The 230,686-nt window shown below is 37.4% G+C and carries 194 protein-coding genes, 3 tRNA genes and 1 pseudogene (2 of these 198 cut by a window edge); 128 read left to right on the top strand and 70 right to left on the bottom strand.

Features of this window, described 5'->3' with window-relative positions:
• From HT99x_RS11400 to HT99x_RS11385, 4 genes are all read left to right on the top strand, one after another.
• A protein-coding gene (locus tag HT99x_RS11400; protein WP_075064796.1) for a segregation and condensation protein A crosses the window boundary here: on the top strand, window positions 1-812 show its 3' portion. It extends 67 nt beyond the left edge of the window; only the last 812 of its 879 coding nucleotides appear in the window; the start codon falls outside the window, past its left edge; its stop codon occupies window positions 810-812.
• Window positions 769-1,827: an SMC-Scp complex subunit ScpB gene (gene scpB, locus HT99x_RS11395; RefSeq protein WP_075064797.1), complete on the top strand. Its 1,059-nt coding sequence runs from the start codon at window positions 769-771 to the stop codon at window positions 1,825-1,827. The genes HT99x_RS11400 and scpB overlap by 44 nt, the downstream gene beginning before the upstream one ends.
• On the top strand, window positions 1,814-2,812 hold the full coding sequence (rluB, locus tag HT99x_RS11390) for a 23S rRNA pseudouridine(2605) synthase RluB (protein ID WP_075064798.1): 999 nt from the start codon (window positions 1,814-1,816) through the stop codon (window positions 2,810-2,812). Before scpB ends, rluB begins: the two co-directional genes overlap by 14 nt.
• A gap of 139 nt (window positions 2,813-2,951) precedes the next feature.
• Complete coding sequence (locus HT99x_RS11385) at window positions 2,952-4,916, top strand: protein kinase domain-containing protein (RefSeq protein ID WP_075064799.1); 1,965 nt, start codon at window positions 2,952-2,954, stop codon at window positions 4,914-4,916.
• Window positions 4,917-5,000: 84 nt separating this feature from the next.
• On the opposite strand, the gene HT99x_RS11380 is transcribed toward HT99x_RS11385, so the two are convergent.
• From HT99x_RS11380 to ubiG, 6 genes are all read right to left on the bottom strand, one after another.
• Entirely contained in the window at window positions 5,001-5,849 is an 849-nt protein-coding gene (locus tag HT99x_RS11380; protein ID WP_075064800.1) for a diguanylate cyclase, read from the bottom strand.
• Between the two features lie 39 nt (window positions 5,850-5,888).
• Window positions 5,889-6,674, bottom strand: a complete 786-nt coding sequence (locus HT99x_RS11375; protein WP_158003334.1) for an SDR family NAD(P)-dependent oxidoreductase — start codon at window positions 6,672-6,674, stop codon at window positions 5,889-5,891.
• Window positions 6,667-7,551 (bottom strand): squalene/phytoene synthase family protein, encoded by an 885-nt coding sequence (locus tag HT99x_RS11370; protein ID WP_075064801.1) that lies wholly within the window; start codon window positions 7,549-7,551, stop codon window positions 6,667-6,669. Before HT99x_RS11370 ends, HT99x_RS11375 begins: the two co-directional genes overlap by 8 nt.
• 93 nt (window positions 7,552-7,644) lie before the next feature.
• Window positions 7,645-7,827 (bottom strand): hypothetical protein, encoded by a 183-nt coding sequence (locus HT99x_RS11365; RefSeq protein WP_075064802.1) that lies wholly within the window; start codon window positions 7,825-7,827, stop codon window positions 7,645-7,647.
• A 395-nt stretch (window positions 7,828-8,222) separates the two neighbouring features.
• The gene (locus HT99x_RS11360; RefSeq protein ID WP_075064803.1) at window positions 8,223-8,891 is read right to left on the bottom strand and encodes an HAD-IA family hydrolase; all 669 of its coding nucleotides are present in this window, start codon (window positions 8,889-8,891) and stop codon (window positions 8,223-8,225) included.
• 1 nt (window position 8,892) lies between these two features.
• Complete coding sequence (gene ubiG, locus HT99x_RS11355) at window positions 8,893-9,588, bottom strand: bifunctional 2-polyprenyl-6-hydroxyphenol methylase/3-demethylubiquinol 3-O-methyltransferase UbiG (RefSeq protein ID WP_075064804.1); 696 nt, start codon at window positions 9,586-9,588, stop codon at window positions 8,893-8,895.
• 143 nt (window positions 9,589-9,731) lie between these two features.
• On the opposite strand from ubiG, the gene gyrA reads away from it, so the two are divergent.
• The 23 genes from gyrA (at window position 9,732) to HT99x_RS11240 (ending at window position 35,925) form a co-directional block, all read left to right on the top strand.
• Window positions 9,732-12,359 (top strand): DNA gyrase subunit A, encoded by a 2,628-nt coding sequence (gyrA, locus tag HT99x_RS11350; RefSeq protein WP_075064805.1) that lies wholly within the window; start codon window positions 9,732-9,734, stop codon window positions 12,357-12,359.
• Window positions 12,343-13,431: a 3-phosphoserine/phosphohydroxythreonine transaminase gene (gene serC / locus HT99x_RS11345; protein ID WP_075064806.1), complete on the top strand. Its 1,089-nt coding sequence runs from the start codon at window positions 12,343-12,345 to the stop codon at window positions 13,429-13,431. The genes gyrA and serC overlap by 17 nt, the downstream gene beginning before the upstream one ends.
• Before the next feature lie 132 nt (window positions 13,432-13,563).
• Window positions 13,564-14,865 (top strand): 3-phosphoshikimate 1-carboxyvinyltransferase, encoded by a 1,302-nt coding sequence (aroA, locus tag HT99x_RS11340; RefSeq protein WP_445971447.1) that lies wholly within the window; start codon window positions 13,564-13,566, stop codon window positions 14,863-14,865.
• A complete protein-coding gene (gene cmk / locus HT99x_RS11335; protein WP_075064808.1) occupies window positions 14,858-15,538 on the top strand; it encodes a (d)CMP kinase in 681 nt (226 codons plus the stop codon). The genes aroA and cmk overlap by 8 nt, the downstream gene beginning before the upstream one ends.
• A gap of 127 nt (window positions 15,539-15,665) precedes the next feature.
• A complete protein-coding gene (gene rpsA, locus HT99x_RS11330; RefSeq protein WP_075064809.1) occupies window positions 15,666-17,372 on the top strand; it encodes a 30S ribosomal protein S1 in 1,707 nt (568 codons plus the stop codon).
• 107 nt (window positions 17,373-17,479) lie between these two features.
• Window positions 17,480-17,731 (top strand): lipopolysaccharide assembly protein LapA domain-containing protein, encoded by a 252-nt coding sequence (locus HT99x_RS11325; protein WP_075064810.1) that lies wholly within the window; start codon window positions 17,480-17,482, stop codon window positions 17,729-17,731.
• Window positions 17,732-17,756: 25 nt separating this feature from the next.
• On the top strand, window positions 17,757-18,923 hold the full coding sequence (gene lapB, locus HT99x_RS11320; protein ID WP_075064811.1) for a lipopolysaccharide assembly protein LapB: 1,167 nt from the start codon (window positions 17,757-17,759) through the stop codon (window positions 18,921-18,923).
• Window positions 18,924-19,307: 384 nt separating this feature from the next.
• On the top strand, window positions 19,308-20,024 hold the full coding sequence (pyrF, locus tag HT99x_RS11315) for an orotidine-5'-phosphate decarboxylase (RefSeq protein WP_075064812.1): 717 nt from the start codon (window positions 19,308-19,310) through the stop codon (window positions 20,022-20,024).
• Window positions 20,021-21,049 carry an MraY family glycosyltransferase gene (locus HT99x_RS11310; RefSeq protein ID WP_075064813.1) on the top strand — a complete coding sequence of 343 codons (1,029 nt, stop codon included), beginning with the start codon at window positions 20,021-20,023 and terminating at the stop codon, window positions 21,047-21,049. The genes pyrF and HT99x_RS11310 overlap by 4 nt, the downstream gene beginning before the upstream one ends.
• A 326-nt stretch (window positions 21,050-21,375) precedes the next feature.
• Window positions 21,376-23,271 carry a polysaccharide biosynthesis protein gene (locus tag HT99x_RS11305; RefSeq protein ID WP_075064814.1) on the top strand — a complete coding sequence of 632 codons (1,896 nt, stop codon included), beginning with the start codon at window positions 21,376-21,378 and terminating at the stop codon, window positions 23,269-23,271.
• An 11-nt stretch (window positions 23,272-23,282) separates the two neighbouring features.
• Window positions 23,283-24,158: a UTP--glucose-1-phosphate uridylyltransferase GalU gene (gene galU, locus HT99x_RS11300; protein WP_075064815.1), complete on the top strand. Its 876-nt coding sequence runs from the start codon at window positions 23,283-23,285 to the stop codon at window positions 24,156-24,158.
• 111 nt (window positions 24,159-24,269) lie between these two features.
• Window positions 24,270-24,704, top strand: a complete 435-nt coding sequence (locus HT99x_RS11295) for a hypothetical protein (RefSeq protein WP_075064816.1) — start codon at window positions 24,270-24,272, stop codon at window positions 24,702-24,704.
• Between the two features lie 96 nt (window positions 24,705-24,800).
• Window positions 24,801-26,096, top strand: a complete 1,296-nt coding sequence (locus HT99x_RS11290; protein ID WP_075064817.1) for a RhoGAP domain-containing protein — start codon at window positions 24,801-24,803, stop codon at window positions 26,094-26,096.
• 233 nt (window positions 26,097-26,329) lie between these two features.
• The gene (locus HT99x_RS11285) at window positions 26,330-26,641 is read left to right on the top strand and encodes an STAS domain-containing protein (protein ID WP_083482742.1); all 312 of its coding nucleotides are present in this window, start codon (window positions 26,330-26,332) and stop codon (window positions 26,639-26,641) included.
• A complete protein-coding gene (locus tag HT99x_RS11280) occupies window positions 26,638-27,018 on the top strand; it encodes a response regulator (protein WP_075064819.1) in 381 nt (126 codons plus the stop codon). Before HT99x_RS11285 ends, HT99x_RS11280 begins: the two co-directional genes overlap by 4 nt.
• A gap of 2 nt (window positions 27,019-27,020) precedes the next feature.
• Complete coding sequence (locus HT99x_RS11275) at window positions 27,021-28,988, top strand: chemotaxis protein CheW (RefSeq protein WP_075064820.1); 1,968 nt, start codon at window positions 27,021-27,023, stop codon at window positions 28,986-28,988.
• A gap of 8 nt (window positions 28,989-28,996) precedes the next feature.
• Window positions 28,997-29,536, top strand: a complete 540-nt coding sequence (locus tag HT99x_RS11270) for a chemotaxis protein CheW (protein ID WP_075064821.1) — start codon at window positions 28,997-28,999, stop codon at window positions 29,534-29,536.
• Window positions 29,533-30,564 (top strand): chemotaxis-specific protein-glutamate methyltransferase CheB, encoded by a 1,032-nt coding sequence (locus tag HT99x_RS11265; protein WP_075064822.1) that lies wholly within the window; start codon window positions 29,533-29,535, stop codon window positions 30,562-30,564. Before HT99x_RS11270 ends, HT99x_RS11265 begins: the two co-directional genes overlap by 4 nt.
• A gap of 9 nt (window positions 30,565-30,573) precedes the next feature.
• Window positions 30,574-32,673, top strand: coding sequence for a methyl-accepting chemotaxis protein (locus HT99x_RS11260; RefSeq protein WP_075064823.1), 2,100 nt, complete (start codon window positions 30,574-30,576; stop codon window positions 32,671-32,673).
• Between the two features lie 15 nt (window positions 32,674-32,688).
• On the top strand, window positions 32,689-33,543 hold the full coding sequence (locus HT99x_RS11255) for a CheR family methyltransferase (RefSeq protein ID WP_075065070.1): 855 nt from the start codon (window positions 32,689-32,691) through the stop codon (window positions 33,541-33,543).
• Window positions 33,540-34,178 (top strand): hypothetical protein, encoded by a 639-nt coding sequence (locus tag HT99x_RS11250; protein ID WP_075064824.1) that lies wholly within the window; start codon window positions 33,540-33,542, stop codon window positions 34,176-34,178. The genes HT99x_RS11255 and HT99x_RS11250 overlap by 4 nt, the downstream gene beginning before the upstream one ends.
• A gap of 11 nt (window positions 34,179-34,189) precedes the next feature.
• Entirely contained in the window at window positions 34,190-34,699 is a 510-nt protein-coding gene (locus HT99x_RS11245; RefSeq protein ID WP_075064825.1) for a hypothetical protein, read from the top strand.
• Window positions 34,700-34,716: 17 nt separating this feature from the next.
• The gene (locus HT99x_RS11240; protein WP_083482744.1) at window positions 34,717-35,925 is read left to right on the top strand and encodes a response regulator; all 1,209 of its coding nucleotides are present in this window, start codon (window positions 34,717-34,719) and stop codon (window positions 35,923-35,925) included.
• A gap of 86 nt (window positions 35,926-36,011) precedes the next feature.
• Here HT99x_RS11240 and HT99x_RS11235 read toward each other — a convergent pair whose 3' ends face one another.
• The 5 genes from HT99x_RS11235 to HT99x_RS11215 all read right to left on the bottom strand — a co-directional run bounded on the left by HT99x_RS11235 (window position 36,012) and on the right by HT99x_RS11215 (window position 39,368).
• Window positions 36,012-36,356, bottom strand: coding sequence for an anti-sigma factor antagonist (locus tag HT99x_RS11235; protein WP_075064826.1), 345 nt, complete (start codon window positions 36,354-36,356; stop codon window positions 36,012-36,014).
• A 3-nt stretch (window positions 36,357-36,359) separates the two neighbouring features.
• Window positions 36,360-36,791 (bottom strand): ATP-binding protein, encoded by a 432-nt coding sequence (locus HT99x_RS11230; protein WP_075064827.1) that lies wholly within the window; start codon window positions 36,789-36,791, stop codon window positions 36,360-36,362.
• Window positions 36,792-36,807: 16 nt separating this feature from the next.
• On the bottom strand, window positions 36,808-37,998 hold the full coding sequence (locus tag HT99x_RS11225) for a SpoIIE family protein phosphatase (protein WP_075065072.1): 1,191 nt from the start codon (window positions 37,996-37,998) through the stop codon (window positions 36,808-36,810).
• 15 nt (window positions 37,999-38,013) lie between these two features.
• A complete protein-coding gene (locus HT99x_RS11220) occupies window positions 38,014-39,075 on the bottom strand; it encodes an ATP-binding protein (protein ID WP_075064828.1) in 1,062 nt (353 codons plus the stop codon).
• A 155-nt stretch (window positions 39,076-39,230) separates the two neighbouring features.
• Window positions 39,231-39,368 carry a VOC family protein gene (locus tag HT99x_RS11215; protein ID WP_259566437.1) on the bottom strand — a complete coding sequence of 46 codons (138 nt, stop codon included), beginning with the start codon at window positions 39,366-39,368 and terminating at the stop codon, window positions 39,231-39,233.
• A gap of 127 nt (window positions 39,369-39,495) precedes the next feature.
• On the opposite strand from HT99x_RS11215, the gene HT99x_RS11210 reads away from it, so the two are divergent.
• Both HT99x_RS11210 and HT99x_RS11205 read left to right on the top strand, forming a co-directional pair.
• Entirely contained in the window at window positions 39,496-40,236 is a 741-nt protein-coding gene (locus HT99x_RS11210; protein WP_075064829.1) for an SDR family oxidoreductase, read from the top strand.
• A 182-nt stretch (window positions 40,237-40,418) separates the two neighbouring features.
• Entirely contained in the window at window positions 40,419-41,156 is a 738-nt protein-coding gene (locus HT99x_RS11205; RefSeq protein WP_075064830.1) for a hypothetical protein, read from the top strand.
• Between the two features lie 150 nt (window positions 41,157-41,306).
• Here HT99x_RS11205 and HT99x_RS11200 read toward each other — a convergent pair whose 3' ends face one another.
• Window positions 41,307-44,939, bottom strand: a complete 3,633-nt coding sequence (locus HT99x_RS11200) for a RasGEF domain-containing protein (protein ID WP_075064831.1) — start codon at window positions 44,937-44,939, stop codon at window positions 41,307-41,309.
• A 170-nt stretch (window positions 44,940-45,109) separates the two neighbouring features.
• The gene (locus HT99x_RS11195) at window positions 45,110-45,889 is read right to left on the bottom strand and encodes a DUF4564 domain-containing protein (RefSeq protein WP_075064832.1); all 780 of its coding nucleotides are present in this window, start codon (window positions 45,887-45,889) and stop codon (window positions 45,110-45,112) included.
• 273 nt (window positions 45,890-46,162) lie between these two features.
• On the opposite strand from HT99x_RS11195, the gene HT99x_RS11190 reads away from it, so the two are divergent.
• The gene (locus HT99x_RS11190) at window positions 46,163-46,903 is read left to right on the top strand and encodes an outer membrane protein (protein WP_075064833.1); all 741 of its coding nucleotides are present in this window, start codon (window positions 46,163-46,165) and stop codon (window positions 46,901-46,903) included.
• 92 nt (window positions 46,904-46,995) lie between these two features.
• Here HT99x_RS11190 and HT99x_RS11185 read toward each other — a convergent pair whose 3' ends face one another.
• Window positions 46,996-48,033 carry a RhoGEF domain-containing protein gene (locus HT99x_RS11185; protein ID WP_075064834.1) on the bottom strand — a complete coding sequence of 346 codons (1,038 nt, stop codon included), beginning with the start codon at window positions 48,031-48,033 and terminating at the stop codon, window positions 46,996-46,998.
• Window positions 48,034-48,153: 120 nt separating this feature from the next.
• Window positions 48,154-51,798: a prolyl oligopeptidase family serine peptidase gene (locus HT99x_RS11180; RefSeq protein WP_075064835.1), complete on the bottom strand. Its 3,645-nt coding sequence runs from the start codon at window positions 51,796-51,798 to the stop codon at window positions 48,154-48,156.
• 200 nt (window positions 51,799-51,998) lie between these two features.
• On the opposite strand from HT99x_RS11180, the gene HT99x_RS11175 reads away from it, so the two are divergent.
• Complete coding sequence (locus HT99x_RS11175) at window positions 51,999-53,549, top strand: SAM-dependent methyltransferase (protein WP_075064836.1); 1,551 nt, start codon at window positions 51,999-52,001, stop codon at window positions 53,547-53,549.
• A gap of 60 nt (window positions 53,550-53,609) precedes the next feature.
• On the opposite strand, the gene HT99x_RS11170 is transcribed toward HT99x_RS11175, so the two are convergent.
• Genes HT99x_RS11170 through HT99x_RS11160 form a run of 3 tightly spaced genes read right to left on the bottom strand, consistent with a single transcriptional unit; the run spans window position 53,610 to window position 56,189 of the window.
• Complete coding sequence (locus HT99x_RS11170; protein WP_075064837.1) at window positions 53,610-54,506, bottom strand: Rossmann-fold NAD(P)-binding domain-containing protein; 897 nt, start codon at window positions 54,504-54,506, stop codon at window positions 53,610-53,612.
• On the bottom strand, window positions 54,493-55,620 hold the full coding sequence (locus tag HT99x_RS11165; RefSeq protein WP_075064838.1) for an aminotransferase class I/II-fold pyridoxal phosphate-dependent enzyme: 1,128 nt from the start codon (window positions 55,618-55,620) through the stop codon (window positions 54,493-54,495). Before HT99x_RS11165 ends, HT99x_RS11170 begins: the two co-directional genes overlap by 14 nt.
• A gap of 2 nt (window positions 55,621-55,622) precedes the next feature.
• Window positions 55,623-56,189: a helix-turn-helix transcriptional regulator gene (locus tag HT99x_RS11160; protein ID WP_083482748.1), complete on the bottom strand. Its 567-nt coding sequence runs from the start codon at window positions 56,187-56,189 to the stop codon at window positions 55,623-55,625.
• A gap of 347 nt (window positions 56,190-56,536) precedes the next feature.
• On the opposite strand from HT99x_RS11160, the gene HT99x_RS11155 reads away from it, so the two are divergent.
• The 4 genes from HT99x_RS11155 (at window position 56,537) to HT99x_RS11140 (ending at window position 61,266) form a co-directional block, all read left to right on the top strand.
• Complete coding sequence (locus HT99x_RS11155) at window positions 56,537-58,150, top strand: DUF3300 domain-containing protein (protein ID WP_075064839.1); 1,614 nt, start codon at window positions 56,537-56,539, stop codon at window positions 58,148-58,150.
• A gap of 20 nt (window positions 58,151-58,170) precedes the next feature.
• Window positions 58,171-59,076 (top strand): DUF2950 family protein, encoded by a 906-nt coding sequence (locus HT99x_RS11150; RefSeq protein ID WP_075064840.1) that lies wholly within the window; start codon window positions 58,171-58,173, stop codon window positions 59,074-59,076.
• 42 nt (window positions 59,077-59,118) lie between these two features.
• Window positions 59,119-60,072 carry an aminoglycoside phosphotransferase family protein gene (locus HT99x_RS11145; RefSeq protein ID WP_075064841.1) on the top strand — a complete coding sequence of 318 codons (954 nt, stop codon included), beginning with the start codon at window positions 59,119-59,121 and terminating at the stop codon, window positions 60,070-60,072.
• Window positions 60,073-60,216: 144 nt separating this feature from the next.
• Window positions 60,217-61,266: an alpha/beta hydrolase fold domain-containing protein gene (locus HT99x_RS11140; RefSeq protein WP_075064842.1), complete on the top strand. Its 1,050-nt coding sequence runs from the start codon at window positions 60,217-60,219 to the stop codon at window positions 61,264-61,266.
• Window positions 61,267-61,319: 53 nt separating this feature from the next.
• Here the strand turns inward: HT99x_RS11140 and HT99x_RS11135 are convergent, their stop codons facing one another.
• The 4 genes from HT99x_RS11135 to HT99x_RS11120 all read right to left on the bottom strand — a co-directional run bounded on the left by HT99x_RS11135 (window position 61,320) and on the right by HT99x_RS11120 (window position 65,834).
• Window positions 61,320-63,632, bottom strand: coding sequence for a hypothetical protein (locus HT99x_RS11135; protein WP_075064843.1), 2,313 nt, complete (start codon window positions 63,630-63,632; stop codon window positions 61,320-61,322).
• 175 nt (window positions 63,633-63,807) lie between these two features.
• Window positions 63,808-64,833, bottom strand: coding sequence for a phosphotransferase (locus HT99x_RS11130; RefSeq protein ID WP_075064844.1), 1,026 nt, complete (start codon window positions 64,831-64,833; stop codon window positions 63,808-63,810).
• Window positions 64,834-64,986: 153 nt separating this feature from the next.
• On the bottom strand, window positions 64,987-65,538 hold the full coding sequence (locus tag HT99x_RS11125) for a hypothetical protein (RefSeq protein WP_075064845.1): 552 nt from the start codon (window positions 65,536-65,538) through the stop codon (window positions 64,987-64,989).
• Window positions 65,505-65,834 carry a hypothetical protein gene (locus tag HT99x_RS11120; RefSeq protein ID WP_139016536.1) on the bottom strand — a complete coding sequence of 110 codons (330 nt, stop codon included), beginning with the start codon at window positions 65,832-65,834 and terminating at the stop codon, window positions 65,505-65,507. Before HT99x_RS11120 ends, HT99x_RS11125 begins: the two co-directional genes overlap by 34 nt.
• 250 nt (window positions 65,835-66,084) lie before the next feature.
• Here HT99x_RS11120 and HT99x_RS11115 point away from each other — a divergent pair, with 250 nt between their 5' ends.
• Window positions 66,085-66,969: a phosphotransferase gene (locus HT99x_RS11115; protein WP_075064846.1), complete on the top strand. Its 885-nt coding sequence runs from the start codon at window positions 66,085-66,087 to the stop codon at window positions 66,967-66,969.
• On the opposite strand, the gene HT99x_RS11110 is transcribed toward HT99x_RS11115, so the two are convergent.
• Window positions 66,966-67,709, bottom strand: a complete 744-nt coding sequence (locus HT99x_RS11110; protein ID WP_075064847.1) for a helix-turn-helix domain-containing protein — start codon at window positions 67,707-67,709, stop codon at window positions 66,966-66,968. The two genes, HT99x_RS11115 and HT99x_RS11110, sit on opposite strands and share 4 nt — an antisense overlap.
• A 92-nt stretch (window positions 67,710-67,801) precedes the next feature.
• Between HT99x_RS11110 and HT99x_RS11105 the strand changes: the two genes are divergently transcribed.
• Entirely contained in the window at window positions 67,802-68,260 is a 459-nt protein-coding gene (locus tag HT99x_RS11105; RefSeq protein ID WP_075064848.1) for a hypothetical protein, read from the top strand.
• 46 nt (window positions 68,261-68,306) lie between these two features.
• Here HT99x_RS11105 and HT99x_RS11100 read toward each other — a convergent pair whose 3' ends face one another.
• Window positions 68,307-69,173: a GAF domain-containing protein gene (locus HT99x_RS11100; RefSeq protein WP_075064849.1), complete on the bottom strand. Its 867-nt coding sequence runs from the start codon at window positions 69,171-69,173 to the stop codon at window positions 68,307-68,309.
• 504 nt (window positions 69,174-69,677) lie between these two features.
• Between HT99x_RS11100 and HT99x_RS11095 the strand changes: the two genes are divergently transcribed.
• The 4 genes from HT99x_RS11095 to HT99x_RS11080 all read left to right on the top strand — a co-directional run bounded on the left by HT99x_RS11095 (window position 69,678) and on the right by HT99x_RS11080 (window position 73,180).
• A complete protein-coding gene (locus tag HT99x_RS11095) occupies window positions 69,678-69,914 on the top strand; it encodes a hypothetical protein (RefSeq protein WP_075064850.1) in 237 nt (78 codons plus the stop codon).
• Between the two features lie 80 nt (window positions 69,915-69,994).
• Window positions 69,995-70,924, top strand: a complete 930-nt coding sequence (locus tag HT99x_RS11090) for a dimethylarginine dimethylaminohydrolase family protein (protein WP_200957077.1) — start codon at window positions 69,995-69,997, stop codon at window positions 70,922-70,924.
• Window positions 70,925-71,388: 464 nt separating this feature from the next.
• A complete protein-coding gene (locus tag HT99x_RS11085) occupies window positions 71,389-72,618 on the top strand; it encodes a DEAD/DEAH box helicase (protein WP_075064851.1) in 1,230 nt (409 codons plus the stop codon).
• A 325-nt stretch (window positions 72,619-72,943) separates the two neighbouring features.
• Window positions 72,944-73,180 carry a hypothetical protein gene (locus HT99x_RS11080; protein ID WP_075064852.1) on the top strand — a complete coding sequence of 79 codons (237 nt, stop codon included), beginning with the start codon at window positions 72,944-72,946 and terminating at the stop codon, window positions 73,178-73,180.
• Between the two features lie 310 nt (window positions 73,181-73,490).
• Here HT99x_RS11080 and HT99x_RS11075 read toward each other — a convergent pair whose 3' ends face one another.
• On the bottom strand, window positions 73,491-74,141 hold the full coding sequence (locus HT99x_RS11075) for a hemerythrin domain-containing protein (RefSeq protein WP_075064853.1): 651 nt from the start codon (window positions 74,139-74,141) through the stop codon (window positions 73,491-73,493).
• Between the two features lie 323 nt (window positions 74,142-74,464).
• On the opposite strand from HT99x_RS11075, the gene HT99x_RS11070 reads away from it, so the two are divergent.
• Both HT99x_RS11070 and HT99x_RS11065 read left to right on the top strand, forming a co-directional pair.
• Complete coding sequence (locus tag HT99x_RS11070; protein WP_158003335.1) at window positions 74,465-74,632, top strand: putative quinol monooxygenase; 168 nt, start codon at window positions 74,465-74,467, stop codon at window positions 74,630-74,632.
• Window positions 74,633-74,848: 216 nt separating this feature from the next.
• Window positions 74,849-75,586: a TylF/MycF/NovP-related O-methyltransferase gene (locus HT99x_RS11065; protein ID WP_075064855.1), complete on the top strand. Its 738-nt coding sequence runs from the start codon at window positions 74,849-74,851 to the stop codon at window positions 75,584-75,586.
• A 63-nt stretch (window positions 75,587-75,649) separates the two neighbouring features.
• On the opposite strand, the gene HT99x_RS11060 is transcribed toward HT99x_RS11065, so the two are convergent.
• Window positions 75,650-82,384 (bottom strand): MoxR family ATPase, encoded by a 6,735-nt coding sequence (locus tag HT99x_RS11060; protein WP_075064856.1) that lies wholly within the window; start codon window positions 82,382-82,384, stop codon window positions 75,650-75,652.
• 352 nt (window positions 82,385-82,736) lie between these two features.
• On the opposite strand from HT99x_RS11060, the gene HT99x_RS11055 reads away from it, so the two are divergent.
• The 4 genes from HT99x_RS11055 (at window position 82,737) to HT99x_RS11040 (ending at window position 87,579) form a co-directional block, all read left to right on the top strand.
• Entirely contained in the window at window positions 82,737-83,030 is a 294-nt protein-coding gene (locus HT99x_RS11055; RefSeq protein ID WP_075064857.1) for a hypothetical protein, read from the top strand.
• Window positions 83,031-83,566: 536 nt separating this feature from the next.
• Window positions 83,567-83,749 carry a hypothetical protein gene (locus tag HT99x_RS11050; protein WP_075064858.1) on the top strand — a complete coding sequence of 61 codons (183 nt, stop codon included), beginning with the start codon at window positions 83,567-83,569 and terminating at the stop codon, window positions 83,747-83,749.
• Window positions 83,750-85,145: 1,396 nt separating this feature from the next.
• On the top strand, window positions 85,146-86,303 hold the full coding sequence (locus HT99x_RS11045) for an ankyrin repeat domain-containing protein (RefSeq protein ID WP_075064860.1): 1,158 nt from the start codon (window positions 85,146-85,148) through the stop codon (window positions 86,301-86,303).
• A gap of 673 nt (window positions 86,304-86,976) precedes the next feature.
• Entirely contained in the window at window positions 86,977-87,579 is a 603-nt protein-coding gene (locus HT99x_RS11040) for a DUF2971 domain-containing protein (protein ID WP_075064862.1), read from the top strand.
• A 396-nt stretch (window positions 87,580-87,975) separates the two neighbouring features.
• Here the strand turns inward: HT99x_RS11040 and HT99x_RS11035 are convergent, their stop codons facing one another.
• A complete protein-coding gene (locus HT99x_RS11035; protein WP_075064864.1) occupies window positions 87,976-88,938 on the bottom strand; it encodes a DUF2971 domain-containing protein in 963 nt (320 codons plus the stop codon).
• A 332-nt stretch (window positions 88,939-89,270) separates the two neighbouring features.
• On the opposite strand from HT99x_RS11035, the gene HT99x_RS11030 reads away from it, so the two are divergent.
• The 4 genes from HT99x_RS11030 (at window position 89,271) to HT99x_RS11015 (ending at window position 93,566) form a co-directional block, all read left to right on the top strand.
• Window positions 89,271-90,764: a hypothetical protein gene (locus HT99x_RS11030; RefSeq protein ID WP_075064865.1), complete on the top strand. Its 1,494-nt coding sequence runs from the start codon at window positions 89,271-89,273 to the stop codon at window positions 90,762-90,764.
• 47 nt (window positions 90,765-90,811) lie between these two features.
• Window positions 90,812-91,456 (top strand): OmpA family protein, encoded by a 645-nt coding sequence (locus HT99x_RS11025; RefSeq protein WP_235528397.1) that lies wholly within the window; start codon window positions 90,812-90,814, stop codon window positions 91,454-91,456.
• On the top strand, window positions 91,449-92,315 hold the full coding sequence (locus tag HT99x_RS11020; protein WP_075064867.1) for an HNH endonuclease: 867 nt from the start codon (window positions 91,449-91,451) through the stop codon (window positions 92,313-92,315). The genes HT99x_RS11025 and HT99x_RS11020 overlap by 8 nt, the downstream gene beginning before the upstream one ends.
• 216 nt (window positions 92,316-92,531) lie before the next feature.
• Window positions 92,532-93,566 carry an FRG domain-containing protein gene (locus HT99x_RS11015; RefSeq protein WP_075064868.1) on the top strand — a complete coding sequence of 345 codons (1,035 nt, stop codon included), beginning with the start codon at window positions 92,532-92,534 and terminating at the stop codon, window positions 93,564-93,566.
• A gap of 213 nt (window positions 93,567-93,779) precedes the next feature.
• Here the strand turns inward: HT99x_RS11015 and HT99x_RS11010 are convergent, their stop codons facing one another.
• Window positions 93,780-94,046: a hypothetical protein gene (locus HT99x_RS11010; RefSeq protein WP_075064869.1), complete on the bottom strand. Its 267-nt coding sequence runs from the start codon at window positions 94,044-94,046 to the stop codon at window positions 93,780-93,782.
• Between the two features lie 484 nt (window positions 94,047-94,530).
• Here HT99x_RS11010 and HT99x_RS11005 point away from each other — a divergent pair, with 484 nt between their 5' ends.
• Window positions 94,531-95,640, top strand: coding sequence for a DUF4172 domain-containing protein (locus HT99x_RS11005; RefSeq protein ID WP_075064870.1), 1,110 nt, complete (start codon window positions 94,531-94,533; stop codon window positions 95,638-95,640).
• Between the two features lie 334 nt (window positions 95,641-95,974).
• On the opposite strand, the gene HT99x_RS15975 is transcribed toward HT99x_RS11005, so the two are convergent.
• The 7 genes from HT99x_RS15975 to HT99x_RS10975 all read right to left on the bottom strand — a co-directional run bounded on the left by HT99x_RS15975 (window position 95,975) and on the right by HT99x_RS10975 (window position 101,799).
• Window positions 95,975-96,100, bottom strand: a complete 126-nt coding sequence (locus HT99x_RS15975; protein WP_375338927.1) for a transposase — start codon at window positions 96,098-96,100, stop codon at window positions 95,975-95,977.
• A gap of 240 nt (window positions 96,101-96,340) precedes the next feature.
• Window positions 96,341-96,625, bottom strand: a complete 285-nt coding sequence (locus HT99x_RS11000) for a hypothetical protein (RefSeq protein WP_075064871.1) — start codon at window positions 96,623-96,625, stop codon at window positions 96,341-96,343.
• A gap of 740 nt (window positions 96,626-97,365) precedes the next feature.
• Entirely contained in the window at window positions 97,366-99,195 is a 1,830-nt protein-coding gene (locus HT99x_RS10995) for a zeta toxin family protein (RefSeq protein WP_075064872.1), read from the bottom strand.
• A 138-nt stretch (window positions 99,196-99,333) separates the two neighbouring features.
• The gene (locus HT99x_RS10990) at window positions 99,334-99,660 is read right to left on the bottom strand and encodes a UvrD-helicase domain-containing protein (protein WP_075064873.1); all 327 of its coding nucleotides are present in this window, start codon (window positions 99,658-99,660) and stop codon (window positions 99,334-99,336) included.
• Between the two features lie 260 nt (window positions 99,661-99,920).
• A complete protein-coding gene (locus tag HT99x_RS10985) occupies window positions 99,921-100,166 on the bottom strand; it encodes a hypothetical protein (RefSeq protein WP_139016538.1) in 246 nt (81 codons plus the stop codon).
• A 259-nt stretch (window positions 100,167-100,425) separates the two neighbouring features.
• Window positions 100,426-100,501 (bottom strand) — tRNA-Asn (locus tag HT99x_RS10980).
• 104 nt (window positions 100,502-100,605) lie between these two features.
• Window positions 100,606-101,799: an aminotransferase class I/II-fold pyridoxal phosphate-dependent enzyme gene (locus tag HT99x_RS10975; protein WP_075064875.1), complete on the bottom strand. Its 1,194-nt coding sequence runs from the start codon at window positions 101,797-101,799 to the stop codon at window positions 100,606-100,608.
• Between the two features lie 79 nt (window positions 101,800-101,878).
• Here HT99x_RS10975 and uvrB point away from each other — a divergent pair, with 79 nt between their 5' ends.
• Window positions 101,879-103,921 (top strand): excinuclease ABC subunit UvrB, encoded by a 2,043-nt coding sequence (gene uvrB / locus HT99x_RS10970; protein ID WP_075064876.1) that lies wholly within the window; start codon window positions 101,879-101,881, stop codon window positions 103,919-103,921.
• 2 nt (window positions 103,922-103,923) lie between these two features.
• Here uvrB and HT99x_RS10965 read toward each other — a convergent pair whose 3' ends face one another.
• Window positions 103,924-105,024 (bottom strand): hypothetical protein, encoded by a 1,101-nt coding sequence (locus HT99x_RS10965; protein ID WP_075064877.1) that lies wholly within the window; start codon window positions 105,022-105,024, stop codon window positions 103,924-103,926.
• A 200-nt stretch (window positions 105,025-105,224) separates the two neighbouring features.
• Here HT99x_RS10965 and HT99x_RS10960 point away from each other — a divergent pair, with 200 nt between their 5' ends.
• From HT99x_RS10960 to HT99x_RS10940, 5 genes are all read left to right on the top strand, one after another.
• Window positions 105,225-106,079 (top strand): ankyrin repeat domain-containing protein, encoded by an 855-nt coding sequence (locus tag HT99x_RS10960; RefSeq protein WP_075064878.1) that lies wholly within the window; start codon window positions 105,225-105,227, stop codon window positions 106,077-106,079.
• A gap of 124 nt (window positions 106,080-106,203) precedes the next feature.
• Window positions 106,204-107,364, top strand: a complete 1,161-nt coding sequence (locus HT99x_RS10955) for an ankyrin repeat domain-containing protein (RefSeq protein ID WP_075064879.1) — start codon at window positions 106,204-106,206, stop codon at window positions 107,362-107,364.
• Window positions 107,365-107,430: 66 nt separating this feature from the next.
• Window positions 107,431-108,858 (top strand): ankyrin repeat domain-containing protein, encoded by a 1,428-nt coding sequence (locus HT99x_RS10950; RefSeq protein ID WP_075064880.1) that lies wholly within the window; start codon window positions 107,431-107,433, stop codon window positions 108,856-108,858.
• Between the two features lie 195 nt (window positions 108,859-109,053).
• Window positions 109,054-110,490, top strand: coding sequence for an ankyrin repeat domain-containing protein (locus HT99x_RS10945; RefSeq protein ID WP_075064881.1), 1,437 nt, complete (start codon window positions 109,054-109,056; stop codon window positions 110,488-110,490).
• 74 nt (window positions 110,491-110,564) lie between these two features.
• A complete protein-coding gene (locus HT99x_RS10940) occupies window positions 110,565-110,708 on the top strand; it encodes a hypothetical protein (RefSeq protein WP_158003337.1) in 144 nt (47 codons plus the stop codon).
• A 32-nt stretch (window positions 110,709-110,740) separates the two neighbouring features.
• On the opposite strand, the gene aspS is transcribed toward HT99x_RS10940, so the two are convergent.
• Window positions 110,741-112,540 carry an aspartate--tRNA ligase gene (gene aspS, locus HT99x_RS10935; protein ID WP_075064882.1) on the bottom strand — a complete coding sequence of 600 codons (1,800 nt, stop codon included), beginning with the start codon at window positions 112,538-112,540 and terminating at the stop codon, window positions 110,741-110,743.
• A gap of 96 nt (window positions 112,541-112,636) precedes the next feature.
• Between aspS and HT99x_RS10930 the strand changes: the two genes are divergently transcribed.
• From HT99x_RS10930 to HT99x_RS10920, 3 genes are all read left to right on the top strand, one after another.
• A tRNA-Val gene (locus HT99x_RS10930) sits at window positions 112,637-112,711 on the top strand.
• Between the two features lie 537 nt (window positions 112,712-113,248).
• Complete coding sequence (locus tag HT99x_RS10925; RefSeq protein ID WP_158003338.1) at window positions 113,249-113,422, top strand: hypothetical protein; 174 nt, start codon at window positions 113,249-113,251, stop codon at window positions 113,420-113,422.
• Complete coding sequence (locus HT99x_RS10920; protein WP_075064883.1) at window positions 113,422-113,688, top strand: hypothetical protein; 267 nt, start codon at window positions 113,422-113,424, stop codon at window positions 113,686-113,688. Before HT99x_RS10925 ends, HT99x_RS10920 begins: the two co-directional genes overlap by 1 nt.
• 120 nt (window positions 113,689-113,808) lie before the next feature.
• Here HT99x_RS10920 and HT99x_RS10915 read toward each other — a convergent pair whose 3' ends face one another.
• Window positions 113,809-114,390, bottom strand: coding sequence for a hypothetical protein (locus HT99x_RS10915; protein WP_075064884.1), 582 nt, complete (start codon window positions 114,388-114,390; stop codon window positions 113,809-113,811).
• A gap of 466 nt (window positions 114,391-114,856) precedes the next feature.
• On the opposite strand from HT99x_RS10915, the gene HT99x_RS10910 reads away from it, so the two are divergent.
• The 5 genes from HT99x_RS10910 to HT99x_RS10890 all read left to right on the top strand — a co-directional run bounded on the left by HT99x_RS10910 (window position 114,857) and on the right by HT99x_RS10890 (window position 119,366).
• Entirely contained in the window at window positions 114,857-115,855 is a 999-nt protein-coding gene (locus tag HT99x_RS10910; RefSeq protein ID WP_075064885.1) for a phosphotransferase, read from the top strand.
• Between the two features lie 509 nt (window positions 115,856-116,364).
• Window positions 116,365-118,176, top strand: a complete 1,812-nt coding sequence (locus HT99x_RS10905) for a hypothetical protein (RefSeq protein WP_075064886.1) — start codon at window positions 116,365-116,367, stop codon at window positions 118,174-118,176.
• Between the two features lie 104 nt (window positions 118,177-118,280).
• Window positions 118,281-118,658, top strand: a complete 378-nt coding sequence (gene crcB, locus HT99x_RS10900; RefSeq protein WP_075064887.1) for a fluoride efflux transporter CrcB — start codon at window positions 118,281-118,283, stop codon at window positions 118,656-118,658.
• Window positions 118,655-118,957, top strand: coding sequence for a DUF190 domain-containing protein (locus HT99x_RS10895; protein ID WP_075064888.1), 303 nt, complete (start codon window positions 118,655-118,657; stop codon window positions 118,955-118,957). Before crcB ends, HT99x_RS10895 begins: the two co-directional genes overlap by 4 nt.
• Before the next feature lie 181 nt (window positions 118,958-119,138).
• Window positions 119,139-119,366: a hypothetical protein gene (locus tag HT99x_RS10890; protein WP_075064889.1), complete on the top strand. Its 228-nt coding sequence runs from the start codon at window positions 119,139-119,141 to the stop codon at window positions 119,364-119,366.
• Window positions 119,367-119,422: 56 nt separating this feature from the next.
• Here the strand turns inward: HT99x_RS10890 and HT99x_RS10885 are convergent, their stop codons facing one another.
• Window positions 119,423-120,625 (bottom strand): MFS transporter, encoded by a 1,203-nt coding sequence (locus HT99x_RS10885; RefSeq protein ID WP_075064890.1) that lies wholly within the window; start codon window positions 120,623-120,625, stop codon window positions 119,423-119,425.
• A 258-nt stretch (window positions 120,626-120,883) separates the two neighbouring features.
• On the opposite strand from HT99x_RS10885, the gene HT99x_RS10880 reads away from it, so the two are divergent.
• From HT99x_RS10880 to HT99x_RS10870, 3 genes are all read left to right on the top strand, one after another.
• Window positions 120,884-123,007 (top strand): ankyrin repeat domain-containing protein, encoded by a 2,124-nt coding sequence (locus HT99x_RS10880; RefSeq protein ID WP_075064891.1) that lies wholly within the window; start codon window positions 120,884-120,886, stop codon window positions 123,005-123,007.
• Window positions 123,008-123,131: 124 nt separating this feature from the next.
• Window positions 123,132-123,512: a hypothetical protein gene (locus tag HT99x_RS10875; RefSeq protein WP_139016540.1), complete on the top strand. Its 381-nt coding sequence runs from the start codon at window positions 123,132-123,134 to the stop codon at window positions 123,510-123,512.
• Between the two features lie 174 nt (window positions 123,513-123,686).
• Window positions 123,687-125,072 carry a protein kinase domain-containing protein gene (locus HT99x_RS10870; protein WP_075064893.1) on the top strand — a complete coding sequence of 462 codons (1,386 nt, stop codon included), beginning with the start codon at window positions 123,687-123,689 and terminating at the stop codon, window positions 125,070-125,072.
• An 80-nt stretch (window positions 125,073-125,152) separates the two neighbouring features.
• On the opposite strand, the gene HT99x_RS10865 is transcribed toward HT99x_RS10870, so the two are convergent.
• The 6 genes from HT99x_RS10865 to HT99x_RS10840 form a co-directional block, all read right to left on the bottom strand.
• Window positions 125,153-125,749: a hypothetical protein gene (locus HT99x_RS10865; RefSeq protein WP_075064894.1), complete on the bottom strand. Its 597-nt coding sequence runs from the start codon at window positions 125,747-125,749 to the stop codon at window positions 125,153-125,155.
• Between the two features lie 203 nt (window positions 125,750-125,952).
• The gene (locus HT99x_RS10860) at window positions 125,953-126,489 is read right to left on the bottom strand and encodes a hypothetical protein (protein WP_075064895.1); all 537 of its coding nucleotides are present in this window, start codon (window positions 126,487-126,489) and stop codon (window positions 125,953-125,955) included.
• 20 nt (window positions 126,490-126,509) lie between these two features.
• A complete protein-coding gene (locus tag HT99x_RS10855) occupies window positions 126,510-127,538 on the bottom strand; it encodes a leucine-rich repeat domain-containing protein (protein ID WP_075064896.1) in 1,029 nt (342 codons plus the stop codon).
• A gap of 117 nt (window positions 127,539-127,655) precedes the next feature.
• A complete protein-coding gene (locus HT99x_RS10850) occupies window positions 127,656-128,075 on the bottom strand; it encodes a GNAT family N-acetyltransferase (protein WP_075064897.1) in 420 nt (139 codons plus the stop codon).
• A gap of 10 nt (window positions 128,076-128,085) precedes the next feature.
• Complete coding sequence (locus HT99x_RS10845; RefSeq protein WP_075065075.1) at window positions 128,086-128,601, bottom strand: MepB family protein; 516 nt, start codon at window positions 128,599-128,601, stop codon at window positions 128,086-128,088.
• 51 nt (window positions 128,602-128,652) lie between these two features.
• Window positions 128,653-129,120 (bottom strand): arginine repressor, encoded by a 468-nt coding sequence (locus HT99x_RS10840; RefSeq protein WP_075064898.1) that lies wholly within the window; start codon window positions 129,118-129,120, stop codon window positions 128,653-128,655.
• A 116-nt stretch (window positions 129,121-129,236) separates the two neighbouring features.
• Here HT99x_RS10840 and HT99x_RS10835 point away from each other — a divergent pair, with 116 nt between their 5' ends.
• Genes HT99x_RS10835 through argH form a run of 5 tightly spaced genes read left to right on the top strand, consistent with a single transcriptional unit; the run spans window position 129,237 to window position 133,786 of the window.
• Window positions 129,237-129,989, top strand: a complete 753-nt coding sequence (locus tag HT99x_RS10835; protein WP_075064899.1) for a transporter substrate-binding domain-containing protein — start codon at window positions 129,237-129,239, stop codon at window positions 129,987-129,989.
• A complete protein-coding gene (locus tag HT99x_RS10830; protein WP_075064900.1) occupies window positions 129,986-130,630 on the top strand; it encodes an ABC transporter permease subunit in 645 nt (214 codons plus the stop codon). The genes HT99x_RS10835 and HT99x_RS10830 overlap by 4 nt, the downstream gene beginning before the upstream one ends.
• Entirely contained in the window at window positions 130,614-131,267 is a 654-nt protein-coding gene (locus HT99x_RS10825) for an ATP-binding cassette domain-containing protein (protein ID WP_075064901.1), read from the top strand. The genes HT99x_RS10830 and HT99x_RS10825 overlap by 17 nt, the downstream gene beginning before the upstream one ends.
• Window positions 131,268-131,270: 3 nt before the next feature.
• The gene (locus HT99x_RS10820) at window positions 131,271-132,485 is read left to right on the top strand and encodes an argininosuccinate synthase (protein WP_102134613.1); all 1,215 of its coding nucleotides are present in this window, start codon (window positions 131,271-131,273) and stop codon (window positions 132,483-132,485) included.
• Window positions 132,482-133,786: an argininosuccinate lyase gene (gene argH, locus HT99x_RS10815; protein ID WP_075064903.1), complete on the top strand. Its 1,305-nt coding sequence runs from the start codon at window positions 132,482-132,484 to the stop codon at window positions 133,784-133,786. The genes HT99x_RS10820 and argH overlap by 4 nt, the downstream gene beginning before the upstream one ends.
• A 19-nt stretch (window positions 133,787-133,805) precedes the next feature.
• Here argH and HT99x_RS10810 read toward each other — a convergent pair whose 3' ends face one another.
• Window positions 133,806-136,586 carry a RasGEF domain-containing protein gene (locus HT99x_RS10810; protein WP_075064904.1) on the bottom strand — a complete coding sequence of 927 codons (2,781 nt, stop codon included), beginning with the start codon at window positions 136,584-136,586 and terminating at the stop codon, window positions 133,806-133,808.
• A 181-nt stretch (window positions 136,587-136,767) separates the two neighbouring features.
• Between HT99x_RS10810 and HT99x_RS10805 the strand changes: the two genes are divergently transcribed.
• Together HT99x_RS10805 and HT99x_RS10800 are read left to right on the top strand one after the other, a co-directional pair.
• Complete coding sequence (locus HT99x_RS10805) at window positions 136,768-137,850, top strand: linear amide C-N hydrolase (protein ID WP_158003339.1); 1,083 nt, start codon at window positions 136,768-136,770, stop codon at window positions 137,848-137,850.
• Between the two features lie 345 nt (window positions 137,851-138,195).
• Complete coding sequence (locus HT99x_RS10800) at window positions 138,196-139,089, top strand: hypothetical protein (RefSeq protein WP_075064906.1); 894 nt, start codon at window positions 138,196-138,198, stop codon at window positions 139,087-139,089.
• A 7-nt stretch (window positions 139,090-139,096) separates the two neighbouring features.
• On the opposite strand, the gene HT99x_RS10795 is transcribed toward HT99x_RS10800, so the two are convergent.
• Window positions 139,097-139,429 (bottom strand): hypothetical protein, encoded by a 333-nt coding sequence (locus HT99x_RS10795; protein WP_075064907.1) that lies wholly within the window; start codon window positions 139,427-139,429, stop codon window positions 139,097-139,099.
• A 169-nt stretch (window positions 139,430-139,598) separates the two neighbouring features.
• Between HT99x_RS10795 and HT99x_RS10790 the strand changes: the two genes are divergently transcribed.
• Window positions 139,599-139,787, top strand: coding sequence for a hypothetical protein (locus HT99x_RS10790; protein ID WP_075064908.1), 189 nt, complete (start codon window positions 139,599-139,601; stop codon window positions 139,785-139,787).
• A 260-nt stretch (window positions 139,788-140,047) separates the two neighbouring features.
• On the top strand, window positions 140,048-140,917 hold the full coding sequence (locus HT99x_RS10785) for an SDR family oxidoreductase (RefSeq protein ID WP_075064909.1): 870 nt from the start codon (window positions 140,048-140,050) through the stop codon (window positions 140,915-140,917).
• Here HT99x_RS10785 and HT99x_RS10780 read toward each other — a convergent pair.
• The gene (locus tag HT99x_RS10780) at window positions 140,914-141,834 is read right to left on the bottom strand and encodes a LysR substrate-binding domain-containing protein (protein ID WP_075064910.1); all 921 of its coding nucleotides are present in this window, start codon (window positions 141,832-141,834) and stop codon (window positions 140,914-140,916) included. The two genes, HT99x_RS10785 and HT99x_RS10780, sit on opposite strands and share 4 nt — an antisense overlap.
• A gap of 128 nt (window positions 141,835-141,962) precedes the next feature.
• Here HT99x_RS10780 and HT99x_RS10775 point away from each other — a divergent pair, with 128 nt between their 5' ends.
• The 13 genes from HT99x_RS10775 to HT99x_RS10715 all read left to right on the top strand — a co-directional run bounded on the left by HT99x_RS10775 (window position 141,963) and on the right by HT99x_RS10715 (window position 152,612).
• A complete protein-coding gene (locus HT99x_RS10775) occupies window positions 141,963-142,934 on the top strand; it encodes an arylamine N-acetyltransferase (protein ID WP_075064911.1) in 972 nt (323 codons plus the stop codon).
• A 79-nt stretch (window positions 142,935-143,013) separates the two neighbouring features.
• Window positions 143,014-144,273, top strand: coding sequence for a protein kinase domain-containing protein (locus HT99x_RS10770; protein ID WP_075064912.1), 1,260 nt, complete (start codon window positions 143,014-143,016; stop codon window positions 144,271-144,273).
• 82 nt (window positions 144,274-144,355) lie between these two features.
• The gene (gene thrS / locus HT99x_RS10765) at window positions 144,356-146,263 is read left to right on the top strand and encodes a threonine--tRNA ligase (protein ID WP_075064913.1); all 1,908 of its coding nucleotides are present in this window, start codon (window positions 144,356-144,358) and stop codon (window positions 146,261-146,263) included.
• Window positions 146,264-146,269: 6 nt separating this feature from the next.
• Window positions 146,270-146,812 carry a translation initiation factor IF-3 gene (gene infC, locus HT99x_RS10760; RefSeq protein ID WP_075064914.1) on the top strand — a complete coding sequence of 181 codons (543 nt, stop codon included), beginning with the start codon at window positions 146,270-146,272 and terminating at the stop codon, window positions 146,810-146,812.
• 31 nt (window positions 146,813-146,843) lie between these two features.
• On the top strand, window positions 146,844-147,068 hold the full coding sequence (rpmI, locus tag HT99x_RS10755) for a 50S ribosomal protein L35 (RefSeq protein ID WP_075064915.1): 225 nt from the start codon (window positions 146,844-146,846) through the stop codon (window positions 147,066-147,068).
• A 13-nt stretch (window positions 147,069-147,081) separates the two neighbouring features.
• Window positions 147,082-147,441 carry a 50S ribosomal protein L20 gene (gene rplT / locus HT99x_RS10750; protein ID WP_075064916.1) on the top strand — a complete coding sequence of 120 codons (360 nt, stop codon included), beginning with the start codon at window positions 147,082-147,084 and terminating at the stop codon, window positions 147,439-147,441.
• Between the two features lie 114 nt (window positions 147,442-147,555).
• Entirely contained in the window at window positions 147,556-148,578 is a 1,023-nt protein-coding gene (pheS, locus tag HT99x_RS10745; protein WP_075064917.1) for a phenylalanine--tRNA ligase subunit alpha, read from the top strand.
• A gap of 2 nt (window positions 148,579-148,580) precedes the next feature.
• The gene (pheT, locus tag HT99x_RS10740; RefSeq protein ID WP_075064918.1) at window positions 148,581-150,632 is read left to right on the top strand and encodes a phenylalanine--tRNA ligase subunit beta; all 2,052 of its coding nucleotides are present in this window, start codon (window positions 148,581-148,583) and stop codon (window positions 150,630-150,632) included.
• A 4-nt stretch (window positions 150,633-150,636) separates the two neighbouring features.
• Window positions 150,637-150,960, top strand: a complete 324-nt coding sequence (locus tag HT99x_RS10735) for an integration host factor subunit alpha (RefSeq protein WP_075064919.1) — start codon at window positions 150,637-150,639, stop codon at window positions 150,958-150,960.
• Between the two features lie 71 nt (window positions 150,961-151,031).
• Window positions 151,032-151,108: transfer RNA gene (locus tag HT99x_RS10730), tRNA-Pro, on the top strand.
• 239 nt (window positions 151,109-151,347) lie between these two features.
• Window positions 151,348-151,512, top strand: a complete 165-nt coding sequence (locus HT99x_RS10725; protein ID WP_158003340.1) for a hypothetical protein — start codon at window positions 151,348-151,350, stop codon at window positions 151,510-151,512.
• A 30-nt stretch (window positions 151,513-151,542) separates the two neighbouring features.
• A complete protein-coding gene (locus HT99x_RS10720; RefSeq protein WP_139016545.1) occupies window positions 151,543-151,842 on the top strand; it encodes a PAS domain-containing protein in 300 nt (99 codons plus the stop codon).
• Window positions 151,806-152,612 (top strand): HD domain-containing phosphohydrolase, encoded by an 807-nt coding sequence (locus HT99x_RS10715; protein WP_075064920.1) that lies wholly within the window; start codon window positions 151,806-151,808, stop codon window positions 152,610-152,612. The genes HT99x_RS10720 and HT99x_RS10715 overlap by 37 nt, the downstream gene beginning before the upstream one ends.
• Window positions 152,613-152,621: 9 nt before the next feature.
• Here the strand turns inward: HT99x_RS10715 and HT99x_RS10710 are convergent, their stop codons facing one another.
• Both HT99x_RS10710 and HT99x_RS10705 read right to left on the bottom strand, forming a co-directional pair.
• On the bottom strand, window positions 152,622-152,903 hold the full coding sequence (locus HT99x_RS10710; protein ID WP_139016546.1) for a hypothetical protein: 282 nt from the start codon (window positions 152,901-152,903) through the stop codon (window positions 152,622-152,624).
• A 59-nt stretch (window positions 152,904-152,962) separates the two neighbouring features.
• On the bottom strand, window positions 152,963-153,325 hold the full coding sequence (locus HT99x_RS10705; RefSeq protein ID WP_075064921.1) for a DUF1622 domain-containing protein: 363 nt from the start codon (window positions 153,323-153,325) through the stop codon (window positions 152,963-152,965).
• 421 nt (window positions 153,326-153,746) lie between these two features.
• On the opposite strand from HT99x_RS10705, the gene HT99x_RS10700 reads away from it, so the two are divergent.
• From HT99x_RS10700 to HT99x_RS10675, 6 genes are all read left to right on the top strand, one after another.
• Window positions 153,747-154,826, top strand: coding sequence for a PDDEXK nuclease domain-containing protein (locus HT99x_RS10700; protein WP_083482751.1), 1,080 nt, complete (start codon window positions 153,747-153,749; stop codon window positions 154,824-154,826).
• A 109-nt stretch (window positions 154,827-154,935) separates the two neighbouring features.
• Window positions 154,936-155,364: a VOC family protein gene (locus HT99x_RS10695; protein ID WP_075064922.1), complete on the top strand. Its 429-nt coding sequence runs from the start codon at window positions 154,936-154,938 to the stop codon at window positions 155,362-155,364.
• A 255-nt stretch (window positions 155,365-155,619) separates the two neighbouring features.
• Window positions 155,620-156,171 (top strand): GNAT family N-acetyltransferase, encoded by a 552-nt coding sequence (locus HT99x_RS10690; protein ID WP_075064923.1) that lies wholly within the window; start codon window positions 155,620-155,622, stop codon window positions 156,169-156,171.
• Between the two features lie 277 nt (window positions 156,172-156,448).
• Complete coding sequence (locus tag HT99x_RS10685) at window positions 156,449-157,696, top strand: hypothetical protein (RefSeq protein WP_075064924.1); 1,248 nt, start codon at window positions 156,449-156,451, stop codon at window positions 157,694-157,696.
• Between the two features lie 106 nt (window positions 157,697-157,802).
• Window positions 157,803-158,777, top strand: coding sequence for a cell envelope integrity protein TolA (locus tag HT99x_RS10680; RefSeq protein ID WP_075064925.1), 975 nt, complete (start codon window positions 157,803-157,805; stop codon window positions 158,775-158,777).
• Between the two features lie 318 nt (window positions 158,778-159,095).
• Window positions 159,096-159,380: a hypothetical protein gene (locus tag HT99x_RS10675; protein ID WP_139016547.1), complete on the top strand. Its 285-nt coding sequence runs from the start codon at window positions 159,096-159,098 to the stop codon at window positions 159,378-159,380.
• 4 nt (window positions 159,381-159,384) lie between these two features.
• On the opposite strand, the gene HT99x_RS10670 is transcribed toward HT99x_RS10675, so the two are convergent.
• Both HT99x_RS10670 and HT99x_RS10665 read right to left on the bottom strand, forming a co-directional pair.
• Window positions 159,385-160,152, bottom strand: a complete 768-nt coding sequence (locus HT99x_RS10670; RefSeq protein ID WP_075064927.1) for an SDR family oxidoreductase — start codon at window positions 160,150-160,152, stop codon at window positions 159,385-159,387.
• The gene (locus tag HT99x_RS10665; protein ID WP_075064928.1) at window positions 160,127-160,720 is read right to left on the bottom strand and encodes a DJ-1/PfpI/YhbO family deglycase/protease; all 594 of its coding nucleotides are present in this window, start codon (window positions 160,718-160,720) and stop codon (window positions 160,127-160,129) included. The genes HT99x_RS10670 and HT99x_RS10665 overlap by 26 nt, the downstream gene beginning before the upstream one ends.
• Before the next feature lie 583 nt (window positions 160,721-161,303).
• On the opposite strand from HT99x_RS10665, the gene HT99x_RS10660 reads away from it, so the two are divergent.
• From HT99x_RS10660 to HT99x_RS10645, 4 genes are all read left to right on the top strand, one after another.
• Window positions 161,304-163,451 (top strand): ankyrin repeat domain-containing protein, encoded by a 2,148-nt coding sequence (locus HT99x_RS10660; RefSeq protein ID WP_075064929.1) that lies wholly within the window; start codon window positions 161,304-161,306, stop codon window positions 163,449-163,451.
• A 119-nt stretch (window positions 163,452-163,570) separates the two neighbouring features.
• Window positions 163,571-164,593, top strand: coding sequence for a hypothetical protein (locus HT99x_RS10655; RefSeq protein WP_075064930.1), 1,023 nt, complete (start codon window positions 163,571-163,573; stop codon window positions 164,591-164,593).
• 17 nt (window positions 164,594-164,610) lie between these two features.
• A complete protein-coding gene (locus HT99x_RS10650) occupies window positions 164,611-167,328 on the top strand; it encodes an FAD-binding protein (protein ID WP_075064931.1) in 2,718 nt (905 codons plus the stop codon).
• 126 nt (window positions 167,329-167,454) lie between these two features.
• The gene (locus tag HT99x_RS10645; protein ID WP_075064932.1) at window positions 167,455-169,689 is read left to right on the top strand and encodes an ankyrin repeat domain-containing protein; all 2,235 of its coding nucleotides are present in this window, start codon (window positions 167,455-167,457) and stop codon (window positions 169,687-169,689) included.
• A gap of 66 nt (window positions 169,690-169,755) precedes the next feature.
• Here HT99x_RS10645 and HT99x_RS10640 read toward each other — a convergent pair whose 3' ends face one another.
• Entirely contained in the window at window positions 169,756-170,904 is a 1,149-nt protein-coding gene (locus HT99x_RS10640; protein WP_075064933.1) for a branched-chain amino acid transport system II carrier protein, read from the bottom strand.
• Window positions 170,905-171,426: 522 nt separating this feature from the next.
• Here HT99x_RS10640 and HT99x_RS10635 point away from each other — a divergent pair.
• Window positions 171,427-172,125, top strand: a complete 699-nt coding sequence (locus HT99x_RS10635; RefSeq protein WP_075064934.1) for an outer membrane protein — start codon at window positions 171,427-171,429, stop codon at window positions 172,123-172,125.
• Window positions 172,126-172,207: 82 nt separating this feature from the next.
• Window positions 172,208-173,323, top strand: coding sequence for a GNAT family N-acetyltransferase (locus HT99x_RS10630; RefSeq protein ID WP_075064935.1), 1,116 nt, complete (start codon window positions 172,208-172,210; stop codon window positions 173,321-173,323).
• 8 nt (window positions 173,324-173,331) lie between these two features.
• Here HT99x_RS10630 and HT99x_RS10625 read toward each other — a convergent pair whose 3' ends face one another.
• The 3 genes from HT99x_RS10625 to HT99x_RS10615 all read right to left on the bottom strand — a co-directional run bounded on the left by HT99x_RS10625 (window position 173,332) and on the right by HT99x_RS10615 (window position 177,699).
• Window positions 173,332-175,254 (bottom strand): hypothetical protein, encoded by a 1,923-nt coding sequence (locus HT99x_RS10625; protein WP_075064936.1) that lies wholly within the window; start codon window positions 175,252-175,254, stop codon window positions 173,332-173,334.
• 417 nt (window positions 175,255-175,671) lie between these two features.
• On the bottom strand, window positions 175,672-176,676 hold the full coding sequence (locus HT99x_RS10620; RefSeq protein WP_075064937.1) for an ankyrin repeat domain-containing protein: 1,005 nt from the start codon (window positions 176,674-176,676) through the stop codon (window positions 175,672-175,674).
• A 177-nt stretch (window positions 176,677-176,853) separates the two neighbouring features.
• On the bottom strand, window positions 176,854-177,699 hold the full coding sequence (locus HT99x_RS10615) for a penicillin-binding transpeptidase domain-containing protein (RefSeq protein ID WP_075064938.1): 846 nt from the start codon (window positions 177,697-177,699) through the stop codon (window positions 176,854-176,856).
• 150 nt (window positions 177,700-177,849) lie between these two features.
• On the opposite strand from HT99x_RS10615, the gene ltaE reads away from it, so the two are divergent.
• From ltaE to HT99x_RS10600, 3 genes are all read left to right on the top strand, one after another.
• Window positions 177,850-178,887: a low-specificity L-threonine aldolase gene (gene ltaE, locus HT99x_RS10610; RefSeq protein WP_075064939.1), complete on the top strand. Its 1,038-nt coding sequence runs from the start codon at window positions 177,850-177,852 to the stop codon at window positions 178,885-178,887.
• 150 nt (window positions 178,888-179,037) lie between these two features.
• A complete protein-coding gene (locus HT99x_RS10605) occupies window positions 179,038-180,930 on the top strand; it encodes a hypothetical protein (RefSeq protein WP_075064940.1) in 1,893 nt (630 codons plus the stop codon).
• A gap of 168 nt (window positions 180,931-181,098) precedes the next feature.
• Window positions 181,099-181,527 carry a hypothetical protein gene (locus HT99x_RS10600; protein ID WP_075064941.1) on the top strand — a complete coding sequence of 143 codons (429 nt, stop codon included), beginning with the start codon at window positions 181,099-181,101 and terminating at the stop codon, window positions 181,525-181,527.
• Window positions 181,528-181,632: 105 nt separating this feature from the next.
• Here HT99x_RS10600 and HT99x_RS10595 read toward each other — a convergent pair whose 3' ends face one another.
• A complete protein-coding gene (locus tag HT99x_RS10595; RefSeq protein WP_075064942.1) occupies window positions 181,633-182,682 on the bottom strand; it encodes a methylated-DNA--[protein]-cysteine S-methyltransferase in 1,050 nt (349 codons plus the stop codon).
• Between the two features lie 138 nt (window positions 182,683-182,820).
• Here HT99x_RS10595 and HT99x_RS10590 point away from each other — a divergent pair.
• The 4 genes and pseudogenes from HT99x_RS10590 to HT99x_RS10575 all read left to right on the top strand — a co-directional run.
• Window positions 182,821-183,267, top strand: a pseudogene (locus tag HT99x_RS10590) (GNAT family N-acetyltransferase); the annotation flags it as partial.
• 102 nt (window positions 183,268-183,369) lie between these two features.
• A complete protein-coding gene (locus HT99x_RS10585; protein WP_075064944.1) occupies window positions 183,370-184,638 on the top strand; it encodes a Fic family protein in 1,269 nt (422 codons plus the stop codon).
• Between the two features lie 49 nt (window positions 184,639-184,687).
• A complete protein-coding gene (locus HT99x_RS10580; RefSeq protein WP_075064945.1) occupies window positions 184,688-185,164 on the top strand; it encodes a GNAT family N-acetyltransferase in 477 nt (158 codons plus the stop codon).
• 101 nt (window positions 185,165-185,265) lie between these two features.
• Entirely contained in the window at window positions 185,266-185,907 is a 642-nt protein-coding gene (locus tag HT99x_RS10575; RefSeq protein WP_075064946.1) for a hypothetical protein, read from the top strand.
• A 42-nt stretch (window positions 185,908-185,949) separates the two neighbouring features.
• Here the strand turns inward: HT99x_RS10575 and HT99x_RS10570 are convergent, their stop codons facing one another.
• From HT99x_RS10570 to HT99x_RS10555, 4 genes are all read right to left on the bottom strand, one after another.
• Window positions 185,950-188,295 carry a RasGEF domain-containing protein gene (locus HT99x_RS10570; protein WP_075064947.1) on the bottom strand — a complete coding sequence of 782 codons (2,346 nt, stop codon included), beginning with the start codon at window positions 188,293-188,295 and terminating at the stop codon, window positions 185,950-185,952.
• Between the two features lie 155 nt (window positions 188,296-188,450).
• Window positions 188,451-188,912, bottom strand: coding sequence for a MarR family winged helix-turn-helix transcriptional regulator (locus HT99x_RS10565; RefSeq protein WP_083482752.1), 462 nt, complete (start codon window positions 188,910-188,912; stop codon window positions 188,451-188,453).
• A 173-nt stretch (window positions 188,913-189,085) separates the two neighbouring features.
• A complete protein-coding gene (locus HT99x_RS10560; RefSeq protein WP_075064948.1) occupies window positions 189,086-189,511 on the bottom strand; it encodes an SRPBCC family protein in 426 nt (141 codons plus the stop codon).
• Window positions 189,512-189,626: 115 nt separating this feature from the next.
• The gene (locus HT99x_RS10555) at window positions 189,627-190,016 is read right to left on the bottom strand and encodes a hypothetical protein (RefSeq protein WP_075064949.1); all 390 of its coding nucleotides are present in this window, start codon (window positions 190,014-190,016) and stop codon (window positions 189,627-189,629) included.
• A gap of 265 nt (window positions 190,017-190,281) precedes the next feature.
• Between HT99x_RS10555 and HT99x_RS10550 the strand changes: the two genes are divergently transcribed.
• Together HT99x_RS10550 and HT99x_RS10545 are read left to right on the top strand one after the other, a co-directional pair.
• On the top strand, window positions 190,282-191,226 hold the full coding sequence (locus tag HT99x_RS10550; protein WP_075064950.1) for an EamA family transporter: 945 nt from the start codon (window positions 190,282-190,284) through the stop codon (window positions 191,224-191,226).
• Between the two features lie 34 nt (window positions 191,227-191,260).
• Window positions 191,261-192,343 (top strand): oxidoreductase, encoded by a 1,083-nt coding sequence (locus HT99x_RS10545; protein WP_075064951.1) that lies wholly within the window; start codon window positions 191,261-191,263, stop codon window positions 192,341-192,343.
• 5 nt (window positions 192,344-192,348) lie between these two features.
• On the opposite strand, the gene HT99x_RS10540 is transcribed toward HT99x_RS10545, so the two are convergent.
• Window positions 192,349-195,072: an ankyrin repeat domain-containing protein gene (locus tag HT99x_RS10540; protein ID WP_075064952.1), complete on the bottom strand. Its 2,724-nt coding sequence runs from the start codon at window positions 195,070-195,072 to the stop codon at window positions 192,349-192,351.
• Window positions 195,073-195,171: 99 nt separating this feature from the next.
• Complete coding sequence (locus HT99x_RS10535; RefSeq protein WP_075064953.1) at window positions 195,172-196,062, bottom strand: hypothetical protein; 891 nt, start codon at window positions 196,060-196,062, stop codon at window positions 195,172-195,174.
• Between the two features lie 57 nt (window positions 196,063-196,119).
• On the opposite strand from HT99x_RS10535, the gene HT99x_RS10530 reads away from it, so the two are divergent.
• The 4 genes from HT99x_RS10530 to HT99x_RS10515 all read left to right on the top strand — a co-directional run bounded on the left by HT99x_RS10530 (window position 196,120) and on the right by HT99x_RS10515 (window position 200,553).
• Window positions 196,120-197,859: a class I poly(R)-hydroxyalkanoic acid synthase gene (locus HT99x_RS10530; RefSeq protein WP_075064954.1), complete on the top strand. Its 1,740-nt coding sequence runs from the start codon at window positions 196,120-196,122 to the stop codon at window positions 197,857-197,859.
• Between the two features lie 79 nt (window positions 197,860-197,938).
• Complete coding sequence (locus HT99x_RS10525; RefSeq protein WP_075064955.1) at window positions 197,939-198,991, top strand: diguanylate cyclase; 1,053 nt, start codon at window positions 197,939-197,941, stop codon at window positions 198,989-198,991.
• Between the two features lie 70 nt (window positions 198,992-199,061).
• Window positions 199,062-199,892: a DUF2797 domain-containing protein gene (locus HT99x_RS10520; protein WP_075064956.1), complete on the top strand. Its 831-nt coding sequence runs from the start codon at window positions 199,062-199,064 to the stop codon at window positions 199,890-199,892.
• 127 nt (window positions 199,893-200,019) lie between these two features.
• Window positions 200,020-200,553 carry a hypothetical protein gene (locus tag HT99x_RS10515; protein ID WP_075064957.1) on the top strand — a complete coding sequence of 178 codons (534 nt, stop codon included), beginning with the start codon at window positions 200,020-200,022 and terminating at the stop codon, window positions 200,551-200,553.
• Window positions 200,554-200,613: 60 nt separating this feature from the next.
• On the opposite strand, the gene HT99x_RS10510 is transcribed toward HT99x_RS10515, so the two are convergent.
• Window positions 200,614-201,957: an amino acid carrier protein gene (locus HT99x_RS10510; RefSeq protein WP_075064958.1), complete on the bottom strand. Its 1,344-nt coding sequence runs from the start codon at window positions 201,955-201,957 to the stop codon at window positions 200,614-200,616.
• A 213-nt stretch (window positions 201,958-202,170) separates the two neighbouring features.
• On the opposite strand from HT99x_RS10510, the gene HT99x_RS10505 reads away from it, so the two are divergent.
• Window positions 202,171-203,289, top strand: coding sequence for an ankyrin repeat domain-containing protein (locus HT99x_RS10505; RefSeq protein WP_075064959.1), 1,119 nt, complete (start codon window positions 202,171-202,173; stop codon window positions 203,287-203,289).
• Here HT99x_RS10505 and HT99x_RS10500 read toward each other — a convergent pair.
• Genes HT99x_RS10500 through HT99x_RS10490 form a run of 3 tightly spaced genes read right to left on the bottom strand, consistent with a single transcriptional unit; the run spans window position 203,286 to window position 208,011 of the window.
• Complete coding sequence (locus HT99x_RS10500) at window positions 203,286-204,803, bottom strand: SpoVR family protein (protein WP_075064960.1); 1,518 nt, start codon at window positions 204,801-204,803, stop codon at window positions 203,286-203,288. The two genes, HT99x_RS10505 and HT99x_RS10500, sit on opposite strands and share 4 nt — an antisense overlap.
• Complete coding sequence (locus HT99x_RS10495) at window positions 204,796-206,076, bottom strand: DUF444 family protein (RefSeq protein WP_075064961.1); 1,281 nt, start codon at window positions 206,074-206,076, stop codon at window positions 204,796-204,798. Before HT99x_RS10495 ends, HT99x_RS10500 begins: the two co-directional genes overlap by 8 nt.
• Window positions 206,077-206,085: 9 nt before the next feature.
• Window positions 206,086-208,011 (bottom strand): PrkA family serine protein kinase, encoded by a 1,926-nt coding sequence (locus HT99x_RS10490; RefSeq protein WP_075064962.1) that lies wholly within the window; start codon window positions 208,009-208,011, stop codon window positions 206,086-206,088.
• A gap of 149 nt (window positions 208,012-208,160) precedes the next feature.
• Here HT99x_RS10490 and pepN point away from each other — a divergent pair, with 149 nt between their 5' ends.
• Complete coding sequence (gene pepN / locus HT99x_RS10485) at window positions 208,161-210,812, top strand: aminopeptidase N (protein ID WP_075064963.1); 2,652 nt, start codon at window positions 208,161-208,163, stop codon at window positions 210,810-210,812.
• Between the two features lie 193 nt (window positions 210,813-211,005).
• Window positions 211,006-213,036, top strand: a complete 2,031-nt coding sequence (locus HT99x_RS10480; protein ID WP_075064964.1) for a hypothetical protein — start codon at window positions 211,006-211,008, stop codon at window positions 213,034-213,036.
• 13 nt (window positions 213,037-213,049) lie between these two features.
• On the opposite strand, the gene HT99x_RS10475 is transcribed toward HT99x_RS10480, so the two are convergent.
• Entirely contained in the window at window positions 213,050-214,258 is a 1,209-nt protein-coding gene (locus HT99x_RS10475; protein WP_075064965.1) for a Bcr/CflA family efflux MFS transporter, read from the bottom strand.
• A gap of 121 nt (window positions 214,259-214,379) precedes the next feature.
• Between HT99x_RS10475 and hemH the strand changes: the two genes are divergently transcribed.
• On the top strand, window positions 214,380-215,438 hold the full coding sequence (gene hemH / locus HT99x_RS10470; RefSeq protein ID WP_075064966.1) for a ferrochelatase: 1,059 nt from the start codon (window positions 214,380-214,382) through the stop codon (window positions 215,436-215,438).
• Window positions 215,439-215,635: 197 nt separating this feature from the next.
• On the opposite strand, the gene HT99x_RS10465 is transcribed toward hemH, so the two are convergent.
• Window positions 215,636-216,817, bottom strand: coding sequence for a M48 family metalloprotease (locus HT99x_RS10465; RefSeq protein ID WP_075064967.1), 1,182 nt, complete (start codon window positions 216,815-216,817; stop codon window positions 215,636-215,638).
• A 285-nt stretch (window positions 216,818-217,102) separates the two neighbouring features.
• Between HT99x_RS10465 and HT99x_RS10460 the strand changes: the two genes are divergently transcribed.
• From HT99x_RS10460 to HT99x_RS10435, 6 genes are all read left to right on the top strand, one after another.
• Window positions 217,103-221,974: an NAD-glutamate dehydrogenase domain-containing protein gene (locus HT99x_RS10460; RefSeq protein WP_075064968.1), complete on the top strand. Its 4,872-nt coding sequence runs from the start codon at window positions 217,103-217,105 to the stop codon at window positions 221,972-221,974.
• Between the two features lie 111 nt (window positions 221,975-222,085).
• Window positions 222,086-223,102, top strand: coding sequence for a quinone-dependent dihydroorotate dehydrogenase (locus tag HT99x_RS10455; protein WP_075064969.1), 1,017 nt, complete (start codon window positions 222,086-222,088; stop codon window positions 223,100-223,102).
• A 269-nt stretch (window positions 223,103-223,371) separates the two neighbouring features.
• Window positions 223,372-224,091 (top strand): hypothetical protein, encoded by a 720-nt coding sequence (locus HT99x_RS10450; protein ID WP_075064970.1) that lies wholly within the window; start codon window positions 223,372-223,374, stop codon window positions 224,089-224,091.
• 171 nt (window positions 224,092-224,262) lie between these two features.
• The gene (locus tag HT99x_RS10445; protein ID WP_075064971.1) at window positions 224,263-224,676 is read left to right on the top strand and encodes a hypothetical protein; all 414 of its coding nucleotides are present in this window, start codon (window positions 224,263-224,265) and stop codon (window positions 224,674-224,676) included.
• Between the two features lie 58 nt (window positions 224,677-224,734).
• Window positions 224,735-225,457: a PilW family protein gene (locus HT99x_RS10440; RefSeq protein WP_235528399.1), complete on the top strand. Its 723-nt coding sequence runs from the start codon at window positions 224,735-224,737 to the stop codon at window positions 225,455-225,457.
• Window positions 225,433-226,377, top strand: coding sequence for a hypothetical protein (locus tag HT99x_RS10435; protein WP_075064973.1), 945 nt, complete (start codon window positions 225,433-225,435; stop codon window positions 226,375-226,377). The genes HT99x_RS10440 and HT99x_RS10435 overlap by 25 nt, the downstream gene beginning before the upstream one ends.
• On the opposite strand, the gene HT99x_RS10430 is transcribed toward HT99x_RS10435, so the two are convergent.
• Window positions 226,374-227,222 carry a hypothetical protein gene (locus tag HT99x_RS10430; protein ID WP_075064974.1) on the bottom strand — a complete coding sequence of 283 codons (849 nt, stop codon included), beginning with the start codon at window positions 227,220-227,222 and terminating at the stop codon, window positions 226,374-226,376. The two genes, HT99x_RS10435 and HT99x_RS10430, sit on opposite strands and share 4 nt — an antisense overlap.
• A 445-nt stretch (window positions 227,223-227,667) precedes the next feature.
• Between HT99x_RS10430 and HT99x_RS10425 the strand changes: the two genes are divergently transcribed.
• Both HT99x_RS10425 and HT99x_RS10420 read left to right on the top strand, forming a co-directional pair.
• On the top strand, window positions 227,668-229,158 hold the full coding sequence (locus HT99x_RS10425) for a hypothetical protein (RefSeq protein WP_075064975.1): 1,491 nt from the start codon (window positions 227,668-227,670) through the stop codon (window positions 229,156-229,158).
• Between the two features lie 287 nt (window positions 229,159-229,445).
• Window positions 229,446-230,686: the 5' portion of a hypothetical protein gene (locus tag HT99x_RS10420; protein WP_075064976.1), read on the top strand. It continues 157 nt past the right edge of the window; 1,241 of the gene's 1,398 nt are visible here — the first part of the coding sequence; the start codon lies at window positions 229,446-229,448; its stop codon lies off the right edge, out of view.

Genomic DNA, 230,686 nt, shown 5'->3' with positions numbered 1-230,686 from the left:
CAACGCCTTATGTGGCGCTGGTTAATGGGATTGCTTTAACAAAACTACCGGAAGATCTTTATATACCGCCTGATGCATTAGAGGTTTTTCTCGATGCTTTCGCAGGTCCCCTTGATCTATTGCTTTATCTTATTCGAAAACAAAATTTCGATATTTTAAATATTCCGATTGCTGCAGTCACACATCAGTACATTGAATATGTTGAATTGATGAAAGATTTGAAATTAGAGCTTGCTGCTGAATATTTAGTGATGGCAGCAATGTTAGCTGAAATTAAATCGAGAATGCTCTTGCCACGTTCGGAAGAAGCGCCTGAAGAAGAAGATCCTCGCGCAGAATTAGTGCGTCGTTTACAAGAATATGAACGATTCAAAATAGCGGCAGAAAATCTGGAAATATTACCTCGATTAGGTCGAGATGTTTTCAATGGCAGCGCTGATGTACCGAAAGTTGTGTTTGAAGCACCTAAACCCGATATCCAATTACCCGATTTACTGAGTGCATTTTTAGATATTTTAAAACGTTCAGAATTGTTAGCAACGCATACCGTAGAACGTGAAGCATTATCCATTCGTGAACGAATGAGTGCTGTTTTAGAATTGGTTAACTCTCGACGTTTCGTCTCTTTCTATGAATGCTTCACCTTAGAAGAAGGAAGGCTCGGTATTGTTGTCAGTTTTATAGCGATGTTGGAGCTATTACGTTTAGGTTTAATTGATATTGTGCAATCAGAGCCTTTTGGCCCCATACATATAAAGGTTGTTGAACATGAACATGCCCTCGAACAAACCCTTGATCAAACCTATGAATGAGTTGATTCGTATTGTTGAAGGAACGATATTTGCTTCAAAAGTGCCAGTATCGCCTCAAGATATTGCTAAATTATTTGAAGAAGATGAAAAGCCGGCGTTAGCGGATATTCGCAAAGCCATTGAACTATTACAAAAAGGCTACGAAAAAAGAGGGATCCGTTTAGTAGAGGTTGCTTCGGGGTTTCGGTTCCAAGTCGCTGAAAATGTTGCGCCTTATATTTGTAAATCGATAGAAGATAAACCCGCGCGTTATTCTCGCGCTTTATTAGAGACTTTAGCGCTTATCGCTTATCGCCAACCGATTACGCGTGGTGAAATTGAAGATATCCGTGGTGTTGTGGTCAGTACCAACATTATTAAAACCCTAGACGAGCAAGAGTGGATCCGCGTTGTTGGCTATAAAGATGTACCTGGTAAACCCGCATTATATGCAACCACGAAAGTATTTTTAGATCATTTTGGTTTAAAAAACTTAGAAGAGTTACCTCCCTTAGCTGAATTGCGCGCTATTGAAACTGTTGATTTGGCGGATGAAGCATCTCAAGATCTTCCCATAGAAGAAAATGCTTTAGCAGCATCAGCTGATGAGAACGCTCTTGAAACTACCCAAGAAGAAAGTTTGCCGGCAAGTGCAGAAGAAATTGCAAATGCGGCCATTGCTGCCGCAATGCAAGCCGTGAAAGCAGATGAAAATCCGGAAGAAGATTTAGAAATTGATGATGAGCTGGAAGAAGAACCTGACAGTGAATTAGATATCATTAATGCGGCACTGGCTGATCTGCAATTATCGGAAGATGATATCAAGGCGCACGACCAAGTTACGCTTGAAGATGAAGAAGTGCTTGATGAGCAAGCAATGCTTGATGAGGGAACCAAAGAAAGCAACGTTAATGATATGGATGATGATATCGATGATGATGAAATTGGGGCGCAAACAATGTCATCCATTTTAGATGAAATTGATAATGCCCGTGATGATGAAGAAGAAGATATTTTAAGTTATGAGCAGTCGTAAAAAAGATTCAAGTCAAACGAAAGCAAAACAATCCGTTCGCTCTTCAAAGAAGCGCCATGAGCGGATGCATGATGATGCATGGGCAAGTGAAGAAGCTCGGCCGAAAAAGCAACGCGCTAAAGTGACTGCTAAGCCTAAGCTTATTAAGAGCTTGACAGCAAGTAATGCACGTACAAGAAGTGGCATTCCGACTAAGCGAAAAATCGCTATTGTCAACAAGCAAGCAAGCGCCGTTGGTAGCGATGAGCCGATGCGGATTCAAAAGTTTTTAGCGAATGCAGGCATTGCTTCTCGTCGCACGATTGAAGAGTGGATCAAAGCAGGAAAAATTCACATTAATGGTAATGTGGCAACGTTAGGACAAAGCGTTACGAGTCAAGATACCATTAAAGTAGATGGTAAAACTTTTCATTTGAAATCTTTTGATATTCAAGAGACGCGAGTATTACTTTATCATAAGCCGGAAGGCGAATTATGTGCCGCGCGCTCAGAACACGGTAAACCAACCGTATTTCAACACCTTCCCAAACTCAAAGGCAGTAAATGGGTAATGGTGGGACGATTAGACATTAACACCAGTGGTTTATTGCTATTTACCAATAATGGCAATCTTGCCCATCATTTAATGCATCCTCGTTTTGCGCATGAACGTCAATATGCCGTGAGAGTGCTCGGTAAAGTCACAGATGAAATGCTTGAAAACTTAACCACGGGCGTTCGATTGGAAGATGGTCTTTTCAGCTTCAAATCTATTCAATTTGCGGGTGGTACGGGTGCAAATCAGTGGTATAACGTGACCTTGCAAGAAGGTAAATATCGCGAAGTGCGCCGTTTATGGGAATCCCAAGGTTGTAAAGTGAGTCGTTTGATCCGTACTCAATATGGTCCCTTCGTTTTACCCAGTGGTCTGCGCAAAGGTAAATATTTTGAGTTACCTGAAAATGAAGTCACTGAATTGTTAGCTGCTGCAGATAATCACAATTAAGCGCTAGCTGGTTTACCCCGGGATTAATTTAATCCTGGGGTTTTACTGACTTTCTTAGGTAAATACACCTATATAATTTTAGAACTTATTTCCATAACATAGACTCTTATAAGAAATATCCTTATTTTAGAGTGATGATATGAAAACCTTTCAACGAATTCATCCCAAATTGATAGATGATGAGACCCAAAGAAAAGGTTATCTTCTTAGCCAGAAAGCACATAACTATGTTCGCCAATTACAACTGCAACATGCATTTTCGCAAATTCAAAAAGGGGAGCCGGTAGTTCCCTTAACTGGGCAATTACTTATTCCTGGGGCTAAACATCCTAATCTGACATGGCCGGTTTATATTGGTGAAAAAGGCGAAACGATTGCAATTTATACCGAGGGTAAATTAGGTCAAGGCGCATTTGGCGGGGTCTATGTAGGCGTTAATCTCGATACCGGTGAAGCGCGAGCGATTAAGATTCAATACCCTGCGTCTGAAAAAGCGGTAGTTGATATTAAAGAAGAAGAATCGGTATTAGAACAACTAGGGCGATTTGACGATCGTCTCGTCATTCAAGATTTGCCCCTTGCCGTTGACTTTGTTCGAACAGAACATTTTAAAAAATTAAATGGCCTCACTGCCACGTTGCAAAAATTAAATATGATGCAAAGTGAGGATGTCGAAAAACTGGTTAGAGCAGAGGATTCAGCCGAGCTGATTAAAACACTGCTAGCAAAAATTAATGAAAAATATAGTAATAATTTTCAACAATTCAAAATCGATTTTTTAAAAAATGGTGCATCAGATTTTTTAGAAAACTCGATAGGAATTGATTTGGAACATTTTGAAAAAAACATTACACCAGAACTCTTTGAAGAAATCTTAAAGGAATATTTTTCAGACTATTTTGAAAACGTTACAGATGAAATTGATGGAGTGAAACAATTTATTGCGTTTAGTGCCCAGAGCATGGCTTGGGGGGTCAATTTGTTGGATTATAGTGAGCAATCACATTCTGAACTTGATAACCTTGATGTGGCTATTCAAATGCTAGAAAAAATTCACGAATTGCATGAATTTCACAGTGAGCAAGTGCCTCATGGTTATGTGCATCGTGACATTAAAGCAGCGAATGTCATGTGGGACGAGAAAACAAAAAGCCTCATCGTTGTTGATATGGGATTTACCCGCGCATTAGGAAGTGATCATACCTTTGCCGATGGAAAGCTCGCAGGAACCCCATGTGCGATTGCACCTGAATTGATTATTGAACTTTCGAATGACGAAAAACCTCGTTTTAGTACAAAAACAGATATGTATGCCGCAGGGGTTGTATTATTAGAATTGTATTCAAAATTACAAGTTGAAATTCCTTTTACACAACAAGAAGGTTATGAAAAGGGTGCTTACGAGCAGGCTCAAGAAGTTCATAGCAGTTTAAGTAGTAATCCTGATTATTCAGGATTACCTCCTGTACTGGTTGAGTCAGTTTCTGATGTGTTGAAAGATGAAGTGACCGAACCTCGAAAATCAATTTATGATACGATTAAAAAAATGTTGGATGTGAATCCTAATCATCGTATAAGTTTCCCTGATGCCATCGAATCGCTTAAGCAAATTAGAGCGCGTATGGAGCTAGAGAATCCTACGCCAGTATCAAAGATTGTCGCACCAAGATCTCAACCACTGCCACAACAAGCAGCAAAGGTCGGTGAGCAGCTCTATAGTGGGGAACAAAATGAAATTAAAACCCTACTTGAGCAAAGCATTGGAAAAATAACAACGTTATTGGCAGACAATAGTAACAAACCTGACGCCCCTAAAATAAAGTCTGGCCAAGCTTTCCTCAGACAATTACCCTCGCTGAAACAAAAAATGGCATCAGAGCTTGCCTATTGGATACGCCAGCTAAAAGCCTTGCGCGTGCAAGATACAATTAAACCAGCTGAAATCCAATTTTTAATCAAGAGCATTGACAAAGAGTTGCAAGATACAGAAAAAGCAATGACTCACATGGTTGAACTCAAACAAGAATTACAAAATATTAAAGCTAACTTGGAAGATAAATTACTCAATAAAAGTGAAATAGGATTTAAGAAAAGGCTTAAATAATACCAGTCAGGCAAGTGTATTTTCACTGTTAATTATAAACCCTCAACGCGTCTTAAATGAATTTCAAGTTTAGGTTCAAACAGCCTAATCGGTGACAATCCGATTTTTCCCTTCTTCTTTCGCTTGATAAAGTGCTTTATCAACCCGTTGGAAGAGAGATTTAAAATTATCTTCTGGATGAAAGTGAGATAAGCCCATGCTAGCGGTGATAGCGATTGTCTTTCCTTCAAACACAAATTCCTGATGTGCGATTTGTTGGCGAATACGTTCGGCAACCAGGATTGCGCCATCGGTATTGCTTTGGCTTAAAATCAGAATAAATTCTTCGCCACCATAACGAAACACATAGTCTGATTGTCTTTTCAGATTTTGCAATATTTTACCGACTTGTTGCAAAACGGTATCACCCGCAAGATGACCATGAATGTCATTAATCTGTTTAAAGTCGTCAATATCCAGCAGGAGTAAAGCGAAGGTGCTTTTATGGCGTATCGCTAAATCTATTTCACGTTGAATGGTTTGATCAAAGAGCGAACGATTCCCTAACTGGGTAAGTGAGCAGGTAACAGAGTGGATCACCACTGTATGATATAAAATGGCATTGCGAAGAGGATAGACTAATTGAGTAAGGGCATTTTCAATGATTTTGTGTTCTTCTTCGGTGAAGGTACTGGGTTTGGTTAAACGCAGATGCCCAAGACACTCATCTTGCAAGGTTAATTCAAAACAAGCTTCAAATGCTTGAACCGCTCCCATACTTAAACCATGCCCGGTTTGGTCATTGTTAAACTGAAAACTATGGTAAGGAATGTGTTGCTGCAAAACACGGTGAAAATGTTTTAACAGATCATAAACATCTAATGTGGTTTGTAAAATCTTACTTAGCTCACTACCCTCGTTTTGAGGGTAGGATTTAACCCATCCTTGGCTCATTGTCTTTCACTAAAACTGAAAAAGTGTTACCTCTTTCAATTATAGTAGCAGGGCGGTTTCTTGTTCTTTACAGACAGGAGAGATTTCTTTACCGCGGATGCCCTTAGCTTCTGAACTTAAAAGATGAAGGTAATAAGGCATTAATGCCTCAGGGGCGGTAAAGTTTTCAGGATCAATCGCAGGATAAGCATTGAGTCTTAATGCGGTACGGACTTTTCCTGGGTTGATACAATTAACTCTTATGGCTGTGTTATTTTCCAGCTCTTCATGTAGTGCTTTTGCCAAGGCAACTACGCCATGCTTGCTGGCACTGTAAGCTCCCCAATAAGCCTTTGCCAGATGCGCTTCATCAGCGGTTGTAAATAAGATGCTGCCATAAGGTCCTTTGCGAAGCAGTGGCAGCAATGCTTGTGTTAATAAAAAGGGAACGTTCAAATTAAGATGAATCACTTCTTGCCATTTTTGAGGAGGCATCAGCTCCAGTGGGGTAACAAGTCCACTGATCCCAGCATTGTGCACAATCGCATCTAAACGGCCAAACATTTGTTCGATATTTTGCAAAAGTTCATGGGCACTTTTGGGTTCAAGTTGCAGTAAATTCAGAGGATGCAAAGCAGGCTCTGGATAACCATTACTGGTAATTTCGTCATAAATACTCTCAAGATTTTTGAGCGATTTTCCCAGCAAGATAGTGGTGGCGCCATGTTTTGCTGCGGCCAAGGCTAAAGCGCGCCCAATGCCTTTGCCTGCGCCTGTAATTAAAATGACCTGATTTGCCAAACAATGTGCAGGCATTGAAGGTAAGGTAAGATTCAACTTATCCATGAACGGTAACCTTTTGATTAATGAGTTTTTGTAAGGCTCGATATCGTTGTTTTTCTTGTAAATCATGACGCCATGCTAACCACCATTTACGCAGTGGGGTTAAGCTGATGCGTTGATTGAGGACGTCGAAATTCGCTTGTTCTATCTCATCAAGGAGCACAAAGTAGATTTTGGCCAAGCCAAGAAGACTTGCCACTTTGAAGCGATCCTGTTCGGGTAATATTTCTAATGCTTTTTGATAAAGTATTCTAGCGCGATGTGCTTGACGGTAAAGCAAGGAAGCAATCAGATCGTGCGGGGTATAATGCGTCATTAAAGATTCTTCATCGATATTGAAAAAGGCTAAATCTTCTTTGGCAAAGAGGATTTTGCCTTGTGCCAAATCTTTCCCGAAATAACGAATTCTGTCTATTAACTCTAAAGCGGCTCCCAGCATGACGGCAAACGTGTCGGTATCAGGATGGCTGATTTTCATGGTATGCGCCATGAGCAACATTTTTTGCCCACCCATTTGGTAACAATGTGCTTGTATATCCTCCCATGTTTCCCAATAGGGGTGGGACAATCTGGCCGATGCTGCGGTCAAAAATTGTTCAAAATGCGCTTCATTCAGATCGTAATGATTAATAATACAGAGCAATTGCTTTGATGTGGGATGCTGACAGAGTCCTTGGAATGTACGGGCTATTTCTTCACGCCACCAGCTTAATTTGACTTGGGCAATGTTGGTTTCTAAGGTCCCAAGGGCCGTGATTTCTTGAAAAAAAGCATTGAGTCCAAAGCAAGCCTCTTGAAGAGAGGCTGGTGCAAAAAGCAAAGCATAATAAAGGCTTTGACCGCGCGAAAAAGCATGGCTTGTTATGGGTTCTGAATTCATGGGTGGGAGTATAAATCGAAGTGGCTTGAGTAGGAACCTTTAGAGGAAACATTTGTTAGTTACTCAAATATTTCCTCGTGAAGGTTGATATCGTTAGACTACAGTAGAAGATTCTAAACTAACGGGTTGTGATAAGGGTACTTCTGTATGACTTGCTTGGTTATACTGCTCCAACTCTAGACGTAGCTCTTGTCGGATCTGTTGCCAGCGCAAATGTAACAAGGCCATTTGTAGAGATAGACCTTGCTCGCCTTTTTTTATTATGAGCTTAGACATTTAAACCTCTCTGCTTCCTTGCGAAAAACCACTTCCTAAAACTGCCGTTTGTTTGAACCTTATATTCTTCCCACTTTGAATTAATGCTGTGTTGCCGGCTCTCACTCACCTCAGCCATATACTAAGTGTACATTCCTGAGAATTCATTCGTTTGGCGCCTTGCCTAAATTCAAACTGGTTTGAATATAGTGTTAGTCTTACTATCCAACACATTCAAGCTCAACTGTGTGTATTCTGAGACATGAATGCATGATCGGTAGAGAGAAAAACACTGAAAGGTTTGTGCGAGATTTCTCTATGCTTGAGTAAGCAAATTTAAAATCAACATGAAGCAGTATAGTAGAGGTCTTTAGAAGTGCAAGAAATCAGAGTCATTTCTTTAACGCGGTCTTCGACTATAGCACGGGCCCTAGCAACATTTCAATCTCGCTGGCATGGGCTAGATAATGATCGGCATGCCAATTGAGTGCATTCTCAGAGGGTGGGATATAGCCGTAATTGGCAATCGCACAACGCATTCCCGCGCTGTGACTTGCTTCTTGATCGGTTTTGGCATCGCCAATGTACCAACAGTTTTTGGGAGAGACAGCCAATTGTTGGCAGGCTAATAGCAATGGCGCAGGATCGGGTTTTTGCGTGCTGAGGGTATCGCCTGCAATCACACAGCCCGCTTTGGCCAGCGGAGAAAATTTTTCTAACAGTGCAAATGTGAAGCAAGCTGGCTTGTTGGTGACAATGCCCCAGGGTAAGCAAAGGGTTTGCAAACGCGCTAACAATTTGACAATCCCAGGAAAAAAGTGTGTTTGAAATCCAATCTCTTTAGCGTAAAGCGCCAGAAAACGATTCTTTAAGTCAGTAAAGCGAGGATCGTGTTCTGTAATGTTAAATCCAAACTCAATCATGCCTTTGGCACCGTAAGACACGGTGCTACGAACGTGTGATTCAATAACACTTGGCAGGCCTTCTTGTGCTAAGAGCACATTAAGGCAATGGGTAAATTCAGGCGCCGTATCCAATAACGTTCCATCGAGATCAAATAAGATGGCTTCGATAGGTGCGCCCATTTTAGTTATCCTTTTGCAAATGCATTAAATAATTGACGGAAACATCGCTTGATAAGCGGAAAGTTCGAGTCAGTAGTTGATATTCGATCCCTTTCATTGATTTTAGGCGAAAGCCTTTACTTTGCGCCCAGTTGCTAAGCTCACTGGGACGGATAAAGTGCTTGTAATCATGCGTCCCTTTGGGAAGCATCTTTAAGAGATATTCTGCGCCAACAATGGCAAATAAAAAGGATTTTGGTGTGCGATTAAGGGTAGACAAAAATAAGTCGCCACCGGGTTTTAATAAGGTATGGCATGCTTCCAAGATAGAAAGGGGAGAAGGAACATGCTCAAGCATCTCCATACAAGTAATTACATCAAATGTACTGGGGTGCTCTTGGGCAAAATCTTCTGCCGTTCGTTCAACATAAGTCGGTGGCTGAGGTAAATGGACAGCATGTGCTTTTGCGGCAGCTAATACTTGCGCGGATTGATCAAGACCTGTGACCTTACCACTAAAAGTACTTAGAGATTCAGTTAGAATACCACCACCGCACCCGAGATCGAGTACATTTTTCTGATGGAGGTGGGTATGGGTCTGAATAAACTGCAAACGCAAAGGGTTGATATCATGCAATGGTTTACAGGGGCCTTCTGGGTCCCACCAATAGCTTGCCATATCGTCAAATTTTAGAATTTCTTGTGGATCGACGTTCATAGGTTCACTTTCATAATCTTGGCCGTTTTGTTGGTCGGTGAATCGGTGAGTTTAAAGCTAGTGTATGGTACACTTATCCTCCGAATTGATATATAAACTTCGTATTTTTAGATAACAGTTTATTAGCTAACAAAGGAGCCTCCGTGACAGAGCTCGCAAAAGAAGTTCATCCAGTCAATATCGAAGATGAACTCAAGCAATCGTATCTTGATTATGCCATGAGCGTTATTGTCGGGCGAGCGTTGCCTGACGTGCGAGATGGTTTGAAACCCGTGCATCGCCGAGTCCTCTTTGCCATGTCAGAGCTTGGCAATGAATGGAATAAACCCTATAAAAAATCGGCTCGTGTGGTCGGTGACGTTATCGGTAAATACCATCCCCATGGCGACACGGCAGTCTATGACACCATCGTTCGTATGGCGCAGCCCTTCTCAATGCGCTATTTGCTAGTAGACGGTCAGGGTAACTTCGGTTCGGTTGACGGCGATTCAGCCGCAGCGATGCGATACACCGAAGTGCGTATGTCACGTTTTGCGCATGAATTGCTGAAAGATCTTGATAAAGAAACGGTTGATTTTGTCCCGAACTATGACGAGACCGAATTTGCTCCTTCGGTATTGCCGACTCGGGTCCCTAACTTGCTGGTTAACGGGGCCTCAGGGATTGCGGTGGGGATGGCAACGAATATCCCACCTCATAACTTAAAAGAAGTGATTTCAGGGTGCTTAGCTTTAATTGATAATCCCGATATCACGATTGATGAATTGCTTCATCATATTCCGGGCCCTGATTTCCCAACACGCGCCATGATTAATGGACGTTCAGGCATTATTGATGCTTATCGAACTGGGCGTGGTCGAATTTATGTGCGTGCACGAACTGAAATTGAAGATAATGACGGTCGTCAATCTATCATCATTACTGAATTACCTTATCAAGTTAACAAGGCTAAGCTCGTTGAAAAAATTGCGGAATTAGTCAAAGACAAAAAAATTGAAGGTATTTCAAATTTACGAGATGAATCCGATAAAGACGGTATGCGCGTTGTTATTGAATTAAAACGTAATGAAGTGGCAGAAGTCATTCTTAATAATCTTTATGCCCAAACGCCAATGCAAAGTGTCTTTGGCATCAATATGGTGGCATTAGTTGACAACCAACCTCGCACCTTGAACCTAAAACAAATTATCGAATGCTTTATTCGTCACCGTCGCGTGGTGGTTAATCGTCGTACCACCTATGAATTACGCAAAGCAAGGGAAAGAGCCCATATTTTAGAGGGTTGGAGTGTTGCGCTTGCTAACGTTGATGAAATTATTCAATTGATTAAAGCGTCTAAAACGCCGCATGAAGCAAAAGATCAATTAATTGCCAAAGCATGGCCACCCGGCACGGTAAGTGCGATGTTAGCGCAAGCAGGGGCAGATGCTTCTAAACCCGAAGAGCTATCCATAGAATTAGGATTAAGCGCGCAAGGTTATCGACTCTCTGAAGTGCAAGCACAAGCTATTTTAGATTTAAAACTGCAACGCTTAACGGGGCTTGAACAAGATAAAATTTTTAAAGAATATGAAGATATTTTAAAAGATATTGCTGGTTTAATTGAGATTTTAGTGAATCCAAACCGTCTGATGGAAGTCATCCGTCAAGAACTGACAGAATCACGCGATCAATTTGGTGATGAGCGTCGTACAGAAATTATTGCGACAATGCAAGATTTATCCAATGAAGATCTTATTTCAGAAGAAATGCGAGTTGTGACAATATCGCATCAAGGGTATGTGAAAACCCAACCGCTAGATGCTTATGCTGCCCAGCATCGGGGTGGTCGAGGAAAAGCGGCAACCAGCGTTAAAGATGAAGATTACGTTGACCAGTTGTTAGTAGCGAATACACATGACACGATTCTTTGCTTCTCCAGTAAAGGTAAAGTGTATTGGTTGAAGGTCTATCAATTACCTTTAGGATCGCGAAATTCTCTGGGTAAACCGATTATCAACTTAATTCCTTCATTAGAATCTAACGAAAGAATTAGTGCTATTTTACCATTGCGTGAATTTACCGATTCAGATACCCATTGTGTGGTGATGGCAACAGCGCAAGGCGTTATTAAAAAGGTTAATATTTCAGAATTTTCTCGTCCAAGAAGTTCAGGCATTATTGCCGTTGATTTAGACGAAAATGATGAATTAGTCGGTGCTGAAACAACCGATGGCGATCGCGATATCATGTTATTTACCAACTCAGGAAAAGCCGTACGTTTCCATGAAAACACCGTAAGATGCATGGGACGAATTGCAAGAGGGGTTCGCGGGGTCAAATTACAAGAAGGTCAACGTGTTATTTCGTTAATTGTGGTTAAAAGCGATTGCACCATTTTAATTGCGACAGAAAATGGTTATGGCAAACGTACACCCGTTAGCGATTTCCCTGTGAAGGGTCGCGGTGGTCAAGGCGTTATCGCGATTCAGACAACAGAACGTAATGGTAATGTGATTGGTGCGGTACAAGTCGAAAATAATGACGAAATCATGCTCATTACTGATGGCGGCACGCTGGTGCGTACGCGGGTTGATGAGATTTCGGTTGTCGGACGCAACACCCAAGGCGTGACATTAATTCAATTAAGCAATGAAGAAAAATTAGTTGGATTACAGCGTATCCTTGAAGTGGAAGCGAAAAAAGGATCCGATGAACAGAATGAAGAGGTAGAAGGTACCGATACCGCTTTGCCAGATACGGAAGTTGAAGAAAGTGACGACAACGAATAACTCAGCACCATTGTATAATTTCGGTGCAGGCCCTGCTTGCTTACCGCAAGCAGTTTTAGCACAAATTCGTGAAGACATACCCAATTGGTACGAGGGTATGTCTATCATGGAAATCAGCCATCGTTTGCCGGTGGTGATGAAATTAACTGAGAAAATTGAAGCCAATTTGCGTACGTTGTTAGCCATTCCTGAAGAATTTGCGGTTTTATTCATGCATGGGGGCGCAAGAACCCAATTTTCAGCAGTGCCGCTGAATTTGTTGAATGGTGCAGCTGAGGCTGATTACATTGTCACCGGGCACTGGTCCAATCTCGCTTTAAAGGACGCATCTGCTTACTGTAAAGCAGAATGTGTTGCGAGCACTAGCGAAGGACAGTTTACCTCTTTGCCATCGCATTATCGCTTCACGGAAGCTTCGCCTTATATTCACTACACCGATAATGAAACGATTCATGGGGTTGAGTTTGCAACGCCGCCTGAAGCGGATAAATGGCTTGTGAGTGATATGACCTCTAATATTCTCACTAAATCTCTCGATTTTTCTCGTTATGGCCTGATTTATGCCAGTGCACAAAAGAATTTAGGGATTGCAGGTATTACTGTTGTGATTGTACGCAAGTCACTCTTAGGTAAGGCGCATCCCTTTACTCCACCAACGTTAAATTATGAGCTGTGCTTCCAGAATCATTCGATGATCAATACCCCACCGGTATTTTCTTGGTATGTGTTGGGATTAGTCGTGGACTGGGCTTTGCAAATGGGAGGCTTAACAGCCATTACCAAACAAGTTGCGGAGAAAGCCAAGCTTCTTTATGAGTTAATTGATGCCAGCGATTTTTACCACAATCCGGTTGCTATTGAGGCACGCTCACGAATCAATATTCCTTTTCGTCTTCCTTCAGAAATGCAAGAAAGCTTATTTTTAGCGGAAGCTGAGAAAAACGGTTTAAAACAGCTCAAAGGCCATAAAGTGGTTGGCGGATGCCGAGCTAGCTTTTATAATGCGATGCCTATTGAAGGGGTAAAAGCCTTGGTCGATTTTATGCGTTATTTTGAAAAAGCACATGGTTAAGAGAGTACATACTCGAACCCATTTGAATTTAGGCAAGGCGGCAAATGAGTGAAGCCAGGAGTGCACATGATGTAGTGCATGACTGGGTGAACGAAAGCAGCCAACACAGAATAAATTCAAAGGGGGAAGAGTATAATGTATTTGGTTGTAAGCCCTGGTGGCACCCTACGTGGTGAAACCACCATTCCAGGTGATAAATCGATTTCTCATCGCGCCCTGATTCTAGGGGCTTTAGCACAAGGTCCCACCATCATTGAAGGCTTTTTAGCCAGCGAAGATTGTTTAGCAACTTTAAATATATTGCAGTTACTGGGCGTTAATATCACATGGCAAAACACTCAATTAATTGTCAATGGGCAGGGGCTTGACGCTTTGCGTGAACCCCTTGATGTACTGGATTGCGGTAATTCTGGAACCAGTATGCGTCTGCTGGCAGGGCTTTTAAGTGCGCAACCTTTTGCAAGCACCCTCGTAGGTGATCAATCCCTTTCAAAACGACCCATGGCAAGAGTGGTATCGCCCCTCTCGCAAATGGGCGCAAAGATAGTGGGCCATGTTGCGCCATTAATCATCAAACCTTGTGATGGTTTACAAGCCATTCGTTATGAAATGCCTGTTGCCAGTGCACAAGTAAAATCTTGTTTATTATTGGCAGGACTTTATGCAAATGGGGAAACGATTATCACTGAAAAAGTGGCTAGTCGGGATCACACTGAGCGCTTATTACGCTATTTAGGCGCCGATATTACCACACAAAAAAATCAAATTAGATTAAATCCGCAAGCTATCTTAAATGGTAAAGCACTTTCCATTCCTGCAGATATTTCTTCGGCTGCATTTTTTATTGCGGGTGCAAGCGCAACCCCTGGTGCACATATTCTTTTAAAAGGAATTGGGATCAATCCAACCAGAATGGGGTTGATTCATATTTTGCAAGCCATGGGCGCAGAGATTACCTTGCATGAAAAGCGTTATGCAGGCTTTGAACCGATTGCGGATATTGAAGTAAAAGGGATCACATTGCAGGGAATAGAGGTTCCTGAAAAGTGGGTTGTGAGTGCAATTGATGAGTTTCCTGTCTTGTTTATCGCGGCGGCATTTGCGCAAGGAGAAACCCGTTTTTCAGGTTTGGCGGAATTACGTCATAAAGAGACGGACAGAATCGCGATGATGGCAGCGGGAATGGAAAAATTGGGGGTAACACTTGCCATCTTGCCGGATGGGATTATTATACGAGGCAGTAAAATAACCGGTGGCATTGTCGACAGTGGAGGTGATCATCGTATTGCGATGGCCTTTGCGATTGCAGCATTACAAGCAAGTGAACCCATCACTGTCCAACATGCGCAGCACATTGCAACCTCCTTTCCATCATTTTGCGACATTGCCAACCTTTTAGGGTTAAGCATGATACAAGAGGATAACCATGAGTAGTAAAGTACCTGTTATTACCGTCGATGGCCCAAGTGGTGGCGGCAAAGGGACATTAAGTCTGATGCTAGCAAAGAAGCTAGGTTGGCACTTCTTAGACAGTGGAGCGCTATATCGCGTATTAGCACTGGCAGCCATTCGCCATAGTGTCGCGCTTGATAATCATGAAGCTTTAGCCGTATTAGCCGCGCATTTAGATGTCATATTTAAACATGATCCCCAAGAAATTTTATTAGAAGGTCAAATTGTGACGATGGCGATTCGTACCGAAGAGTGTGGTGGAGCCGCTTCTCAAGTGGCTGCTATTCCTGCTGTTCGTACTGCTTTATTAGAAAGGCAACGGGCTTTTTTGGAAGCTCCGGGATTAGTCGCAGATGGTCGTGATATGGGGACGGTTATCTTTCCTGCAGCTGATTTGAAAATCTTTTTAGAAGCGACGGCTTTAGAAAGAGCCAAACGGCGCCAGTTACAGTTGAAACAGCAGGGTATAGATGTTAGCCTTGATGGTCTTTTTGTCGAGATAGAAAAGCGTGATGAGCGAGATAAGCAACGAAGCGTTTCGCCGCTTGTTCCAGCCCATGATGCCATTGTTATTGATACCACGCAAATGCCGATAGAAAAGGTATTTGAGACGGTCATGGCTCATGTGAATGAAAGAATCTCAATAAAAACATAATCCTCCCAATGCATTGAGAGGATTTAGGCGCGAAAATATCCCGTAGTATTTTCGTTTTTATTAACCTTTAGACAACTAGATACTTAGCTTTGTAACTTATATTGCTGGGTGTCTTAGGACTGAATGTATGAATGCAACTGCCCACACTGAAAGTTTTGCCCAACTCCTAGAAGAAAATTTATCCAAAATGGCGATGGAGCCTGGTTCCATTTTTGATGGATTGGTTTTAAACATCAATCATGAAAAAGGCCTTGTAACTATCGATACCCCATTCAAATCTGAAGGGTATATCCGATTAGAAGAATTCTTAGATAAAGACGGTCAATTAGAAATTGCCGTTGGCGATACCGTACCTGTTGCTTTAGAAGCAATTGAAGATGGTTACGGTGAAACACGTCTTTCCAGACAAAAAGCAAAACGCCAAGAAGCTTGGAAAGTATTAGATAAAGCTTACCAAGAAGGTAAAGTGGTCAAGGGTATTATCTACGGTAAAGTCAAAGGTGGTTTCACGGTTGATATCAATTCTATTCGTGCATTCTTACCCGGTTCACTCGTTGACGTACGTCCTGTCAGAGATATGAGCCAATTGGAAGGTAAAGAGCTTGAATTTAAAGTAATCAAGTTAGATCAAAAGAGAAACAACGTTGTCGTTTCCAGACGTTCTGTTGTTGAATCAGAAAATACACAAGAAAGAGATGCATTATTAGATGGCTTGCAAGAAGGTCAAGTGATCACCGGTGTGGTTAAAAACCTCACTGATTATGGTGCATTCGTTGATTTGGGTGGTGTTGATGGTTTATTACATATCACCGATATCGCGTGGAAACGTGTTAAGCACCCAAGTGAAGTATTAACCGTTGGTCAAGAAATGCAAGTAAAAGTATTACGTTTTGATCGTGAACGTATGCGCGTTTCACTTGGCTTGAAACAGTTAGGCGAAGATCCATGGGTAGGTGTTGCACGTCGTTACCCAGAAGGAACTCGTGTTAGCGGTCGTATCACCAACATTGCAGATTATGGTTGCTTTGTTGAATTAGAAGCAGGTATTGAAGGTTTAGTACACGTTTCTGAAATGGATTGGACCAATCGCAACATTCATCCTTCTAAGATTGTTTCACCTGGTGAAGAAGTCGAAGTGATGGTATTGGATATCGACGAAGAACGTCGTCGAATTTCCTTAGGCCTTAAGCAGTGCAAAGCATCACCTTGGGACGCTTTTGCTGCAACCCACAATAAAGGCGACAAAATTGTTGGTAAAATTAAATCTATCACCGATTTTGGTATCTTCATTGGCTTAGACGGCGGCATTGATGGCTTAGTACACTTATCCGATATTTCTTGGAACACACCTGGCGAAGAAGCGGTTCAAAGCTACAAAAAGGGTGATGAAGTTGAAGCGATTGTACTGTCTGTTGATCCTGAACGTGAGCGTATTTCACTCGGTATCAAGCAATTACTCGCTGATCCTTACTCCAACTACTTAGCAGAACATGCTAAAGGGACTGTGCTCACCGGTAAAGTAACGGAAGTTGATGCTAAAGGGGCGAAAATCCTGTTAGCAGATGGCGTAGAAGGTTATTTACGTTCTTCAGAACTGGCTCGTGATCGTGTAGAAGATGCGCGTTCTGTGCTGACCGTTGGCGAAGAAGTAGAAGCTAAATTTGTTGGTGTTGATCGTAAAAATCGCACAATCTTGTTATCCGTTAAAGCGAAAGAGTCACAAGAAGAAGCAGATGCTTTACGTGACTATTCCAAAGGCGGCGATCAAGGTGGCAACGCAACTACTTTGGGTGACTTGCTCAAAGAACATATGCGTGATAAAGACGACGAATAATCAGAAGTTAGAGAACTTCTTATTAAAAAACGGCGTGGATGATGTTCACGCCGTTTTTTTTTGTTTAGAATTCATAGGATATTTCACAAAAGGAATTTGGATGAAAGATGCGAATCATTAGCTTATTGTTAACCCTCCTACTTATTATCGTAGGGATCGCTTTTGCAGCATTGAATGCGAAAGCCGTTGAAATCAATTATCTAATCGGACAAACGGAGCTCCCTTTAGCTGCTCTGCTATTGATTTCTTTGATAGTTGGGATTTTGATAAGTGTTCTCTTGCTAGGAAGCAGTATGATTAAGTTAAAGACCAAAAATAAGTGGCTAGAGAGTAAAGTAAAACGCATTCAAGATTCATGAGGTTTTAAGGACATTCGCGTTCGATATGTTGGAACTTATTTGTTTATTACTACCTATCGCAGCAGTATCGGGATGGTACATCGGCCGACGTTCTGACAGTGATCCTGAATCACTCAAAGGTAAACTGAGTGCTGATTATTACGCTGGGCTTAATTTCTTATTAAATGAACAAACTGATAAAGCGGTTGATGCATTCATTCGAATGTTAGATGAATCACCCGATACAGTTGAAACCACCATTGCTCTGGGCAATTTTTTTCGTCGACGCGGTGAAGTGGATAGAGCTATCAGAATACACCAAAACTTATTAAGTAAATCCCAATTAACCTCCAAACAACGTTCCCATATCCTATTTGAATTAGCACAAGATTATCTGCGAGCTGGGGTATTAGACCGAGCTGAATCCCTTTTATTGGAGTTAACCAATTCTTTTACTGAAGATCTAGAAAATAGTTTGCGTCATTTGATGGATATTTATGAAAGAGAAAAAGAATGGGAAAAGGCCATTGAAGTTGCCAAACGTTTAGAGGCATCAAGCGGACAAGGTTGTGCCAGAGAAATAGCGCATTACTATTGTGAATTGGCAGAAGCTAGCTGGTCTAAAGGAAAAATCCGCATTGCATTTGCCCATTTAAAACAAGCTTTAAGTTCTGATAAACATTGCGCAAGAGCAAGCTTAATCGAAGGTAATTTCTATAAGAAACTTGATAAATATAAACAAGCCTTACGTGCCTATCAGCGTATAGAATATCAAGATATTGCTTTTTTACCTGAAGCATTATTAATGATTACGGAATGTTATGAACGCTTAGAAGATAAAGAAGCTTTAGGAGAATATTTGCATTACCTGATGCAAAATGGTCCCAGTATTTCTATTGTTCTGGCGAATGCACAGCAAGTAAAAGAAAAGCAAGGTAAAGAGCATGCCGCTGCATTTTTGACTCGTCATATGCATCAATACCCATCTATGCGAGGGCTTAAGCATTTAATTGAATTCCATTTAGGGCGGGTGATGGGTGAAGTCCGTAATGAATTACTCATGTTAAAATCGTTGGTTGAACAATTAATAGAAAAAAAGCCAGTCTATCGTTGTAGTAGCTGTGGTTTTTCGAGTCGATCGCTACATTGGCAGTGTCCAAGTTGTCGAGAGTGGGCGGGAGTAAAACCCATTCAAGGTATTGAGGGAGAATGATCGTCATTTGTTAATTGAAATCCTTATTTAAGATGAAAATCCCCCGCTCGCTTCCTGCTTCGCTGCCCCCTTTTAATCAAAGGGGGCGAACGTAGGATATAAATCTGGCGGATAAAATAGGAATTAAGAAGTGAGTAGAGTAAAAACTAAACGCATAAGTAAACTAAGAAGGGATAGCCCCCTTTGATTAAAAGGGGGCGGCTCGCGGAATGCGTAGCAGACTGCGAGCGGGGGATTTTTATCTTTATTTGTCGTAAAGAAATAAATTAGAAATCTCCCATAATACTTCAAAATAAATCAGCTAACAAACTTAATGCGAATCGTATTATTGAATAGCCAACTAAATTAAATTATAATTGCCCAGCCTTAAGAGTGGAGTGTCACATGTCAGCTGTATCCAACAAAATTATCGTTGCCCTCGATTTTGAAAATGAAGCGCCACTAAATGATTTGGTCGCGAAGCTCGATCCGACTCAATGCCGGTTAAAGATCGGTAAAACCTTGTTTACCCAATACGGTCCACAATGGGTTGCTAAATTACAAGCGCAGGGATTTGATATTTTCTTAGATTTAAAATTTCATGATATTCCCCAGCAAGTATCTGGTGCTTGTTATGCGGCAGCGAAACTTGGGGTATGGATGACCAATGTGCATGCCTCAGGTGGTATTGCGATGCTCAAAGCCGCAAAAGCGGGAATTGATAGAGCAGAGCAAGAAACTGGCAAACGAACGCTGTTAATTGGTGTGACATTATTAACGAGTTTAACAGAACAAGATGCGAAGCAAATTGGTTATCAGGGCAGTATGCAAGAGAATGTGATGCGTTTAGCAACACTGTGCCATGAAGCGGGTTTAGATGGGGTTGTGTGTTCTGCTGAAGAAGCTTCCATGTTGAAAAAAGCATTTGGTCCTCAATTTCTTTGTGTCACCCCAGGGATCCGCTTACCTGAAGATAGTAAACAAGATCAACAACGGGTGATGACGCCGGAAAATGCAATAAAAGCAGGAAGTGATTATCTAGTGATTGGTCGTTCAATTACCCATGCCAAAACCCCAACACAAGTATTACATCAAATTCATGAGAGTATTGTCGCGATATGACTTGGCTTGCTTATTTAATATTATTATTCGGGCTCAGTTGTATTGGCGTGGGCATCTTTCGGGCATATGCCATTGATAAAGGCATGCTTGATCAGCCTGGTCCTCGTTCATCTCATATTGCCCCAACCCCAAGGGGTGGTGGCGTCATCTTTTTCTTTGGTTGGCTCTTATTGATTGCGGTTCTTTTTCATTATCGAGTCATTGGCGAGGATTGCTTATGGTTATTTTCGCCTGCTGCTGTCGTGGGGTTAATGGGATTTTGGGAAGATCATAAAGGATTGTCTGTTGCCACTCGATTTTTTATTCAATGTCTTTGTGCGATTGGCACGTTATTCTTCCTGCAAGAAGGAGGATATTTGCTGCAAGACTATTTGCCATTTGCAATCCCTTTACCTATCGCCTTTTTTGGCATCGTCTTTCTGATGGTATGGATGGTTAATCTTTATAATTTCATGGATGGCTCCGATGGAATGGCTGCCATGCAAGGTATTTTTATCTTTTCGATGGGCGGATTCTTCCTGTTTCAGGCACAAGGCTTTGAATTAGCGATCCTTGCTTGGGGATTGGTTGCATTATTAATGGGCTTCTTAGTGTGGAATTGGCCAGTGGCCCAAGTATTTATGGGAGATTGCGGAAGCTACTTCTTGGGCTTTTTAGTCTCTGTTTATGCTTTGGTCAGTAATCAATACTATCAAATCCCATTAGCCGCCTGGGGTATTTTGACGAGCCTTTTCTGGTTTGATGCCACCATTACGCTTGTGCGTCGTATGCTTGCCGGACAAAAATGGTATGAGCCTCATCGCAGTCATGCCTATCAACGCATGATTCAACATGGGTGGGGGCATCGAAAAGTGCTCATCGCCTCAATGTTTGTCAACGCTGTCTTAAGCGTTTTAGCATGGATTTGTGTTTACGAGCCTCGCTTGCAAGTGTTTGCTTTTGCAGGGGCTGTGATTTTCCTTCTATGTCTTTACTTGATGGTTGAAGCGGCCAAGCCTATGTTTGTACCCTTCTACAAAAATTAATACTCTTTCCATTTTGCTCTAAGGCGTTGTTGCTATCGCCCATCTCATAAAAGTCGTGTATTACGTATACACTCCTTTTCTTCGAGAGCTCGGCGCCTAGCCTAAGAGCAAACTGGTTCGAGTATTACTCATACACTTCGATAAGCGTAGCGAATCATTTGCCCACTTTGTAAAAGGGGGCGAAAGCGAAGCTTCGGGGGGATTTTAGCACTTCAATGCCGCCTTTATAACTCACTTCACGTGTATTAGATTCAATACAGCAAACTCGGTATAATTTATCTCATTATTACTGGCCGCCATCTTGCTCAAAACGAGGTTATAAAAAAATGAAAGCAGTATGGTTGCAATGGCGTAGTCGTTGGGCTGCGTTTGTGCATGATTTTCTGAGCATTCCGGTTGCTTGGTTTGGTGCATATTGGTTGCGCTTTAATCTAGATCAAATCCCACAAGAAATTTTGACGCAAGCATTATACATGCTGCCATGGGTGATTGTTTTCCAGGCTATTGGCTTTTGGGTTTTTGGACTCTATCGGGGAGTATGGCGATTTGCTTCTATCCCTGATCTAACCCGTATTGTTAAAGCTATTATCATGGGTAGCTTAATAACTTTGCTTGCGATATTTTTATCCACTCGTTTGCAAAACATTCCTCGCTCAGTTATCCCACTTTATAGCATGTTATTGTTGCTTATCTTAGGTGGTTCGCGCTTTGTGTATCGTTGGTCAAAAGATAAGCGTTACCTGACAGGTCGTGGACAACGAGTGCTGATAGTCGGTGCGGGTGTTGCAGGTGAAAGTTTAGTACGCGATTTACTACGAGATGAGAGTAGCAGTTATTTACCGATTGCTTTTGTCGATGATCGTGAACAAAAACTAGGACGTGAACTTCATGGTATTCGTGTTGTGGGTACTTGTGATGATATTCCTGAAGTGGTTAAACGTTTCACGGTTGATATGATTTTAATCGCGCTACCTTCAGCGAATGCCTCTGAAATGCGTCGAATTGTTGCCATCTGTGAATCAACACACAAACCTGCGAGAACGTTGCCAGGCATGAATGATTTAGTCTCTGGCTTAGTGTCCGTGAAAAATTTAAGAGAAATTTCATTAGAAGATTTATTAGGTAGAGATCCGGTGACCTTAGATTGGCAAGCTATCAGTAATAGCCTTGCGGGTAAGGTCGTTTTAGTCAGCGGTGGTGGTGGCTCCATTGGTTCTGAGCTTTGTCGGCAAGTGATGAAACTCGAACCGAGTCATCTCATCATTGTGGATAATAGTGAGTACAACCTATTTTGTGTGCAACAAGAATTGCTCAGCAAATTATCTCACGATAAAACGCAAGTTCACTTTCAGTTAATTGATGTTTGCGACATGTTTGCTATTTCAAGATTACTGACCCAATTTAAAGTACAAGTTATATTTCATGCCGCAGCTTATAAGCACGTACCTTTGCTTGAACCGCAGATACGTGCGGCAGTAAAGAACAATATTTTAGGTACCTATAATTTGGCTCAAGCCGCTGCTTTAGAGCAGATTGAAAAATTTGTACTCGTTTCAACTGACAAAGCCGTCAATCCTACTAACGTGATGGGGGCGACCAAGCGGATTGCTGAATTAGTCTGTCAGTATTTTAATGAACGGTTTTCCACCGCATTCATCACGGTGCGTTTTGGTAATGTCTTGGGATCGAGGGGCTCAGTTGTTGAGACTTTTCAACAACAATTAGAAAAAGGTGGTCCATTGACGGTAACTCATCCTGAAGTGATGCGTTACTTCATGACAGTCCAAGAAGCAAGCCAATTAATATTGCAAGCGCTTACGATAGGTGCAGGTGGTGAATTATTTGTGTTGGATATGGGTGAGCCAATCAAAATTCGTTACATGGCAGAGCAAATGATTAGGCTAGCGGGCAAACGAAAAGACGAAGATATTCGAATCGAGTATGTCGGCTTAAGGCCTGGTGAAAAATTATTTGAAGAGCTATTCCATAAGCGAGAACAACTTGCTTCAACTTCTCATAATAAGATTTTGAAGGCACATCCGCGTGTTTTAGAGAAGAAGTTTGAAAAAAGTTTACTGGCATTACAAGTTGCGGTGAATGAATGTCAAGAACAGGAAATATTCCGCATTATTAAAGAGCTTGTGCCGGAATTACGCCATGCACGCCAAGTGAAAAATACACTCACTCAAGCGACATCAGAGCAAACTGAAACAATGGTTTAAAAGGAAGTAACATGCAAGAAAAACAAGTTACAAAGGCTATTTTCCCTGTTGCAGGATTAGGCACGCGCTTTTTACCTGCAACTAAAGCAAGTCCTAAGGAAATGTTGCCGATTGTTGATAAACCATTGATTCAATATGTTGTTGAAGAAGCAGTGAAAGCCGGTATTACTGAATTAGTGTTTGTGACAAGTAGTTCTAAAAGAGCAATTGAAGATCATTTCGATACCAATTATGAACTTGAACAACGTTTGCAACAACAAGGTAAAACAGAACTCCTTGAAATGGTGCAAAACATTGTCCCTAAAGGCGTAGATTGTATTTATGTCCGGCAGCCTCAAGCATTAGGGCTAGGACATGCCGTACTTTGTGCAAGGCAGGTAATTGGTGAGCATCCTTTTGCCGTTTTATTAGCAGATGATCTTATTGATGCCTCCGTCTCTTGTCTTGAACAAATGATGACTTGTTATCATGAAACCCATGCGAGCGTCATTGCTGTTCAAGAAATTGCCAAAGCAGATTCAGAGAAATATGGCGTGATTGATGTTGCAAAAAATTGGTCAGGTCAAGGTCCGATTAATGCGATTGTCGAGAAACCAAAACCAACGGAGGCACCTTCACAATATGGTGTTGTTGGACGTTATTTACTCACGCCCGAAATATTCCATCATCTAGCCAAACTGCCACCAGGACGTGGGGGTGAAATTCAATTAACCGATGCGATTGCACGATTATTAAACGAACAAAAAGTAATGGCTTTAGCATTTGATGGTACTCGCTATGACTGCGGCAGCAAGCTTGGATATATGCAAGCGATGATCACATTAGGTTTAAAACATCCAGAACTTGGGGCAGATTTTAAACATTACCTGCAAAACTTGATCTTCTAAATATCTCGGTATCAGGTATATTCAATTGTATAGTGCAGTACACCCTGTTATGATTAGTTTGTTAGCTTGATTTTTTTTCAAGAGCGTGCAAACTCACGGGGGGATATTGAAATGGCCTTTTTGATGAATATCCGCGAATTTTTTCAAAGACTCTTCAAAAGTAAAAGTACTCCAGTAGAACAGCATTTAGAAACAGGGAAGCTCGAACCCAAATATTGGCAAGAGGTGATTGATTTTAGAGAACGGCTAGAAAAGGTTATCAAAGAAAATACCATTGATGCTGATAATATAAGCAGCGTTAACCAGCGCGTTCTCGATTTCTTAATTGAACAAATTAATACCAAAGGTTCTATACCTACCGTTCCAGAACGTTATAACGCACTGAATATCTTAGTAGATCGAATGCTAATTAGTTACCAAAGTAAAATTGTGGGTTTAAAAAAGGGCGTCACTACCCATACAGATTTTACCGATGCGGTGAATGCTTTTAAGCTTCGACTGAAAGAACGTGAACAAAAAGAATTGACAGAAAATAAACCTCGCTAATATAAATTCGTGTAAGTCTACGCTTCTTGGGAACTTTTAGCGAAAAAATATATCTATTTATTATCTGTACCGTAATAATAATCATCAGAGGGTACCATGGTAGATGATATCTCATTGGCAAAAGCGACTGCGTTAGAAAAAGCAAATTATGTTCTTGAACAGGTAATAGAGTATGCCGAAGGAAATGACAACTTTGTCATGGAAGAAGGCATATTCAGGTTATCAGGTGAGGTTCCTCAAATCGATGAGCTTTATCAACGAATGAAAGCGGATCCCACCGTTGTTAATTTTCAAGATGAAGAAAAGTTTATACAGCAGCATCATAATGTGACAGGATTATTGAAACGTTTTGTGCGGGACGATAATATGCAATGGTCAGATGAAGCAGCTCAAATATTGAAAGAAGAATTGACTAGTCAACAATTTGATTTTGAAAAAGCCATTAAACAACTCCTTGAAAATAATCATCTTGAAGAAGCAAAAATGCTTCACAATGTACTTTATATTGGCCGACTTATTTCCTTACAATCTGATCACAATAAAATGTCTCCTCACAATATGTTTCTCATTTTTAATCCGTTGCTTATTAAAATGGCAAAGATTGATGTAGCATTAGAAATGGAGTTAAGTAAAGCGGCTAGTGTTTCGACTAAAACAGATTCAATGGGCTTTCATAAGCAAAATGCAGAGGGTAAATCTATCTATGGTAAAACTTTTGATGAAACCCATCCGGATGCAGCAGCAAAAATATCACAGCAGCATAAAGAAATACCCAATAGACAAGTAACTCCAACCACAAAACCAAAAGCATCATCAGGCTTTAATCTGGGTTCTTTGCTAAAATCTGCTGGGAACTGGCTTACTAAAATCGCACTTCCTGCAGTAAAAAATTTCTTTACCAAGTCAATTCCGAGCTTTTTTAAGAGAATGACAAACAGAAAAGGCAATGAATCAACGACTAATCAATCACAGCCACAAGTAGTTGAAATAGAAGTGAAGCAGCCTGAAGTTAAGACACAAACAGAAGTAAAAACACCAGAAACAACACCATGGCAAGCGGTAAAACAGCGACAAGATACCGAAGTTAAAATTGAAATAAAACAAGACTCACCCTTGACTCCTGCAATACAATCGCAAACTCGCCCCGAGCCTATCGTACCGCAACTTGATAAAGAAGAGCAATCGCCAAAGAAGAAAGCGCTAGCATTTTTTAAGCAACGTGAAAAATTAGGCAACACTGATCCGGTTCCTAAAACTTCCAGCATTGAACCAGAAGAAGCAAAACATGCGGGATTAGCAAAACAAAGAGGCTTAGACCATTTTAAAGGATTGTTAGAGAAGACATTAAGTCAAGATGCAACCCGCCCCAAAAAACCAGGTGGAAAAATGTAAACACCTAAAACATGGATGTTTTTCCAATCATGTTTTTAACAGATGAAATAATCTTCAACTGCAGTTAATGCAAACTAAACCAACACCGATAAAAAATAAGCGATAGAGCCTCTTATTCATTATAGCGCTATCGTTGTGCCCATCGGTTGCAGTCTATGTTATAAGCAAGCAAGCCCGATGTTTTGGCATTGTTATGTTGAATACTGTAATTCTTTATAAGAATGTTGGATTAAATGATGGAAACCATTGATAGTCAGGGTAATGAAACAATGCCTGTTATTAAAATGGGTAAGCGTTTAACTATTCATCACGTGGCATCCCGCCATCAAGAATGGACAGCACAATATCATGCAAAGCAACTCACTATCGATGCAAGTGAATTAACAGAGATTGACAGCTCTGGATTGCAATTACTTTGTTATGCGGTGAATTGCGTGCAATCAAATAATGGAATAATACAATGGCAACCAAGTCCATCGGAATTTTTACTTCAACAAATTGAATTATCAGGAATGAAAAAAATATTGTTAGGAGAATCGAAATGATTCGAATTCTTACGGTAGATGATTCTAAATCAATGCGACAAATGATTGCGTTTACTTTAGAGAGCGCTGGCATTGAAGTTATTGAGAAATCTGATGGATTAGAAGCATACGAATGGGCAAAGCAAAATGCGGCTCCTGATTTAATACTCGCAGATATCAATATGCCTAATATGGATGGCATAACATTAATAAAAAAATTGAGAGAAATGCAAGAATATAAATATATTCCCATATTGGTTTTAACAACCGAGTCATCAAAAGAGAAAAAAATTCAAGGTAAAGAAACAGGTGCGACGGGTTGGATTGTTAAGCCTTTCGATCCAGAGCAATTAATAAATACTATCAATAAAGTTGTTGGTCTCAAAAAACAAGGTTAACGATGAGTATAGATATTTCTAAATTTCATCATGTTTTCTTCGAAGATAGTTTGGAGAATATAGATACTGCAGAGCAAGCACTTTTAAATGCTGATCTGCAACATGTTGATATTGAAACCATTAATACCATATTTCGTTGTGCTCATTCTATTAAAGGTAGTAGTGGTATGTTTGGTTTCACCAACATAACACAATTTACCCATGTGATGGAAAGTTACTTAGAAATTGTCAGAAATAAGGAAATACTTCTTAATCAAAAAAGTATCGATTTACTATTAAAAAGCCTTGATTGCTTGCGAAATATGTTAACTGACAAGAAAAATAATAAAGAAAACAAAGACAGTAAACATAAAGAAATCGAAGATGAAATTAATTTATTAATTAAGGCGGCTGAGAATTCAGAACTAAGCGATGCGGAGCCTACCTTTCAACAAAAAAAAATGGATCAGATATGGAAAATCTATTTCAAGCCACATTTAAAAATATTTCAAAATGGTGATGATCCATTAAGAATTATTAGATTGTTGGCAGAGTTAGGGGAAGTACAATCAGAAGTTGACATTAGCGGATTGCAAGAATTAGACAAATTCTATCCAGATGAATGCTATTTGGCATGGAACATTTTGCTTGATACCAATAAGAATGAAGAAGAAATCAGACAATATGCATTTGAGTGGGTAGAAGATCAGAGTACCATTCATTTTCAGGCTATTGACGACAAAGCTACTTCCAAATCAAATAATGAAAAAAATCAGAACATATTAAATATCAACAAGAATAGCGATATGCAATCTGTAAGAGTCAATCTAGAAAAGATTGATGAACTTGTTAATATTGTTGGTGAATTAGTGATTACCCAATTGATGTTGGCTGAAACGTTCAGAAATTTTGACATCACGAAACTGGAAAATTTTAAACGGGGATTTTCTCAGTTAGAGCAAAATTGTAGAGAACTCCAAGAGAAAGTAATGAGCATTAGAATGATTCCAATAGGGAATGTATTTAATCGCTTTAATCGCATGGTAAGGGATTTAAGTCAAGAATATGGTAAATCAATAGAATTGAAAACTTCAGGTGAAACAACAGAGCTTGACAAAACATTATTAGAAAAAATAGTTGACCCTCTTATTCATCTTGTTCGCAATGCAATTGATCATGGAATTGAAGTGCCGCAAGAAAGAAAACGTTGCAATAAACCTGAAACGGCAACACTGCAGCTGGAAGCCTTTCATCAGGGTGGGAATGTTATTATCAGAATAAGCGATGATGGAAAAGGACTTAATCAAGAGAAAATCATTAGTAAAGCGAAAGAAAAAGGGCTTATTGAAGAAAATGAGAATTTAACCAATGATGAAATCAATGCATTGATATTTTACCCTGGAATCTCTACTGCAGATAAAATAACTGATATTTCAGGTAGAGGGATGGGGATGGATATCGTACGCAAAAACATAGAATCATTAAATGGTAAGATAACGGTATCTTCGATTTCTGGAAAAGGAACTATATTTACGATTCGCTTGCCTTTAACGCTTGCGATTGTTGATGGGCAATTAGTGAAGATTGGTGATTCGATTTATATTATACCGCTTATCAGCATGATAGAAACAATAAAAATAAAAAAACAATCCATCAATAGAATAAGCAATAATATAGAAGTTTATAATTTAAGAGGAAATTTTATTCCTATTATTCGTTTATATGAATTGTTTAATCTTGCTCATGATTTTCAAGATTTAGAAAACCACTTTTTGGTGATTGTTGAATTAAACCAACAATATTATGGCATTGTTGTTGATGAATTGCTGCAGTTACATCAAGTGGTAATAAAAAATATTGAAAATAATTATGGTCAAATCAATGGTATATCTGGTGCTACGGTATTAGGAGACGGTACAGTTGCACTTATATTAGATGTAGAAGGAATTATTCAAAGTCTAGAGCAAACTCGGTCTAAAACGGTTGCTTAGGAGTATATATGACATTACAACAAGACTTTGATAAACAGACTGAAACAAATAATAGTTTTCAGCAAAATAATCAGTATTTCACCTTTATTCTTGATAATGAAGAATATGGTGTCAATATTCTTCATGTTTTAGAAATTCGAGGTTTTGAAAAAGTTACTGCTATTCCCTCTGCACCAGAATACATTAAAGGCGTCATTAATTTGCGAGGCAATATTATCCCGGTTATGGATTTGCGCGAGCGATTTAAGATAGAACCCATTCCTTATAATCGGTCGACAGTATTGATTGTGATACAAGTGGGAGAAGATAAATTAAAAAAGAGAATGGGTGTTATCGTGGATGCAGTATCGGATGTTTATAGTATTGATCCTAGCCAGATTCAACCGCGCCCAGAAGCTTGTAATACATCAGGACAAGAATACATTTCAGGATTGGTGCCAATTAAACAAAAAAATACAGAAGATAAATTAGTGATCTTATTAGATGTCAGTAAGTTGTTAAATTTAAATATGTTGCCTGGAACAATAAATGAAACGAGTGACACATGAAAAAAATTAAAGTTGTCATTGTTGATGATTCCATTGTTATTCAAACGGTGCTATCCGCTATTCTAAATAGTGATCCTGAAATCATTGTAGTTGGGCTAGCCGATAATCCCATTGTTGCCAGAAGCATTATAAAAACACTAAAACCCGATGTGTTGATATTAGATGTTGAAATGCCTGAGATGGATGGTTTAACTTTTTTAGAAAAATTAATGAGACTACATCCTCTTCCGGTCGTGATGTGTTCTGTATTTACGCCACATTGTCGTGAAGTCACCATAGAAGCATTTAGATTAGGCGCGACCGATGTTATTAGTAAGCCTATTCTTGAAAGTGACCATCAAGATATCATTGCTAAAATAAAAAACGCAGCGAATACGAAGATAAATACGTCATGTCTGCATCAAGAAAATAAATTAAAACCATTACAGAGCACGCCAAGTGTTGATGCGATAAATAACTATGTATTTGCTATAGGTGCATCGACTGGTGGTATCGAAGCGTTAAAGCTAATTTTCGATTCTCTACCTAAGAGTATGCCCCCCATCATTGTTATTCAACATTTACCTAATGGTTTTGTTGACTTGTTTGCGCAACAAATTAATAAAACATCAAAGCTAATTGCCAGTGAAGCACAAGAGGGTGAAAAATTAAAGCCAGGTCATATTTACCTTGCTAAAACCGGTTTGCATCTTGAAATTGAACAAAAAGATAACGAAAAATTTATACGATATCGAGAGTTTTCTAGCATTAATGGCCACAAACCTTCTATTGATGTCATGATGAAAAGTGTTGCAGAAACGGCAGGCAATAATTCAGTGGGAATCATATTATCAGGAATGGGTTCTGATGGCGCAAATGGTATGTTAGCACTTAAAAATGCTGGTGCTATGACCATTGCACAAGATGAAGAGTCTTCTGTTGTATGGGGCATGCCCAAAGTGGCTATTGACTTGAATGCGATAAAGTATGTGTTACCTTTGCATAAAATCCCACAGAAAATGTTGGAATGCATAGGGGCTGTTAGTTAAGGATATATTATGAACATGATTATAAATTCAATCGTACACATGATGGAAAAAATAAATTTTGCTAAACGATTTGTTTTTTTATGTTTTGTGATATTTATACCTTTATTTACACTATCAGCTATATACATAAGCAATAAAATCTCAGATCGTCAATTTTTGATGGATGAGATAACACAAGCTAAGTATTATGAAGCTGTGTCTGATCTATTGAAAAAACTAGATGAGTCGAGAAAATTCCATTTTAATGTATCCAATAATATTGCAAGTGACAATGCCAAAGGTGATACGGATAGTGCAGTTGATGCTGCATTAAAGAATTTAAAAGATTTAAATCATCGTAGCTGGTCAACAGAAAAAATAAATCAAAATATCCAATTAATTGATACCAATTGGTCTAAATTAAAAGCTTCTTTAAATCAAGATGATGTTAGTGTCTACACGCGTAACCATGAAATTTCACAACTAGCTTCTAATTTATTATTAACTATTGTTGAAGAGTCAAATCTAGATCTTGACGTTGATCCGATTACTGCAAATTTAATTGATATTTTTATGAAATATGGTCCTCAGCTTGCAGATAGAACTTTCTATCTAAGAGACATTGGAGTACGAGCAATTTTACATAAACAACTCGATTCTAACACGAGAGAGTTGCTCCAAAGTCTGATTGCAATGCAAGATTATGAAAATGCTAGACTAGCATCAAGTGCAAATCTTATTATTTCGGTTGATAATAATTTTTCTAAGATATTTGGCACGCAGATGAATTTAGTTAATGATAACGAAGTAAACAATACCATTAACCAAGATCTATTAAAATCTACTGCACTGGATGGGAATTATCTAAATTTTAGCAATAAAATGTTGCATTATGCAGAGAATTATTTTGTCCTATGTGATTTGTCGTATAAATATTTTATTGAAAAGCAGCAAAGTAAATTACAAAGCATCGATCGGAATATTACGCAAACAGGTATTTCGCTTGCCGCAGTGTTTTTAATTATTTGCTTATTATTTGTAGCATTTTATCGTTCAACTGATCAAGCAGTACAAAGACTCATTAACAACACAGAACTCATGGCTAATGGTGATTTATCACAGAATTTTGCCACCGATAGAGAAGATGAGTTTGGACTGTTAATGCATGCAATTAATAAAATGCAAACACAAATCCGTAAAATAATTGGTCAAATTGAAAAAACATCAAATACCGTAGGCAAAGGCGTTGAAGAAATTTCGCAAGGTAACTTAGATTTAAGTAAACGAACAGAAGCTCAAGCTTCTTCTTTAGCCTCAACCGCTGCTAGCATGCAGGAATTATCGATTACGGTAAAAGAAAATGCCGAACAATCAAAAAGGGCAGCTGAGTTGGCTGAAAATGCCCGTAAACAAGCTAATGCCAGCGGTAGCGTAGTTAATGATGCTGTAACAGCAATGGATCAAATTAATGCGAGCAGTAAGAAGATCGCAGAGATAAGTGGTGTCATTGATGATATTGCATTTCAAACTAACTTACTTGCGTTAAATGCAGCCATTGAAGCCGCTCGAGCTGGTGAGCAAGGTAGAGGCTTCGCTGTTGTGGCTCAAGAGGTTCGTAATCTTGCTCAAAGAAGTTCGACTGCAGCCAAAGAAATTAATTCATTAATAACCGAAAGTGTTGAAAAAATTAATACCGGTACACAATTGGTTAACAAGTCAGGTGATGCGCTTCAAGAGATTGTTAAATCTTCAATCACAGTAAGTGAATTAGTTTCTTCCATAGCAAGTGCAACAACGCAACAATCAATCGGTTTAGAAGAAATAAATAAAGCAATTACGCAAATGGACGGTATTACTCAACAAAATAGCGCTTTAGTAGAAGAAACTGCAGCAACTAGTGAAAATGTCAATGATCGCGTTCAAGAGCTTATAAAGCAAATTGAATTTTTTAGAAGTATTAAATCTCATGAAGAACAGACAGCTGTTGCTCAAGAAGTAACAGCTAATTTTACGGCGTCGCCTAAAATTAAAAAGAATATTGAAAGTAAAATGAATGTAAATATTGAACCAGAAACTTATATGTCTCCACCCGAACGTAAAGGAGTCGATCAGGATTGGAAAGAATTCTGATTGTTTGATAGAAAGATGAATCTTAATGAAAATGAATTTCAGTTTAGTGACAAAAACTTTCAGTATTTAAAACAGAAAGTTTTCCAATTGACTGGGATCAATTTGTCTGATTCTAAGACCGCGTTGGTGTACAGTCGAATTTCTCGACTATTGCGCCAAAATCATTTTAATGATTTCGATGAATATTGTAATTATTTGGAGCAGCATGAACCAAAAGCCGAGCGAGAATTTATTAATGCAATAACGACTAATTTCACTTCATTTATGCGTGAAGAACATCATTTTGAATATTTGCAAGAAGTATTATTGCCAGAAATTATTGAGAGAAATCGGTTAAAAAAGAGAATTCGGATTTGGTCAGCAGGTTGCTCAACAGGTGAAGAACCATATTCTATTAGTTTTGTTGTGAATGATGTCTTAAAAGATATTCAAGATTGGGATGTTAAAATTTTAGCTACTGATATCGATTCTGATGCATTATTAACGGCTGAGAATGGCTTATACAAAGATAAAGACGTTGAACAGATTTCTGCGAGTTATTTAAAGAGAAAAGCAAGATATTTTGACTTGTATGATTCGCAAACGAAAACATATTCTATCAATAACCAGTTTAGAAAAATTATATATTTTAAATATTTTAATTTAATGTGCAAGGAAGGCTGGCCAATGCAAGGACCATTCGACATTATTTTTTGTCGCAATGTGATGATTTATTTTGATAGATTTTCACAGAATCAGATTATTAATACATTTTGCAACTTGCTTGCAGTGAAGGGTTACTTAATTTTAGGCCATTCTGAATCTGTTCCCAGCTCAATTCAGAATAAACTAAAATATGTTGATAGAACGATATATCAGAGGGTGCAATGAAGGCGAATGACGAAACCGTATTGCCGCAGGCATTGCCTGGCTTTGAAAAAATCCAGCGGTATATGGATTTTAAACGTAATATCTCTATGGCAAAAGTGCAACCAGGAGAATTTTATGCAACGACCAATCAAGAAGCTATTATAACTGTTTTAGGTTCTTGTGTCTCAGTTTGTGTGCGAGATATTCATTTAGGAATAGGAGGCATGAATCATTTTATGCTGCCTCTAAAAGGTTCCATTTACGATAAAGAATCCATTGTTAGTGATGCTACGCGATACGGTAATTGGGCAATGGAATATCTAATTAACCAGATTTTAAAAGCGGGTGGACGTAGACGAATGTTAGAAGCAAAAGTATTTGGTGGCGGAAATGTCTTCCCTAATTTATCTCCTGAGGTTAGTGAACAGAATATCAAATTTGTTTTAGAATATTTATATAATGAAAATATTTCAGTCAAAGCAAAGGATGTCGGTGGGAATGTTGGAAGAATTGTTGTGTATTATCCTAAAACGGGATTAGCCCAGGTTAAATATTTAGAAGACATAAGAAAATCCGAAGTTTCAGAGATAGAAACTCAATATTTTCGCTCTATTGATACAAGAGTTTCTAAGTCGGGTGGTATTGAATTATTCTAGGAGAGATTATTATGCAGTCAGATTCAGTTGCGCAAATGCAGACGCTTTGCAAAGCATATTCTGAATTGCTGATCATGGAAAATATTTCCACAAGAGACTCAATGCAGCAAATAAATTCATTATTGACCCATGCTGTGGAATTGTTAAGTGAAACAATAGAAGTTAATTCTCAAAAACGGCAAATGATCACGCAAGATGCAAAATTAAGTGCAAATGTAATAAATTCAATTGATGGTGCGAATGAAACCTTAACGCAATTAATTAATGTGCTTAATAATACGACGCGATTGGTGCAAGTAGAAGATCTGGTTTCGCAAATAACCAATGGCGTAATCAATAGAACATTTAAAGTCGATGAAGCTATCGCCATGGTTTCAAATGTGGATTTATCAAATGAAGCCATAAATAATCAAGAGTTTTTTAATAAAGCATTGAGCCAAATTCAATTGTTAAAATCAAGAGCAATGCATCAGCCTATCAAGCAACACACGCTTGATGTTGGTGAGATTGATCTATTTTAGTGAGCCAGGTGGTTGATATGAAGAATATGATCCAAAAAGAATGCATTCTGACTGTAGATGATGATCCAACCTTTCTTGAGATTATTTCTTTTTACTTGAAGCACAGTGGTTATACTGTTTTTAAAGCAAAAAATGGTAAAGAAGCATTAGAACTATTTGAACAAAAACTACCTGATTTGATTTTATGTGATTTGTATATGCCAGGGATGTCTGGCTTAGAATTAATTGGAATATTAAAAGAGAAATCTCCTGAAACCCCTGTCATTGTTATTTCAGGTGAAGGAAAAATGGAAGATGCGATTTCTGCATTACGTTTGGGAGCTTGGGATTACATTGTGAAACCATTTGAGCATTTTGCTTTGGAACAAACGGTTAGTCGAGTTATTGAAAAAAATAAATTGATTAAAGAAAATGAAAAAATGAAACGTAAATTAGAAGAAAAGAATTTTTTGTTGACGCAAGGGCTTGAACAACTTCAAGCTGATCAAAAAGCGGCAGAAGCTGTGCAAAGTAAACTATTACCTACAGGTAATAAAAATTTTGATGGTTATGAAATTTCATATAAAGTGATGCCATCCTTATTTCTCAGTGGAGATTTTGTAGATTATTTTAAGATTACTGAAGATAAAATGGGATTTTACATTGCGGATGTTTCTGGGCATGGTGCTTCTTCTGCATTTGTTACCGTGTTATTAAAAGGGATGATTACTCAATTATTATCAAATTATCAAAGTCGTCTAGATGATACGATTTTGAAACCGGAACAAGTACTTAAATATATAAATAATGAAATTTTGACAGCAAAACTAGGCAAGTATCTTACCATGGTTTATTGCGTCCTTGATTTAAGAGAAAATTTGCTATTTTATAGTATTGGTGGACATTACCCTAGCCCAATCGTCTGGGACGGACAATCTGCTTATTTTCTGCAAGGCGAGGGATATGCAGTAGGTGTGACTGCAAAAGCGGAATTTGAACAATATAGCATTCATTTGCCGACAGAGTTTTCCTTATTGATGCCTTCAGATGGTATTTTTGAAATAATGCATGGAAAGAATCTTAAAGAAAATGAAAATAAACTACTCGAAATGATTAAACAATCTGAAATGTCGATTGATAAAATTTTGTCGCATTTAAATATTCGCACAGATAGGGGATTTCCTGACGATGTCACTTTATTATTAATGAATAAGAAAAGTGCACCATCTATTGAGAAGAATCATTAAATACTTATCTATATGTACAATTAGCGTCTTATTTGCCAGCCATAAAAAAAGCGCATTTCTGCGCTTCTTTGAATAAATGCTTGATACTAATTTGCTTTTTTAATTGCAGCAACCGCTGCTGTGACATTGTCTTGAATATCAAAAATAGAAGAGAAGCCACTGATATCAAAAACTTCTCTAACATCTTTTGACATGTCACATAAAACGATTTTACCACCATAAGGTTTTACTTTTTTGGCTGCTAGCAGTAATACTCGAAGACCGGCACTGCTAATAAACTGGATGCGAAGAAAATCAATGATCATCGTATTGTTACCCTTGTCGATGATCTCAATTAACTTTTCTTCGAACTCCACTGCAGCAGTACTGTCAATTCTGCCACTTAAGGAGATCACTACCTGGCCATCAATTTTATCTTCGGTGATTTCCATAAGTTATCCTCGACTATTTGTTGAAATACGTGCTTTTAAAACATTAAAGTCGCCTTCGCGTTGGTATTCGACTTTATCCATCAAAGTCATGACTAAATGTATCCCCAGTCCACCAATATCGCGGTTTTCTAATGATAATTTTACGTCGGGTCTTGTTTGGGTTGTGGGGTCAAATGGTACGCCATCATCTCGTAATTCTAGTTCAATGACATTATCAACCACTTTGCAATCTAGCAACACGGCGTGTTCTTGTTTGTCCGTATAGGCATGTGCAATGATATTGGTGATTAATTCATCAACGCATAGCAAGATCTTATTGATGATTGAATCACTGATTTTTTTATCATGTAAATAATATTCAATCCGCCTGGCGATCCGCGGAGCTTCTTCTGCACTATTCGCAAAGTGCAAGGTTAGGTGTTGAGAGCTCGTCATATGCGTTGTATTCCATTCACTGAGTTTGTTTGCCAGCCAAGTACCGTATCGCAAGCATTGTGATATCATCGCTTTGCGGCCAACCATTCGCATAAGTAATAATATCTGATCTAATTGTATTGATTAATTCGCTAGGTGCCAAATTTCGATACTGATCAAGACTTGCAATTAACTTCTCGTCTCCCAATAGTGCACCTGACGGATTCTCTGCTTCTGTGACACCATCTGTATATAAAAAGAGGGTATCGCCAATATTGAGAGTTATTTGATCTTCTTTATAAACCAAATCTTCAATGACAGCCAATGCCATACCATGAATATTTTTCATTGTTTCGACTTGACCGCCTTTACGAATGATATGTGATGGGTTATGACCCGCATTGGTATAAGTTAACACGCCTGTGTTTACATCTAGTATCCCATAAAAGGTAGTAACAAACATGACATTGGTATTATCTTTTTGTAGGGCAGAATTGACCTTGGTTAAACACCCTCCAGGGGAGCCAAGGTGATTATATGCGTGGGCACGTATCAAAGTACGGGATACCGTCATAAATAAGGCTGCTGGAACCCCTTTGCCTGAAACATCCGCAATGACGATAGCAAGTTTACTTTTTGCATCATCTAACCAAAAGAAATCATAAAAGTCTCCACCAATTTCCTTGGCAGCAGCCATTTTGGCAAACATTTCAATGTTAGTGTCACTGATAAAATTGCGAGGTAAAATAGATTGCTGGATTTCACTGGCAACATTCAATTCGTGTAAAATCCCATCTAATCGAGAACGAGTTTTTTGTGCATCTAATAGATTTTGAATATGGGTGAGTGTTTTATCGATGGTGACATTTAAATCATCGAAATTAATCGGTTTTGTAACAAAATCAAATGCTCCCAAATTCATCGCTGCACGAATATTATTCATATCACCGTAAGCAGAAACAATAATAGGGATAACGGCAGGAAACTTTTCATTAATATTTCGTAATAGGGTCAAACCATCCATTTCTGGCATATTAATATCAGAAATGACTAGTCTAATTTCTAAGTCTTTACTTAATTGATCTAATGCTTCAAGACCATTGTGCGCAAAAAACAATTCAAATTTGCTTTCACGGATCTGACGACGGAATCGCTGCTTCATCAGAACCTCAACATCTGGTTCGTCATCAACAATTAAGATTTTGGTACTCTTCTCGTTATTTTCCATAGCAGGACCCATTAATTAAGCCTTATCTTTTGGTAACGTAATAATAAACTCTGTAAATTCACCCACATTGGATACGACATCTAATTTCCCACCATGCTCTTTGGTGACAATATCGTAACAAATCGGTAAACCTAAACCCGTTCCTTCACCTGCAGGCTTTGTGGTAAAGAAGGGTTCAAATATTTTAGTAATGACATCCTCTTTTATACCATTACCATTATCTTTTATTTTAATAATAATATTATCGTTATCTTGAGAACTACTGATCGAAATGGTAGGCATAAATATGGTATTCAGTAATTCAGCGGAAAATTGCTCGGATTTTTTATTCGCTGCATAAAGACCATTATTAATAATATTGAGGAATACTCGTCCAATGCTTTGCGGAGATGCCGTTATTTTAGGCAAGGTGGCATCTAACTGCTTTTCCATTTTGGCATTGAATTTGTTATTTTGCGCTCTCAAGCCATGATAAGCCAAATTTAGATACTCTTCGAGCAATTGATTCATATCAACAGGTATTTTATCAACATTAGATGCACGAGTTTGTATTAACATGTTTTTGATAATAGATTCAGCACGTTTTCCGTGTTCATTTATTTTTTTACAGTTAGTCCCGATATCTTCGACAATGCCATCAATCGATTCTTTTTGGGCATCTGTTATATTTTCTGACTTTGCAATTTCTTCTTTTAATTCTTCGACGAGTTCAACTGTCATATCAGAGAAGTTATTAACAAAATTCAGTGGATTTTTAATCTCGTGTGCTATACCTGCTGTTAACATGCCGATAGAGGCCATTTTTTCTTGAGTTATTAATTGTTGCTGGGCTGCTTTAAGTTGTTCTTCAAGGTTATTTACAGTAGGTTCAGCGATTGGTTGTATAGGATTGGCTTGAGTACAAGCTGAGCATTGCTTTTTAAGGAAATATCCCAGGATAATATGTACAACAGCTACAATGCCAAAGAAGACGCCAACAACGGGGGTATAAAAATTCTGAACGACAAAACACTCTGCGATAATAATCAATATTATCACTAAGGTAAGAGGGTGTTTTATGACCGTCAGCGTTTTCAAGAGCTCACCGGCTCCCTGTTCAATTAATCAGTCCGTAAAAGGGCTTATAAGTCATATATAAGAATAGACTATGTTAGAAGGTGTGCTTATTTGAAGAAGAAAAAAGAGCGAGTACTAGATAAGTATTCAGAATAAAGAAAAGTGGAGAGGTTAGCCTAAAAAAACCGCGTGCCATAAGCGACAAATTGGGGTAAAGAATAAATGACGTCATATCCGATGACTTTAAGTAATGAACAATAAAACGCATCACTTTTTTGCAAATCATCAACATAGAATCCGAGATGAGCTATCATTTTTTACCTTTCAAAAAGAAGGGTAGAGTAATACAAGCGACTGATCTTATAACACATTTAATTCAGTGACAAGCCGTAACGAAATGGCGATAATGTTATCCCATTTTTTCAAAAGTAGATGATACACATGGAATCTTTTCATAACAAAGTGGTTGTTATAACCGGTGGCGGCAGTGGAATTGGTAAAGCAACAGCCAAATCTTTTTTAGACAAGGGCGCTAAAGTCATTATCTTCGGCCGTGATCTTGCAAAACTGCAAAATGTTGCAAAAGAGTTTTCTGGCAACATCACCACCGTTCAAGGCGATGTGGCCAAACTTGCAGATTTAGATAAGCTCTACAAAGCGGTTTCAGAAATGGGTAGCAAGATTGATGTCTTAGTGGTTAATGCGGGTATTGCTGGCGGTCAAATCCTTGATGACGTTGATGAGCATCATTTTGATGAAATCATGGACATTAATTTAAAAGGCGCTTATTTTACGGTACAAAAAGCCGTGCCATTATTTAATCCCAATGCCTCAGTCATTTTAATTTCTTCAATGGCGTGTCATGGCGGTTGGAAAGGATTAAGTGTCTATTCTGCAGCAAAAGCGGCTATCAGCGTACTGGCCCAAAGCTTTTCTGCTGATTTGATAGATAGAGGAATAAGAGTAAATTCCATTTCGCCAGGTTTTACCGATACACCTATCTTTCCCGACAAAAATGTTATTCCCAAAGCGACTGCATTGGTGCCACTAAAACGCTTTGCAACGCCAGAAGAAATCGCCGATACCGTGATGTTTTTAACCACTAATCAATATATTACAGGTATCGATTTACTGATTGATGGTGGTGTGAGTACTATCCGGCCTGAATTTCGTTTGTCATGAAAATAATATAATAACCGATAAAGGCAGCTCAAAAACCAAGAAAAATTTATAATACCACTGTTCGAATTTTTATTTTTGAGATCCATTGGTCAAAAAATTTTTATACTTTATCTGTCTTAAATAGATTATAGCCAGGTATTAATTATACTTGGCATCATTTTGAAATTTAATAAGGTATAAAAATGTCATTTACAGGAAATGAGCCAAGCCCTAAAGGATATGGTTATTTAGCACGTAATGAAGAAGTAGGTGTTGTTAGAAAAGGAAAAAACAATAAAAAATGGATCGTAAAGCTGAGAAACAATGGATCTAAATATTGGGCTTTGCATTCTAATGGTGTAGCATCTGAAAATATAAAAATTCCACTAATGAAATCTCAAACTAAAAGTAAACACAATAAAAATATTTATACAATTCGTTTTTGCGAGCCCTTTACAAAAGGCATTGTAGAAAATTGTGAGTGGTATGGATCTTTTGATTTTAAAGTTGATGATTCTTTTTATAAAGTATTAACCAAAAATCCCAGTTCATTTAGAATAGAAGGAGATGATTTGGAAGGTAATGGTTATATTTTTGGATCTTTATTTCCCTTAAGCGAATATAAATTATTAGCTCAACACAGTAATGATGTGGCTGCAACTGGGTTAGTCGATGTGTCCAATATCACTAAGCAAGAGCTCGAATTAATTCCAGAAAATAAAGAATATTACCGCATTGTGGATCTGATTCATAAAAAGAAACAATATGATAGATTTGACGATCGTAACTTATTAAAGGTTATTCAAGAAAAAATCTCAGACAAAATCATTTTCGTAGGTGAAACTTTTGCTGGAGACATAGGTGCTAATTTATATGTACATTATAAAGAAAAAAAGCAAATAGATGGGTTGATTATAACTTGTGGACTCCTTACTTTATAAGCTGGTATTAATCTGCTTTTTTAATTTAAATAGTGCTTTACATTCGACTTTTGCGACTGCTATTTTGTTCTTTGGGCGCAATTTCAGTCTCAGCGACTTGATATTAAAACCCTGTACGTTCATTTTTCGTGTATTTACCCTAAATTTTATTTAACGAGCACGGGGTTTTGTTTGCGAGAGATTTTCTTGGGATGAAATTGTCTGTTCTGGTGTGATTTTATTTTGCTTTTGATGAAGCATGAGTTGATAGGCATTGTTAAAAGCAAATAGGCAGGCACCTTGACGTTTTTTTAAATCAATCTCTGCTACCGTAATTTGATTACTCATTTGTTGTGGTAGACTCTTCATGAAGTCGTCATAGCGATCAATTATGTTAGGTCCTATTGATTCAAGTAGCTTTTTCACTTGCTCAACTTCTTGATCTTTAGGTATCCAATCTTTATCACGATGGGCTTTGGGGGACTGACTATGATAAAGCGAAAGTCCCAGTAAATGATTAATTGATTGCGTATTATTGTTAGCGGTAAAGTTGCTTAATGTCGTTAAAAACATACTAGGGCCATCTTGTTTAACAGGGATGGGAGGTAACATAGGCATGGTTTGTGATCGTAATGCAGCTGGTAAACGACCTTCTGCTAATATAGGTGCTACAGATGGAACAGTTTGCACAGTAGGTTCTGGTGGTAACTGTTGAGGGCTTGAAATATTATTTTGTACCTCATGAGCAGAAGATGACGTTGGATCTGATACAGATACTGGCGTCGGGGTTGACGAGGACGCAGATAGGGGTTCTTGTTTTATGGGAGTAGGGCTTTTAGTTTTATTTTTGAAAGTTTTAATTTTGGGTGCTTTAGTGAAATCGATTGATGCATTTTTACCTTTAGGTTTAATTGCGTATGACACTTTATCAAGCTCATCATCGGTTTTAGCTTCATGCCGTTGAATTCTTCCTCTCATATCTGAATTGGGTGTGGGCTCTGCTGTATTAGAGTGACTAATGCGAGAAAGCTCATTAAAAAGATTGTCTTTATACGCTGTTACTTTCGCTTCTGCAGCATTTTTGGTATTTTCATCCATATCCATACCGCTTGCACCCTTTAGTGATTCCATATCCTTACTATATATTCCCATATAGGGGACATAATTTTCACCGTGGTTTTTATCATTATCAATGGCATCTCTTATATTTTTAAAGTTATTCATTGGAACAAGTAATTCTTTGAATTCTTTAAATTCATTTCTATCATAATTTTTTTTGTCAATTAATCTAGAGGCAAATGAAGATTCTAATCCTGCAACAATCGCAAAAACCGAAGTATAATCTTTCATTTCTTTACAATTTTTAGCAACCTCTAAATAAAAATCAAATATGGCTTGTTGATGAGCGGCTGATTTGGCACATAACAAATCAGCTGTAACAATATCTTGAATTTTATTCCCATTTTTTATAAAGCCAACAATGTTGGGTGCAACCTTTTCATCTTTATCAAAATTTTTCTGATTGAATTCTTCTCGAGTAATTTTTCCTAATAACTCTAAATTAATCTGTTTTAATTCAGTGGCAAATTGTTTTGCCGTATTATTTGTGTCTCTCGGATTTCCACGCAATGTTTTATGAATGAATTTCTCTAATGGATTTTTATCATTTATTGGTCGAATGCGCTTTAATGAGATTCTTCTACGCGAAATTCTTCTTCCTGCTTGGGGTTCATCTTTGTTATTCGGTTCATCAGTTTTATTAGATCCCTTCTGTTTCTGTTCATTCATCTTTTTCAGTGCTAGTGCAGAAGCTATCCCAACGCCAATAGGAACCACTGCAATCCCGACGGTGAGACCTGTAGCAATGACGCCTGCTGTTGCGCCAGCCATGAGCTTTCTATTTTTTTTGGCAAGTTTTTTTTGTTTGAACTTGGGTTCCATCTGTGAGTTAGCTAATTTTTTATCAAGCACATGAGATACTTCAAAAATTGAAATTTGCTTTTTCAAATTAGCGGTGCTTGGATCTTCGGGATGGGGTTTATGATTAATGTTGTTGAGCACATTACGCATTGCGGCTGCAATTTCTGTTTTGTGTGTTTGATTTTTGAAGTCTTTATTATAAGCAATTTGGCATTCATTATCTAAAGCAGCTAATAATTTTAAATATTGTTTAGGTTCTATGGTGTTTAATGCGTTAATTTTTGCATTTAAGTCGGATAATCTAGAAAGAATATTGTTTTTAACGACTATTTCATCTTCAGGAGGAACAACGTTTTTTGCTTCTTGATATTGCCTTGCTTTTTCCTTTAAACCTGTGAGTGTTGCGACAGGTGTCGCCACAAATATTTTTCCACCCTGGACATCTAAAGCACCTTGATATTGAATTTGCCCTGGGGCGAGTGTAAATTCACTCTCAAACGGCTTTTGGCTTAATCCTCTTAAGTCGGCACCTTGAACATTATGAAAGACAACACCGACATAAGGGTATTCATCTCCTAGAAGATCATTGAATGCGCCGAAATCAGGAATTTCTAAAGGTTTATCTATTGCTGTGCTAATAATGGCATCGTTATCGATGCCTTCTTTTGATGTTGCCAACTTATTTCGTTTCTCTAAAACTTCTTTCGGTAATTTAAACTCGGTACGAAAGGTGGAGACAGGTTTTCCTTGGTTTAAGCCATTCAATCCTGAGGAGATCATTCCTGTATTGATGATGAGCTCAGGTAGAAAATCTTGTTTGTTTTGTAAGGGCATCGTTCCTCTGATGAGATTATTAGAATTACTATAAAAGGAGCCAGTATAAATATTCAATGCCATTCTTTCAGCTTTAGAAATTGCATTTAATTCTGGATTGTTAGCAAGAAATTGCTCATCCATAGCTGTGATGCTATCATGATTTTTGGCATAGACTTGTTGTTTGTCATCAACCCATGTTATGGGTGGGAAAGTTTTTTTAATATTAGTATCACCGAGTCGATTGACATATTTCTCTTTATCTTCGGGGGTAAATTCTAAGTGATTTAGGTTGGCGTATTTCATAATATCGTTCAAATTATAAAATTTACCATTCATGTTAATAATGCCAATTTTATTATTGTTCATTTCGAGCACTTGGTATGTATATTCACTGTTATCTAAAAAACCCTTAACAAGTTCTTCGTATTGTTTAGTGAAAATATTTTTAACTAATGGGCCTTGTTCTAAAGGTTTAGAGCCTTCTACCCGCTTTGCTAGGGCATCAGCATTGCCCCTTTTAAATTCGAATTTGCTACGAGCTTTGATGACATCCTCAGGCGTTATACCATTTTGTTGGATTCTTTGTTTTAATGTATCAACATATATGTCAGTGTATTGTTTCTCGTTAATATGTTTTTCAAGGGCTTCCACCGTGAGCATAAGCTCGCTTAAGACAGCATGGTTATTTGTTTTATTGAGTGCGTTTGTTTTTAGCGCTCTTTTTGATGTGTTGTTTGAATTTTTGATGGCTTCATTTTGCTTTTCTATGTTGGAAATAAGCTCGGTGGCTTGTTCTAGTAAATAGACAACGGCTTGTTTTCCTTCCAGTAACTCTGTTCCGTTTTGTATCTTAAAATCGATAGGTAGTTGCCCATCATTTTTTAGCAGCAAATTAATAGCATAGATAGCATTGAGATGGTTAAAAGATTCATCATTAAATGCGCCGGAATATAAACTCCTAACTTTCTTTTCTCTTTCTAGCGCCTTCTTTTGCGCTTCATTCATGTCAAATACAACCGCAGCATTCGTTGCAGTTTCTTCTGACTGAATGTTTTCTCCTGTGGTCATAATCTACCTGTTAGATGAAGTATTAATGTGCAATTACAATAAATAATCTTAATATATAAATTTTAGACACAGAAAATGCATGGAAAGTTTTGGCTGCGTGTAGGTGCGCTTTTGGTTGTATCTTGAAATTAAAAAGCAGCGTAAAAGTCACGCTGCCTTTTATTGAGAGGTTAGTTAGGGGTAGCACGAGATCTTGCGGTATTGTCGATTTCAGTTGTGGTAGCAGAATTTGCTGCCGGTTGTGACCAAAATCGTTGTGTTAATCCTCTAAACTGATTAATCACAAGAGACGGTATCGTACTAATATCACGTGCTAACCAAGAATCTTCATATTGTTCAACCGTCTCTTCATCAGCATAGCCATTCATCATATCTAGCAGGTCAGCTGCTGTTTGTGCCAAAGAACGTTGTGGAGGTTGCGCTGCTTCTTGGTTGTTCTTTGTTGCATTTGGCTGTCCTTTATCTTCTTTATGGCTGTCCTTTGTTGCTTTTGACGGTCCTTTATCTGCTTTATGGCTGTCCTGTGAGGGTTCATCAGCTTGGCCATTGATCAGATCAAATAAATCCGTTGCTTTTTGCAATAAGGATGGATGACTTGTTTGAACTTCATTATGGCTGTCCTGTTGTTGAATAGCGGCAGGTTGTTCATCATTGGTAAACCAATTTTTACTGGCCTGATAACCGCTTTTAGTCAATTGCCACAGGCTTTGCAGTTTATTACGAGCAAATGAAATAGGGGCAACAATGGGTTGTACTATTTGGGTGGCGTGTTGTACTTGGCGGGTTGTGGCGTAAACTTTCTCGCTGATATAGTTGCCAAGCCAGGCGCCAATCACTAATCCGATGGGGCCTGAATGAAAGAAGCCTAAAGATCCACCCAATAAAAGTGATTCATGATTGGTTATCCAATGGCGAAAGTTCAGAATATTATTTTCAATAAAAGTTTTCATATCTATCTCGCTTTGTGATTTTCTAAAAAGGCGAGAGATACCAGCGGATGAGTCGTTCAGCTATCAAAAACAGATTAGCGTAACTAACTTCCAGATTTTCTGTATAAGTCAAATAACTGACATATATATTGAAGTAGACGAAATCTTGCTTAGATTGGCTTATAGATTGAGTCAAAAAATTGTCATTTTCATAAATATTTTGACAAAAACCCAAGCCGTGATTATACCAAATATATCAGTTAGATTAATTAAATAAATTTGGGGTAAGTGAAAATGAAAAAACTGGGAATCGCGATTTGTCTTTCCTCAGCTTTATTGGCAGCTAATGCACAAGCATGGGAAGGAAATTGGTTATTAGGCGTTTCAGGCGGATACGCTGAAAGAGAAGGTAGCAATAGCTTTACCTTTCTTAGCGCAACACCGCTGGCTGGTCGTCAGTCAACCATATCCCATAAACAGCAAGACAATGGCTGGATAGGTGGGGTATTTGGTGGTTATCAGATGGGTTGTGAACGTTGGTTACTTGGTTTAGAGCTAAATCTTGACTGGCGTGATTACGATGATGCACTTGAATTTGCTTTCACGGATTTAGCTAACGTGGGTTGGGCTGTTTCTTACAATTACGAACGTGATTGGGTACTTGGTTTAACGGCTCGGGTGGGTTATGAATTTACGCCTTATCTCTTGCCTTATGCTCGATTTGGTGTTGAATATAGCCGTGATAAATTAAAAGTTGATGCCCAAAGTTCATTAAATGCGGTAGCTCATTTAGATAATCACCGTAATAGTTATCGTCCAGTCATAGGTCTTGGTGCTGAATTACCAATGAGTGGAATACCTGTCATTAATAATATTTCATTCCTTTCACATCTTGCTGTTCGAATGGAATATGATTACCACGGTAAAGGGCGTAAAGTCACAACAGGTGGTACCGCAAGCGATAATGGTTCAATTTCAAGCAGCATGAGCCCTTATGAGCAATCAGCAATTGTTTCACTGGTTTATAATATCTAACAAACAATAAGGGGGCTAATGCCCCCTTTTTCTGCACAGACTAAATAAAAAATCTTAATCCACTCCAGCCAACAATCATTTCATAGGGTTTATCAAAGCTTCCTTTTTTCTTTGGGGGGAGGAGGACTAGATGAAGGAGTGCGGGCTTCATCAGGTCTTTGAGAGCTGGAAACTTTGGTTTTATCATGATGGAATACAATGGGAGGGTGTGACTTATTTTGCACTATTTTTTGTATTTCTTTTCGTAGCGAATCGGCATTTTTAGGATCCGTTTTTTCAATAAATTTAATATACTGATTGGTAAAATCTCGTTTAAGCTGTTCAGCTTTTAGCTGGTCTTTGGGTGAAATGGCCCTTGTTATCGTTATGTCATATCTGTCAGATTCTTTTATATAGGTTTTTAAAATGGCTTCTTGTTTATTTAATTTTGCTCCAGAATTATCTTTTTCTTGCTTAACGAGTTGTTGATATATTTCTTGAGAAATAATGGATTCAACACTATCCTTTTTATATTTTTTTACTTGCTCTGCTTCTTGCACAAGTGAAACATGATTTTGCACCGAAACTAACTGTTCATCTGTAAAACTCACTTGTTTTGCAACGTTTATTGCTGCATTAATGGTGGTCTGAATACGTTTTTTTTCAATATCCTCTGCTTGTCTTTTTTGAAGTTCCTTAAACAACATTTCATAACGTGGAACTCGTTGTGCAGGCATAATGGCGTGATATCCAAAGGTGGTTAAAGCCGATTTATTTTTACTTTCACCTTTAAATGAGGCTGCAACATTTTCTGGTAATTTCTTTTGTAGGATTAGGTGATAAAAGATGGCTGCATCGCTGAAGTGTTTCGCTGAAGATTCTATGATTTTTGTTATTGATTCATAGTTTTTTGTTGAATTGTTTATTTGGGCAAGTAATCGTTCAGAATCATTGATGAGGTCTTGAATGGCATCAAAAAATAATTTTAATTCGACTTGGCTTATTTTACCCTCTAATTGCGAGGGTTTTGATTTATTATAGGCGGCAAGCATTTTTTCTTTATTACTGAGCAAATGTTTTAATCCGGCAAGATAAGTTTGCTCTGTTGATTTGATTTCTTCTAAAACGCTTTGTGCCTTTTCAGTTGCCATAGCAGTCCTCTTGTATTTACACGATGTAGACTTCACCATACGACTTGCTGTATTAATAAAAAGATAACTTAAATTGGGTGTGAATAATAGTTTTGGATATAGGTCATCTGCTCTTTTTCTTCAAAGTTGTTTCTTCTTAGCAAGTGCCTCAACAGGAAGTTGGCTTTTTAAATCCACATAATATCGCTCAATGGTTTCTTTGCATTTTTCTTTATCAATGTGAGAAGCTCTTTTATTGGGATATTGCTGTTTAAGCATAAAATTGAGACATTGCTCTAGTGTTTTTTCAATTTTATCGGCATCTTGACTGATTAAAGCTTGGGTTATTTTAGCCATAATGATATTCATATAAACAGGTCTTTTCGTTTGATCCAACTTATTTATATCGTTACTAAAGTGATTAAATACTTGATCTAATTTGGTAAGTTCTGCTTTGTCATATAAAGAAATTCTAGACAGGTTTATTATCTCACGATAAATATCGGTGAAGATAGCAGGAGGTTTTTGGGTTATTTTATTTAATTTGGAAGTAATTAAATCAAGATTTGTTTGTTTTTCATGTTTGACCGCTTCACGGACAGTATCTTGCCAACGATGAACAATCGCTTGTTTATTTCTTTGCTGATTTAAGGCCTTTTCTGCAGTTTGCTGCCAGACGTTAGAAATCATTTTTTTATCTTTGGTAATGACTTTATCTAATTCCATTTTTGCTTTTTGCTCAGTCTTAACGACAGCAGGATTACTAGCAAAAGAGAGATAATGCGGTTTTAACAAATCAGGATTTGCTTTATACAGTGTAGCCAAAAAAAATCGTCTTATGATGGGGGCACGGTTTTCTAAGTTTAAAATGTCATTTCTTAATTTTTCGATGTTTTCTTTGCTGGTGAGGACAGCAGTGATATCTACATCTTTAGGTATGGCAAATTTATAGGTTTCTTGAATATATTGAGAGAAAATATTAGATTGTGATTTTAGCATATTGATGATTATTTGGTCAGATAAAAGATTTTCGTCTTTTAGTCGTTTAATTTCAGTGAGTAATAGCGGAGTGGTATTGGCTGCTTCATTTGCAAATGCTATGGCATAAAAAAGATCTCGATAATGCCTGTCCCAAAGTGTTTTTAATGATGAGTGTTGATGATTATTCAGCTTATAATGTTCTAGAGCTTGTGCGATAAAATCCTCTAGGAAATTTCTGGTCCTGAGAAATTTATTAGCAAGAGTATTTTGTTGAAAACCTTGCCATTCACTTACAGCAGGCAGTGAAGAAGGGCCTTTTGTCATAAAAGAAGAAAGCGTATCAGCATATCGCTCAAATTCTTTTTTGCCCGTTGGGATGTAGTGGCCCTTGTTGTTATACTTTTCGTGAGGTTGTGGGTTGCCTATTTGAGTGATGCAAACTCTAGCGAGTTCCTCTTTTCCTTGGGCTTTGAGTCGTTTGTAAAAATCAAGAGTGACTTTTGCATTAACATTATGATCATCCTTGTTATGCATTAGTAAAATAGGATCTTGAATTTTTTTCAATTCATTTTTTTGGCTAGGATCTAAATATAATTCAGGACTTTGCGCTATATGCCGAGTCATCGGATGATCACTTTTTATAGACATGCTTCTTGAAATACTACCATCATGTGAAATATATCCATCAAAAGTATGAGGATATAATTGAGCATGTCTTAGAGCCATTGCTCCACCAAAGCTTTCTCCTTTAAGGTAAATTTTTTGCTTATCAAGGCCTTTTAAAGAAGGATGTAAAGATTGTGGATTTTCTCTAATTGTATTGTAAAATTTGTCAATACAGGCTTGAATTTCAAGGAAAAGATCTTCTGGCATCTGATTTTGAAATTCCTGTAGTTTTAATATGTCGGGTAAATTTAAGGTAATGACAGCAGTTCCTTCATTAAGCATATGTTTTTCTATCTCTGTGTAGTAGCCGGGGAAATAGCAAGTATCATCTTTATCGTCACTCGCTTGATTGCCACCGTAAACTTTTACGATAATATTTTGAATGGGAGGAGTGGGTAAATGAATGTTATAACCAATCGGAATGGTCTTTTCATCATCGAGAAAGAGAGGCCGCCCTTTTTCAAAGGTATTGGTTTTTGTATTTTTCGGATTGAATGAAACATAACCATGATTGTTGTAAATAGTATTTATATTTCTTGGTGACTTTTCTACGTGTTCTTCTCTTGTTTCATTCCCTTGTTCAAAGTAAATAAGGCCTGGTGTTTCAGAGATAAAACTATCAAACATGGTAGCAATAGTATGTTCAATATTATCTTTAATAAGACTTTCATCAGCACTAAAAGAATGGATTAGCGCTTGCTCCATATTTTCTTTGATATAATTTAATATAGTAGCTAAATTTCCGGCAGGGATCTGTTTAATATCATTTATGAATTTTTTAAAATTGGCGTTAGCTGCAACTTGGGGAGCATCAAATGCGTGTTTGAGAAAAGCAAAATCTTTAGTATTTAATGAAGCAATAAAGTCTTTATGATCTTCCCAATGTTTGATTAAATATGTTATATAAAGTGTTAGTGCATCGTGAAACTTATTTTCATTAGAAGGTGATGAAAATAATAAAATATCTTTTTTCAATAACACTTCAAAGAGTTTCTGTCTATCACTTTCTGGCATGGTTTCATCATTTAAATATTTGAGCAGTTGTAAAGCAAGTTCACTTCGTAAATTGATTTTATCCCATTCAATAAAAATAAACATTCGTTCAATATCGGAAAGAGAAATTTTGCCTGTTTTTACTTGCTCAATAAAAGGCAATGTAATCTTAGGAAGTATTTCAGAGAAGGCATTTTTCACTACTTCGGGATTAGATCTTTTCATGGCATCCACAAAGTCATAATTATTTTGCCAGTCATCAGTGCTGCTGATAATGGCTAATAATAATCCTTTTAAAGAAGGTTCAAATGCGTTTCCAGTGTTTTTGCTGTTTAATACATTGATGATCTGAATAATCTGTTCTTCCTGTATTGCGCAACACATTTCGGATTTTATTTCAGCATTGACATTCTGATCCAACAAGAAATTGATTTTCTCTTCAATAAAGCCATTGCTTTGAAAAGCACTTTTCAATCGTCTATATTGTTCAGAGCGGCGTGCCATATGGATATTATTTCTAGCAAAATACATTAATGTTTTTAAGCTTAAATGAGTTCCTTTGGGCATTTTGTTTAACATGTAATAATGAAGAAGTTGAGTAACATCCTGAGGAAGTTTAATATTGTTGTCTAACATTTTTGAAAATAAATTATCAATAGTTTTATAATCAATACTGTTTAGTTGATCGATTAACGATTGTGCTTGAGAATGATACTGTTTTTGATTAAGTATTGAATAAACAAGAGGATTAAGATTTTGACCAAACGTTATGGTATCTGAAAAACTCTTTGCACTATAAGCATATACTTTTTCTAAGTCAGGATCTTCTATTAAAACAGCTTCACCTGATTTATTAACATAATAAACCCACATTATTTCTGGGTTTTGACTTTTATCTCTAATAACAATGGGGGCTTTATCAGGATAATATTTTTTTAAGTCGGAAAGAGTAGGTGGATTAGTAACAGCAAGAAAATTAACATCATAACCTGTCCAATCAGAAAGTGCTGTATTTTGAATTTCTTTTAAAAGTGGAGTGGTCGAAGAAGCACCCTTTCTTACTTTTGTCAATTTATCCAGATTATCAAGTAAACGTCTACTTCTTTCTTGATAGGTAACTACAATTGAAGGATCATCATCAGACATAACCACCTCATTTGGGAGGGTTAAACATAGCGCTATATATTGAAGACAAAATGGATGAATTAAAGTTCCCGATTTAAGGAATTAGGGGGAGCCTCACATTTTTGCCCCAAGTAGCGATGCTAAATTTGCTGTTTGCTTGATTAATATATCAAGTTGTGTTAGTAAGTATGCCTGGATTATTTACTATTAAGATACTTAATATGACCTCTCTCTCGAATTCTATTTTATGGCAACGCATGCAAGAATATTATGCGCAATTAGGCACGGAAGTTTGGGAAGATGAGGTGGTCCCCCAACAAATCACTAACAATACCTATTTAGCTAATAATTATGCGAAACAGATTATCGCGCAAATTCAAGACTATATTTCAACCCATGGTAAACCACTGGATGACTGTCCCTTTTATGTTCTTGAAATAGGGGCAGGCCATGGTCGGCTGTCATTTTATTTACTCGAAAATTTACGCCAAGCTTTTGAGGTTTTTGGATGGCCTAAAAAATGGCTAAAGTTCATCATGACCGACATTAGTTTAAAGAGTCTTGAAACCTGGCAAACGCACCATGCGTTAAAACCTTTTATCGATGAGGGTTGGTTAGATCTTGCTGTCTATAATGCAAATCAAGATACTCAGATCAAATTAGCTATTTCAGGGCAATTAATCGAAGCAAAGTCAATCAACAAGCCCTTGTTTGTGATCTGTAACTACATCTTCGATACATTGTCACAAGACGCATTTCAAGTCATTAATCATCGCTTACATGAAGTAGAATTAGTTATCAAAAATCAAGCTCAACTTGAGAAAGGTGAGCTAAAAGATTATTTTAAAGATGCTAAATATGAGTTTGTAAAACATCCAGTTAAAACGCAATATTACACTGAAAAGCCCTTATTAAATAAAATATTGCAGGCTTATGAAGCAGAGTGTGAAAATGCTGCATTTTTAATGCCAATAGGTGCTATCCACTGCATTGAAAATTTAAAGAAACTCACGCAAGGGCCTTTAATGTTTTTGGTTTCAGATAAAGGTGTTACTGATAAAGATTTATTTGATGAAGATGATGATCCAGATATTTCTTTTCATGGTTCGGTATCGATGATGGTAAATTTTGATGCGCTCAAACGCTACACAGAGCTTTGTGGTGGAAATTGTTTTTTAATGGGAGATAAAGGAGCCGATTTTCAAGTGGCAAACTTTATTTTTCAAGCAGATTATAAAATACCACAAACAGCGTATGCTTTTGCTAATAGTTTATCTTGTTTTAGCCCTCAAGATCTTTTTGATATCTGTTACATCGAAGATGAGCCTGTAAAACTTAAAACGCTAGAAGCTATTGTGAATATTTTAAATTTAGCAGAATGGGATCCTAGCATATTTTACGATTATCATGAACTACTCATCGAAAAATTAGAAAATGATGATATGACGGTTAACGTACAGCATAGCATCTTAAATGGACTTGAACGTGCTTGGCGTTATTTCTTTAAACTCGAAAAATCTCAAGATCTGCCTTTTGCTATTGGATCAACACTTTATAATATGGGCTTAAATGAAAAAGCAATTGAGTTTTACAATTATTCATTAGCTTATTATGGTAAAGATAAAGATACCTATTTTAATCTGACTTTGGCATATCATGCGCTTGAAAATTATGAAAAAGCGCAAGAAATGATCAATGAGTCACTTAAAATTTCTCCTAAAGATGAAGCAATTGCAGAATTGCAAAAAGAAATTGATCCAATGCATAGTTAACAAGTTCGCTTTTTTGATAAAAAGAAGCTGATACTGAGGTATCAGTTTCTTGGTAGATTGCTATATACAGCGAGATAAAATAAATTCGGTCATCGCGACATCTTGAGCGGCAATGCCTGAAAAATCGGCAATAATGGTTTTTGCTTGTTTAGAGATGCCCGTTTTTAAAACATGCCCAAGTTCAACAAGAGAATCGGTACTCATTATTTTGGTATGGAGTGCTTTGGCGACATCGCCATACTTGCTGGCTTGTTGCTTACTATCAACCATAACGATATCACTTTTCTCAAAAAGCTTCAGTGATAATTCTCGTTTATGTTCGTCATCACTGCCAAGTGCAATAAAAGCTTTAGGGGTATAAAAAGGGTTGTCTTGGATAATCGGTTCTTCTGAAGAAGTTGCAGTAAAAACTAAATCACAATTCATCACTAATTCATCTACTGATTGGCAAGTATGGGGAGTTATCATTTTAGCCTTAGCTAAATCTCTCGCGTAGAGCAGGGTATTTTTATTAGGGTATTTGAGTTTGGCTATTTCATAGAGCATTTTTGCAACATTGCCACTGCCAATAATACCTATATTACTGATTTGCCAAGGAATGACTTCACTTGCAATAATGCCTGCAATAGCGGTTCTTAAGGTTGTCAGCCAGCCCATATCACGTAGGATGGCTTTTAACTCGCCTGTTTGGGTGGCAAAGACGAATATGGCACCTTGACTACCAAAGGGACCGCCATTGGCAATCTTAATCACCAGATGCTGACTATTTTGCTGATAGCCACCTTTAATATGGCAGTCACTACCATAATTGGGAAACATAAATTGCATGGGTAGCGGAACGTTATAACCCCCTTCTGAATAGTCACTAAAGGCTGATTTTTGTGATGAAATTAATAACGCTAAGTCATCAGCCAGATTAAGCGATTGCTGTATTTGAGATAATTCAATGATTTTCATGCGTTAAGAATTCTTCTAATTTATCAAGACATTCTGGCATGTCTTTTCTACCATATCCAATGCGAAAATGATTACTATCATGATCATAAATAGAAGCAGGCATCAACAGCACGCTTTTTTCTTCTACTAAACGGTCGCAAAAAACATCAACCGATTCCGAGCTTTTATATTTTATAAAACCGACACAACCACCTTGGGGTTTTACCCATTCGAATAAGTGCTGATATTCTTTCAAGAATACGTCTAATAGCCTTAAATTTTCTTGAACAATAGTGTTATTTCTTTTCAAGATGAGATCTTTATTTTGCAATGAAATAAGTGAAATAATCTCGGCAGGAGCACTATTGCAGATTGATAAATAATCCTTCAATAATTTCATTTTATGAATAAGGGCTTCATCTTGGCAAGCAATCCAACCAATGCGCAATCCTGGCATCCCAAAAGATTTACTCATGACGCCAAGTGAAAGTGCTTTATTATATAAACAAGCGGCAGGTTGAGCCCATGCTTTTTTAGGGGTCCCAAGTAATCTATACACTTCATCGGAAAAAAGCCAGATATTATGCTTATCACAGAGCTTAACAAGCTCAGTGAGTTCTTCTTGGTCAATGATCTGTCCAGTCGGGTTATGGGGGAAATTAATAATGATACACTTTGTTTTTGCTGTAATGGCATTTTTAATTTCATTTAAATTAATCCGCCATTCTTCCTCTTCTTTCAAAACTAATTCAGTGACTAAGGCTCCCTTGGATTTAGGCAGTTCAGTTAGTGATTGATAGCAAGGAGTCATCACAATAACATGATCATCATTTTCACATATCACTGAAAGTGCAGAGAAAATGCCTTCTTCGGCACCGGCAAAGCATAAAATATGGTTTGCAGACAGTCCTGGATACAGCGAGCTTGCTATTCTTTCTCGTAATAATGGATGTCCATAAGGTTCCGTGTATTTAAAGCTTAGGTTATCCCACAATTTCTTATCTTCAGGACTTGCTATTTCTAGGATTTCTGAAAGCGAGAAACTTTGCGCATCAGAGCAGCAAAGTAGATGCTTAGCTGAAAACTCATAACGGGTTAAATATTCTTCTAATTTAAATACGGGAATAGCACTCATTGTTATCTCAACTCTTTTAAGTATTTAAAAACGGTGGCTCTACCAAGATCTAATATTTTAGCGACATAATCAGCTGCTTTCTTTTCGTTAAAAGCACCTAAAGCTAGTAAATATTTCACTAAATCTTTCTTGTCGGAGGAATGTAAATTTTCAAATGAAAGATTGTTTTTTTGTAAATAATCATGAATGGTGAGATGAAGTTTTTCTTGCCAGTCATTAACAAAAAGAGAACGGGGTTGAGAGCTGGCAACGCTCAGCAGAAGTTCGCTTATATTTTGCATTTTACTGAACACAGAAATATCGCAATTAATGCAAAGCAGCCACTTATTTTCTAGCAGTACAGATATAGACTTAATCAATTTTCCATCAAAATTAATTTTGGGATAAATGATTTGCGATACCTCTTCTAAGGCTTCTTGTTCAAGTAAAGAAGGATCGCCTACTTTTCTTGCTGATAAAGTGCCATTCAGGTAAATGATTTTATCCGAATCAATTTCATGGATCACAATTTCAATGAGAGGGTGCATCAATTGCACCATGGCGTCACAAATCGGAATATATTGCTGCAAAGGAATATCCTAAGATAGGCCAAGATAGCATCAAAATATACTATTTAGTTTATTATGTCAATAAATATAGACTATTTAGTGCCGACACAAGATATCGTGCTGATACACATAATGAAAGAGAATGCTGCAAATCAATTGAACCAGTCCTAAGCATTCTCTAGCCATTTATCATCTGTTGAAAAAACATATGAATATCATGGCGCAAGAGAAGCAATCTATTTCTTGTCACTATCCATATCCCCAGTAGACTTGATTTGAAAAAATGACATATAGATATAAATAGCCTTTGAACATAAATTGATTTTATTTCAGCTATTTTATGTAAAATCTCATTTTGGAGAGTTTCAATGAGTCGTGTAGTTAATACTTTAATGACTTGGCTACTGATATTATTCACCTTGTTACCTTGGCAAATTCAGGCTGAGCAAACGACAGCAAAAAAATTCTCACAAGCTGAAATAGAACAATTAGTCGCCCCAATTGCACTTTATCCTGATCCCTTACTTGCACAAATTTTGATGGCTTGTACTTATCCGATTGAAATTATCGCAGCTTCCAAATGGTTGCAAGAGAATCCTAATTTAAAAGATGATGCATTAAAGAACGCATTAAAAAATCAAACTTGGGATCCCAGTGTTAAATCACTGACCGCTATTCCAGATATATTGAACAAACTGAGCGAAAAACTAGAGATGACAATCAAGTTAGGTGATGCATTTCTGGCGCAACAAGATGACGTGCTTTACGCCATTCAACAATTACGTCAAAAAGCTCAAGCAAGAGGTAACCTTAATTCAAACAATGAACAAGCGGTGAGTGTAATATCGAATCCTAATTATCAAGCGACATCGGGTGATTCACAAACCACGGATCCGTTACAACAAGAAGCAAACTATATTCAAATCGAACCGACCAATCCCGATGTTATCGCCTATCCATCCTACGATCCAACAACCGTATATGGAGAATGGCCTTATTCGGACTATCCTGCTGATTACTACTATCCAGCAGGTTATGGTTACGTTCCTGGAATGGCCTTGGCATACTCACTGGGTTACCTTTTAAGAGATGGTGCTTACGGAGATATTTCATGGACTGGTCAAGGTATTACGATTAATGTTGATCGTTATTTTGAGTTTACGGGTGACAGAATTAATAATCCTGACTGGAAACATGATTCAACTCATCGCAGAGGGCTACCTTATCGTGATGCAAATTCTCAGAAAAAGTATGCACAAGCACAAATACAAAGCGAGCAAATTAGAGAAGCTTTTCGAGGGCATCAGGTATTAAATAATAACAATATCGATGCGGTACAACAAAAAATTAGTGAGCAACGATCCAGTTTGGATCAACGGTTTTATGGCGCCCAAATGCCGAATACCGCCCAAGTGCCGAGTACCGATAAGCAAATACACGCTCAAGATCTGAACAATTTACCTCAACAAAGAATAGATAATCAGCAAAGAAGAGAACAATTAGAAGATAATAGGGGGAATCGTCAACAACGAATAGCGGATCGTCAAGATCAAGGAATGTCTGCACAAGATCGAGACATACAAGCACAGCGAGAACTATTTCGTGAACAACAGCAAAAACAAGAAAGAATTCAGGAGCATCAGCAAGAACAATTTCAGGTTCAACAACAAGAGCTGCAACAACAAAGAATGGAGCGTCAACAACAAAGAGCAGAGCAGCAACAACAAAGGATAGATCAACAAAGACAGCAGCAGCAACCCAGATTTCAGTCGCAACAATTTGCTCAGCGTCAACAAGGGCAACAAAATGCGGCAAGGGAGCGCTTTGCAGAACGCCAGCAAGGAAATGCTTTTGATGGGATTAACCATGCTGCTCAAGCAAGACAATACAGTAATCGTGGTTCGCATAGTTTAGCATCGAGTCGTGCTGCCAGCCGCCCTGCTGCAAGCAGAGGCGCACGTGGTGGCGGTGGACGACGCTAAGAAAGGAGAAATTGCATCTCATGAACAAATATATCGTTTCGCTATTAGTCATTTGCAGTATGCTATGCGCATCATCTGTTAAAGCTGAGCAACTTTATTTTTCAACGCCACAAGCAGCAGTAAAAGAACTCATTGTGAGCATTAAAGAAAAGGATATGAGTAAATTGCTCAATATTCTGGGTTCAGATGCAAAACCTATTTTGGACTCTGGCGATCCTATTGAAGATGAAGCGAATCATAATAAGTTTTTAAAAGCTTGTGATGAAGAAAATAAGCTTGAGAAAGTTAATGAGGTAGAGTATCAATTAACATTAGGAAAAGATCATTGGGAATTTCCAATACCCTTGTTGAAGGGTGACAAAGGTTGGTACTTTGATACCAATGCAGGTAAACAAGAAATTCTCAATCGTCGGGTCGGTCGCAATGAACTTTCCGCCATTAATGCAGTTCTTGCTTATGTCGATGCACAGCGCGAATATTATATGACTAACCCTGAACATGCGAAAATGAACACCTACGCACAGAAATTGATGAGCTCTCCCAATAAACGTGACGGTCTTTATTATCCTGTGAATGCGGGTGAGACGCCAAGCCCATTAGGAGACTTTTTTGCCCAAGCAAGTTCAGCTGGATATGGGGATTCAAAAGGCAAACAACAACCTTATCTGGGGTATTACTATCGTATACTCAAAAGCCAAGGAAAGGATGCACTGGGTGGTGAACTTGATTACGTTATGAAAGACAAAATGATTTCAGGCCATGCACTGATTGCTTGGCCGGCAGAATATGGTAATTCAGGCGTGATGACTTTTATGGTGGGGCAAGATGGGGTAGTCTATGAAAAGGATCTAGGTCCGCACACGACTGAAGATGTTGCTAAGATAACGAAATATAACCCAGATAAAACCTGGAAAGTGGTGAAGTAGCTGAACAATATAATACAACTGGTTGAATGGGGGAAAGCCTACTTGTCTTCTAACGGAGATAAAAGTGAATACCCTCCTGAAACAGTTATAGAAACGCCCTGGTCGACGGTGATCCGCTTTCCAACCTCGGAAGGTCAATTTTATTTAAAAGAAACACCTGCTGATTTAATTGAGTATGAGACAATCAAGGCAATTAAACATCTCATACCAGATGCCCCTATACCTATTATTCTTCACCACAATCAAGAATTGAATTGTTTTTTAATGAATAGTTGTGGTGATTATTCTCTTCGGACTTTATTTAAAGGAACAATAGACTCAGAGCAATTAATTCAAGGGCTGCATTTGTATCTCAACATTCTGCGCTCGTTGGAACAAAAGAGGGAAGTTTTTGAGTTAATCGGCATACCCGATTGGCGTATTGAACATATCCCCGACCGCTATATTGAATTACTAGAAAAGAAAGATTTGGTATTGAATGAAGGGTTTACAAGCAGCGAGTTAGAAAAGCTTATAGACTTAGTGCCTACCATTAAAACAATTTGCCACTTTCTTGCGGAGCAAAATATTAAAGATACGTTAGTAAACAGTGATTTCAATGAAAATAATCTGATCATAGATAAACATACCCAACACATATCCATAGTTGATTGGGGAGAGTGTGTCATCAGTCACCCTTTTTTTTCAATTGCTGCTCACTTACAAAATAATGCAAGGCGTTACCAATTAGAATTAGATGGACCTCTATTAGAAAATATAAAGCGCGAATGTTTATCTTGTTGGCTGGATGTGGCTAGTCTCGATGAATTAGAAATAATCTATCAAAACATCTTAAAATTACTTCCTGTTTTTTCTTCGTTATGTGTTTGCCGATTGCAGACAGCTACGCATAATAAAAGCAAAGAGAGGCAAAGTTGGTTTATAGCGGAATTGCTTAAAACGCTGTTGCCTCTCTCAAGATACATTACGTCTGATTCAATGAGGTTAAATAAATGATCTTAAAGCCTTCGATGAGTATTTATCTTTATGTATTAAGGCTATGCACTTGGGTATATTTAAACAGATGATAAAAATACCAATATCTTTATAAATGAATAAGTCTATCCTGTATAGATAGGTAATTTTGTGAAGGATCTCGCTATGAAACGACTTGCACTTTATACGATAGCAGCACTATGTTTCAACGCTTCTATCGTCCTGGCTGATGAGTTGGTACTGCAAGAAGGGGTAAAAGAGTTTGTTGATACAATCAATAAAGCGGGGGGAAAACCTATCTATACGCTAACCCCAGTTGAGGCAAGGAAGGTGCTGACGGATCTCCAAGCGTCGGCAAAAGATATTGCACCTGCTCAAATTGAAACTAAAACGATTGAAGCAGACGGTAAAAAAATTCCTTTGCATATTATTCGTCCTGAAAATGCTAAGCATGCTTTACCGGTTGTTATGTATTTTCATGGTGGTGGTTGGATTTTAGGGGATTTTAAAACCCACGAGCGTTTTTTACGAGAATTAACCAATGCATCGAATGCGGCTATTGTTTTTGTCGATTACAGCCCCGCACCAGAAGCAAAGTATCCCACCCAAATTGAAGAAGCCTATGCTGCAACTAAATGGGTTGCAGAACATGGTAAATCACTTAATCTCGATGCAAATAAAATAGCAGTAGCGGGAGACAGTGTGGGTGGCAATATGGCTGCAGCGGTAACCTTATTAGCAAAAGAAAAGAAGACCCCCAAAATTGGTTTTCAGGTGCTTTTTTATCCGGTTACGGATGCTAATCTAGATACAGAAAGTTACAAGACATTTGAAAACGGTCCCTGGCTAACGAAAAAGGCAATGGAATGGTTTTGGGACGCTTATTTGCCAAATAAAGCAGACGGTAAAAAGATTACCGCATCACCGTTACAAGCTTCGATTGAAGAACTCAAAGGCCTACCTCCAGCATTGATTATTACCGATCAAAATGATGTGTTACGTGATGAAGGTGAAGCCTATGCTAACAAACTAATGCAAGCAGGTGTTCCTGTCGTTGCAACCCGTTATTTAGGGACAATCCATGATTTTGTCATGTTGAATGCCCTTGAAAATTCACCTACGGCACGTGCTGCTATTAGCCAAGCAGGACGAACTCTATGGTGGTTTTTCAATGAAGATACGATCATGAAGGGTAAGCATAAAGCTAAAAATTAAAAAAAGCCTCTCTTTAGTTAGGTAAAGAGAGGCCAAGGGGGGATTCGTGGATTTTAGGTGCTTATCTTGGTCCTAAGCGAAGCAATTTGAGTTGGCTGTGAAAGTGTTTCAAGTTGCTTAAACATTTGCTCACATTTTGGCAGCTTATGCTCTTCGTTTAATTTAATTAAAGTTTCTAAGTGTGCAGCTTTTGATTTTGGATCTAAAAGACCTTGTATCTCATGAAAAACTCTCATTTTAAGAACAGGTTTTAGATCAAGTGCGCTATCATAATCATTTTTGTAAGCTGCTATTAACGATTGAGCCGCTTCTTGAATTTTTAAATCCTGTAACGCTTGTGCTTGATTCCATGTGGGGCGCACGCTCTGCTTTAAACTTTCAGCGGTTGGCAAGAAACTAACAGTTGGCGTGAGAAGTGAGATACTAGTAGATTGTTCTGCTAAATTGCGTTTGGCAGAAATTGATTTCCTAAGCGTATTGGATAGGGTATCTAAGCTACTCTTCACACTATCAAACCGGGCTAATAGCTGGCTTTCTTGCTTGATAACTCGTGATTTCATTCTTAATGATTTTGTGCTTGCTAGCAGATCGGCATCTTCAGGTTTCGCCGTAATATTGTATGAAGCAGTGTTTTTCTTAACAATATCAAAATCATAAAGATGGCAATTGTTATTTAAAGAAGGGTAATATCTGCAAAGATAATCGACCAAGAATGTAGCAAACATTTCGGCATCTTTAAAATGTATATATCCCGTGTTCGAGTCGTGAAATAAAAAACCGTCTTTATCGTAATTTAAACCTACAACGTGTCCTATTTTTTTGTCAAAAAAGGTAATCATTAATCTAGCGGATGTTGAGTTGTTCGTTTTATTGATAATAGCATCTACTAAACCTTTGAAAAAATCTCTCTTATGTGCTTTTTGATGTTTTTCATCGACAGTGTCATCATACTTAAATTCATAGAGTGCAGCATTCTTGCTATAGTCTTTTTTTGTCTGAATATCCCATCTTAAACCTGATTCTAAAGTCATTGCGAGATTATTACTAGAAAGTGAGGCTAAATGCCCAGCGGTAAAGCTATTTTTTACCGCCAAAATAGGTTTAAACCGTTTCATTTTTTCAGTAAATGAAAGCATGTTCCAATCTGGCGCAGTACAAATGTCTAAGAATTCGGCTGAATAGCCTCCGCACAATCCCTCACTATTAGCCATTGCTGCTAATTTGCTTTGGCTTTGATTGTATAATAATTTACCGCCACGCTTTGTTATAAATTTATTTGCGGTTTTTCCATCAATGTCTGAGAGTAGATAATGAAAACCCGTTTTGTTTTTTAATTTTCTGAGTTCTTTCTTCTTTTTTATATAATCAGTTTTTCTTGAATATTTATTGTTGATTTCTTTTTTTGCATATAGTGCTTTGACTCGTTGTTTGATGAAATCAAGTTCCGAGTTGATGCCGAGGAAGAATAAATGAAGAATTGCATCTTCTTTGCTCCGAGTTTTTATCAGTTCCCTTTTTCTGACTTGCACGAGCTTACGACAAGTTGATTCATAGTTTAGGGTTTCCATTTTTAAATGCTTAATTTCTTCATTAAGCTCTTCAATTTTTGTTTGAATGAGCTCGGGCTGGTCGGCTGCGCTGTTATTGGCAATGTATTTTTGTTGAAGTTCTTGTAATGTGCTTTCTAAATCCGTTATTTTTGCTAACTTAGGTTTAAGTGCTTGTTGGATTTCATTTTCCATTTTATCGTCATATTCTTGAAGTTCCTTTTGTAACATCTGATCTTTGTCTTTTTTAAATTGTGCTAACGCTGCTTGAAGTTTTGCTTTGGCGATATCTATTTTAGATATAGAATTTACAGTTAAGTCGCCATCTTTTTCTAAATCATCGAAAAGAGACATGACTGGCATGATAACACCCGTTAACATGGCATATTGAAAAGGTATTGATCTGTCAGAAGAGCACAAATCGTTCGCAAGGGCTAAACAACCGTATAATCCTTTAGGTTGATACTTTGTTTTAAAATAACCTATCAAATCATGGGTTTGAGTTATCAGCTTTCTTAAATGGTGAGAGGAAGACAAGGTTTCCAATGTCTTTACAACGGTTTCGAGTTCTGCAATCGAGCATTCTACGAGGCTTTCAAATACATTATTATACGGTTTACCATTTAAGGTTAGTGATTGTAGTTGGGCAGCAATTTTTTCTTTTTTAGCGAGTAACGTTATACTTTTGAGAAGTGTTTCTGCTTCATCATTTAAGGCTATAGAAGCGTTATTTTCGAAAGGCAGTTTGTTAAACAGTTTTGCATTTTTCTTTTCATCGCTATTTTTCAAAGAATTTAAAAAAGGTTGTGATAATGCCATTGCTGCTGTCCCCATGTCGCTTTAATTAATTTTTGAGCAGTATGTCAGGAAAATTCCTATTTGTATTTAGAAAATTAACTAATTGGAGAGGCTAAGCAGATAAGCGGTAAATAGTGGGGGCACCGTCATAAAAATTGTAGTTACACTATTTGGAAGTTAAAAAATCTGTTCATTTTCAGCGGTAGGATGATAAAAAGAATTTGTCAGACTGATAAGCTCTCTCAATAGTACTGTTTGGCAGAAAATGAGATTGTAAATATTCAAATGACTGCATCCTATCTTCACCACCCTCATCTGAGAGGAAGATTTGTTCACAATATACGCCAATATCCTCAATGATGCGTTCATAGCGATAATAGGCAATAGCAGCGTGGTTTATATTGGTTAGGCCATATCCTTGATAAAACAGGGTTTCCTCCTCAAGAGGGGGGCGTCCACTATCACCAAGCCCAGCACCAATGAACATGAGATCACGTTCCTTAGGGGCCAATAAAAGGGTATCCCAGTCAACGATATACCATTCGCCATTATGAGCAACTAATAGGTTCCAACCGTGAATATCTGCATGGCATAAAATAGAGTCGATTGGTTGTTTTTGCAGTATGCTTGCAAGATTTTCAGTACGCTCAATCATTTGACGTATTTCTTCGCTTTTTGATTTCAAGAATAGTGCCATTTTAATGGCAACAGGTTCTAGGAAAGCATCTATTTCGATACGTTCAAGAAAAGCCTTTACCGTCTTGCGCCAACGGGATGAAAATGCTTCTTTGGGTATTCTATGGGTGAGTGCTTTAGGAATATCGATGCTGTGAAATTTTTTGAGTGTTGAACCAAATTCAATCCATTGCTCTTGTGTTAAGTGTCTTTCAATCGCGTTACGGCCCTCGACAAAAGGGGATAATATCGCTTTGAAGGATGCTAAATTGGCCCAAAGTTGATCTGTATTTGTTGCTAACGGTGGGATAACTTGCTTTAGACCACTATCGGCAAGGTATTTAGGGACCAATACGGCAGCTTCATTAAATTCGCCGCGTCGTAACTTTAAAAAATAACTCATTTTATCGTTTGCTATAATGCGATAGACAGCGGTATTCAGATCGGCCCCAAGGGGCAAGAATGAGATTTCTTCTACTTTTAATCCATATTCATTTTGCAAACAATGGATTATTTCCTCATCTTGAATATCAGGTTTGTTAAGCATGGGTTTCTATCAATCCGGTTTTTTATTGTTAACGCATGTTAGGAGCTACGCCAATACATAATATATTACCGATTCTATGAGTCATAGAAAAGGTTTCTTTACCTTTATTTACTTTATTTCTAATAAACTGAAGACTATGTTAGGAATATTGATTCACTTAATAAAGGATATTTTTTTCTGAATTCGATTGGCGATGAGAGTGGAGCGCAAATCTTTTTCAGAGACAAGATTTAATTTTTTGGTCAATGCATTTACGATTGCTTTGCAATCATCTAATGAATTTGACATTTTTACCTTTATTTGTTCCAGATTGAATCCATTTAAATAATGCCGAACAAATATAGCTTCTTCTCTTGTTAGAAATACTTGATCTAGACTGCCATTTAAGTATATTTGTGCAACAGGCATTTGTTCAACAATCATTTTTTCAAACTCGTTAGGTAATCCTAACATCCAGTTATTATGAATATCTTCTGAATAGTTTGTTTCTTTACATTCAAATTTAGCGGTTTCTGCTTTTAGCAAAATAGGATGACCTTTTTCTCGAAAATAAGTAATAAAGTGATGAAAAAGAGAATGATTATTTAAGAAAATGTTATTAGATGCATGAGTGTCTTGTTTTAAGCCAAAGTTGTAAAATTCTAGATAAGTATCGTGTTTTTCATAAAGCGCTAAAATGAGCCGGTAATTACCCGTTCCCGCCATTTTTTATTCCAGAAGGTACAAACAGGATCGGTATCATTACAGTGTCCATGTATACTAATGCCTGTTCGAGGTATTTTATGAAAATTAGCATATTCAACATCATAGAGTTTATCTTTGAAATACTCAGTGAGCCAGTCTTCATTAGTGCAAAGTATATATTTGCTCCTATCTGGATAGGAACGAATATATCTGAAAAAACTGACTGAAAGATAATTAAATAACGGTTGGCAAACTTCACGTACCGCCGGACATAAGGATTTTAACAAAGCTTCACTTTGTACAATATTGGATGGCATATTAGTCCCTGGACGTGAATATATCTCGAAAGAATGCAATAAATTAAGTATAGACGACCAGAATTAAGGTTAATCTAGGTACTTACTGCTATTACTCTAAGGTTATGGAGAACTTTAGCTAGCGCATATCTAAATTAGATGATTGAATATACACATATAGATGTACTATGCTACCAACTGGAAAGCCAGTAGAGTAGTACAATATGTTTATTCTAAATAGTAAACACTTACTAAGCATAGAGTATCATTTATGGCAAATATTAAAATGCATGAAAATGAATTTGATATTGATGAAAGGATGGTAAGAGACTTATTGCAATCTCAATTCCAGCAATGGTCAGATTTGCCCTTACAGATGATTAAGTCTGCTGGTACCGATAATCTTATATTTAGGTTGGGAGATGATAAATGCATTCGTTTACCCCGTGTGCCAGGTTCACAAATACAAATTGAAAAAGAGCAACGTTGGTTACCCTTCTTAGCACCTCATTTACCTTTAGCAATCCCTGTCCCCATTGGCAAAGGGCAACCACAAAATAATTACCCTTCGTATTGGTCTATTTTCCATTGGCTTGAAGGGAATAATGCGATCAATGCGGTCAATTTAGATCTTGCTCAAGCTGCACGTGATCTTGCAAAATTCATTAATTCCTTACATCGTATCGATGCTACAAGTGGTCCTTCAACCTATCGAGGCTTACCGCTTAACACCCGAGATGAAGAAGTACATAAAGCATTAGCTGATTTAGAGGGGATTGTCGATACAAGCGCTGCCTTAAAGATTTGGAATATTTGTAAGCAAGCGCCAATTTGGGATAAACCACCTGTTTGGATCCATAGTGATTTGTTACCGGCAAATATATTAGTTAATAATGGGAAAGTAACCGGGATCATTGATTTTGGTATGATGGGAATAGGTGATCCGGCTTGTGATCTTTTACCTGCATGGAGCTTGTTGGATAGGGACTCACGTGAAACATTTCGAACCACCTTACTGATTGATGATGCTACTTGGTTGAGAGGCAAAGGGTGGGCCTTATCTATCGGCTTAATAATCTTGCCTTATTATTTTGATACCAATCCTGAATTAGTGGCAGTTGGTAAGCGGTTGGTAACTGAGGTTTTATCTGCTTAATTAGCGATACCATCTAGAGATTGAGTAGGTGTTCTCCCTGTCCATTGCTTAAAAACTTTTATAAACGCACTAACGCTGTTATATCCTAGTGTTAAAGCAATCCAGGTGACAGATTTTCCTTGAGATAAATATTCCAAAGAACACAGAATGCGCACTTGTTGGCACCATTTAGCAAATGAGATGCCTGTTTCTGAACGAAAATGGCGCGTAAAGGTTCTTTTGCTAGTATTTGCTTTATCTGCCCAGTATTCAATGGATTCATTAACCTCAGGATGATTAATAAACTGCTTTGCCACAAATGCTAATTTCGTTTCTTGCGGCATGGGTAAGGAAAATGGCATAACATGGGTTGTTTTGAGCTCATCTAACAAAACGTGCATTAGATTATTATCTGATTTTAACCATGGCTTACCTTTAGGCTGCGTAGCAAAACGAGTAATAATTTCCTGTAAAAATGATGTAGGTGTGAAAACAAAAGCATGCTGCGGTGAGTCTTTGCATAAATTGGCTTCAATATAAAGGGATATAGCACTAACACATCCGATTATTTTGGCTTTATGCCCCATTCCTGCAGGGATCCATCCTCCTTGACCGGCTGGGATTATCATTCGTTGATTTTCAAGTTCAAATGAAATTAAACCTGATTTTAATATAAACAACTGACATTCTTCATGGGCATGCCACTTGGTCTCATGAGACTTAGGATGCGTAATAATATCAATAATGAGGGGTTTTTTCATGATTGGCCCAAATGCGCTATATATCAACCCACACAAGATATCTGATCTAAAACCTTAATGCTACTATCAAAATACAGCGTAAGGAGCTTTTTATGTTTAAAAAAATGAGAAAACTGTTCACTATGATGGGAGCTATTATGTTACTAAGCACAACGATTGAAGCAAAAGCATCGGAATTACAAGTCGTGAAAGATACTTACAAATGGTTTAATCAAATTTCCAGTGAAAAGCGAATGGCCTTTTCCCAAAATGACGTTGCAAAGTATTTTAGTAGCGATGCCCAAATGATAACAAACGCTAAATTAGCATGTGAAGGTATTCAAGGACATTATGATCATTTCTTAGAATTAAATAACCATTACAAAATATTGCATGTCGATATCGATGCTATGGATTTACAACAAGCAGGAGAGCGAGTTTACTTAAATTTTGTGATGAATGCTAAAGATTGGAATAATCTAGAAAGTAAAATTCATGTGATGGGTTATATGATAGTAAAGAATGAAAGAATTGTTTCATTTAATGAATTGTTTTTTCATGAAGTTGTTTAGGATTCATTTGATTGTCGCACCAGCGAAGGCTGGGGCGACATATAGTTTAAGGATTTTGAAAATTACCAATAGAGTTTTCTTTGATAACCACTAAAAAATGGTTACTATTTTTTAAAGGCGCCACTGACAATTCAACGGGAAGTTGCGAGTGATCTTTTTTAATCGCTTCTGTCATAATAATATGATTATTTGCTAAATCAAGTTCTTTGTCTTTGAGCAAAAAGAAGAAATTTTGATTTAAAAGTTCTGCAGCAGGATATCCAAAGAGTTTGGTTGCTTTTTCATTGGTGAAAAATATTTTTCCGTTTTGTGTGACTGCTATAATGCCTTCTGGAATCGATTGCATGAGCATATTTTTGAAATTTTCAATTTCATTGATTTTTTCTTCATTGTTTAAAAATGAATTCACTTTATTTAAAGCACCTGCTCTTGCTTCAATAATGGAAATAATCATCTTAGAAAACAGGCCAAGTATTTTTTCTTGTTTGGGTGTTAATTCTCTTGTAACTTTGTCAATGAGACAGATAGTTCCAAGCTTAAAACCATCTGGGTCAACAAGTGGCATCCCCGCATAAAATCTGATCTGAGGAATACCTAAAACAAAAGGATTATTATTGAATCTATCATCCAAAGTGGTGTCAGTAATTTCCATGAGTTTATCATCAAGAATAGCATGCGCACAAAAAGAGAGATCGCGTGGTGTTTCACCACTGCTTTCTAATCCATGGTTAGATAAAAACCAATTCGTATCTTTATCTATGATAGTAATCAAACAAATGGGCATATCACAAATTAAAGAAGCAAGTTCTGTAATTTGATTAAAGATTTTATCATTGGCTAAATTAGGTAATTTATATTTAGCTAAGGCATGCAATCTTTCATCTTCATTGGCTGGCTTTGGCGGCACTTTCATAAGATATCCATTCTTCTTTTGCACGATGACGATTAAAAGTATAGTTTGAAAATGATAAATTTCCTGATGAGACCATGATTTTACTGAAAAAAAGTACAAGGAAATTTGTTTCTAGATATTCAGCTTGTCCAGTACAGGATTGTGACACTGTAGAATATGCACAACTTATTCACATTTAAGAAATTTATTCTCAGATACTTCCAGAAACAATACACCTGAAGCAAGAAGGGCGGTGAATGATTTTATTGCACAATACATGATTGTTGACGATGAACGTCGCGAAAAATTTCAACAAAAAATGTTATGCTACTCACATGGTGTAGATATCTTTATTAGTCATATAAATATTGCGGAGAAAGTTTTTTAAGAATATGAATTTAGATACAATTTTGATAGAGTGATTATTACTTTATCTGAAATGCAATGTTCAGTCTAAAGATTTGTAAATTGAAAATGAATAATAAAAAGATTAAATATATTTTAACTTCATGATAAGGATTTTATATGCGTATATTAACAAAAGAAAATTTGGATGTTATTTCAGGTGGTTCTCTTTGTGGAGAAGCAATAATACGAGATATAGAGAATTTTGATGCTGATTTCGATCCGACGCAATATTGTACAAAAGCTCAATATATAAAATATGCAACGGCCCTCATAGATAAAATATATGAGCCAAACGGTTTTGGAAGTTTAAGTGATCCAGTAGTAATTGACATAATTAAGTCTTTAGACCTATAAATCATCTTCCTTTTGTTCAATATAAGGGCATAGAACGATATATGCCCTTCAATTGTTTTCGAATAATGTAGGGATACGATATGTTAAAGTCTTACACCTTTATGCTTTGCACTATGTTGCTTTCAACGAGTTTATTTGCACAACAAAACTATGGTGGTCAAACCATGGTAGGAGATCTTAAAATTGTTGTCGTAAGAAAACCTGATGAATCTTTTGGTAAAGCCGATCCTAAAACTTGGCATTACACCTCGCAACCTAATCTTGAAAAAGCGCAAAAAGAACATGATGACTTTGTAGCTATTTTAAAGAAACAAGATATCCAGGTAGTTTATCACGATCAACCTTTGAACAATTTAGCCGATGCCATATTTGTTCACGATCCTGCATTGATAACAAATCACGGTGCTATTATTTTAAGCATGGGCAAGCCACTTCGTAAAGGTGAGGAAAGTGCGTTAAAAAATAAATTCAAAGCTTTAAATATTCCTATTTTGTTTGAACTTCATGGAAAAGCTACGGCTGAAGCGGGCGATATTCTCTGGCTTGATAATAAAACACTCGCGATTGGACGAGGGTTTCGTACCAATCAAGAAGGGATTGATCAAATCAAAAATACACTGGCTCCCTTCAATATTAAGGTTGTTCAAGTTGAATTGCCTTATGATCAAGGTAAAGAAGCCTGCTTACATTTGCAATCGCTTATTAGCTTGGTCGATCATAAAAAAGCTTTAGTCTATCCTAAGTTTTTACCTGTATCTTTTATTGAACACTTAAAGGAAAAAGGATTTGCTTTAATTGAAGTGCCAGAGCATGAATACAACAGTATGGGCCCGAATGTATTAGCCATCAAGCCTAATGTTTGTTTAACCATTGAGGGTAATAACGAAACTAAATCACGATTAGAAGCTGCAGGTTGTAAAGTACATACGTATGAAGGCAATGAGATATCTCATAAAGCGGAAGGCGGGGCGACGTGCTTGACAAGGCCGATTCTGAGATTAGAAGGATAGGCATTCTCCTCAATGATGGTTCGTCTTTGTAAGCAAAAGACTAATCAATGGTGCTTTACCCAATAGTTAATTACCTCTGGGATCAAGTCTTCGCATTACTCAACATATTGAAGACTTGATCCTTTAATTTGTATTGAAATACTTGATCATTCTTTTGTAAAGCAATCAGTAACCGCATTAACTTTTCTCTTTAAACCCGTTCATTGAGCTCTTAAAGCAAATTTTAATAGATTGTTTGTTAGTAAACTTATTTGTGGTAAATGCACCCATATGGTTATATGGCAGTCATGTTGTAGACCTTAATAAGGAAGAATTTGCCTTCTGAATCCTTCAGTGTTAATTTGCCAGTTAATTTACTGTATGCAAGGGTACAGAGCATAGTTGATATCCCAAAGAGCGCAGCGACCGCTCTCCCATATACGCACACTTTATGCGATACCTCGATTACCTTATAGGAATAATGAATGATATTTGAATCTTTAGGCTTATCCCCCGCTATTCTAAATGCCCTTGTTGACAAAGGGTACAATAGTCCTTCTCCTATTCAAGAACAGACGATTCCGGTTATTTTAGCTGGGAATGACATTATGGCATGTGCTCAAACTGGAACGGGTAAAACCGCAGGTTTTGTACTACCCATCTTGCAAATGCTTAGCACAAGACCTTTTGCTAACAGCAATCGTACACTCGCTTTAATACTCACTCCTACTCGAGAATTGGCAGCTCAGATCCATGAAAGCATTTTAGCCTATGGAAAGTATCAACGCTTAAGATCCACAGTCGTATTTGGAGGCGTAAAAATTAATCCACAAATGATGAAATTGCGAAGTGGCGTAGAGATCCTGGTTGCCACTCCTGGCCGCCTCTTAGATTTATATCAACAAAATGCGATTAGATTTAACGATGTGGAAATTTTAGTATTGGATGAAGCCGATCGAATGCTGGACATGGGTTTTATTCATGATATCAAAAGAATCTTAGCATTATTGCCTAAAAAGCGTCAAAACTTATTGTTTTCTGCCACTTTTTCCAATGATATCCGCCAATTAGCTAAAGGCTTGTTAAATCAACCTGTAGAAGTCAGTGTGAGCCCACAAAACACCACCGCCACAACAGTTAAGCAAAAATTATACCCAGTAGATAAAAATAGTAAGGCTTTGCTATTGAGCCATTTGATACGCAGCGAAAAATGGTTTCAGGCATTGGTGTTTTGCAGAACAAAACACGGAGCAAATAAATTAGTAAAATTGTTAAGCCAAGATAATATTAACTCAGCTGCTATTCATGGTAATAAGAGCCAAGCTCAACGTACTAAAGCCCTTGAGAACTTTAAACTAGGTAAAGTCCAAATCCTGGTAGCAACGGACATTGCAGCTCGTGGAATTGATATCGATCAATTACCTCAAGTTGTCAATTTTGATCTCCCGAACGTTCCTGAAGATTATGTACATCGGATTGGCCGCACCGGTCGTGCTGGTTCAAACGGCCACGCTGTTTCGTTGGTAAGTGCAGATGAAATAAAGCAACTTCATGATATCGAGCGTTTAGTAAAATTTAATATTGAACGTGTCAATATTGAGGGATTTATTCCGCAAAATAAACTACCAGAGTCAAAACCATTTCAATCACAGCAAACAAAGCGGCGCCCTAAAAAACCAAAACGTAAACCATTACTTGAAGGTCAAAGTCGATGAAAATGATTGTTGATGCCAAATAAAATCAAAATCTTTTTCTGTTTTGTCTTCTATTGCTTGCAGATGAAAATGTCCCTGGATCTTCAGGGGCTTTTTTATCTGTCATGCCTTTAGAAGGTAAGAGTGTTTGTTTTTTGTGAGTATATACGCTGAAGGGGGCAGGTATACCGATGACCTTTCTTCCTCAAGATTTAACTACGATCATTGGTATACCCGATCCCTTCAGGCGGCTTTACATTTCAAGGCATTAAATATAGAGTCAAACCTGGAAAATTTATAATTCTGCTTTCTAGGTATTTTTCTTAAGAAAATAATAAGGATTAATATGCGATTATTAGTTAAAAATGATTTAAATGCTATTTCAGGTGGTCTTACTTGTGAGCAAGCCTTGATACGAGAGATAGAAGATTTTGATTTTGATTTTGTTCCAGCAGAGTATTGCACAAAAGCTCAGTTTACAAAATATGGATTAGCTATGATTGATAAATTTTATGAACCTAATGGCTGGGAAAGTTTAACTGAACAAACCGCAATAGATTTTATTAAATCTTTAAATCTCTAAATGCAAAGGGGACAGGTATACCGACTGAGGTATCCCCACAAAATTTTTTCGTCATTGCGAGCAAAAGACGCGGAGAAAACGTAAAAAAATGATAAGCCATAACGTCTTTTGCGTGGCAATCCATCTGAGTATTTATCTTACAGAGTTCCGTAAGAAATATATTCAGATGGATTGCTTCGCTTCAGCCGTGTAATTTTGGTGTTTTTTCAACCTATTACAGCGGCTTCTGCTCGCAATGACGATACTATCTAGTAATATTCGTGGAGATACCTCAGGGTATACCCATGACCCTTCTTACTTAAAGTTTAACTCAGGTTAAGCTAAGAGAATAAGAGTGAATGAGTTGCTTATAGTTATCTGATAATTGCTCCCAAACAATCTGAAATTTTTCCGGCGCAGCCTGCTTTATTTCATTAGTGAAAAAATGCATATCTTCTGGATTAGCATGCGGAAATAGAACATTTAGCATGCCAAGCATTTGTTCAGGCGTCATTTTTTGATAAGTCTGAGCTTGAAGTTTTGCCAATTCTTCATCGGAATACAAAGCTTGTAATTCGGGTAGTAGAACTGTTTCTTCATCATACAAGTGCTTTAACATTTCGCTGTAAAATGAGCGATAAGCTAAATAAAATTCATTTCCTAGCTGTATTTTTTCAGAATGGCCTTGTACTGTCATAATTTTTTCTAACTGATGACTAAGATCATGAAATGCTTGTTCATGCTCTTGATGTTCTTTTTCAAGTGTAAGCTGCGAATTGCTATTTTTTTGGCGTAACAAATCATGTATGTGGGCATCTTCATATTCGCCATGATGCTTTAACATATGAATTAAGTTGGTCAATTTTTCTTGAAGTGCAAGACATGCTTTGGGATCTAAGAAATCCGTTCTAGCAATGGTATGTTCAAAGTCTGCAAGCTCAAAACAAACATATTTATGAACACGATAAAAACGATAACGCATTTTTTCTCCTACGCGAAATTATTTCTCTACCAGGATCAACATGGAAAGTTATTGGGCAGATACAATCGACTTTTTGAGCATTTTAACTCAATGATTTGTTAAATAGAATGAAAGTTATCTGATTAGAGAACTAGAAGGCAGGTATACTGATGATCTTTCTCAAGATTTAACCAGGGTCATCGGTATACTTAACCTGCAGTATAAGAATGTTAACTAAGTACCAAAGGCATAAGGGTTAGGTGTACTGATGACCTTACTTCATTAAAATAAGCCTAACTAGGGTCATCGGTATGCCTGGCCCCTTTTGTTCAGACGAGGAAGATATGTCGAAAAGCTATTTTATTGTTTCAGAATGGTTACCCAAAGCAGCACATCATGATGAATTGTTAGCGATTTTCAAACAGCTGGCGGCTATTACTTTAGAAAATGAAAGCGGATGCTTAAGATACCATGTTACGCATCAAATAGAGCATCCTGGAGCTCCTGGGTAAACACCCTATCCTTTCATTTTAATCCAGGAGTATTCATCTAAGGAAGATTTTGACAAGCATTGTCAATCTGATTATGTTGCAAAGTTTGCAGAGAAATATTTGATGAATGAGCAGACGAAGCTTATCGAAGATTGGCGCTGTAGACTACTTGCGGTTGAATGATTGAGCCAAGTGAAATATTGTTAGTTCAGTTAAAGCTAAATGGGAATTTTTACTATGTCTATTCTTAAAGAAGTGAAAGGGTTTGATTGGGCTCAAATCGTTGAACTTCCAGAATGCTCAAGTGAGTGGTTTAAAGGAAAGCAAGTGCTTAATTTTTTCCCCATCGATACTTATTATAAAGATACGCCAGAGATGGAAGAATTTGTTAAAAATGAATTTAAAGAAGCAATTGCTCTTGATACTGATGCAGAAATAATGCGATTTGCAAGTGATAATGTAACTATTAAAGGTTTTTATCTAGAAATGGGTGTGGCTAGAGGAAGTACCATTAATTTTATTGCTGCTTTAAATTCAAAAAATAGAATTTATGGCTTTGATTCATTTGAAGGGCTCCCTGAAGATTGGGATTGCGGTGATATAGACGTTCCCAAAGGAACATTTAGATTTAAATCAAAAGACATGGTGCCTCCTGTGCTACACAATGTATCCTTATTTAAGGGGCTATTTAAAGAAACACTTCCAGAATTCAAAAACAAAATATTAAAAGATAATCCTATTGCATTGCTGCATATCGATTGCGATATCTATAGTTCAACCTGCGATGTTTTTGATTGTTTAGGTGACAATATTGTTAGCGGTTCCATTATCATTTTTGATGAATATTATAACTATTCAACTTTTAGGGAACATGAATATAAAGCATTTAACGAATTTCTGCGCAAAAGCAATAAAAAAGCCAAGATTATTGGTTTTAACCAATACTTTGAACAAGCGGTAGCGCAAATATTGTAAAACAAAGAGAGTCAGGCATGCCTCAGGGTATACCGATGACTTTTCTTAATGGCATTTCATTGCTTACCTTGTCTTGGGTGCAAGGTTAGGTGTGGGAGGAATATTTTCTTCTTGAATTTGCGATTTAAATGTTAATTGGTCTCTACTTTTTTTCAGGCTATGCGTGATTTTGGGTGCTCTGTAGACATTTTCATTTTGCTGTATAAGGACTTTTTCCGCTTCAAAGTTCACTTTGACAATATCTTTTGGAAAGCGTTCAGCTATTTTTTCAACAATTTTATACAGATCCCTAAATACAGGTGCTGGCTCCAAATGATGTGCTTTTGCGTAACGTACTGCATTAAGATGATGACGGATCAGGGTTTGAATATTTTTTAAAGGAACATTCGCAAAGCTTTCAATTAAAATATCTTGCATTTCAGTTCCATTATAAGCCTTAAATTCATGAAATAAGACGCGCCGTTTGATAGCTTGACTCGTTGCTTGTCGACCTGCCATTGAAATTGGATTTTGCGTTGCCAAGAGAAAAAATCCGGGATTGTCAGATGCTTTCTTGGTAATAGGATGTTCTCCCATTAGTAAACTATTCAATAATTGTTCCATCATCGGGGTGCTATTGATTTCATCTATAACAATGGGGAGCCCTTTCTCGAAAGCGTCAATTAACTTATTTTTCTTCTCTTCAAAAGACATACTAGCCGGAATGATATAAAAAACTTTATCGGTGTCGATCTTAGTAGGAAATGGTTGATATCCCTGTTTCATTAAAACATCGATTAAAAAATGGCTTTTCCCCGTACCGGGCTCGCCTTCTAAAATCATCCCACCTAAACCAGATGTTTTAAGCGCCTCATCGTTGCTTGTTATCATTGTTTCTCGTACGGCAAGTAACCGTAGTAGAGAATCATAAATAGGAACTCTAGAAGGTGTTAACGTAAAATTTTTACCTGCGGTTGTTTGCGAAGGTAGAACACGTTTATTTGAAGATAAACTCTTTGGATATTTAGATAAAAACGAATGCTTAAATTCTTCTTTTTTGTCATCCGGTAAACATTGACTTGCTACTTCATAAACAATATTTTGATGGTTGCTTTCACTCAGGATCGATGAAACCATCATCATCGCCATCATTTTTAATTCCCTTGGACTAATAAGAACTTCATCTTCAGAAAAAGCACAGATATCTTGGTATGCTGTTAAGATGCATTCGCTAAATACCTTGGAATTTATTTTTGACACTTTTGCCGCATCGAACACAGGTTTTAAAATATCCCGATAGATATATTCAATGGGCATGAGATCAAAAGTGCATGCATTGCCATGTTGTGATAGCAGAGTGGGTAAATGTCGCTCACCACCATAACTCATTGGGTTGCCTGCAAGAACGACTTTATGATCTTCCGTTAAGGTAATCAGTTTGCCATTAATCAAAATTCTTGGCGGTATTTCATATAATCCTTCAAAAAGGGTATAGTCATTATCTGAAATATTAGCTTCATCAAAGAATAGAACTTTTGTTGTACCTCTCGTTTGATTATTTGCCCAATTTTCTAAGCCTTGAATTTCATTATAAAGTGTAAAACCATTTTCAGGCGTAATATAGCGTTTCATGAAGGTGCTTTTGCCCACACCTGTTTTACCCCCAATAAAAGCAAAAGGAGCATGGGATAAAATATTTTTAAGTGCCTCTAAACGTGTGGCAATAAATTCATTACAAACTTTATCGACATGTTCATCACTAAAATCCATTGCTTGTCTTGCTTGTGATTCTTTCGTGGCAATTTTGAGAATTCCTTCCTGGATATCAAAGTGAGGTGGCATAGTGCGTTGATATTGATTGATAGCCGCTTTTATTTGCGCGAAGGTGGCATCTTTTGGCCAATTGTGTGCTTTAATAGCGCGTTGAAGTTCTTCTGAATATTCGTTTGCTAAAATATGATCTATTTTTTCTTGTAAGTCTGGCGTGTCGTTCTTGCTTTCAAATGCAGTTGACAACGGCGCATCACTTAATAATATAAGTTTTCCTTTGAGGGGTTCAAATTTTCCATTGATGGTTAATCCTCCTTGTGAGCAAATCTCCATGCATGCATTGGTTAACTCCGCTTTAAAACGTCCTTTTAAAATAACGGTTTGATTATTTTGAAGCGCTGTCCAAATATCGCTGATTTTTGTTTCAAATGCTATGTTGTTTTCTTTTTCATCCAGTTTAGCTTTGTTGGAATAAAAAATATCGCTATTATCACATTCTGACACGTCAATGACAAAAGGTTTATCCTTCACATGCACTAATTTTAGTTTTTCTGCAGTCATACTGACGTCAGAGCTTACAATTAAAGTCACATCAGCTATTGACTGCTTTTTTTGATTTAAGCGTTGTACATCGCAATCTTTTTCTAAAGACTCCGGTAAGCTGATCTCTTCTGGGACTCCGATATGTAATGTAACATTATAACGTTTAGCTTCTTTAAGTAGTTGATGCCAATTCGGTGCACTTAAAGATGATGTCAGCAGTAAATTAACTTCTTTATTTTCATATTTAGAAAATACACTTTTAGTGAATTGTGGCAAATCGTTCTGAATATCATAATGATCAATAAATTGATTAAAAGTCCCTGGATTGATAACAAAGGGGTTGATGAGTTTTTGAGGGTTTGGCTCAAAATGATGTGCTGTTAATAATACCTTCCAATCATAACCTTTACTTTGATTTAGATTTTCCCAAAATGAAACAGGTACCTGCAGTGTATTACCCGTAGTTGGAATTTTGCCATGAATTTTTGCTTCCTGCCAAAATTGTGCAAACTCAGGAATATGCCAGGGCGCATTACGAAGGTGTACTGGTAGCCCTTTTTCAAGTGCCTTAGCTAATGGACCCTCATTAAATTGAATGCGACCAGCTTCCATTACCCATTGTCCAAGCAATAATTCTCTCCAGTTTATTGACTCATAAAGTTCAATTTCAATGGCATTGGTTCCTATATTTGTCTCAGGCACCTCAAGCGCAAAACCTTCAGTAGGAAGAACATTAGGTTTAACAAAACACTTTTTGGTATTGCGTGAATAAAAATCACTGCCAGTATAGGCATTGGGTTTTTGGGTGTTATAAATGCCTACAACAACCATATCGTTTGGAATGTGGGTTTTATCCGCTGAACGATTCTCATCAATAAGGGTATTAAAACGTACAAGCTCATCTGCACTAAAGTTGTTCCAATTGACTATCAATACGGGATGTTTTCCCTGATGATGCTGCGCCGTTAGAAATTCATGTAAAGGACCACCAGGGCCGGTCATAGGTGTACCGGTATCATCCTTTTCTCTGCGCAACCATCGACTTGCGCAAACGATTTCTTCTGGATTATTAATAACGAACACTGCGCGTTCAGTGTGTTTAGCCATATGTTGCAAATTAAGACACGTTGTTTGCACATCTTCATCGTTCTCGCATTGTACTAACACATTTTGCCCACGATGTTCACCCGATGTGGCGTCTACCTTCGTTGCCGAAAGCGCGTTAAGTAAAAAGGCTTCGGGTTCTAATTTTATCGTCTCACGCGCACCCCATGTTACATGGGTTGGATCTAGAGATTCTTCATCATCCCATTCAATATCTAGTTCAATTATGTCACTTTGATCATCTTCTAAATCAGAAATATCTCCAAAAATTGATTTTTCATGCAAAGCAGAAACTCCGACCACAGGATTTTCGGGTAAAACAGAAACTTCGATCACAGGAGATTTTTCTGGCAAATCAGACGTTTCCGTGACAGGAGTGTTTCTAGCTTCTACATCTGGTTTTTTGATATTTGCTTTGGCAGGGTAGCCTCCTAAATCATATTTGATCCATTGCTTATTTTCTAGCACTTCAACAAAAGCATGACAATCATTTGTAATAATTCTAACAGGCTGTTCTGGGAATTTTTCTTTAGCAAAATGTTTAAACATCAGTGCACGCAGTTCGCAGCGTCCTACTTTATGTTCATACATTCGCTTCAGCTTGTCTTCGCCTGATAAGCCGTCCATGTCAATATCAGCTTCAGGTACCCCAAAGGCATTAAATGATTTAACAAATTCTTGTAGACTTTTATTTTTACTGATAGGAGGTTCTTGCACCTCGATAAGAAAATCGATGTTAACATCTGATAACCCGAATGTTTTGCGTCTTATATAATAGAGGTTGTCACGGGTTGAATATTTTACTTCAATATCACTTTGTTTAAGCCCTTGCACATTAAGGGCTTGTAATACTTCATTTGCTGACAATGATGGCAGAGGTGCAAAAGTGTTTGTCAGTAGCATTGTATGCTTGCCTTGAAACTGTTGTTTTTTTTCTTTGCGAGCAATTTGTAAAACTTGATTTAGATTTTCTAAACCGTATTGGTATTTTTGATAAGGTTTAAGTTCCAAGTCGCCGAGATTCAGTAAATCAAAAGGTGACTCTGGATTAGGTGTAAATTGGATAGTATTAAAAACACTAAGACGATATTGATTGGGATGAGGTGGCTTTGCGCCATTGATATCGGTAAATATTTCTGTTAAATCATATTCAATATCTTTATTCAGCACATTAGCATCGACTGAGCGTTTTTTTTCATTGTCACCTTTGCCAATCTGTTTATTACTTGCATCTGTAGAGGTATCGTTTTTTGATGTTAGTGCTTTCTTATATTTATTGATTATGTTGACGGATTTATCTTTTCTGAGTTCATCTTCATGGTTGCTTGCAGGACAATAGGTGATCGTAATGGATTCAAGATGTGGTGCCATTTGTCTTAAAAGAACGTAGTCTTCCAAGGTGAAATTGCTGGAGGTAAAATCAATTTTTCTAATATTGTTTAGTTTTGCGCCTGTCTTTGACAGCTCTTTAATCATTTCGCTGCAATATTTACAATTTTTTAGATTGAGTTCTGTTAAATGATTAGCGCGTTTCACTATGTCGACTATCACAGTGTGGCTCTCTGGATTCAAAGCCAATGATGGAAAATCAATCGATAATTTCTTAAGATTTATATTTTTGGGTAAGGTATCTGTTTTTTTTAAAATTGATAATATTTGATCTCCATTTATCTCTACATTTTCTAGTTTTGGATATTGGTTTATTAAAGCACCAAGCGTAAAATTCGAAGTTAATCTCGCTGTAAAACCTGGTTTGATAGATAGGGTACGCAGTTTGTGAAAATCAACACTAAAAAGATCGTCATGTACTATTTCCCCATTTAATTCAAGTGACTCTAGGTTGGGTGCTAATTTGCTTAAAAATTTTAGTGATTGTTTACTCTCGGCGTCTATACTGATTGCTTTAAGAGAGGGAATGGATTTTATCTCTTCTTGCGCTGATATTTGGCAGTCTTTTTTCATGGAAATTTTCAAATATTGGAGGTGGGGTGCAAAATGCGCAAGATGGGTGATATCTTGATAAACGGTGTTAAAAGTTCTGAGGAAATGGAAATTACTATCTTCTATTGGCTTTGTTTTGTTGATAACTTCTAAATTAAGTACGGCAAGTTTATTATTGATGTGCTGTTTCAAGATGTTTTTATCATCATCAGGTATTGTCATTTTTGTGTTAAGCGGCGTCAATGTCATTGTCAATGATTCAAGATTTGGGGTGGTTTGGAGCTTGGTAAGATTGGTGAGCATTGAGTCTTGATTGGATTGAGAAAACGTTAATGTAAAATCCTCGTTACCCATAACTTCATCATCTTTGCATGTTAAATGTTCTATTGCTTTTAATTCTTCTAGTAATTTAAAAAGCGCTACTCTTTCTTCAATTGATGCTTTCTGTAAAACTTCTTTTGGAAAGCCGTTTTTTTGTATTTCTTGGATCGAATCAAGAAAACCCTGGAAAAGTACGATTCTTTTTAGATTGGGCATCTTGTTCATCAAGAGATACCAATTATTCATGGAATTTTCAATTTCGACACCTGCGCTTAAATCAAGAACACGAATTGAAGGGTAGGACTCTGAATCCTGAATATCTAATTTCTGAAAAAAATCCTTATCGGATACTTTTATGGTTTCAAGGTTAGCTCCCTTTTCAAGTATTTGCTTAAATGATAAACCTTCGAGAGTTTGAACCCGTAAATTTTTAACCTGTTCTGCAATGGAAAAATAAAAATTTGCTTTGTCTTTGGTGTCAATAATGTAATCTCGATAATCAAAGCTTACAACTTCATTTCTCTGATTAAACCAATCCTCAAGTGGTTTAATGCTATCATCCAAGGCAGGAGCAATGACCCTAATGTCTGGTTTTGCTTTCTTTATAGCGTCAAATGAAAATGTCGACTTTGCAATATCACGTATATCAACCTCATTGGGTTGAGCCCTTGGCATGACTTTTTGATCTTGGATTTCATTTTGCAAATTCACTAAGGCAGCAATATCCATTACGATAAGACCTTCAGTAGGAATATTTTTACTTGCCATCGCTTTTGTCATTTCATGTGGGTGAGCTGGCGAACAATCATTTCTGACAAGGGGTAAGAATAACATTCCTGAATTTTTTTCATCTAATTTAATAGGACCTTGCTTTTGCCACAGATAAATTGAAAAACCCTCTTGTATTAATTTATCAATAAAGTGTTTGGCTTCTTTTATTTTTTTTTCATCCATTCCTTCTAATCTAAAATCATTAATCAGGATGGTTTTCTTTTGTTTAGTTCCTGCTATATTTTGCTTCTTCCAACAACGAGGATTGCCTTTTAACGCATTAGGGACGTCTAAATTTCCGGTAAACTCCGTCGTCAATTTTTCTTTAAACTGTTTGGGTTCAAATAAAAGGTAATCGGGTATATACATTTATATATCCATTTAGATAGGTTCTTATATAAAGAGACATCTAAAAAGGTATAAAGTTTTAGAAAACATGTAGGGTCACTAGCGAATTAATGAAGAAGTTCATTCTAGCGGTGAATTAATAAATGTTGCTTATACACTCTTGTGCTGTTAAATGATTTTCGAATTTTTTGAATTGAGATAAACGAGACATTAAATAAAATTTATAATAATTATAAGTTTTATCACATATCAGGCATTCAAGTAACAAATGATGTCATTTGATCAAGCATCCTGTTATCTCTCCCCGTTTCTTTCAAAGAGGACTTTCTTATGTTAAATTTCTTTTCTTTAAAAGATATGTTGGTGAGATTAGATGAAAAAACTTAATGATAAAGAAGCGTACCTTATTTCTGGTGGCAGTTATTTTACGTCGGAAGAATATGCTGAAACACTTTATAATTGGGGTGTGGTTCCTGCTGTGATGTTAGGAAGTACCTGTGGATTAGTTGCTTTCTCCATTGAGCTCAATTGTCTTGCTATGTTAAGCATGGTGGGCGTTGGTGGTGTTTTAGGTTATTTGGGAGGCTCTTATACAGGAGCAGCGTTAAACAGTGATCCTGATTCAAGAGTATTGTATGGCGTTTTCGTTGATACATATAAAATGTAGAGATTTACTATTTATTCTTGATAAACTAGGGCGCGCTTGCGCGTCCTGATCTTTTCTAAAGAAAAAAAGGTCAGGTATACCGACTGAGGTATCCCCACGAAATTTTTTGGTCATTGCGAGCAAAAGACGCGGGGAAAACGTAAAAAAATGATAAGCCATAATGTCTTTTGCGTTGGCAATCCATCTGAGTATTTATCTTACAGAGTTCCGTAAGAAATATATTCAGATGGATTGCTTCGCTTCAGCCGTGTAATTTTGGTGTATTTTCAACCTATTACACCGGCTTCTTCTCGCAATGACGATACTATCAAGAAATATTCGTGGGGATCCCTCAGGGTATTCCGATGACCCTAGTTAGATTGCCATCGGTATACCTGCCCCCCTTAATCTGTGTTATGTGTAATAACACCCTAAAATTTCATTAATTAAGCTTATTGTGTCTAAAACAAAGGAATGTGTAGAGCACAATAACAAATTTTGAACCTTAAAATTTATGTTCTGTCTTATATTTGATATCGGCAGTTCAGGAAAATAAAGTGAGTAAAAATTTCCTATTTAAAGGGGGGCAACCTTCATTAATTACTCCAATGCTGCAAGAAGTTATAGAAAAAGAGCTTAATAAGCTTTCAGATGAGCCAACGTTACTTTACCGAGCTGTTGTACGTTGGAGAGAAAAGCGTGGACGATTAACAGATGCAACATTTAAAATTAGTTATTAAATCCAAGCAAGCGCTTATAAAACACGGTAGTACTTTGTTTTATAAATCCGGGTTTATAAAGGCATTGGAATTGGATAAGTTGGAATAATGTACTTTGTTATTTTCTGAAGTTTGACTCCCCGGGTGTGACGATTTTCGAACTTTTCGGGTAGAGATTTTGATGCGGTTAGAAACTGGTCGAAACTCCTATCCGCCTGCATCGTCCATGAGGAATAGGGTTTGCGGTGAATAGTGTGTTTAATCGCCGCAAGCAATGCGTTGAATGCAATTGTTGTAAAAATATAATTTAATACTAAGGTCTTCGCAAAAGTGCTTTATTCTCTGTCTTTTCTAGTTTTCTAATAGCCAATTTATTTAGAATCCTACCCACCCTGTTACCAGTAAGGATAATAAAACTGGTTCCCAAGAGGAATATATTGCCTAGAACATAGAATGCACCACCGACAGAACTGGATGGGGGATGCATAATCTCGGGTATCCAAGAAATAAATTGACCTAATATAGTTCCTGCAATCATTAAGAATATATTACACGGTAAAAATGACAAAATTAATCCCCAAAAAAATAGTAATGTCACAGGTTTGAATAGAGGGGATAAAGGGGCCAAGAATAGGGAACCACTGTAATTAAAGTGATGGTTTACAAACCAAATTAAAAATCCAAACACAATACTAATAATAAAGAAAAGTACGTTATTTTTCATAAAAAATACTTAAATACTCAAGTATGAGAACAATTAGCTTTTCACATTATCATCAATTTATAAATTGTCATACAGTAATTAGATATATGGTCATATTGAACCAACAAATGGCTATTATAACTTATGTAGATGAGCGCTCGAGAAATAAGCGATAAAAGAATGCTAAAATTAACTAGATTATCCCTTAGCATTGAGACAATCATCTACGATGGTCCAGTTATGTTACAGGTATAAGCGATACGCCATTGCTAAGTATGTATTTACCAAGATCACCAGCTAATGAACATATTATTTGGATAGATTGATGCTTGATGGGGGCATAAGCACTTTATGCCAAATTTTCTAATGGAATTCTTTTTTAGTTTAAAGCAACTATCTAGAATTTCCGAACTGTTTAATATAGTGAAAAGTTTGAAAGCCTAAGCAATTATTGCGAAAGGTTGTTTAACGCAGAGTAATTAGCAAGAAAGAATATTTGTAAGTTTTATTAATTTAAGTTGGCTCCCCGAGTGGGACGATTTTCGAACTTTTGGTGTTGAGATTACACATACAATACGGTACTGGTCTCTTAGTTTATCCATTCTATGAATGGTAAATTGGTCCGACATATCCCATTTCCTTTCATTAAAAATGGTCTTTTATATTGCGGAAGCGTATACTAGATGACTTTCATGAGTTAGATGGTTTTAAAAAATGTCAATTCCTAAATTATCCAAATCCAGTGGTATTGCGCTTGCAATGATTATTTCATCTTTTGCTATTCTTGTATTTTGGGGAGGATTGTTAGGACTAACAGGTACAATTTTGTTATGTTTAGGGTCTGTTTTTGCTGGAATTTTTCTCCATAGTACTGACAATAATTTTCCTAGGAATAAAACTGATGATAGTGCAAGATGCCAAATCTTGAATGCTTGCTTAGAAGCGAACATAAATGAATTAAAAAAATTGAGCAGAGATCATAAAACAATATTTTTAGATAATGATTTTAAGACCTTAAAATATTTAATTGAAGGCGAGGCCGGACATTTAATTAAAGGAAATTTATTGCAGGCATTTTGCAGCTCCTCCTATCGCGCCAACGAAAATCCTTTTATTACCCTTCCACCTTATTATTTAGGCTTAAAGGTACAACACAAATTATCTAAGCAACAATGCCAAAGTGTGCTTAACTTTTTAATGACAATTGGTGTTAAATTTAATAGAGACAAGCTGTTTAAACAGCTTCCGTTGAGTACCGCTATCGGCTTTGATAATAATCCAGTTGCTCTTGCATTAATTGAATTAGCTCAAAAGCAGAATTCATACTTATTAAATGATGCGACTCAAGGTCGTTTCCCCTGTACACCGTTAATATTAGCCATTCAAAAGGGAAACAATGAAATATTTGATGCTTTATTAAAAACTAAAAAAATTGATATTAATAAAGCTGATTCAGAGCATGGTTTAACTCCTTTACATTGGGCAGTCATCATGTGTTTGCCTGATATGGTTGAACGTTTAATTAATGAAGGTGCAAAAACTGACATGCTTTCTAAACAAGGAAAAAGACCTATAGATTTTCTAAAAATTAATAGGCACGAAGTAGAACCCCCTGTTCATAATGGAAAAAAGCAACTTTACGCGACACAAAACCCTTCGCTAAAACCAATAGCAATTCACTTTAACAATAAAATTAATACATTCATGATAGAAAGAAATAGAAAATTGGCCCTGTATGGTAAGTTAATCCGAAAAAATATTTCGTCACCAAGAGCTGTTTTAAAAAGTTATAAATTGAAGCAATCGTCGAAAATTGACACGCAAGGGCGCATGACTCCTGAGGCAAAAATGAAAATAGGTTTTAAACACTGAAATCAATAGCTTGATTTTCATGTATTAGGTAAAGTGATTCAGCTGAGATAGTTGTGCTGTAGTGAGCATTAAAAATAATTGGTTTTAAAAAGCAGCGGAATGCCGCAGCGATACAGCGCTTAGGATATTCTTGAGTTTAAAGCCAGAGGTGGGCGTAGCACTATCTATCGTTTGTTAGATGAGAATGAGCAATCAACTGAAAATTAATGAAAGGCGGTTTTCACCGCCTTTTTTAAGAAGTTAAAATTTTTAACTGGATCTGATTATCCTTAATTGAAATAATTTCAATTTTTTTGCCATCTACCAGAAAAATAGTCTGATCTTTTGAAATTTTTAATATTTTTGTATCCAAGTTAGTACCCGTTTTCTCCAAGAAAAGATTCTCGTTCAGAATTTTATTATCATAGGTAAGATGCGCGAACAATAATTCATTATTTTCCATGCCGATATATTGTAATGAACTTGCATTGCCGGATCTGGAAGTATTTGTCAATTTGAATGATTGAAGTTGAGGCTCTTTTGGTAAATGATAGGTATATTCAACATTACCAGAAATTGCAAAAACGGTTTACTGAGATGCAAAGTCAATATCATGATTTGAAATGAAAAGGCATTCAAAATGATTTATTCTATTTATAAAAATGACACGCCTGTTTTTTATTAAGATATGTGTATGAGTAAAAAGTCCAGGTTAATTAAAAAATTTGATATTTTAAAATCTCAAATACATTCCCGTAACAAAAAAAATGATCTAGTCAAAACAAACTTGTATCACTTCACCGCTACAACAGCATTTCCAGATATAATTGCTTCAAAAAACCTATTGTTAACAAGCTTTGATAAATTAAATGATAATAACGAAATACAATTTTCAAAAAACTTTATTTGCGAAGTTTTTAAGCCATATCGAGGAAGATATTGTAATGACTTTTTAAACAAATTTGATTTATTTTTAGCAAAAGTATGTGTCTATGTGATCTGCTTTTGTATAGAATTTGATAATAATCATTTATGGATTAATTACGGAGATAATCACAAAGGTGTTGCTTTAGGATTTTCCCCAAGCGACTGCAAAAAACATGACGACATAGATTACTCCAAAGAATCTCCCTCAATTATTATGCATGTAAAATATGGAAAAAATGCAATTAGTGATGATCTTTTAATTTTTGTTGAAACATTTGCAAGATTACTTGCCATGACAAAATCGGAACAAGAATATTTAACCTATGTTGATGGTTTTGTAAGGAATATACCCAAATATGCCAAGATATAAGTCAAATGTTTGGAGAGAAGAAAAGGAGCATAGATGGTGCATGATGGATAGGGGACCTACTAAGAAAATATTGCCCAAGTTCATTGTGAGTGGAAGAGCAGTCAATAAAAATATTGTTTTTGAACAGCTTTGTGAAGTGATTATAGGTAGAGACTCAGTCTTAGTCCAAAGTGAGATAGAAGATCTTTTAGGTACGAATGGGTATGACTTATCCCAAATAAGTGTAAGGAAAATGTAATTTAAATTGAAGTGGTTTTGAGATCATAGTATTCTCATTCTTTTTGCGATAAAGAAACCCACCATGACAAAGGGGGCAGGTATACCGATGGCCTTAATTAAACCTTGAGAAGGGGCATACCTAGCCTCATACTTTAGTGAATTATTTTATTTATAAAGCTAAAGAGATCTCTCTGTTTCTGACAACATTTTTTCTTCACTTAGCAATATTGTAAACTCATAAGCAAACTCCGAGCAGACTGCCTTGTATAAACGGATCCCATATGTTTTGCACAGTTTCCGTATTTCTTCCTCATTTTCTTTCTCAATGCAGGCACCCATGATTATGGCAGTAACCTTTAAAAATGGAGCATAGTATTGCAGACTCATCAATCCGCAGTTTTTGCTGTTCGAGTTTGCTATCAATCGATATTCGTTTTCATGATCCCAATCAGAAAGTTTGACCCCAACAGAATTTTTTACCAAATATTCAGTTTGTTTGTATTCGTTAGTTATTCCGAAAAGAACCTCAAGATCGATTGTAGGGATTTCATTGCTATACCTGACCTTAGTGAAAACAAATTCTTGTCCATGCTCTTTTAATTGAAACGACAATATGCTGGTTCCCGTATTAATGTTATGGATAAATTCGGCAAGCATATTAGGAGCAACGCTGGCATGCTTTTGTATATAAGTAAAATCAACCGAGAATTCGACGCAATATCCTTTGTGATCATTGGCATAATAAGCTGACATAGGGATATTATTATTCTTGGGGGTTAAGCATAACGCCCCATGATTGGAGAATGCATCTTTAATCATTTGATGCTGCTGATGAGACTGCTGATTGAATATTTGTTGAAACTCAGGAGAGCCCAGTCTTACTTTTAGATCATTCGCAGTTAAGTTAGGTTCGCCGCGTCCTTGGTAATGCTTTAAAAAATGGTTGAGTAAGGAAGGGTTATTTAAAATGTATTCTGGCGTAAAACCTTTAAATAAAAATTTGCCCTCAAAAGGGTCATTAAACTCTTTTAGCGGAGTAAACCAGACTGTCTGCTTTAGGTAATTTTCAAGGAATGTTAAATGCTGTTTTTCTGATAAAGGTTTATAGTGATAGAACTTTACTATGTTTTCTGACTTCATTATGTGCTACGCGGGTACTAAGGAAGCTATATTTTACAATGATTTATTAGTAAGTAAAATAATTTTATAGAAATATGAAAGCCATAATTAACCATCACGACGAATAACTGCATAAGCTGTAATAAGAGCTATGAAGTAGAAAATAAAGCAATCGAAAGCATGTAAATCAAGATAAATACAATAAAGAAGGCTTGGTTGTATGTAATTTTTCAAATAAAATGCTTACCATTGCAAGCTTTGTAACTAATTATGATATATGAGTCATAATCAACCTAGCATTATAGAAATCAAGGAGGATAAGTTTGTTTTATAAATAATATTAAGATCACATAATGAGTAGAATTTTTGCCTTAACATTAACGATGCTTTCCTTCCCTGTATTAGCTTCTGAAAATACCAATGCGCCTACTATCATTTCAATGCTGCAACAGTTCTCATCTTTGGAGCTTTTCTGGATGGGGCTTACTGTTTGTTTGTTAGTATTTTTCTTGATCAAATTTGATCGATTTGCTGTGACCTATGGACCAGAAATCTTAACAACGATGGGAATTGTAGGATGTTTCGCTTGTATAGCTTGGTCCTTATTACATTTTAATAGCAATAATATCACTGCGAGCATTCCATCATTACTTGATGGGATTAAAACCGCTTTTTGCTCTTCTTTTATTGGTGTGGTCGGTGCTCTAGGTATTAGGATTAAGCACAAATTTTGTAAAGATACTCTTCATCAAGCAAGCAAAGAAATTGCGTCAACACCCTTTGAACCTTTGTTAAAAGAAATAATTAATTTAAGAAAGACATTGTCAGGAGATGAAGAAGGTTCTCTACTTTCACAGGTGAAAATGCTGAGACAAGACTCTAACGATCAGCAACGTAAGTTACAGGAATCCTTTGATAAATTTGCTAAGCACATGGTGGAAAATAACCAAAAAGCGTTTATAGAGGCATTGCAACAAGCAATTAGAGATTTTAATCAAAATTTGACAGAACAATTTGGCGAGAATTTCAAACATCTCAATCAAGCGGTTGAAAAGCTGGTCACTTGGCAGGAACAATACAAAGATGAGCTCGATACTATAAAAGAATATCAATCGCAATGTTCAAGCGATATGAAACAAGCGTCAGAAGCCTTTACGTCAGTTGTTGAACACGCAAAACAGTTTTCAGACATTGCCCAAAATTTAAAGACTCTGCTTGAATCCATGGATAAACAAAAAGACGTACTTTTTATCCAAGAAAAAGCCTTAAGTGAGCTTTTAAGTACAATGAAAGACCATATTCCTGGTTTCTCAACAAATACCCAAAAACTTATTTCTGAGATATCTGAAGGTGTTAAGCTAGTACAAACTGAAACAGTAAAAATCATTTCTGATTACACTACTGAAATAACAGTAGCAAATGATGGAATGAGAGACTTGTTATTTGATATTGTGAAAAAAACTCAAGACTCATTATACAATGGCATTAATGATAGCGTTAAAACCATTAGAGATACAGTAGCGAATGTTGAAGCGCAAACTTCTGAAGTTATAAAAAATCATGGTGTGCAATTACAATCAACGCAAGCTGAAATTAAAAATCTGCTAGTGGATGGAATTACTAAATCACAGCAAGAAGTATCCGCTGGTTTGCAAGAAAATGCTCGAATCATTAAAGAAGGCGTACTTGCATTAGACAAAGAATTGGAAAAGGGTTTAACAGATTCACTTACTAGCCTTGGTAAACAGCTTGCTTCTTTATCAGAAAAATTCGTTTCTGATTACATGCCTTTGACCGAGCGTTTGCGTGATCTTGTGCGCTTAGCTAAAAATAGCGAACCCGCATAACCATGGATAATCACAATCAATCCTATTGGATCCCATTGAGCGATCTCATGACTGGCCTGATGATGGTTTTTATGTTAATTGCCGTAACGTTCATGCTAAGAGTTGAGCAAACTACAACTCTAGTCGTTAAGGAGTATGAAGAAACTAAGAACGACCTCGCTCAAGCGTTGCAAAAGGAGTTTGCTAAAGATCTTAAACAATGGAATGCTGAACTTCTTGGTGATATGACAATACGGTTTGATGATCCTGATGTTTTGTTTGACACTGGATCTTATGAGGTTAAACCTGCTTTTAAAGAAATATTAAAAGACTTTATCCCACGTTACATTGCACTTACATCCTCAAAAAAGTATAGAAGTTCGATTAAAGAAATTCGTATCGAAGGGCATACATCAAAGAAATGGTCATCAGGTCAAGATAAGAAAACTGCTTACATAAAAAACATGCGTTTGTCACAAGAAAGAGCTCAATCTATGCTTGAATATATTTTAAGCTTGCCATCGTTGGTTAAACATGAAGAATGGATGCAAAAGCATTTTACATCTAGCGGTTTTTCTTCATCAAGACCTATTTTAAATGATAATAAGTCTGTAAATGATGATAGATCTCAGCGTGTTGAATTTGTAATCGTAACAAATGCTGAATCTAGAATGGATGAAATAGCTAAAGAGATTAAAAATATAAATGGTTAAGCTTGTCGATTTTTATAAATTTGCGCAGTTCAACACACTCAGAAAGTTAATGCAGGCTGAACTTATACAAGAATTTAAATTTGATAGTGGTATTTCTCTTTTAGAAGAAGATTTCATTTCTAGGCTAGACAATGAAGGAATTGAAATTGAAAGTCTTAATGAAATTGAGTTTAGAGATGATAAAACTCTTGGGTATAAAGGCCAACGAGTTTTGATTTACATTCGAGATGTTAATCACTATAGGGAAGAAATAAAATTACCTAAGTTTCATATTGCAACATGTGAGACATTAGAAAAAATGTGGAAGAACAAACGTTCTGAGCGATATGTATTGTATCGTAGAGAAAATGGGGTTTTTCAAGTTAATGTAATGAAAGACAGTAAGATTGACATACGATATGAGAAATTAAATGTGTGTCGCAATTGTTTAACTCATTTAAATTGGGAAAACTATACTCAGGAAAGAACATCTAGAAATGCTATTGTTGCTGATTTTTCTATTTCAGTTTTTTTTAAGAGATTCTCTAAATCTTTGCTAACCTCACTGCCGTCTCATGATTCTGATACTGCTCCAGTAAATGATTATCCTGATGATTGGGATGTCACAAGTAAGCAATTAAGAATTAAAGCAGGCTACCGATGTGAGAGCTGTAAGGTATGTTTAGAAGATGCTGGTCTTCGTCAATATCTACATGTTCATCATATAGATGGTCAAAAAAACAATAATACAAAACATAATTTGAAAGTGTTGTGTGCGAAGTGTCATGCAGATGAGCCTGATCATGGACATATGAAAAGTAGTCATGATTACAAACAATTTCTGTCGATGTATCTACAATTAAAATCGAAAAAATATTAAACTAGCTTAGTTTAAGATCGTAACTCTCTGCTGGATTGGCCAAGTTTAGCTATTATTTATTAGGCAAACATTTCGTTTGTATGTACTACTGCTGAGGATCAAAACAGCCTCTAGTATAATTAATGTGAAGTGATAGAGGGTAAGGGGTTTATTTTAAGATCTAAACTCGATTAGAGAATATAATCAATAATAAAATACAACAAGAGTATTTGAACTATGAGAAAAATTACACCTGGCAACTATGAAGAGATTCCCCCATTTACTGGGTATGATAAATTTGTTCTAGAAAAGCACAAGGATTTTTGTATACCGGTTTCAAAACTTGAATTATGGTCTGAATTTTTGCATGTTACAAATGATGGTTTTTTAAAAGATCAAGATAGGAATTTTATTTTTAGAGGACATAGTGACAGCAATTGGATTTTATCATCTACGTTGTACAGGTTATGCAATAATCTTAATGCAGAAAAGGCTGATGATATTTTAAATAAATTTAGTGAAAATCTCAAAGAATCCAATTTAGACGGGAAAGAAAAATATGCCAAAGATTTAATCGGAAGTCAGTTGTGGTTTTTGGGGAGGCATCATGGATTAATGACCCCTTTGTTAGATTGGACGTATGATTCTAAAACCGCATTATATTTTGCTTTTGAAGATATAACGAGTTCTTCTAAGGGCCAATATTCCGCAATATACTTTTTTGATGTAAAAAAAGCAAAAGAACAACTGGGTGCTAAAATTGAATTTCAAGATTGTTTATGCCCAGATAATACAAGGGTATTAAATCAGAAAGGATTGTTTACTCTCACTGAAAAGTATTTGCCCATAGAGTGTTTTTTAGATGAAGGTTCACATGAGTATTTTAGAAAAATATATATTAAGCGTACTGATAGCAAAAAGTGTATAGAGCATCTTGATGAAAAAGGGATATCAAAAAGAACTTTGTATCCAGATAGTATTGAAGGCGTTGTTCAATATTGTAATCAGTATGCACAGAAATATTATGCGCGTACAGGTGGCGGACAGCTCGTGGCTATCACACAAGAGACCATAGATATAATTAAAGAGAAATGCGAAATTCAAGAATGGCTTGCGGAGAATTTAGATAGCTCCAATGGTGAGCTTAAGCTAGAGTCTGTGGTAAATTTAGTTCAGAAAATATTCAGCAATTTTCGAAAAAAAGCTTGCACTGATCCCGTTAAAATTAAAGCCGTAAATGAGGTTTATACAGATATCTTTAAAACCGAATGAAATATGAATGATATTATTGTATCTGAAAATTGTGTTGATGGGGCATACTAAGGGCTAGCTTAAAATCTTTGAATCTTCACGGCTTTTCAGAAAATATCCATTCACTCATGGGTAACTTAAAAATGAGAACCATTGCTTAAGATTACATTAAAAGAAGGAAGCATAATTAAATAAATTAGGCGTTTTTAATCCTTCATTTTTAACCCAACCAGCTCATTTAAGGTTTGAAGACATTGTTGGCGTTTGTACCTTGGGAGGTTGCTTTTGAATATTATTATAATTTAAGAACCCAATGATTGCTTGAACTACTATTGCGAAGGTTGTTAAGGTCGCTAATATCCTCTCATAGCACTTAAAAGATACTTTTTTCTCTACAACAACCTTTTCTCCATTTACATGTAAATTGGCATTATCATCAACCTGAACATCGATGATTTGGCCTTTCGAGCCTTTAGCAGTGAAGATAGATTCAAGATTCATTTCTGCTCCGTGAGTTTTAATTTTATGGCAAGATAACTAAATTATATTTTTAGAATAGTATCAGTTTAAATTCATTGCTACTTAACAAAGTCAGTGAATGGCAAAGGGTGGCTAAAAACTAAGCTCCATTGACATGGGTTGGCATCAAGTGCCCCAGGAGTGTCCCTTTAACGCTAGGAATAAAAAAGGGCCAAAGATTAATACTTGATAAAGCTTAGGTGGATAAGAAGAAAGTGTAGAGTTTTGAAGGCTTGAGCTTGGATTAGTAATTTGGCTCCCCGAGCGGGACGATTTTCGAACTTTTTGGGTTGAGATCCTAGAAACGGTTGAAAGCTGGCCTAAATCCCTTATCGCCTGCCCCATATTAGTGAGATAAAGGCTTGCGGTGAATAGCGGCACTATTCACCGCATAATATGCGGCATTAAATGTTGCTTGTGCGACAAATATAAGCTATAATCACTGCAAATAATGCGGTGATTATATATGTGGATATACAAACATCAGGATTGGCACAATTTTACTTGGGATGTTCAAAAACTATCTTCCAAGTTAGCTGAACTTAGGTATAAACAAGGTCGTTTATTGGGAAGAATGGAAGGCCTAGGCTTTGAACTTAAGCGCGAAGCGAGTCTTAATACCCTAACAAGCGACGTAGTGAAGTCCTCAGCAATTGAAGGAGAAAACCTTAATCCTGAAGAGGTGCGCTCTTCTATTGCACGTCGTTTAGGAATGGATATTGCTGGATTGATACCTGCCAGTCGTAACGTCGAAGGCATTGTGGAAATGATGCTGGATGCTACCCAAAACTTCTTCAAGCCACTTACCTCAAAACGTTTATTTGATTGGCATGCTGCTTTGTTTCCTACTGGGCGCAGTGGGATGCATTCAATTATTGTAGGAAATTGGCGCGACGATAGTAATGGTCCTATGCAAGTTGTCTCGGGTCCCATTGGATACGAGAAGGTTCATTTTGAAGCGCCAAGTGGAGATCAGCTTAAAAAGGAGATGTCAGCATTTCTTTCGTGGTTTGAAAGTAAAAGCAATGTTGATCCCGTTTTAAGAGCAGGGATCGCTCACCTTTGGTTTGTTACACTTCACCCTTTTGAAGATGGAAATGGTCGCATTGGCAGAGCCATTGCTGATATGGCACTAGCTCGAGCAGATAATCTATCAGAACGTTTTTATAGCCTTTCTGCGCAATTTGCAGCTGAGCGTAAAGACTATTACAACGAGCTTGAAAGACAGCAACGCAGCACATCTGACATTACTGGTTGGCTAGAATGGTTTTTAGATTGTCTTGGACGCGCTATTTCTAATGCAGAGGAATCATTGGGTAAAGTACTCTTTAAAGCGAAGCTTTGGGACAAGGTTAATCAACACCCTGTAAATGATCGACAGCGTCTTATTATCAATCGCATGTTAGAAGATAATTTTGTGGGACAGATGAATACATCAAAATATGCCAAACTGGCAAAATGTTCGACAGACACAGCGCTAAGAGATATTCAGGATTTAAAGTCTAGAGGAATATTTATACAAAACCTTGGTAGTGGACGAAGTACTAGCTACCGCTTGTTAGATGAAATTTCATAAAATATTCCAGAATTCAAGACGAAAAAAATTTATAAAAAAATTACAAGGAATACGTTCTATGGTTTTTGACGATAATGGCAATTTTTCTACGGGTGCTTCATTAGGCGCGTTACAAGTACAAAGATTGCGGGAAGGCTAGACAACTATATACTCAAGCTATACCAAAATTAGGAGTTAACATACTCCAATTTTTGTGCACTAAGTGAAATTTTTCTGTTAACAAAGTTGCAAATTTTTTGCGATGATTACTCTGCAAAAAATGGGCACATGCCTGCTTGAAGTTAGCAAAATCTGCGTAATATCGATTATAAATCACACTTTGCTTAAAGTATTTTCAAACATGCTCTATTAGATTCAAATGTGGACAATAGGGAGGCAGAAAAATTAGTTTAACCCATTTATTTTTCTTTAAATATTTTTGAATCTTTTCACTTTTATGATAACCGGCATTATCTAGAATTGTAATCCCCCCTTATAATTGAGCCATTGATAACTAGAGTTCTCCGGGCAAACTATGCCCCTGAAGGAATGTAATGAGAAAATCTCGATTTACCGAAAACCAGATATAACCATTAAAAAATAAAAGAGTTCCAGCAATAATCATGGCTGTAATAATGGATACCGTGTGGGCACATAAAAAACTATAATTATACTATGCCTTGATTCAATTATTCGCCTACAGGGTGAAATGCTGTATCATTTATGATTGATTACGTGGAGGACCAGAACGTTTCTTAACACTGGCCATTTCGTATTCATCAATGGGAATTCCTAATTCCTTTTTCATGCAGTTAATATCTTTTTTGAGATCTATGATTACTTTTTGTAATTTAGATTTTCCTAGTAGTTTTGTTTCATTTTCAATAGTGTTTAATAAATTATTAATTTTAGTATCAAGACCTACAAATACCAACGTAGCTTCAGCGCCATTTTTAAGCAATTTTGCAGCGTTATCGATGTTGTTTTGCAAATCTGTGATTTGCATATTTCGTTCCTGACGCTGATGGCTTTTAAAGAACGCAGTTCCTATAATGTTCTTTTTTACTCTTGTAGTATCGTAGCGGTTCTTAATGTTGATCTTTTTTAACATTTCATGAATATTGTCAATAGGGTCAATTTTATTTGTCGTTTTACTAATAGGAGAAATTTCACTTTTAACGACATCTTCAACATCTTTACCATAAATATGGTAGTCAACTTGATTATAAGATTGTCAAATAGATATTTCTAGTGTGATTAGGCACATCTCCGACAGGGCTATTGCACGGGTTTACCTGCACGGATGTGAGCACAATCACACCAAAACTTAAAAATATCAGCCATAGATCAACGCAATGCTGGATAACTGCCCTTGTTAGATAATAAATATTTCGACTTATTAAGGATAAACGGCATGTTAATCGCTGATTTTCTAAATCACTTCTCAAAACTCGAAGACCCGAGCGTAACCAATCACAACACAAGGCATAAATGTATCGACATTTTTGTACTTGCCTTTGTTGGGATCAGAATAATTTATCGAGCGGGGTGTTGTAGATTTAATGCATTAGCTTCATTGCGCCATTATAAATAATATTTATACTCAAATAATCAATTTATAAGGAAGTAGTAGTTGTTAATTATTAAATAATCGCTTAATTTAATCGCCGTTTGTGAGATATCTACAAGGCAATAATCTTGAAATTTTAGAATTTATTAATAAAAGTTATATAAACGCAAGTGTCATTAATCAAAGCGAGGGGTTGACTCTTTTAGGCACAGTTCTTCACCGTAGTCAGTAGAAACTTCTATGATATCATTATCGTCATTATCTAAGGTTTTATTTACATTCAGAAATGTTGATTTGCTATTACTTGAGTAAACATTTGTGTTAAATATCAAAGTTTGGGCATCATCATTTGCATTTAAATTAACACTATCTTCACTCACTGCTTTTACACCATCTACCTTGAATCCTGCGAGGCATAATTTTTCAATATATGAATCATCAAACTCATTAATCACATTGCCATCTAGATCAGTATATAATTCCTTCATACTTCTTCCTTGGGTATTAATGTTTTTCTTTCCGTAAAAATAGGCAACTTTTTGTTGATCAACAACTTCGATTACTTTTCTACGGCTGTCACCACACATAACAACAAGTGGATCTGTGCCAAAAGGTACATCTGTATCCAAGATAACAAAGTCAATGTTTTCACCCTCTTGAGAAAGTTTAGCTATATTTTCGATAAAATCTGCACTTACGTACTTATGTGATTCAATTAAAAACGTTGAACTAACATAACGTTCCGTTTTTTGGCCTCGCAACATCATTCTGTTTATAGATACATCCACGGGTGCTGAAACAACATATAAATGCATTTGCGCATTGTTTTGCAAACACAGTTTAAACTTGCCCATGGTTGGTAAAACGGTATCTAAAAGTAAATGTGGTGCCTCTCCATTTTTTACTTTTTGCTCGTATCTTTTTGTGGCTATTCTACTAATCATCATTGCTTCGAGATTATTTAACTGAGCATAATTTCTTGCATCCTCGCCTAATTTGAAACCTTGACTTACAATATGACGATGATCATCGGTATTTATTTTGCACACATTTCTCCACTCAAAGCCATTTTGTTTAACAACATTAGCTGCTTTGAGAACTCCACTTCCTTTGCCACAAGCAGGCGCGCCAACAATCATGAATGTATGCCTATCTTTGCCAGCTACTAAGGCCATTCTGGGATAATTATTTTCATCGATAATTTGATTACCGACTTCTTCAACAATTTTAGCCACTGTTTCATTCATCAAATCATTATAAATCTTAGTGTGCAGTGCTTTAGGTAAAACATCCTTAAGCATAGCTCCTAATTCACATTTGTTTTGCCTTGAGCGATCTTGTAAGTTTGAGCAATATTTTATATATTCTATAAGTTTTTCATCATTTAATTGACTTAAAATTAGTGGCAAATCCATCTTATATTTAACACATATATCCAAAGTATCTTTAAGGTAATCATCAATATCCTGATTACACATTTTAATCTTCAACTTATATTCACTAGAATCAAGTGCTTTTAACACTGCCGGATAAAATGTGTTGAAAACCATTTCACTTAAATCATCCTCAGGACGTTTTTCTTCGTCTTTAGCTTTAGGATCCCGTTGAATTTCAGTTACAATGAAGGCAGTCATGTAGAACAAGGCTAATCTTTCTGGAGAAAGAATAGTATTTTCCATTAATCGATGATTGCCCACTAATTCACAAATTTCACCGACATATTCAAATGAATAAAAAGAATTTTGAAGAAGTGTATGTGGCGTATCGATTAAAATAATGCTATTAGGAGACTTTATTTGTTTTAAATAGTCAACAGGATTGATGGGGTCGACTTTCCAACCATTTGTGCGTTTTTCTTTATATGTTTGCAACAGATTAGCATGCATCAGCATCTTTTTGGACATCAAATCACATAACCAAACAGCATTGGGTAAGGCTACGTTATTACTTAACAAAGCTGCTTTAAGTTTGTTGATTTGATTTTGATAAAATTGTTCGGCAATCACTATTGCTGCTCCGAAGCTTTATGACATTCGATATCATTTATTGAAATGTCGTTATTCTATATTTTATGGCTATTACTCTGCTAATAAGAGGGGGTGAGATGGCGACAATTTCAGATTAACCGTAGATGTAAATACACCTTAATCAAGGCAAGCTCTTTGCAACTCATTGATGAACCCGTTCAAGAAAATTAATGATCCTTTTCGATGCCCTGAGATTCCTTTTAATGAAGCATACAAAACTTGATCATCATCACCAGCAAATAATGTGCTTTTCATGTTGAAAGAAAGAAGTTTAATAAATTCATTTTCAACATTATTAAAATCTTGATATTCATCAAATATTATGTTGTAAAAATCAATTGTAACTTCTTTTTTGATTAACTCTTCATGCGCAAATCTAATCTGATCGTCGAAACTAATGGCTTGATAAAAAGATATAAATTTCAAGTATAATTCATCTACCATTTGTAGTATATGGCCGTACCATCGAAGTTATTAAAACAATAGTGTGCAAAAGCTAGATTGTTACAAAATCCATCACGAAATTTATCATTTTTAGCTGCTACTGCAACAATTCCCAATAAATGAGCATGTCATAATTTAAAGTAAATATAGATTTAACTTTTAATGTTTCAATAATGCATTCATAATTTTTTATGCGATTGCCTTTTACCTTTATACCATTTGGATGGTTTCTTTAAAAAAATCAATAAATTTACTAATAATTATTTTTTTTCTTCATCGTTTGCGTGAGTGTCAATAAATATTTCTAAATTTTGTTCTTCATATTTTTCTTGAAGATCAGCTATTTCTGTACACCCATCTACAAGACTATGCCAATCAAACCCATCAAAAATCTGTTTGCTGAAGCCATTCCCTAAAAGAATATGCTGTATATCATGTGTATTTATATATTCATTTAAGGTACACATTTTGTTTGGGGATTCCACACAAGTATTTAGGTTTTTCATTAACCAGTTGCAATATAGTTGACCAAATTTATTTGATTACCATTGATTAACATATCTAAGGTGAGTTTAGGTTATGCGAAACCCCAAAGAGAGAACTTAGTGAAGAAAGAAACTTTATTGTGGTTGATTATTTCTAACTGGCCAGGGGTGTTCCATGAACTCTAGAAATAAAAAAAGATTAAAATAGTAACGCTTGATGAGGTATGAGTTCTAAAGATGAAAGTGTAGATTTTGAAGACATTAGGTAGCATTAGTAAGTTGGCTCCCCGAGCAGGACTCGAACCTGCGACCCAATGATTAACAGTCATTTGCTCTACCGACTGAGCTATCGGGGAATTGTCTCGTAGGGCCAAGATAGTACTTTCACCTACACCTTAAGTCAAGACGATATTTTTAAGAGCCGCCAGTACGAAGTAGCGGCTCCATAATATCCATAATACTAAAGGGTGACTTCACAACCACGCTTTAAGCGTTCTACCGCTTTTTCTAGCGTTTCCATGCTAGTAGCAAAAGATAAACGCACGTAGCCATCAGCACCAAATGCAGAGCCGGGTACCAGGGCAAGACCGGCAACGCTAATTAAATGCTCTGATAGTTGAATATCTGAATTAATTAAAGGCATGCGATCAATGACATCTTGGACACGGGCGAAAGCGTAGAAGGTACCGTCACCAGGTGCACATTGAATACCTTCAATGGCATTGAGTTGTTCCACCAAGAAGTCGTGGCGCTTTTTAAAGACTGTAACCATTTCATGCACGGAATCCATATTACCTCTTAAAGCAGCTTCTGCTGCATATTGCGAAATAGAGGTTGGATTTGAAGTGCTTTGGCTTTGGATTTTATTCATGGCTTTGATGATGGTGGTAGGGCCACTGGCATAGCCAATACGCCATCCCGTCATGGAGTAAACTTTGGAGACGCCGCTTAATACGATGGTTCTATCGAGCAAATCAGGGCAGACCATAGCAATGTTGGCAAAGGGCTCTTTTGTCCACAGAATATGCTCATACATATCGTCGGTCGCAATGAGAATATTGGGATGCTTCAATAAGACATTCGCCAATGCTTTCAATTCAGCATGCGTATAAGACATCCCGCTGGGGTTAGAGGGGCTATTGATAATGAGCATGCGGGTTTTGGGCGTAATAGCCGCTTCCAGTTGCTCTGGCGTGATTTTAAAGCGAGCCGCCATATCGGTAGGGATGAAGACCGGAACACCATCGGCCAGTAAAACCATATCCGGGTATGATACCCAATAAGGCGCTGGGATGATCACTTCATCGCCTTCTTGAATAACCGCCTGTAACAGATTGTAAATGCATTGTTTGCCACCGGTGGAAACAATCACTTGATCTCGGGTGTAATCTAAGCCATTAAACGATTGCAATTTATCGATAATCGCATCTTTTAAGCTAGGGATCCCATCTACTGCGGTATATTTCGTTTTGCCATCTTTAATCGCTTTAATGGCGGCTTCTTTGATATGAGTGGGGGTATCGAAATCGGGTTCACCTGCACCTAGGCTGACAATATCTTGACCTGCCGCTTGTAATTCGGCAGCCCGTTGTGTGACAGCGAGCGTGGGAGACGGCTTAATGCGCTTAACGCGACTTGCAAGTTGGATGTCCAATCGAGTACCCTCATCATTATAATCATAAAAATGCGATAATATGCCATAGTTGAGTCGAACTGATAAGATTTTGCAGAAAATGAGTAAAAAACTGAGATTGGCAACAAGCTTTGCCCCCGCAGGTGATCAACCCCAAGCCATCGCGTCGTTGTTAGCAGGGATCGATGATGGAGTGCTGCATCAAACCTTGTTAGGGGTAACAGGCTCAGGTAAAACCTTTACCGTTGCCAAAGTCATCGAAACGCTGCAACGACCCACCTTAATTCTGGCGCCCAATAAAACCTTGGCAGCACAACTTTATGGTGAGATGAAAGGCTTTTTTCCTGAGAATGCGGTTGAATATTTTGTTTCATATTACGATTACTATCAACCGGAAGCGTATGTTCCTTCTTCTGATACCTATATTGAAAAAGATGCTTCTATCAATGAACAGATTGAGCAAATGCGTCTTTCGGCAACCAAAGCCTTATTAGAACGAAAAGATGCCATTATTGTGGCAACGGTTTCTGCTATTTATGGTTTGGGCGATCCACAATCTTATCTGACCATGATGTTACATTTAAGTCGTGGCGAAAAAATTGATCAGCGAGCAATTTTAAGACGATTATCAGAACTACAGTATACCCGTAATGATATGGAATTACGCCGAGCTACTTTTCGCGTACGCGGTGATGTGATTGATGTATTTCCTGCAGAGTCTGATCAACTCGCCGTTCGTATTGAGTTATTTGGTGATGAAATTGATAGTATTTCAATTTTTGACCCATTAACCGGACAAGTACAACAATCCGTACCCCGTATTACGATTTATCCTAAGTCACACTATGTGACTCCTCGTCAGCAAGTATTAGATGCTGTTGATAATATTAAATTGGAATTAAAACAACGCTTAGATGAATTACGTGATAACAGTAAATTATTAGAAGCACAACGTTTAGAAGAACGTACGCAATATGATATAGAAATGTTGTTGGAGCTAGGTTATTGCAATGGGATTGAAAATTATTCTCGCCATCTATCAGGGCGCAAGCCCGGGGATCCCCCACCCACGTTAATCGATTATTTACCGAAAGAAGCGTTAATGATTTTAGACGAATCGCATGTGATGGTGCCGCAGATTGGTGCCATGTATAAAGGCGATCGTTCCCGTAAAGAAACCTTAGTGGAATATGGCTTTCGTTTGCCATCGGCATTAGATAATCGTCCATTACGCTTTGAAGAGTTTGAAAATATCATCAGACAAACTATTTATGTTTCTGCAACACCGGGTGACTATGAATTAGAACACTCCGGTAAACCGATTGAACAAATTGTTCGTCCTACAGGCCTTATTGATCCGCAAGTGATTATTCGACCCGTTGCCCATCAGGTTGATGATGTTTTATCAGAAATTCACAAGCGAATTGCGGTAAAAGAAAGGGTTTTAATTACCACCTTAACCAAACGAATGGCGGAAGATCTAAGTGATTATCTGGCAGAGCAGGGCGTAAAAGTACGTTATTTGCATTCTGAAATAGAAACGGTTGAGCGCGTAGAAATCATTCGTGACTTACGTCTTGGCGTGTTTGATGTGTTAGTGGGGATCAATTTATTGCGAGAAGGGTTGGATATGCCAGAGGTTTCTTTGGTTGCCATCTTTGATGCTGATAAAGAAGGTTTTTTACGTTCAACCCGTTCTTTAATTCAAACAATTGGACGAGCAGCGCGTCATATTAATGGCACCGCCATTTTGTATGCTGATAAGGTGACGGGTAGCATGCATCGTGCAATGGAAGAAACCGATAGACGCCGTAACAAGCAGCAAGCTTATAATAAAGCGCATAACATTACCCCAGCCAGCGTGAAAAAAGCCATTACTGACATTATGGAAGGAGCTTATTTTACCCGTCAATCGCAGCAGAAAGTTGCTAAACGAACGCGTAAAGAAGCACCACCTAATGAAGTGGTGGAAGAGATCCGACAATTTCGAGAAACGCACACTGCGTTTACGCCTGATGAAATCACCAAGCGAATTAAACGTTGGGATGCGAAAATGTATGAGTGTGCGAAGAACTTAGAATTTGAACAAGCTGCTGCCATTCGTGATGAAATTAAAGCGTTAAAAGACGCAGCCTTTAAATAACGTTAACGATAATGAGCTTTGCGCTTTAGTGGTATTTCTGTGTCTAGTTTTAAGTTTGCCTCTTTATGGAGAGATTTCTTTGCTTGTTGTTTAGTAAGCTGCTGGTAAGGTGTGATTGTGGCTTTGCTTTTAATCGATGAAACCAATGCTTTATTTTTCGTTGAGAAATGTTGTTGCAGTTTTTGCATATCCAATTTTTCATGTTCATTAAATGAATCAAGGGTAAAATGAGCAGAGAAATAATGAAATAACAACTGATATAAATCTTGATAAATGCGTCCAAAACTTGCGCCAGCGCTCGACCAAGCAAAGATCCCTGCCAATGTAACCGCGATCATATTGGGCAAATAAGACATGCCTTGCATACACCGAATTAAATGCCAAGCGCCATACCAAGTTAACAGAGAACTACAGGCTAAGATCCCAATGACTGAGCTGATTAAGGCAATTTTGGGCAGTGAGTATTTACCGAATTGTTTATAATGCTCTGAATTCAGTCTATCTAGCCATAATCCTAATAAAGTCATACGCCGCTCAGGGCCGCCTGAAATGTCAGCATAGCTTGTGAGAAATTTACTGAGCCCAAAGATTGAAAGTAGCGTAATTGACCATCCCCAACCCAGCATGCTGGTGAATGTGCTAATTGTTAAGCCCATGGTTAACGTGAAAGTAATCATGGTGCCAAGCCAGGGCAAATATTTTGCAAAGAAAGAGAGATGCTTACGTTCAACGTGAATTTTAACTTCGTGATTAAAGGTATGTTGCTTTACCTTTTGATAATTTTTAATAATAAAGGGTAAATCGAGTTCGCTAATATTAGGGGGTAATGGAATATTACTTTTTAGTAATTCATTATAAAGCGCTTCAACAAAATTTTTGGTTCTACGAATACCCTGTGGAAAAACGCCAACACCATATTGTTGATTGAATTTTTCGATAGTCTCAAATTGCTTCTTTAAAGCAGGGGATAGCGTTTGTTGATGCTTGGCCTGAATAATATTCACCAATGCCGCTAATTCAGGAACGTAGCAAATAGGTTGTCTATTTTGATGCGGTAATTTGGTGATTTCGCAAATGAATAGCGTTCTGCTCAGAATGCTCATATCTATTTTATACTTATCCAGATAACTTATTTATTGCTGTTAGGTATTTTAGCAAATATTATTTGTGAGGTAACCGTTAAGCGGATAGTTTTATAAAATCATTTAAAAACCCTAAGATATTCAGGTTACATTTTGATTTATACTTTTATTATACGTAAAATCGCTTTTTTTTAAAAAGCCTTTAGTAAAAGGGTGATGTTATGCCTAAAAAGAACATTATTAAAGATAAAAATGAAAATAAAAAAAGTGATCAAGATGAAACGCGGGTTCAATACAGGGCAGTGCAAAGAGAGGCAATTTTCTGGTTTGCTGTTTTGTTTATTATAGTGGTAAATACGGCTGCATGGTCACTAAATACCACTCTTTTTATTCTTACGTTGTTAAGTATAGGATTTTTTGCCCTTGGAATGCGAAAGGAAGAATTGAACCAAGCAACCGTAGAAACAGCCATTTCGGCCTTAGAAAAAGATTTTCTTAAAACGATTCGTAAAAATGGTTTGAATCAAACTAAATTGCTTGAATATGTTTCACAAGGTCTAATAATTAACCGAAATGTAGGGATATCAGCAGTTGCTGCTGCCATCTCAGTAGCTTCAACCAAGCAAATTGATCTGTTGATTGCTCACGTTAAAGCAAAGCGTTCTAAAAATGATCTGAATGATATGTTATGGACTGGCGTACTCAATTCAATTGAGCAAAATCAAGAAAATGCTTTGAAGCATCTTTTAAAAGAAGTAGAAGATGTAGATTTTGGCATCATGCATTGCACACCCTTGTTAACGGCAATTTCAATGAATCGACCTAATATGGTTAAAATTCTTTTGCAACATGGTGCAATTGTTACCGATCTCATACTAGAAGTTGCGAGAAGGAATTCTAATAAATCGATTTATCAAGTGGTTGAAAGTGCACATAAAAAGAATAAAGGCGCGGTAACACCATTATTTAAGAGTAAACAAACGAACAGAAAAACGCCTACTAAACCAGCAGCTAAACCAGCAGCTAAACCTGCAGTTAGTGCGCGTAAACAATCACTACGCTCACATCAGAAATAAACTCTTAAAAAACGCCCTTCATTGGGCGTTTTTTATAAATATGCCTGATTTATTCAATCTTTTTCTTTGATTTATTCAACAAGCTCACGTAAAATCCCTCCCTTGTAGTACGAGGAGTTAGAGTATGCCAAGAAAGTCAGTTAAGAATCAAAATTCTGAAAAAAAACAAAATCAACTAGAAATCTTAAATCCCTTATTAGATGCCATCCAAAAGCACGATCTGCAAGCAGTTTCTAACTTGATAAAAGCACCCGAATTTTTCAATCAAAGCTATAAAGACAAAGCAGGAAATACACCTTTTCATTATATCGGAGAGATTAGTGATGAAAAGCTTCGCCAACAAATGGCTAAAAAACTTATCTATGTTGGTATGCCTTTTACAGGAACGAATGACAAAGATGAAGGTCCAAAATGTTTGGCTGAGTTTTATGCTATTCAAGCTAAAAAACGTAAGCGTTTTATAAGCGGATCTTCAAATTTTTGGCTCATTCACCCACGCAATAACGCTAATCTTTTCTTGAGCATTTTTATTTCATTTGGAATGAGCATTCTATTGGCACCCGCTTTGTTCCTCCCTTTAATGCTGGGGCTTGTGCTGCAAGTCATAATAGGTGAGCGCGCTCTGCAACGTGAAGAACAGCTAGTAGCAAAACATCGTGCTGCGCAATTAGAAGCTGATTTCATCAATGATATTAAGCGAGACAAACTCAACGTTGTTAAATTAGTGAAATACATTGAGCAGGGCGTTAATATCCATAATCTCGATTCTGGTAATCAATCAGCATTAGAGATTGCAGCTAAATTTGGTGTCACCAATCAAATTAATCTTTTAGCTCCCTACACGAAAGAAGATTTGTTGCTTGCCGTATATACTGCGATAGGTAATTACAAAATGGAATCATTGAATCTGTTACTCAGCAAAACAGATGATGTCGATTTTAATTATCATTATACGCCATTGATTGTCGCAATAAGATCAAAACGCCCTGATATGGTGAATGTTTTGTTGCATAAAGGCGCCAAAGTTTCAGATTTAGTTATGGATACAGCAAAATTACATCCCAATGCTGAAATTACTCGTTTGCTTGAGAACGCGCAGAAGAAGGCGAAAGCGAAGCCAGCAGCAAAGCCAATTGCGCATAAAAAACCAACAAACGTTGTGCCAATGTTTGATGCAAAACGAAAAGCCGCAAGCAAAACACAATCTAAAAGATCAGCAACTGAAAAACCTGCTACAAAAGCAGTTAATCAGCGTAAGCAATCGTTGCGGTCAGCTAAAAAATAAGTTTAAAAGCGCCCATCCAGGGCGCTTTTAGTATATGGGATAGAATCAATAACATTGGAGTTCAGTATGACAAAACCTAGAATAAAATTTACGGTAGAAAGCCAAAATGCCAAAGATCAAAAGGTATTTTCAGCCATTGAAGAAGGTAGCGTGTTTAATGTATGGCGCAACTACGATCATGATTATTCAAGTGTTAGCGCTAGAAATACTACCGGCAAGAAGGCAAGAATTTCAAAGCTATTGTTAGCAACGTTATGCCAGCATCCTAATATTGTTAGCTTTTTATTAAATTATAAGCATGATGAGTACGATTTGCATCATTGGAATGAGGATGGGCAAAATCCCTTAATCGAAGCCATTAAGAGCGAAAATGTGGCCATTGTCAAAGTCATGGCAAAAGCCATGACGAACAGCAAATGGTCAATGAGTCACAGTTTTAAAGATGCAAAAGGCAATACGCCCTTTCACTATATTGGGGAAATAAACAACCCACAAGTTCGAAAAGCGATGGTAACGTCACTTATCCATGCAGGCTTGTCTATTCAATTCGAAAATGATAAGGGCGAAAAACCAAAACATTTTGATGAAATGGTTGCTATCAAAAAAGCCAGTAAAAATCGTTTCTTGGGGAATATTTCGAATTTTCTATTTCGTAAGACAGGCAGTTTTAAGCAAGAAGCAGGGTACTTTCTGGGAATACTGAGCCTCAGTATATTAGCGTTATGGTTAAATCCTCTTTATGTTGCTTTTGGGGTTGGCACGTTGCTTTCCCATTTTATTATCAGTCATCTCATGACAGACGTTGATGATAACCGCCGTTTAGCATTACAACACACGCAAATCGATGCTGATTTCATTAACACCATCCAAAGAGGTAAGCTAACGAGTGATAAACTCAAAAAATATTTAAACCAAGGTGTCATGCCGATGTGCTTACTGGCTACCAATGAAAATGGTTTACAATTAGCTGCTAAAGTAGGCAATACCGAACAGATCAATTTATTGCTTAAAAATGCCTATAGTCCGCAAATTACGAGTGCTATTGTTTGTCAGGCTATTGAAGGAGGACATTTGGCCGCTGTAGAGCTATTGCTGAGTAAATCAAAAGCATTGCTACTTAATAAATATGCTTCCGCCAGAATGCTGGCAGCAGCTGTTTTTCATGGCAAACAAGACATCCTTGCCTATTTGTTGCAAAAAGGTGCACCGATTCCAACAGATATCCGTTGGAATGACACAGTTAGCGGGTATTTGTTTGCCAAGGGCAAAACCAAAACGACGACTTATTCTTTGTTAGACTTTGCTAAAGATTTAGGTAAAAAAGAAATAATTAAATTAATAGAAGATGCTTTGAAAGCTCAGAAAGTAGAAAAGAGCAATGTTGTTGTAACCCAATTTGTGAGCAAACGACAAAGTGCTAGGTTAAATAAAAATCAAAAAATCGCAAGTGATGTTGGGCTTATTCGTAAACAATCACTACGTTCAAAAAAGTAACTCGATAAAATGACGCTCTTGTAGGGCGTCATTTCTTTCCGTTTTTGCCAATCTCATTATCTTCGAATGTTACTGTAGCACATGATCATTCCATTCGAACTAAATCTAAAATATTTATGTAGCTTGATCTATCTTCTGCGTTAAGGTATTTTTCCTGACCTTTTTTAAATTTTAAGTAATATTCGAGAAACAATAATGAGCAAACCTGCAATACCACATTATGAAATAAATAGTATCGTACAAAAAAAACAAGAAAAGGGTCAGCAGTTTTTTTCAGCTATTGAAAGTGGTAACTCAGTTGAAGTAAAGAGATTATACAAAGAGTGTCGTTTTATTGAAGCTAATAAAATATCGGGTAACAAAGCAAAAATATCACCATTATTACTGGCCACCTTATGTCAACATACTTCCATTGTGAAATTTTTAGTCGAAGAGACTGATTGGGGAACTTGCAGTTGGAATGAGGATAATGAAAGCCCTTTGAGTGAGGCGATTAAAAGTGGCAATTCTGAGATAGTTAAGATATTGGTAAATCCATTGTTCAAAAGCCATTATTTTTTACAATGTCTTAAAGATAAAAATGGTAATACGCCATTGCACTATGTGGGGCAATTGACAGATCCAAAAATCCGCAAAGAAATAGCAACCATTTTAATTGAAGCAGGAATGTATATTTATTTTGAAAATAACGAGGGTAAAAAACCAGAACATTTTGAAGAAATGCTTGTTATAGAACGAGACTGTCAAAATCGATTTTCAAATAAAATAAGAAAAAACTTCTTATTGAGTTTTGAAAATTTAACACCTAGAAAATTAGGCCTAATAGTTTTAGCCATTATTGGGATTGGTTTTAGCCCACTACTTATTTCCTCTCCAATAGTTGTTTTTAGCCTTTGCGGTCTTTTAATTTCCTATTTTATTGCAAGTGCCTTATGTAATGATCATTCTGAAACTATTAAAATAAATCAAATTAAAGAAGATTTTGAATATATGTTAAAACACGGCCTTGTTAATCAAGCAAAACTAACAAAATATCAATCGTTAGTGCCCGTTGAACATAGAATCTCAACTAATCATTCCTTAGAATTGGCCGTTTGCTCTGAAAATATCAATGAGATAAGACTTTTCATGAATGCCGGTGCCAGCGTTAATCCATCGATGATTGATACAGCTATTACAAAAGGGAATTTTCAGCTATTTTGCTTTTTAATTGATAAGACATTAAAAGCATCAGGTCGTACCGTTATTACTGAAGATCATATTAAAGAGATAATAGTATGTAATCGTGTAAGGATGCTGGAATATCTATTGAAAAAAGGAATTGAATTGCCAGCTACTGTTGATACGCATCCTACTTCTGTAATTTATAAAATCTGGCGCACTCAACCGCAGAAGAAGGAAAGAGTGTCATTGCTTGAATTTGCTAAAAGATTTTCACAAAATAAGAAAATTATTCAATTAATCGAAAAGGAATTAGCCAAGAAAAAGCCACCGACTAAAGTAGTGGCACCCCTTTTTGAAGGGAAACGACAGAATGTGCATCAAGTTTCGACTAAGAAAGTGATCCCTGAAAAAGTACCTGTTCGAAAGCAGCTTCATACTGCTAGTAAATATAATAAGGTTATGCACTAATAATAGCTGGAAACATAAGCGGTTTAATTCTGATTATAATAAAGATAGCGCTTTGCAAAATCAGGAGACTAAATATGAGACGTGATACCGATAAAGAAAAGCGACAGCGTGATGATAAAGGTGATCCACGTGGTACACGTGAAAAAAGGACTGTACGTGGTGGAACAGGTAAAGAACTGCCTGAAAAAGGTGATAATCGACGAATTAAGAATCGATAGCAAGACGCCCCATTAGGGGCGTCATTGTTTACTTAAGCTGTTTCTAATTTCGGCTTAGGTGGTGGTGGCAATTTCACTTCGATATGTAATTCTTTTAATTGTTTAGGCATCACATTCGAAGGTGCTTGCATCAATAAATCTTGCGCTTGCTGATTCATTGGGAATGCCACAATCTCACGAATATTGGGTTCATTCGCCAATAACATCACAATACGGTCGATCCCAGGTGCACAACCACCGTGAGGAGGAGCACCATATTTAAATGCATTTAACATGCCTCCAAATTTATCTTCTACAACCGAAGCATCGTAACCTGCAATCGCAAAGGCTTTATACATCACCTCAGGTAAGTGGTTACGAATCGCGCCACTAGAGAGCTCTACACCGTTACAGACGATATCGTATTGATACGCTTTAATAGTGAGAGGATCTTGGGTATTCAACGCTTCTAAACCACCTTGTGGCATTGAGAAAGGGTTGTGAGAGAAATCGATTTTTTTATCATCTTCGTTGTATTCAAACATGGGGAAATCAACCACCCAGCAGAATTCAAAACGGCTTTGATCGATTAAATTCAAATCTTCACCTAAGCGAGTACGAGCAAGGCCTGCAAGCTTTGCAGCTTGTGCTTTAGGTGCGCAAGCAAAAAAGACGGCATCGCCATCTTGGCAACCGCTTAAGGATTTTAAGCTATCAAGTCGGTCTTTATCTAAGAATTTAGCGATAGGACCTTTTGCTTCGCCATCGGCAAACACGATATAACCAAGTCCTGGAGCGCCTTGGGTTTTAGCCCAATCGTTCATCTTGTCGAAGAAGCTACGTGATTGTGTCGCAGACTTAGGCGCAGGAATAGCGCGTACCACGGAGCCATTTTCAATGGCTTTGGCAAAAGCATTGAAAGCAGAGCCGGCAAAAACAGTGGTCACATCAGCGATGATAATAGGGTTACGAATATCAGGCTTATCATTACCGAATTTCAGCATCGCTTCATCATAAGCAAAATGTGGGAAAGGCATTTGACTAACGGTTTTGCCATGAGCAAATTCGTTAAATACGCCATGAAGTACAGGTTCAATTGCCGCAAAGACATCTTCTTGTGTCACAAAGGACATTTCAAAGTCGAGCTGGTAGAACTCGCCGGGTGAGCGGTCGGCTCTGGCATCTTCATCACGAAAACAAGGTGCGATTTGGAAATAACGATCGAAACCCGCGACCATCAATAGCTGTTTAAACTGCTGTGGCGCTTGTGGTAACGCATAAAACTTGCCGGGATGGATTCGGCTAGGTACCAAGAAGTCGCGCGCACCTTCAGGGGAGCTGGAGGTTAAAATAGGTGTTTGGATTTCCAAAAAGCCTTGTTCAATCATGCGCTGGCGCAGTGAAGAAATAATTTTTGAGCGCAACACAATATTGTGGTGCATTTTTTCACGACGTAAATCTAAGAAGCGATAACGTAAACGGGTATCTTCAGGGAACTCTTGATCGCTATTCACTTGCAGGGGCAAGATATCAGCCTGTGAATCTAACGCAAACTCATCGACGGCGATTTCAATGCTGCCGGTTGGCATCTTCGCATTGACGGTTTCAGGGGTACGCTTTACCACGCGGCCTGTAATGGTGACAACGCTTTCATTGCGTAAGGTTTGCACCATCTTGAAAGCAGGGGAGCTTGAATCAATCACACATTGGGTGATCCCGTAGTGATCGCGTAAATCCACAAATAACAGGTTACCATGGTCACGTTGCCGATGGATCCAGCCTGAAAGCCTAACGGTTTTGCCTTCTTCTGCCTCTGTGAGGGCACCACAAGTGTAAGTTCGATAACGATGCATTGTATGAGTCCACTTAGTTAATAAGGATTATCTATTTCAGCCGCCTATTCTTGCACATTGTCCACCAAAGGTGGTATCTTTTCACGACAAATTTTTAGGCGCGTAGCTCAGTGGTAGAGCACCACCTTGACATGGTGGTGGTCGGTGGTTCGATCCCACTCGCGCCTACCACTTACATTTTGTTAGCTCGCTCTGCGAGCGTTACAAAATGTTGTGTCACGCCGAAGCTCGAAGAGCGAAAGCGGACTCTCTCAGGTTATTACCCACTTTCTTAGTCTTACTTCGCGAGCGTTACAAAATGTTGTGTCACGCCGAAGCTCGAAGAGCGTAGGCGGACTCTCTCAGGTTATTGCCCACTTTCTTAGTTTTACTTCGCGAACGTTACAAAATGTTGTTCGCGTCGAAGCTCGAAGAGCGAAGGCGGACTTCATCAGGTTACGCATCGCTTTCTAAGTCCAACTTATATCCACAAATTTAACTAACACATTTTTCTAATATCTTTTTCTATTTCTGACTAATCATCATTGTTTATCTGGCTATGCTAGCATTTAAATCTCTTCGAAAATGAGAAAAAGTAATTTAAATAAATGATATGGAAATAAAATAGGTAAAGGGAATTTATGCGTATTTTGAGTCGTGAAGAAGTGAATGAAGTAACTGGTGGATTTTTAAATTTTATTATTGGATCAGCTATCGGTTTAATCTCTTATGCCATTACTAAGAACTCGCCATGAACCCATGACGGTTCCTGGTGCTGTTACGGGTGGTTTAAGCGGGGCCGCCGTTGGTGCTGCTGGCGGTGGACTTACTGAAAATATAGCCTGGAGGCCGGGTTTTGCAGCAATTAACATGGCAGGACAAGCAATAGCGGCGGAGCAATAATGTTTGAACTTGTCATTAATACAATAGCCTCTTTTTTAGGAGGCTATTTTTCGCAAAAAACGATTGAAAAGAAAATTACATTACAGAAATTTTTCTTATCAGTTTTTATTATAATATTATTGGTCTCATTTTCTGTTCAATTACTCACTGATGGAATTTCAATCAAAGAAACCACTTTTGGTTTATTGCTTTCCTTCTTGGGGGCTTTGTTTTGTTCAGGTGTTTTGTGGACTAGCTTTAAAATAAAAAACTGGAAAAAAAAATAAGTTATATTTTTTAGATGAATTAAGAAAGGCGGCAGGTATACCTCAGGGTATACCGAAGATCCTACTTAGATTGATGCCTTGATTAAAAAAGGTCATTGATATATCTGACCCCTTTGCTGTTTAGCCGAAACCTTTCTGGGGATTTTTTTTATGCTTTCTTTCGGCAGGCGTCACTGATGCCTGATTATTTGAAGGAATATGCTGTTTGCTGAAAGTTAAAACCGGACTTTTGAGTTGTTGACTCTCATACTTTTCATGTGAAAGCGGGTAAAATCCTTCTTGCTCATATACCTCTTTTTCTCTTTTGGCTTTAAGAATTTCATAGTTATCTTGGCTTGGCCATGCATTTGCAGTTGCTGTTAATTTTTTTATCAAATTAAGCCCTCCATCTAATCGCAATATGAGTTTTTGATCGGCTGAAAGTTGTGGGATAAGTACGAGTAGAATATATTCTTTTAATTCATCAAAATTGAAAGCTCTTTCCTCTCCTTCCATAAATTTTAATTTCATATTAACGATGGGAAAATTAGAATTATATTCTGCTAAAAGCGTGAGCAACTTTTGAGGTAATTTATGAGCATTTTCTTTGATGCAAAGCTCTAGTATCAATCGAATTTGCAATATGGCCATTTCGGGTGTGAGAAAACCTTCTGCTTTTCGACTAGGATCTGGTGTGGGAGGGGCTGAGCCTGAAATTGACATGATCTGCTCCTTAACGATATGTAGCTAGCGATAAAATTTAATAATTCAGTAGAAGCTACTCTATCGTCATGTTTGATACAAGCATGTTACTTTAACAAATCCAATTTATTTGCTAGCAATCGCACTGTAATTTGGGTAACTGCTGCCTATAACTATTCTTGGTATGAGCTATGTTACGATTTAAATCTCTAATAATAGTTATTAGAAGTAATTTAGATAAATCATAAGCGGCATGCTTTGGTACTGTTATCTAGAAATAAACTGATGTGAGAATTTACCATGAATATCCCAAGGGCTTTTCTGAAATCATGCTTACTGATGTTACTGACAACCAATATTTTTGCTGTCCAGCATAATGAAAATAGATGGGATTGGATTCTAAAAGAAAAGGGCCAGGTATACCGATGACCCTAGTTAGATTGTCTTAATGAAGCAAGGTCATCGGTATATCTGAGAGACACAATATATGAGTAATTTTATTGAAGCAGTCTGTGTTCATTTCAGTCTTGGTAAGCTCATAAAACCACCGCAAAGAGTGTATGGTGGTTTACTGCATGTAATGTGGCGAGTAGACACAGACAAAGCTTCTTATGCGGTTAAGCAATTATCTAAAGATATTAATCTCACCAATGAACGCGTAGTCAAAAATTATGAATTAAGTGAACGTATTGCCTCGCGCTTTGTAGCGCAAGGCATTCCCGGTGTTTCCGCTATTGAAAAATCGGGGAAATACCTTTTAATAGTAGATACCATTGGTTTTTTGGTGTATCCATGGGTTGAGGCAAAAGCGTTGGACCAACATGCTGTTTCAGAAGAACATGCTTTAAAAGTAGCGGCTATTCTAGCTAAAATGCACTCTCTAAACGTCAATGAGCCTGAAGTGATTCCTCTGGAATATTCAACGACTACCAATGAACAAATTCTTGAATTAATTGATAAAGCTGAAAGTTTTGATAGTTCTTTTGCTAAAGCCCTGAGAAAAAATCAGAATGAAATACTTGCTGCAAATGAAGCCTATCAAAATGCAATGCCGATTCTAAAAAAGGTTCTTGTGGTTAGTCACGGGGATTTAGATCAAAAGAATGTTCTTTGGAACAAAGATAGTAATCCAATCTTGATCGATTGGGAATCTGCCGGAAAAGTAAATCCAACTTATGACATTATTAATACAGCGTTCTATTGGAGTGGTATTACGACTCATTTTGATCAACAACTATTTTTTAAAATGATGGATACTTACCAACAAGCCGGAGGGGTTATTTATGCAGATCATGTCATTGCGGCATGTTATGGTGCATTGAGTTGGATTGGTTGGCTCGTTTACAACATAGAGCGTGCTTGTGTTCAGGGAGAATCTGAACAGAAAACGGTAGGTACAGAGCAAGTCAATCAAACGCTAGCTACTATCTTGCGGCTACAAACGGTTATTCCTGATGTCATCAAAAATATTGAAGACAGATTATGATGACTATCGATCATTAAGAAAGGAGTTAGGTATCCCTGATTCCTTTCGCTTTTTTAGCAGCCATTTTATTTAAAATGATATCTATAACGTTACCAAGAAGGATAATTAAACCGGTTCCACAGAAGAGTAAATAGCCTATAAAAAAGAATCCACCGTCTTCCAAATGGGATGAGTGTTGCATAGAACTCGCAATAAAATTCCTGACTATCATCAACTTTGTCAGCGTTATAATATAGTAGGGAAAAATTCTTAACTATCTGAATTCGCAGTGTATTGACACAAGCTTACAAGATACATAATATTCTGAAAATTAAACGTCTATTCCACTGGTCACCCATCAAAATGAAAAGCCTCTCGATTAAATTAATTTTCATTTTTAGTGATCAAGTTTACCTATTCAACCCCCATATCCAACTCTTTGCGGGTTATTCTTAATTCTATTGTTTCCTTTTCAATGAAATTTTTGTTAACAGAAAACACTTTTTGTTTATCTTCATTTGGAATTAAGCATGAAAAAAGCATCTCCATTTTTCCTGAGAAAGAAACCCTCTCAAGCGAATTTTGCCCCTACATTTAAAATTCCTGAAGATTGGTATACAACCAGAGAATATTCAAATAAAGATCTTCTGGTTTTATTCGATTATGCGAAAACGATGACTGTGATTAACGTCGATCCTTTTAGAACGCTTGAAGGAACAAATGAACAGCGAAACTGGGTGCTTGCTTCGATCTTGTTAAAAAATCATCATTCTGTCGATCATATCAATGAAGATGTTGTCTTGTTAGAAATTTATCAAAACGAAAATCTAAGAAAAGAATTATCGCTAAAATCTCCAGCCTCATTTATGGGAGATGAAAGTATCGATAGAGAGTTAAAAAAGACATTTGAAGAAACCAATCCTGGTGTTCCAGTTGAACTTGCTTGGTTACAGATGGCAACTGGAGAATTAATTAAAAAGGGATTTAATAATTGGCAATTACTAAAGGATGACCAAAATAACGAACTTAAAATGATCCGTGATCAATTTACTAAAGCAATTTACGATTGCTTTTTATTTGTCAAATTTGAAATCCAAAAAAACAATCAAGCCACTAAAAGAGGTATTGCAGAATTTCTTTTGCCCAATAGAGAATTTCGATCGCCTGATTTGTTTTATATGGTAGAAAATATTTTTATCAATTTAATAACTAAATTAACAGCGATGGGCTGGCTGAATAAAGCCATGGTCATCCATCAATTTTTGGTCACCATCAAACGATTAACCTATTTAGCATCAAAAGGGGAAGATACTCGAAAAGGCATTTTCGTTCTTTTAGCGTCAACTGTTTTATCCGGTTTGAATATTAGCGCCAAAGAAATGTTAGATGAAAATCCTATTGAATCTACCGAATCAGAAATGATGACTTTCATGGGAGGATTGCTGAATTTAACCCTGCAAATGCCATGGTTTGATATGGACTATGATCCCGAACTATATTTGATTTTGCATCGTTTGGAACAGCAATGCATTCAAAAACAGATGATTTCAACCACCACCTTTCATGACTATGGTATCCCTAATTTACGAGTGACCGATGGCGAGCAAAGCCCGTTGCGAGGTAAGCATATTAGGCATTATCAGCATACTCAAAAAATGGAACATTTGGATGAGGCCGTATTAAAGTATTTTACGCTTTTTGTAAAATCACAATATTTATACCATGGTGTTGAACAAGCCCAGCAAGCACATAATATCCTTTATGAATTACATACTTTGTATGTTGATGATGAGTTACCCGATAAAGAAGTAAAATATGGCGTGGTTTTACGACATTTATTTGATTTGCCGAAAGTATCTCCTGAATTTGATGCAAAGTTTGATCAAGTCGCTGCCAATGTTGTGCTAGGAGGCCAAAGCACTTCATTTAAAGAGCCATTCAAATCTTCTTTATATCACCTTGAAGTATCTCCACGGCAGTTTTGTGCACTTTATCAAGAATCTCAATTATCAATGAATGAATCGTTACTTTCGCGAAATGAGCTACAAAATGCTCTTTCAGATAAAGAGAAGGAACTCTTAAATAGAGTTGAAGAAGTCGCGATCCTAAAGCGTTCTTTGCACAATAAACAAAATAAAATTGTGATGTTGAAAAAAGCATTGAGCATTGAAAAAAATGAAATAGAAAAATTATCAGAACGGATGAAAGAATATACGGTGGAAGAGGCATCGCACCAAAGAAAAGGACTCCATTTTTGGCATAGAGATAAATCGGACGCACATAGAGAAAGACCTAAACGCGGATTCAGTGACACTGATCTTAAATATAAACCCAAAAAGTGACATGCTAAAAAGTTTACTACCTTACTAATATGCTACGTGAGAAGTAGCGCATTTAGATTGCCTTGACGATAATAAAGAAGATTCATAAGCGAAGGTAAGCTGGTGTGAACAATCTTATTCTTATTTTTATCGGTGCTGGCGTTGGAGGAGTATTACGCTATTGGCTATCAAGTCGCATTCAATTATTTTTAGGCAGTCCATTTCCGTATGGGACGCTCTTTGTTAATGTCAGTGGCAGTTTTCTCATGGGGTTTTTGTTTGTATTCATCATGGAACGTTTTACGGGCCTTGGACCACAATTGCGAGCCTTATTACTCATTGGGCTATTAGGTGGCTACACGACCTTCTCCTCATTTTCCATAGAAACACTCCAATTAGTTGAAAATGGTCAGTGGGTAGGTGCTTTAACGAACATTGTTTTAAGTATCTTGCTATGCATTACGGCAACATGGATAGGGATTATAGGAGCCAGAGTGTTATGAATAATGTGCCCGTATTAATGGTGAGGATTTACATTACGGAATCATCAGGCCTTTTACCTAAAATTCTCAATTACTTAAAAAAAGAAGCTAAGGTTCGAGGCGTTAGCGTTTTTAGAGCCATTAGAGGTTATGGTGAAACTGGTAATCATACAACCTCTTTAGTTGATTTATCACTAGATTTGCCACTTACTATTGAATTTTTCGATCATCAAGAGAAAGTAGCAGTCGCCTTAGAAGCGCTCAATAAAATGGTGAAGCCAGAACATATTGTGACTTGGGAAGCCAAATCAAATCAATAATCAAAAATTAAGTGTAGTAGTATTACTACCGCAACTTATCTTGTTTCGATAAGTTAGTTAAGATTTAAATGTAAAGTAATTCTCCGCTTTTAACTACACTTTTTATTCGATTTTTCGAATGCTACTCTTCCGCTTCCAATCAAGAAGATTGATTTATTAGTAAAAATAAAATGAGGTAGAAATGCAAACATTAACACCGAATGAAATTCAATTTGTTTCTGGTGCTAGGATCCGTCCTAGTGATTGGTTATGGCCTGCGGCCTTTGGTGCCCTTACTGGTGTTGGCACTTTTGTGGTAACTGCCTTCAGTGCAACGCCTGTTGGTTTTGTTACGAGCATCGGAACAGGTTTCTTGATAGGGGGTAGTCTAGGTGCGGCACATGATTTCTTAAGGGAATATGATCTTTAATGAATAAAATAGGATGACAATACAAGAGGTCAAGTATTGACTTGTCCTCTTGCCTCTTAAGATGCTTCATGAGAAAAACGCATCAGCTCACGATTCTTGCTCACCAGAAACAGCGAAATGCTGATCATCGCAATGAAAAAGGCAATAATGAATCCAACATGGCGAAATGAGCCTGCATAATAGAAACCTGCAAGTTGAAGCCCTATTGATTGCAGGATAAGGCTGCTTGCATTGACTAGTCCCGAGACTTTTCCTTTTGCATGCGGCATAAAATTTAAGCATAGGGGGTATATGATAGTAGAAGGGACAATCTGCGCAAGCACAAATAACAACAATGCAAAGGTAATCAGTAAGGGATGTGTTGTATTGATTAATGAGAGAGCAATGACACAGAGAGTGCTAGCAATGAAGAGAAAATTTGACAAGCGTAACATTTTTTTCTGATCAAATTTGTTAAGCATAAGACCATAACTAACACTACCCACTGCGAATGCTAACGCTAATGCACCCTGGTAATAACCAAAATGGGTAAGGCTAACACCTAAATCTTTCATATATAGAAGCGGTGAAGTTCCTACAAAAATCCAATAGGGGACAAATAAGAACATAATATGGAGCATCAATAACTTCATAGGTTTTGATTGGAATAAAAGAATATAGCTGCGTAGAGAAATCGTTTCTTTTTGCTCAGGTAATTGATACTTTGGAATAAAAGTTATCGTCATCAACAAGGTGAGGGCACCCAGCAACAAAAGCGTTGTAAAATTCCCTCGCCAATGGAAATACAACGTAATATAACTACCTGCAACTGGGGCTGCAGCTACGGCCGCATTTTTTAAACCATTTAACATGGCGATATAAAATTGTTGCTGTTTCAAAGGATAAGTATCTGCAATAATGAGAAAACTCAGAATAGTAGGGGCTGCGATACCTATCCCTTGCAGAAAGCGCCCCAGCAGAAAGACCGCATACAAAGGAGCCCATAAGCAGAAGACGCTGCCTAAGCAAAAAATGAGCAGGCCAAGTAGTATGATAGGTTTACGACCAAAGCGATCGGCTAATGCCCCCACCCAGAAAAGACTTACACAATAACCCAAAAAATTGATCGATAATGAGGCTTCTACCCAAAATGCAGACAAATGAAACTGATTTTGTATTTCAAGAAAGCTGGGTACAAAAAGATCAAATTCAATGCCTACCAAGAGATCCATCAAAATCACGGTAGCTAAGAGCATCACTTTGGAAGAGGGTTGTTTCATATATTGGCGATATTTTTTTACTATTATCTTTTGAGTTTACAGGATAAAAGCGAAGTATCAAGTTATTCACAATGACGTAAAATACGATTTGCAGGATTAGTGTCAATACGGCGTCCAGATAAAAAACCAAGGTAAAAAATGGTGCATTTTTGTCATCTATCGCTTAATTTTGGCTTTGTCGGATAATGAATATTTTTTCATGAGAAATTGTATATACTACGTCCATTTTTAGGTGCAAAAAATGGATAAGTATTCATTATGATTGGTGGTCAATTTGGCATCGTTCCACTTGTTAAAAGTCTGGAAAGTCGAGGGATCCTTGAACCTGAATTTGCAGCGAAGCTGTGTTCCTTGGGTAATATAAATGCTTGCGATAAAAATGGTGAAACTGCACTTCATCATGCGGCAGACTTTGATGCGCTCGATGCAGTCAAATCATTAATAAATGAAGGAGCTATCAATCTTCCCAGTCCTTATGGTGAAACACCTATGCATGTTGCTGCACTACAAGGCAACTTAAGTGTTATAAAATATTTAATATCCTTCTTTGGTATGAAGGTAGCGACTGAGACGGATTTTAAGAATAGAAATATATTACACTTTGCAGCAAAGCATAATCAAGGAAATATTATTGCTTATATCATGCAAAATGATGAGCTCAATTCGCTTCTGAATGTTCCTGATTTATATGGAAGAACCCCTCTAGATTTTGCACTTCAAAATGAAAATGATGGCGCGATTTATGCATTGATGCCAAATGCTCCTGATGATGTTACGCAAATACCAGGCTATGGTATTAAGCTAAAGAATTTAAAACAAACAAATTTAAACCGAAAACTATATTTGTTTCAGCAAATGAGAAATAGAAAAGCTGAAGATTTTCTTGATATGGACGGCAACTGTGGTGGTTGGTCTTTTCTCTTTCTTATCTATGCTTCAGTCGATAGAGAAGATGAATTTTATGATATTTTATCTGTTATCGAAGCTTGGGATGAAACAGCAGAAACTTTGCAAGAAACGCAATTGCCAGCTTCATTGCGTTCGATATTTAAGAACAGAGAAGAGTTGTTCGAGCAGGTACTCAATGATTTGATTTTGTTTCAATTCACAACAAAAGCAACTAATGCACTAAAGCTGATGGGTTGGGGGCAAGCACAGCGCGTATTGCAATATAATATGATGAAAGATGCAACGCGAGATAGAACTTTAAGACACTTATTTTGCTTTGTTGATCTTGTTGTTACTAAAACGCAATTAGTAGAAATGCTTGAACTTTTTTCACAATATAGAGGAGCGAGTATAGAGTTTCTTGGCACAGGGCATGTTGCCAGTTTGCAAATTACCAAAGAAGGTAAATATAAATATTATGACTCTAATTTGCGTAAAAAAACGGGAACATACGATACAGCAGAAAGCTTGGCAGAACATATCATTAAGTTTTGGTATATGCCAGATGGATCATTTGAAAATGATACTATTCGTTTCAGTTCTATTAATGCCTATAAATTTTATGAGAAAGATGAAATCGTCCCTGAAATGGAAGAAACCGTTCACGAAAAGGATGCGGACTTCTCCCCTAATAATTTTACAAAATTACATCAAGCCGTATTAAGAAATGATTTAGATACGGTTCGTTATGAATTAACGCATAATCCCTTACAACTATTCTTTCTAGATTGTCATAACGCTTCACCCATACAGATGGCAATTAGACTACAAAATCGTGCTTGCTTACAGCTATTCAAAGAGACACAATTATTGGAAGGACGTATTGCGTGCGACATTAATTACTTTGAACTAGAACAATCAGAGCCTGGCTTTTTCACTTATCTTCTATCAGAGGGATGGCTAAAATTAGAAGATTACGATCATTATGGTCAGAGCTTACTTCATTGTAGTATAGGATATCTTAATAAAGAATATGCAATGGGATTGTTACATAATTTTGCATGGGATATTAATAAAGGAGATATCTATGGCGATACACCGTTGATTTCTGCTTGTGCTTATCGTCCTGATTCAGAAATAATCGATGCTTTTTTTGCCAGAAAAGATCTAGATATTAACAAACCTAATTTGTATGGCATCACGCCACTGATGGCGGCAATTATCGAAGATAATACTTTAATGGTGCACAGACTACTTGAAGCAGGAGCAAGTTTAGAACCATTAGATCATGCAATGAAATCAGTCTTTGATTATGCCAAAGAACCTCATATAATAAGGCTATTGGAAGAGGCTGTCTTTAATAGATTATTAGATGCAACCAGTAAGTTAATGATTTTTTCTTCCCCTCATTCACAAGCAGCTCAATCTCTACCTATTGATACATTGAACAACCAAAAAAGAGATATCAAAGCGGGTTGTAGCGTTCAACTTTAATATTTTTCATTAATAATCAAACGTTTATTGTTGGTCTACTGTAAAAATGTCCTAGAAAAATCCCCATGCTTGTCAAAAAGCAGCTATCTTTGTAGGTTGCTAAGGTAACATTAATGATGAGGTTATGATGAATAAACAAGCACTTGCCGTTTTATTATTAGCAGGATTTGGTATGTCTTCAATAGCAATTGCTGCTGATAATGCAACAACAGCGACAACCCCTACCCAAACAACTGAAAAAGCGTCGACAACTTCAGATGCGGTCGATTTTAAAGCTGCGAAAGATAAATATAAAAAAATGACACCAGAACAACGCAAGGAATTTAATGCCAATATTAAGAAAAAATGGGATGGTATGTCAGAACAAGATAAGCAGAATTTTAAAACTAAAATGCAAGCACATGCTGACAAATTGAAAGAAAAAATTCACGAGCGAAACAAAAAGCAAACTGAAGACGAAGCTGTTTTTATTCGTATTTTCGGTTATGAAGAACTTAGTAAATAAGTTTTATTAAATTAAAAAAAGCGATGTTGTTACATCGCTTTTTTTTGTCATTTTTAAACTGCTTTACACCCCAGTTTCTGTGACTTGCCAGAATTCTTGCCAGGTAAAACGATCTAGTCATCCATCTTATTCTAGTTTACAGTTTTCATCATTTAGTTAGTTGGGGATATATTTATGGGGATACAGTTTGGGATACAAAAGGCGAGTAAAAAAATAATTTCAGAAAATCCAATACTCAAAGAAGGGGCTAAAAATTTAAAAGCCAATGTCACAAATATTGGAGCGGTTACCGAGATTAAAAATGGTAATAACACGCTTACGTTGGTTGTGGCTAAAAATCCAAACACACAAAAAGTGAGAGTTTATTCCTTTGACTCAGCTAATCAAATAGGTGAAGGTGCCCAGGGTAGAGTCGTCATGGCCAAAAACGTGGACTCAACTGATGTAGTGGCGATAAAAATTCAGCAACCTCATGGTATGAACTTTGAAGACGATCTTCATAGAGAGCGACAAAATCTATTCATCGCTAAAAAATTATTAGGTTTAGCACAAGATAATACCAAAAATCAATATACATTGATGGAATATTGTGAAGGTGAAAATTTACTAGAAGAATTGTATGAAATGGATCGCAACAAAGATAAAGAATCAATCGGGCGATTTAAATATAAAAAGCAGATGAACCTGATTAAAAGATTTTCTTTAATACTTTCTGGCATGAATGAAATCATTGATTTGCATGAAAATGCAAAATTAGCTCATCGCGATATAAAAAGCGACAACCTGGTTTGTTCAAAAAACTTTAATTATTATACATTGAAGCTTATTGATCTTGGAACGGCAATTGATCCACATAGTAAAGATGAAAGAGAACAACAAGATTTAGGTCAATTTGTGGGTACTTTTGGCTACATTGCTCCTGAAATTCATCAGCGTGAAAAATATTGCTATCAGAGTGATTTTTGGTCGCTAGGCATTGTTTTTGCTGAAATATTAACAGATGAAAATTTTCAAGCAAAATTGAAGATGTTTAATCAAGATAATCAACGAAGCAATAGACTCGTGCATCCGACCTTTAATGATATTATTAATATGATGCCAGATGTACTAATTGTTGATTTAAAAGGGCAAACACTCAATCAAAATATTCTTGATACGGCAGCCAATATTAACAGACTAGCAAAAGAGGGGGATGTTGCTTCAATTCATGAATTAAGAAAACTCGCGCAATACATTATTATTCAGATGACAGAAGAGAGTCCTGAAAAACGTCCCACTTTGTCTCAATTTAAGAAAATTGAATTTATCTTCAGAGAAGCATTAATAAACGTCAAAATGAGTATTTTTAAATCTATTATTGCAGAAAAATATCAAAGGAATCTGGATGGATATGAAGAAAATAACAATCCGTTGCCAATTATCGTAACACCAGTACCTCCTCCTATATTGAACGCACTTGCATTACAGCAACAGCAACCACCTATTCAACAACAAGATGATTTAAATGAGCCCACTGCAACAACGACAACATCAACTAGATTGCGTAGTAACGCTTTTTAGGATGATAAAGTAGATGTATAGATAGGTTTTCTTAAGTAAGCAGTAAAGAGCCTGCAAAATCAGGCTCTTTACTGATTTGATTATTTCAATTTAAAACGTAATTTTGCTTGCTCTTCTAAACGAGACGTAATATAGGTGTCTTTTTCATCGCCTACAATACCATTTGTTCTGCAATAGTTTTCATATTGATAGCTTAAGCGAGACATGTGGCGTTTGAATTTACCTAAAGTCGACTGTTCATTGGGTTCACTAGTTTTATTTGAAGCAATGCTTGTTTGCTGCGGTTGAGTAAATCCACCATCAATACTAGTCATTTTCCAAAATGAATGGGCAATTTGCGAAAATTCAGCATTTTGTACATTGACGTCAGTAATGCCAGCACTTCTAAACGCAGTTAAGCGTCGGTTGCTTAAACTATAGGTATATTTTTCTTCAGTATCAGGATCAGTTAATTCAAAAACCTGTAATGGTGGGAATTTTTGTGCGATTTTAGGGTCCATTTTAATATCATTCGCAACTTTTGCCACTCGTTCGCCAGGTAATTTTCGCAATGGATCAGAAGGCGTCGGTGCTGGTGCACCTTGAGCAAAACTTGGTGAAATCGTTTGATGTAACCAAAGGATTTCTCTTGGATCTGCTGCTCTAATAGGACGTTGAGTTTTTGGACCATTATTCATGATTGATTCCCCGTGTAAAGTATTATATATAATTTTATGTAAATAAATTAGCACTGAGATGAGTAAATAAGATAGCAAATAACGACCGCTGCGATTTTAACGCGATAAATGGTATGTTAATTAAAAGGGTTATTTATATGAGGGATAAAGAGGCGTTTTAAATCGATAAACGGTAATAAAACACCTCAAAAACGAACTTCTTTTTATCGAGATTTTAATTTAAAAACTTCCTGAGCTTCTCTTTCAATACGTTGTGCAGGCGTTTCAGAGCCTCTGGGGGTATTTAATGGATAGAGTGTTGCGCGTATTTTAATAAAGTCTCTAAATTGAAGTAATAAACCAGTGGGATTGCACTCTTTTTCTCCTAATTGTGTAGGAGTAGGAAAGTTTAAACCATCACTTTGACTGGTCATTTTCCATAGCGAATGGAGTATCTGTTCGAAAGTAGCTTTGACGGTATTAATTTCTTGGCTTCTCGATTTTTTAGCAATATAAAGCTTCCTATTATTTAATGAATAATATGCTTTTTCATTGCTTTGAGGATCTCTAATTGAAAATATTTCAATAGGAGGAAAATCTAACATGCTTTGGCGGTGCGTTGCCACATCATGTGCAATAGCATCTAAATGATGGCATTTGCTTTCACCTGGTTTTGGTTTTGATAGGGTAGGGGAAATTGTTTGGTGAATAAAACGGATCTCGTGAGGATTTTTAACTTTGACGATTGGTGTATCTAACATGATTTATCTCAACCTAGATATTAATTGTGTGTATTGCGGAATCTTTTATAAGGGGGAACATGTTTCGCAGCCTCTTCATAAATACCTTCAAATAGTACGGTTGCAAGTGAATGTGATTGGCTACCCTCGGGAAGATTAAAGGAACCGGGAGTGAGTGTGCCTTGTTGTACAGCTTTGCGACCACTGATAAAGCACAATGATGGAGTAGGTGGTATGGATTCCACTATAAGTTCAATGCTTCTTTGAGTTGTGCTTGCTTCAGGATTGTAACTATTTAGCCAACGTGCATTACTAGGTAATAACTCATTACGATAACAATAGTGGGCAATCTCTTTTTTTGCAGTGTCAGGTCCATGGTATTTAGTTAAGGTATTATTAACTTGGATGGCTTGTGCAAATTCTTCAACAAATTGGTTTGAAAGTTCATTGGCACTGATATTGATTTCTTTTAAGCTACCATTTTGTTTTATGCCCAAAACAAAAGCAGCTGCAAGTGATTCTTCAAGTTGACATTCAGCTAAGTAAAGGCGCTGTAATTTTCTATTAACTTGTAATAAATCCCCAAGAGCAGTAATTGCCTTTCTGACAGGGTTGCTGTTCAGGTTAAGATGTTGAAGATGTTGATGTTCTACTAAAGATATTGTGATTGCCTGGATGCCATCTGCTGGAATTTGGCAAGAAGAAAGATCAAGTGATTCTAAAGAATAATCCTTAAGCAGCTCGGCTAGTGTCAGCGCTCCATCTAATCCCAAATTAATATTACACAGGCTCAGTGCTTTTAAAGAGGAAGGTTTTTCTTTTAAAGTCTCACATAGTTCACTAATACCGACATTTGTAAGAGCTGGATTATCATCTAATCTTAATTCGGTGACTTCTGGAATGGTTAGGAAAGGCAACAATTCACTTAATAATTCGTTTGTGAGATTAGTTGCACCGAGATCAATAATAATTTGATGATTCTGTTCTTTGGCCAATGCAATCCGTTGTATTAAATTTTCTTTCATTTGTTCATTAAGTATTTCCCCATACAGATTGATTTCGTGAAGCATATTGTTTCCTATTTAGTGTATCTACAGGCGATTGGACAATTATAGTTTGCAATCTAACATATAGAGATGTTGAAAGCTAGAGATAAAGATGGGGGAAGCATAACTCGAAGTGCTTTTTTAGAAAATATCTTTTCTGAGATAAATCCTGTCATGTTCTAGCAAATACTGTGGTATTACGCCGATTCGATAAAATCCATGTTTAAGGTAGAAAGCTTCGGATTGAAAATCGAAGGTATCAACAAATATTTTAGGTAGGTTTTTATTTCTGGCATAGCTTTGTATCATTTGTATTATTTTCGAACCGATGCCGTGTTTGCGATTATTTTCATCGCACCAAAGTACATCTAGATATAATGCATCTGAATGTTCCCAAACAAGCGCCCCACCAATAATGTTATTACTATCTTTAGCAAAAATACTAAAATGCGTTGCTTTTTCTTTAACGACCTCACGATTGAAGTTTACAATGCCGTCACGTAGTATTTTGTCATCTTCTGTTGTGGGATTACTATCGAGTATATAAGTAATAGTACTCATGGGTGTTTCCTTAGAATTGATAGAGCGTTCGAACAAGTTGGTGATCAACCGATTGTAAATTTGGCATCTCTAAAAAATATTTTAACTGCCAACTTTGTGTTTTTTGCGCTTGCTTACTACTGGATTGATCCCAGCGTGGATACACTCGTAGTGCTCGTTTACCGCCTTGATTGTGGTGAGAAAAAATATCGTTATCTAGTAAGACTGATTTGGGAAATACGAATTGCCCGAATTGATTATCTTTTTGTGTGCAAATCACAACAAAATCAATGTGATCTGAAGCATCGTAAGGCTGAATTGGGCCTTGGCCAATTCTTTTCCATAACGTAACAAACTGTCCTATTTTTGTGGGTGTTATTTTAGCGATTCTAAATTGGATCGAAAGGCTGTTTAATTTAAATTGATAACCACTATATTCACGACATTCAGGTACTATTTGTAGCTGCGAACATTGAAAACTATTAGGGTGATAAACTAAATCTATCGTCTTTTGTAGTAGAAGAGGAAGAGCAGCTTTTTCTAACATGTAACCAGATCCTTTTATTTCTTTGGGCAAAAGCTGCTGAGGGAACATTCACTACAGTAGTGCCGATGTTCCTAGATAAGGAAAATCTTCATGAAAGAGCGCTAATACTTTTGGTAAATCGGCTTTGGAACGGATGATGAGAATAACCGTATCATCACCCGCTATGGTACCCAAAATACCTGAATCTGTTGGGTTTTGTTGAGAGAATGAAACATATTTATGATCGAAATAATAAGCTAAACTACTTGCCTGCCCTGGATGAACATGTAAGACCACAATACCTGATTCTGAAATTTGCATATTCAGGATGGGGGGTAAAACGGGCATGTTAAATTGAACGACTTTGTAAACGCCATCGACTTTAGCAATTTTCATTTTTTTTAATTTTCGCGAGAGCGTTGCTTGAGGGATGTCATAACCTCTTTCTTTTAGTAATTCCTGCAATTCTGCCTGCTCATAAATAGGATGCGTTTGAATCAAGTTCAAAATATGCCCTTCCATTACATGATCATGTGCCATTCAATCCCCTAATTATGACTATATATCTATGTTAGTGAAATTATATTCAAAATGGCTTGATCTCACAAGCGAGGGTCTCTATACTCAAAAAATGAATAAATAATGGATATGTAATCATGAAAAATAAGTTAACTGTCTTTTTGATTGGTGGCCTGTTACTTCTAATAGCGACAATATTAGTCGGTTATGAGCAGAGTCCCCAAGGCAAAACTATTAAATTTGCGACCAGTGCAGAATATCCACCTTTTGAATATAAAGTGAATGGGGTATTACACGGCTTTGATATTGAATTAGCCCAACTGATTGCCAAGGAGCTGGGAAAGGAAGCCGTTTTTGAAGATATGCAATTCAGTACCATTTTACCGGCATTACAAAATGGCCATGTCGATGCTGCTATTGCGACCATCACCGTAACCCCAGAGAGAAAACAGCACTTTGTTTTTTCAGACACTTATCATTTCGATAGTATTGCTGTCGTTTTTAAAGAATCTCAGGCCATTAAAAATAAAACCGAACTCACCGGCAAGAAGATTGGCTGCCAGCTAGGCTCAGTCATGGAAATTTGGCTAAAGAACAATGGCTACGCAACTCAGATAATTGCTGTGGACAATAATAATTTAGCGATAGAGGCATTAAAAGCAGGTCATGTTGATGTTGTTCTAATGGACGGTGTGCAAGGGCAGACTTTCAGCCAGAAGAACAAACAACTTTCGTATCAAATTATCGAAAAAGCAGAAAGTGGCTATGCCGTCGCTTTTCAAAAGCATTCACCCCTTGTTGCACAAATCAATCAAGCGATTGACAAGTTACATCAAGAAGGGGCTATTGCAAAATTGGAAGAGAAATGGCTAAAAGGTGACTTGCCATGATGTTATTAGAAAATGCCATGTACATTGGTCAAGGTATTATTTTGACTATAGAGCTTTTAATGGGTGGCATGCTGATTGGGTTGATACTAGGATCAAGCCTTGCTATTTGTAAATATAAAGGATGGCTTGTTGCTGCTATCAATCGATATATTTCCATTGCGCGAGGAACTCCCTTAATTTTACAGCTAAGCTTCATTTATTTTGCTGTGCCAAGTGCCTTAAATATTAAATTTTCGATTCTGGCCGCAGGTATCGTTACGTTAGGTTTAAATAGCTCTGCTTATATTGCAGAAATCCTCAGAGCGGGGATTGAGAGTTTACCCAAAGGGCAATTTGAAGCCGCTCAAACATTACAAATTCCCCATTGGCCTCTCTGGAAAGATATTATTTTACCTCAGGTATTAAGAAATATTTTCCCCGCTTTAATCAATGAAATGATTACTTTATTGAAAGAAACGGCGCTTATTTCTACACTTGGGGGCATGGATTTGATGCGAAGAGCTCAATCTATTGCGGCAGAGCAATTTACTTATTTTACCCCTATTTGTATTGCTGGTATTTATTATTACTTACTCATTTTATTAATTGAATCATTGAGCAAAAGAATAGAAAAAAGGGGGAACTATGTTAAAGCTCTCTAATGTAACAAAGCAATTCTCACAAACTCCAATATTAAAAAATGTCGATATTAGCATCGAAAAAGGCAGCATTACGGGTTTAGCAGGCCCTTCTGGTGGTGGGAAATCGACATTGTTACGTTGCATCCAAAAACTTGAAAGCATTGATTCAGGGAAAATTGAGTATTCAGGAACTTGTACTTTTATGTTTCAAGACTTCCAATTATTTCCGCATATGACCGTATTAGAGAATCTGATTTACGCACCGAATATTGTATTTGGTAATAAAGAGTCTGAAAAAGAAGCATTAAATTTACTAAAACTGTTGGGACTAGAAAGTAAAACTAATCATTATCCAGCAGAGCTATCAGGTGGGCAAAAACAAAGAGTTGCATTAGCACGTTGTCTCATGATGAAACCAGATATTTTACTTTGTGATGAACCTACTTCTGGATTAGACGTGGCAACGATTGACGATGTTGTTCAATTATTACAATCAGTTCATGCCATGGGGGTCACTATGGTGATTGCTTCTCATGATTTAGCGTTTTTAACACGTATTGCAAAAAGAATTGTTGTTCTTAAAAGTGATTTAAAAGTCTTAGAGTTTGATATTTCACAATTATCAGATCCAATCAATATTATAAAAAATCTATATTAGGAGTTGACCATGTTGATTAACAAAATTGTCTTAGCTTATTCAGGTGGCCTTGATACTTCAGTGATGATCTCTTGGTTAAAAGAAAACTATCATGCAGAAATTATTGCAGTGATATGTGATTTAGGTCAAGAAGAGGATTTACAGGGTATCCAACAAAAAGCATTAAAAAGTGGGGCAAGCAAGGCATTTTTATTGGATGTGCAATCAGAGTTTATTACCCATTATCTTTTCCCCATGTTAAAATCCAGTGCACTTTATGAAGATCAATATCTTCTTGGCACAATTTCACGATCATTAATTGCCCAAAAACTCGTGGAAATCGCTAAACAAGAAAATGCGGAGGCTATTGCACATGGCGCAACCGGAAAAGGTAATGATCAAGTGCGAATAGAGTATGCAGTTAAAGCACTTGCGCCAGAATTGAAAATTATTGCCCCTTGGCGAGAATGGACAATTAGATCGCGACAAGAAGCGATCGCTTATGCTCAAAACCATGGTATTGAAATTCCCGTAACGCCAAAAGCGCCGTATTCACGAGATAGAAACATTTGGTATGTTTCACATGAAGGTGGTGTATTGGAAGATCCCTCATCAGGATATCCCGATGATTTGTTATTAATGACAAACTCAATTGAAGCTGCGCCAGAAGAGTCTGAGGTTATTACGGTTGATTTTGCCAATGGAATACCGGTTGGCATTAATGGTGAGAACCTCTCGTCGATTCAATTGATTCAATGGCTAAACAAAAAGGCGGGCGCTCACGGTATTGGTGTGGTAGATATGGTCGAGAATCGATTGGTTGGTATGAAATGTCGAGGAGTTTATGAGTTTCCTGCAGGAATGCTGTTACATAAAGCACATAAAATATTAGAAAGTCTATGTTTAGATCGAGCAACGTTACATTTAAAGCAATCTCTCCAGCAGTCTTATGCCAATATGATTTATGAAGGGAGATGGTTTTCACTAGCGAAAGAAGCGTTAGATGCTTTTGTGAATAAAACACAACAGAATGTTACAGGACAGGTAAAATTAAAACTATATAAAGGGCATGCCTTGTTTAAAGGGGTGACTTCACCACATAGTTTATATCATGCCGGTTTAGCAACGTTTGAAGAAGATGAAATTTTTAATCAAGCGGATGCATCAGGGTTTATCAATATCTATTCATTACCTGCGATGCTTTATGGTTTAACGCAAAATAAACAGGGTATACTATGAAACTGTGGGAGAAGGGTTACCAACTCGATCAGCTAGTTGAAACATTCATGACTGGGGATGATCCTTATTTAGATCAGAGCTTGATTGATTATGATTGTATGGGCAGCATAGCCCATGCAAAAATGCTCAATAAAATTGGTGTTTTGACTGTTACAGAGTGTGAGCAGTTAACACAAGAGCTTCTATCCATCATTGAACTAAATAAGGCAGGAAAATTTATTATTCAATTTCAAGATGAAGACGTTCATACCGCGATTGAAAATGCATTAATTGCTAAATTAGGGGATCTTGGAAAAAAACTTCATACTGCTCGCTCGAGAAATGATCAAGTTTTGCTGGATATGAGATTATATGCCAAGGACAATTTAGTTCAGATTATAGCTGAAGCACTTAATGTTTGTGAAGTGTTATATCAATTTGCGAAAAAGCATCAACAGGTACCTATACCTGGGAGAACGCATTTCCAACGTGCAATGCCCTCATCCGTTGGGCTTTGGGCGGGTGCATTTGTTGAATCATTTTTAGATAATATCGAATTGTTAAAAAATGCTTATCAGTTAATTAATCAGTGCCCTTTAGGATCAGCTGCAAGCTATGGCGTTTCTTTAGACATTGATAGACAATATACTAGCGTGCTATTAGGATTTGATCGGGTTCAAAATAATGTATTATATGTTAACAATAGCCGTGGTAAATTTGAATCAGTCATTCTAAGTGGTTTGGTACAAGTGATGAATGATTTAAGTAAGATATCAACCGATATCATACTATTTTGTGCGCCTGAATTTGGTTATTTTATCTTGCCTGAAAAATTTTGCCCAGGTAGCAGTTTAATGCCACAAAAACGTAATCCATGCCCGTTAGAACTGATTAGAGCAAAATCGGCAACGGTGCAAGGTATGCTTTTTCAAGTGTTGGAAATTATTAGAGGTTTACCTTCTGGCTATAATAGAGATTTCCAAGAAACGAAAAGACCTCTCATGCAAGGATTCGAAGTCACACGGTTATCGCTAAAGGTATTTGCAAGCATATTTGCTGAGTTAGAAGTAGATAAAGAGCAATGTATTGGCTCATTTACAACTGAATTATTTGCAACCGATAAAGTGTTATCGTTAGTACGAGAAGGTATACCCTTTCGGGATGCCTATAAAAAAGTAGCCAATGAACTAGATGAAGTTGCATTTTGTGATCCGGTAGAAAATATTTTATCGAAAACCCATATGGGAGCGACAGGGAATCTAGGGCTTGAATTTAGTTTGGCTAAAATTAAACAACATCAGCTTTGGCTTGTAGCAGAGTAATCTGCTACAAACCAATTTATTATTTATGACTCTTTCTAAGATTACCAAAAGAAAGCGTATGTTTCTTTTGCAATTGCTGTGGCGGTAAGGTGGCACTTTCCTCTAATGAAGTAAAAATTAATGCTTCAGAACCGCTGATACTGATATTTGGGTCTGATACCGTGGAATCAGTCATGTTTTCTAGTTCATGAATTTGAGCAATATACGTTGCATATTCTAAAGTAGCTTCTGGATAATGCTTGTTAATCAGCGAAACAAGATCACCAATCATTTTTTTGGATCTTACAATATCTTCTTTTAAGGTCGCTCCTTTTTGCATAGTCTGTAGATGATTTCCAAGACATTGACAAATAGGGTTTATCATAGCGGGCCCTTCAAATCTCTTGCTTTTCCAAATAATATGGGGAAGTATCTCTTTATGGATATATCTTTCGATGCTATTAATGAGTTGTGAAATTGAAAGTGAGTCAATCATAATGTCAGGAGGAAGCAATGTACAAGAGCGTTTGTAGAGTTCATCTTCGTTCAAAAATACATGTGTTCCAAGAAATTGATCAATATCTGTAGTCGGCAATGAAGTAACAGACGATATTGCGCGTTGTAACTGAGAAAATTGCCTCAATTTTGAACCCAGAACTTCACACATCATTGTTAAATTTGGATTGCCATCGTAAATAAAAGTCACATCGGATAGCATTTTCCCTAAATAGGGTAAGGTAGTAGGGTGTGCTAATTCAGTCAGACGCAACCATTTGAAATTTTTACTAGGCTTCGCAAATTTGTTTAATTGTTGTAATTTTTTATCAATATCTTTGTCGATAGCTTGCAAAGGTTTTGTCAATCGACCCGTCACTGCTGTATTAAACGCATTCATAATAGCAAAAGCAGCAGATATATTAGGCCCAGGATGGTTATTCGTTGTACAGAGTTCCATCGCAACGAGTATAAATAATTCAAAAACCCGGGCTGCGGCTTGAACATTTTCAGCGCTGACTATCATCTCTTGAATATAAAAAGATAGTTTGTTACTGATATCAATACATCTCATAATATTTGGGGCATCGTTTTGAGTGTTGATGTCAGACCATTTCTTATCATAAAGCTCTTCGATTCTAATCGCTTGATACCCTGCCAAGGTAAGTGCATTGATTTCATTGGCAATTTGCTTTACATAAGCCATTCGTGCTTTGAGTGGTGAATTTGTGGCATTGGTAACTAATTCTCTAAAGGAGGTTAGTGAAGGAGCAATAATTAATTCTCTTCTCCAGATTTCTAGTAGTGTATGATTAATGTAAATAGGATGCTTATTCATACTGTCGCTAAAATGAAATAGATTGTTGAAAAATGCATTTAATTTAGGCGCATGTAGTGGAAACGTTTTTTTGTTATCTTCTAATAAAAAGAGGATGTGTTTTTTGTCGATTGTTTGGCTATGGCGGTAAAAATCAATAATGACAAGTTCTTTAATAATAAAATTGGCAATGAGTTTTTGCTCGGAGTCAAAATTTGGCCATATTTTTTTAATATGCGCAATCATTTTTTTTGCTGTCGTTTGGCTTAATAAGCCGTTTATCATGTTAGAGATATACCGTGTGTTAAAGGTTCTTTCTTTATTATATGGCATGCTCCCCATACAGAGCTTCTCTAGAATCTTTTGGGGTCTGGTTAATTCAGAAACTTCATTGGGGGCTTTTGTGTTATTTTGATTAGCACGTTGTAATTGATGTAATCCTGCGAATAATAATATATTATCAAATTCTGTTTCTAATGATTTAACTTGTTGATGGTAATACGTTCTCATTATCCCAAGCTCTTGACTCATATGTCGTTGTGCATGGTGTAGTAATTGCATTTTAACGGGTGCATTTTCGACTAAATGCTCTTGAATGCATTGATTGGCATTACTACCTGACTTATCGAGCAATGCATGTTTTAGTAACAGATAAAAAAGTTGGGCTTCCATGCAATCATAATCATCTGTTTTGCTGCACTGGGTAGTTGCTCTTAAAAATAAATGCAATATGAGTGGTCTACCAAAAATAACCAAGATATTGGGATCACCACCCTCTGTTAGATATTCCTTTAATTTAATAACATCCCAATCGTCAATCATCTCTAAGGAGAGCGAGGTATCTACCTTATCCATGATAATGGAGGTTCGAAATCTATCGGCGCTAATAGTGGGGTCTGTTAATGGTTTAACAGGATTTATTTTAAGAAGTGCGAATTTACGTGATAAATTTTTAATGTCATTAATAATGACTTCAGATAGAGGCTCTTCTTGTGGGGGGGGTTGTAGTACCTGTGACCAACAACACATGGCTTTTAAGAGTATAGGGTTACCATTGACGAGCGAATAGGGCGTTATTTCTTGAATATCAGCAATGTATATATTGGCTTTGGCCAGCACTAATTGTTGTACTGCAAGTTCATTTTGCGCATTCATTGCAAGATGAAGTGCTGTCTTACCATCTTGACGTTGATGATTAATCAGTTCTGGCGCTGCTGTAATGAGCATTTGCATAATATGAGGGTCATAACAATTAACAGCATGATGAAAGATCCCTTGATGGATTCGATCAAACTCATGAATCAGTTTAGGATGATTGGTAATTAATTTTTCTATCAATAAAGGCATTTTTTTTGTAATTGCCATCTGTAATATATTTCTTTCAACTAAAAATCGGCAATTCACTGCTTCAGGATTTTTCTTAATAAAATCCCATATGGCTTTTTCTTCGTGTTTTTCAAAAAGTTCTTTGAGTTTTATAACTTGACCATCATCACTACCTGAAATCATTGTTCTTAGCCCCATACCATTTTCATATGGGATCAATTATAGAACTATTACGAAACAAGTAATTAGTGATATTTTAATCTCTGTATTTAATTGCAGTGAGGCTGTCAAGTTTTTTGTTTTGCTGCACAAAAATGAACTTAATCTTCTAAGCTTTATTTTATTTCGCCACGAGGTTATGCAAATGAAATTATCACACGCCTTTATCATTACCTATGTAGGCTTTGTCAGCTTGCCAATAGCAAATGCTTGTACGGGGGTCACCGTTAAAACCACAGATGGGACCGTGATTTCGACTCGTACCATGGAATTTGCAATGCCCATGGATTCCAATGCTATCTATATACCCCGTGGTTTTAAAACAGCTGTAAAATTCACTGATGGCCAAAATGGCGCTAGCTGGAACCAAAAATATGCAGTACTAGGCATCAATGCGTTAGGCCTTAATATGATCGTGGAAGGATTTAATGAAAAGGGACTTAATGTTGGCGCATTTTATCTTCCTGGGTTTGCTCAATATGACAAATTAACCAAAGAGAACGCGAATAAAGCAATCGCCGCAGCTTTTTTACCAACTTGGATTGCCGGTAATTTTGCTACCGTTGAAGAAGTGAGAAAAGGGCTCAAGGATATTGTACTGGTTGATAGTGTTGCACAAGGATTACCAGGAAAGTTCCCTTTACATTTTCGAATTACCGATGCCTCAGGCGATCAAATCGTTGTGGAATATGTTCAAAATGGTATGAAAATATATGACAATCCATTAGGCGTTATTACCAATTCGCCCGAGTTTGATTGGCATTTAACCAATTTAAGAAATTATATGAATTTAAGTGCCACTAACTTGCCAAGCTTGAAAATTGAAGGTGTCAAATTAGAGCCTTTAGGTCAAGGGGAAGGAATGCACGGTTTGCCAGGAGATTATTCACCTCCTTCACGCTATATTCGTTCAATGGCGATACAGTCTTCTGCTTTGCCGGTGAAAACAGCGGAAGAAGGGGTGAATTTAAGTTGGCATATTATCAATAACACCGATATTCCAATAGGGACAACTCGTGATATTGATCCCGACGGTAAGCCTTATTTAAATTACACACAGTGGACTAATGTGTCTGATTTAAAAAATCTCAAACTGTATTTCAAAACGTATTTGAATCAAGATGTGCGTGTCATTGATTTGAAAAAGATTGATTTAGATTCTAAAGAAGTCAAAATCTTTAAAATGGATCATGGACCAGAATATAAAGACATTACACATATTCAGTAGGCTAATTATTCATTTTATATAAGGCTGCCTCTGCAGCCTTTTTTATGCTCTTTCATCAAGTCATGCTTCGCATCTTGAGATGTTTTCGATATATACCATTCGTGCCTGAAGATGCGATATTTTTAAATCCCAAGCGAGTGGTATATCTTGTTTGAATGCTACGCGCAGAATGATTCTGCGCTCGCAATCAGGGAGAAAATCGCGATTCTTCCCCTGATAACCCCCATCGCGTAGGGTTACACTTCAAATGATGCTTCGCTTCTTGATGTGTTTTCGATATATTAGCGTAGCGAAGGCAATCAAATAAGAAAACTTAAATAGTTTTTAAACTAACAAGGGAAGCGAATGAAAGCATATATGCTGTTAATAATAGGTTTGATTTACTCAATCAATTTATTGGCAGTTGATAAGCCTGAGCCAGAACAGAAAAAAGATAAACCCCCAAGAGTGGGTAATTTTGCATTACCTGGTTCACAGCAACCTGGTCAGTTTTTGAGTTTGGGAGCAAACATTATAGCAACTGACCAATCTCAATATTCAATGATGAATACTTATTTTGCAGGTCATCAACAATATCAAACTACGATGGCACCAGCCTATTTATATGGTATATCGGATAATATCTCTATTTTTCTACAAATGCCGTTTGCGGTGAGATACAAACTCGATAATAATCATTCCTCATCAATTTCAGATGCTTTAGTACAATTTGAATCGGCCTTTTATAATAAACAAACGAAAGAATATGAAGATCAAGCAACGATTTTAACGGGAATTTTCATTCCAACCGGTAATCGTGATATGAACCCTGCAACAGGGTTAGGTGCACCCGAATTATTGGTGGGAGCTACTTTTACGCGCACGTATGTCGATTGGTTGTATTTCACTTCGTTTGGCTTAGAGTTAATGACTGAAAACGATGGATATAAAGCAGGCAATCAATTTCTTTATCAATTTGGTTTCGGCAAAAATATTTTAAATATTCAATCCGACTGGATATTCGCTTGGATACTTGAATTTGATGGGCAATTCAACCAACGTAATCAAATAGCCAATATCAAAGATAGCAATTCAGGCGGAAATATTATTTATGTAACACCCTCCCTATTTATTTCTTCAAAATGGCTGATATTTCAAATCGGCGCAGGCGCTCCACTGATACAATCATGGAATGGCAATCAACATAACTTTAATTATGTTATTGCCGCCAATCTCATATTTAGTTTTTATCAGACTTAAACTTAATTCAAGAAAGTTTTTTAATCGCTTTGGCTTCAAGTTTCTTTAAGACATTTTCCAGATCGATTAACGTGCTTTCAATTTTCTTTCTCATTGCTGGCGTCAAAATTTGTACATCCATGATTGCATCTTTTGCCTTTTTAGCAAAAGAAGTTTTCTTTTTAGCAGCCGTTTTTTTGGCAGGTACTTTTCTCTTCGCAGGTACTTTGGATACCGATTTTTTGGCAACCGCTTTTTTCTTACTTACTGCTTTTTTTCGGGGGCTAGTCGCTTTTTTATGTGGTGCTCTTTTTTTACTTTTTTGACTTGATGTTTTTGCTGAACTTTTTCGCTTTTGCATGTTGTTTCCCTTAATATTTTAATATCTATATAAGAGTGTAGTAAAAATTTACTGTAAAAACACAGAAAATTGTTAAATTGAATACTTTATACACTAATATGATTAGTGTGATAATTTATTTTTGAAGAATTTCTGGGATATTTTACAGTAAAATAGTGATGAGGTTATTATGCTACATTATGCTGCTATATTTTTAGCCATTGCGCTTGCAGCCTTTGCAGTGGTATTTATGTTAAGTATTGCTGCAGGTGGAATTTCATATGTATTAAAAATCGTGTTCTTTATTGCGTTAGCAATAAGCATACTATTTTTCATTCTCGACATTCTAAAACGCATGGTTAAAAGCAAACAGAAATAAGCTGGAGTAAGACAAGATATGTTTATCCGCTTTCGATCACTTCATGTTAATTTCACAACGGTTATGTCAATATTTTGCGTGCTATTAGGTGTTCTTTTTGCTTTTCTCGCAGCAGGTGGTATTGTGGTGGCGGTTACCTTTTTTTCCAAAATCTTTATCATACTATCACTTATCAGTTTTGTACTCGGCGGTGTGCTGTTCTTCTTAAGAAAATCGGTCAAAGTTAAATAACAGTTGTTCAGTTTGTTTGGGAGGATCTGATGCCTATTAAAAATCCCAAAAAGAATGTAAGGCCCAAGCAACAGCAAAGACCTCAGCCTGGTATTGAATCTAAAATGGTGCCTAAACCAGAATATGTCGATCACCATTATCAACCCAGTGAAAAATTACAAGGAAAAGTAGCCATTATTACCGGAGGTGATAGTGGCATTGGTCGAGCAATTGCAATGCACTATGCTTTAGAGGGTGCCAATGTGGTTATAAGCTATTTTGATGAAGATAAAGATGCTAAAGAAACCAAGAAAATGGTGGAATCAACAGGCCAATATTGTCTTACTTTAGCAGGAGATATTAGTGAACCCAAATTTTGCCAGAAAATTGTCAAAGAAACCATAAAGAAATTTAAAAAACTTGATATTTTAGTGAATAATGCAGCTAGGCAGTATCCTGAAGATAAATTTGAAAACATCACTTTTGAGCATTTAGAAATAACATTTCGCACGAATATTTTTGCCTGTTTCTATATGATTAAATATGCTTTACCCTATTTAAAAGAAGGTTCGTGCATTATTAACACAACTTCGGTAACCGCCTATCGCGGGAGTGCACATTTAATTGACTACTCTGCAACGAAAGGGGCGATTGTTAGCTTGACTCGATCATTGGCAAATAATTTAATTAAACAAGGGATCAGGGTAAATGCTGTAGCGCCTGGGCCAATATGGACGCCTTTAATTCCTGCGACTTTTAAAGCAGAGGAAGTTGCGCAATTTGGCTCAGATTCACCAATGAAACGAGCAGGTGAGCCGAAGGAAGTTGCGCCATGCTATGTTTTCTTAGCATCTAGCGATTCTTCCTATATGTCAGGGCAAGTATTACACCCCAATGGTGGGGAAATTATTAATGGTTAATCAAAATTACTCATTTTTAAAATTCGATTGGCTATGGTTTTATTAGATAATTGCTCGATAAACCAAAGACCTGCTTTGCCAATAAGTGAAGGGCGCCATGCGAGTGATACGATTCCTTTGGTTTTCAAGCGTTGTACATTTTTTTCGATAAGTTCACCTGATTTAATATAGGGTTTTGCTTGCGTCAAAGGCAAATAACCAATGCCAAGGCCTGCTATCATCGCATCAATTTTTTCTTGCATGGTATTGACTGTTAAAATGCTTTGTCCTGGCAAGATGCCTGAAGATCGTGTTGTTAATCCTCGAGTAGAATCTGCAACTGCGATACTGCGATAAGTTGAAATCTCGTTATTAGTTAGTGTTTGCTGATGATTAGCTAAGGGATGATGCTTGCCAACTAGAAAGGCAAATTCAATAGGCCCCAACGGTAACATGGCAATATCATCTCGTAAGGGGGTTTCACCTGTTACGCCAATAGCAAGGGTTGCGCGGTGAGAGAGCAGGGCATCCCAACAACCTCCGAGTACTTCCCCTGTTACTTTGAGTCCAATTTCCGGACAAGCTTGATAAAAATCTTCGATCAAGAAAATCAGATTATGAAAGGGGATGAGTTGATCGTAGGCAATCAGTAATTGCTCTTCATAGCCTTTTTGTTGCAACTCAATACGCTTTTCTAATTGCTCAGCGCTAATGAGTAATTTTTGTCCTTCTTTTAATAGAAGTTCCCCAATTGCCGTTAGCTTGGCACGGTGACCGCTCCTATCAAATAGAGTGGCATTCAACTGTTGTTCAAGATTATTAACCGTGTAGGTAAGCGCAGAAGGGACTTTATGTAATTCCTTCGCAGCAAGGGCAAAAGTACCACAGCGGTTAATCGCCTCTAAGACTTGCAGGGCTTCTAGGGTAATTTTTCTCATTCAAATAATTTGAACCATCTATACAGATCATTTTGATTTCTTAACACAGTTTTACGAATTACACTAGCAAAACTTAATATTAAGCTATTTAAAAAAATTGATGCAAATAACCGTTTTGGAGAAATGAGATGCCTACGATAACAAATGTTGAAAAATTAACGCCCTTACAATTAAAAGCGTATTTAGCAAGAATTGGTTTAGACCCAGAGCAAGCTTTACAACCTGATTATGCAACGTTGACCCTGTTACATGAAGCACATACATTAAATGTGCCGTTCGAAGATTTAAGCTTACACTTAGATCTGACCCACGACACCTCAAAACCGCTGGATATCTCGATGGCTAATGTGTTCAAGAAGATTGTTGAGAATAATCGAGGTGGCTATTGTTATGAAATGAATAAGTTGTTTGCAGCAGCATTGTCGACTATTGGTTTTACAGTCTATGCGCATAAAGCCAGCGTGTTATGGGGATTTGAAGGACCCAAGCGAGCGCCAGCACATCGACTGTTAACGATTGATATAAAAGGTGAGCTTTTCTTGGGGGATGTTGGGTTTGGTGGCCCAGGTCAAATAGCGCCTTTAAAAATGATTGTTAATCAGGAACAAACCCAAGGTGGCCATACTTATCGATTGGTGCTTGATGAGGATAACGAATATGAATTGCAGAAATTAACCCGAGGAAAATTTGAAAGATTATATGCTTTCAATCATCAAATCACTTATGAAGAAAGCGATTATGAGGTCAATAATTTATATACATCAACAAATTCTGAGTCATTTTTTGTTAAAACGTTGTTTTGCACGAAGCCTCTTAGAAATGGCAGAGTGATGTTGGTTGAAAATACGTTCAAGCAAATTGAAATAGTTAATGGAAAAGAAAACGTCGTGAAGAGTTCAAAAGATGTGGATGCAAAGGAGTATTGCAAACTTTTGGTCGAGCATTTTGGTATTCGCTTAGCGCCACGTCGAGTAGAGGGATTACTGCCACTTTATGAAAAACAGTGTGCACAACCAATAGAAGAAAAAATTGCAGAGCGTTATCAACAAAGATTTATCGCCAAATCGGCGTTAGATATTTCAGCAAAATTACATAGCTAAATAGCTACTTAAAAAGCTTGTCACTTATGGCGCAAGGATGGCAAAATGAGTGACAAAACTTAATCGCTAAGGGAACGAGATGGTATTTAAATTAACCGAGCAAGATTGGCAACAAGCTGAAGCATTTCTCACCGGTAAGCCAAGCGGCACTAAATTCGAAAAAGCGATACGCAATCCCCAAACGGGTAATAAAATTCCTCATTTAACGGCAAGACATCATTCTTTCGTGATTATCGATGAAATCATTTATGCCATTTCTAATCGACGAGATACCGAGCCTGCATTAGGAAGTAATGCCATTGTTAAAAAGGGCCAGACAAGAGCTGGCGAGGTTGTGGCACTTAAAATTGAATTTGGTCCTCTCAAAAATGAAAATGCCGACGATTACCAAATTGCACGCAAAGATGGTTTGATTATTAGCCAAGGCCTTAGAACTGGAAATCTGATGACGATTACGGTGGGCAGTAAACAGGGTGTACCGTTTCAATCATCTGTTCCTAAAGTATTAGCCGGATACCAAAAACGTTATACTGTCATGCAATGGCGTGGCGATACTATTTTTGATCTCATTGAGAATGAAAGGTTTCCTTTAAAAACACGGTATCTTTTAGCATTAAAATCGTGCTTAAGAGTACGAGAACTTCATCAAGATGGCGCCTTGCATTGTGATCTAAAAGCAGAAAATTTAGCGGCCACTATTGAGAATGATAAAGTCATTATTAAACTCCTTGATACCGATTTTGCCAAAAATATGCCCTCTAATAGCCAAGGGGTTATTGGTGTAAAGCCTCAAGGAACACCGGGGTTTGTGAGCCCTGAAATCTTATTAAAAAATTATTATTCGAAATTATCGGATACTTATGCTTTAGCGGTAATGTGTTTGTTTCAATTAGATATCACCGATCAAGCAGTTGATGATCTTTATGATCTTTATCAAGATGATTCAATTGATGCTATTCAAGAGGGCAAATGCTTTGATGTCATGTCTTGGCTAGAGAGATATCAGCTTGTGATCGATCCCAAGCTCCATGAAATTCTCAAAGACATATTAGCGTTTGATGTTCGAATAAGAAAGGACACTGATGATTTGATTTTATATCTGTGCGAACAGCTTAAGAGTGATCCAACTATTAATCAGGATTTATTATCTGGCATTGCAGAAATTGAACTGAGTGTGCGTATTCAAAAAATAATACTACAAGAAAGCGTGGTTCAAAAGGTGGAGAATGTGGCGACAGCAACGGTTCTTACTTATCAGCATCCTTGTGTTACGAAGCAAAGAGTTGAACGCAAATGTGATTCAGCCAGTCCTAGAATGATGCGCAAGAAACAGATGTGATAGTTAATTGACTATTTTGCGCTTTGTCAATAGGCTCATTTTCTCGTATTCTTATTCATTTTGTGGGAGATAAGGGGACGTCATGCCAACCGTAGTTTTGCCAGATGGTAGTCAAAAGCAATTTGATCATCCGGTTACCGTGCAGCAGGTTGCAGAAAGTATCGGAAAGGGCTTAGCCAATGCCGCATTGGCCGGCAAGGTGGATGGTAAATTAGTCGATACGTCCTATTTGATCGAGAAAGATAGCCAACTCGTTATTTTGACTGATAAAGATGCAGAAGGGTTGGAAATCATTCGCCATTCTTGCGCTCATTTATTAGCTCATGCAGTGCAATCTATTTATCCAGAAGCACAAGTTACCATTGGTCCTGTCATTGAAGATGGTTTTTATTATGACTTTGCCTTTTCACGCCCCTTCACCACGGAAGATTTAACCCGCTTTGAAGAGAAGATGGCTGAATTAGCTAAACAAGATTTAACCGTGAGTCGTCATTTAATTTCTCGAAGTGATGCTATTGAAAAATTCAATAAGATGGGTGAGCACTATAAGGTTGAAATCATAAAAGCGATCCCTGAAGGGGAGCCCCTGACTTTTTATCAACAAGGGGACTTTATTGATTTATGCCGTGGTCCACACACCCCTAGCACGGGTAAAATTAAAGCATTTAAGCTGCTTAAAGTTGCTGGCGCTTATTGGCGTGGTGATGCCAAGAATGAGATGTTGCAACGAATTTATGGCACAGCATGGCAGAATAAAAAGGCATTAGAAGAATATCTGGTTCGCATCGAAGAAGCCGAAAAACGTGATCATCGTAAATTAGCGAAAAGATTTGATTTGCTTCATATGCAAGATGAAGCCCCTGGCATGATTTTTTGGCATCCTAAAGGTTGGGTGATTTATCAGCAAATCGTGCAATATATTCGCCACTTATTAGTCAACCATGGTTATCAAGAAGTGAATACCCCACAAATGGTTGATAGAAGTTTATGGGAACGTTCAGGTCACTGGGAAATGTTTGGACAAAACATGTTTACGGTGACAGATGATGAGCGTGTTTTCGCGGTGAAACCGATGAACTGCCCCTGCCATGTTCAGATCTATAATCATGGATTGCGTAGTTATCGCGAATTACCCATTCGTTTAGCAGAGTTTGGTTCTTGCCATCGCAATGAGCCCTCGGGTGCCTTACATGGCATGATGCGAGTTAGAAACTTTGTACAAGATGATGCGCATATTTTTTGTACTGAAGATCAGATCCAATCAGAAGTTTCTAAGTTCATTGATTTACTTTATCAAGTTTATGCCGATTTTGGCTTTAAAGAAATCCTCATTAAGTTATCGACCAGGCCTGAACATCGGGTTGGCTCAGATGAAATCTGGGATAAAGCGGAGAAAGCGCTGGAAATTGCTTTAAATAATAAGGGGCTAAACTGGGAGCTGCATCCAGGTGAAGGTGCTTTTTATGGGCCTAAAATTGAATTTTCCTTAAAGGATTGTATTGGTCGTGTTTGGCAATGTGGTACGGTCCAAGTCGATTTTTCAATGCCTAACCGTCTAAATGCCCATTTTATTGCTGAAGATGGCAGCAAACAGGTTCCCGTCATACTCCATCGTGCTATCCTGGGATCACTTGAGCGTTTCATTGGTATCTTGATTGAAGAATTTGCTGGTAATTTCCCACTTTGGTTAGCGCCAATCCAAGTTGCAATCCTGAATATTACCGATAGACAGGCAGAATATGTTGCAAAAATTGAAGAAATCTTACGATCGAATGCAATTAGGGCTGTTACTGACTTGAGAAACGAGAAAATAGGGTTTAAAATCCGCGAGCACACTCTACAGCGTATTCCGTATCTGCTTGTTGTGGGCGATAAAGAAGTTGATCAACAAACTTTATCGGTAAGAACCCGAGAAGGGGCGGATTTGGGTAGTATGACAATAGATGAGTTTGTAAATAAACTCACTACTGAGTGTGAAAGGAAACAATAAAGGGGGATAACGACCATTAATACAACGAAAAAACCGCGCATACGCGTTAATGATGCTATTACCGCATTGAATGTTAGACTTGTCGATCCAGAGAATACTCTAACTACGTTAGGACCTGGTAATCATGTCGGTATCATGACAAAGCGAGAAGCGCAACGTAAAGCTGAGCTCCTGGGACTCGATTTGGTAGAAGTCTCTCCAAATGCAGAACCCCCAGTTGTGCGGATTATGGATTTTGGCAAATTCTTGTTTGATGAAAAGAAAACCAAGAAAAAGCAAAAAATCCAAAAAATTAAAGAAATAAAATTACGTCCAGTGACGGACGAAGGGGATTATAAGGTAAAGCTACGCAACCTTATTTCCTTCCTAGAAGAGGGAGACAAAGTAAAAGTTACCATTCGATTCAAAGGTCGTGAAATCACTCATAAAGAGTTGGGTAGCCGCCTTTTAGAACGAATTAAAATAGATATCGTCGGGTTTGGGGTAATTGATCAAGAACCTAAACTTGAAGGTAAGCAAATGGTAATGATTATTTCTCCTAAAAAGTAACATTAAAAACATAAAGAATGCGGAGTAAGTAATGCCTACTAAATCGACTAAAAAAGGTAAGGTTAAATTAAAAACCAACCGTGGCGCTATGAAGCGCTTTAAAATCTCTGCCAATGGTAAAGTGCGTTTTCGCCGTGCAAACAGAAACCACATCAATACCAAGCGCACCACCAAGCAAATGCGTCATGCAAAAGCCAATGGTGTACTGAAAGAGTGTGATGTGAAATCCATTTATCGTATGTTCTGCATCGAATAGGAAGTTATAAGTCATGGCAAGAGTAAAACGCGGCGTTACCTCAAAAAAACGTCATAAAAAAGTCCTTAAAGCGGCACGTGGCTATTATGGTGCACGTTCTAGAGCCTATAAAACAGCAAAACAAGCGGTACAACGCGCAGGGCAATATGCTTATCGCGATAGAAAGCAAAGAAAACGTCAATTCCGTTCATTATGGATTGTACGTATCAATGCGGGTGCGCGTGAATGCGGTATCTCCTATAGCCGTTTAATTGCAGGTTTAGCAAAAGCGGAAATCGAAGTCGATCGTAAAATGCTTGCTGAACTCGCGGTATTTGATATGCCAGCGTTTGCAGCAATTGCAGAGCGAGCTAAAAAGGCTTTAGCAGCTTAATTGCCTTAATGGGACGGCATGCCTTCGCAAGGCACGCACAGGCCGTCCCTTACCTAACGAATGTTTTTTTGTAGGGGCGGACCTTTGGGGCCGCCCTTGCTGTATGGGTGAAATATGGAAGAACTGGCCACACTGGTAGCAACTGCCAAAGATGCAATTGAAAATGCCCCTGACATTGCGGCGCTAGAAAAAATTCGGGTAGATTATCTTGGTAAAAAAGGCGAAATCACCCAACAATTAAAATCCTTAAAAGACATACCTGAAGAACAACGACGAGAATTTGGCAAACGCGTAAATGATGCCAAAGATGCGATTCAAGAAGCCATTACAACACGTAGAATTACCTTAGAAGATAAAGCAATACACGAACAGCTCGCCAAAGAAAGAGTCGATGTGACTCTCAGTGCACGCGGGATTGAGGTTGGTGGGTTGCATCCTATTACGATTGTGATGGAACGTATTACGAATTTATTCTCACAACTGGGTTTTAGTGTCCATGAAGGCCCTGAAGTTGAAACAGAATATTACAATTTTGAAGCTTTAAATATTCCCTCTCATCACCCGGCACGTGCAATGCACGATACCTTTTATTTTGCGAATAAAACCTTGTTGCGCACACATACTTCGCCCGTACAAATTCGGGTGATGGAAAATCAAAAACCCCCTTTAAAAATTATTGCACCGGGGAGAGTGTATCGCTGTGATTCTGATGTCACTCATACACCCATGTTCCATCAAATCGAAGGTTTAATGGTCGATGAAAATATTTCGTTTGCCGATTTAAAAGGTATTTTATCTGACTTTTTATCTGCATTCTTTGAAACCAAAGTTAAAACGCGGTTTCGAGCTTCTTATTTCCCTTTTACAGAACCCTCAGCCGAAGTCGATATGGCTTGTGTTAAATGCCAAGGGCAGGGGTGTCGGATTTGTAAACAAACCGGATGGTTAGAAATCTTAGGTTGTGGCATGGTGCATCCACGTGTTTTGGAATATGGTGGAATTGATCCCGAAAAATATTCGGGCTTTGCCTTTGGTATGGGCGTTGAACGGGTAGCGATGTTGCGTTACAACGTTGATGATTTACGACTTTTCTTTGAAAACGACATAAAAGTCCTTAAACAATTTAATGGTGTCTAATCGTGAAATTCAGTGAAAAATGGTTGCGGGAATGGGTAAATCCGTCGTTAACTACCGAGCAGCTATCAGAACAGTTAACCATGGCGGGTTTAGAAGTTGATAGCGTTGAGAAAACAGCGCAAGACACTTTAATTGAAGTGGATTTAACCCCTAATCGAGGCGATTGTCTTAGTATTTTAGGCATTGCCAGAGAAGTTGCTGCTTTAAATAAATTAAATGTGACTGCTCATAAAATTCCTACAATCAAACCAAGCATCGAAAAAACCTTTGAGGTGGAGATCCAAGCCCAAGCTGAATGTCCACGGTATGTAGGGCGTTTAGTTCGTGATATTCGACAAGATGCTGTAACACCTGCTTGGTTAGTAGAACACTTAGCAGCAAGTGATATTGGTTCATTGCATCCTGTTGTCGATATTTTGAATTTTGTGATGCTGGAATTAGGTCAGCCGATGCATGCTTTTGATGCTGACAAGCTTTCAGGAACCATTGAAGTTCGGTTAGCGAAAAAGAATGAAACGATTAAACTACTTGATCAACAAAAAGTTATTTTACAACCAGATACACTCGTCATTGCGGATCAAAAAGCGGCCCATGCCATGGCAGGTATTATGGGTGGCTTTGAGAGTGCGGTGAGTGAATCAACCGTTAATCTCTTTTTAGAAAGCGCATTATTTAGTGCTGAACTTATTGCCGGTAAAGCACGCCGTTATGGCTTACATACCGATTCATCATTTCGTTTTGAGCGCGGTGTTGATCCACAGTTACAGACGCAAGCGATAGAACGTGCAACCCACTTAATTCTAGAAATTTGTGGCGGCAATGCAGGCCCTATCACTGAGGTACAAAAACCGGAATTTTTACCTAAACAGGCAAAAATTGTATTACATCATTCCAGAGTGCAAAAAATGTTAGGTGAAAGTTTAGCACCTGAAAATGTCAAAGAAATTTTGCACCGCATGGGCTGCAAAGTGATAGAGGGTACTCATAAGGCAGAAGATAAGCAGTGGGAAGTTTTACCGCCTTCTTATCGTTATGATTTAAACGGTGAAATTGATTTAGTTGAAGAAGTGGTGCGTATCATTGGCTACAATAATGTGCCAACGCATGCGCCTTTAGCACATCTTGAATTTATTAAGACTCCTCAGTCGCAAGTTCCTGTTAGCCGGATAAAAAGGGCTTTAGTGGATTTAGGTTATCAAGAAGTCATTACCTATAGTTTTGTTGATGATAATTTGCAAAAACAACTTTTCCCGCAACAATCTGCCTTACCGCTATTAAACCCTATTTCAGCGGATATGGGGGTGATGCGGGTGAGTTTATGGCCGGGACTACTCAGTACGTTGATTTATAATCAAAATCGCCAACAAACACGCCTCAAGATATTTGAAGTTGGGATGTGTTTCCACCAGCACAAAGATAAGCTGGAACAAAAAAATTGGGTAGGTGGTTTAATCAGCGGGACGGTCACACAAGAAAACTGGGATGGCAAACCTCGGATTGCGGATTTTTTTGATGCCAAATTACCGATTGAGCATCTATGGCACTGGCTGGGACATAAAGACAAGCTGACATTTGTCGCAACCGAGCATAGTGCTTGTCATCCAGGTCAATGTGCGGCAATACAGACGGGTAATCAAGTGATTGGTACGGTAGGCCGCTTGCATCCCCGCATTCAAAAAGAATTGGGGATAGACCATCCGGTATATTTATTTGAGATGGAACAAAAAGCTATTAGCCTGGCACCGATGCTTCATTTTGAACGTCCTTCTAAATTTCCAGAAATTCGACGAGACATCGCTGTCATTGTGGATGAAAAGATTTTGGGCGCTGATTTAATCAATTACGTCAGAAAATCAGCTGACTCTGTTTTGAGGGAGATATCCATCTTTGACGTTTACGCTGGTAAAGGCATTGATTCTGGAAGAAAAAGTATCGCGATCGGATTGATTTTACAACATCCTTCACGCACTCTAGTAGATCAAGAAGTTGACGAAATTATCCTGTCTATCGTTAACGGATTAGAAAAGGAATTTAGTGCCAAACTTAGGGATTGATCTTATGGCTTTAACTAAAGCAGAAATATCTGAATCGCTTGCTGACGCGTTAGGCATGAACAAGCGAGATGCCAAGGATATGGTCGAGCTTCTTTTTGAAGAGGTAAGACAAGCCTTAGAACGCGGAGAATCGGTTAAAATTTCAGGCTTTGGTAATTTTGATTTGCGGGACAAAAGTGAACGCCCTGGCCGCAATCCTAAAACGGGACAAGATATCCCAATTAGTGCGCGCCGCGTGGTAACTTTTAAGCCTGGTCAAAAGCTCAAAGCACGTGTTGAACGCTTTGAAGGTTCACCAGAAAGCCAAGATACTGACTATGAAGGCTAAAGTAATTCGAAATGGAAGAGAGTATAACTGTTTCTTTTTGACGGCCATTTTTGTAGAATGGCACCTCTTTTCGGGGCGTAGCGCAGCCTGGTAGCGCACATGTATGGGGTGCATGTGGTCGGAGGTTCAAATCCTCTCGCCCCGACCATTAGATTTTGTTAGCTTGCAACGCAAGCGTTACAAAATCTTATGCGCGCCGAAGCTTTTAGCGAAGGCGGGCTCTTCCAGATAAGCACACTCTCTTAGCTTATATTCATTCAAGCGTTACAAAATCTTATGCGCGCCGAAGCTTTTAGCGAAGACGGGCTCTTTTAGATCATCACACTAAATTAAACATTTTGTTGAATAATTTTGTCCGAAAACGAAAGAGATAAACTTGGGTGCAAAATGATTCAGACAAAACGCCTTACACTCATCCCTCCCTCTGAAAATGATTGGTTGATATTGAGCGAACTATGGCGTGATTTATTAGCTCGTCAGTATCTAGGTGGACCATTTTCCAATGAGAAAATTACTGAAAAAAATCATCTCTTTAAAACAGCATTGGCTTGACTATCAGTTTGGGCATTGTAACAATTAATTATGTATGATAATAAAAAATGCGATAAAAATATGGAACATTCTAAATTAATTGAAGTTAATGCGATTTTTTTGGCGATTATCGAAAATACTTATGATGCGATCTTTATATTTGATGTCACTCCTAGTAAAGTTTGTCAAATATCATGGTGGAATAAAATATGCGTGAAACAAACCGGCATTAATGAGAAGGACGCAATTGGTAAAACTATTCATGAAATTTTTCCCGAACGATTACATGATTTGCTTACGCAGGGCTTGGCAAAATGTTTAGAAGAAAAAAAACTGATAATTTTCAAATAAAAATTCGTTTTGTAAATAAAGAAGAATATTTTAATGTGACATTAATACCTTTGCTAAATGGCAAAAATGAAGTTTATAAAATTATTGGTCTTACTCATAATTTGACCGATCATATTTTAAATGAGAAGAATTTAAAAAAATTAAATTCTTCCTTAGAAAAAACTATTGACGCGCTTGCTACCTTAGAGGAGTATCGTGATCCTTACACTGCAGGTCATCAACGTCGAGTATGTGATTTAGCCAAAACAATTGCAAAGACTTGTGGATTAGATGAACAACAGGTTCATTGGTTACGTTCTGCATCTCTATTACATGACATTGGAAAAAATCATGTTCCGTCCGCTATTCTTACTAAACCAACACGCTTGACTCCTGCTGAATACGAGATCATAAGAGAGCATGTAGAGTCAGGATATCAAATTTTAAAGATTATAGATTTTCCTGGAAACGTAGCTGAAATTGTTTATCAACATCATGAGTTTATAGATGGATCAGGATATCCAAGAGGTTTAAAAGAAAATGAAATCTGTATAGAGGCAAAAATTTTAACAGTTGCTGATATTGTAGAAGCCATGGCTTCACACCGACCTTATCGAGCAAGTAGAGGAATTGATGTAGCTTTAGATCAGATTCGCATGTGGCAAGGAACTAAACTTGATACCAAAATTGTAGATACATGCATTCAAGTATTTAATGAGGGTTATCAATTTATCGAATATAACAAACCACTTTCTCAAATAGTAATTGAAGAATCGCTAAGTAGAGAATAAGAAGCGTGGTTATAAAGTTGAGTTTGTTAGAGAAGACATCTTAAATCCTAAGCTGACGATGAATTTCCTTATAAAATATTTTGATGAAGTAATGTAGGCATGGAATTGTTGAATTAATTTCTTAGCGGCATAGCCGCACAGTAAAATAGCCCCGCGTAAGGGAACATTCATGTAGTGAATGGACCGTAACGTGAGGTAAATGCCTCTCAGGTTATCTTCCCAATAAGGCACATTTTCAATATGAAATTGCGTTTCATCTGCATTAAAATAAGTAACCCTTCGTTTTTCCATATCGACAACATAATATGATGCACCAAACGCTGCAATGATGATTAAAAAAACATTTATCTTTACACGCTTGGCTTTAATTTAGATTGATTATCTTTAGTTAGATTTTCAATCTCGCGATTTAAGGTATAACTCAGCACTGTCCGGATAATAACAATAATGACCAGAATACCGACAGAATAATAATCAGGCGTCGTCATGGTTCCAATTAAATCCGAAGCAACGATAAATTCTAATCCTAACGTTAATACTCGCCCTAAACGTAAACGAATGCCATTCACATAATCATTTTCTTGAATGAACTTACTAACGAAAAGGTGGTAAAAATATTGTGCAAGAGCTATTAGCACGCCAATAAAGATAATGACAATACCTGCCAAGGAAATGCCATGCTGGATAAAAACCAAAATTTGATGAAAATCCATTTTTTACTCTTGCACACTCACTTTATATCAGGTTATCGGCAGAGGCTGCTTATCCATTAGGGGCTCTTACCGCTACTCAAGCAGGAGTTTCTGTGTGGCTAGGCAGAGGATGATAGTGTCCTTCCCGTGTAGCTCTAAATAATCAACCAAGTAATGAGCAGGAGCTTAAAGAATTGGATTCTATGGTTTCTAGGCTAGTCTACTGGAAGGACATTTCATTCTCTATTTTCATTTAGGTACATAATTTTTTCTGAATAGCTTCACTTTGGCAAAATATCATGTTATTGGAATAAATCGGAGTGCGCTAGTAACTTTAAAAATGTCTATAAAAATAAACCTAAAGTGTATTTTTATAAAAAAAGATGCGGTATTAGCTTCGAGTTTCGTTATCGTAATATTTAAATGATTTAAAGGTTATTTAATGGAAAAACTAAAAAATAAAAACCATATAAGTATTGGCAAACAATCTTTTCCTGAGTTTAGCCAGGATTCAGTTTATAAAGACCTTTTGGCTGACATTAAAAAACGTTATCAAATTGCACGACTTAAGGCTGCACATGCAGTCAATCAGGAGCTTATTCAGTTCTATTGGCATCTGGGTAAGCAGATAATCGAAAAGCAAGCTCAAGCAATTTGGGGGAGTAAATTTTTAGAACAATTATCCCATGATTTGCAGAGTGCATTTCCTGGCTCTGGTATGTCAGTTAGAAATCTAAAATTTATGCGTCAATTCGCCCAGTTATACCCAGATGAAATTGGGAAACAGCCTGTTTCCCAATTACCATGGGGGCATATCATCGTATTGATGCAACGAATTAAAGAGCCAGAAACAAGGGATTGGTATACCAATAATACTATCCAGAATGGCATTTCACGCAGCATCCTTTTAATGCAAATTGAAACAGGTCTTTATGAAAGACAAGGAAGATCAGATCATAAAACGAGCAATTATCTAAAGAAGCTTGCTCCGCCTCAGTCTGATATGGCTCATGAAATGCTCAAAGATCCTTATAAACTTGATTTTTTATCTGTTAGAGAAGAGGCCCATGAAAAAGAGCTAGAACACGCGTTAACGCATCATATTCGCGATTTTCTTATTGAACTAGGGCAGGGCTTTGCTTTTGTAGGTTCTCAGGTACCAGTTACCATTAATAGTAAAAATTATTTTATTGATATGTTGTTTTATCATCTTAAACTTCGTTGTTATATTGTAGTCGAACTTAAAGTAGTTGATTTTGAACCTGAATTTGCAGGTAAACTGGGGTTCTACCTTGCTGCCATTGATAACAATCTACGTCATCAAACCGATCACAAAACCATTGGGTTATTGCTATGTAAATCTAAAGATAAAATTGTCGCTGAGTATGCGCTTCAAAATATAGATGCACCTATTGGTGTATCAGAATTCGTTCTTTCCAAAGCTTTACCAAAAGAATTAAAAGATAATTTACCTCCCATTGAAGAACTGGAAGCAGAACTTAGCATTTCTGAAGATGAATAAAGAAAGAGTAACATATGAAAGATTTACCTCCTTAATCGTACCCATTTTGTGAAGCATTGAAATCTGGATAAACTATTTCTTAGGCCAAGTTACAGGGAAAAGGTGATAGATGATTAAAGGGATGAACCATGTGACGCTTGCCGTTCTTGATATCAATATTTCTTTTACTTTTTATACGACGGTCCTTGGTTTGCAACCCTTGGTGAAATGGGATAAAGGAGCCTATTTTGTAATAGGTGATCAAGCTAAGGGAGCCGGTTTTTGGTTTTGCTTAAATGTTGATGAAAAACGAGAACCCAATCCTTGTTATACGCATTATGCTTTTACTGTTTCCAAAACAGATTTTGATGCCATGTCTGCCAAAATACTTGCTTCGGGAGCTCATATATTTAAAGAAAATACGTCTCTTGGTGAATCACTGTATTTTCTTGATCCAGATGAACATAAGCTTGAGATCCATGTGGGCAATTATCAAGAAAGGATAGCAGCTAAAAAAGCGCATTTAGGCGAGTGGGAAGAGGTGGAATGGTTTGTATAAGTGGCATACCTATACAAATGAAATTGTTCCTCAAGTTCTTCGACTTTAGTTTATTTTTATTTTTATTTAAATAGGTACACTATAAGTATTCCTATTTAAATAAAAATAAACTATACAAGTAAGAGTATTCTCATTTAAAAGTAGTTAATCAACTTGGCATGATTACCGAAAGAAACCAAAGAGGCACAAAGCTGAAAGAGATGCCCGCAGCTATGTAGAAAAAGTACTATCAATTTTATAGTGATAAGCAAAGAAATGAAAAAAACATTAAATAGTTTAGAATCTAACCAATTATTGTATCGCGCATTTGAGATGTCTGATGCGTCAAGAATATTTGAATTACTACAAGAAAAGGAAATCGTTGATAATACATTGAGCATTCCATACCCATACCAAAAAGGAATGGCTGAAGAATGGATTAGCACACATCAAACTCAACTTGCCTTAAATGATTATAAATATGCCGTTATATTGAAAGAAGCAAATTTGCTGATTGGTGCGATTGAGATAGTCGTTACAGAAGATTTTAATCATGGCTGTTTAGGTTATTGGTTGGGAATCCCTTACTGGGGTAAAGGTTATGGGACAGAAATGGTTGCAAGAATCATTCAATTTGGATTTGAAGATCTAAAACTTCACCGTATTTATAGTGAACACTTTGATAGTAATATCCGAAGTGCACGTGTTATGGAAAAAAATGGCATGATTCAAGAGGGTATACTGAGAGAACACAAAATAAAGGATGGCAAATTTGTGAATTCAAATATTAAAGGTATTTTAACGACAGAATGGCAAAAATCATTTTGAAATCACAATATTAAGATTTCAATTGTCACTCAAAAAGCGTGGTAATCCTCTTTTTATGACCTAGCAGCCTACCATTTATCGCCTACTTCTTCACGCTCATTTAAAAAACGACGGTGTGATTGATTATTTATCTATAAAAATCAATCACATACATTTATACCTGCCTTTTAATAAGAAATATTCTGATAGTTATTGATGTCAGGAATTAGTAACCTAACTAAACAAATTATTTATTTGATATTAAAAAATCTTATTGACACATAAACGGGGAATAAAAATGCTTAATCAATTCAATTTAAAAAGTTTTCGTGGTTTAACTTTTACCCATATTGATACCAAAGATAATAAGAAAATCCAAGATGCTATGCAAACGATACGCGATGTTTTGTTGGCATATTTAGAAAATGGTCAAACGATCAACTCCATTTTGGAGAAGATCAACAATGAACCTAGCACTTCCGAAATTAAACAGGATAGCCTTAGATTATTAAATATTATCAGCCAAACGATTACGCCAGCAGCACAAGCGGCACTTGCAATTTATAATCAAGAAGACAAAGAACAAAGAAATCCGCTAATATTAATGCAGGCATTAAGAGAGCTTAATGGCGTAATAAATGACTATGTGTATGAACTTAATAAATTCAATACAAAATATAAAGGCACCGCATTTGCAGATTACCTGAGAAGAATTGGCGCTGCTTCAGCACGTGAAATAGGTGCTAGTCAACAGCCATTTTCTAGCCAAGCAAGATTGACATCTGTATTAAAAGAGTTATCTGAGCTGATTCAAAAACAAGATGCGGCAAACTTATCAGTTAAACGTATTTTTAATGACGGTTTTGAAAAGCTTCATGGCGAAAATAAAGCGACTTGTGATGCGGTAGCCGTAGCTGAAGACATTAGAAAAATTAACGAATGGTCAGCTGTTCAAGCTCGACGTCATTATCAATTAAGAGAGGGATATCGTCGCGTTGCCAAAGATCATTTAGATAGCCTTAGCCAAGATTTGAGAAGAGATGATTCAACAGTGCAGATCCGTTCGCAAGCATCCATGTTTAGAACTAATCGCTCAAATCGTGATTTCATTGTTTCATATCAAGACGAAAACGTATTTTCTATCAAAATTCGTGAACATGGTATAGATGTTGTAAACCTGAAACAATTAAACAATCAAGAATTGAATCTTCAATGCCGAATTCTGTCTGATTTGTTTCATTCGTTGAATAATTCAGCTAATGTCGATATGAATGATAAATACAATATCAGAGCTAACTTCAAAGCTGAATTAGATAGGTTAGATGAATTAACGGCATCAGCATCAGCATCAGCATCGTCAGATGAAGACCATTCCATTTCTGAGCAAGATTCAACCAGCACTCCAACAACAGGCTTTAGAAGTAGGGTTGCTCCGGTTAGTGATGAGGATGAATCTATTGAAGAATCCTTTGAAACCAGAAAAAAGAGAATGGCGAGTCAGATTGATGTTAGAGCGCACAGTCCTTTGAGCTATAAAAGTAGATAAATCCCCAATGCTACTGATATGACCGGTCTATGGTGTTACCCATGTGATCGGTTATACCAGTAGAGAAAGTTCTACATAAAATAATAGCATGTATCTAGGAGTTACTATGAAATTACTTGCAGAATTTCCCAATTTAGAATTTGTGACAGATAAAATTGACGATCCGAAAGTCATTGAGAAGGTTCAACAAAAACTGAACAAAATGTTTGCAGAAAATGAAGCATTTCGGGCATTATTAGAATCCATTAAATCGAAATATAGTGAACTTTTTACAATCCATTTATCAACAAACTTTACCGATGGAACTTTTGTTAGTCTTAATCAGGATAAAACTGGTGGAATGATTCACGCCTCATCGGTAAATGCTGAAGGAATTATACGAGGAATCGTTTTTGAGCTTTGTAATGCCGATAATGAAAATTTATGTGAAGTTAATGATTTTCGCAAATATAACAGCAGTCATGCTTTTGCTAAAGCAGTCGAAGTTGCTGAATACGATACTGTTCGTCGTTTAAACTGGATTTTTTACGGTTTAACAGCGGATGGTTCTTCCCAAGAAGATTTAGAATTCATGAAACAACAGAATAACGATAGCTTAAGAAGAGGCGGTTTAACGCATTTTGATGGTTATCGAATGGCATGGTTAAACTATCATATCTATCAAAATAATCCTGATGGTTTGTTATTCAGATTGGCTAGCTTGCCTAATAAAATGAGAATGACAGCAGAACACAAGAAACTCCTTGACGAGAAAAGAGCAATTGAAGCGACTCGAAAAGAAACAAGCACACAAGCGATTGAAAGTGAAGTGCAAGCTGAACGTGAGCGCATTACTGCTCATGAAAATGTTGTTAAAACTAAAGAACTCTGCCATGCTTATAAAGCACAAACTCTGGATTTGAAAAACGAATTGCAAGTTAGAGAAGCCAGAGGAAAAGCTCTAGCAGAAGTAGAACAACGTGCTCAAGAAGAAATACGCCAACTAGAAGCAGAAATTGCTAAGTTACAAGCTCAGCAAGAGATTGGTATCGGTAAGAGCTATGAAAAATCTTCAAGGCGCTCGTTCTGTAACATACTTTAAAATGGCCACTTAAGAAGTGCACAAAATATCGGCATAGTGAGTGCCCGGGCATTTGTGCACTTCTTTCAAATGCTTGAGTTCGAGCTGTATCTTCTTACTCACCTGTACACCCTTAAAATTGTTTCATTATATCGACTATATATACCATTTTATCACTTATTAATTGTGAAAATGAATGCAATATCATAGAAAGGTTAGCTGGGGAGAAATAATGGAGCTTTAGCGATGAACTGTTACAACCACCACGACACACAAGCGATAGGCCTTTGCCCAGCGTGCCATAAAGGTAATTGCCGTGAATGTGGCAGCAAAAACGATATGTTTTCTTGCGATAAGCATGCTTGTATTGCGTATGCAAAAAAGATTAACGAAATTATTAACTATAGTGACAGCCAAATAAAAAGCACCAATAAAATTATTAAAAAATCTTATATTACTGGAATGCTTTCTGGTTTATTTTTGATTGTGGCTGGATGTCAGTTTTATCCTGATGATTTTTCATTAGGGTTAACATTTATTAGTTTTGGTGTGCTATTTTTTGGTATGCCTGTATATAGCTTAATCGCAAAGGGGTATCGATTGGACCAGAAAACCGCTGATTAGCAAGCTAAACATAAATCATTTTTCTTGTCATGCCTCCATCAATTACAAAATTAGCCCCAGTAATAAATGAGGCCTTTTCTTCTGATAAATAAAGCACAAGCGATGCGATATCTTCTGGATTTCCGACCCTGCCGACGGGGTGTTGAGTTTTATCTTCCTTTGAATGCTTAGATTTTTCGCGATGACTTGATTTTTGCCATTCACTGGTTTCTATCCAACCCGGGCTAATACAATTTACTCTTATTTCAGGTCCCAAGCTTATCGCCATGGCATGGGTTAAAGCGACAATTCCTCCTTTAGATGCAGCATAGGCTTCAGTATGGGGTTCAGACATGAGAGCACGTGTAGACGCAATGTTAATAATAGAGCCGTGCGATTTTTTCAGCAGAGGAGTAAAATATTTGCTCATTAAAAAAACACTAGTGAGATTCGTATTGAGAATCTGTTGCCATTTTTTGAGAGAGAGATTTTCAATCGGTTCTTTTTTAAATATACCTGCATTATTGACAAGTGCATCTAATTTTCCAAAATGCTTTTTTACATAAGCATTGAGTTTTTTAATTTCGTTTTCTTTGTTGATATCTATGGGGTAAAAAAGAATGGAGCCTAGAGTTGCATATTCATTTTGAAGTTCCTTGCCAGCCGTTTTATCTTCATCAACCACTATCACCGTCATTTTTTGAATTAAAAACTCTTTGGTAATGGCTTTACCAATTCCCTGTGCCCCTCCTGTGACAATTGCAACCCTATTTTGCATTGAAACCCTCTCCATGTTTTCTCGCTAATTTTTTATTAGATTTCGATTCAGCAATCATTTTAATCATTTCTTCGTTAAATGCGGGTAGATCATCAGGTTTTCTGCTGGTGACCAATTGACCATCTCTAACAACTTGCTTATCAACCCATGTTGCACCTGCATTTCTTAAATCGCTTTGGATTGAGGGCCAAGAGGTTACCGTTTTACCTTTTACCCCACCTGCTTCAATTAGTGTCCAAGGACCATGACAAATAGCAGCAATGGGTTTTTTATCATCGACAAAATTTTTGATAAAAGCGATGGCTTTAGGTTCGATTCGTAATTTATCAGGATTCATGACGCCACCAGGTAAAACCAAAGCATCATAGTTTTTTGCATTAGTTGCATCTAGGTTAGCATCTACATTAAATTCATCACCCCAATGCGTATGTTGCCATCCTTTTACCGTTTGCTTATTGGGAGAGATGATATCGACTTTAGCGTGTGCTGCCTCTAATGCTTTTTTAGGTTCAGTCATTTCTGATTGTTCAAAACCATCTGTCACTAACATTGCAATTTTAAAACCTGTTAATTCATTAGCCATAAACTCTCCTTAATCCGATTAGATACTCTCAAATTTATGATATTGGATAATTCATACGATTTTCAAATCATATTAAATGTAGGTAAGAAATTATGCGCATAATAAGCAATAGCATCTTTGGGTGCATAATTCAAAGATAAACTGTTTAATCTCACACGAATGGCTCAAGTGGCAGTATGTATTGAAATGAGATTGTAGAGTTATGAAAGTTTAAATTAAGGGCTCGACATCTATAGACAATTTTGTAGTTCGTAGGTACGTTAAATATCTTTAGAGAGAAACGTTAAACTTAATAAATCAATTTTTCAAAAAGATCTTTTGAGAATCGTAGCATTTGTATCGCCTATGCTATCATTAATATTTTTAGTGTAGATACAAATACTACTTTCATGACTATCGCCACCAGCTCCCATTATTCAAGCTCAATGCTGTGCTTTATTGAACAATTTGAACGATTTTGTCATTCAAAAAGTTCAATAAAGTTACATTGCCATTCGCTCCCACTATATGCACCTTTGCACAGAACTTTATCAAGAGTTAGTAAGTCTTACTGATATTCTGAATTTAAAAATAGAGCATATTTATGGCAGACATTACCCAGAGACATCTCAATACGCAGTTAGAAAGATATTGTCAGTTAAACGGGGGTATGTATAACCACGTTCATGTTTGTGCTCCAGATGAGCCCATCCCGGCAAACTTCGATATTGATACCATTATTCTACAAAAGCAGGGCAGAACGCTTGTCGCCTATTGGCATGAAAATGGTCACGTCGTGGAAAAAGCGTTGCGTAGTAAAAATACAACAAGTATTGAAAAAATGTTACCGAGCTCTGGGGTTTCTCAAAGCAGAAAATTAATTAATAAAATTATTGATAAATATGAATGTAATATTGCTCCCAATGCAAGTTTTATTGAAAGCAACGGTAATTGTAATGGCTGGTCATTTCTTTATCCATACTACGTTAGCACTGGCCGAGAACGAGAATTTAAGGCGCTCAGAAAATATATCTCAAAGTGGAAGGGGCAATATGAGTTTGAACAATTGCCAGCTGAACTGCGAGGTCAATATCAAAATGGCAATGAGGTGTTCCAGCAACTCATCAATGACTTGGTTTGGTTTCAACATTCACCTAACAAATTGCAATTATTATATGGAGGTCCTGCTAAAAGAAAATTAAGTCAAGACGATCGTAAAAAACAATATAGTATGCTTAAGTTACCGGGCATTGTCATTTCTGATATTTGTTATTATGGAGATAGAGGGGTTGGAGATCCTGCAACGATTCGTGATGAAAATGTCATTCGAGTAATGGAATTTTATGCTCAATGGCCAGATTCGTGGATTGATTTTACTATCCATATTGGAGGCGATCATACGGTGAGCGCTTATATTACGAAGGATGGGAAATTTAAATATTATGATTCTAATAATAAAGATGCCGATGTAAAAGAGCTTTCTGCTAGAGAATGCCTTGCAGCAATGAAAGCCGAGTATGTTCCTTATAATTTAGAGGTCAAGGTTAAACGAATCAATTTACATAAATTTCATGGTCCCATGGTTGCTGATGTCTTAAATGATAATTTTAAATTTAAAGAGTATGATCCAGAAACTGCTAAACTGTTATTAAAAAATGCCTTTAAGTCAAATCAAATTGAATTCGCAGAATTTCTTTTAAGAGATTATATTACGATAGAAAGAAGTGCTGAATTCATTAATAAAAATCGAATATTGACTGATATTAATGCAGAAACTGATAGACATCTGATAGATCTGCTGGTTCGCTATGGGGCTGATGTCAATCAACCTGTCTCAGATGGTGGGTGGACACCCTTACACATTGCGTGTCTGTCAGGTAATGATTCGGTAGTAAAAACATTGAGACGTCATCATGTTGATGTTAATGTTTCAGATGCATCTGGAGCAACTCCGTTGCATTATGCTGCAAAATTTGGCAATAGTAGTATGATGAAGTATCTTATTTCTCATGAAGGCAATCTGGATGTAGTCGATCGCAATGGCTTTAATTTGTTACACTATGCGGCATCAGGAAAGAATATCAAAGCAATGCGTGAGATTTTAAGTGCCGGAAAAATTGATATCAATGCGCAAGATAATCAAGGCAATACGGCTATGCATTATGCCGTTAAAATGGGCATGACGACAGAAACCGCACAACGGTTAAATCAAGTGGAAATGATTAAACTGCTTCGTCAGTATAAAGCCAGTCTGAGTATTGTGAATCACAATCATGAGAAACCAATAGATAGCGCTTCCAACCCCGCAGCAAAAGCGGCTTTGGCAGAAAGAATACTGATTAGAAGAGATGGAATGGAAAATGTAAACTTATTGAATTTGCCTCGAGTGGCGGGTGATAGAGTGCCTGTTAAAAAAAGTCGTTCATCTTCATCAGCGAGCACTTCTTATGCCTCCTCTTCGGGGCCATCGTCTCCTGCTTCAGTTGCCTCTTCCTCTGGTCCTTCTACTGGAGCTTCAGCTTCCTCCTCTTCAAGTGCGCGCAGTCGTCCCATGCTTTTAGGGAGTATCCCACCTGGTGTTGTAGCGGCTCAAAGCCAACAGTTTGAACAATCCACCAAAAAAACTGAAGAAAAACCCAAAGGTGAACAGAGTATTGCGCAATCGGAGATTAAAACCAAGGTAGCCTTTTTTGAGGAAAAAATTCGAGAACAAGCCCCGCAACCTAGCACGAGTAGGCCCAAGAAAATATAAGTTGACCGAATAACATATAGCATTTCGTCAGAAATCCTATCATTTGTTGCACTTTTGATTGAAAGTGAGCGTTCACTTACATATGATTGCCATCTCTTAACTGTGAGGTGGTGTGTGCCATGGGAAGATTTACTGACAGATTAAATTCCAATTTGATTCATAAGCATTCGGCTTACCAACGGCCATTGATGCAAACCTATTTAACCGCACCAGAATGGCGCAACGTTGAAATGGCGAAGGAATTAGGGAGGACCCTTAAAAAAGGGACACCCTTCTTTCAATTTCCCTATTTCAAGCAAATTGCTGGTTTTTGGCGAGTATTTTTTCAATCTTATCGCGTTGCTAAACGCCATCATTCCCATCGTGAAATTCTATTTTCAGAGTATATGCTCATGAATTTGTTTATTGGCTGTTCGATTACAGCAGGGCATTTAGCAAAAGGCATCACTTCATTGATTTTGTTCCCTTTTCTGCGAAACCAGAATCAAACAACATTCCAAAATGAAGTTGGCAAGGTCGTGTCAGAGTATGGTGATTTTTTGCAACATACGCCATTTTATCATTTTCCCTATTTAAGAAAATTAAAAATGTTGTGGCAGGCTTTTAAAACGTCATCCGATCGTTCGTTAATAGATTATATAACAATGCTTTTTACAACAATGGAATCTTTAACAAGACAAACGATTTCAGCCCCCATTGCTTGGTGGTATAAACAACCGCAAAATGCACCAGCAGATAAAATTCATATTTTAGTCAAAAGCAATAAAACAGTTGAGCAAATCAGAAAAGTAAATCGAGAGATAAGGGTCATTGGTAAACCCTATAAGAAAAAGAATTCAAAAAATCTATATTACCATCTTGAAGTGCCACGTTATGGTGAATTTCAAAAAATAGTTGAAAAATTTGCTACCAATCAAGTGCAAATAAAAACAATTGCAGGTCAAGAATGGGTGCAAGTGAAAGTGTCGGCATCAGATAAACAATGCGAAAAATTGAACAGCAATCAGTTTCTCTATGAATATCGAAACTATGTTGATAAAAATAAAATAGTTGAATTAGACGTTAAGACTAAGGATCTCACTAAAACAGTCAGGCAGTTAAAAAGGAATAAAATAGCCATTAAATTGATTCATGATTTTTGAGTATAAGGTATAAAACAATGAATATACTAAATAAGATTAGATATTCTTTGCCAAAAGCAGGCAAGTTATCCGAAATCCCGGCGAGCTGGATAGACAAAATATATGTAAAAAGCAACAATTCTTGGTACAAAAAACCATTGCGCGCTTTAGAAGTACGAATGCTTTTTACGTTATTTTTTCCAATATTAGCGTTGGTTGATACGGTGGGAGCAATATTGGCTGCCTGTTTTTATCGTATAGTTGGCAATCGTAAATTAGCTGCAAAAAAATATGATTTATCGATTAAAAATCTTCTGGGGTTTTTAGCTTTTCCATTAGGTATCATTAATCCTAATTTAGTTTCCTTTTATTTTATTCCTAAAAAGAATCAAGCTAATCAAGTTGTATCCGGCGGTAAGCTTTATACACAGACTGCAGTGATTGAACAGCCCAAAACCATCAAACGATTACAAAGTATAGTGAAAGAGGCCGCTAAGCAAGGACAAAAAATTTCAATTATTGGTGCAGGCAAAAGCCAAGGTCAGCAATTTATGCCCACTGATAATAATATTGCGATTGATATGAGTCGATTAAATCAAATCACCATTAATGCCGGTAAAAAAACAGCGACAGTCGATGCAGGCGCCACTTGGGGAGATTTGCAACTTAAAGCAAATCAACATCACTTGGCCGTTAAAGTGATGCAAGCTTCTAATATATTTAGCATTGGTGGTTCGATTGGTACCAATATTCATGGTTGGCATAAAGCTGGCACAGTCGCCAATACGATTAAAAGTTTAACCATCATGGATCCTTCAGGAAAAATAAAAAAGCTGACTCCCAAAGATGAATTGTTCGGTTATGTGATTGGTGGATTTGGGCAATTCGGTATTGTATTGAAAGCAGAAATAAAATTAGCTAAAAATCATTTGTTAACGGAGAAAAGTGAAACTGTCACCATTAAAGATTATGTCAATTATTTTTATCGGAACGTTAAAAATGACAAAAAGGCCAAGATGCATTTGTTTCGCTTATCATTGGATAGCCATGATTTATTAGGCGAAGGTGTGGCTGTAAACTATGTTAAAGAGGACACAACCTCGGTAGTTCCTATACCTGATTTGCAAAAAGAACCAAAGCGTGGTCAACGCTTTGAACGCATTGCAGTAAATTTTTTAAGAAATACCAAATCCTTTCGTAATTTCTATTGGCGATATGAAAAAAGAAGACTACTTAACAATCAAAATAAGTTGACTGCCAATGAAATTATGCATCCGCCGATTAATGCAATGTTTAATAATTCAGAGAGTCAAGCAGAATGGTTGCAGGAATATTTTATTCCAGGAAAAAATCTTGAAGCATTTTTACAAGAATTATCGAGCTTGTTAAAGGCTAATGATGTGCCACTGATTAATGCGACCGTAAGATATGTGGCAAAAGATAATATCACTAAAATGGGCTATGCCAATAAAGGGGATAGATTTGCAGTTGTCTTATGTTTTAATCAGTTACTAAGACCAGAAGAAATCATTAAATCAAAAAAATGGATTAGAGAAGCGACAGAGCTTAGTTTAAAGCATAAAGGAACGTTTTATTTACCCTATCAAGCGGTTGCTTCTGAGAAGCAATTTGAGCAGGGGTATCCTACTGCGCGCAAGGTGGCAGAGAAAAAAAAGAAAGTGGATCCTGAAAACCGATTCTCTAGCCGATTTGCGGAGCAATATGTCACTAAAAAAAGGAATGACCGTCATTTCTATAAAAATATATTAGCCTCTAAACAGCGAAAAGAACTGTTTGGTGGATTCTTAGAAAATATTTTACAACGTGTTGATAAAGATAAACTCTATCATCTATTAGAAGACATTCTTTCTTATGCAGATACTAAAGAACAAATCTATACAGAATTGAGAAATCGTATTGCTGAAATAAAACCTTCTATGCTGCAAACAACAAGACAGATATTCAAATCTTTAAATACGATTAAGCAAGATTTGAGTGAGCAAGCGAAAGCATTAATGAGCGATCGTAAAGATCCGATTAATGGCATGATTGAAATTGGCTATCCGGGTCGTTTTATCCGTTCGTTTAAGCGTAAACTCAATATCCAAGGTGATATTAGTGTAGTCAATACAGAAGAATCGATGACGGATTACATTCAAAGTGGTTTTCCAAGACCTTATAATCGTTTTGTGCCATTAAATGATTATCAACCATTAAGCCAAAACGATTATAAAGATAATAGCGTCGATTTGATTACCTGTTTTATTGGTCTTCATCATATTCCAACGGAAAAATTAGATGCCTTTCTCGCTTCAATTCGACGTGTATTAAGACCCGGAGGCACTTTTTTATTGGTCGATCATGATGTGACGAATGAATCCAAAAGAGATTATGCCAATTTAGCACATAGTGTCTATAATGCAGTCTATGATGTTCCGGTTGCTGAAGAAATGAATGAAATTCGTAATTTCAAATCAATGAAAGAATGGCAAACCATTTTAGCTCGGCATGGTTTAGCTAAAACCAATGCAAGACAAGGCACGATGATTCGTGAAGGCGATCCTACCGTTAATACGATGGTTCGTTTCACTAATATGAAAGAAGTTAAAGCCAAAATAAAACAGCAGGTTGAGAAAAAACAGGTTAAACCGTTATTAAATAGCTATACACTGCGTCGTTCAAGTCGGTTAGCTGGAAATACTCGTCCTATTGAGAGAACGCTATCTGTTCAGCGTCGCAATAAAGTTAAAATCTGAAAGTTAAAGTCTGTTAAAAAGGTGCCTTCCTACTCGGGGCACCTTTATGTGTATATGCCTTGTACATTCTCGAACTTTATGACGAAGTTTTTTGTCCTAGGTTTAAAATGAGGTAGCAGGTGCTTTATGACAGATTATTCTCAAACTCATCTAAATGACCAGCTCCAAAAATATTGTGAGCAAAACGCTGGCGTTTATCAACGGATTTATGTTTGCGCTAATGATGAGGATATTCCACCTAATTTTGATGTTGATACGATTATACTGAAAAGACAGAGCCTGTCTCTTGTCGCTTATTGGCACGAAGATGGCATGGTCAGAGAAAAAAAAATACTTGCTGGAAGAATTCTAGCAACGTTACCTCAATCTGGTTACATCTATGATGAAAATATAATCAATAAAATCATTCAAAAGTATAAATGTAACGCTTCCCCTAATATAAGTTTTCTTAATGGTAAGGGCAACTGTAATGGATGGTCATTTCTTTATCCTTATTATGTCAGTACAGGGAGGGAACGTGAATTTAAAGCTTTAAGAAAATATATTGCAAAATGGAAAGGAGATTATAGATTTAAACCCTTGCCCCCTGAATTAGAAAATCATTATGGGAATGGAAATGAGGTGTTTCAACAAACCATCAATGATTTGGTTTGGTTTCAGCACTCAGAAAAAACAGTGAACTCATTATATAATGAAGCTGATAAAGGAAGTCGGTTACATCAAAAAGAGAGAAAAAGGCAATTTAGTATGCTTAAGTTGCCAGGCTATGCCATTTCAGAAATTTGTGCTTATGGTGCACAAGAGAACCCATCAGATATTTCGGAGGAAAATGCGATCAGTGTGATGGAGTTTTATGCTCACTTGCCTGACGCATGGGTTGATATTTCTATTCGGATTGGCGATGAAGGGCATGCAGTTAGTGCGCATATTACGAAGGATGGTAAATTTAAATATTTTGATTCGAATAATGAAGAGGCAGATACTAAAGAATTGACCGCAAGTGAATGTTTTGCAGCGATAAGAGCTGGCTATCCTGATGAAAAAATAGTCGTCAAACGGATCAATTTATTAAAATTTCATGCTGCAGGGGCTGATGTTTCTCTGAATCCTGCTGACTTCAAGCCATATAATCCTGATACTGCTCAAATTTTATTAGTCAATGCTGTCAAAACAGGCCAAGTTGAATTTGCTGAGTTTCTTTTAAGCAGTTATATCCCCCTCGAAGCCAGAGCTGATATTATTAATCAAAACCATATCTTAATGCATATTAATGAAAATGCAGATAGACAGATGATTGAACTCCTTGTGCGCTATGGTGCGAATGTTAATCTAGTCGATCCGAAAGAAGGGAGAACACCATTACATATTGCCTGTCAAAAGAATCATGAATCGGTGATAAAAGCTTTGTTAGATCATGGCGCAAATATTAATGTTGCTGATGCTAAGGGAATAACCCCTTTACATGCGGCCGTTGGCCTATGCAATGAAAACATCATCAATGAACTTATTCTAAAAGGTGCAGATGTTAGTATAGTGGATCAGAATGGTTTAACTTTTCTGCATAAAGCTGCAAGAGCAAGAAATCTTGGAGCAGTACGTGCGCTTTTAGAAACAGGAAAAATTGATGTTAATGCTCAAGATAATAAGGGTAATACCGCTTTGCACGAAGCAGTCAAAATGGGAAATAGTAATGATGTCACAAGGAGAGTCAATCAAGCAGAAATGATCAGATTGTTATGTCAGCATCATGCTAATATCAATATAGTAGATAATGCAGGACAAAAGCCAAAAGATCTTGCTAGAAATGATACAACCAAAGTGGCATTTTCGCCCAGAAGAATGGTTAGGGCAGATGCTAAGGAAAATTTGATTAATTTAATGCCTGTTGAAAAACTGATACCAGCATCGACTAAAAAACCCCATCATTCGCCTGCTGCATCCTCGTCGGCGGCTTCTTCATCTGCTGTTCCTGAATCTCTCAAAGAAAAACGACGTGCGCCAACGCTCTTGAGAGATACTCCAAAAGGCATTGCTGCCTCTAGTCATCAACAGATTGATCAAGAGCCCAGAAGAATGGTTAGAACAGATGCTAAAACAAATTTGATTAATTTATTGCCTGTTGAAGAACCGATACCAGCATCGACTAAAAAATCTCATCATTCGTCTGCTGCATCCTCATCAGCGGCTTCTTCATCTGCTGTTTCTGAACCTGTCAAAGAAAAACGACGTGCGCCAACGCTCTTGAAAGATACTCCAGTTTCTCAAGAGAAGGTTCAAGCCTTAACAGCCCTTTTTGAAGAAAAAATCCGAGAAGCTCAACCCTCAAGAGCGCCTATTGCAAAAAAACCTAAAAGGTCGTAGTTAGCATAAAAAGATCATCTTATTGAGATGCCCCCTATAGCAGTAAACCGATATAGGGGGAAATGGTTACAAATAGCTATAACCTAACATAAATGCCAACAAGCCATAGAAACTGGTCTTTTTAAGTTTGGGAGAGCCTTTAGTTAAAATACTTAAAAAGGTTAATAAAATTAAGCTTGGGTAAGAGATATCTAACATTGGTGATAAAAAGGCCGCAATCCCTTTGAAGTCATATAAAGAGATAATAAATGAGATAGCGGTGGTTCCCAATAATATCCAGATGAATTTACTGTCAGATAATTTAAACAGGGAACACAAATACCGAGCGTAAATATTATTCAATGCTACCGCTGTCGTTAAACAAGAAAGAATCATTAATAAGCCAATCAGTATTGCTCCCTTATCACCCATTAAATGCATTGCCAGATTGGGCAGAATCAATTCGGGGGAGACGGAAAGGCTTAAGTTGGAATAATGAGCGCCTAAATAAGCAAAGCCAAAATAAATGAGTCCTAATAAAGTGGCGCCGATAATACTCGGCTTTAAGGCCGCTTTAATTAAGGTGGCATTATCAATGTGCTCACCCATTTTAGCTTGGATCTGTTTAAAGATTAAGGAAGAGAAGAAAAAGGCAGCAAATAAGTCCATGGTTTCATAGCCACGGTAAAAACCTTGTGAAAAAGCTTCAGTTGCTTTTAGTGAGGAAACCGCTACTTCTGGCGGAGCATAATAGACGCCTAAACCAAATAAAATCGCTAAAGTGATTAATAGTAAAGGGCCAATCCATTTACCTAGAAATGAAATAATCCAGCGATCTCTTAAACAAATGATAAAGCAAATCGTGCAAAAGAGGAGACTAAAACCCCATAATGGTAAATCAGGTAGTAAGGTGTTGATGCCCCCATGCGCAACGGTAATACAGCGTGGGACAACCCCAAATGCGCCAAGAAGCGATAAGGTGAATAAGGGTAAAGCCACTCGAGCTACGCTACCTGCTTGGCCAAAGAAATCTTCAAAACTACCACGATGCAGCTTGATGACGAATAAGCCTAGAAACGGCAATACGATACCCGTACAAAGTAATCCTAAAAAGCCAAATAGCCATTGATCAGAAGAATTTTGACCAAGTACCAAAGGAAATATTAAATTTCCTGAGCCAAAAAACATTTTGAATATTGCAAAACCGTAAATTAAGGTCATCAAATGGCGTTGCATACAGCACCCTTATTATTTCTGAAGCTTTCATTTAGCGTTGTGTGTAATGTTGTTTGCGAGAGTCTGTAAGATGATTATGCCCGGCAGGGCACAACAGAATGGCGAATAAGATGACTTTGTTCTAGAAGAACGAAGAAAGATTGAAAGTGTAAACAATAACCACTCATATATCGATCCTATTTAAACTTCTAAGAAACTAACATGGATCGGTTAGTAGATCAATTTTTATGGACAAAGCCTGCTCATTAGTTGATAAACTGACATTAAAAGGTGTAAGTAATCCCTGGGCTCTTTATGAACGCCTTCAAAAACCTTCAATATAAATAGAATAAATAAACCCTTTATATGCCTTTTACTTTGTAAGTTTGAAAACTATTTATAGTTGTATTTCCTAAATGCATAAGGTTGTCTGCAAGATTTTATCTACTGCAAATTCTCTGCTAGACTCGTAAAGACTGAATATATCAACTATCTGTAAATAACAAGTTGCCGTATTTCATTATCAACCTCAAAGGAGTGAACATGCGTAAAACACTATTTGCCTTACCTTTACTAACCATGTTGGGTGCTGCTAATGCGGCAGATGGGCATTTTGATGGATACTATCTTGGTGCGAATCTAGGTGCGACCGTATGGAATACATTTTGGGTTGACCGAGATGCTTGGGTAGATAATTTTGGAACCGATTGGGCGCTAGGTACAGTTGCCAATAAATCAGATGATTTTAGTGGCGGTTTGCAAGTTGGTTATAATTACCGTTGCAACAGTTCTGTGTTTGGTGTTGAACTCGATTGGACTTGGGTTGATAACTCAAATGACAAAACTTATACACCTACTGCTGGGCCTGGCACCATATTGAGCTTGAGTAATGAATTGAAATGGTACGGCAGCGTCCGTGGTAAGGCAGGTATCGTTGCTGATCATTTGCTGCTTTATGTCACCGGTGGTGCGGCATTTGCTCGATTAAATCATGACTGGCTCGTAACCGCTCCAGGTGAAGTTGAGCTGGGTGGTAATAGTGGTACGAGATGGGGATATGTTTCTGGTGTAGGTGGCGAATTGGCGCTCTCTTGCAAATGGAGTGTGAAAGTAGAAGGGTTATTCTTCGATTTCCCAGAAAGAACCACTTCATTCCATAGTCTTGCAGGGGATCAAGGCGTTCATTTTGATAACCAGAACTCATTTTGGACCGGTCGTATTGGTGTGAATTACAGCTTCTAAGTGTTGTAATTTTTGCCAAATTGCCGTGGGTAAACCACGGCAATTTGGATAAATGCTTAAAATAATATTGCAATAACCCCTCATGAATAATCAATCGCTTGATCCTCTGCTTCAGAAAATAGTCGAGTATTTAAAAACACAATACGATTGTCACACGATTATTCTCTATGGCTCACGTGCTCGAGGAGATGCGACCATTGCCAGTGATTACGATATGCTTGCAATTCGTGATGAAGGCCAGATGGAAAGAGAAGGGCGGCAGTTTGAGGGTGCTTTTCTAGATGGCTTTATTTATTCCATAGATGAGATCCAAAATCCAAGTGATTTTTTAAGAATTAAAGATGGATTGGTGCTTTGCCAAAAAGCAACGATAGGCGATGATCTGATTAATCAGGTTAAGGTTATTTTTAATCAAGGACCCGCTCCTAAGCCAGATTGGGAAAAACAAGTTATCACCACTTGGGGGCAAAAAATGCTGCAAAGAGCTCATATTGGTGATATTGAAGGAAATTTTCGTGCGCATTGGTTATTATATGATTTGCTTGAAAGCTACTTTCATTTACGGGATAAATGGTATTTAGGGCCTAAAGAGGCTTTCCAATGGTTAAAAACGCATGATATTGCGACTTATTCTTTATTTGAAAAAGCACTGAATCAGGGTATCCATTTCGAGCATCTTAAAGCATTAACAGAGAGCGTCAATTCAATTCCCCACAAGACCCAGCAAATGATGGCTAAAACGCTATCAATTCAAATGATAGCGCCAACGCTTGCTGAAACGTATTGTCGAGAATTAAGTGCAAACTTGCCGGAATGGTTTGGGATCCCCGAAGCTAATGAACGTTATGCTAAAGGCTGTATTGAGCGTACCACCTTTGCTGCAGAGCTAGATGGGCATATCAAAGGCATAATTGTACTGGAATTTCCATTTCCACATAATGCTAATATTTATTGGATGGCTGTTAGTAGAGAAAACCAAGGAAAAAATATTGGAATGCAATTGTTTGGTGCGGCCGAACAATATTGTGAAGAGCATGGATATCAATCTATGACGGTTGAGACATTGAGCCCAAAACAACAAGATACCTATTATCTCAAAACATATCATTTCTATGAAAAATGTGGGTTTAAACCTCTATTTGAGCTGAATCCTTATGGACCAGATCACTTAATGTGCTATATGCATAAGTCTATTTAATTACCAAATTATTTTATCCGTCTTCTTTTTAAAGGAGGAAGCTCATTTTTAGTGTGATGCTGCTTTAGATGGTTATCTGTTTTAAGCGAGCTCTGCTCTAACTTTATTCGATGATAACTTTCCGGATTTATTGCTTGAACACGTCGTTTGCCCTTTTTATCTTTCCCTAATACTTGCATAACATGTTCTGCATTTCCTCTTTCCCAAAAGAGCATCGCTTTTAATAACTCATCTTCGGTTAAAAGATTTCCTTTTTCTTCAGAGTGAATAAATACTTTTCCTTGAGCAACTGCCTCAATTTCCATGCAAGAAATGCCACCCGAACGAATAAAAGCTTCATCGGCACGTGAATAAAGTGGTGCTATCATATCAGCGTCTTGATAGGTTAGAGGAACAATTTTTAATGTTGAAGGAATTTGCCCTGATTGCTTGCCCTGTTGAATCTTATCGTTTAATTGTGCAAATAGACTGTCAGGGCCTTCATGTTTTCCACAAAAAACAAACAGATACTGTTCAGAGGGGTTATGCTGTTGAGTGTGTGCAGCAATTTCTGTGTCAACATAACTCAAGCTTGCGCTTACGGCAGCTTGTGAACCTAACATAATTGATTGAACTTTAGCGGCCGCAGGTATATTGAAACTAACGGTTTGTGATGGACTTAGGGTAGCACCAAAATCAATAACGCCATTTTCTTTGAGCATCTTTAATTCATTTTGATGAGCTACCTTAATATTGAGTGATAAATCCTTATTTTTATCAACAGGATGTTCTTTATAATGTAAAAATTCCTTTTTAATAGGGCCATCTGTAAATTCAATGACAATTAATGGGGTGCCATTTTTATCAAATAAATTGGGACATTTTTTGCGATAATAATCTAAATCAGCTTTACGTCGTTCTTCAGGCGACATTTTGGCAACTTCCGATTGGAGTAAAGGCGCATGAGGTGCTTCAAGTTCAAAATAGGGCAAATCCCATTTGTTGATTTTTTTCAATGATTGAAAGAAATGATCTGCATTGTTTGGTAGGTCAGTCATGCGCTTTCTAATTTTTATCGGCTTTTTGTCGAGTGAAAATTTAATTTCGTGGGAAAATCTTTTAAGAGCGAAAAGTCTCAGTGCAGGAATTTTTCTAAGTTCATTGTTAAATCGAACAAGTTGGTTGTGGCGTTCACAACGTTTTGGATTGGCACGAATTTGATTAAAGTGGGCTACGGCCCCTACAATTCGATGAGAATTGACTGCTTGGGTATCGATAACATGAGTGGTATTTTGATCTTTGGTGAGTTCATAAAAGGTATTATCTTCAAAATTTCTCCCAAAAAGCATTTCCGATATCCATTGCACACTTACCATCGATTTGATTTTTTTCATGTCTCCTGCTTTTTGAGCGTCATTCCAATCTTTAACGCCTTTTTTGCCAAAGTCATGACGAAATAATTGCATCCAACTTTTCTCTTTAGCATCAGGAGCGGGCAATACAAATACTTTATTAATTTTGACCTGTTTTTTCTTTACTTGTTTGGCATATTGACGCTCTGAGTCTGCTGCGGCTTCTTTGTGGCCGGCACCACCTTCTGAGGTTAAAATTAATATGGTGGGGACTTCGGTCGGGGATAAAGCGACAGTGTCAGAAACGGTATGCGGAACAATCTCAGGTGTTTGGCTTTTCCTAGCACGTGTTTTTTTCTGATGTTCTAAATATTTTTTCAATTCTTCTAATTCATGGGGCGACAGCATTGATTCTGACTTATCATCCGTTAACTGTTCTTCAAGTTCTTCTATTACTGAATCTATAGCAGATTGTAACAATTCTGGGTTTAATTGATGAATAGCATTTAAACGTTTAGAATCTTGTCCAATGCTGTTTTCAATCCTATGACGGTGATCGATATAATCTTGATATTGTTTAATTTTCTCTTTGATACTCATAGATGCTCATTATTTTCTTGTATATATACCTGAGACAGAATATGTGATTTAAAGTTCTTAAGTCTCTGCATAATCCTGAATTTTTATACTGAAAATCGTGTAAGGACACTTATGCAAAACGGTCTATCATTTGCAGCGACTAAGAGGTGGTTCATGTTCATCAATGATGTTAAGAAAATTATTTTCGTGGGTGGATTGTTGTTGGTAGTGATAACGAATAGCGAAGCTACAACCATGTTTATGATACGGAGAAACGTCTGCAAAAACAAAAATTAGCACCGCAATTTGATATATCAGAATGGGTTATTGAAGCAGGCCCTAAATATTTTGATGATGCAGTCACTAAAGTGGAAAAATCAGTAGAGGTTGCTACGGCAGTGATAAAAAGTCGGAATAAGGAACCTTACGTTAAACGCCTTAAGGATTGATATGTTCATGAGCTTTTTGCATTTTGCCCTTTAAATGGGGCGGCACGATGACTTCGAGCAGATTGATCGTTTGCGTATGATTATGATGTTTTGCCATTCGATAGGCGGCATAATTATTGGCAGAAATAGCCGTAATTCTCTCGCTGGCTGGAATATATGACCATATTAACTCAACGACGTGTTCAAATCCTCTATCAGCAGCATAAGTAAGAAGATTGAAATCTTCGTGACTGAGGATTTTAATTTGTTGTTCAGGCGTTAACCACTCTAACAATCGTTTAACGATATTGGCATGTCCATATTCAATGGCTTCAAGCATGCATTGAGGGAAATGGGAGTTCATCAGCCCTTTTTGTACTCTGGTATCGTATAAACCCCAGATGAATTTTAGAATATTCAGATTGCCATATTGACAGCTAGCTTGAAGCGGAGAGAGTAAATTTATTTGAAAATCATTCGTTAACTCTACTTTTTCTGTCATGAGTAGTAAGTGTTGGTGTGTTTTAGGAACAATTTTTAAGATACGTTTTAATTCAGTCGTATTTTGATAGCAAGCCTGATTAAATATGAGGGTAATGACGTTTTGTAGCTTAGAGTGCCATACGAGTTCCAGAAATTCATCTGAAGTTTGAATGATTTGTAAACAATCTTTATGCAGTTGTTCTTCAGACAATATTCTCTCTACGACATCCCAATGTTGATTTTGTAAGGCTATTTTAAAGCCTTCAAACTCTCTTGCTTGAAATGCGGATAAAGCGTTTTGATTGAGATGATTGAGAAAATCATCAATCATATCGAGGCGACCATATTCAGCTGCCATATGTAAGTATAGATAATGATCAGTCGTGATGAATTTTTCTTTATCTTGCTCAGAAAGCGAAGCCCACATTTGGCTAAATTGTACAACATTACCTTCTTCAAGGTTTTTAGCAAATGCTTGAGGAGATAATTTGTTCAACATAGATTGAATGTATTTAAAAATACTGGGGGACATGTTTCGCCCTATTCAATGGTAATAAGATAAAGTTTCTAAGCTAACAAATTTTATAGCTGGGGAGTTTTAAAATCAAATAAAGGCGATAAAGAGACATTTTTACCGTTTATCGGTGCATTTAGAGGGGGTTATGAGAGGGAGATCATAGGGGGAGAAACGTGATTCTCCCCCATCCATTTAAACAGCGGCGAAATAATCGTTCAGTAGTTTCATTGTCATAGGCTTTAACATTTGGCTGCCAAAGCGTTTATCATCAACATTCATTGATTTTTCCGTCAAGTTACTGATAAAAATATACTGTTGATTATCTTGTTCAACAAACCCCACAAACCAGCCTTCTCGTAAGCCTTGCTCAGTTGAGATTCGTTCATTCAGACCACTTCGTCCAGAACCGGTTTTACCATAATAATTTGCACCATTATCTAGTTTACCTAAATAAATATTTTGTTTGGTATTGGCAACCGTTTCTGCTGTTAAAGGTAATTGATTTTTCAATAAGGCTTTCAGGAAATGGAGCTGTTCATTAGCAGATATTTTTAAACTACTACTTAGCCATGCATGTGTGATGCCATTATTTAATCCAGGATCGCCACTAAAATCTTGATTACCATATTTAAAAGCGGCTAGATAACGTTTAATCGTCGGCAGCCCGAGTTGGGGACTGACTTCTTGTGAAACCCATAGAGCAGAATGGGTCATCCAACTATGAGGTGTTTGATCTTGGTTCCAATTCGGTAATTCTCTGGTTTTTCCATCCCATTTAAAGACGGTATCTTGATTGAAAAGTCCTTCGTTAAACCCCATTAATGATAATACTATTTTAAAAGACGAGTTTGGGGCGAGGCGTTTTTCGCAGCGATGATTAGGATTGTATTGGCTGACTACCTTATTTTTATTGACATTGTAAAGTATGTAACAAGCATCATAACCCTTGAATAATTGCTCATATTCTTGTGCAGTAGTCGCATGAGCATTGGCATTAAGCGTGACGGCAGCCAAAACGACCGATAACCATTTGTTCATAGATAAACCCACTGAAATGAAAGATGGAAAGGTAATAAATAGTAAGGGCATAAATTTTGGTAGAAATGGAGCTTTTCTGCAAGCGATTTGTTCAGGACAGCCAAAATAAAAATAAATTTAAATAACTAAATTTTTCATAATAGGTGAGAAATGAAAATAATCGATTTAAGAAGTGATACAGTTACTAAGCCCTCATTAGGGATGAAGCAAGCGATGTGGGATGCTGAAGTTGGGGATGATATTTTCAATGATGATCCAACGGTAAAACACTTAGAAGCATTTGTTGCTGAAAAATTAGGGAAAGAAGCTGCCTTGTTTGTTCCTTCAGGTACTCAATCTAATTTGATTGGTATCATGATGCATTGTCAACGAGGAGACGAGTATCTTGTTGGGCAAGAAGCACATACCTATAAGTGGGAAGGAGGAGGTGCTGCAGTGTTGGGCAGTATACAGCCACAACCTGTGCATTTTGAAAACGATGGCAGCTTAGATCTCAACAAACTGGTTGATTATATTAAACCTTTGGACGATCACCATCCAAGAACCAAACTCCTTTGTTTAGAGAATACACAAGCGGGCAAAGTACTCCCATTAGCCTATTTAGCCCAAGCAAAAGTATTTTGTACAGAACATCATCTGTTACATCATCTAGATGGGGCTCGAGTTTTTAATGCAAGTGTAAAATTGGGGGTTGATGTCATTGAAATTGCAAAGCATTTTGATTCGGTTTCCGTCTGTTTATCAAAAGGATTAGGGGCGCCAATTGGCTCTGTCTTAGTTGCTTCAAAAGATCAAATAAAAGAAGCAAGAAGATGGCGTAAAGTATTAGGAGGAGGAATGCGTCAAGCAGGCGTAATTGCTGCTGCAGGAATATATGCTTTAGAAAATAACATTCAAAGATTACAAGAAGATCATGATAATGCACAGTTATTAGCAAAATTGTTAAGTGAAATAGATGAGATCAAAGTTGAAATACAAAATCTTCAAACGAATATTTTGTATATTAACGTGCCGAAACAGCACAGTGAAAATCTATCATCTATTCTAAAAGAGCAAGGCATATTAATACCAAAAGGCAAAAGAGTGAGGCTTGTTACCCACTTAGATGTTCATCGTGAAGATATATTTACTGTGGTAAATCAAATAAAAAAATATTTGAAGGAGAGTCAATTAAAAATGGTAACTTAAGACCTATGGAAAATATAACCATTTCAACGGTTGATGCCTTTCATGATATATGGGTAGACCGGCTGGTTAAACATTGAACTTAATTGGGTCAAAATTGTCTTCTGTATTATCTTCATACTTAATAAAGTTAGGTGTATATGGGAGGGTAAGATGGCATATGCAAGGCTGATTACATGGCAAACAACCATGAAATCAAATAAGGGGTATTCCAAAGCAGTAAAAGATACTGTATTTAAGAATCAAAATGTAGGCCATGCTGCTATAGAATTGGTTTTGCCTGTTAATGAAGAGACAACAAAGCTTATGCATGAGATATGTGAATCAAATAATATACCTTATTATTTGATTCATCATGAAGTGCCAAAAGGAGATGTAAGCTATTCAAGCTCACAAATAAAAGTCCTCCCTAAAAAAGGTGAAAAGGTTCATTCTGAAGTAAGTTATCATGTTTATTTTAGTTTTTGGCCCGGAGAAAAAGATGAGGAAACAAATGAACAATTAACTAAATTTACGTTAAATAAACCAACGGATGATTTTAGAGACGAACGAACGGGAAGAGATTTTTATGGCAAAAATAGAAATCGAGATTTAATACAATCAAGTGAAATAGAGGTCCAAATATTAGAGGGTAAAAAGGCAAAAAGTAAGGAAAGAGAATATAGATTAAGCCCTAATGTTTATCATCATGACCAATCAAAACAACAGAAAGAGATTCTCCAATTACAATACCGAGCAAGAGATATTATTATCGCCTTAGTCAATGAAGGGGATGACCCTAAAAAAGTAAAAAAAATCAAAAAGAACGCTCAAGAAACGCTTAATGAATTAGACGAGTTTTTTCCAGAATTCGGTATTAAAGAGAAATTTAATAAATTAATAGATAACGATATTGGAGAAGCTAAAAATTTTCTAGCTCTTGTTGCAAGTGAGCTTAATGCTGGATATAAATCAAATGAATATTATGAGCAATTATTTAATATTACGGTAGGTGATCATGGGGATCACGATATTATTTTACCAGTAACCCTAGATAAAGGAGCAGAATCATTAACGGCACTAGATGCAAGAAAAATGCTAGAAAGAATGGCTAGGATTGTTCAAAAAGATTCCACAGAATATAAACTTCATGGTTATAATTGTTCGAGTGCAGCAGGCGAAGTAATTTTTGCTGGTATCCAAGATGAACAACTTCGTAAAAAGTTTAATGATACTAAAAGAACTAAAATGCTTCCGATGACGCCTCAAATAGCGCGTGTAAGGACACTCGCTATTGCTCAAGAACTTCAATATGATTTAAAAGATAATCAAAAAGCTGAGAAATTATCTCCTGTAACTCAATCAGTTGCAATAATAGAAACATTAGTAGCTAGAAAAATTGAGAAAAAATCGACAGAAATTACTAAAGAGAAGATAGTTGGTAAGCAAAGAATAAACGACGAATTAACAGTAAATGATATTCAAAAATTAATTAAAGAAATAAAAAAAATCAGAACGCGAGGAGACATCCCAATCCCTTCGCACAATTTAAATATTGAAGTAATGAAAATAGAACAAGCACTTAAAAAAGCGAAGCAGCAAGGGAAAACATTACCCCCTAATGAAAGTCAATTATTAAATGCTTGCATCAATTATGGGAGTGAAGTAAGTAATGTGTTAAATGCTGCAACAGAGCAACGAAATATTGCCATGAGGAAAAGAAAAAATAAAAAGAAGAGCAAAGCAGATGAAAAAGGTAAAGCGGTTCATGCTAAAGCTAAAAAATCTCAAGATAAGGGTAAAGAAAAGATAGGAAAAACCAAACAGAAGAAACTGAAGCCGATTGTTATCTCGATAGGTCATAGCTCAGATATGCCCGTTATTAATCCCCCTAAAGAAGTTACAACTCCGGAACAAGCCAGCGAAAAACGAAGTTATATTGAAAAAAGAAGCCACGATTTTCTGCAATTAAGAGATAAATTTGAAAATTTAGCAAAGGAAGAGAAAAATATTCATCGTTCGGAGAAGGATGATGAAAGGAACCCAAGAAAACCAAGGCAGCGGTGAAGTAATAATCTAAAAGAGTTAAGTCGGACAGGTTGTCGGGGCAAAATTAAATATCCGGTAGTTACACTGAAGATGATAAATATTCGAATATATTTGAATATATCTGTTATCTTTGTCTTTTTATCTAAAAAAGTTGCGATATAACCTATTTTTTATTAATTTAGGAAGATGAACAAAAATGAAATGACAAAAATACTCGATAACCTTGCTGAGCAAATTAACGAGAATTTAGCACTGCATTGTCAATATGCTGATGATAGCTATCGTTTGAAGTTAATGACCAATAATCTAAAAGAACAAGTAACGTACTTTTTAGAAAGAGTTTATTGTGGTTATCCTAAAGCGAACTATCCCGCATGCCCTTTGTGGTTACTGGAAAATAAATCACTCGTAGAGCAATGGATTACACATGAATATATGGATGACCACCTAAAGGAAGTACTCTCGGATAGCCTCCACCATCAATTACGATTCCCTGGCCAAATCCCTTCGGTAGATGAGCTGAGTTCAAAGGAGCGTTTCATCAAGACAGGTAAAAAGATTTGGGATGGTATCACTCTTCTTGAGTTTTTGGGATGGATCAAAAGTTTTACATAAAAAAGTAAGCGATTTTCAAGAAATTACCCCATAAATCTAGATTTTTTTGCGTACGCTCATAAAAATAAAATCATCACGCAAGATAAGGGAGAAAAATATATTAGGTTAAACCCTATGTTGCTTTTCGTGATTAATAAGCCATTGTTTGCGAGTTAATCCACCACCATAGCCGCCCAACTCACCGTTCTGATTAATGACTCGATGGCAAGGAATAACAATAGCAAGTTGATTAGCGCCATTGGCATTCGCAACGGCGCGAAAGGCACTAGGTTTACCTAGCTTAGCAGCAAGAGAGGAATAGGAGAGAGTTTCACCATAAGGAATTTGCTGCAAACCATCCCATACGTTCAATTGAAATGGAGAGCCTAATAAAAAAAGTGGGGTCTTAAATTGACTTAAATGTCCTTTGAAATAGGATTTTAATTCACCTTCAATAGAATCAATAGGTGGCGTTCTCCCTGGAATAATCGCCGATTTGGTTTTTTGCCGTAGCCGCTCAATTTCTCGCTCAAGGCCTCGTCTATCGACAAATTCTAAAAGAGTGAGTGCCTCTTCACTGGCAATTGCTAACATGGGGCCAAGTGGTGTATCAAGCCATGAAGCTTTTAGCAAATGCATTTTACCTAGCTTAGTCGGTGCTGCGCCCATCACTTTGGAAAACGCATCTCTAAAACCACTGCTTGACTCATATCCTGTTGCAAGTTGGGTCTCGATAACGGATTCTCCAGAACGAATTTGCTTAATTGCCAATCCCATACGCCGCGCTCTTGCATATTCAACAAAGGTCATATCAAAACGCTTTTTAAATTGGCGCCTAGCGGTTGAGGCATCAATTGATAGCGCAGCGAAATCCTTGTCCTTCCAACGTTTTTCGGGGTTTTGCTCAATTGCCTCGACTAATTTTTGGATGACCGTTGAGACTTGATTAGGATGAGACAGGGGTTTACAACGTTTACAAGGTCTAAAAGAGGCTAATAGCGCTTGTTGGGCTGTGGTAAAAAATTCACAATGCTCAAATTTAGGTTTTCTGGCAGAGCAGGTTGGGCGGCAGAAAATCCCTGTGGTTTTGACACCAACATAAAAAACGCCTTCATATTGAGAATCTTTAGCAATGAGAGCCTGATAATATTCTTTCTGGCGTTTCAGTGAGATCACACTATTTCTGCCTTAAAATTCAACGGTGAAGAGTATATTATACGGAATTTTATAATGACGGCCGCCGAAAATCAGGCATTGATTTTCAAAAGATAGTTAACTGAACAATAAGGGCTTTGAGTGAATAAGAATTACCATATTCAATTTGTTGATGAAATTTCTGAAGAAATTGAAGAAAAAATGTTAAATGGCTTAGTGGCTTATGAAAGAGGGCATGGCATTGATGTGAACTATAAACCTTTTTCTTTGTTATTGAATAATGAAGAAGGTGAGGTGATTGGTGTTTTGAATGCTTATACAGCTTTCGCAGAGATTTATATCGATGATATTTGGGTCGATGAAGCTTATCGTGGGCAAGGGCATGGTCGGAAATTGATTGAAGCGCTTGAAATGCAATTTGAAGGTGAGGGTTTCAATAATATAAATCTCGTTACGAGCGCATTCCAAGCACCAGAGTTTTATAAAAAATGTGGTTTTAGTGTTGAGTTTGTGCGAGAGAATAAGAAAAACCCTCAATTAACTAAAACTTTTTTTGTTAAATATTTTGCGGATGAGACACAAACTCAAGGTATTTTTGAATCATAACGAATTGCTATATCAGATGGTTTGTACCTTTTATCTTTTTTAACTTATCAATGAGTGATGCCCAGAATAGAATGCACCGTATTCACTTCTGGGATATCCATCATGATTGACGAAAATTTCTACCAAAAACAGGGCTTACATGCGCTGCTCAATCAAGTAAAAACTGCGCAGAATGTTGATGAATTTGCAAGAAAATTATTCGAACATTTTCCGGTGGAATCATTTTGGCGCTTTAATGTTGATGGTGTCAAACAAAGTAAAGATAGCTGGGTAGGTTTCGAAAAAAGAGAGCCGGGCTATTTACAAGGCATGCAAGATGCCTGGATTGTGATGCTAAAGGAAATAGGATCGCCTATTACCAATGAAATGTTGCTTCATTATCATGGGATTGCAACGCATCCTGTCACCATGGAAAATTTAACCCCAGCACATAAAGGTCAGTGGCGTACCAAAGATGTCTATTTTGATTTGATTAAAACCAATTCAACGGTAGCGGGTATCGTAACACTGTTAAATCGGCTGGAAGCAGGGGATGAAAATTTTGTTTTAGCCAGAGATAATCTTACCGTCGCTGATGAGATGGAATTAGAGGAATTAGATTTATTCAATAGCCATACCTTTAATAAGTTATATCAAGAACACTTGGATTACTGTGTTAGGCGTTATGGACTTGAACGTGAAAAATCTGACACACCTGACTATGTGAAACGCAGACTAGCTGAGTTTGTTTTTAATAGTTGCTATACATTTAGAACCCAACACCAGTCAGTCTATGAAATATCATCCGATGATGCTGTTATTGAAGAGAAACAATTAACAGAACCTCTTGATATTTTAATGCAACAAAAAAGTGAACATATTTTACGTCGTTATCATAAATTGATTACGCTTTGTCATGATGGCGAACAAAAATTAAGAATCATTATTGAAACCATTCAACAACTAGAACAACTGCATCCTTTTAAAGATGGTAACTGTCGTCTTTTTGTGATGATTATGTTAAATAAATTGCTAATCGAAAATGGTTTCCCACCTTGTATGTTACATGATCCGAATTGTTTTGATGCCTTTACTGTTGATGAACTAACGCTTGAGGTAATCAAGGGTATGCAGACATTTCAAGCTTATACCCAAGGGCTTGTTAATGATTTAGATAGTCATTCATTGGGACAAAGTACACAGTTAAATGATTATTTTGTGGGTATTCATCAACAATTAAAGAAGGCCTTAGAAGCGCATTTTTTATCTTCCCAGGCAGAAAAAACGTTGACTACCTTATATGACATGAACGCAAGTCAATCCAAACAATCACAAGATTTAGTAGAAGGTATTCTTAAGCTTCATATGAAAAGTGGCAATACCATTAAATAATGTTATAAAGTAATGACCATACTCATTTCATAAAAAGTGATAGTTTTTAATGGATTCCTTGCAGGTTGATATTACTTACCTAAAAAATCATATTGAACAAGTTCCCTTGCTAGCATCTTGGATGTTTAAGACTTGGGGGCATTATAATCCGACATCAAGTCTTGAAAAAGCTGAACAAAAACTCTTACAACATTTAAATATCGACACTTTACCCTTAGCTTATATTGCATTGCATAATGAGGTACCGGTGGGAATGTGTTCATTGAGAGTGAATGATGGCATTCAGCACGCGTTAACGCCTTGGTTAGGTTCTTTATATGTTGAGCCATTGATGCGTGGCCGTGGAATAGGAGAGCAGCTTATCAATACAGCCGCAGAAAAAGCCTTGAATCTGGGGTATTCAAAATTGTATTTATTTGCTTTCGATAAAACATTACCCCAGTGGTATGAAAAATTGGGATGGCTTGAGAGAGGAGTTGATGAAATAAATCGTTACCCAGTCACAGTTATGGAACTATCATTATAATCGTTTTGTGTGTCGCAATAAAATTGAGGGTAGATAATCTGCTATTCCCTGCGTAAACTAATCTTTCCTATCAATCACCACCAAATCGACAGAGTTTTGTGATGAAAGAAAAAAAAGCCAAAGCATTAGAAAAGCTTAAAAGAACAAGTCTTGACTATGCCAGCCCTTTAAAGAATCGAACACTGCTGCAAAACTTAAAAGAAAAGGGAGAATCTGTGGTTAAACCCTTTTGTCTTTTATATGATAAGACCATGACACAAGCAGGTGTTGGTGAAAAGGTTTTTGCTAGATTTCAAGCAACAGGAAGTGAAATTCCTTTTTATCGATTATCTACAGTGTTAAATGAACAAGGTGAAAAACGTTACCAATTGCGTTCGAATAAAGATGATCGAATAGTTACCCCCAATAGCAAATATTCTTATGTCGTTATTTCTAACCAAACAGGTGAATTTGAATTACGGATCGGCAACATGCACCATCATTACTTAGCCAATAAAAAAATAGAAGTGTATGCGGCAGGGGAGATTTTTTTTGATGGTTGGGATGCTACGACCCGCTCTGCTGATATTCTTAAAATTAACCCTTGCTCCGGTGGTTATCATACCGATGAAGAGGAAGAATTAGTACGCGCTTTTAAAAATTGCTCTATTCAAGATGTCTTAGAGAAAGTGGGATTGCCCAAAGATAAATTTCAACCCTACATCAAGCCTGAAGATAAAAGACGTCATTCTTTCAGTCTTTAAAAATAACAGGCCTTCATTTTCACAAAGGCCTGTTATGCTGACTTAATAAAGAGGCGAGGGCATTGGCGCAATGCCTTTGGGTGTTTTTTCTTCCGTTGTGCTTGCTACTGTGTTAGGAGCTGGCGAAGCACTGCGTTTTGTTTGATCATAATACGGTATAAAAGCCGTTGCTTCTTCTATTAGCATGGGTTGTTCTTCTGATGTCTCATGGCTGTCCGAAGTACTACGCTTTTTCTTGGGAGGAGAAACGGTGCTACTACTGGCATCACCTAGAGCATAAGCGGTTTGAGAACGTTCTCTAAACGATGTGGTATTACCGGTAATGCTATCACCTATCATCGCATTTTCGCGCTTGATGCGAGAGGATTTTGAAGGGGAAGAAGTTGTCGCAGAAGCTCTACGTTTATGTTTAGGGGAAGCTGAATGACGTGGAGAATCAGCTTGCCCATCAAGTGAAAGTATAGAAAGTTCTGAGGATAACGATTCTACTTGCGCAGGGGCAATGATGGCGGTTTGCATGCTACTTTTTGTCAGTGCAGGTTTGATTCTACTTTTTCCAGTAAGCATTTCTTTGCTGGGTCTTGTTGCTTCATACTGCGCAAAAATGCTTTGACACAGTAATGGAATGGCGGCTAGTTTTTCTCTTAAATCACTAGATTCTTGGGAGTTATCGTTGGGTAACGTTTGCAGAGCAAGATAATCTTCAATTTTGGTTTTGGCATCTGTTCCCAGATGTTTGACACCTTGTGCCAAAACAACAAAGGGCGATTCTACATCTTTACAATATTTGAGCGCAGACCAAATATCTTTTACAGAAGGTGAATGATCAAGATTGATGATTCTAGCCGGTTCTAACGTATAAGAGAGCCAGTATGCATCGGTATCTGTAAAGTGAATGTGGGTGACTCTATCATGAAAATCTGTCATGTAAGGTACGACAGGAAATGATTGTAAATAAGGATGATGCTTGGCATATTCTTCGTTAATTTTACCGAATGCGGTAATTCTGGAATCCATTTGATCAGCAGGTATTTGTTCAAGGACACGATTTTTCGCATCGGTATAAACAGTAAGCATAGGAACACATTTACCCTGCGTCGCTTTCATTGAACTCGATAATTCGCTTAATGAGGGTGCAAAAAGGATATCATATTTAGCAAATTCTTTCTTAAAGATATCATTCATCATATTTTTGATAAATGATAAACGAGATACTGCTTTGTTCTGAAAGCCAAGATAAATAGCTGTTGCTGCGGGCAGGTTGACAGGTAAGTCATAAGCGTTGTTTTCGTTCAGACAAATTTTTAAAACATCCATGTAAAATTTGAAAATAGTTTCAGCATGGACTTGCGATCTGGCACATAAAATATCTCGACAGACCAATTGAGAAGTTTGATTGACCAAATCTGAAAATTGTAAAAAGGGTTGATTGTCTTTTGCTTTTTTAAGCAAATTGATAGCTCTGAATCTTTCCGGCGTAATCGCCAAAGTCGCTTCAGTAAATACTTTTGCTAAATCGCGTACCATCTCTAATGGAGCAGCGGCATTCAGGTAAGGTGGTAACTTATTGAGTTGGTGCTGATAGAAATTTTGTAATTTTATTTTTAAGGTCACAAACGCCATTTTTTGATTAAGATTGTTTAGGAAAGCGGTAAATGCCTCTTCAAATTCTGGGTTATCTATCCAATCTTTTGCACCATCTAAACGAATGATTTCTTTTACAAAATAAATACAAGCAAGTTTAGCTTGTTCATTCATGTTAGGATAATGTTTTGTGAGTGTCACTAAGATTTCAGTTGGTGTAAAAAACTCAGTGATTCCGTGCGCTTTTAATGTTAATTGCGCAGGATTAATACGTAATGCCATTTGCTTTTTAAAATCGGGTTTGGTTTTTGAGGTTTTAGGCTCGATAGTCGTTGGTGCAACTGCAAAAAGACGTAACACATAAGGAAGATCGGGTGCATCTTGCATGGTATAGGCATCTAAACCGCACATTCTGAGATCATGATTAATCTCTTGGCTTAATGTTCCACCTTGATCTTCTGGAAATTCGGCTGGAAAATGCTCATCATAGTACTTAACAATTTTTTCATGGCTGGTATTTGTCTTTTTTCGACCAAAAGTGAGTGCGTGATAAATTGGAATGTAACCTTTATCATCCGCGGTATGTGCGCTTACCCCTTTGTTGATTAATGCTTTGAAAGTGGTGAATGATCCTTTAATAGCAGCCCAGTGAATGGGTTGATAGCCTTTGCCATCTTTTTCAAAGAGGTTAGCCTTACCACTTTTAATAACGCTTAATGCCTCTTCTTTTTTATCGCCACTAATTAAACTATTGAGTGAAGATTCTTGATTGGCAGATTCTTTTTCAACGCCACGTGTGCTCATTTTGATTCCTAACAACCTAAGTAAAATTCCTAGGAACGTAAAGGATCTAAGTCAGGGCGTCAAGCAGCAAGGGTATTTTACGTCAGCATTTCGTCGCCTGGTATTAACTATAATATTTAACTGACAAATATTTGTCAGAAAAATCATCACAGGTATCAGAGAGTGTGTACCGTCATTCTTTGATTCAAAATAGTGAGAAATCCAGAGAGTCCTTGCGTTTCATTCGTAAAGAAAGTGGCATCAACACCTTCAACCAGAGGAATTGCATCAAGCGTTAATTGATGTCCTTTTTTAGTCAGATGTAATGAATAGGCTCGCCTATCGGTTTCTTGCTGATATCGTTCAATCAGCGCTTTTTGTAATAAGGTTTTCACTAAATCAGACATCATCATTTTATCAATATGGGTAAATTCAGCGACTTGATTTTGTGAAGGGCCTTGTTGATATTGATTACTGAGCCATAAAATACCGGCAAGCGCAACAAACTGCGGATGAGTAATGCCAAGCGGTTGTAAGGCTTTTCTTTGTTGTTGTTGCCATAGATTGGTTAAGCGCCACAACAAAAAACCTGGACTTTCTTCAGCACTTTTAAAGGAAAAATTCATGGATTGTTTCATGTGGTATCCTCATCGTTAAGATGAGGATTATACGCATTAGTGGGTGAGATGCGAAGTATTTGCAATTTTGTGTCATTGCGACACTTCGCATAGCGAAGGGAAAGCAATCCAGAAAAAACGGTGCGTAGGGCTGCATTAATAGATTGCTTCGCTACGCTCGCAATGACGAGCTTTTAAGACTGCCTCCTCGCCAATGCAATTAATTGCTGTGTTTGCTCTGGTAATGTGTCAACAATTTCTTGGCCAACTATTCTTCGCCATAACCCGGTAAGGGGGCCTGTGATGGTAATCGTCGTTGTCAGCACAAGCCCTTGGTTGGTTGTTATCATTTCATGCTTACCAAAAAGCTCGGCTAAAAAAAAAGTCGTATGATCGGTAAACATTTTATTCGGGACACATTCGACGACGGTCATTTTAACTGCTTTAAACCAGTCTTTTGGTTTAAAGGTAATGACGGTTCCATTGGCGAAAGGTCCATTGGCTTTAGCCCATTGAGTGTCGGTATCCCAAGCAGGTCGATTAGGGATATCAGCCCAAATAGACCAAATCTGTTCGGGTTTTATGCCCTGTACGGTGGTGGTATAGGATTGCTGCCACATTTGCTTATTTCCTGAGGAAAAAGACAATGGTAAGCGCGCTTATTATAAAAATCAACCCCCGACAACTAAATCATTAGTTGTCGGGCCGGGCAGCAAAGGAGGGTAAGAAAAGGTGTTAGAAGTGACGTTTAACAATAAATCCACAGATAAGCAAAATAAGCCCTAGAATCAGCGTAGGAGCCAAGACAACGTAGCTGTTATAGCTTTGCCACATCGTGACAATCTTAGAGACCCATTGGGGGAAGAAAAGTAACACAATCCCTTTAAAGGTAATCCAATAACCCAAAATGGTAATTAAAATGGGCCAGCCACGGCATGTACGATGGCTCAGAACAATGCCAAGCCCCAAAAATAAGGTAATCATGCCGAGTGTCATCAAAATTAAGGGGTTTTGCGCGAGATCAGCCATTAACGTTTGGTACTGTTTTAAATGAAAAAACATACCAATAGATAAAATGACGGCGTAGAGCCCTAATAATCTTGCCCAAAAAATGGAGTAATTCATGGCGAGTGTGCTCCTCTAGGTTTTAACTACTATAAAGTGTAGTTCCATCCATAAATTCAGCACTACCGATCATCGTGTAATCTGTCAAACTAATATAAAAAACCTTGACCCCCACCTCCTATATCATTAATTTATGCGTAGCAAAGCCAGACGTGCTTTGTGGGCATGGGGGGATGTGAGGCATGCAATCTTAAAAATTGGTTTTCCAATCTAAATCCAATCAAACCCCATGTATTCGAATGCTCTTGTTAGAGAGGATACGACATTGCATGATCTTACTGTTAAACGCGCTACCTATATGGGCCTTGGCGCCCTCATCATGTGGACAGTTGAACCTTTATTGATCTCTGAGGTCAATGGGTTGCCGATTTTTGAAGTCCTGGCCATTATCTTTTTTAGCTCCTTTGCGTTAACCGCTTTGCGCTTAACCAAACGTCGTGCTTGGCATACCGTGTTAAAGCAACCGGCATTTATTTGGCTTGCAGGGCTAACGGGAATTTGTTTAAGCGATTTCGCCTATATCTATGGTGCGCAATATGCTCCCATTGCCCATGTTGATCTCATTGACTACTTGTGGCCATGCTTAGTGGTGGCATTCACCAGCATGTTGCCGAAAGAGCGTTTTACGCCGCAACATATTATTGGGGCATTATTAGGCCTTTTAGGGATCTATGTTTTGGTTCACCATGAAATTAGCTTAAATGGTTTCAACTTCAACTATTTTATTGGATACCTTTTAGCGCTGTTTGGCGCGGTATTATGGGGTGGCTATTCTGCATTCTCACGCTACTTTAAGAAGGTTCCTACGGAAATGATTGGCATGTACTGTGGCTTGGGTGCATTGCTGTGCTTAGGATTACATCTTAAATTTGAAACATTTGTCACACCGACTTGGACCCAAGGCTCTTTGGCCGTGGTAACCGGTATTAGTGGCGCAGGCATCGCTTATCAGCTGTGGGATTATGGCGTTAAATACGGTGATGTGTACCTTTTAAGCACTATCACCTATGTTGCGCGAATCGCTGCCATGGCTTTGCTCGTTATGTTTGGTAAAGAGCCATTAACCTGGAGTTTAGTGATTGCTTGCTCGTTAGCATCCATTGGGGTGTTTATCAGTGGCATGGATACAAAATCCTTTAAGCAATTATGTGGACGCTTCTCATTCATGAGAAGCTCGCAACTTTCAACGCAACCTGAAATGCCTGTTTAGTCTTATTAAGTAAGGAGTTCCTTATTAGGAAATCATGGATGATTCGCACTTATTTTCACACTTTCAGCTAAGGGAGATCCGCTTTAAAAATCGCATAGCGGTATCTCCTATGTGCCAGTATTCCTCAATTGATGGTTTTGCAACTGATTGGCATTTAGTTCATCTGGGCAGTCGTGCTGTCGGTGGGGCAGCATTGGTTTTTACAGAAGCCGCTGCGGTGATGCCTCAAGGACGAATCACGCCTTATGATTTAGGGATTTGGTCTGATAATCACATTGATTATTTAGCGCGAATAGCCGATTTTATCCATGCTCAAGGCGCGATCGCCGGAATTCAATTGGCCCATGCTGGCAGAAAAGCAAGCACCAGTCGCCCCTGGGAAGGGGGGAGTAAAGTTGAGAAGGACAATGGAGGATGGCAAGTGGTTGCCCCATCAGCCCTGGCTTTTGCTGCTGATTCTTTAGTGCCGACCGAACTGAATCTCGGGCAAATTCAAGCGGTGGTTGCCGCGTTTGCGATGGCAGCTAAGCGTGCCTTAGAAGCTAACTTTAAAGTAATCGAAATTCATAGTGCGCATGGTTATTTACTCCATGAATTTTTGTCGCCCTTGAGTAATATCCGTAAAGATAATTATGGCGGTAGTTTCGAAAATCGTATTCGCTTATTGCTTGAAGTTGTGCAAGGCGTGCGTCAAGTGTGGCCAGATGAATACCCTTTATTTGTGAGAATTTCTGCAACGGATTGGACAGAGAAAGGATGGGCGCTAAATGATTCAGTCATGTTGAGCGAACGCCTTAAAGCGTATGGCGTTGATTTTATCGATTGCTCAAGTGGTGGTAATGTCGCGCATGCTAACATTCCCGTTGGTCCTGGCTATCAAACCCCTTTTGCTGAGCGCATCCGCGATGAATGTCATATTGCAACAGGGGCAGTTGGGCTAATTGTCTCGCCAGCTCAAGCGGACCATATTATTCGTACTCAACAAGCTGATATGGTTTTATTGGCACGAGAGATGCTTCGAGACCCTTATTTTCCGTTAAGAGCGGCCCGAGAATTAAGACAAGATATTACCTGGCCTTCACAATACTTACGTGCAAATCCTTTAAAAAACCGGTAATGTCTTCATGACATTTTCGGTTTTTTGTTAGAATAACTATAATTAGAAATAGTTTGACAATCTTGAGTTGTTAAGTAAATACAGTATTTTTGAGATTTGTTATCAATTTGTACAGTTTTAGGCTGACTTCTTCCTTGTTTGGCTGCGGCTAATGAACCCAATCCTAGAGTATGGTAAGCACTTTTGCTAAAAATATCAGCATTCTTATTGCCATCAGGTCCTTCAAAATAAATAATGGTTGCCTTACCAGAATGGCCAATTGTGTAAGGGATTTGCTTAGTATCCATTAATTTAAAAATGCCATTATCGAAATCCGATACGGGAGGATTCCCGGGTAAAGGATTCAATACGGGAGGGTTCGCTGGTAAAGGATTCAATACCGGTACATTCGGTGCGTTATTTGCAAAATGGTGAACTATCGGCGCTGCTTTCGCTGGAGCATTGACAGGAGTGCGATAAATGAGAAGATGAGGAAAAGATTGGGCAACAAAATCAGCGAACAAATAAGATTTTTTATCCGGTGCAGTATAATAGATATGATTGCGATTCAGTGTATCTAAGGGGTATTCTCCTCGTGAATTTTTTTCTGATAATAAATGGGGAAAAGTTTGTGTTAAAGCCACAGCAGCGTTCCCTTTGTTATAAAGTAAGGCTTGATGTAAATAATTGCCTGCAGCCGAGGAAGGAAAAGCGACACCACCCCTTTTGACAATTTCGGCAAGCTTTTTTGTTTCGCTAAAGTTGTCTGCGTTAATTGCACGTTGCAATATTTGTAGTAAAATGTTCTCGCACTTCTTGAGCGGTGTGTTTCCTTGAGAATCTCGAGTGAATAAAAGATCCGGATTAACTTGTATTAAAGATTCAATGGCTTGTGCTTTGCTTTTTACCGCAGCAAGATGTAAAGGATTTTCTCCTTTATTATTGCAAGGGAAATTTAATTGGTGGTTTTTATGTAAAATTCTTGCCAACCAATATGTTTCGATTGCATTGTCATTATCGATAGCTAAAAGAAGTTTCCCTTTTAATACTCCAGCTAATGATGTTTTTCCGGGTGCAAGGGAAACATTTAAAAATGCTGGATTAAAATCAATTATTGTTTCTAAAGCTAAGAAGCAATCATTATCAATAGCAAATTGAATATCGGCTAATTGTATTTCATTAACATTCATAGCAAGGCACAAAGCTTTCGATAAAGTACCTATTCTTGTGTCCAATGACATATTAGCGTTTTGTGTTTCAAGAATCGCTTTTTTAACAATGAGCGAGGATTCATTTTTAATATGTGATATTAGCGGTTGTATTAGCTTAGGTTGCCATTTTTGCAAAAACGCTACTATATAACTACTTAGATTTTCTCCGTTACCAAAAAAATTGGGCTTTTTTAAATCTGGATGATGCAAAATAGGATCGATAAGTGAAATCTGATTCTGATCTTTCATCGCCAATAAAACTAAATCTAAAATAGATTGATTATTTAAATTCTTAATATCGATCTTGGCACCTAATTGTGTGTACTTTGCTAATCTTGCAAATGTATTGTCAAAATCGTGCTGGTGTTCTAATAAGGCACGGTGCAAAATGGTATTTCCCTGAGCGTCTTGAAGATTCAAGCGGGCAGGGATTCGATCAGGAGTTTTGCTAGCAATGTGATCTAACTGATGCTCCTTTGCTAAACCGATAGCTTTTGGTGCATAAGATTGAAAATACTTCCCTTTTGCGCCAAAAGAGGCAGAAAAATGCCCATAATCTGCGGGGTGGATTTTGTCTTTTCCTCCTATTCCCATGTAACCTTTACCAACTTTAGGATCAACATGGATAGCCGTCGCTGCCATATTCTCCGAAAATTCATTAATACTAAATGAGGAGATAATATGACTTACTTTTAAAGGAATAGGTGCATTGTTGCTAGAAAGTTTATCGATTAGTTTGTGTAAATTTTTCTTACAAACACCTTTTGCATGATCAAGACATATACCTGTAGTCGTTAAAAAAGTTCCTCCTGTATTGGTAATTATTTTTAGGGCGCTTTGATATTGGTTAGGATCATTCATTAAGACGCCAGCATTGCTTAGTTTTTTTGCTGCATCTTGTTGTTCTGACAAGAGCACATCTGTAGCGGGGGAATCACCAATGAGCGGATAAACGATTTTTTGCCCGGCATTATTAATATAACCATATTGAAAATCAACGAGAGATGCATTTTCTTTTTCAAAATGATTTATCATTGGTATGTGGTTATAGTTACCGTCAACGGGTGATTGAATATAAAGAGCGCTATTGTGAACTTTATTATCATTCCCTAAGACAGGGAAAGTCGCTAACATTAGATGAATATTAGGAGGAACGTAGGTATTAGGAGGGATGATAGGATGCATAAAAAGATTTTTAATATTTTGAATAATTTGACAATATTCATCTATCGATAAGGGCCTGTCTTTAGTGTAAAAACTAAATTCGTCGGTTATTAAGCGTGTAATTAAATCTGGATTAATAGTTTTATGCTTCTGCATAGCGGTTATGAGCCAGCTTCTTATCGTTGCGCAGATTCTATCAATCCGTTGCGGATCAGGCGGTACTGTTGCATCTGCAAGGTAAAGTGGTCTTGTATTATTGTATGCTTTATATTTTGATAACGATGTCTCTCCGGCTTGCCCTTGAATTAAAATATCTTGAACTTCAATTGTTTTATCCGCTATACGATAATCAACGCCAAAGTTAGGTGCTAACATGTTAATCTCTTTTTTCTAATTGAACTTTCAATGTGACTTATGCACAGTGAAATTAGTTCATGAGTAAATAGTATTTACACTATTTTGTTAAAGCATGAATTATTTAGCATAACGATAGGCTCTAATAGCCGGTAAGAAAGGGACAGGATCGAGTCTGACATCGTTTCGTACCGAACGATTCTGATCGCGCAAGCTCTTTTTCAGAGGGATCTTGAATACAGGATAAGGTGTTTGAGCTTCACAAGGAAAGAAAATAGGAACGGGACCTTTGATCATCATTCGAGTCGCTGTTTCTCCCTGTAAAACGATATTGGATCTTAAATGAGGCGCCAATTCTTGCACAATCGCTAATTGTTCATTTTGTGGTAGCGCATGCAATTTTTGCAGTTGAAGTTGAATACCGCTATCTTCGCCTTTTTTTAATAACATTTCTTGTGCTTTAGCTAGGCTGATGCGTTTAATCGCTTTGGTATGGGCCCAAGTCCAACTTATTTTCTGTGGTGGGGCCTTTAAAATAGGGATTTTTCGGTAGCATTGCTTTAAATGAAGACGGGCCAGCCCCATTTTATGCATAGCGACAGAAAAAGGGAGGGGGTGTTTATTTAAAAGGGCATCCATTTGTTCAGAGAAACCATTGGCTTGAGGGTTAATTTTGGCCGCCTTTAAAGCCAGTATCGACTTTTTGAATTGCTCTTTCGCAAGATTCACTTCATTCACGATGATGAGGGTTTCGTTACTTGCCCCAATAAATCCCGGTAATACGATAATTTCCCGGGGTGCCTGGCAATCGAGATATTGTATTTGCTTAAAAAGGGCAATCGCTTTATCTCTGGCACTTAAATCGCCCAAATAAAATTGGCTTTCCGCTTCTTCATGGACCCAAGCGATAAGATTGCTATCTAGTCTTATTGCGTCGCACAATTTATCTAAATTCATTTGAAGATTCAAGAAAGTATCGAGAACATCTTGTCGTAGAATAGCTTCTTGCATGAGTTATTTTAGCACCTAAACTTATACATGAGTACGCAATGACTTTCCGAGAAAACCATGTATCCCAAATTGTTTGATGAGCGCACATTTAAGTTCTTTCAAGACTACCAGAAAACATGCACAAATCCACAGTTATTATGCTCAGAGTGGTTTAATACTCAAAAGCTTTATCAAAAATGGTTCATTGAGTTAGCAGAAAAACCGCAAGCGATGCAGTCATTACCAGAAGACGCTTACCAAGAATGGGTGATGTTATTAAATGCGTTTCAGCAAAAAATAAGCGGTTTATCGGTAGCGGAGTCTTCGGTTGAAGATAAACGTTTTACGGATGCAGATTGGCAAGAGCATCCCTTATTTTACTTTTATCATCAAGCCTATTTGCTCTGGGTTAAGCAAGCACTTCAGTGGGTTGAAACCCATGGGAGTGAAGACTCAAAATTAAAAAAACAAATTTCATTTTTTACAAAGCAGTATCTGGATGCGCTAGCACCTTCCAATTTTCCATTGACGAACCCTACCATCTTTAAGCAAACCCTGACATCACAAGGGCAAAATATCCGCAATGGATTGCAAAATTGGTTTGAAGACTTGTTAAAGAGTCCTGGGCATTGGCAAATTCAAATGACGAATACAAAAGCATTTGAACTTGGAAGAAATATTGCCATAACAAAAGGAAAAGTGATATTTCAGAATCGGTTAATGCAATTAATTCAATATGAACCAACAACACCTACTGTGTATCAAAAACCTTTATTAATGGTGCCACCTTGGATTAACAAATATTATATTTTAGATCTTAACGAAAAGAAGTCATTAGTAAAATGGCTTGTTGATCAAGGAATAACCGTTTTTATGATTTCTTGGGTGAATCCAGATAAATCTTATCAAGAGGTTTGCTTTGAAGATTATTTATCTGAAGGAATTCTGACCGCTTGTGATGCCATTACTAAAGCAACTAATGAGAAATCGATTAATGCATTAGGTTTTTGTATTGGTGGCACATTGCTGGCTGTTGCTTGTGCTTATCTTAAAGCGAAAAACCAATCGACGATTTCCAGTGCAACTTTTTTAACCTCACTCATTGATTTTAGTGAACCAGGAGATATTGGCGTTTTTATCGATGAGACCCAAATTAAAAATATTGAGCAAAAAATGGCTTTAGATGGCTATCTTGATGGTAGAGCGATGATGAGCACATTTAATTTGCTTCGTGTGAATGATTTACAATGGTCGTATTATATTAATCATTACCTTCAAGGCAAGAAGCCTATTGCTTTTGATTTACTTTTTTGGAATTCAGACCCTAGCAATCTGCCTGCAAAAATGCATAGTTATTATCTGAGAAATTTTTATTTAGAAAATCGTTTATGCGTCCCTAATGCGCTCACGGTTTTGAATGAAAAGCTCAATTTAAATAATGTCGACATTCCCTGTTATTTCTTCTCAACTTCGCAAGATCATATTGCACCTTGGCAAAGTACATTTATGGGGGCGAAATGTTTTAGTGGAAATATCACTTTTGTACTAGGAGGCTCGGGGCATATTGCAGGTGTTGTTAATCCGCCTAATCAAAATAAATATGGCTATAGAAGCTCAGATGTTGATATAAAATCTCTTTCTTGTGCCAAAGAATGGTTAAAGAGCACAACTACACATGAAGGTTCATGGTGGTTACATTGGGGAGAATGGCTGAAGATGCATGCAGGTAATAAAGTGAATCAGCGCATTCCAGGGCAGGGAAAATTAAAAATAATTCAAGATGCACCGGGAGATTACGTTAGAAAAAAAATCGACTAAGCAATGTTTTAGTGATATGCGCTATTCTTCAATAGTAGATGTGTTTGTGCTGCCTGTAAAAATATAACGTAGTGATATAATGAAAGTATTAGTATGCGATGATTCTATTATTAATTGTCAAATCATTGGGGCTTATCTGGCAGAGATGGGGCATAAAGCAATTTATGCTGATAATGGCACGCAAGCCGTAACGTTGTTTGAAGAGCAAGAGCCCGATTTAGTACTCATTGATGTTGAAATGCCTGAAATGGATGGCTACGAAGCAACTCGGATGATGCGCCAATCATTTAATGATTTTTCACAATGGACCCCCATTATTTTTGTTAGCAGTCATATTGATGATGCCAGCATTGTCAAGGGTATAGAAGCAGGGGGCGATGATTATCTAACCAAACCTGTTTCACAAGCAGTTTTGAGAGCAAAAATTCACGCGATGCGACGTTTAGTTAATATGCGACAAAATTTGATTGATTTTGGTAATCAGCTGCGTGAAGTGAATGATAAATTAATGATGTCAAATCAATTATTATCTGAGTTATCCCTTAAAGATCCATTAACTCGATTAGGAAATCGTCGTGCTTTTGAAGAAAGTCTTGTTCGTGCAAGTCGTTCTGCAATACGTGAAGAAAAAGCGATTTCATTGTTGATGATTGACGTTGATCAGTTTAAATCTTTTAACGATACATACGGTCATCAAGCAGGTGATTGTTGTTTGCAACAAGTTGCACAAGTTTTTAAAAGAGGGCTCCATCGAGCAACGGATTTTGGTGCGCGTTATGGCGGAGAAGAATTTTCTATTATATTACCAGATACTGCACTCTCCGGCGCTTTACATGTTGCGCAGCGATTACGTCAATGTGTTGAAGCTTTGCAGATCCCCAACCAAAAAGCATCCAATGGTATTATTACCATTAGCATTGGTGTTGCAACGGCTGAGCCATCTAAAGAATTTAGTGGCGAATTATTAGTCGGCGCTGCTGACAGTGCCTTATATGAAGCAAAACAAACTGGCCGCAATTGTATTGTGGGCACGAAAATGGAACCACTCACCCCCGTTAGCGCTGATAAAAGACCTCAATATAAAATGACCCGCCATTTGCCAACAACAACTGGCTCATCTTCTGCACATTAGGTGCATCATCGGATATTTGCATTTGAAACCCTACTAAATTAGAATGCGACAAAACAGAAGGGTGAATCCGATGATATTTGATGGTGTACTTTCAAAAATGGTTGCAGATACAACGCAATCGACTATCTCATATCAGTTGCCTCTTTCTTCAAACCTCATTCCATTAAATCCTTACCTAGGAAAAACGTTGCAACTCACCTTCACAGGCGAAATTGTTTGTGTGGGTTGTACTGCAGTGATTAGAAAAAGCTACCAAAATGGCTACTGTTTTCCTTGTACCCAACGTTTGGCGAATTGCGATCTTTGTATTGTCAAACCTGAACGTTGTCATTTTCACTTGGATACCTGTCGTGAGCCACAGTGGGGGCAATCCTATTGTATGACTTCACATTATGTCTATTTAGCAAATGCCTCCGGTATTAAAGTAGGTATTACTCGAAAAACACAAATACCGACACGTTGGATTGATCAAGGTGCTGTTGCAGGCTTACCTTTACTTGAAGTAGCAACGCGCCGTATTTCTGGTTTTATAGAAGTTGCTATTGCTAAACATGTCCCCGACAAAACCAATTGGCGCCGCATGCTCATGGGAAATCATGAATCGGTAGATTTAATGCAATTTAAAAAGGATTTGCTAGATAAAGTTGCCAAAGACATTGAACAAATTCGTCAGCAGTTTGGTCAAGATAGCATTAAAACAATGGATGATGCGCAAATCATGCAGCTAGACTACCCTGTGTTGCAATATCCAGCCAAAGTTACCTCGCTCTCCCTTGATAAAAAAATGGAAATTAATAGTACTTTATTGGGCATTAAAGGCCAATATTTAATATTTGCAGATGGCGTTATTAATATTCGCAAATATAGTGGCTATAAAATCCGTTTGACGACTCCAGACTAACGCCAGATTAGTATCTTGCTGTCGTACTCATCAATCGTTATGATTATTCCCGCCCAGCTAGCAGTTGAGTTTTATCTCAACATTGAGCGGTGATGGGTATCCAAGAATAATAATAAAAGGAGTTACCATGAGCTATAGTAAACAGCAAATCTCAGAAACCGCCGATTTTATTGCAGACAGAATGTTTTTAGAGAGCCAAGAAAAATTAAAAGCATGGTTTTGTCGCCAGTTTGTTGCCAATTTTAAACAATATAATCAGCTTTCAGCAGTGACTTTTAGCGCCAAAGACGAACTCTTTAGCGAGCTTAAAAGCCAATTAGCCTCAAAAGCACTCATCATCCCAAGTGGTTTTAAAGTAACCCTTTTTCAAAATGGTTCTAGCCTTTGCTATAACAATAAGGATCAAGAAGTTATTTTTCCGAGAAAACCCGTGACGCATTTCAAAGACAAATTGAATACTTTGATATCGGATGACTTTGGGCCGTTTTATGACGAAGAGGTTGATGAAGAATCAGAGGCAGACTTTGCTCCTCTTCCTCCCCAAGGACCTATTGTGTATAGCTTTGCTCACTTGATGCCGATTCAATCAAGCGTAGGATTCAATGCTGAAGAGGAAAAAGAACACTTACAGTCAAAGGCTACCAAGAGTAGATTCTGTTAAGCGCAGAGTGAGTGGAAAAGCTGTCTCATGGTGATAAACCGTGAGACAGCAAACAAGATCTTAGTTGCTTTCTACAAAAATTTGTTTTCTTTCAGGTGCATTAAATAATAATGCCACTTCTTTATATAACCCTATCAAAGCAATGACATTCAATACCAGCATCAGGTTCATAAATACGTCTGCCAAAGTCCAAACAAATTTAACATGTACTAGCGCACCAATGGGAATACAAGCAACAAACAAGTATTGGAAAGGACGAATCATTTTACTTGAAAACAGATATTCCACTGCTCTATCAGCACAATAAGACCAAGTCAAAATGGTGGTAAAGGCAAAAAAGAATAAGGTGATGGTAATAATTTGACCAGCATAGTCAAAAGAAAAACCGCGTTTGAACGCTTCAATGCAAAGGTTCGTGCTTTCAAGTCCATGGACTAACCATGAATCCGTAATAATTAAGACCAATCCGGTTAAGGTGCACACTAGCATCACCACTAATGGGGAAACGGTACTGATTAATCCTTGCATTAAGGCAGTTTGGGTTAGTGGGGCTTTGTTATCCACTGATGCATGGATAATGGCATCAATACCCACGCCGGTATCGGTTGCAAATAAGCCTCTATCAAAACCCGTGCGCAGTCCTTCAAGAACGGTATAACCTGCAATACCGCCCGCAACTGCCGTGGGAGCGAAAGCTGCGTGCATAATCAATTCAAAAGCGGGAATAATTTTGTCAAAGTTCAAGACTAAAATGAATGCACAAGCGAGAACATAGCCAACCGCCATAAAAGGAACAAGCAATGAAGAGACGGTAGAAAAACGTTGAAACCCACCCAAAATAACGGCTGCAACTAAAATAGCTACCCCAAAACCGGTTAAGAGTGGAGGAATGCCAGCTTGGGTAAAGGGAAGTGCTAAAGAATTCATTTGCACCATATTACCGACGGTAAGGGCGCCAAGGATCGCTAATATACAATAGAATTTACCTGCACGTTTCATTCCCAGCCCTTTGGCTAGGTAATACATGGGGCCACCAACGTACTGTCCATTATCACTTTTCTTGCGATAAAGAACGCCTAGGGCGCAGCCAACGAACTTTAGAATCGAGCCAAACGTTGCCATGACCCACATCCAAAAAATGGAGCCAGGTCCCCCCATGGTCAGTGCGACCGCTATTCCTGAAATATTCCCGGTACCGAGGTTCCCCCCCAAGACCGCAGCGACTGCGCTAAAGGAGCTTGAACGATTATCTGAGGTATCTCTATCTTTGAGGAAGAATTTCCAGGCTTTGAGTGCATGTGTGCACTGCACAAATCGAAATTTTATCGTAAAAAAGATGCCGACGAAGGCAACAAGGGGTATCAACACAAAAAGGGAAAGGGCAGATTTAAGTTCGTCTAACATGATACCTCATTAGGGGATTGGCTGCCGTTAAGGGATTTTGATTTTACGGGCAGCTGCTACCCCAGTCAAGATTTATAGTTATTTAACTTTGTTATTTCTGAGTAACGGTAGTGACTATAAGAGTAACGGTTACGATAAATGCGCTACTTACACGCCTTGAGTTTTAGCGAGCAATCACGTAAAAATCCTATTTTTCCGCAAGAAGGTTAAATAATGCAAACAAGAGATGGGTACTTATCCTCGATTCATTTTGCAGCCCTTGAAGGAAAAAATGATAAATTATGCAAGCTTCTAACGGCAAAACCTCACCATGTCAATATTCAAGATCGTTATGGAATGACGCCCTTACACTATGCAGCGAAGTATGGGCAATTAGAGTCCGTGAGTATCTTATTGCAGCGTGGCGCGAACATCAATCAAGTCGATTGTGATGGATATCCCCCCATTTTTTATGCAACGTCTAGAATAAAACGTTTTTTGTTGTCGCAGGGGGCTAAACGATTTGATCCCTATTTTACGCCATTACATAAAGCTGCTTTGCAAGGTAAGTTACAGCAAGTCAAAACAAACCTGCGTTGTGGTATCAATGAACAAGATGATAATGGCGTAACGCCATTAATGTATGCCGTGCTTTCTAAAAATAAAAAATTGATTTCCTATTTGTTAAAAAAGGGTGCTGATCCTTATGCGGTAGATTTCAATCAAAATAATATTATAGACTATGCAAAAAAAGATAATCACCATACCCCCTTATCTCGTTTTCTAAAAAAACAAATTGGTCTTACCAAAACCCGTTTGCGACGAATTATGCATTTTTTACGTTTTAGAATTTTACGTAAATTAGGGTTGGCTAAAAAATTAAATAAAAAATTACTGATTATATTAGGCGAATCGCATGGTGATTATCGGCTCTATCAAATTGAAAAGGCATTTTTAGCGTTTGCAGTAAAATTTAAAATTAAACATTTATTTGTAGAGACAAACCATGATTCTGCAATGATTGCTGATGAATATGGAAAAATGATTAATAAAAAGAAAAAAAACATGTTCATCACGGGGGTGGATAATCATCCTTGCTTATCTGCTTCGGTAAGCGAGCGTAATGTTGTGATAAGTGAAGGTATCGAAGCGATATGTCAACATGGGGTCTTTATTACGGGGTTGCATCATTTATATGGTTTAGTAAGAGATCCTAAAACAAAACTGGATGGCAGAAAATTCGAGACTCTGCCAATTAATTTAGCAGCTTCATTTATCACGCAGAGTTCGAAAATAGTAGAAGAACGCTTTGCTTTTAATGCTAAAAAAGTGCTTCAATTAAAGCGAATTTAACTTGCAATGGTTCTAGGCGGGCATTCGCTCAAAATTTGAATTTGGTTTTCATCATTGAGCATTTCCAGTCTGATAGGGAACTTCCAAAGGCGATAAAGATGTTTAACCACCTCATCTTTAGTATGACCAATGGGGCGACGATTGCGTTGCGTATAGCGCAAAGTCAGCGAGCGATCACCACGAACATCGACATTATAGACTTGAATGTCAGGTTCTAAATTGCCTAAATTATAATTTTCACTTAATGATTGCCTTAGTCGATGATAGCCGTCTTCATTATGAATGAGATCGACCTCTAAATCGGGGTGATCATCATCATCTAAAATGCTAAATAATTTTAAATCTCTCATGACTTTGGGTGAAAGAAACTGAGCAATAAAACTCTCATCTTTAAAATTGCGCATAGCAAAATCGAGGGTTTCGATCCAATTGCTCCCAGCGATATCAGGGAACCATTTTTTGTCTTCATCAGTTGGATTTTCACAAAGGCGGCGGATATCGCAAAACATCGAAAAGCCAAGTGTGTAGGGATTGATGCCTGAATAAAATTGGCTATCGAATGATGGCTGATAAATAACGTTAGTATGATTGTGTAAAAACTCAATCATAAAATCATCGTTAATCAAGCCTTCTGTGTATAATTGATTCATAATCGTGTAATGCCAGAAAGTTGCCCAGCCTTCGTTCATGACTTTGGTCTGCTTTTGTGGATAAAAGTATTGGGCGATTTTTCTGACAATGCGTACAATTTCTCTTTCCCAAGGTTCAAGCAGTGGCGCATGTTTCTCGATAAAATACAGAATATTTTCTTGAGGCTCTTCTGGGAAACGTTTTTCGGCAATATCATCCGATCTATTTTGTTTTGCAGGGAGGGTGCGCCAAAGTTCGTTGACGAGAGATTGTAAATATTCAGCACGATTTGCTTGTCTTGTTTTTTCTTCTTGCAAAGATATTTTATTGGGGCGTTTGTATCGATCAACCCCATTATTCATTAATGCATGACAGGCATCAATAATTTCTTCAACTTCATCAATGCCATAGTGCTCTTCGCATTCTGCTATGTAATTTTTAGCGAACACCAGATAATCAATAATAGAGTCTGGGCTTGTCCAGGTTTTAAAAAGGTAATTATTTTTAAAGAATGAATTATGACCATAGCAGGCATGTGCAATAACTAAAGCTTGCATTGCTAAGGTGTTTTCTTCCATTAAATAGGCAATACAAGGATTAGAGTTAATGACTAGCTCATAGGCTAAGCCCATGTAACCTCGGCGGTAATGCTTTTCGACATTTAAAAATTGCTTACCAAAAGACCAATGACTATAACCCAATGGCATACCGACTGAGGAGTAAGCATCTAACATTTGTTCTGAATTAATGATTTCAATCTGATTAGGATAGGTATCGAGTTTAAAGTTTTGTGCAATTCGTGATATTTCTTTATCAAACAACCCTAATAATTCATGAGTCCATTCAGAAGAATCCGAGATAATTGTATTTTTTGCCTTAGCCATGAAGAACTCCTTCCTGGCGTTTAAAGAGTTCCCTGAATACTGGGTAAATATCTTTAACGCTTTCTATATGTTGCATGGCAAATTGAGGGTAGATTTCTTTAATCGTTAAATAAGCTTCCCATAAACTTTGGTGATGTCTTGGCATGATCTCAACATAGGCAAAATATTGCACAAATTCGAGAATGTCATCGACAAGGATCTCTTTGCAGCGAGGGGAATCATTATTCCAATTATCACCATCGGATGCTTGAGCCGCATAGATATTCCAATCGCTGGTTGGATAACGTGTCACCATAATATCACGCATTAATTCTAAGGCACTGGAGACGACGGTTCCACCGGTTTCTCTAGAATAGAAAAACTCTTCTTCATTGACTTCTTTAGCGCTCGTATGATGCCGTATAAAGACGACTTCTACATTTTCATAGGTTCTGGATAAGAATAAATACAATAAAATAAAAAATCGTTTAGCAACATCTTTTTTCGCTTCATCCATTGAGCCTGAAACGTCCATCAAACAAAACATGACTGCTTGTGTTGAGGGTTCTGGGCGCATCACACGATTATTGTATTTTAAATCGAATGGATCGATAAATGGGATGGTTTCAATCGTTTTGTTAAGACGTTTGATTTCATCTTCAATTTCTATAATATGCTTTGAATCAGGTTCGCTATTTAATAATAAAGCAAGTTCTTCTTCTAAAGCGACAATTTTTGTTTTCTTGGCTGCTCGAATGGCAAGACGCCGTCCTAATGCTTCACGTAATGAACGAACAATATTGATATTAGCTGGGATCCCTTGGGAGGTATAGCCTGCACGGATCATTTTATAATTGGGCATTTTAGCAATTTGCGTTTTAATCAAATTGGGCAATGCTAAATCTTCAAAAAAAATATCTAAAAATTCTTCTTTAGAGATTTCAAAGGCAAAATCATCTTGTCCTTCTTCCTTTGAATCACTAGCTTCTGAACCGCCACGGCCTTGTCCTCCTTGAGGAGGGCGCTTAATTAAGTCTCCTGGGACAAATTCTTTATTGCCAGGGAAAATGATATTTCGTACACCACCTTCACCATATGAAAATGATGGCTCTGATATATCTTTAGCCGGAATAGTGATTTTTTCGCCATATTCGTCAACTTCTTTAATACTTCTACCCGAAATAGCCTCTCTCACCGCTTCTTGAATTTGCTTCTTAAAGCGGCGCATAAAGCGCTGACGGTTCACTGCACTTTTGTGACGCCCATTGGGCCGGCGATCGATAAACCGCGACATCTTAGCCCCTTATGAAGATTTACGTACTCGTAAATACCATTCACAGAGCAAGCGCACTTGTTTGGGGGTATATCCCTTATCAACCATGCGATCGACAAATTCTTGGTGCTTTTTCTTTTCATCCGCAGAGGCTTTTGCATTAAATGAAATAACGGGTAATAAGTCTTCCGTATTAGAGAACATTTTCTTCTCAATGACGACCCGTAATTTTTCATAGCTCGTCCAGCTGGGATTTTTACCACGATTATTTGCCCGTGCTCTTAAGACAAAATTCACAATTTCATTACGGAAATCCTTAGGATTGCTAATCCCTGCAGGCTTCTCAATTTTCTCAAGTTCATCATTGAGTGCACGTCTATCCAGGATTTCTCCCGTATCAGGATCACGATATTCTGAGTCTTGAATCCAAAAGTCTGCATAAGTCACATAGCGATCGAAAATGTTTTGACCATATTCTGAATAGGATTCAAGATAAGCCGTTTGAATTTCCTTACCAATAAACTCGACATATCGTGGTTGGAGAAAGCCCTTGATATAGGACATATATCGTTCATGAATATCTGGAGAAAACTGTTCTCTTTCAATGCCTTGTTCTAGAACATAAAGTAAATGAACTGGGTTTGCAGCAATTTCGGTAGTATCGAAATTGAATACTTTAGAAAGTACCTTAAAAGCAAATCGGGTTGAAAGACCGGTCATGCCCTCATCGACGCCAGCATAATCTCGATACTCTTGATAAGATTTTGCTTTAGGATCGGTATCTTTTAAGTTTTCGCCATCATAAACGCGCATTTTAGAGAAAATGCTTGAGTTTTCTGGTTCTTTAAGCCGTGAAAGGACAAAAAACTGCGCCAACATTTTCAAGGTATTAGGTGCACAAGGTGCCTCTTTGAGTGAGCTATTTTGCAATAGTTTTTTGTAAATCTGCACTTCTTCAGTAACGCGGAGGCAATAAGGCACTTTGATAATATAGACACGATCAAGCAATGCTTCATTGTGTTTGTTATTTTTGAAGGTTAACCATTCGCTTTCATTGGAGTGCGCAAGAATGATCCCATCAAAAGGAATAGAGGCTGAGCCTTCAGTCGCGTTATAGTTACCTTCTTGAGTTGCAGTCAACAGAGGATGTAAAACCTTAATAGGGGCTTTAAACATTTCTACAAATTCTAATAAGCCACGGTGTGCCTTACAAAGACCGCCAGAATAACTGTAGGCATCAGCATCATCTTGAGAAAACTGTTCTAATTTTCGGATATCAACTTTACCAACTAATGAGGAGATATCCTGGTTGTTTTCATCCCCTGGCTCTGTTTTGGCAACCGCTACCAGTTTGGAGCGTGAGGGCCATATTTTGACAACACGAAATTGATTCACATCACCGTTATATTCATTTAAACGTTTGACTGCCCAAGGTGATAAAATGGTTTCAGTATAACGTCTTGGGATCCCATACTCTTCTTCTAAGATGGGGCCATCTTCATCTGGATCAAATAAACCCAATGGGGATTCATGGACAGGCGAACCCTTTAGAGCATAAAAGGGCACTTTTTCCATCAGGGCTTTTAATCTTTCTGCTAATGAAGATTTACCGCCACCAACGGGTCCTAATAAATACAGGATTTGCTTCTTTTCTTCTAAGCCTTGTGCGGCATGCTTTAAGTAAGCAACAATTTGTTCAATAGGCTCTTCCATGCCATAAAAATACTCAAAAGAGCTATAGAGCTTGACTACTTTATTGGAAAAAATTCGACTCAAGCGACGATCTTTACTGGTATCCACGAGTGTGGGTTCACCAATCGCTTCTAATAAGCGTTCTGCAGCATTTGCATACGCCATGCGATCATGTTTACAGATCTCAAGGTATTCTTGTAGGCTATATTCTTCTTGTTTATAGCGACCGTCGTAACGCTCTTTAAAGCTACTTAATACGTCCATGTCCACCCCCTAATTCAATATTAGTTCAACAACTGATGTCTTATCAAGCGGCTTGACTAATAAGAAATAGGATGGAACGCCACATTCTTGATTTGCATGAATCGCATAGTAAACTGCATAGGCAGGAATATGATTAACAGGAGCAACCTATGAAGCATCATGATACAAAACTTAATACAACCTATTTAAAAGACTATAAGGCTCCTGATTTTATTATTGAGTCAATAGATTTACAGTTTGAATTAGATGAAGATAAAACCCTGGTTCACTCTCTTCTAAAGATGAGTCGTCATACGAACCAAGGTAAAGCCCAACCATTAATTTTATCAGGTGAATCCTTAAAACTCATTTCATTACAACTTGATGGAAAACAACTGACGCCTACTCAATATAAAGTCAGTGACACTGAATTAGAAATTTTAGACGTGCCTTTACAATTTGTTTTAGAAATTGTGACTGAAATCCACCCCGAGAAAAATACAACCTTAAGCGGGTTATATCGTTCTGAAAAAATGTTCTGCACGCAATGTGAGGCAGAAGGTTTTCGAAGAATGACATATTATCTTGATAGACCTGATGTGATGTCAACATTTACCACAACCATTGTGGCAGACAAAACAAAGTATCCTGTTTTGCTATCCAATGGTAACAAGGTTGGGCAAGGAGATATGGATGGCAATCGTCATTGGGTGAAATGGCATGATCCATTCAAAAAACCAAGCTATCTATTTGCGTTAGTTGCAGGAAATTTAGTTAAAATTTCAGACAGCTACACTACCGCTTCAGGGCGCAAAGTCGCCTTAGAAATTTTTGTTGATGAGCAAAATAAAGATAAATGCGCCCATGCGATTAGCTCCTTGAAGCACTCTATGCAGTGGGATGAGCAAACTTATGGCAGAGAATACGATTTAGATGTCTATATGATTGTTGCTGCGAATGATTTTAATATGGGGGCAATGGAAAACAAAGGATTAAATATTTTTAATTCTAAATATGTTTTAGCTAATGAAAAAACAGCAACGGATGTTGATTTTCAAAATGTTGAAGCAGTCATTGGACATGAATACTTTCATAACTGGACTGGAAATCGCATCACTTGTCGTGACTGGTTTCAATTAAGTTTAAAAGAAGGGTTAACAGTATTTCGCGAACAGCAGTTCAGTGCCAGCATGGGTTCGCCTACCGTTAAACGTATTAATGATGTACGCATAATTCGTACCAGACAATTTGCCGAAGATGCCGGCCCTATGGCTCATCCGGTACGACCTGAATCATATATTGAAATTAATAATTTTTATACCTCAACCATTTATAACAAAGGTGCTGAAGTCATTCGTATGTTACATACAATACTCGGCTCTGATAAATTCCGAAAAGGAATGGATCTTTACTTTGAGAGACATGATGGTCAAGCAGTAACCATTGAAGATTTTGTTGCCTCATTTAGTGACGCAAATGATTATGATCTCAAACAATTTCATCGTTGGTATCACCAAGCAGGGACACCTGAGGTGAATGTTGTTGGGCAATATAATGATAAAAATAAAACATTCACGTTAACCATTAATCAAGTATTACCCAAAACACCCGATAATCAGGAAAAGCAGCCTTATTTAATTCCTATTAAAATTGCATTGTATAACCAAAAAGGGGAAGCATTACCACTTGACTCCTCTGATGAAGTAACGCAAACCAAAGAAGGCAGTTATTTGATGTTGTCTAAGGAAAAGCAACAATATACTTTTAATAACATCAAAGAACCCCCTGTGCCATCTCTTTTAGGCAATTTTTCCGCACCCGTAAAACTACATTATGCTTATACCCAAGCAGAATTAATGTTGTTAATGTCACATGATAATGATTTGTTTAATCGGTGGGATAGTGCACAACGACTTTGTACACAGGTTGTTAAAAATCTAATGCAGGATTATGCTCAGCATAATCCTTTGAATGTACCTCCAGCACTCTATGAGGCTTATCAAGATCTATTGAAGCAGACTCATATCGACCCTGCTGTGATTGCCCAAATATTAAGTCTGCCCTCCTTTGGCTACATAGCTGAAACGTTACCGCAAACCGATGTGGCAGCACTGATTGCGGCTCGTGGTGCTTTAATTAAGCAATTTGCGGTCAATATCAGTGAGGCGTTAGCCAAGACTTATCAAAATGCTGCAGCGAAAGATGATGCCAGTTTATCAAATGAGAGTATGGCAAATCGTGCGTTAAAAAATACGACATTGGCATACCTCTTGCGTACGCAAGATCATCAGTGGGTTCACCTAGCCGAAAAGCAGTATGAGCAAGCGCGTAATATGACTGATATGATGGGAGCACTGGGTGCATTAAACCATTCCACTCATCCAAGTCGAGAAAAGTTATTTAATGATTTTTATCAACGATTTAAGCATGATCCTTTAGTCGTTAATAAATGGCTCAGTTTGCATGCGACGAGTGAATTGCCAACGGCGCTTGAAAATATTAAAGGACTTTTAAAGCACGAAGCTTTTGATATTCGTAATCCCAATAAAGTTTATGCTCTAATTAATACCTTTAGTATGGGCAATCCAGAGCGATTCCACGATACAGAGGGTAAGGGTTATGATTTTCTAGCCGATCGCGTCATTGAATTAAATCAAGCAAATCCACAGGTTGCTGCTAGGCTTTTAGAAGCACTTACCCAATGGAAGCGGCTTGATAATAAACAAGGTCAATTGATGAAAAAAGCCCTTGAGAAGATCCAATCCTCAGGTAACCTTTCAGAAGATGTTTATGAAATTGTAACCAAATCTTTAATTGCCTAAATCATAAAGGGATGAGAAAAATTTTTTCTCATCCCTGCCAAACGCTCGTCGTTTATTCGAACAATAATGTGAACGATGTTCGCTTAGGTCTTTTATCGAATAAAAAGGGCTTTTCAGCTTAAATAAATAGATGCATGGGTAATTCCTGACATATCATCTTGTGTTGATAAATCTAACAAGATGGTGTCAGTCAATGCTTTTCGAGCAAATTACGACAATCATTACTAATATATGCACTTATATTGATAGGCTGATCCAATCCAAATATAAAGTGGATTCACAAGCAGTTCAGAAGAAAAAAATGGCATTTGAGATATTAGAGGAAAGTGCACAGGATTTTATTGAATCTAATATGCCAGAAGTTGGTGCGCAATTAGAAAGTGGCCATTCATTACCCTTATCAAGAGTAATTAAGGAAATTTTTAGTGGTTCAGAAAAAGTGACACTAAGCTTATTATCTAAATGTACTGAAAATGCTTTTTCTACTCCAATGCTACAAAATAGCAATGAAATCATCTCTACTAGTTTAAATCTCCCTATTATGCAGCAAGGAATGCCAAAAATAGTCCATACAGATTTCATACAAAGCACAGAAGTTAAATTAGTAGATAGTCCAATAATAGACGGACAAGCTGCGTCGATCAAAATGAATAGAGCGTTAAGCGAGCTCGAAAAAATGGCCTTGGAATTCGATGACCTTTTTATTAATCAATTACCATCAGCACAACAATCTTCTGTAACCCAAGATAATCCATCGATTGAATTTAATAATGTATTTCAAGGGGCATTAAGAGATCTTGATTCTCTGAATGATGTACAAATGACAAGCTATGAACAGCCCATCTATCGATTTGATGAATCATTATGGGCACAAGTTGTTCGCGAAACAATACAAGGGACAGGCAATTCACAAACATCCGATCAAGCGGTTTTAGATTTATCTTCGTATTTATTTGATAGTACTTTATTTAGTACTGAATTAAGACGTTCAACCATAGCTGATTTACTTAACGAACCGGATTGGTTAAAAGTTGGCAAAAGGGAATTTAATCTAAATGAAAAAGAAATATTTGAAGTATTTGCCAAAACCAACGTCGATCAAGACAGTTTGCATGAATACGTAGAAGAATTAGCTGATACGCTCTCAGAATATAATGCTAACGAGCTTTCAGATAAAATTTTAGAAATTGTTAATATCGCTGGAGCTGAAGAATCGGTGGAACAACTCGATGTCATGCCTCTTATCGATAAAATCGAATACTTTGAGTTTTTAAAGGAAATGTTACCGAGATCTATCGTAGATTCTTGCCAAGAAAATGGCCTTGATTTGGCGAATCATGCTGTTTACCATGCTTTAAATGACTTTATAAGGCATGAAGAAGATGGCACTTGGCAACGTCAAGAAGAAATAGCATATGCTGAAGAATTGGCTGAGCTGAAAAATCTAATTGAAGAAAAAATGCAAAATGAAAATCTTTCTTGGTACGATGCCTTTAGAGCCGTATTTTATGAACCGGATACGCAGGACATGAATAAGGATAGCCTAATACATGCAACTATTTTAAATGCTCCTAATGAAGCAGATGAAAATGCAATGTTGCTTGAGCAAATTGAAGCCAAAGTAGAAAATGAAGGTTTGTCATGGTATGACGCATTTAATGCCATTTTGTACCCCAATAATTTAGAAAATGACACAGAAATCGAAAATAAAGTTAATGTACTCAACGATGATTTGTTCGAATCAAATGATAATAATCCCACTTGCTTTAATGCAACTAACCTTAGCGATGAGGAGCTAATCGAACTTAATGACGTTTTTTCTGTCATGAAAAGCAAGCTGCAACAAGATGAGGTTTTTTCAGAAGATCTTGAGCTTGTCAATAAATTAATGGATTACATAACTACTTTATATCCTGCATTCGACGAACAACCAATCTCAACAAATATCGAGCCTTTTCCTAATGAAACCGAAGATAGTAAAACTGATGAAGATATGCCTGAAACCACGCTATACGAGCTTCTGCAAACGCTGACCCGCTTGCCTGATGATTCTTTGGATTATGATGATCTTTTCATTCAAGAAGATGGTATTCTAGGATTAGAAGGGGATGAAGTTGATACCCCATCTATTGATGTCGAAGAGTGTTTTGAGATATCAGGGAGCTGGGGGCAGCCTTCGATGGCTTTACCCGAACAAGAAAGTGCAATAGTTGATGCATTCTAACGTCCAAAGTATTTCAGGATATCGACTTTGATTCAGTTGATGAAATCTTTTCGATACAGAGGATATTGATCAAAATAAGACCCAAACCTAGGGTAAGTAATAAGCTACCTAAAGGCATAACAGTGATCTTCTCACCCCAGATGGCAATGCCACCTAATAAACCACCACCAATAAATTCAATACAACCAAAAAGGGCAGAAGCGGCGCCTGCATTTTGTTTAAATGGCATCAGCGCCCCACTGGCACTGGCTCCTAGTAGCATCGCGGCACTCGCACTGGCGAGTAAATTGGGAATAAATAAAATAAAAAAATGATTAAAGTAGTGATGGCCGATTAACATCATCAAGGCGCTAATGCATAGCATGATGGCCCCAATGAAGGTACTCTGCCTAAACCCGAAACGATAAATCAATTTCCCAATCATCGAACCTGTTGTTAAAAAGAATGCAGCATTGCAACTAAATAACAAAGCAAAAGTCGAAACCGATAAGCTGTGCTCCATCATAAAAAATCGAGGGGATAATGAAAAATAACCAAACATTGCAGCTTGGGCTGTCATGGCACACACCGCAAAATACATAAAGCCATAATGTTTGATAAAGGTTGCATAAGGTTTTTGGATTCTATCCCGAAAAGAAAAAGCAATTTTTTTAATCAGCGTTTCTTCCAATTTAAAAAAGCCCAAAAGCCATAGCGCTATGCCATAGGTTAATAACACTATAAAGGTTGCTTGCCAGCCATAATGGACTTGTAAGTAGGCGCCTAAAATAGGCGCAGCAATAGGAGCCAGTGCCATGGCTGCTTTAAGCGAAGTAAAAATAATGGTGGCATTCATGTTCTCATACTGATCACGTACCATTGCCATGGCAACAACTTGGGTACCACAAGCACCTAAAGCTTGTAATATTCTGCCAAAAAGTAATATTTCAATCCTGCTGGTTAAGGCGCAAACTAGACTGCCTAGTATAAATAAACCGCTGCTTAATAAGATAACGGTACGTCGGCCAAAGCTATCAGCCATGGGGCCTGCAACGAGTTGCCCAAATCCAAAGGTATACAAAAAGAGGCTCATTGTTAATTGAATCATGGTGCTAGAAGCTTGTAGCGCCTCTTTCATTGAAGGGATAGAGGGTAAGTACATATCCAATGCAAGCCCCAACGGGAGCACAAAGGGGATCATTAAGATAATGGTGGCAATCAGGGGAGAGGAGGTGCGCTTCATCGTTTTCTCTTTAGTTATTTTTGATTACAATTCATCTCAATGAAATAACAATCAAGTAATTTAATTAACTTTCCAGCTCGTCTTATAGGCTTGGGAAGAGTATAAGATTGTAAGGTAAATCATGACTATAACCAAAACCGGGGTGCTTTTAATTAATTTAGGGACGCCAGCCCGGGCTGATAAGAAAGCGGTGCGTGCCTTTTTAAAAGAATTTTTAAGCGATGCCCGAGTGGTCGATCTACCCGTTTGGGTTCGCCAGGTCTTATTGCATAGTGTGATTTTACCTTTTCGTACCGGTAAAACAACCAATGCATATCAATCTATTTGGGATCAAGAAAAAGGCTCTCCCTTATTATTCCATTCGCAAGATTTGTTGCATGGATTGCGCGATGAATTAGGTGAGCAATATCAAGTTGAATTAGGGATGCGTTATGGTGAGCCCAGTATTTGGAGCGCCACAGAAAAATTATTAAAAGCGCAATGCTCACAAGTGATTATTGTTCCTTTATTCCCACAATATTCTTCTGCTGCTAGCGGTTCAGCCATTGCGAGTGTGATGCGAGGTTTATTGCCCAAACAACACATCCCACATTTATCGATTGTGAGCGATTTTTTTCACGATCCTAATTACATTAAGGCACAAGTCTCTTTAATTGCGCCCCACATTGAAGCCAAACAACCGGATTCTATTTTGTTTAGTTATCATAGCTTGCCTTGGCGGCAAATCGAAAAAGGCGGAAGTCAGTGCCAAATTAGCTGCCAACAAAACCAACCTTGTGCACAGATCTCTCCTGAAAATCGTTTATGTTATCGAGCGCAATGCTATGAAACCTCACGTTTAATTGCACAAGCATTAGGGATTAATGCTTATCATGTGGTCTTTCAATCACGTTTAGGGCGTATTCCCTGGGTAGGGCCTGATCTCACCACCGCAATGACTCAATTAATTCAAGGGGGTAAACGTAATTTACTGATTGCAAGCCCTTCCTTTGTTGCGGATTGTTTAGAAACCTTAGAAGAAATTGGTATTCGCGCAAAAGGTTTATGGCAAGATTTAGGTGGCAAAGATTTTACCTTAGTGCCTTGTTTAAATTCCGAGCCTTTGTGGATCCAAGGATTGGCGAATATTGTGAAAGCCAATGTAAGACAGAAACAAGTTAATCCTGTAGAGATAATCTAAGACCTTTTTCAGGATAGAAATCCCGCGCTCGCGATATGCATGTGCATACCGCAAGCTGCCTCCTTTTATTCAGGGGGGCATTGTACTAAAGCTCCTCGTCTTGATGGCCCCCTTTGAATAAAAGGGGGCGGCTCGCACTTCTCCTGCGTAGCAGGAGCGAGCGGGGGATTTTTATCTCGATCAACTACGCAGCACGGTTAAGCCAGCCTTTTTAACGCAGCCGCCGCGGTTTCAGTTGGTAACAGTTTTTGTGCTTTTTCAAAATCTGCTTTGGCTTCTGATTTTTTGCCCATTTTTTCTAATAATAAGCCCCGTTGATGGTAGTGATAGAAATACTCGGGATTCTTTTCAATCGCCATTTGGTAAGCACTCATGGCTTTCTCTTTATCATCGCGTTTGGCAAAAATATCGGCTTGCAAGGTGTAAAATAATGCTTCATTGGGCACAAGAGCGATAGCTTGATTAGCCAAGGTTAAAGCTTGGGTCAATTCTTCTTTCTTGAGTGCTTTAACACCTTGATCGTAAGCTTCATAAGCTGTTTGATCTTTCTTTAATTGTGCAATCATTTGTTGATAGCGTTCTTTGCCGAGTTCTAAATTTTTTGGCATTTGAGTTGCACGTTGCTGATTGGCTTTGGCGCGCTCTTGAGACGGAGGGTGGGAGGCAAACAAGCCATCAACCCAATTGGAAGATTTTTGATCCATTAATTTAACAAAAGTTTCTTGCAAGGTTACAGCTGCGTGAGGATCATAGCCTGCTTTTACCATGTAATTCATACCATAGGAATCTGCTTCCAATTCCGCTTCACGGCTATATTTAGTGCCAATTAAACCGGCGGCAACCGATGCGCTAGCTGCGAGTGCTTGGTCTTTATAGGCAGGATCGCTTGATTTATGTGAGGCAGTGATAGCAACATTGGCAGCAGCGAGGCCTGTTGCCATGATAATTTGTCTTTCCATCGCTTTTGCGCCATGGCGTGCCGCTGCATGGGTAATTTCATGGCCTAATACAGCCGCAAGTTCTGCTTCATTATCAAGATGAGCTAATAAGCCACGATTGACTGCAATTTTACCGCCAGGCAGTGCCCAGGCATTGGGAACCGAGTCGTTTAGGACGACGAATTCATAGGGTAAATCGGGTCTATCACTTTGCTTGGCCAATTTTTGACCAATTTTTTGGACATAAGCTGAAAGTTTGGGATCAACGCGATATTGACCACCGCTTGCTTGTTGGCCATAAAGATAATTCTCTTGGCCCATTTTAATTTCTTTATCAGCACTCACAAATTGTAATTCATGGCGCCCCGTCACAGGATTTTGCGCGCATGCTGAAAAAGTTAGCAGGATAATAATAAAGAAAAATTGATAAATGCGCTTCATGATGGAAACACCCTATAATCATTTTCAGTGAGAGAAGTTTTTTTTTTTTAGCAAAAAATGCTCTGTTTTTCTGCACTATTTATTTTATCAGCAATGCTGCATATATCGATAGCGAAATTCATTAAATCATAGCTATTTCTTATTGGTTCAATGGTCGATAAAATGATTGCACTAAATTTAAAGTTTGTAGGTTAGCTTAGTAAGGGTCCAAGAATCGAAGTATCTAATTTCAGGCCTAAGCTGTAAAATAATGAGTATTCAAATCATCGCGACGAGGTGTGGGTTATGACACGTCAGCTGGAAGAAGCACGTGAAGACTTGATAGGACGAGTAATCGCCCTAGTAAAAGATAAATTGCCAACAAGTGAAGCACAGTTAATTGAATCATTTGTAAAGCAATACTACCTGAGTGCTGCCCCAGAAGATTTGCTTGAGCGCAACATTCTTGATTTGTATGGCGCTTTGGTGTCGTTTTGGCACTTTATTAATCACCGTCATCCTCATGAAGTCAAAGTACGTGTATACAATCCGCAGTTCGAACAACACGGTTGGCAATCAACACACACGGTTATTGAAATCGTTAATGATAATTTGCCCTTTCTCATCGAATCCGTTGGAATGGTATTAAATCGCTTAGGATTTAATGTTCATCTTATTTTGCATACCAATGGCTTAAAAATTGAAAGAGATGAAAAAGGTCAAATAAACAAAATTTACATGGGCAAATCCAATCATGGTAATGGCCCAACAGAAATGCCGATTTTCATCGAAGTCGATAGACAAAGCGATCCCGCTGTTCTTGAAGCACTGCGTAAATCTATCGAAGGCACTATCAACGAAGTCTCCCTTGCGGTAGGTGATTGGCAGCCGATGGCTAATGCGATGGACGAAGTTATTCAAAACTTAGAACATCGTTTAAGCAAATCGAATAAAAAAGACCTTGATGAAGAAATCATTGAATTTTTAAAATGGATTAACAATAACCATTTTACCTACTTAGGCTATTGCCGTCGTAAATTAAGTACGAATAATGGTAGTTATGAATGGTCATTTGATAAAGATTCAGCTTTAGGTATTCTAAAAAAATTCGGTGAAAATTACTTCGAACCCTTTCAGGAGATGACCAAAGCAGCGCAAGAGTTAGCGCTTTCTAAGCATCCGCTAATTTTAGGTAAGACGGATAGAATTTCTACAATACACCGCCCAACCTATACCGATTTTATCGTTGTAAAATGTTTTGATGAAAATGGTAACGTTGTAGGACAACAGCAATTTATTGGGCTTTATACCTCTGTTGCATACAATAGAAGTCCACAATATATACCGCTATTACGTTTAAGAGTGCAAAAGATTCTTGAGCGTGCCAATGTAGAAGAAGAAAGTCACGATGGTAAAGTGTTATTGAATATCCTTGAAACATTACCACGAGATGACTTTTTCCATGGTACAGTGGAAGAATTATATGATCTTGCTTCTGGGATTATTCATTTACAAGAAAGACAAAAGATCCGTGTGTTTATTCGCAAAGATTCTTTTGCCAGATTGTATTCATGCTTAGTGTTTGTACCAAGAGAACGTTTTAATTCAAAATTACGCGAGAAGATTCAAAAAATTCTCGTCGATGAATTGGGTGGTTATCGAGCAGAATTCTCAACACGGTTTTCTGAGTCTATTTTAGCGAGAATCCACTTTGTGATTCGCTATAAAGATGACAAGACAAAAGAATACAATGTTAATGAAATTCAAGACAAAATTGTACAAATAAGTCGTACTTGGGAAGATAATTTACGTGATGCTTTATCTGAACATTTTGGTGAAGAATTAGGTAATCGTTATTTCCAGAATTACCGTAATGCCTTTCCGGCCGGATACCGTGCCGATTATAATGTGCGTACAGCCGTTTATGATGTGCAGCACATTCAGAAATTATCTGATAGTAACAAACTCGAAATGAGTTTTTATCAACCGATTGATGAACAAGAGGGAATTTTACGCTTTAAATTGTATAGTCCTGATTCATCAATTCCCTTATCAGATATCATTCCTATGTTAGAGTGCATGGGATTACGCGTGATAAGTGAAAGACCACATGAAATTACCCCAAGAGAAGGGAATATTGTGTGGATTAATGATTTTGGAATGATTCATACTTCCGGAAAAGAATTAAATGTTGATGCTGTAAAAGAGATATTCCAAGAAGCTTTTTATCATATTTGGAATCGACACGCTGAAAGTGATGGTTTTAACCGCTTAGTCTTGAGCTCAGGGCTTAATTGGCGGCAAGTCACCATGCTACGTGCTTATGCCAAATACCTATGGCAGATAGGGTTTACCTTCTCGCAAGCTTATATAGAAGATGTGCTTGCTGGTGTGCCCGACATAACGCACGATTTGGTTGCATTATTCGTTACACGTTTTGATCCAAGCCTTTCTCAAGAGAAACGTAATTCACAAGCCAATGCTTTACGGTTGAAGATCAAAAATAGCCTAGAAGAAGTTAAAAATATCGATGAAGATCGTATCATTCGTCGTTACATGCAAGTCATTCTGGCAACCATCAGAACAAATTTCTTCCAGAAAGAAGCGAATGGTAATCAGAAAAATTATTTGTCTTTAAAATTTGATCCATCGGCGATAACGGAATTGCCACTACCACGTCCACTTTATGAAATCTTTGTTTATTCTCCTCGAGTAGAAGGGGTTCATTTAAGAGGAGCAAAAGTTGCCAGAGGTGGTTTGCGTTGGTCCGATCGACGTGAAGATTTCCGTACAGAAGTCTTAGGTTTAATGAAAGCCCAACAAGTTAAGAATGCGGTGATTGTTCCTTTAGGGGCAAAAGGTGGTTTTGTTCCTAAAAACTTGCCGAGCAAAGGAACACGAGAAGAAATCATGACAGAAGGTATAGAAAGCTATAAAACCTTTATTCATGGTTTGCTCGATCTCACTGACAACCTGGTTGAAAATAAAGTCATTCCGCCAGTTGATATTGTGAGATACGATGCCGATGATCCTTATCTTGTTGTTGCCGCAGATAAAGGAACAGCAACTTTCTCAGATATTGCCAATAGCGTATCAAAAGAATATGGCTTCTGGATGGATGATGCCTTCGCATCAGGTGGTTCAACCGGCTATGACCATAAGAAGATGGCTATCACGGCTCGAGGTGCTTGGGAATCCGTTAAACGACATTTTAGAGAATTGGGCGTTGATTGCCAAAAAACCGATTTCACGGTAGTGGGTATTGGGGATATGGCAGGTGACGTATTTGGTAACGGTATGTTGCTATCGCGTCATATTAAGCTGATTGGCGCATTTAACCATGTGCATATCTTCTTAGATCCTAATCCCGATCCAGAGACAAGTTTCAAAGAACGTGATCGTCTCTTTCATTTACCGCGTTCAACTTGGGAAGACTATGATCCTAAGTTAATCTCTAAAGGGGGCGGTGTTTTCTCTCGTTCTTCTAAATACATTCCATTGTCACCTGAGATGCAAGAAATTTTAGGGATCAATAAACCTAAGATTGTGCCAACGGAATTGATTAGAGCCTTATTGAAGGCAAAAGTTGATTTATTGTTCAATGGTGGTATTGGTACTTACGTCAAAGCTTCTTATGAACATAATGCCAATGTGGGTGATAGATCCAACGATGCTTTGCGAGTGAATGGTGAAGAATTACGTTGCAGCATCGTCGGTGAAGGTGGGAACCTTGGTTTTACGCAATTGGGTCGTATTGAATATGCATTAAATGGTGGCAAAATTAACACCGATGCTATCGATAACTCCGGTGGGGTTGACTGCTCTGACCATGAAGTAAACATTAAAATTTTACTCAATGGTATTGTGGCAGCAGGGGATTTAACTGAAAAACAACGTAATCAACTGTTAGTTGATATGACAGAAGAAGTCTCTGAATTAGTACTTGAAGACAATCGAAATCAAATTGAAGCAATTAGCGTGGCAGAATTTAATGCAACGAAGAATGCACAAATGCACTGTCGGTTAATTGATCATTTAGAACAATTTAGTAATCTTGATCGTCCTCTTGAATTTTTACCTTCAAATGAAGATTTATTATTGCGTCAGCAAAGTGGAAGAGGCTTAACACGTCCTGAATTATCAGTACTATTAGCTTATTGTAAAACCATGCTCAAAAGCGAAATTCTTGCATCGGATGTACCCGAAGACAAGTATATTGCTCATGAATTAGTGGGTGCATTCCCAGAGGTATTACAAGAACGTTATAGCGAGCAAATGAAATCGCACCGTCTAAAACGTGAATTAATAGCGATGCAGATTTCAAATTCCATTATCAATGATATGGGGCTTGGCTTTATTCATCGATTACAAGATGAAACAGGCGCAACCATTCCCCAAATTGTACGTGGTTATATTGCAGCCAAAGAAATATTCAGAGCCATAAAATTCCGTGAAGCAGTCAACGCGTTAGATTTTATTGTTCCTGCAGATATTCAAGTAAAAATGTTGCATGAATTAAATCGCTTAGTTCGCCGGGGAACACGTTGGTTCTTACGCCATCGTATTAGTAACTTGGATATCGCAGAAGTGATTAACCATTTTACACCGAAGATGGATTTAGTTCGCGAAGGTCTTCATCATGCCATTTCGGGCACGGCTGAAGAATATTTGCTCGAGTTCGCCAATGAATTGATGGAAGAGAATGTGCCACAAGAAACAGCACTTGTAACCGCACAAATGAGCGCTATGTTCTCAGCATTAGATATTGTTGATGCTGCAACGACACATAATCTGCCTGTCGATTTAGTCACAATTACTTATTATGCGATTGGTGCACGTTTAGAACTGGGCTGGTTCCGCGAGCAAATTAAACATCATCCTGTGGCCAATCACTGGGATTCACTTGCCAGAGCCGCGATTAGAGATGATCTTGATCGTCAACAAAGAAATCTCACTGTCGCTGTGATGATGATGCAACCGGATGTGAATAATGTCGAAGCGCAAATTGATGCGTGGATGGCTCAGCATAAAGAAATGCTTGAACGTTGGAAGAATATGATTGATGAATTGAAGTCATTAACCAAACGTGAGTTTACCATGTACTCTGTGGCTTTACGGGAGTTAATGGAAATCGCCAATGTGAGTTTGCGAGAGCAAACCGGAAAGCGAGTTGCTTAATAACCGAATACTTTTGCGGTTTAGCTTCTGAGTGCCTACTTGCCGCGGCTTGTCCGCGGCATCTATACAAACTTTTACAGAATAATGAGACGAGAAAAGTAGTTAATAAAAATGTTATACAAGGCAGTTAGACCTTTATTATTTGCGTGTGATGCTGAAGTTTCTCATGAAGTAACGTTATGGACTTTAAAGAAGCTAGGGCAATTTGGTTTTTTTAATCATGCCAAACCACTCTCACAACATCCTGTTACCTGTTTTAATTTAACCTTTGCTAATCCGCTTGGCTTAGCAGCAGGTTTAGATAAAAATGCGGACTGTATTCCAGCTTGGAGTGCCATGGGATTTGGCTTTGTGGAAGTGGGCACGGTAACGCCTAAACCTCAGCTTGGTAACCCTAAACCTCGATTATTTCGCTTAGCAAACCATTCAGCGATTATCAATCGGATGGGCTTTAACAATAAAGGCGTCGATTATTTAGTTTCTCGTTTACAACAAATGCAAGCAACCTGCCCAATTGGCGTGAATATTGGCAAAAATAAAGATACAGAGTTGAATAATGCGTGGCAAGATTATGTAACGTGCTATCAAAAAGTGTATCCTTTTGCAGATTATGTCACCGTCAATATTTCATCCCCCAATACCCCTGAATTACGTAAGCTTCAGCAGGGAGATTTGTTAAAAAGTATTTTAGTTCCTTTAAAGCATGAACAGCGCTTGTTAGCTGAAAAATATCATAAAGCAGTGCCGATTTTAGTGAAAATTGCACCTGATTTAACGGATGATGAACTGTTTACACTATTAGATGATTTGTTGGCTTTACAAATAGAAGGCATTATTGCCAGCAATACGACTATTGAACGTCCAGCTTATTTAAAATCTCCTCAACGTGATGAAGTGGGTGGTTTAAGTGGTGAGCCGTTGTTTGAACGTTCTACCCGCATGATCCAAACGATTTATCAGAGAGTAGGGGAGTCTCTCCCTATTGTCGCCGCAGGCGGCATTATGAGCAGTAAACAAGCGAATGCCAAATTAGCGGCAGGCGCCAAACTCATTCAAATTTATTCAGGCTTGATTTATCAAGGACCTGGATTAGTCAAAGAAATTATTTCACAACTCCCTACAAACTGAATTTGATTTCTTACACCTCTCCCTTAGGGAGAGGTCGATGCGCACAAGCGTGTCGGGTGAGGGAGTAAAATGAATCAAAATAATTCTGATAAATTTTGCCATAAATAAAAAAGTTCAAATGATGATTTTTTTCTTCGAATCATGCTTTGAACTTTTTTTGCTTTATCTTGTGTAACTTGCCACTTATCTATTGCTAAAATGACTCATCTTGATTTTTGTTTAACTTGCTGACTATTATTTGTCATCAATCAGAATAAAGGTAAGCAAAAATGATTTCAGAAATGACAAAACAAGCAATAAAAAAAATATTTATTGTGAAGAAAAAAATGGAAGAATTTTTTCCAATACTGGGTCCTTTTTATGAGATGTCCAATTTACTTTCTTTGCCTCATTCAATTTATGATTTAAATAAACTACGAAATTTAGTCGATCCAAGTAATACTGCGGAATTTAATCAAGAAAATACCTTTTTTTATACATGTCTTTTCAACGATTATCCAGAGTTTAAAGAATTTTCCAATGATCAATTTTTGAACGCTATAAGAGTATTCACGAGATGTACTGGACGATCAAACAAAGATTTTCTCACGGAGCCCTTTGATTCAGATAATGATATGCATTGCATGCAATTGCTATCTAACTTGAAGAAAAACAACAGGACGGAAGAATTAGTCATTTTAAATAGCTTAGGTGCAGATAGAAAAGAGACGACGGATTCTTTGGAAAATGACATTGCAAAAAGCTTTGGTAAAGAAACAAACTCCTTAGCTTGGTTGAGTGCAAGAGCAGTTGGTCAGAATATGTTTCCTACAAATAAGCTAGATGATTTGTCACGCAATATGGTTCTAGGTGCAGGGAAATTTGTTGGGCACAAACGAAAATATGCTAACTTTGCAGAGATGCCAACTAAAAGTAAGGCAAAAGCTAAAAATGAACCGACATTAGAATCACCAACTAAACGTCAGCGCATGACTGTGACAGGGCAATAACCGCTACCTGTTTCACATTCCCTCACCCGACGCGCATCAGCGCGTCGGGTGAGGAGATGAATATTATAAAAAATAATCAATTGCAATAAAACTTCATTAAAATACCCATTGCTTTTCTTATCTTCATGCATTAATGTCCGCGCCATTAAAAACTTGAAATGATCAACAAAAATGAACGAAGTTTGTTCGCCCTCTGTCTCGGTAAAGTGGTTTCATAATCGTGGCTATGGTTTCATTGAAGTCTTAATAGCATTAGTTATTTTTTTAACAACGCTGTTATCGATGATTGGGATCGGGTTGAAACAAATTCAACAAACACGAGAGTCGTTATTATTAAATCAGCTACATTTTCAAGTGGATACGTTATCTTTGCTCATTCACCAGCATTCATCATTGGAAAGTGCTATTTTTAATGAATGGCAAAAGCATTTTCAGGAATTATTCCCGCAAGCAAAAATCAATTTTCAAAGCCAAGAACAAGGATTTGTTTTAAATCTCCGGGTTCTACCTTATCACTTTAAAGTGATAACACACCGAGATGGAGTACACCAACATAAAACAATATCACGGACAGACTCTAGTTGAACTGCTCGTATCATTAGTTTTGAGTGCCATATTGACAATTATGGTGATCAATACTTGGATGTTGATTAAAAAAATCGTATCAATGCAGCAGGCTTTAGTCAGAATGCAAGTCAATGCGAGAACACTGGATTACGTACTGGGAAAAGCAATACGCAATCACGGTGTTTTTGGCTGTAAACGACTATCAAAGGCAGAGCTAACGATAGATCCGCTGCAAGGAGTCACTTACCAAGCGATCCCTGAAGCATTAAGAGCAAGTAGCCGCGTACTCAAAAAGCATGTGAATGACAGTGATATGCTCTGGCTACAAGCCAGTTTTCAAGATTTCAATAGTATAAGTATTACCCCAATATCCATAAAACCCGGCACTAAAATTATTTTAACGGATTGCGAACGAACTCAGGTTATAACGATACCTAATGAAGCTATTACATTAAATGGATTTAATCATGCTGCATTCACCGCCAGTATTTTATCATCAACGGTTTATTATGTTGCTAAATCTAAAAGAAATAATGCCAGAGGAAATGCCATTTATGGGCTTTATAGTACCGATTTTAATGGACGCACTTTAGAGCTTATCGAAGGGGTAGAAAAATTGGTTTTTACTTATGGTGTATTACATTCAGGAAAAATAATCTATCAAAAAGCACAAGCCATATCCGATTGGCAAGCCGTAGTCAGTGTCAGATTAGAAGCATTATTAAATTCGGTAGAAGAGAATGAACCTAAAGTGCGAAAATGGTGGAGTTTTGAATGGCCCTTAATCACAAACAATTAGGGAGTGTATTACTGATTACTTTAATTTTTTGTATGGCATCAACGGTATTTATGTTGCTATTGTTTGAGACAACGATTCTTGATATAAAAATGCTGAATTACTATGTGCAAAAAAAACAACTGCACTTAAATTATTTATTTCATCTTCAATCGATAGAAAAGCAATTAGCCGAAGGAATGAACCCAGCTCAATTAAAAGGTGTTACCCACCTTCAATGGATCCCCGATTCACTTTCCTGTCATGAAACCGAAGGCATTCATTATTATCGAATAACACATGAACAAACTCAACCAGATGGGGCTAGCAATCAATTTACCAGCATTTACGCAATCAGAAGATCTTTGTTAGTAAATGATATTCATCCGAATCAGCGTTATTGTGCTAGACAGTACCAAGTCGATGAGAATGGATGTTTGTGGAAAATCGAACAAGGACAAAAAACGATTATACCATTATCATCAATGCTGCCGATTGCCAAAGTGCTAGGAAAAGTGATTGTCGGGCGAAGCTCAAAAGAGGGAAGCGTTTTACTTTATGTCTGGGCACAAAAAAAATACCACATGGGGCATGTGATTATTATTTTAGTGGAAGAAGAAGGGCAAGAACTACTTATTCATCAAATCATTGATACGAATGGAATACTTTATCAACCGCTATTGCGAAATCAAATTCTTGCAGTAAATAATGACGAGTGTTTAATGCTATTTGCTGCTGAATCAGGTGAATTCTTGCGTCAAGCGGCATTGGTTTTTACAGGGGAGAAAATTGAAAATCCTGTCGTATTGTCCCCAACGATGCTTGTTAGAAAACCTAAAGAAGAAAAACGTCTATTCAGGGTTCCCACAAGCAAAGGCTGGGCAAAGGGTGAGATCGATATCGACTCAACTATTTTAGGTAGAAGAACTTGGCACGAAGCTTAAAAGCTTCTTTTTAAATCGTTTCTTTCTTTTTCATCATCGGAGCTATGACCAAAGTGCTCTTTCATAAAATTAGTGAGATCTGTACCAAGCGCTTCTGCAAATTGAAGAAGAAATGGCTTTTTGGTTGGTTGTAGGACATCTTCTTCGTCGCTATAAGTAAGATCAATGCTTTCAATTTTTCTTTTTTCAGACGTTGTAGCAGAAGAACTCGTTTTTGGCTTCAATGCAGGAAATTTTTTATATAAAAATTGTGTGAAAATGTGACTAATTTGTTCAGGGGAGAGTTTTGTTTTGCTATAGGTTGATTTAATGAGTTTGTTTTCATCTTTTCCTTGCAGACCTGTAACAAAGTAAGAGATTGATTGAATAAAAGTTTTTTCTGAAATGGTTGCAGAGCGTTCTTGTTTTTTTAATTCAGTATAAAGTTGTTCAATATCACTGGCAGTGGAAGCGGGGGTGATTTTTAATAGCAAAGCAACAACACTTTGCTGTGTTTTTTCTGTTACGAAAGTATTTTCAATGAATTCATAAAGATCTTCGAGGTTATCATCTAATAATTCACTGACGGCGTCTAATTGGACAATCGAAATAGGGGGTTCAGGGCATTGAGGATAGAGCTTTTTGAAATCACCCCATTCTAATTGAAAGAAATCTAAGGTGGTTACTGAAAATAAAATGTCGCTTAAATTCGCTCTTTTATTTTCTTCTATCGTTGAATTAACGATAGCCAAAGCTAAATCATCTTTGAAATTTTCATCCATGTCTGCATGATTGATTAAGGTGACCATGTGGTCATATTCACTAATCTTCCAAGTAGACTTATCGTTTTCATCAGTGTAAATCATGGATGGCCTTATCTAGCAATGCATTAAAGCACCCTTACGGAATGCTCGAACAAAATTTAGAAACCATACTAACATCCGAACATCAACAATGCAATAAAGCCAATTGACATATAAGTTGATTAACTTATATTGGCTCATGTTCGTTTAGTTACCCTTGTTTTCTGCTTTCCGCGGCGACCAAGCCATGTTCTAACCATTTTGTTCAATTTATTACATAATATTCGAACAAATCGTATTCAATATTAGAACATCAATCAATTTTTTAAAAAAAGCTATTTTGCCTTACATTTATAAGCAATTTAACTTTATTTATTATGTCAGGAAATGTACTATGGCTGTATGCTTTTGTTAGATGTTTGAATATAAAACATTCAAGCATCTATTTTCGAACAATCATGTGACGGTCATATTTGCTGTCATTCTCAAGTAGTGTAGGAGTTAATCAATGAAACGCGGTCCCCAAAAAAAATTAAAAGTTCAGAGAAAACTAAATCGCCCAAAGATTAATGGTGAGATCCCATCGGATCCATTGCTGATACCTGAACTCATCGCGTATACATTACAATTTGTGCCTGGCTATCAATTATTTGGTCAAAATAAATTATCGACTGTTTGTGAGCGATGGTATGAAACCTTAAAAGCTAAAGATTTTTATTCTCGCTTTAATTTTGAAAAAATATTAGCTGACTGTCGACGTTCGCCAGAAGGTGCATTATCTATTTTAACTGATGAGACATTGCTTGCCCATTTAGATTTAGAAAAGAAGATGGAACTTGCAGGGTGTCACCCAGAATTTGCTATTGATTTGCTGAGCAACACACGATTTTGTGAATTCATGGCTAATTCTATAGCCATAGCGGCGTTTGCGCAAAATAATCTTGACGTTGCAATGTATGTGTTGAATTCAAACGAATTTTTTAAGCGTTTTGAAAATCATAGTTTTATAGTGCTAGGTCAAAAATGTCCTGAAATTGCAATGTATATACTTCAGACAGAAGTATGCTTAAAGCAACTATCCGCAAATGATATGGCAAAGCTTGGGCAAAATCATCATGATGTTGCGATGACTATTCTGGATACAGAAGAATTTTGTAATAAGCTTGATGGCTATGCTTTAGCAACGCTTGGTGAGAAGCTTCCTAAAGTTGCGATGAATATTCTAAAGAGAGAAGCGCTTTGCAAACAATTAAAGGGTGAAGATTTGGCAAAGCTTGGTCATAATAATCATGATGTTGCGATGGCTATTTTAGATAAAGAAGAGCTTTGTAATGAGCTTAATGGTTATTGTTTAGCAACGCTTGGAGAGAAGCTTCCTAAAGTTGCAATGACTATTTTAGATAGAGAAGCGCTTTGCAAACAATTAACGGGTGAAGATTTGGTAAGACTTGGCCAAAATTATGATAATGCAATGAAGATTATAATGACAGAAGAACTTCGCAAGCGAGTGAATCCTAATGAGTTTTTGAAGCTTTATCAAAATCATTTTAAACTTGCGATGACTATTTTGAATACAGAAAACCTTTGCAATAAACTTAGTGGTAAAGACTTAGCGATACTTGGTCAAAAACGGCCTGAAATAGCAATGGCCATTCTAACTAATGAGAAGATATGCAATCGATTGTCTCCCTATGATTTAGAAAACCTTGGTAAATGCTCCCCCGAAGTGGCCATGCATATCCTCAAGACCGAAACGCTGCGTAATAAAATGATTGGTAAATTATCATGTCTTGCGATGTCTTCATGTTTAGATTACTTGCCTGAAATTGGAGAATATTTACTGAATGAAAAATCAATTCAATTAGATGAATACGAAAGAAAGTATTTAGAAACTGCAAGAAACATGATGGAACAAAAAGCAGAACAAGCCCAGTTTGTTTCAGCTCAAGCGAAGCTTTATTTTGATAAGATGGGTAAGTCTATAAGCCCACCGTTATAAATAAGCAAGAGGTGGTACGAAAAATTGCCTGAAATTGCTATGGCTATTCTTTAAAATTAAAATATAAGCAAAAAAATTATCTGAATTGGATTTGCTACGCATTAGTAGTAGTGGCCCTAAAGTTGCGATGCATATTTTGAAGTCAAAAAATTTAAAGAATCAGTCGTTTGGTTGTAGAGTAAGCATTGCTTGCCAGTATGCAAATCAATGCTGAAAAACCAAGTGCTAAAGTTTGAAGGCGTTGAGGATCTATCTCGCAAAGTGCGATAAAAATTTAGGTAGTAAAAATGAAAAGTGGTGTTACCAATCATTCTCGAAAGAAAACAGTTGTTCAAAACAGTAATAACATGCTAACGGAATATTCCCTTGGTTCTTTGATGTTACCAGATGTGTTGGCTTATACATTGCAATATGTTCCTTGCTATCAATTAGTAGGAGCGAACAAATTGTCATCAGTTTCTAAAAGCTGGCAGAAAACATTAAATGTATCTCATTTTGCGCCTGTCAAATTTGAAAGAATACTCGATGAATGCAGGAAAGACCCACAAAGAGCAATAGCTATTTTGACAGATGAGACGTTACATCCTTATTTAGATCTAGAAAAAACGATTGCACTTGCGGGATGTTGTTCAGAATTTGCTAAACATTTATTATCCAAGAATAAAAAATATGGTTGTCTTATGGAAAATGTGGATCTATTGGGGCAAAATAATGTAGAGGTTGCACAAGATCTTTTAGGTATGGACCTGCTTAGCCAAACAATGCTAGTGAGCATGGGCAAAAAATTACCTGAAGTCGCCATGATGATACTCAATAGTAACTACGTTCGAAACTTTGCTGCTGAACATTTATGCCAAATTGGTAAAGAGCATCGCGAGGTAGTAAGAACTATTTTAGATACTAAAGAATTTTACGATAGGTTAACTCGTAAAAATTTATCTTGCCTGGCAGAATTAGTACAGAATTTTTCTGATATTGCGATGAGTATTCTCATCTCAACGGAAAAATTATCAGGCAACGAATTAGCCATATTGGGACAAAAATGCTTGGATGTTGCGAATCATATTTTAAACACAGAAGCATTATCTAACAAACTGACAGAAGAAAATTTAGCAACATTAGGTCAATTTTTGCCTGAAATTGCGATACGTGTTTTAAACACAAGAGATCTTTCGGAGGCATCTTTAGTAAAGCTTGCTCATACCCAAAAAGCTGCACTGCATATTTTACAGACTAAAGAACTAATGAATAAATTGAGTTTGGGAAGCATCCAATATCTTGGTGGCATGCATTCAGAATTTGCTGTGTTTATTCTAAATAATCCTCTCTTATGTGAACAATTGACTGGCACTCAAATATTAATGCTTGCTAAGTGCTCATCTAAAGTAGCTATGCATATAGTATCAACCCAGAAGCTATTGGAGAAACTACCCAAGCAATCAGATTATTTGTTTGAAGTTTTTTCACGTTATCCGAGTGTGATGACACATATACGCAACACTCCTTCACTTATTGCTTTAAAGAAAAA

It is taken from the genome of Candidatus Berkiella aquae, from assembly GCF_001431295.2.
Taxonomy (GTDB): domain Bacteria; phylum Pseudomonadota; class Gammaproteobacteria; order Berkiellales; family Berkiellaceae; genus Berkiella; species Berkiella aquae.
This window is presented reverse-complemented; position numbering and strand designations above follow the sequence as displayed.

Coding starts and splice junctions, on each gene's coding strand:
- aspS (WP_075064882.1), bottom strand. CDS start 112,540: ATGCATCGTTATCGAACTTACACTTGTGGTGCCCTCACAGAGGCAGAA.
- HT99x_RS11260 (WP_075064823.1), top strand. CDS start 30,574: ATGAACATGATTATAAATTCAATCGTACACATGATGGAAAAAATAAAT.
- HT99x_RS10770 (WP_075064912.1), top strand. CDS start 143,014: ATGGTATTTAAATTAACCGAGCAAGATTGGCAACAAGCTGAAGCATTT.
- HT99x_RS10530 (WP_075064954.1), top strand. CDS start 196,120: ATGTATCCCAAATTGTTTGATGAGCGCACATTTAAGTTCTTTCAAGAC.
- HT99x_RS10430 (WP_075064974.1), bottom strand. CDS start 227,222: ATGATTTACACTGATGAAAACGATAAGTCTACTTGGAAGATTAGTGAA.
- HT99x_RS11215 (WP_259566437.1), bottom strand. CDS start 39,368: ATGATAGCTCATCTCGGATTCTATGTTGATGATTTGCAAAAAAGTGAT.
- HT99x_RS11200 (WP_075064831.1), bottom strand. CDS start 44,939: ATGACCACAGGAGAAAACATTCAGTCAGAAGAAACTGCAACGAATGCT.
- HT99x_RS11015 (WP_075064868.1), top strand. CDS start 92,532: ATGAGAAAAATTACACCTGGCAACTATGAAGAGATTCCCCCATTTACT.
- HT99x_RS10650 (WP_075064931.1), top strand. CDS start 164,611: ATGAATATACTAAATAAGATTAGATATTCTTTGCCAAAAGCAGGCAAG.
- HT99x_RS11125 (WP_075064845.1), bottom strand. CDS start 65,538: ATGGCGGGAACGGGTAATTACCGGCTCATTTTAGCGCTTTATGAAAAA.
- HT99x_RS10450 (WP_075064970.1), top strand. CDS start 223,372: ATGATTTCAGAAATGACAAAACAAGCAATAAAAAAAATATTTATTGTG.
- HT99x_RS10990 (WP_075064873.1), bottom strand. CDS start 99,660: ATGGTAGATGAATTATACTTGAAATTTATATCTTTTTATCAAGCCATT.
- HT99x_RS10565 (WP_083482752.1), bottom strand. CDS start 188,912: ATGAAACAATCCATGAATTTTTCCTTTAAAAGTGCTGAAGAAAGTCCA.
- HT99x_RS10860 (WP_075064895.1), bottom strand. CDS start 126,489: ATGTTAGATACACCAATCGTCAAAGTTAAAAATCCTCACGAGATCCGT.
- HT99x_RS11155 (WP_075064839.1), top strand. CDS start 56,537: ATGAGTCGTGTAGTTAATACTTTAATGACTTGGCTACTGATATTATTC.
- HT99x_RS10620 (WP_075064937.1), bottom strand. CDS start 176,676: ATGTCCCCCAGTATTTTTAAATACATTCAATCTATGTTGAACAAATTA.
- HT99x_RS10925 (WP_158003338.1), top strand. CDS start 113,249: ATGCCATTACTAAGAACTCGCCATGAACCCATGACGGTTCCTGGTGCT.
- HT99x_RS11385 (WP_075064799.1), top strand. CDS start 2,952: ATGAAAACCTTTCAACGAATTCATCCCAAATTGATAGATGATGAGACC.
- rpsA (WP_075064809.1), top strand. CDS start 15,666: ATGAATGCAACTGCCCACACTGAAAGTTTTGCCCAACTCCTAGAAGAA.
- HT99x_RS11195 (WP_075064832.1), bottom strand. CDS start 45,889: ATGAAAACTTTTATTGAAAATAATATTCTGAACTTTCGCCATTGGATA.
- HT99x_RS10600 (WP_075064941.1), top strand. CDS start 181,099: ATGAACAAAAATGAAATGACAAAAATACTCGATAACCTTGCTGAGCAA.
- HT99x_RS11245 (WP_075064825.1), top strand. CDS start 34,190: ATGCAGTCAGATTCAGTTGCGCAAATGCAGACGCTTTGCAAAGCATAT.
- HT99x_RS10710 (WP_139016546.1), bottom strand. CDS start 152,903: ATGGAAAAACGAAGGGTTACTTATTTTAATGCAGATGAAACGCAATTT.
- HT99x_RS10640 (WP_075064933.1), bottom strand. CDS start 170,904: ATGCAACGCCATTTGATGACCTTAATTTACGGTTTTGCAATATTCAAA.
- lapB (WP_075064811.1), top strand. CDS start 17,757: ATGTTGGAACTTATTTGTTTATTACTACCTATCGCAGCAGTATCGGGA.
- HT99x_RS10700 (WP_083482751.1), top strand. CDS start 153,747: ATGGAAAAACTAAAAAATAAAAACCATATAAGTATTGGCAAACAATCT.
- ltaE (WP_075064939.1), top strand. CDS start 177,850: ATGAAAATAATCGATTTAAGAAGTGATACAGTTACTAAGCCCTCATTA.
- HT99x_RS11280 (WP_075064819.1), top strand. CDS start 26,638: ATGATTCGAATTCTTACGGTAGATGATTCTAAATCAATGCGACAAATG.
- HT99x_RS11360 (WP_075064803.1), bottom strand. CDS start 8,891: ATGGGCGCACCTATCGAAGCCATCTTATTTGATCTCGATGGAACGTTA.
- HT99x_RS11165 (WP_075064838.1), bottom strand. CDS start 55,620: ATGAGTGCTATTCCCGTATTTAAATTAGAAGAATATTTAACCCGTTAT.
- HT99x_RS10705 (WP_075064921.1), bottom strand. CDS start 153,325: ATGGATTTTCATCAAATTTTGGTTTTTATCCAGCATGGCATTTCCTTG.
- HT99x_RS10720 (WP_139016545.1), top strand. CDS start 151,543: ATGTATGATAATAAAAAATGCGATAAAAATATGGAACATTCTAAATTA.
- HT99x_RS10545 (WP_075064951.1), top strand. CDS start 191,261: ATGGATGATTCGCACTTATTTTCACACTTTCAGCTAAGGGAGATCCGC.
- HT99x_RS10715 (WP_075064920.1), top strand. CDS start 151,806: ATGTTTAGAAGAAAAAAAACTGATAATTTTCAAATAAAAATTCGTTTT.
- pepN (WP_075064963.1), top strand. CDS start 208,161: ATGAAGCATCATGATACAAAACTTAATACAACCTATTTAAAAGACTAT.
- HT99x_RS11305 (WP_075064814.1), top strand. CDS start 21,376: ATGAAAGCAGTATGGTTGCAATGGCGTAGTCGTTGGGCTGCGTTTGTG.
- HT99x_RS10505 (WP_075064959.1), top strand. CDS start 202,171: ATGCAAACAAGAGATGGGTACTTATCCTCGATTCATTTTGCAGCCCTT.
- HT99x_RS11140 (WP_075064842.1), top strand. CDS start 60,217: ATGAAACGACTTGCACTTTATACGATAGCAGCACTATGTTTCAACGCT.
- HT99x_RS11255 (WP_075065070.1), top strand. CDS start 32,689: ATGAATCTTAATGAAAATGAATTTCAGTTTAGTGACAAAAACTTTCAG.
- HT99x_RS10865 (WP_075064894.1), bottom strand. CDS start 125,749: ATGAATAATGGTCCAAAAACTCAACGTCCTATTAGAGCAGCAGATCCA.
- HT99x_RS10440 (WP_235528399.1), top strand. CDS start 224,735: ATGTTGATTAAAAAAATCGTATCAATGCAGCAGGCTTTAGTCAGAATG.
- HT99x_RS11025 (WP_235528397.1), top strand. CDS start 90,812: ATGACTGGCCTGATGATGGTTTTTATGTTAATTGCCGTAACGTTCATG.
- hemH (WP_075064966.1), top strand. CDS start 214,380: ATGACTATAACCAAAACCGGGGTGCTTTTAATTAATTTAGGGACGCCA.
- HT99x_RS10500 (WP_075064960.1), bottom strand. CDS start 204,803: ATGGCTAAGGCAAAAAATACAATTATCTCGGATTCTTCTGAATGGACT.
- HT99x_RS11040 (WP_075064862.1), top strand. CDS start 86,977: ATGAGTAAAAAGTCCAGGTTAATTAAAAAATTTGATATTTTAAAATCT.
- HT99x_RS10890 (WP_075064889.1), top strand. CDS start 119,139: ATGCAAACATTAACACCGAATGAAATTCAATTTGTTTCTGGTGCTAGG.
- HT99x_RS10465 (WP_075064967.1), bottom strand. CDS start 216,817: ATGAAGCGCATTTATCAATTTTTCTTTATTATTATCCTGCTAACTTTT.
- HT99x_RS11000 (WP_075064871.1), bottom strand. CDS start 96,625: ATGCAAATCACAGATTTGCAAAACAACATCGATAACGCTGCAAAATTG.
- HT99x_RS11370 (WP_075064801.1), bottom strand. CDS start 7,551: ATGAATTCAGAACCCATAACAAGCCATGCTTTTTCGCGCGGTCAAAGC.
- HT99x_RS10495 (WP_075064961.1), bottom strand. CDS start 206,076: ATGTCGCGGTTTATCGATCGCCGGCCCAATGGGCGTCACAAAAGTGCA.
- HT99x_RS10635 (WP_075064934.1), top strand. CDS start 171,427: ATGCGTAAAACACTATTTGCCTTACCTTTACTAACCATGTTGGGTGCT.
- scpB (WP_075064797.1), top strand. CDS start 769: ATGAACATGCCCTCGAACAAACCCTTGATCAAACCTATGAATGAGTTG.
- thrS (WP_075064913.1), top strand. CDS start 144,356: ATGCCAACCGTAGTTTTGCCAGATGGTAGTCAAAAGCAATTTGATCAT.
- HT99x_RS11075 (WP_075064853.1), bottom strand. CDS start 74,141: ATGCGTTATCGTTTTTATCGTGTTCATAAATATGTTTGTTTTGAGCTT.
- HT99x_RS10735 (WP_075064919.1), top strand. CDS start 150,637: ATGGCTTTAACTAAAGCAGAAATATCTGAATCGCTTGCTGACGCGTTA.
- HT99x_RS10725 (WP_158003340.1), top strand. CDS start 151,348: ATGATTCAGACAAAACGCCTTACACTCATCCCTCCCTCTGAAAATGAT.
- HT99x_RS11225 (WP_075065072.1), bottom strand. CDS start 37,998: ATGGAAAATAACGAGAAGAGTACCAAAATCTTAATTGTTGATGACGAA.
- HT99x_RS11365 (WP_075064802.1), bottom strand. CDS start 7,827: ATGTCTAAGCTCATAATAAAAAAAGGCGAGCAAGGTCTATCTCTACAA.
- HT99x_RS11130 (WP_075064844.1), bottom strand. CDS start 64,833: ATGCTTAACAAACCTGATATTCAAGATGAGGAAATAATCCATTGTTTG.
- HT99x_RS10585 (WP_075064944.1), top strand. CDS start 183,370: ATGATTGACGAAAATTTCTACCAAAAACAGGGCTTACATGCGCTGCTC.
- HT99x_RS10885 (WP_075064890.1), bottom strand. CDS start 120,625: ATGAAACAACCCTCTTCCAAAGTGATGCTCTTAGCTACCGTGATTTTG.
- HT99x_RS10675 (WP_139016547.1), top strand. CDS start 159,096: ATGTTTTCTTGCGATAAGCATGCTTGTATTGCGTATGCAAAAAAGATT.
- HT99x_RS10445 (WP_075064971.1), top strand. CDS start 224,263: ATGAACGAAGTTTGTTCGCCCTCTGTCTCGGTAAAGTGGTTTCATAAT.
- HT99x_RS11285 (WP_083482742.1), top strand. CDS start 26,330: ATGATGGAAACCATTGATAGTCAGGGTAATGAAACAATGCCTGTTATT.
- HT99x_RS10520 (WP_075064956.1), top strand. CDS start 199,062: ATGATATTTGATGGTGTACTTTCAAAAATGGTTGCAGATACAACGCAA.
- pheS (WP_075064917.1), top strand. CDS start 147,556: ATGGAAGAACTGGCCACACTGGTAGCAACTGCCAAAGATGCAATTGAA.
- HT99x_RS11100 (WP_075064849.1), bottom strand. CDS start 69,173: ATGAAAGTGCCGCCAAAGCCAGCCAATGAAGATGAAAGATTGCATGCC.
- HT99x_RS11090 (WP_200957077.1), top strand. CDS start 69,995: ATGTTAAAGTCTTACACCTTTATGCTTTGCACTATGTTGCTTTCAACG.
- HT99x_RS10965 (WP_075064877.1), bottom strand. CDS start 105,024: ATGAGCATTCTGAGCAGAACGCTATTCATTTGCGAAATCACCAAATTA.
- HT99x_RS11045 (WP_075064860.1), top strand. CDS start 85,146: ATGTCAATTCCTAAATTATCCAAATCCAGTGGTATTGCGCTTGCAATG.
- HT99x_RS11380 (WP_075064800.1), bottom strand. CDS start 5,849: ATGAGCCAAGGATGGGTTAAATCCTACCCTCAAAACGAGGGTAGTGAG.
- HT99x_RS10580 (WP_075064945.1), top strand. CDS start 184,688: ATGGATTCCTTGCAGGTTGATATTACTTACCTAAAAAATCATATTGAA.
- HT99x_RS10835 (WP_075064899.1), top strand. CDS start 129,237: ATGAAAAATAAGTTAACTGTCTTTTTGATTGGTGGCCTGTTACTTCTA.
- rluB (WP_075064798.1), top strand. CDS start 1,814: ATGAGCAGTCGTAAAAAAGATTCAAGTCAAACGAAAGCAAAACAATCC.
- HT99x_RS10460 (WP_075064968.1), top strand. CDS start 217,103: ATGACACGTCAGCTGGAAGAAGCACGTGAAGACTTGATAGGACGAGTA.
- HT99x_RS10645 (WP_075064932.1), top strand. CDS start 167,455: ATGACAGATTATTCTCAAACTCATCTAAATGACCAGCTCCAAAAATAT.
- HT99x_RS10655 (WP_075064930.1), top strand. CDS start 163,571: ATGGGAAGATTTACTGACAGATTAAATTCCAATTTGATTCATAAGCAT.
- HT99x_RS10570 (WP_075064947.1), bottom strand. CDS start 188,295: ATGAGCACACGTGGCGTTGAAAAAGAATCTGCCAATCAAGAATCTTCA.
- HT99x_RS10510 (WP_075064958.1), bottom strand. CDS start 201,957: ATGTTAGACGAACTTAAATCTGCCCTTTCCCTTTTTGTGTTGATACCC.
- HT99x_RS11070 (WP_158003335.1), top strand. CDS start 74,465: ATGTCGAAAAGCTATTTTATTGTTTCAGAATGGTTACCCAAAGCAGCA.
- HT99x_RS10515 (WP_075064957.1), top strand. CDS start 200,020: ATGAGCTATAGTAAACAGCAAATCTCAGAAACCGCCGATTTTATTGCA.
- HT99x_RS10575 (WP_075064946.1), top strand. CDS start 185,266: ATGAAAGAAAAAAAAGCCAAAGCATTAGAAAAGCTTAAAAGAACAAGT.
- HT99x_RS10680 (WP_075064925.1), top strand. CDS start 157,803: ATGAAATTACTTGCAGAATTTCCCAATTTAGAATTTGTGACAGATAAA.
- HT99x_RS10810 (WP_075064904.1), bottom strand. CDS start 136,586: ATGATTTCAGGTAGTGATGATGGTCAAGTTATAAAACTCAAAGAACTT.
- argH (WP_075064903.1), top strand. CDS start 132,482: ATGAAACTGTGGGAGAAGGGTTACCAACTCGATCAGCTAGTTGAAACA.
- HT99x_RS11170 (WP_075064837.1), bottom strand. CDS start 54,506: ATGAAAATCATTGAATTATCTCAAATACAGCAATCGCTTAATCTGGCT.
- HT99x_RS10805 (WP_158003339.1), top strand. CDS start 136,768: ATGAAATTATCACACGCCTTTATCATTACCTATGTAGGCTTTGTCAGC.
- HT99x_RS11185 (WP_075064834.1), bottom strand. CDS start 48,033: ATGGCAACTGAAAAGGCACAAAGCGTTTTAGAAGAAATCAAATCAACA.
- HT99x_RS10850 (WP_075064897.1), bottom strand. CDS start 128,075: ATGAGTACTATTACTTATATACTCGATAGTAATCCCACAACAGAAGAT.
- HT99x_RS11080 (WP_075064852.1), top strand. CDS start 72,944: ATGCGATTATTAGTTAAAAATGATTTAAATGCTATTTCAGGTGGTCTT.
- HT99x_RS10790 (WP_075064908.1), top strand. CDS start 139,599: ATGCTACATTATGCTGCTATATTTTTAGCCATTGCGCTTGCAGCCTTT.
- HT99x_RS11035 (WP_075064864.1), bottom strand. CDS start 88,938: ATGAAGTCAGAAAACATAGTAAAGTTCTATCACTATAAACCTTTATCA.
- HT99x_RS11290 (WP_075064817.1), top strand. CDS start 24,801: ATGGTAGATGATATCTCATTGGCAAAAGCGACTGCGTTAGAAAAAGCA.
- HT99x_RS11020 (WP_075064867.1), top strand. CDS start 91,449: ATGGTTAAGCTTGTCGATTTTTATAAATTTGCGCAGTTCAACACACTC.
- HT99x_RS10840 (WP_075064898.1), bottom strand. CDS start 129,120: ATGGCACATGATCATGTAATGGAAGGGCATATTTTGAACTTGATTCAA.
- HT99x_RS11120 (WP_139016536.1), bottom strand. CDS start 65,834: ATGCCATCCAATATTGTACAAAGTGAAGCTTTGTTAAAATCCTTATGT.
- HT99x_RS11010 (WP_075064869.1), bottom strand. CDS start 94,046: ATGAATCTTGAATCTATCTTCACTGCTAAAGGCTCGAAAGGCCAAATC.
- HT99x_RS11005 (WP_075064870.1), top strand. CDS start 94,531: ATGTGGATATACAAACATCAGGATTGGCACAATTTTACTTGGGATGTT.
- HT99x_RS10605 (WP_075064940.1), top strand. CDS start 179,038: ATGGCATATGCAAGGCTGATTACATGGCAAACAACCATGAAATCAAAT.
- HT99x_RS10825 (WP_075064901.1), top strand. CDS start 130,614: ATGTTAAAGCTCTCTAATGTAACAAAGCAATTCTCACAAACTCCAATA.
- HT99x_RS10480 (WP_075064964.1), top strand. CDS start 211,006: ATGCTTTTCGAGCAAATTACGACAATCATTACTAATATATGCACTTAT.
- HT99x_RS11210 (WP_075064829.1), top strand. CDS start 39,496: ATGGAATCTTTTCATAACAAAGTGGTTGTTATAACCGGTGGCGGCAGT.
- HT99x_RS11325 (WP_075064810.1), top strand. CDS start 17,480: ATGCGAATCATTAGCTTATTGTTAACCCTCCTACTTATTATCGTAGGG.
- HT99x_RS10905 (WP_075064886.1), top strand. CDS start 116,365: ATGAAAAAAGCATCTCCATTTTTCCTGAGAAAGAAACCCTCTCAAGCG.
- HT99x_RS11230 (WP_075064827.1), bottom strand. CDS start 36,791: ATGACGAGCTCTCAACACCTAACCTTGCACTTTGCGAATAGTGCAGAA.
- HT99x_RS10540 (WP_075064952.1), bottom strand. CDS start 195,072: ATGTTAGCACCTAACTTTGGCGTTGATTATCGTATAGCGGATAAAACA.
- HT99x_RS10555 (WP_075064949.1), bottom strand. CDS start 190,016: ATGAATTACTCCATTTTTTGGGCAAGATTATTAGGGCTCTACGCCGTC.
- HT99x_RS10630 (WP_075064935.1), top strand. CDS start 172,208: ATGAATAATCAATCGCTTGATCCTCTGCTTCAGAAAATAGTCGAGTAT.
- HT99x_RS11375 (WP_158003334.1), bottom strand. CDS start 6,674: ATGGATAAGTTGAATCTTACCTTACCTTCAATGCCTGCACATTGTTTG.
- pyrF (WP_075064812.1), top strand. CDS start 19,308: ATGTCAGCTGTATCCAACAAAATTATCGTTGCCCTCGATTTTGAAAAT.
- HT99x_RS10665 (WP_075064928.1), bottom strand. CDS start 160,720: ATGGCTAATGAATTAACAGGTTTTAAAATTGCAATGTTAGTGACAGAT.
- HT99x_RS10775 (WP_075064911.1), top strand. CDS start 141,963: ATGCCTACGATAACAAATGTTGAAAAATTAACGCCCTTACAATTAAAA.
- HT99x_RS11205 (WP_075064830.1), top strand. CDS start 40,419: ATGTCATTTACAGGAAATGAGCCAAGCCCTAAAGGATATGGTTATTTA.
- HT99x_RS10920 (WP_075064883.1), top strand. CDS start 113,422: ATGTTTGAACTTGTCATTAATACAATAGCCTCTTTTTTAGGAGGCTAT.
- HT99x_RS10845 (WP_075065075.1), bottom strand. CDS start 128,601: ATGTTAGAAAAAGCTGCTCTTCCTCTTCTACTACAAAAGACGATAGAT.
- HT99x_RS10880 (WP_075064891.1), top strand. CDS start 120,884: ATGATTGGTGGTCAATTTGGCATCGTTCCACTTGTTAAAAGTCTGGAA.
- HT99x_RS10625 (WP_075064936.1), bottom strand. CDS start 175,254: ATGAGTATCAAAGAGAAAATTAAACAATATCAAGATTATATCGATCAC.
- HT99x_RS11265 (WP_075064822.1), top strand. CDS start 29,533: ATGAAAAAAATTAAAGTTGTCATTGTTGATGATTCCATTGTTATTCAA.
- HT99x_RS11235 (WP_075064826.1), bottom strand. CDS start 36,356: ATGGAAATCACCGAAGATAAAATTGATGGCCAGGTAGTGATCTCCTTA.
- HT99x_RS10535 (WP_075064953.1), bottom strand. CDS start 196,062: ATGCAAGAAGCTATTCTACGACAAGATGTTCTCGATACTTTCTTGAAT.
- HT99x_RS10945 (WP_075064881.1), top strand. CDS start 109,054: ATGAGCAAACCTGCAATACCACATTATGAAATAAATAGTATCGTACAA.
- rpmI (WP_075064915.1), top strand. CDS start 146,844: ATGCCTACTAAATCGACTAAAAAAGGTAAGGTTAAATTAAAAACCAAC.
- HT99x_RS10960 (WP_075064878.1), top strand. CDS start 105,225: ATGCCTAAAAAGAACATTATTAAAGATAAAAATGAAAATAAAAAAAGT.
- HT99x_RS10950 (WP_075064880.1), top strand. CDS start 107,431: ATGACAAAACCTAGAATAAAATTTACGGTAGAAAGCCAAAATGCCAAA.
- HT99x_RS11240 (WP_083482744.1), top strand. CDS start 34,717: ATGAAGAATATGATCCAAAAAGAATGCATTCTGACTGTAGATGATGAT.
- HT99x_RS10660 (WP_075064929.1), top strand. CDS start 161,304: ATGGCAGACATTACCCAGAGACATCTCAATACGCAGTTAGAAAGATAT.
- HT99x_RS10940 (WP_158003337.1), top strand. CDS start 110,565: ATGAGACGTGATACCGATAAAGAAAAGCGACAGCGTGATGATAAAGGT.
- HT99x_RS11310 (WP_075064813.1), top strand. CDS start 20,021: ATGACTTGGCTTGCTTATTTAATATTATTATTCGGGCTCAGTTGTATT.
- HT99x_RS10685 (WP_075064924.1), top strand. CDS start 156,449: ATGCTTAATCAATTCAATTTAAAAAGTTTTCGTGGTTTAACTTTTACC.
- HT99x_RS10425 (WP_075064975.1), top strand. CDS start 227,668: ATGAAACGCGGTCCCCAAAAAAAATTAAAAGTTCAGAGAAAACTAAAT.
- HT99x_RS11270 (WP_075064821.1), top strand. CDS start 28,997: ATGACATTACAACAAGACTTTGATAAACAGACTGAAACAAATAATAGT.
- HT99x_RS10490 (WP_075064962.1), bottom strand. CDS start 208,011: ATGGACGTATTAAGTAGCTTTAAAGAGCGTTACGACGGTCGCTATAAA.
- HT99x_RS11110 (WP_075064847.1), bottom strand. CDS start 67,709: ATGAAAAAACCCCTCATTATTGATATTATTACGCATCCTAAGTCTCAT.
- HT99x_RS11295 (WP_075064816.1), top strand. CDS start 24,270: ATGGCCTTTTTGATGAATATCCGCGAATTTTTTCAAAGACTCTTCAAA.
- HT99x_RS11250 (WP_075064824.1), top strand. CDS start 33,540: ATGAAGGCGAATGACGAAACCGTATTGCCGCAGGCATTGCCTGGCTTT.
- HT99x_RS10455 (WP_075064969.1), top strand. CDS start 222,086: ATGTTATACAAGGCAGTTAGACCTTTATTATTTGCGTGTGATGCTGAA.
- HT99x_RS10780 (WP_075064910.1), bottom strand. CDS start 141,834: ATGAGAAAAATTACCCTAGAAGCCCTGCAAGTCTTAGAGGCGATTAAC.
- HT99x_RS10670 (WP_075064927.1), bottom strand. CDS start 160,152: ATGGAGAGGGTTTCAATGCAAAATAGGGTTGCAATTGTCACAGGAGGG.
- HT99x_RS10785 (WP_075064909.1), top strand. CDS start 140,048: ATGCCTATTAAAAATCCCAAAAAGAATGTAAGGCCCAAGCAACAGCAA.
- uvrB (WP_075064876.1), top strand. CDS start 101,879: ATGAGTAAAAAACTGAGATTGGCAACAAGCTTTGCCCCCGCAGGTGAT.
- HT99x_RS11150 (WP_075064840.1), top strand. CDS start 58,171: ATGAACAAATATATCGTTTCGCTATTAGTCATTTGCAGTATGCTATGC.
- HT99x_RS10800 (WP_075064906.1), top strand. CDS start 138,196: ATGAAAGCATATATGCTGTTAATAATAGGTTTGATTTACTCAATCAAT.
- HT99x_RS11135 (WP_075064843.1), bottom strand. CDS start 63,632: ATGGCATTATCACAACCTTTTTTAAATTCTTTGAAAAATAGCGATGAA.
- HT99x_RS10435 (WP_075064973.1), top strand. CDS start 225,433: ATGGCCCTTAATCACAAACAATTAGGGAGTGTATTACTGATTACTTTA.
- HT99x_RS10560 (WP_075064948.1), bottom strand. CDS start 189,511: ATGTGGCAGCAATCCTATACCACCACCGTACAGGGCATAAAACCCGAA.
- HT99x_RS10855 (WP_075064896.1), bottom strand. CDS start 127,538: ATGCTTCACGAAATCAATCTGTATGGGGAAATACTTAATGAACAAATG.
- HT99x_RS10985 (WP_139016538.1), bottom strand. CDS start 100,166: ATGAAAAACCTAAATACTTGTGTGGAATCCCCAAACAAAATGTGTACC.
- HT99x_RS10475 (WP_075064965.1), bottom strand. CDS start 214,258: ATGAAGCGCACCTCCTCTCCCCTGATTGCCACCATTATCTTAATGATC.
- HT99x_RS10690 (WP_075064923.1), top strand. CDS start 155,620: ATGAAAAAAACATTAAATAGTTTAGAATCTAACCAATTATTGTATCGC.
- HT99x_RS11115 (WP_075064846.1), top strand. CDS start 66,085: ATGGCAAATATTAAAATGCATGAAAATGAATTTGATATTGATGAAAGG.
- HT99x_RS10525 (WP_075064955.1), top strand. CDS start 197,939: ATGAAAGTATTAGTATGCGATGATTCTATTATTAATTGTCAAATCATT.
- HT99x_RS11275 (WP_075064820.1), top strand. CDS start 27,021: ATGAGTATAGATATTTCTAAATTTCATCATGTTTTCTTCGAAGATAGT.
- HT99x_RS11055 (WP_075064857.1), top strand. CDS start 82,737: ATGAAAAAACTTAATGATAAAGAAGCGTACCTTATTTCTGGTGGCAGT.
- HT99x_RS10870 (WP_075064893.1), top strand. CDS start 123,687: ATGGGGATACAGTTTGGGATACAAAAGGCGAGTAAAAAAATAATTTCA.
- HT99x_RS11030 (WP_075064865.1), top strand. CDS start 89,271: ATGAGTAGAATTTTTGCCTTAACATTAACGATGCTTTCCTTCCCTGTA.
- HT99x_RS11060 (WP_075064856.1), bottom strand. CDS start 82,384: ATGTATATACCCGATTACCTTTTATTTGAACCCAAACAGTTTAAAGAA.
- HT99x_RS10875 (WP_139016540.1), top strand. CDS start 123,132: ATGATGAATAAACAAGCACTTGCCGTTTTATTATTAGCAGGATTTGGT.
- HT99x_RS11095 (WP_075064850.1), top strand. CDS start 69,678: ATGCGTATATTAACAAAAGAAAATTTGGATGTTATTTCAGGTGGTTCT.
- HT99x_RS11180 (WP_075064835.1), bottom strand. CDS start 51,798: ATGTCTGATGATGATCCTTCAATTGTAGTTACCTATCAAGAAAGAAGT.
- HT99x_RS11105 (WP_075064848.1), top strand. CDS start 67,802: ATGTTTAAAAAAATGAGAAAACTGTTCACTATGATGGGAGCTATTATG.
- HT99x_RS11190 (WP_075064833.1), top strand. CDS start 46,163: ATGAAAAAACTGGGAATCGCGATTTGTCTTTCCTCAGCTTTATTGGCA.
- HT99x_RS10830 (WP_075064900.1), top strand. CDS start 129,986: ATGATGTTATTAGAAAATGCCATGTACATTGGTCAAGGTATTATTTTG.
- HT99x_RS11065 (WP_075064855.1), top strand. CDS start 74,849: ATGTCTATTCTTAAAGAAGTGAAAGGGTTTGATTGGGCTCAAATCGTT.
- HT99x_RS10895 (WP_075064888.1), top strand. CDS start 118,655: ATGAATAATGTGCCCGTATTAATGGTGAGGATTTACATTACGGAATCA.
- HT99x_RS11085 (WP_075064851.1), top strand. CDS start 71,389: ATGATATTTGAATCTTTAGGCTTATCCCCCGCTATTCTAAATGCCCTT.
- rplT (WP_075064916.1), top strand. CDS start 147,082: ATGGCAAGAGTAAAACGCGGCGTTACCTCAAAAAAACGTCATAAAAAA.
- HT99x_RS10615 (WP_075064938.1), bottom strand. CDS start 177,699: ATGAACAAATGGTTATCGGTCGTTTTGGCTGCCGTCACGCTTAATGCC.
- ubiG (WP_075064804.1), bottom strand. CDS start 9,588: ATGAACGTCGATCCACAAGAAATTCTAAAATTTGACGATATGGCAAGC.
- galU (WP_075064815.1), top strand. CDS start 23,283: ATGCAAGAAAAACAAGTTACAAAGGCTATTTTCCCTGTTGCAGGATTA.
- HT99x_RS10695 (WP_075064922.1), top strand. CDS start 154,936: ATGATTAAAGGGATGAACCATGTGACGCTTGCCGTTCTTGATATCAAT.
- HT99x_RS10795 (WP_075064907.1), bottom strand. CDS start 139,429: ATGCAAAAGCGAAAAAGTTCAGCAAAAACATCAAGTCAAAAAAGTAAA.
- HT99x_RS11175 (WP_075064836.1), top strand. CDS start 51,999: ATGACCTCTCTCTCGAATTCTATTTTATGGCAACGCATGCAAGAATAT.
- HT99x_RS10955 (WP_075064879.1), top strand. CDS start 106,204: ATGCCAAGAAAGTCAGTTAAGAATCAAAATTCTGAAAAAAAACAAAAT.
- HT99x_RS10915 (WP_075064884.1), bottom strand. CDS start 114,390: ATGTCAATTTCAGGCTCAGCCCCTCCCACACCAGATCCTAGTCGAAAA.
- cmk (WP_075064808.1), top strand. CDS start 14,858: ATGAGTAGTAAAGTACCTGTTATTACCGTCGATGGCCCAAGTGGTGGC.
- HT99x_RS10910 (WP_075064885.1), top strand. CDS start 114,857: ATGAGTAATTTTATTGAAGCAGTCTGTGTTCATTTCAGTCTTGGTAAG.